Origin of the sequence: Phaeovulum vinaykumarii (assembly GCF_900156695.1) — a bacterium.
GTDB classification, from domain to species: domain Bacteria; phylum Pseudomonadota; class Alphaproteobacteria; order Rhodobacterales; family Rhodobacteraceae; genus Bieblia_A; species Bieblia_A vinaykumarii.
Genome location: NZ_FTOM01000006.1, coordinates 1 through 183190, shown reverse-complemented (window position 1 = coordinate 183190; position 183190 = coordinate 1). Strand labels below are relative to the sequence as shown.

Below are 183190 nucleotides of genomic sequence, written 5' to 3'. Positions count from 1 at the left end.
GCGGTCAGCCGCAGCCCGCCCGAGGCCGCATCGGTGAACGGGTCGCGGATCAGGTCCACCGCGCCCCACATGCCCACGAAGACCGGCGCCACGCCCCCCGCCGAGGTGGTCAGAAGCGACGAACAGGCCGCGGGCGTGCCGGTCGGCGCCGCAAGCGCGGTCGAGGACATGGCGATGCCGTCCATCTTCTCGGCCATCCGGTCAAACTCGAATTTCGGCGCGGCCGTCGCGGTCAGCTGGTCTTCCATGTAGTCCCAGACCTCGGGCCGGATCAGCGCGCGCACATCGGCCGGGGTCGAGGCGGCATTGCGGGTCATGAACCGCACCACGGCGCCGCGATAGGTCGCCCAGGACGCCGCAGCATCAACGGCAGTCGTGGGGATGCCATAGGTCGCCGCCCCGGTGATGACGCCCAGCGGTTGCCCGTCCGCGCCGGTCCCGAGGAAGATCGCCCGATCCAGCTCGGCCGCCATCGCGCCGTTCATGTCGCGCCGGATCGCGGCTTCCCTCCACCATCTGACGGGGCATGGCGCAGAGTGCGCGCAACCCCGGCCGGGAGCACATATGCGTGAGCCCGCCCTCCCCGTTGTCGAGGGGGCGCCGCGTGTTGGTCTGATCTTCGCCGCCGCTGCGGCCGGCACCCGCGGGATATCCCGACGCAGTGCCGCCGGCCGCGTTCAGCGCAGCGCGGTGATATCGCCGACCGAAATCATGGTGCCGCCTTCCAGAAGAAGCACCGCACCATTGGCACTGCCCTGTGCCTCGGTGATGCGGGTATAGGTCTCGACGACATCGGTCGAGAGCAGCTCGTCGCCGCTGTAGCTTTCAAGCTGGAAGGTATAGAGGCCCTCGGGATAGGTGCTGCCATCCGTAGCCGTCCCGTTCCATTCCAGAGTATCCGTCGTGGCGGAAATCGCCGTCCGCTCGACGACATTGCCGTCGGCATCGCTGACCACCAGAACCGCGCCATCGGCGCCGGACACGGGGTTGGGCGACAGGGTGATCGGGCTCGACCCGTCGAACCAGGATGGCGCGGCCGCGCGCGCATCCATGCCCACCCAACTGGCATATTGCCCCACGCCGACCAGACCCATCTGCGCCGACAGGGTTTCGAGAAGATTGTTGGTCTTCACCTGCTGCTCGACCCCCGAGAAGGTGGCCAGCTGCACCGCATAATCGCTGCTTTCGACAGGGTTCAGAGGATCCTGATTCTCGAGCTGCGCCGTCAGCATGACGAGGAAGGTCTCGAAATCAGAACTGATCATACCGTTGGACGAACTGCTGGTGCTGTTCGTTGCGGTGGTCGTCGTGGCATTCGCGCCGGAAACGGCCGTAACCATGGGCTTTTCCTTTCTAGAAACGCAGGTCGAGACCGGATTGGCCCGACGATCGGGGTTGGAGGGTTTCGGACGCAGCGGCGACCGGGGTCGACGCCGGCTGACCGCTTGCCGAGCCGGAGCGGGCCTGCCCCTCGCCGTCGCCCTGCCCCTGCCAGGCGCCGCCATTCGTGCCCTGGTCAGAAAAGCTGAAGGACACCGAATCATAGCCCATCTCGCGGAAATCGCGGGCCAGCATCTCGATGTTGCGGCGCATGAGATCCAGAGTATCCGCGCGATCGGCCTGGATGACGACATTCATCCCGTTCTCGGCGCCGGTCATGACCAGACGCACGCGGCCCAGCTCCTCGGGCGAAAGGGTCAGTTCGATCGCGCGATCGGGAAAGCGCGCGATCGCCGCCGAGACCTGCTGCACCACGGCGCGCGCCTCCTGCGCCGAGGCGGTGGTGGCCGCATGCGACGTGCTGGCATGGGCGCGGGCCGGATCCTGCGCGACAGGATCAAGGTCAAGCGGCGCGGCGCCGCTGGCCGCAGCCAGCGTGCCGGTCTCGACCGCGGTGGCGACCGGCGCCGCCGTCGCCGCGGATTGTGCGGCCTGCTGTGCGGCGACGACCGCCTTGGGCGTGCTGTCCACGGCAGCCGGCGCATCCTCGGCCCGGTAGGTCTCGGACGGCGCGGCACTGTCCGTCGCGGCCGCGGCCTGCGGGGCTTCGACCGTTCGGACCTGGGTCGGCGCGGGGCGCATGGCCGACGTTTGCGGCGCGGGCGCGGGCGCATCGGGCGCGCGCGGCGCGGCAGGCTTGTCGCCCTGCGTCGCGTTCAGCGCCACAGAATCGCGCGGATCGAGGGACGCAGGATCCGCGGGCACGGCATCGCCCGGTTCCAGTGCCTCGGCAGGCGTCCCGGCCGCCGGGGTCGGCGACAGCGCCGCAGCGGCGGCGGCGCTCGGCAGACCCTTCGTATCGGCAACGGGGGCGGCAGCGGCGCTCGGCTCGGCGCCGCGCGCGGCACCGCCTGCGCGGGCGGCGATCATCAGCGCGGCCCCCTGCGCGGCGGCGGGTATCGCGGTCTGCACAGTCTCCGCCGGAGCCGCGCCGGTCACGGCAGCACTTGTCGCCCCCTCGGACAGGACGCGAACGCGCGCCTCCATCCCCGTGGCGGCGGTGATCGCGTCGGGGGCGGTCGGGCCCGGCTGGCTTGACACCGCGGCGCCCGCCGTCGCGCGCGTGCCTTGCGACAGCGCAGCAGAGGGCTGCGGCGCCGTCGCGGCCTCGGACGAGGCGCGCGGTGTTTCCGGCGCGCTGTCCGCCGCGACGGCAAAGCCCGTGCCCTTCTGCGCGGGCTGCGGCGCCGCACTGGTCAGGGCCGGTCCGGTGGCGGGCGCCGGCTGTTCCGCCCCCGTGGAGGCCATCGCCCCCGCCGCGGTCAGACCCGCGCGGCCCTGTGTCGTTGCACCCTGAGACGCCGCCGCTTGCGCGGCAGATGATTCGGTCGATGCCCCCGCGCCGGTCGCGCGCAGCGGGCTGCGGTGCGGCACGACACCCGCGGCATCGGCGGGCGCAGGCGTTCCGCTCTGCGCCGCAGTCGCCGCCACGGCGCCGGGCGACAGCTTGGCATCGGCGCCATCCGACTTCGTTTCGCGCGCAGAGGGCACGACAGTCCCCGACGCTGCGCCCATCGACGCTGCGCCCGATGCCGCGGCAACACGGATCGAGCCAGCCCCATCGGGCGTGCCCTTGTCCTTGGCGCTCTGTGCCGTCTCCGGTGCGGGCTGCGCCCTGGGCGCCGCGGCCGCTTCGCCACTTTCGCGGACACCCGGCGACACGGGCGCGGCCTGTGCGGCGGTTTTCGGCGGAGCACCCGGCCCAGCGGACACCGCGGCCTTACCCGCACCGCTGGCCACCACCGCAGCAGCGCCCGCGGCCGAAACCTGTGCCTTTTCAACGGCCAGATCCGCCTTGCCGGTCACGGCGCGCGCCGATTCGGCAGATGCCGGGGCGAGAAGGGCCGCGTTGGGCACCGTCTCCGGCGCCACATCCCCGGACGAAGCGCGCGGGCCGACTTCGGCACTTTCGGAATCCTCGGAATCGGCGCTTTCGCCGGACACCCCATCGCCAGCCATCGTGTCGCTTGCCGCCGCATCCGCCGACGCCGCGCCCCGCGCTGCGGGACGGGTGGGTTCGGTCGCGCCCGCGGCTGCCCGATCCCCCGCCGCATCGGTCCGGTCCGGCGCGCTGCGCGCCTTTGCGTCACGCGCGGTCGCCGCCTCGTCGGCGTCAAACATCCGCGCAAAACCGCCTCCGTCCGACGTCCCTTCGGAACCGGACACACCACCCTCTGCCAGCGCAGCGCGCGGCTTGACGGACACGACTTCTACAAGGGCCAACGGAATCATTTTCCTCTCGACGTTCTGCCGGTGTTCTTGGGCAGGATGTCGCGTCGAGGTTACCAGTTCTTTACCCGCCCCCCCTCATATTCGGGAAAATTTGCACGCCAAGGGAGAACCCAATGGCAGATCCGATCACTCTGGCGCCATCAACGGCCCCGCCCGCCGGCAGCCTTGCACAGGCCGGCGCGAAGACCTCGGACAAGATGGAGGCGCTGCGCAAGGCGGCGGTGGAACTTGAAGCCTCCTTCCTGTCGGAAATGCTGAAGGAAGCCGGCTTCGGAGAGGCGCGCGAAGCCTTTGGCGGCGGCATCGGCGAAGAACAATTCTCGTCCTTCCTGCGCAATGAACATGCGCATGCAATGGCGAAGGCGGGCGGAATCGGTCTGGCGGAATCCTTGTTCCAGGCCATGGTGAAAAGGATGGAAGATGTCTGATACGACCGATCTGATCGCGGATCTCGAAGAGGTTCTGGACCTGGAACGCCACGCGATTCGTCACGCGCGGCTTGGCGACGTGGCCGAAATCGTGCGCCGCAAGGAAGAGCTGGTCGCCGCGATCGGCCCGGCGCAAGCCGCCGAGGTGCAGCGCCTGCGTCCGCGCTTCGAAGAGAATCAGCGCCTGCTGGGCGCGGCATTGCGTGGCCTGCGCGCGGCCCAGCGCCGGCTCGAGATGATCCGCAATGCCGGCAAGGGCATCGAAAGTTACGATTCGCGCGGACGCGCACGCAAGATCGGCGCCGATGCCGCCAGCCTCGAGCGGCGCGCCTGACCCCCCCCACACACGCCCCTGCGGCTTTGTCAGTGATCACCCCCCGGAACGGCTTTCCGTTCCGGGGGTTTTCACATCTCAAACACCGGCCAAGCGCAGCCCGATCCGGCGCGCACCGACGTAAACCATGATGCGAAAATTGTCTGTATTAACCGTGATTTCCACGGTCTGGGCCCGTGGATATTAGCGACTTGTTAGGGCTTCGGGGGCACCTTGGCTGGGCATCTCACGGGATGGCGCGACACGGGGTCGGGCGCTGCTCACAACCTCGCGTCGCATGGGTCAGAACGCCACGAGCGCTGCCAACACGGCGGCTTGTGAAACCCGGCGCAAAGCGCCGAACGATGAAGGACTCGATATGTCGAGCATTCTGACGAACTCCGGCGCGATGGTCGCGCTGCAAACCCTCAAAGGCATCAACTCCAACCTCTCGAAAACCCAGAACGACATCTCGACCGGTAAATCGGTCGCGACGGCCAAGGACAACGCCGCTGTCTGGGCGATCTCCAAGGTCATGGAATCGGATGTGACGGGCTTCGAGGCCATCTCGAGCTCGCTGTCGCTGGGCGAATCGACCGTTGCCGTTGCGTCGAGCGCTTCGGAGACCGTCACCGACCTTCTGAACAAAATGAAGGAAAAGATCGTCTCCGCGCAGGAGGCGAACGTCGACCGCGACACGATCCAAAAGGACATCACTGCCCTGACGGATCAGATCTCGGCCGTCGTGGGCGCGGCCCAGTTCAACGGGCTGAACCTTCTCGACAACACCGAGTCGACCTCGGCCTACACCACCGCGGGCATTGTCGACGGCTCGAGCCAGATCGACGTGCTGTCGTCGCTCGATCGTTCGTCCTCGGGCGTTGCGGCGTCCAATATCACCGTCGAGAAGCAAGACCTTGGCACCCAAACCGCGAAAGCGGGTTCCGGCGCGGCTCTGGCGGCTGCCGCGTTCACCGCGGCGGGCACGGCAACGGCGAACGGCGCGGCTGCGGCCACCTACACGGTCGTGGGCGAAACCACCACTTCGGGTCGGACCAAGGCCATCATGGCGGGCGACGGCTTCAGCTTCGACATGACGAAGTTCGACGCCGCCGTCACCGGCACGCCCTTCGCGTCGCTGACCGACGCGACGAAGAAAGCCGCGCTCTACGTCGCCAAGGACGGTGACACTGCGGCCGACGTGGCCAAGGGTCTGGCCGACGTGATCAACTTCCGCCTGGCCGAACAAGAGCTGTCGGACAGCTTCTCGGTGACGGTCAGCGGCGCTGCGATCTCGGTGAAATCGCTGGGTTCCGGCGCAATGGCCGCTGCGGCGGCGGGTGATGTGACCACCTCGACCTTCGGGACCGTGGGTGGCGGCATGAGCCTGCTCAAGGAGATCGACGTGACCTCCGATGGCGGTGCCGCCGCTGCTCTGGGCGCGATCGAAGGCCTGATCGCCACCTCGACCGAAGCGTCCGCGGCCTTCGGTTCGGTTGCCGGTCGTATCGAAACCCAAAAGAACTTCGTCGACTCGCTGACCGACTCGCTGAAAAACGGCATCAGCTCGCTGGTTGACGCCGACATGGAAGAAGCCTCGGCCCGTCTTCAGGCCCTGCAAACCCAGCAGCAGCTGGGCATCCAGGCTCTGTCGATCGCCAACCAGGCGCCGCAGAACATCCTTTCGCTGTTCCGCTAACGGCCATGACCGGGGCGCCTTGAAAGGCGCCCCGGCACTTCGCGGCAAAGCCGTGATCTCTAGCTCTCATTCATCGGAAGGATGAACCGTGAACGCTTTTGCCATGGCCAAAACGGCCTATTCCTCGGCGGGTCGCCCCACCCGCACCGCGCGTGACGTCGAATTCGAGGCCTTCGCCCGTATCACCCACCGCATCAAGGCCGCCGCTGCGGGTGGCCCCGTGCAGTTCTCGTCGCTGGCCCAAGCCCTCCACGATAACCGCCGTCTCTGGACGATGCTCGCCTCGGACGTCTCGGACAAGGACAATTCCCTGCCCCCGGCGCTGCGGGCCCGCATCTTCTATCTTGCCGAATTCACCTTCAAGCACACCAGCAAGGTTCTGGCCCGTCAGGCGTCGCCCGACGTGCTGATCGACATCAACACCGCCATCATGCGCGGTCTGCGTCCGGCAGGGGTGCAAGGATGACAGGGCTGGTGCTGAAACTCGCACCGAAGGAACGTGTCCTCATCAACGGTGCCGTCATTGAAAACGGTGATCGCCGCTCGCGTCTGGCGATCATGACCCCCAATGCCAATATCCTGCGTCTGCGCGACGCCATTCACCCGGAAGAGGTCAACACCCCCGTCCGCCGTGTGTGCTATATCGCGCAGCTCGTCCTGTCGGGCGACGTCGAGCCGACCGAGGCGCGCATGCAATTGATGCGCGGGATCGAACAGCTCAGCCAGGTGCTGACCGACCACGACAGCCGGGCCCTTCTCAACACCGCCACCGGCGCGGTGCTCGAGGATCAATTCTATCAAGCCCTCAAGGCGTTGCGCAGCCTTCTGCCTCGGGAGGAGCGGCTCCTTGCCGCGGGCCGGGCATGACCTATACCCCCGTCGTTCCTTTCTCCGGCTATGCCGGCTGGAAGTTCCTCGAACGGACCATGGAAAAGCAGCAGGCGGCCTTCGTCGCCTCTGCTCAAGTTCAGCGCGATGAAGACTATTTCCGCGAGAAGATCGGCTCGATCACCTCCGCGGAAGAACTTGTCTCGGATCGGCGTCTGCTGAAGGTGGCCTTGGGCGCCTTTGGTCTCGATGACGATATCAACAACAAGTATTTCATCCGCAAGGTGCTGGAAGACGGCACGATCGAACCTGACGCGCTGGCCAACAAGCTGTCGAACAAGGCCTATTACAACATGTCCGCGGCCTTCGGCTTCGGCCTCAGCACGCCCAACACCGGGATGTCGGATTTCGCCGACGACATCCTCTCGAAATACGAAAGTCGTCAGTTCGAGATCGCGGTCGGTGATCAGGACGATTCGATGCGCATGGTGCTCAACGCCCAGCGCGAATTCCCCGAGATCGCTGGCAGCACCAGCTCGCAGACCACGAAATGGCTCAAGATCATCGGCTCCACGCCGCTGGCCACCGTGGTCAAGACGGCCTTCGGCCTGCCCTCGGCCTTCGGCTCGCTTGACGTCGACAAGCAGGTCGAGATGCTGTCCGCAAAGTCCGAGGCCTTCCTGGGCACCAAGGATCCGACCGATTTCACCGGCGATACGCTGGAAAAGCTGACCAAGCTTTACCTCGTCCGCTCGCAGATGACCTCGGGCAACAGCATGTCGGGCAATTCCACCGCACTCATGCTGCTTCAGAACACGTCGAGAAGCACGTTTTCGCTTCTGGTCTGACCCTCTCAGACCGGAAGCGCAGTGGTCTTGAACACCGTGCGCAGCGCGAACGAGCTTTGCATCTGCTGAACGCCCGGCAACCGCACCAGATAGGCGCGGTGGATGCGCGCGAAATCCTCGGTGTCCTCGGCCACCACCTTCAGCAGGTAATCGGCCGTCCCCGCCATCAGATGGCATTCCAGAACATTCGGGATCTTGCGCACCTCGCGCTCGAACGCCTCGAGCAGCTCATCGGCCTGCCCCGACAGCGTGATCTCGACAAAGACGGTCGTCGGCCGCCCGATCTTGCGCGCATCGAGAAGCGCCACATAGGCGCGGATATATCCCGCCGCCTCGAGCCGCGCGACGCGCCGGTGACAGGCCGAGGCCGACAGGTTCACCCGCTCGGCCAGCTCGGCGTTCGAGATGCGGCCATCCTTCTGCAACACCGTCAGGATACGGGCATCGGTGGCATCAAGGGGGCCCATCGCGCAAGATCCTTCGAAAGACACAGGTCAGGACGCAATCCTGACGCGCATCGCGCCGCAGCGCAAGCCACCCCCTTCCCTGCCCGCCGCGCGGCCCTATCTCGGGGGGAACACAGCCGAGATGGACCCGACCATGACTGATCTTTCGCAATTTCCGATCACCCGCCGTTGGCCGGCGCAACACCCCGACCGCATCCAGCTCTATTCGCTGCCCACGCCCAATGGCCTCAAGATCTCGATCGCGCTCGAGGAAATGGGCCTGCCCTACGAGGCCCATCGCGTGTCCTTCGACACCGACGATCAGATGACGCCCGAATTCCTGTCGCTGAACCCCAACAACAAGATCCCCGCGATCATCGACCCCGACGGCCCCGGCGGCCAACCGCTGCCGCTGTTCGAAAGCGGCGCGATCCTGTGCTATCTAGCTGAAAAGACGGGGATGTTCTGGCCCGCCGACCGCCGCTGGGAGGTGCTGCAATGGCTGATGTTCCAGATGGGCGGCGTCGGGCCGATGTTCGGTCAGTTCGGCTTCTTCCACGCCTTCGGCGGCCGCGAGATCGAAGACCCGCGCCCCAAGGCCCGCTACCAGACCGAGACGCAGCGGCTTCTGGGCGTGCTCGAGGCGCGTCTTGAGGGCCGCGACTGGGTGGTGGACGACTTCAGCATCGCCGACATGGCGATCGCGCCCTGGCTGCGGGCGTTGCATGTGAACTACAAGGCCGCCGACGTGCTGGAGCTGGCGAAATATCCGCGCGTTGCGGCCTATCTCGACCGGTTCCTGGCGCGTCCGGCGGTTGCGCGCGGCCTTGACGTGCCGCCGCGCGCCTGACCCGGTGCGCGGCCTCAGGCGAGGTCGCGCACCAGAAGCTGGCCGCCGGGGCCCTTCTTCATCTCGAACCGCCCGGTCTTGGCGATCAGATCCGACAGTTTCGCCGCGCCATAGGAGCGGGTGTCGAAATCGGGATTGGCCTGCGAGATGAACTGCCCGATCTGACCCAGCGAGAACCAGTCCTCGTCGCCGCCGATGGCCCGCATCGCCGAGACGATGAGCGGGATCGCGGTCTTGGCGTTCTCCTTCTGGCGCGGCGCGGGGCCGGGGCCGGGCGCGGCGCCCTTCTCGGCGGGGGCGTCGTCCTCGCCCAGGTTCTCGACATAGATGAAGCGCTTGCAGGCCATGCGAAAGGCCTCGGGCGTCTTCTTCTCGCCGATGCCATAGACATCAAGACCCTGTTCGCGGATGCGCGCGGCCAGGCGGGTGAAGTCGCTGTCCGAAGACACCAGGACAAAGCCGTCGAACAGCCCCGAATGCAGGAAATCCATCGCCGCGATCACCAGGCCGATATCCGAGGCGTTCTTGCCCTTGGTATTGGCGAATTGCTGATCGGCCACGAGGCCAAGCGCCGCGACCTTCTCGGCCCACTTGCCCAGGCGCTGGGCCGACCAGTCGCCATAGATGCGCCGGACGCTGGCTTCGCCCAGGCTCGCGATCTCCTCAAAGATGGCTTCGGCATAGCCTGCCGGAACGTTGTCGGCGTCGATCAGGACGCACAGGCGGGGGGCACGGGTCTGCTGGGTCATGAAAGCTCCTTCCTTGGCGTCAGTCTGGCGCAAGCGGCAGGGCGGCGAAAGCTCCGATCCTACAGCCGCCCCAGGATCACCGCGGCCCAGAGCGACAGGTTCGCGGGCAGATCCTCGCGGTGGAATTTCAGATGGCGCTGCATGCGGATGCGCACCAGAAGCGGCGCGCGACGCATCGCCACAAAGGCTTCGAGCAGGGCGCGGTTTTCGGCCGTCAGCCGGTGCCGCGAGGCCCGCAACGCCTTGATATTGAGGCTGTTCCAGTAATTGAAGCGTCCCGCCAGCATCAGCCGCATCCGCCAGATCCGCGCCGCCAGCCCGCGGTTGGCGCCAAAGGCATTGCCCCCGTGCTGGCGGTAATAAAGAAGCGGCTCGGCGGAAAAGATCACCTTGCCCCCGGCCCCGGTCATGATCTGGTAGATCCACCAATCATGCATCACGATCTTGCGCGCCTCGCGGCTGGCGGCGGCCAGAAGGCGCTGCCCGGCGCGGTTCATCATCATCGTGTTGCCGCCTGCAAGGCTCTGGACCAGCGCGTGCCGAAAGCTGGGCGGCCGCGCGGGCTGGCGCGAGGGCCACTTGATATTGAGATCGGCGTCGCAGGCCCAGGTTCGGCCGCAAAAGAGGCCGGGCATTCCGTCGGGCAGCCCCGCCAGCGCCGCGGCGCCGCGCTCCAGCTTGTCGGCGCACCAGACATCGTCCTGATCGGACAGCGCGATCATGTCGGCCTCGGGCGGGGGATGACGGATCAGCATCAGGAAGTTGCGCGCCGCCCCCCGCCGCGGCCCGTCGCGCCATTCGACGGCAATGGCGGGATGGCGCGCGGCGAAATCCTCGACGATCCGGCGCGTGCCATCGCGCGAGCCGTCATCGGACACCACCACCCAGGCCGGCGGCAGGCTCTGCGCGGCGATCGAGTCGAGCTGGGCGCGCAGATGCGCCGCCCCGTCGCGCGTGGCCATCAGGACCGCGATGCGCGGCCGGAGGGGCGGAGTTTCCTGTGTCATTGCCGCGTCCTACACCCGCGCGGGGCTCATGGCCATCACTTCCGGCCTGCGCTCAGGCGCCCGGATCGGCCATCGCCCGCAGCAGCGCGGCATGGCGCGCCACAAGGTCACGGCGCGCCTCGGCCGGCGGGCGCAGACGCAGGACCATCCCGCGGATCAGCACCGGATCGGGCCGGCCGAAGAACCCGTCGGCCTCGGTCTCGGAAAAGCCCGCGATCTGCACCGCCTCAAGCCAGGCCGACACCCGATCGGCCTGCTTGATCGCGCGCTTGATCGGCACCGGCAGATCCGCCGGCAGGCCAAAGCGCAGATGCACCGCGCGCGCCACCCGCGTCTCGAGCGCCTCATACCCCGGCCCGACCGCGGCCTTCACTGGCGAGATCATGTCCCCCAGCACATATTCGGGCGCATCATGCAAAAGCGCGGCCATCTGCCAGCGCGCGCCGATGCCGGGGTTCGCGCGGGTGAACAGCGCCTCGACCAGGATCGAATGTTCGGCCACCGAATAGGGCCAGTCGCCCCGCGTCTGCCCGTTCCAGCGCGCCACGAAGGCAAGCCCGTGGGCGATGTCCTCCATCTCGATATCGACGGGCGTCGGATCCAGAAGATCGAGCCGTCGACCCGAGAGCATGCGTTGCCAGGCGCGCGGAGGTCTCATGGATGGCCTTTGCAAAGGAGAAACCCTGACCGGGCAGAAAGATTGTGAAAGAGACGAGCCGGTGCTATCCCGGCGCGGACAAAGGTTCAAGGAGAGCGGCCCATGGCCAAGGATTACATCGTCAAGGACATCGCGCTGGCGGCTTTCGGCCGCAAGGAACTGGATATCGCCGAAACCGAGATGCCGGGCCTGATGGCGCTGCGCACCGAATATGGCGCGGCAAAGCCGCTGAAGGGTGCGCGTATCGCCGGCTCGCTGCACATGACGATCCAGACCGCCGTCCTGATCGAAACGCTGGTGGCGCTGGGCGCGGATGTGCGCTGGGCGTCGTGCAACATCTTCTCGACCCAGGACCACGCCGCCGCGGCGATCGCGGAATCGGGCGTGCCGGTCTTTGCCGTGAAGGGCGAAACCCTCGAGGAATACTGGTCCTACACCGACCGCATCTTCCAGTTCGAGGACGGCCCGGCCAACATGATCCTGGACGACGGCGGCGATGCCACGCTCTATATCCTTCTGGGCGCGCGGGTCGAAGCCGGTGAAACCGACCTGATCGCCACGCCCACCTCGGAAGAGGAAGTGTGCCTGTTCAACCAGATCAGGAAGCGCCTCGAGGCCAGCCCCGGCTGGTTCACCGCGCAGCGCGACGCGATCAAGGGCGTTTCGGAAGAAACCACCACCGGCGTGCACCGTCTCTATGACCTGCACAAGAAGGGCCTGCTGCCCTTCCCGGCGATCAACGTGAACGACAGCGTCACCAAGTCGAAATTCGACAACAAATACGGCTGCAAGGAATCGCTGGTCGACGGTATCCGCCGCGCCACCGACGTGATGCTGGCCGGCAAGGTCGCCGTGGTCTGCGGTTACGGCGACGTGGGCAAGGGCTCGGCCGCCAGCCTGCGCGGCGCCGGCGCCCGCGTGAAGGTGACCGAGGTCGACCCGATCTGCGCACTTCAGGCGGCGATGGACGGTTTCGAGGTGGTCATCCTGGAAGACGTGGTGGCCGACGCCGACATCTTCATCACCACCACCGGCAACAAGGACGTGATCCGCATCGAGCACATGCGCGCGATGAAGGACATGGCCATTGTCGGCAACATCGGCCACTTCGACAACGAGATCCAGGTCGCCGCGCTCAAGAACCACAAATGGACCAACATCAAGGACCAGGTGGACATGATCGAGATGCCCTCGGGCGCGCGGATCATCCTGCTGTCCGAAGGCCGTCTGCTGAACCTCGGCAATGCCACCGGCCACCCCAGCTTCGTGATGTCGGCCAGCTTCACCAACCAGGTGCTGGCGCAGATCGAGCTGTGGACCAAGGGCGAGCAATACGCGCCGGGCGTCTATATCCTGCCCAAGCATCTCGACGAGAAGGTCGCGCGCCTGCATCTCGACAAGATCGGCGTCAAGCTGACCCAGCTGCGCCCCGATCAGGCCGAATATATCGGCGTGACGGTGGAAGGCCCCTACAAGGCCGACCATTACCGCTATTGATTGCCGCGGTTACAGGTTTCGGAAAGGGGCGGGATCGGAATGATCCCGCCCTTTTTTCCTGCTTTCGCCTTGTCGCCGCCGCAAAACGGATTTCAACTCGGCGTGAAGATAATTCTGGAACCTTGGAATTCTTGACATGGAAACCTCACGTCGGGCCGTCCTGCGCGGCAAGCTCCTGCAAATGATGCCCAAGGGCGCGAAATGCGCCGAGATCGGCGTCTGGGAGGGGGGCTTTTCCGAGCGCATCCTGGCCGAGACCGAACCCGCCGAGCTGCATCTGATCGACCCCTGGCTCTACATGCCCGAATTCTCGAACACCGGCTTCGGGCGGCGCAAGAACAAGGATCTGATGGAAGGCCGCTACGAGATGGTGGTGGACAAGTTCAAGGACGACCCGCGCGTCCACATCCACCGCGCCACCTCGGCCGAGGGGATGGCGGAACTGCCCGATGGCAGCCTCGACTGGGTCTATATCGACGGCAACCACAACGAGCCCTTCATCAACGAGGATCTCGAGATCTGCCTCCAGAAGGTCAAGCCCGACGGGATCATCTCGGGCGACGATTATCACTGGCAGACCGAAAGCCTGGGCGCGCCGGTCAAGCGTGCGGTCGATGCGGTGATGGAACGGCTGGGCGACACCGCCACCATCAAGGTCATGGCCAACCAGTATTTCATCCAGCTCAACCGGAGCTGATCGCCCCGCCAGCGGTCTTGCCGGGCGTTGCCGAAGCTGCGCGCACCGGCAAGACCCTGCCGCCGCCACCAGGCGCCACCCCCCGCGGGCGAGAATTCCCTTTGTTTGCGAAAGGGCCTGTCCTAGGCTTTGCCTGACCAGGCGGCCGCGCATCCGCTCCGGCCGGCCCTGGCCTGACAGATGGGGGGCCTTCATGGGAAAACGAGACGATCTGATCGCCAGATATGCCGAGGATCTGCGCGAGAAATGCGGCATGACCCCGGACATGGATCTTCTGCGCAAGGTCACCATCGGCTGCGGCCCGGCGATCTATGACGCCGACGCCGCGACCGTGGCCGGCAGCCAGCCGGCCGAGCTGGCCACGGTGAAGACCAATTTCCTGATCCGCAAGCTGGGCCTTCCCGACGGCCCCGAACTGGATGCGGCCATTGCCAGCGTGCTTGACACCTATGGCCATTCCGAACGGCACAAGTATCGCGCCGTGGTCTATTACATGCTGGTCAAGCATTTCGGCCGCGAATCCGTCTACGCCTGAGCGCGTCAGCGGGCCCGGCCCGAACGCGGGGCCGGGTCTGCGCGCCCCCTCAGGCCCGCGGCAGCGGACCGAACAGCGCCTTGATCCCGGCGACATGGTCGGGGCTGGCCGCCGCGGCATCGGCGCTGAGCGCCTGCGCGGTCTCCATCAACGCCTCGGGCGGCACGATCCGGTCGATCAGCCCCCAGGACAGCGCCTCGGGCGCCTCGATCTTCTGGCCCGCCATCAGGATCATCTTGGCGCGCGCCGGCCCGACCAGCGCGGCCAGCCGCAGCGGGTCCGACGGCTGCGGCAGGAACCCGAGCTTCATCACCGGATAGAAGAACCGCGCCTCGGGCACGGCAATGCGCAGGTCGCAGGCCAGCGCCATGCCGAAGGCGCCGCCCGCCAGCGTCCCGTTCAGCGCCGCGATCGTCAGGCAGGGCAGATCCGCGATCCGCGCCGACAGCCGTTCCCAGACATCGGCCGTGGCCAGGCCCGCGCGCGCCTCGTCCAGATCCGCCCCCGCCGAGAAGACCTTGCCCGCGCCGGTCAGGATGACGGCCCGCGCCCCCTCCTGGCCCGCCCGCGTGGCCAGCGCGTCCAGCTGTTCCAGCATCGCGCGTGTCAGCGAATTGGCCTTGTCGGCGCGGCTGATGCGGATCACCCACAGCCCGTCCTGGATATCGGTCTCGATCATCGCCCCCCCTCCCCGGTCGAAATCATCCCCGTGACGTTTCCTAACAGCGGCAGAAGGGCTTGACCATTGCGGATGCTGCGCGGATGCTTCGGGCCAACACCCCTTTCGCGCGAAGGATCGCAGATGTTCTCTTGCAGGAAAACCGGCTCGGGCGCGGCGCTGGCCGCCCTCTTTGCCACCACCGCCAGCATGGCCATGGCCGATGTCACCCCCGAACAGGTCTGGGAGGGCTGGACCGGCTATTACCGCGACCTTGGCCAGCAATTGACCGTGGGCAGCCGCAGCCGTCAGGGCGACACGCTGGTCATCTCGGACACGCAGCTGACCAGCAGCCGCGACGGATCGAGCTTTGCGCTGACCCTGCCCGAACTGCGCCTGCGCGACATGGGCGACGGCCGGGTCGAGGTGCAGATGGCCCCCGAGATCCCCTTCCATGTCGAAGCCATGCCCGAGGACGGCAAGAAGGTCACCACCGAAGCTGTCGTCCGCCAGAAGGATCTGCGCGCGGTGGTCTCGGGCACGCCCGATGCGATGTCCTATGATCTGGTCGTGCCCGAAGTCGCGGTCGAGGTGACGGGCATGCAGGCCGGCCGCGAAGACGTGCCGCTGCGCATGCAATTCACGCTGACCGACAACACCGGCAGCTATGTGCTGACGCAAGGCCCGTCGCGCGGGCTGGTGTCCAAGTTCCACGCCGCGAAGATGACCTTCTCGCTGTCGGGCGCGAACCCCGAGGACGGCAGCACCGTCACCGCGGCCGGCAAGGCCAACGCCATCGACTTTGACAGCGAGGTCGCCCTGCCCGCGCAGACCGACATGGCCGACCTGCGCAAGGCGCTGAACGACGGCTTTGCCGCGCAGGGCCGCATCGCCTACGGCAACATGGATTACACCGTCGACACCGCCAGCCCCGAGGGCAAGGGCTCGATGAGCGCGCGCACCGACAGCGCCGACGTGTCCTTTTCCATGTCGAAGGCCGGCCTGTCCTATGGCGGGCATGGCCGCGGGATCGAGGTCAGCGTGAACGCCCCCGACGTGCCGGTGCCGATCGCGGCGTCGATGTCCCAGGCCGCGTTCAACTTCTCCATGCCGCTGATGAAATCCGACGCGGCCCAGCCCTTTGCCTTCCTGTGGGACATGGACGGCGTGACCATTTCCGATGCCCTCTGGGCGATGTTCGACCCGACCGCGCAGCTGCCGCGGGATCCCGCGCGGCTGATGGTGGATCTGGCCGGCACGGCGCGGCTGGACATGGATGTGTTCGACCCGGCCATGGCGGAAACCGAAACGGCGCCGGGCCAGATCGACACCGTGGACATCAAGGCGCTGGAGTTGCGCGCCGCCGGGGCGCAGCTGACCGGCGCGGGCGGCGGCACCATCGACAATTCGGGCCCCGTGCCGATGCCGCAGGGCGCCGTTGACCTCAAGCTGGTGGGCGGTAATGCGCTGATCGACAAGCTGGTGGCGATGAAGCTTCTGCCGCAGGATCAGGCGATGGGCGCGCGCATGATGATGGGGCTTTTCGGCGTGCCGCAGGGCGAGGACACGCTGACCTCGAAAATCGAGATGAAGGCCGATGGCACGATCTACGCCAACGGCCAGCGTCTGAAGTAAGGGCAAGGCATGGAATTGCACGCTCCCGAACGGCTGGCCGACCTGGCCAGCCGCCTTCTGGATGCCGCCGGGCGCGCGGGCGCCGATCAGGCGGATGTGCTGGTCCTTTCGGGCCGGTCGGTCTCGATCGACGTGCGGGCCGGTGCGCTGGAACAGGCTGAACGCGCCGAGGGCGTCGAGATCGGGCTGCGCGCGCTGATCCGCGACGCAAGCGGCGCGCGGCAGGCCTGTGTCTCGGCCTCGGATGTGTCCGAACCCACGTTGCTGGCCATGGCCGAACGCGCCGTGGCAATGGCGCGCGAGGCCCCCGTCGACCCGCATGCCGGGCTGGCCGACCCCGACCAGCTGAGTGCTGCGCGCGATGCCGGCGGGCTGGAATTGTGCGACCCGGCCGACGCGCCCGCGCCCGATCAGCTCGAGGCCGAGGCCCGCGCCGCCGAAGCCGCCGCGCTTGGCATTGCGGGCGTGTCGCAGGTGCAATCGGCCAGCGCCAGCCATTCGCAGCGTCTGGTGCATCTGGCGGCCTCGAACGGGTTTCGCGGCGCGCTGGCGCGGTCGTCGCGGGCGGTGTCCTGCGTGGCCATTGCCGGCGAAGGCACGGGGATGGAACGCGACTGGTCGGCCGAAAGCCGGATCTTCGCCGCCGACCTGCCCAGCCCCGAAAGCATCGGCCAGGAGGCCGGCGAACGCGCCGTTGCCCGGCTGGGTGCGCGCAAGCCCCCGACCGGCAGCTTCCCGGTGCTTTATGACGAACGCATCTCGGGCGGGCTGATCGGGCATCTTCTGTCGGCGATCAACGGCACCAGCATCGCGCGCGGTGCAAGCTGGCTGCGCGATGCGCTGGGCGAGGAGGTCTTGCCCCCCGGCCTGTCGCTGATCGAAGATCCGCTGCGCCCGCGCGTGCCCGGCTCGCGGCGCTTCGACGCCGAAGGTCTGGCCTGCGCGCGCCGCGCGATCGTCGAGAACGGTGTGCTGATGGGCTATACGCTCGACCTCGGCACCGCGCGCAAGCTGGGGCTGCGCTCGACCGCCTCGGCCGCGCGCGGGGTCTCGGGCCCGCCCGGCCCCAGCGTGTCGAACGTGGCGCTGACGCCCGGCACGAAGACCCGCGCGGAGCTGATCGCCGAGATGGGGCGCGGGCTTCTGGTCACCTCGATGATCGGCTCGACCATCAACCCCACCACGGGCGATTATTCGCGCGGGGCGGCGGGCTTCTGGGTCGAGAACGGCCAGATCGCCTATCCGGTCAACGAATGCACCGTGGCGGGCAACCTGCGCGAGATGCTGGCCCGGATCATCCCGGCCAATGACGGCAAGGCCCATCAGAGCCATGTCGTGCCGTCGCTTCTGGTCGAGGGGCTGACCCTTGCCGGGAGCTGACCTCGCGCTTCTGCACGAGGCCGCCGAGACCGCGGCCCGCGTCGCGCTGCGCTTCTGGCGCGCGGCGCCGCAATCCTGGGAAAAGCCCGATGGCGGCGGGCCGGTGTCGCAGGCCGATCTGGCCGTCGATGCCGAACTGGCGCGCGTCCTGCGGGCGGCCCGGCCCGGCTATGGCTGGCTGTCCGAGGAAAGCCCGCCCGAACCGGCGCGGCTGCGCGCGGGCCGGGTCTTCGTGGTCGACCCGATCGACGGCACCCGCGCCTTTCTCGAGGGGCAGGAGGGGTTCTCGATCTCGCTTGCCGTGATCGAGGCCGGCCGGCCCATCGCGGCGCTGGTGCATCTGCCCGCGCGCGGGATCAGCTATGCCGCCACCGCCGACGGCCCCGCCCTGCGCGACGGCCACCCGATCCGGGCCAGCGCCGCCGCCGACCTGAGCGCCGCGCAGGTTCTGACCAGCACCGCCTCGGCGCATCCGGGCAATTGGCGCGGCGGCAACGTGCCGGTCTTTCGCCGGGCGTTCCGGCCCTCGATCGCCTGGCGGCTGTGCCTGGTGGCCGAGGGCCGCTTCGACGCCACGCTGTCGCTGCGCCCGGCCTGGGAATGGGACATCGCGGCGGGCGCGCTGATCGCCGAACGGGCCGGGGCGCGGGTGACCGACCGGCTGGGCGGACCGCTGGCCTTCAACCGCGCACCGCCCCAGACCGACGGCATCGTGGCCGCGCCCGCGGCCCTGCATTCCGACATCCTCGGCCGGCTGGCGCGCTGGCCCGGATAGCGGACACAATCGCCGCAGATTCCCCCCTTGCAAAGCCAGACGGGAATCGGTAACTCCCCCCTCACGGTCGGAGCGTAGCGCAGCCTGGTAGCGCACCTGCTTCGGGAGCAGGGGGTCGGAGGTTCGAATCCTCTCGCTCCGACCATTTCCCGAATATCGACAGTCAGGACATTTGTCCTTTCGGGGGCACGAAATGCCCCTTGGGTGCCGCTGCGCCCTGTCTCGGTCTGCCTGCCGCTTGAGGGCAAACACCTCATCTGTCCCCGACACGCGGATGCGCCGCTTTACGAAACCTCAAGGCCCGCTTCGAGCCTGAAACCGTCATTGGACCTCCGAGATCGGGAGACTATGCTAAAGCGGACAGGAAAACATGTACAGATGGCCCGACAGGACTCAGATACGTGACTGAGGCAAACATGAAGCAGGAATTTTCAGGTCTTGGCGTGCTTTTTGTCGCTGGTTTTGGCCCAATAACCAGAGATTCGGCGAAAAGTCAGGCGCTTTATGCGGAGACACTTGGTTTACCACTCAAACCATACGGCGATAACACGGACTATCTTTCGACCGAAGATGGCGAGGTAGAGGGGTGCAGGCATTTTGCGCTTTGGCCGCTCACGCAAGCCGCGCAGTCCTGTTTCGGCCGTGATGAGTGGCCTACCGATCTACCGACACCACAGGCATGGCTAGAGTTCGATGTGGAGAATATCACCATCGCTACAGAAGGGCTGCTGACTCGTGGCTATCATCTGCTGATCTCCAACCGGGAAGAGCCTTGGGGCCAGAAAGTGACGCGCTTTCTCAGTCCAGAGGGCTTATTGGTCGCTGTGAGCGAAACGCCGTGGTTGCGTAGCTCTTAAATCTCGCGACAGACCGTGCCCGCCCGGACAAGATCCGTGACCAAAATGGGTAACCTCGTTGCCGATCCAAAATCGGCCCGCGTGTTTTCAAGGGGTTGCCGAGGGGTTGCCGAGATCCGAAAGGACAAACCCGGTGGCTCTCAACACGAAATCCCCCCACATCCCGGAAAGCAAGCCGCGTTTCGCGCGGGCACGACGCGGCGCGATTCTCGCGCGGGCAGACGCGGCGCGATTCTCGCGCGGGCGGCGTCTTGTCTCGAACTTTCCCTTCCCCGCGCCGGGCGCATGTTCTAAACCGCGCCCAGCAGCCGAAGAGGTCCGAGATGCAAGAGCCCCAGATCACCCAAGACCTGATTGCCGCGCACGGGCTCAAGCCCGACGAATATGCGCGCATCCTCGAGATCATCGGCCGCGAGCCGACCTTCACCGAGCTGGGCATCTTCTCGGCGATGTGGAACGAGCATTGCTCCTACAAGTCGTCGAAGAAATGGCTGCGCACGCTGCACACCACCGGCGAACGCGTCATCTGCGGCCCCGGCGAGAACGCCGGCGTGGTCGATATCGGCGACGGGCAGGCCGTGGTCTTCAAGATGGAAAGCCACAACCACCCCTCCTACATCGAGCCCCATCAGGGCGCGGCCACCGGCGTGGGCGGCATCCTGCGCGATGTCTTCACCATGGGCGCGCGGCCGATCGCGGCGATGGATGCGCTCAGCTTCGGGCTGCCCGGCCACGAGAAGACCACCCATCTGGTCAAGGGCGTGGTCGAGGGGATCGGCAGCTATGGCAATTGCTTTGGCGTGCCGAACGTGGGCGGCGAGGTGCGCTTTCACCGCTCCTACAACGGCAATTGCCTGGTGAACGCCTTTGCCGCGGGCCTGGCCGAAACCGACAAGATCTTCTACTCGGCCGCCTCGGGCGTGGGGATGCCGGTCGTCTATCTGGGCGCCAAGACCGGGCGCGACGGCGTCGGCGGCGCCACCATGGCCTCGGCCGAATTCGATGACACGATCGAGGAAAAGCGCCCCACCGTGCAGGTCGGCGACCCCTTCACCGAGAAATGCCTGCTCGAGGCCTGCCTCGAGCTGATGGACTCGGGCTCGGTCATCTCGATCCAGGACATGGGCGCCGCGGGGCTGACCTGCTCGGCCGTCGAGATGGGCGACAAGGGCGGCCTGGGCATCCGGCTGAACCTCGATGCCGTGCCCCAGCGCGAAGCCAACATGACGGCCTACGAGATGATGCTCTCGGAAAGCCAGGAACGCATGCTGATGGTCCTCAAGCCCGAGAAGGAGGCCGAGGCCCGCGCCATCTTCGAGAAATGGGATCTGGATTTCGCCATCGTCGGCGAGACCATCCCCGAGGACCGCTTCCTGATCGTGCATGGCAACACCGTCAAGGCCGACCTGCCGCTGTCGAAACTGGCCTCGAGCGCGCCGGAATACGACCGCCCCTGGGTGGAAACGCCCGCCGCCGCGCCGCTGGGGGCCCTGCCCGAGATCGCGCCGATTGCCGGGCTGATGGCGCTGATCGGCAGCCCCAACCATGCCCACAAGGCCTGGGTCTGGGAACAATATGACACGCAGGTCATGGCCGACACGCTGCGCCGGCCCGGTCTGGGCGCCGGGATCGTGCGCGTGCACGGGACCGAAAAGGCGCTGGCCTTCACCTCGGACGTGACGCCGCGCTATGTCCGCGCCAACCCCTACGAGGGCGGCAAACAGGCCGTGGCCGAAGCCTGGCGCAACCTCTGCGCCGTGGGGGCCGAGCCGCTGGCCGCGACCGACAACCTGAACTTCGGCAACCCCGAGAAGCCCGAGATCATGGGTCAGTTCGTCGGCGCCATCAAGGGCATCGGCGAGGCCTGCCGTGCGCTCGACTTCCCCGTCGTGTCGGGCAACGTCTCGCTTTACAACGAGACCGACGGCAAGGGCATCCTGCCCACGCCGACCATCGGCGCCGTGGGTCTTCTGCGCACGGCCGACGAGATCATCGGCGGTCTGGCCGCCGAGGGCGACGCCGCGGTGCTGATCGGGACGCGCGGGACGCATCTGGGCCAGTCGGCGCTGATCGCCGAGGCCTTCGGCATGGAAGACGGCGATGCACCCGCGGTCGATCTGGAACGCGAACGCCGCCACGGGGAATTCCTGCGGGCCCAGCGGGCGCATCTGCGCGGCGCGACCGACCTGTCCGAGGGCGGGCTGGCGCTGGCCGCCTTCGAGATGGCCGAGGCCTCGGGCGTCGGTGTCACGCTCGACGACAGCGACATCGCCGCCCTCTTCGGCGAGGATCAGGCCCGCTATCTGGTCGCCGCCAGCCCCGCCGATGCCGAGGCGCTGGTCGCGGCGGGCAAAGCGGCCGGCGTGCCGGTCAGCATCATCGGCCGCTTTGGCGGCGATGCGATCAGCCTGGGCGGCGACGCGGCCCCGCTGACCGAATTGTCCAAGGTGTTCCGCAGCGCCTTCGCGCAGGCGCTGGGCCTCTAACGCAGGGCCTCGCGCAGGGTGCGCGGCGCGGGCGGCGCGTCGCGCAGCCCCAGCGATGACACCAGATCGAGGAGGTGGCTCTTCATCAGCTCCTCGGCCCGGTCCCCGTCGCGTTCGGCAAAGGTGCGCAGGATCGCGTCATGGGCGTGGCTTTCGCAAAGGGCCGCGCGCCGCTGCCAGTAAAGCGCGATGATCAGCGACGACCGCGCGATCAGCTGTTCGACGAATTCCGCGATCGTCGATTGATCGGCAATGCGCGCGATCTCGATGTGAAACACCCCCGACAGATGCAGCGCCCGCCCCGGATCGCCGGCGGCCAGCGCCTGGTGTTCGTCGTCGATGTGACGTTGCAGCGCCTCAAGGTCGGCGGATGTGGCGCGCTCGGCCGCCGACCGCGCTGTCCGCGGTTCGAGCAGCGCGCGCGCTTCGAAAACCTCGCGGGCCTCGCGCATGCTGGGCTGGGCGACAAAGGCCCCGCGGTTGCGCCGCAGGTCGATCAGCCGCCGATGCGCCAGCTTCTGCATCGCCGCCCGCACCACCGTGCGCGAGACGCCGTAGATCTCGCCCACCTCGTCCTCGCCCAGCTTGGTGCCGGGGTTGATCCGGTGTTCGAAGATCGCTTCGGCGATCCTGTCGGCGATGTGATCGCTGGTGGCACCCTGTTCGGTCATGATGGTCCGCGTGTTGAGGTCGGGGCCAGCTTCGACTCAGCTTGAGTGGACACGCAAGGGGCAACGACTGCACACAGGATTGTATACGATCTTGTCCACGAATTTGTGCACGACACGACACGCCCAAATTCGCGCCAACAGCGGTCTGGCCGGCCCGGTATTCCAGAAAATGCTCCCCTTTTCGCCACGACAAAGGTCAGCCTGAGACAGGACCGAGCCAGAAAGGGGCAACCGGATGCGGACAGGGCGCGATCTCGAACTGGTGCATGTGTCGAAACGCTACGGCGGCACGACGGCCGTGGATGATGTCGATCATGTCTTCGCGGGGGGAAGCTATGTCTGCCTGCTGGGGCCGTCGGGCTGCGGGAAATCCTCGACCCTGCGGATGATCGCCGGGCACGAGAGCATCACCGAAGGCAGCGTGATCCTGGAAGGCCAGGACGTGACCGGGCTGGCCCCGGCGCAGCGCGGCACGGCGATGATGTTCCAGAATTACGCGCTGTTCCCGCATCTGAACGTGCGCGACAACGTGGCCTTCTCGCTGAAGATGAAGGGTGTGGACCGCGCCACCCGGCACAAGCGCGCCACCGAGATGCTGGAGCTGGTCGACATGGCGCATCTGCCCGACCGGCTGCCGGCGCAGCTTTCGGGCGGGCAGCAGCAGCGCGTGGCGCTGGCGCGGGCGCTGGTCACCGACCCGCGGGTGCCTTGCTGGACGAGCCGCTGTCGGCGCTGGACCCGTTCCTGCGCATCCGCATGCGGGCCGAGCTGAAGCGGCTCCAGCGCGAGCTGGGCATCACCTTCATCCACGTCACCCACGGCCAGGACGAGGCGCTGGCGCTGGCGCTGGCCGACGAGATCGTGGTGATGAACGGCGGCCGGATCGAGCAATCGGGCCCCGCGCGCGACGTGTTCAACGCGCCGCTGACCGAATTCGTGGCGCGCTTCATCGGCGGACACAACGTGCTGACGCTGAACGGCGCGCGCTGTGCGCTGCGCGCCGATGACGTGCAGCTGGCCGAGACCGGGACGGGCCATGACGCCACCGTGCAGGCGGTCGAATATCAGGGCAGCTTCGTCGCCGTGACCGCCGCGCTGGCCGAGGGCGCGCAGGAGATCCAGGCGCTGGTCCCCGAGGCACGCTTCTTTTCCCGACCCACAAACCCCGGCGAGGCCGTCCGCCTGGCCTGGGACGAGGGGCGGCTGCACCGCCTCCAGAACTGAATTCCCCAACCGGAGAGTGATCCCCATGTCGGAGATGAGATATTCCCGCCGCTCGATCCTGAAGACGGGCGCGGCCGCGATGGCGGCCTCGGCCCTGCCCGCGCCGATGATCTGGGCGCAGGAGATCAAGGACATCACCCTGCGCCAGTTCGGCACCGGGGTGTCGAACCTCAATGACGTGGCCAGGAAGGTGAAGGAAGACCTGGGCTTCACGCTGAGCATGACCGCGCTGGACAGCGACGCGGTGACCCAGCGCGCCGCGACCCAGCCCGACAGCTTCGACATCGCCGATATCGAATACTGGATCTGCAAGAAGGTCTGGCCGACCGGCAACCTTCAGGCGATGGATACCTCGAAGATCAAGAACTATGACAAGATCGTGGGCATCTTCCGGTCGGGCAAGCTGACCCCCGAGAGCGTGATCGCGCAGGGCACCGCGCCCCATACCGTGGGCTTTGTCGAGGGGCCGGACTCGACCGTCTTCGCCAAGGAGGAGACGGGTTGGATGACCCTGATCCCCACCATCTACAACGCCGACACGCTGGGCATCCGCCCCGACCTGATCGGGCGCCCGATCGAGAGCTGGGCGGAGCTGCTGAACCCCGAATTCCGCGGCAAGGCCTCGATCCTCGACATTTCGTCGATCGGGATCATGGATATGGCCATGGTCTGCGAGGCGATGGGCGAGATCACCTATGGCGACAAGGGCAACATGACCCGCGAGGAGATCGACCGCACCATGGCGATCTTCACCGAGGCCAAGAAAAGCGGCCAGTTCCGCGCCTTCTGGAAGACCTTCGACGAGAGCGTGAACCTGATGGCCTCGGGCGAGGTCGTGATCCAGTCGATGTGGTCGCCCGCCATCACCGCGGTCAAGTCGCGCGGCATCCCGTGTGTCTACCAGCCGCTGAAGGAGGGCTATCGGTCGTGGGGTGGCGGCATCGGTCTGTCGAAGAACCTGTCGGGCATGGCGCTGGAAGCGGCCTATGAATACATCAACTGGTATCTGTCGGGCTGGGTCGGCGGCTATCTGATGCGCCAGGGCTATTATTCGGCGGTGCCGGAGACCTCGAAGAATTTCATGACCGAGAACGAATGGGGCTATTGGTTCGAGGGCAAGCCCGCGACCGATACCATCACCTCGCCCACCGGCGACACGCTGGCCCAGGCCGGCGAGGTGCGCGACGGCGGGTCGTTCGAGGAGCGCATGGGCCGCGTGGCCTGCTGGAACGCGGTGATGGACGAGAACCGCTACATGGTGCGCAAGTGGAACGAGTTCATCGCCTCGTGAGCCCGGCCTTGCGCTGACGTTGCGGCCGGGGGGCTGTCTGCCCCCCGGTCCCCCCGAGGATATTTTGACCAGATCGAAGGCAGGAGCCATGCGGATAAACGGATCTCTTCCGGGATGGGTGCAGGCGGCGCCGCTGGCCCTGGTGATGCTGGCCTTTCTGGTGGCGCCCATCGTCATGATCGGGGTGGTGAGCTTCTGGCAGGCCACCGAATTCTCGATTATTCCCGCGTTCACGCTGGAGAATTACGAATTCCTGTTCGCGTCGCCGGTGACCTGGAAGGTGTTTCTGGCGACGTTCAAATATGCCGCGATCACCTGGGCGCTGACGCTGTCGATCGGCTTTACCGTGGCCTATTTCCTGGCCTTTCACGTGCGCAGCCAGAACATGCAGATCGCGCTGTTCCTTCTGTGCACGATCCCGTTCTGGACCTCGAACATCATCCGCATGATCTCGTGGATCCCGTTTCTGGGGCGCAACGGCATCGCCAACCAGACGCTGATCTCGTGGGGGGTGATCGACCAGCCGCTGGAATGGCTGCTCTATTCGGATTTCTCGGTGATCCTGGCCTTCGTGCACCTTTACACGCTGTGCATGGTAGTGCCGATCTTCAACACGATGATGCGCATCGACCGGTCGCTTCTGGAGGCGGCGCGCGATGCCGGCGCAAGCGGGGTGCAGACCCTGGTCAACGTGATCCTGCCCTTGACCAAGCCCGGCATCATGATCGGCACGATCTTCGTGGTGACGCTGGTCATGGGCGATTTCATCACCGTGCGCTTCATGTCGGGCAGCCAGAGCGCCAATGTCGGCCGACTGATCTCGAACGACATCGCGCTTTTGCAATACCCTTCGGCGGCGGCGACCTCGATCGTGCTGCTGGCGACGGTGCTGATCGTGATCGGCATCCTTCTGCGCTTTGTCAACATTCGCAAGGAGCTGTGAGATGGAGCCGCGTCCGCTGTCCTTCTATCTTCTGGCCGCCTTCTTCGTGCTGTTCGTGCTGTTTCTCTATGGCCCGACGCTGACCATCGGCATCCTGAGCTTTCAGGGGCCGGAGGGGGGGCTGACCTTCCCGATGCGCGGCGTGTCGCTGCATTGGTTCCGCGATCTGTTTCAGGAACAGGCCGTGGGCGACATCTGGGGCGCGTTCCGGCGCAGCCTGGTGCTGGGGCTGATGGTGATGGTCACGACCGTCGTCGTTTCGGTCATGGCGGGGCTGGCGTTCCGCAAGCGCTTTGCCGGGTCGGCCGTGCTGTTCTATCTGGCGATCACGTCGCTGGTGATCCCGTCGATCCTGGTGTCGCTTGGCGTGGGGCTGATCTTTGACCAGCTGGGCCTGCCGGTGCATTGGGCGGGCGCGGGCTTCGGCGCGCAGCTGACCTGGACCCTGCCCTTCGGCCTCTTGATCATGTTCGCGGTGTTCAACCGGTTCGACAAGAGCTTCGAGGAAGCCGCCCGCGATCAGGGCGCCACCGCCTGGCAGACGATCCGGCACGTGGTTTTGCCGATCATCGCGCCGTCGCTGATCGGGGTGGCGCTGTTCGGCTTCACGCTCAGCTATGACGAATTCGCGCGCACGCTGCTGACGTCGGGAAGCCACAACACGCTGCCTCTCGAGATCTTCGGGATGACCACCAATGTCACCACCCCGGTGATCTATGCGCTGGGCACGCTGACCACGCTGTTCTCGCTCCTCATCATCGGGGTGTTCCTGGCGGGGGTGGCGATCATGGGCCGGATGCGGGCCAGGGCCGGGTCGGACGCGGGCAAGGGTGTCTGAATGACGATCCTGTTCCTGAACCCCAATTCCACGGCCGCCATGACCCAAAGCGTGGTGGAGCGCGCCCGCATGGTCTGCCCCGGCACCCGGATCGAGGGCTGGACCAACCACGACGCGCCGGCCGCGATCCAGGGCCCCGAGGACGGCGCCGCCGCGGTGCCGGGCCTGCTGGCGATGCTGCCGCGGGCGCGGGCCGAAGGGGTGGCGGCGATCGTGATCGCGTGCTTTGACGACACGGGCCTTGAGGCCTTGCGCGCCGCCGCCCATTGCCCGGTGATCGGGATCGGCCAGGCCGCCTTTCACATGGGCGCGCTGTTGGGGGGGCGCTTTTCGGTGGTGACGACCCTGCCGGTTTCGGTGCCGGTGATCGCGGAGAATGTCGCCCGCTATGGCTTTGCCGAGCATTGCGCCGCGATCCATGCCAGCGGGCTTGCCGTGCTGGAGGTCGAGGACGGCGCGCCGCAGACGCGCGACCGGCTGGCCGGGGCGATCCGGGCCGCGGGCCGCGAAGACGGCGTGAGCACCGCCATTCTGGGATGCGCGGGGATGACCCGCCTTGCCGAGGACATGCAAGGCCGCACCGGGCTTCGGGTGATCGACGGGGTGGTCGCGGCGACCCATCTTGCCGGGGCGCTGATCGCGGCACGGGCCTGAGAGCCCCCACGCGGCAGAGAATCACCCTGGACCCGGATCCTCCTAATTTTTAGGCATCATGGCGAAGATAAGCAATCTTGAGTTGCTTTTGAATCACCCATATTCACCTGGGCTATACTGATTGGTCAGAGACGCTGCTCCAAAAGCTGTTAAACGTCGGTAATTTGATCGTTAATCTTTTGTTAAGCACATTTATTGACCGGAATCGGCCGATCTGCTTAACGTGATCTTACTTAATCCGAAACGTTCTGTGGTTGTCACACATCTGCTGCCAATCTTGGGACGTGGACGGGGCCCACCTCGTCTTGGGTGATTGTGTTTTGTTCGGGGGCCAAAACTGTGAACGACTCTTTCAAGTTCGGCGCGTCTTCATTCAGCGCGGCCATTCCGCTTCCTGGCGCGGCAACCCGCCAGGAAGACCGACCTTCCCTTTATCTCTCTTTCGGCAAACGGATGCTCGATCTGCTGATCGCGCTTCTGATTGCCCCGATCCTTCTTCCGGTCATCTTTCTTCTGTGGGCGCTTGTCCGGCTGGACGGCGGGCCCGGCTTCTTCGTGCAGCCGCGCATCGGGCTGGGCGGACGGACCTTCAACTGCATCAAGTTGCGCACCATGGCCGTGAATGCCGAAGCGCGCCTGCGCGAGATGTGCGAACGCGACCCGCAGGTCGCGCAGGAGTGGCATACCTACCAGAAGCTGCGCGTCGACCCGCGGATCACGCGGATCGGGCAGTTCCTGCGCAAGACGTCGCTTGATGAATTGCCCCAGCTTTTCAACGTGTTCAACGGCACGATGAGCTTCGTCGGACCGCGGCCCTTCCTGAAAGATCAGGAGCAGCTCTATCGCGCCGCCGGTGGGCAGGCCTATTTCAAGCTGCGTCCGGGGATCACCGGGCCGTGGCAGCTGTCGGGCCGCGGCACCACGGCCTTCGTCGACCAGGTGAAATTCGACGAGGAGTATCTGGGTCAGGTGTCGCTGGCGACCGATCTGGGCATGATGCTGGGCACCGCCGGGGTGGTGATGCGCGGCACCGGGCACTAAGCCCCGACCAGCCGGCACGTCCTGACGCCATCCGCCCGCGGGTGGCGTTTTTCATGCCGGTTCAGGTTGACAGGAACGACACCCCCGCGTCATTCAGGACCACGGCCGACAATCGGCCGGTGGCATAGGCACCGGTATCGACCGAAATCACCCCGTCTGCCATCGTCGCCTCGGGCACGACACGGTGGCCATGCACGATCCACAGCCCGTCGGCCCGCGGCGCTCTGGCAAAGTGCGGATGCCCCCAGGTCAGCGCACGGTCGGGCTGTTTGTCGAAGGCAAGCGCGGGATCGGCCCCGGCATGGACAAAGCCGACATTGCCGCTTTGCCACGACCGCGGCAGGCCGCGCAGCCAGGCCAGACGGTCTGCACCCAGCGCGGCGGCCAGATCCCGTGCCACCTTGTGCAAAGCCTCCGGGTCGGTGCTGGCGGTGGGCCCGGCCACGCGCAGGCTGAAAAGCGTCTGAAGCCCGCCGTTGCCAAGCCATGACGGGCCCCGGCCCGCCGGATCGTCCAGGAAATCCAGCAGCATCTCTTCGTGATTGCCGCGCAGGCACAGCGCATCGGCCTGCTCCAGCAGCTCCAGCACCCGCGCGCTGTTCTCGCCCCGGTCGATGTAATCGCCCAGGCCCACGATCCGGTGCCCCGGATGCTGCGCGTCGATCCGTTCGAGAAGCTGCGCCAGAAGATCGGCCTCGCCGTGCACATCGCCGATGGCCACCACCGGCTCTGCACAGCGCGCCGGATCGCCCGAAAACGCGGTGGGCGCGGGCACCGGGTGGGCGGTGCGGGTGCGCCGCAGGAAGTTCAGTCGCATGGGCCGGAGCCTCCGTGACAGATGCAAGGGCAGACGGCCCCAGCGAACCGCGGACGGCCGCCGGACGCAAGCCGTGACCCATGCGCGGTCGAAAATGATCCCGAAACCGCCCGGAGCCTGGCCAAGTTCTGCCGCTTTTCACCAGCTTCTTAAGGTTAACAAAACCTTAATGCAAACCGAGGCCCAGAGTCCGATGCTGCACCAGGCAAGCCCGCAAGCCTTCCGTCCCTTCGAAGTGATCGACACCCGCCCGGCGATCTCGGTCGTCGGTCTGGGCTATGTCGGCGCGGTCTCGACCGCCTGTCTGTCGGCGCTGGGCCATCGGGTCGTGGGGGTGGATCTGGACCCGGTCAAGGTGGATGCGATCCGCGCCGGCCGCGCGCCCCTGCACGAACACGATCTGGACCGGCTTCTGTCCGAAGGCTGCGAGGCCGGGCTGATCGAGGCCACCGACGATCTGGTGCGCGCGGTGCAGGACACCGACGTCACCTTCGTGTCGGTCGGCACGCCCACGGCCGAGGACGGGTCGTGCGACCTGCGCTATATCCGTGCCGCGGCACAGGCCATCGGCCAGGGGCTGCGCGTCAAGAACGCCTATCACGTGGTGGTCATGCGCTGCTCGATCCCGCCGGGGTCCACGATGGGCGTCATGGTCCCCGAGATCGAGCGCGCCTCGGGCCGGGTCGCGGGCGTGGATTTCGGCGTGTGCTTCAACCCCGAATTCCTGCGCGAAGGCGTGGCCGTTGCCGATTTCAACGCCCCGCCCAAGACCGTGATCGGCGCCAGCGACGACCGCGCCGCGGCGATCGTGTCGCGCATCTACGAGCCCGTCGATCCGGCGCCGGTCCTGACCTCGATCGAGACCGCCGAGATGGTCAAATATGTCGACAATGTCTGGCATGCGGCCAAGGTCACCTTCGCCAACGAGATCGGGCGGCTGTGCAAGCCGCTCGAGGTGGACAGCCACGCGGTCATGGACATCTTCGTGCGCGACACCAAGCTGAACCTGTCGCCCTATTACCTCAAGCCCGGCTTTGCCTATGGCGGCTCGTGCCTGCCCAAGGAGGTGCGCGCCGTCACCCATCTGGCCGGCGCGCTGGGGGTGGATCTGCCGATGATCCGCAATCTCGAGCGTTCGAACCGCGCCCAGATCGCCGAGGCGCTGGAGATGGTGCGCCGGACCGGGGCGCGGCGGGTGGCGGTGCTGGGGCTGGCCTTCAAGCCCGGCACCGACGATCTGCGCGAATCCCCCATTCTGGAGGTGATCGCCGCCCTTCATGCCGACGGGGTCGACGTGACCGCGCATGACCGCGCCGTCACCGCCGAAACCCGTATCGAGGCGCAGCTTGACTATGTGCGCCACGCCGCGCCGGGGCTGCGCGATCTGGCGCCGCGGCTGGCGGGAATGTTGCGCGCCACCCCCGAGGCCGCCATCGCCGGCGCCGAGGCGGTGATCGTCACCCATTCCTGCGACGCCTATCGCCAGGCGGTGTCGGAAACCGGAACGCCGGTGATCGACGTCGCCCGCCTGTTCCGCGACCGCAGTCAGCAACCGCAGAGCGTCTCGGGCATCGGCTGGTAAGCCGCGCCCCTGCGCTGGAAAACGACAGGAACCCCAGAATGAGCCTGAACCTGGTCAGCCCCATCCGGTCCCGCATGTCCGACATCGACGGTGCCGCGGCGCGCCGTGACACCCTGCCCGCTGCGGCGCCGAATGATCTGCGCAATGACGCGGGCATCCCGCAGCCCGGCGCGCGCGGCCACGGCCCGCGGGACGGCGACACCGGCTTGCCCGCGCGCGGCCCGCGCGACGCGGCCACGACCCTTGCCGGCAGCGATGAAGACGATGATCTGACCGGCGGCAGCGGCGACGACCTGATCACCGGTGCGCGCGGCGACGACAGCCTGTCGGGGGGCGCCGGGGAGGATACGCTGCGCGGTGACAGCGGACACGACACGCTGTCGGGCGGCGCGGGTGAAGACCTGCTCGAGGGCGGCGACGGCGCGGATCTGCTGGCGGGCGGCAGCGGCGACGACACCCTGTCGGGCGGAACCGCTGATGACGACCTGTCCGGCGACAGCGGCGATGACACGCTGTCGGGGGACACCGGCGACGACACGCTTGCGGGGGATGCGGGCGGCGATCTGCTGACCGGCGGCAGCGGCCGCGACAGCCTGTCGGGCGGCAGCGGCCGCGACAGCCTGTCGGGCGGCAGCGGCGACGATACGCTGTCGGGCGGGAAATCCGATGACACGCTGTCGGGGGGCAGCGGCGCGGATTCGCTGGAAGGCGGCGACGGCTACGACGATCTTCTGGGCGGGACCGGTGATGACACGCTCTGGGGCGGCAGCGGTGATGACACGCTGCACGGCAACAGCGGCGATGACCAGCTGTGGGGGGAAAGCGGCAGCGACCTTATCTGGGGCGATGCTGGCGCGGACCTTCTGTCCGGGGGCCTGGGCAATGACACGCTGTGGGGCGGCAGCGGCGACGACAGCCTTGTCGGCGGCACCGGCAACGACAGCCTGTCGGGTGGCACCGGCAACGACATCCTGGCCGGATCGGACGGCAACGACGACCTTTCGGGCGGCACGGGCCACGACCTCTTGCAGGGGGGAACGGGCGACGATGTGCTGAACGGCAATTCCGGCGATGACAGCCTGTTCGGCGAGACCGGCGCCGACATGCTGCGCGGCGGCAGCGGCGCGGATTCGCTGGAAGGCGGCGACGGGCGCGACACGCTGGTCGGCGAGAGCGGCGACGACACGCTCTATGGCGGCGCGGCCGAGGATCTTCTCGAAGGCGGGGACGGCGACGACCAGCTTTGGGGCGAAGGCGGCAATGACACGCTTTCGGGCGAGGATGGCGCGGATCTCGTGGCCGGGGGCGCGGGCAACGACAGCCTGTCGGGCGGCGCAGGCCAGGACACGCTGTCGGGCGGCACCGGCAGCGACACGCTGGAAGGCGGCGCCGGGGCGGATCTGCTGAACGGCGGCGACGGCAGTGACGTCTTCGTCTTCACGCCTGAAGCCGCCGATGGCACCACCGATCTCATCCTGGGCTTCGAATGGGCGCTCGACACGATCATGCTGGTCGGGCTTTCGCTGGCGGATGGCGACCAGATCACCGATCACCTGAGCCTGGGCAGCGGCGGCGCGGTCGAGCTGAGCCTGGACGGGGTCGAGATCATGGTGCAGGGCAGCACATCGGTCTTCGATCCGATCGCGGCGCTTGCAGATCAGATCCTGTTGGCCTGAGCCGCCAGGCGGCCCCCCCCTGCCCGGCCTAGAACGGCACCGGCAGGGCGCCGGCATAGATCCCCAGCAGGGTCAGGAAAGCCGCGACGCTGGTCAGCATCTGGATCTTGGCAACTGCATCCTTCCAGCCGATGCGCGCCGCCTGCGCCCTCTGGTTGCCGCGGTTGAACCATTTCTGGCGCGCCAGGTGAAAGATCATGTAGATCTTCACCGTCGCGTTGAAGATCTGGTTGACGTAGAGAAGGAACGTCCAGGCCATCTCGGCGCGGCGGGCATGGCGGTAGAGAACCGACACCAGCACCAGCCGCGTGGCCACGACCCAGATCATCAGGCTGGCCAGATAGAACGGGTCGCGCAGCGCGCCAAAGAGCGCCAGCGCGGGGCTGACCATCACCGTCCAGATGGCAATGCGCTGGTCGATCAGGCACCACCAGATGAAGGGCGGCACCACCCGCGGGCCCAGCGCGATCGCGCGCGTGCCGTTGCGCAGCATGTTGCCCGACCAGCGGCGGAAATTCTCGTTCATGCGCTGGATGCCGCGGCCAGACACGATCTCGACGGTATAGACGCAGGCGTCCGGCACATAGGTCATGCGCGCCCGCCGCGCGAGCAGGTGATACCAGGTGGACTTGTCGTCGCCCGACAGGAAGCGGAACCGCCCCCACAGCCAATGATCCAGATGGTCGGCCTCGATCGTGCGGATGAAACGCGCGTCGATGATGTGGCGCGCGCGAAAGACGCTGAAGCGCCCGGTCAGCGTCAGCACCCGGTCCGACAGCGCATGCGACTGCATCGCCAGGCGCCGCTGGGCGAACCGCATCCTGAGCCACGAGCCCATCCAGGCCGGGCCGTGGCAGATCACCTCCTCGTCGGTGGTCAGCGCCTGAAGGCCGGGGTCAGCGGCAAAGACCGGCAAAACCTTCCGCAGCACATCGCTGCCATATATGGTGTCTCCGTCCATGAAAATGACAAGATCGTCTGGTTCGACGCCCTGACGCGCCATGCCCCGCAGGATCATGCCAATGGCCATGCGCTTGCCCGGCTGGTTCTGGCGCATCAGCACCACCTCCAGCAGATCGGCGCCCAGATCAGCGGCATGGGTGGCGATGTAATCGCGGATCACCGCTTCGTCGCCGGCCGATCCGGTCCCCACCCACAGCGAGGTCGGCACCTTCTCGCGGCGCACCTGCGACACGATGGAGGCCAGGACGCGGCGAGTGATTGCCGGTTCCTCGCGGTAGGTGGTCATCTGGATATGCAGACGCCGCGGCCGCCAGCCGCCCTGCCACAGCGCATCGGCCCGCGCCCGCATTCCCGGCCAGCGCCGCCGGCGGAACCAGACCGCCCGCAGGGCGTGATTGAACCACCAGCTGAACCGCCACAGCCCCAGAAGACCCAGCGCCACGGACAGATGCCGGAAGGACGGGTCGAGAAATCGGTTCGGCACCAGGATCGCCGCCGCGACCAGCGCACCCAGAACCAGCGCTGCCTGCGCCACGAAGGCCCCGTCATAGCGCGGCGGGCGCTGGCCTTCGGGCAACTCGAGCGCGGCAACCGTCGCCGCGATCCGCTTCTCGAGCGCATGGATCTGGGGCGCGCGGCGGCCATCGGACATGGGCGCCGCCCTCAGCCTGCGTCCGAACCGAAGATCAGCCGTCGCAGGCTGTTGCGAAACAGCGACACCGCGACCGGCTGGCCCGGCGCGAAGGCCTGCTCCTCGTCGGCCTGCCCCGCGTCAACCGGCGCGGCCTGAAGCGTCAGCCGCAGCCCCCCCGCCGCATCGGGCGCGATCGCCACGATCCGGGCCTGGGTCTCGATGCGCCGGCCGTTCGACATGGCCGCGACCTCGCCGCGCATCCCGGTCCAGACATCCATCACCCGATCCGCCGGCAGATGCGCGGCCACCGTGAACCCGCCGTCCGCCGCCGCGGCCGGCCCGATCACCTGCGCGACCGGCGTCTCGACCCAGTTCAGCCGGTTGAAGGCCAGCCCGCCCAGAAAGCCGAAGACCAGAACGAAGAGCCCGGCATAGACGGCCACCATGCCCGCCGCGCGCCAGCCCTGCGGGATCAGATCGGCGGTGGCGGCAGCGCGTTCGCGGGGCGTCTCCTCCATGGGGACCAGATCGACCGGCGCATCCAGCGCCGCGATCATCTCGCCGGTGTCGACCATCCGCCCGCTGAGCAGGTTCTTGTGAAACAGCCCCAGGATCTCGCGCTGGCGGCTGTTGAGCCCGTCGAACAGGAATTCCCGCGGCAGATCGCCCGGCACCAGCGCGACCGCAAAGGTGAGGGTGACCCCCTGAAACGGAATGGACAGCAACGCGCCCGACAGATCCGCCGCCTCGAGCGCGGGATCATAGACCGCCCGCGTCGTCCACTGGCGCAGCTTCACCGTGGTTCCGTCGGCAAGGCTGAGCATCAGGGGCGCGGTCACGCGATACTGCGGATCGGGGCTGGGGCGCTCGTGTCGGACCACCATCGCGGCACCTCTGTCCTTCCTTCGGGCGGCGGATCGCCCCTGACTAGCCAATCTAGCGGTGTCAAGGAAGGGCTAGATTGGCGCGCAGGGCCCCCGCGGGTGCGTTGCGACATACGTTCCGGGCCCCAGGAACGCAAATTTGACTTGGCTTGGCATGCCAGCTTGGGGCAAAGTAGCCGGCACGAAGGCGACCCGCCACCGCCAGACTGACCGCAGACCGCACCATAGGCGGCCACGGAACGAACCGGGAGGAAGAGACATGTCCAAGACGACCACCGCAACTCTTGCGGCGCTGACGCTTGCCGCAAGCCTTGCCAGCGGCACCGCCGCCTTTGCGCAATGCGATCCGGGCGAGATGACCATCAAGTTCTCGCATGTGACGAATGCCGACCGTCACCCCAAGGGGATTGCCGCGCAGCTGTTCGCCGATCGCGTCAACGAGGAGATGAACGGCCGCGTCTGTGTCGAGGTCTATCCGAACTCGACCCTTTACGACGACGACAAGGTGCTTGAGGCGATGCTGGCCGGCGACGTCCAGATGGCCGCGCCGTCGCTGTCGAAATTCGAAGCCTTCACCAAGGTCTTCAGCATCTTCGACCTGCCCTTCATGTTCAAGAACATGGATGCGGTCGACGAGTTCCAGGCCTCGGAAGTCGGCCAGGAGATGAAGGCCTCGATGGAACGCCGCGGTCTTCTGGGCCTCGAGTTCTGGCATTCGGGCATGAAGCAATTCTCGGCCAACACGCCGCTGGTGTTGCCCGAGGATGCCGAAGGTCTGAAATTCCGCGTCCAGCCCTCGGATGTGCTGATCGCGCAGATGGAGGCGCTGGGCGCCTCGCCGCAGCCGATGGCCTTCTCCGAGGTCTACGGCGCGCTGCAAATGGGCGTCGTGGACGGCCAGGAAAACACCTGGTCGAACATCTACGGCCAGAAGTTCCACGAGGTGCAGGACGGCATCACCGAAACCAACCACGGCGTGCTGGACTATCTGGTCGTCGTATCGGTGGATTGGTGGGACGGCCTCGATCCGGCGGTGCGCGACGATCTTTCGCGCATCCTGCATGAGGTGACCGAGACCCGGAACGCCCAGGTCAACGAGGTCGAGGCCAAGTCCCGTCAGGCGATCATCGACGCCGGCTATACCGTGCGCGAACTGACCCCCGAACAGCGCGCCGCCTGGGCGGCCACGATGCGCCCGGTCTGGGACCAGTTCAAGGACGGGATCGGCGAGGAGAAGATCGACTTCGCCCAGGAGGTCAACACGCGTCACTGACCGATCGGGGTGCGCGGCCTGCGGGCCCGCCCCCCTTCGCATGCCGCATCTTCTGAACACGCCGGGGGCAGGGTCGGGGCCGCAAGGTCGCACCCTGCCCCCTGAGCATGCCGCGGGGGGCGCGCGTCCCCCCTTGTTCCGACCCGTGCCGGCGCCCGCCGGCCCTGCCCGAAAGTAGAGAGGCCGCCCGGATGAGCCGCGCCTTCGTTCCCCAGACCGCCTTAGGCCGGCTGGTGCACAGCTTCGAGGAAACCGCCATTGCCCTGATCATGGGGGCGATGACGTTGCTGACCTTCGTCAATGTCGTGCTGCGCTACGTTTTCAATTCGTCCATCATCTGGGGGCTCGAGGCGACGCTGGTGCTGTTTGCCTGGCTGGTCCTGTTCGGGATGGCCCATGCGATCAAGATCACCGCGAACCTCGGGGTGGATATCCTGCTGGCGGTCCTGCCGCCGAAGGGCCGGCGGATCATCACCCTGACGGCGGTGGCGGCCTGCCTGATCTATGCGGCCCTGCTGATGAAGGGCGCGTGGGATTTCTGGGCGCCCTTCGCGGGGCTTGACCGGACCTCGGGGCATTGGTTCCCCACCGGCTTCGAGCGCACCCGCGATCAGGCCTGGTACGAGCTGGACGTGACCCCCATTCCCGATTTCCTGCGTTTTCTCGAACCGCTCATCAATCAGGGCGAAGCCTATGAGAAGATGCCCCGCGTCGTGCCCTATCTGATCGTGCCGCTGGGGGCGTTCCTGATGTTCGTGCGCCTGCTCGAAGCCGGCTGGCACGTGATCCGCGGCCGGCGCGATTGCATCATCGTCAGCCACGAGGCCGAAGATGCCGTCGTCGATGCCCGCCACCTGAACACGGAAGACTGAGCCATGCAGATCGCCTTCCTCTTTCTTCTGATCATCGGGCTGATGCTGATCGGCGTGCCGATCGCCATCTCGCTGGGCCTGTCGTCGATGATCTTCCTGCTGATCTATTCCGACACCTCGCTGGCCTCGATCGCGCAGACGCTCTACAACGCCATGGCCGGCCACGCGACGCTCCTGGCCATTCCCTTCTTCATCCTGGCCTCAAGCTTCATGTCGACGGGCGGCGTGGCGCAGCGGATCATCCGCTTTGCCGTGGCCTGCGTGGGCCATCTGCCGGGCGGTCTGGCCATTTCCGGGGTGCTGGCCTGCATGATGTTCGCCGCCCTTTCGGGGTCGTCGCCCGCGACCGTGGTGGCGATCGGCTCGATCGTGATCGCGGCCATGCGGCAGGTGGGCTACAGCAAGGATTTCGCCGCCGGGGTGATCTGCAACGCCGGCACGCTGGGCATCCTTATCCCGCCGTCGATCGTGATGGTGGTCTATGCCTCGGCCACCGATGTCTCGGTCGGGCGGATGTTCCTGGCCGGGGTGTTTCCGGGCATCCTGGCCGGTGTCATGCTGATGGCCGCGATCCTGGGCATTGCCATCTGGAAGAACCTGCCCAAGGGCACCTGGCAAGGCTGGCGCGAGGTCTTTCTGTCCTTTGCCGACAGCTTCTGGGGGCTGATGCTGATCGTCATCATCATGGTGGGGCTCTATGGTTTTCCCGGCGTCACCAAGGCGATCTTCACCCCGACCGAAGCCGCCGCGGTGGCCGCGGTCTATGCCTTCTTCGTGGCCAGCTTCGTCTACCGCGACATGGGCCCGCTGTCGAACCCGGACGGGCGGCCCACGTCGCTGCTGCGCCGGCCGCATGCGCTGGTCACCGCCTTCTTCCACCGCGACACGCGCGACACGCTGTTCGACGCCGGCAAGCTGACCATCACGCTGATGTTCATCATCGCCAATGCGCTGATCCTCAAGCATGTGCTGACCGAGGAACGCATCCCCCAGGAGATCGCGGGGATCATGCTCGACGCGGGCTTCGGCAAGATCATGTTCCTGGTGATGCTGAACATCCTGCTGCTGATCGGCGGCCAGTTCATGGAGCCCTCGGGGCTGATCCTGATCGTGGCGCCGCTGGTCTTTCCCATCGCCATGGAGCTGGGCGTGGACCCCATCCACCTGGGCATCATCATGGTGGTGAACATGGAGATCGGGATGATCACGCCGCCTGTCGGGCTCAACCTGTTCGTGACCTCGGGCGTGGCGGGAATGCCGCTGATGCGCGTGGTGCGCGCCGCCCTCCCGTTCCTGGGCGTGCTGTCGATCTTCCTGATCCTGGTGACCTTCGTGCCGGAACTGTCGATCTGGCTGCCGACACAGATCATGGGGCCGGAAACGGTGATCCGCTAGAACCACGAAGGGGCCCCGCGGGGCCCCTTTTCATTTCGGGCTGCGGCGCAGCCAGATCGCCTTTTCGCCCATCTTCTCGACCATGGCGGCATGGGCGGCGGCTTCCTCCTCGGTCAGCCGCGGGGGCAGCGGAACGGGCCGCGGACGCGGGCGCCAATCTTCGCCCGGTCCGCTCTGCACCGGGCCACGATCTTGCGCGGCAGACAGCACCAGCCCCGGCTGACGCCCCCCGACAAGTTCCAGATAGACCTCGGCCAGAAGCTCGCTGTCGAGAAGGGCGCCGTGTTTCTCGCGCACCGACAGATCCACCCCGAAGCGGCGGCACAGCGCATCGAGCGTCGCCGGCGAGCCGGGGAATTTCTGCCGCGCCATCTGAAGCGTGTCGATCGCGCGGCTCATCGGCAGGATCGGCTTGCGCGCCCATTTCAGCTCGGCGTTCAGGAACTTCATGTCGAAGCTGGCGTTATGGATCACCAGCTTGGCGTCCTGACCCACGAAATCCAGGAACTCCTGCACGATTTCCGCGAATTTCGGCTTGTCGGACAGGAATTCCGCGCTCAGGCCGTGGACGTTGAAGGCCTCGACCGGCATGTCGCGTTCGGGGTTGATATATTGGTGATAGATCCGCCCCGTGGGCATGTGGTTCATCAGCTCGACCGCGCCGATCTCGACCAGACGGTCGCCGCTTTCGGGGTCGAAGCCGGTGGTTTCGGTATCAAGAACGATCTCGCGCATCGCGTAACCTTTCGATCAGGGCCCGCACTTCAGCGCGCGTGCTCTCCATGTCGCGGGTTTCGATGACATGGGTCGCGCGCGCGCGCTTGTCGGCATCCGACATTTGCCGCGCCAGGATCAGATCCAGCTGTTCGCCGGTCATGCCGGGGCGCGCCAGAACGCGGCGGCGCTGCACCTCGGGCGGTGCGCTGACGACCAGCGTCGCGTCCAGATCGGCGTCCAGCCCGGTCTCGAAGAGAAGCGGCACATCCAGCAGCACCAGCCCGGCATCGGCATGGGCGCGCAGGAACGCGGCCCGGCTTGCGGCCACCAGCGGGTGCACGATCGCCTCGAGCCGCGCCAGCGCGCCCGCATCGCGCGCCAGCGCCGCCTTGAGCGCGGCCCGGTCGATGGCGCCATCCCGCAGTGCATCGGGGAAAGCCGCGCCCACCGGCGCGACCGCATCCCCGCCCGGCGCATAGAGCGCATGCACCGTCGCATCGGCATCCCAGACCGGAACCCCTTCGGCGGCAAACATCTGCGCCGTGGTCGATTTGCCCATCCCGATCGAGCCGGTCAGGCCCAGACGGAACGGCCCTTTCATGTCCCCAGAACCAGATCGCGCAGGGTCTGGTCAACCTCGGGGCGGATGCCGAACCAATGCTCGAAGGCGGGCGCGGCCTGATGCAGAAGCATCCCCAGACCGTCGACACCCACGCAGCCCTTCGCCCGCGCCGCGCGCAGAAGCGGTGTCTCGAGCGGGGTATAGACGATGTCGCAGACCGTGGCCGAAGCCGGCAGGGCATCAAGCGCGATCTCCAGCGGCGCCTTGCCCACCATCCCCAGAGACGAGCAATTGACCAGCGTCACCGCGCCGTCCAGCATATCCGAACGTTCGTCCCAGTCGCAGACGTCGATGCGGGACCCGAACTCGGCCCGCAGCGCCTGCGCGCGGTCCAGCGTGCGGTTGGCGATGCGGATGCGCGGCACATCCAGATCCAGCAGCGCCGCAAGGATGGCGCGCGCCGCGCCCCCGGCCCCGATCACCGCCGCAGGGCCGGTTTCGGGCCGCCAGTCGGGCGCGGATTGGCGCATGTTGGCGGCAAAGCCATGGGCATCGGTGTTGTCGGCCAGAAGGCTGCCGTCGGAGCGGAAGACCAGCGTGTTCGCCGCCCCGATCCGACGCGCGGTCGCGGTGACCTCGTCGGCCAGGGAAAGCACGGCTTCCTTGTGCGGGATGGTGACATTGGCGCCCACGAAGCCCGCGCGGGGCAGGGCGGCCAACACCGCCGGCAGATCCGCGGCCTCGACATGAAGCGGCACGTAATGACCCGGCAGGCCATGACGGGCCAGCCAATGCCCATGCAGCAAGGGCGAGCGCGAATGCGCCACCGGCGCCCCGATCACGCCGGCCAGCGGAATGCGCGCGCCGCTCATGAGCCGATGTCTCCCTTTTCGCGCAGGAAGGTCAGGAATTCGACCAGCGGCAAGCCCAGGATCGAGAAATAATCGCCCTCGATCCGCGAGAAGAGACGCAGGCCCTCTTCCTCGATCTTGTAGCCGCCGACCGAATGCTTCAGCCCCGGCCAGTTCCGCGCGACATAGGCACGGATCTCGGGCTCGGGGATCTGATGCATGGTCAGATGCGCCTCGACCGTGTGCCGCCACAGGATCTCGCCGCCGCGCGCGGCCACGACGGCCGTGGTCAGCCGGTGCTGGCGCCCCGAAAGCGCGGCGATCTGGGCGCAGGTTTCCTCCTGCGTGTGGGGCTTGGCGAAGATGCGCCCCTCGCAATCAAGGATCTGGTCACCACCCAGAACGATGGTGGCGGCATTGCGCGCTGAAATGGTCATGGCCTTGCGTTCGGCCAGAACCTCGGCCTGGCGGGCAGGGTCGAGTCCCAGCGCGCTCAGTTCGTCACGGATGGCGGCTTCGTCCAGCCGGGCCGGCTGGATCACGGGCAGAATGCCAGTGTTGCGCAGCAGGCGGGCACGGGTTTCGGACGCTGACGCCAGGATCAAGGGGGTGTGCATGGATCTGTGGGCAATTCATGGGCGCCCTGGGGGCGGTTCCGGTGATGGCGGATGCCAGGGGATATGGGTCCATCTTGTCAAGAAATCAGCAAGGTTTGTCCAGAGCGGGAGGCTTTCTTCCCATCACTGTGGGAAAGCGTCGCAGCTATGACACAGGTCAGGATTGTCCCCGCGGCCATATCACGCCAAGACATTGAAATATATACGTTATAAAAAGTTATCCACACACTCGGGGGCTTATACACAATGTTGTCCCAAGGCAGGCACCCTGTGGATAGTGAACGGGACAGGTCAGTTTTCCCGCTTATCCACCCCCCCATCCACATCATCATCTTTTCTTTCTATCTTCTTCTTTTTAGGAAGAGGTGTTCAAACTTCGAGGGCGGACCCCATGGGCGACTTTCTTCTGAACTGGTATTTCTGGATCAAGGCGTTCCACGTGATGTCCGTCCTGGCCTGGATGGCGGGGCTGTTCTATCTGCCCCGGATCTATGTCTATCACGTCGAGGCCACGCAGCCCGGCACCGACACCGACGCCACCTTCAAGGTGATGGAACGCAAGCTTCTGCGCGCGATCATGAACCCCGCCGCCATCTCGACGTGGTTCTTCGGTCTTTTGCTGGTGTTCACGCCCGGCGTCATCGACTGGAGCACGATCTGGCCCTGGACCAAGGGCTTCTCGATCATCGCCATGACGATCTTCCATCTCTGGCTTGCGGCCCGGCGCAAGGATTTCGAGCGCGGCGAGAACACGCTGAGCGGCCGGCGCTATCGCATGATGAACGAGATCCCCACGATCCTGATGGTGATCATCGTCCTGTCCGTTCTGGTGAAATGGTGACGAAGCCGAAGTTTCGTTGACTCTTCACGGTTGCAAGGCTATGTGAGGCGCGCCCGGCCGTCCGGTTGGCGCGCCTTCCTTATACCTGACGAACCAGCGCTTTCCGGGGATCCGGGGGCGGCGGCAACCCGTGGTGGACCCATGACCGAACGCCTGAACCTTTCTGACCTGAAGGCCAAGAGCCCGGCCGAGCTTCTCTCGCTGGCCGAGGAATGGGAGATCGAGAACGCCTCGACCATGCGCAAGGGCGAGATGATGTTCTCGATCCTCAAGGAGCATGCCGAGGAAGATTGGGTGATCGGCGGGGATGGCGTTCTCGAGGTGCTTCAGGACGGCTTTGGCTTCCTGCGCTCGACCGAGGCCAATTATCTGCCGGGCCCCGATGACATCTATGTCAGCCCCGACATGATCCGCCAATACAGCCTGCGCACCGGCGACACGGTTTCGGGCGTGATCCGCGCGCCAGGCGAGAACGAACGCTATTTCGCGCTGACCACGGTCGAGAAGATCAACTTCGAGGAGCCCGAGCGCGCCCGTCACAAGGTCGCCTTCGACAACCTGACGCCGCTTTACCCCAACGAACGGCTGAAGATGGAGATCGAGGATCCGACGATCAAGGATCGCTCGGCCCGGATCATCGACCTGGTGGCGCCGATCGGGAAGGGGCAGCGGTCGCTGATCGTGGCGCCGCCGCGGACCGGCAAGACGGTGCTTTTGCAAAACATCGCCCATTCGATCGAGAAGAACCACCCCGAGTGCTATCTGATCGTGCTGCTGATCGACGAACGCCCCGAAGAGGTGACGGACATGCAGCGGTCGGTGAAGGGCGAGGTGATCTCGTCGACCTTCGACGAACCGGCCACGCGCCACGTCGCCGTGTCGGAAATGGTGATCGAAAAGGCCAAGCGCCTGGTCGAACATAAACGAGATGTTGTGATTCTTCTCGACTCGATCACAAGACTTGGTCGTGCCTTCAACACGGTCGTGCCGTCCTCGGGCAAGGTTCTGACCGGTGGTGTGGATGCCAACGCCCTGCAACGGCCCAAGCGGTTCTTCGGTGCTGCGCGCAACATCGAGGAAGGCGGGTCGCTGACCATCATCGCCACGGCGCTGATCGACACCGGTTCGCGCATGGACGAGGTGATCTTCGAGGAATTCAAGGGCACCGGTAACAGCGAGATCGTTCTCGACCGCAAGGTGGCCGACAAGCGCGTCTTCCCGGCGATGGACATCCTCAAGTCCGGCACGCGGAAGGAAGAGCTGCTGGTCGATCAGAAAGACCTTCAGAAGACCTATCTCTTGCGCCGCATCCTGAACCCGATGGGCACTACCGACGCGATCGAGTTCCTGATTTCCAAGCTCAAGCAGACGAAGACGAACGGCGAGTTCTTCGATTCGATGAACGCCTGACAGGGCCGGCGCGATGGACACGATCTTTGCGCTGGCTTCGGCCCGCGGCAAGGCGGGTGTCTCGGTTCTCCGCATCTCCGGGGCAGGGGCCTGGGATGCGGTGTCGGCGCTCTGTGGCGGACGTTTGCCCGAACCGCGGCGCGCGGCGCTGCGGCGGCTGATCTGGCAGGGCGATATTCTCGACGACGCGCTGGTGATCGTCTTTGCCGAAGGGGCCAGCTTCACCGGCGAGCCTTCGGCGGAACTTCAGGTGCATGGCTCGATCGCCGTGGTCGATGCGGTGATGCGCGCGCTTGGCCAGATGCCGGGGCTGCGGCTGGCCGAGCCCGGCGAATTCACCCGCCGCGCGCTGGAGAACGGGCGGCTTGATCTCGAGCAGGTCGAGGGGCTGGCGGATCTGATCGAGGCCGAGACCGAAGCCCAGCGGCGCCAGGCGCAGCGCAGCCTGTCGGGCGCGCTGGGGCGGCTGGCCGAAAGTTGGCGGCGCGATCTGGTGCAGGCGGCGGCGCTGATCGAGGCGACCATCGACTTTGCCGACGAGGATGTGCCGGTCGACGTGACGCCAGAGGTCACCGCGCTTCTGGCGCGGGTGCAGGCGGATCTGTCGGCGCAGATCGCGGGCTTCGGTGCGGCCGAGCGTATCCGCGAAGGCTTTGAAGTGGCCATCATCGGGCGGCCCAATGTGGGGAAATCGACGCTGCTGAACGCGCTTGCCGGGCGCGATGCGGCGATCACCTCGGATATTGCCGGAACCACGCGCGACGTGATCGAGGTGCGGATGGATCTGGCCGGGCTGGCGGTGACCTTCCTTGATACCGCCGGTCTGCGCGAGGCGACGGATGCGGTCGAGGCCATCGGGATCGCGCGTGCGCAGGAACGGGCGCGTGACGCCGATCTGCGGGTGTTCCTGATCGCCCCCGGCGAAGATCCCACGGAGTTGGCGCAGGTTCAGCCCGGCGATCTGGTGCGCATCGCCAAATCCGACACGCCCGCGGCCGGGGGTGTGTCGGGAAAGACCGGGGCAGGGGTGCCCGAGCTTCTGTCCGAGATCGGCGAGATCCTGTCGCAACGGGCCTCGGGGGCCGGGCTGGCCGTGCGTCTGCGCCAGCGGCAGGGGATCGCGGCGGCGGCGGACGCACTGGATCGTGCACGCGCGGCGCTTGATCCGGGGGGCGCGGCAAGCGAAATTGTGGCCGAAGAATTGCGCAGTGCGGCGCGCGCGCTGGAAATCCTGATCGGGAAGATCGGGGTCGAGGATCTGCTCGACACCATCTTCTCGAGCTTCTGTATCGGCAAGTGAGGCGTGTTTCACGTGAAACGGTTTGATGTCATCGTGATCGGCGGCGGTCATGCCGGAACCGAGGCTGCCCATGCCGCGGCGCGGATGGGGGCGCAGGTGGCACTGGTCACGCTGAGCACGCGTGATCTGGGCGTGATGTCGTGCAACCCGGCGATGGGGGGCCTGGGCAAGGGCCATATCATCCGCGAGATTGACGCGCTGGATGGCGTGATGGGCCGCGTGTCCGACCGCGCGGGTATCCAGTTCCGGCTGCTGAACCGCCGCAAGGGGCCGGCAGTGCAGGGGCCGCGGGCACAGATCGACCGGGCGCTTTATCGTGCCGAGATGCAGGCCGAGATGACCGGCATGGCGAATCTGCGCGTGATCGAGGCCGAGGTAACCGATCTGCGCGTCGATACCGGCCGCGTCACGGGCGTCGTTTTGGCTGACGGCACGACGCTGGAGGCGGGGGCCGTGATCCTGACGGCAGGCACCTTCCTGCGCGGCACCTTGCATATCGGCGACCGGCAGCTGCGCGGCGGGCGCATGGGCGATGCCTCGGCCGACCGTCTGGGGGATCGGCTGCGTGATCTGGGCCTTGGGGTCGGGCGTCTCAAGACCGGCACGCCGCCGCGGCTTGACGGACGCAGCATCGACTGGGCGATCCTCGACCGGCAGGAAGGTGACGCCGAGCCGGTGATGTTTTCCTTCCTGAACCGCGCGCCTTTCGTGCGCCAGATCGCCTGCGGCATCACCCATACCAATGCCCGCACGCATGAGATCATCCGCGAGAACCTGAGCCGCTCGGCGCTTTACGGCGGCTATATCTCGTCGACCGGGCCGCGCTATTGCCCCTCGGTCGAGGACAAGGTGGTGCGCTTCGCCGACAAGGATTCGCATCAGATCTTTCTCGAACCCGAGGGGCTTGAGGATCACACGGTCTATCCCAACGGGATCTCGACCTCGCTACCCGAGGATGTGCAGGACGCCTATGTCCGGTCGATCCGCGGGCTCGAGTCGGTGCGCATCCTCCAGCCGGGCTATGCGATCGAATATGATTACTTCGACCCGCGCGGGTTGAAGGGCTCGCTTGAGCTGACGGCGCTGCCGGGGCTGTTCCTGGCCGGGCAGATCAACGGCACGACCGGGTACGAGGAAGCGGGCGGGCAGGGGCTGGTGGCCGGCGTCAATGCCGTGCGTCTTGTCCGGGGCGAAGACCCGTGGCTGCCCAGCCGCCGCGACAGCTATATCGGCGTGATGATCGACGATCTGCGCGCCAATGGTGCGACCGAACCCTACCGCATGTTCACCTCGCGCGCGGAATACCGGCTGAGCCTGCGCGCCGACAATGCCGATCAGCGGCTGACCGAAACGGGGATTTCCCTTGGGCTGGTGTCCGAAACGCGCAAGGCGGCCTTTGGCGCCAAGATGGCGGCGCTCTCTGCGGCGCGCGATCAACTGTCCGCACGGATCGTGACGCGCGCCGAGGCCGAGGATTGGGGGCTGCCCTATGCTGCCAGCGGCGAACGGCGCAGCCTGATGGATTATCTGTCCATCGTTCCCGACACCGCCGCCGCGCTTCTGGCGCAGGGCGGGGTGATGGAGGGGCTCGATCCCGAGACGCTGACGCAATTGTCGCGCGACGCCACCTATGAGAAATACGCGCACCGTCAGGATGCCGCTGTCGAGATGCTGCGCCGGGACGAGGACATGCGCATTCCCGATGATTTCGACTATGCCGCGATCAGCGGTCTGTCGGGCGAGCTGGGCGCGAAACTGGCCTATGTCCGCCCACAGAATCTTGCCGAAGCGGGCCGGATCGAGGGGATGACGCCGGCGGCGCTGACCCTCATCCTTGCGCGGCTGCGGCGCCTGGCACGGGACCGCGGTGCGGCATGAGCATCGTTGATCGGGATGCCTTCGCCGCGCGCACGGCCGTTTCACGTGAAACACTCGCGGCTTTTGACGCCTATGCAGCGCTTCTGACCAAATGGTCCCGCGCGATCAATCTGGTGGCGCCGGGAACGCTGGATGCGCTGTGGGGGCGCCATTTTCTTGACAGTGCCCAGGTCTTCGAACTTCTGCCCGGCCCGGCGCGACACCTGGCGGATCTGGGCTCGGGCGCGGGCTTTCCGGCCATTCCGCTGGCGATCATGGCGCGCGAGAGGGCGCCGGACCTCACGGTGACGCTGGTCGAATCCGACCGGCGCAAAGCGGCCTTTCTCGAGACGGTGATCCGCGATCTGGGGCTGTCGGCACGGGTCGAGACCGCGCGAATCGAATCGCTGGCGCCGCTGGGGGCGGATGTGCTGACCGCGCGCGCCTTGGCGCCGCTTGACCGGCTGGCCACTTATGCACAGCGGCATCTCGCCCCAGGCGGTGTGGCGATCTTCCCGAAAGGCAAGGCCTGGCGCGATGAACTTGCCGCCGCCCAGGCGCATGCGACATTCACTTTTGCGGCGCATCCGAGTATCACGGATAAAGCCGCGGTACTTCTCGAAATCCGCGATCTTTCCCTGGCTCAGTAGATCAATCATGGGGGTCCGACCGTGAAGCCCAGAATCATCGCCGTGGCGAACCAGAAAGGCGGCGTCGGCAAGACGACAACCGCAATCAATCTTGCCGCCGCCATGGTCGAACGCGGGCGGCGTGTTCTGGTGGTGGATCTCGACCCGCAGGGCAATGCCTCGACCGGGCTGGGCTGCGAGGTCTCGACCCGCAGCATCACCAGCTTTGACGTGCTGACCGAGGACGCGACCCTGGCCGAAGCCATCGTGCGCACCGAGGTCGAGGAGCTGTTCGTGTGTCCGGCGACGCCCGATCTGGCCTCGGCCGATATCGAACTGGTGTCGAACGAAAAGCGCAGCTTCCTGCTCAGCGATGCCTTGCGCCAGCCGGGGGTCGAGGTGCTGGATCTGGATCTGATCCTGATCGACTGCCCGCCGTCGCTGAACCTGTTGACGGTGAATGCGCTGGTGGCCGCGGATTCGGTTCTGGTGCCCTTGCAGTCCGAGTTTTTCGCGCTTGAGGGGCTGTCGCAGCTGATGCTGACCATCCGCCAGGTGCGCGAGGCCGCCAATCCCGCGCTGCGGATCGAAGGCGTGGTGCTGACCATGTTCGACGCGCGCAACAACCTGGCGCTTCAGGTCGAGCAGGATGCACGCGAAACCCTGGGCGAACTGGTCTTCAGCACGATCATTCCGCGCAACGTGCGGCTGTCCGAGGCGCCCTCGCACGGTAAGCCCGCGCTGCAATACGACAGTTCCTCGCGCGGGAGCGTGGCCTATCGCGCGCTGGCCGACGAGCTCGATCGCCGCTGGGGTGGCGCAAGACCAATGGAGAAAGCCGGATGAGCAGCCGCAATGAACGGCGTGGATTGGGCCGGGGCCTGTCGGCCCTGATGGCAGATGTGAACCTGTCGAGCGCCGCGCCCGCTGAAAGCGCCCCGCGCAAGGGGGACATCGCCCAGATCCCGATCGAGAAGATCGAGGCCAACCCGACGCAGCCGCGGCGGGTCTTTGCGCCCGAGGCGCTGGAGGAACTGGCGCAGTCCTTGCGTGAAAAGGGCATCATCCAGCCGCTGATCCTGCGCCCCAATCCGCGCGACCCGCAGGGCTATGAGATCGTGGCCGGGGAACGCCGCTGGCGGGCGGCGCAGCTGGCGCGGATCGACGTCGTGCCCGCCATCGTGCGTGAGCTGGACGACACCGAGACGCTGGAAGTCGCCATCATCGAGAACATCCAGCGCGCCGATCTGAGCGCCATCGAAGAGGCGATGGCCTATCGACAGCTGATGGACAAGTTCGGCCATACGCAGGAAAAGATCGCCGAGGCGCTGTCCAAGAGCCGCAGCCATATCGCCAACCTCCTGCGTTTGCTCACCTTGCCGGACTCGGTTCAGGACATGGTGCGCCGCGGCGATCTGAGCGCGGGCCATGCGCGCGCGCTGATCAATGCGCCCGACCCCGATGCGCTGGCCCGGCGCATCCTGTCGTCGGGGATGTCGGTGCGCGAGGCCGAGCGCATGGCAACCGAGATCAAGGGCACCGGCCGTGGCCCGTCGGAAAAGCGCCAGGCCCCGCGCCGCGACAAGGATGCCGATACGCTGGCGCTTGAAGCCGACCTGACGGCGACGCTGAAGATGCCGGTGTCGATCGACCATGTCGGCGCCGGGGGGGGCTCGGTGACCATTTCCTATCGTGATCTCGAGGAACTGGACGCGCTGTGCCAGCGGCTCAGCGGTATCTGCTAGGGCGTCTCGGATAGCTCCACGATCAGCCGGTTCAGCAGAAGACGGCCGTCGCGCGTCGCCCGCAGGCGGCCGTCGTGCATTTCCAGAAGCCCGAATTCGGACAGATCGTCGATGCGGGCGCGGGGCAGGGGGTGACCGGCCAGCGCGGCGTAACGGTCGGCGTCCACCCCCTCGCGCGTGCGGAGCGCCATCAGAAGGTATTCCTCGGCCTCCTCGGCGCGGCGCAGAGTTTCACGTGAAACCTCGCCCGAGCCCTGCTCTTCCACCGCCTGAAGCCAGAGCGCGGGCGCGCGGTGCCCGGCGGTGGCATGGCGCTGGCCCCCCAGGGTCATGCGCCCATGCGCGCCGGGGCCGATCCCGGCATAATCGCCATAGCGCCAGTAGATCATGTTGTGCCGGCATTCCTGACCGGGCGCCGCATGGTTGCTGATCTCATAGGCCGGAAGGCCCGCTTCGTCGCAAATCTCGTTCGTTATCAGATACATGTCGGTGCCGCGGTCTTCGTCCGGAAGGCCGGGAAGCTGGCCCGCACGGGCGCGTTTGGCGAAGGTCGTGCCGTCCTCGATGGTCAGCTGGTAAAGCGACAGATGCCCCTGCGAAAGGCGAAGCGCCGCATGCAATTCCGCGGCCCAGGCCTCGGGCGTCTGGTTCTGGCGGGCATAGATCAGATCAAGGCTGACCCGATCACAGACCGATTGCGCAATGGCGATGGCGCGCCGGGCCTCGGCCACGTCATGGATGCGGCCCAGACGCTTCAGATCGGCATCGTCGAGCGCCTGCACCCCCAGCGACAGCCGGTTCACGCCGGCGCCGATATAGTCGCGGAAACGTCCGGCCTCGACCGAGCCGGGGTTGGCCTCAAGCGTGATCTCGACATCCGGCGCCATCTGCCAGCGGGCGCCGATGCGCGCGATCACGGCCGCGGTGACGGACGGGTCCATCAGCGAGGGCGTGCCGCCGCCGAAGAACACGGTCTCGACCACGCGGCCGGGCGTTTCGGCGGCCAGCCGGTCGATCTCGGCCAGAAGGGCGCGCCGCCAGCGGTCCTGATCGACCGTGGCGGCGACATGGCTGTTGAAATCGCAATAGGGGCATTTGGCGGCACAGAAGGGCCAGTGGACATAGACCCCGAACCCGCCGTGGCGCCAGTCGTCCAATCTCAGCCCCGGAACGCGGTGACTTCGATCTCGACCTTCATCTCGGGCTTGATCAGCCCGGCGATGACCATCGTCGCGGCGGGGCGGATCTCGGAGAGCGACTCGCCCAGCGCCGGGATCAGCGCGTCCACCTCGGCCGCGTCGGTCACCGTGTATTGTACGCGCACGATGTCCTCCATGGCAAAGCCCGCCTGATCCAGCACGCCGCGGATGGTGGCAAAGCAGTTGCGCGCCTGATCGGCGATGCTCTCGGGCATGGTCATCGTGGCGTAATCATAGCCGGTGACGCCGGAGACAAAGCACCAGTCGCCCTTCACGATGGCGCGGGAATATCCCATGGTCGTCTCGAAGGCCGATCCGGTGGAAATGCGGCGGGTTTCGCTCATGTCAATCCTCGAAACAGGCGACGAGCCGGGAAAAGGCATCGGCGCGGTGGCTGATTTCGTTCTTCTTCGCCGGGTCCATCTCGGCAAAGGTGATCTCGTGGCCCTCGGGCACGAACATCGGGTCATAGCCGTGGCCCTGACGACCGCGCATGGGCCAGACCACCTGGCCTTCGACGCGGCCCTCGAAGACCTCGTCATGGCCGTCGGGCCAGGCCAGGACCAGCGTGGCGCGAAAGCGCGCGGTGCGCGGGAAAGGGGCGTTGCGCGCCTGAAGCGCGTCCCAGGTGCGCGTCATCGCCTTGACGAAATCGCGGCCCTCGGGGGTTTCGGCCCAATCGGCGGTATAGACGCCCGGCGCGCCGTCAAGGCCGTCGACCTCGATCCCGCTGTCATCGGCCAGCGCCGGCAGGCCCGTGGCCCGCGCCGCGGCATGGGCCTTGATGCGGGCATTGCCGACAAAGGTGGTCTCGGTCTCGGCGGGTTCGGGCAGGTTCATCGCCTTGGCGCCCACGACCTCGATGCCGAAGGGCGCCAGAAGCGCCGCGATCTCCTCAAGCTTGCCGGCGTTATGCGTGGCCACCAGCAGCTTTTTCCCGGAAAACTTCCGCATCACAGCGCCACGTTCTGCGCCGTGACCAGCGAGGCGACGCCCTTTTGCGCCAGATCCAGCAGTTCCGACATCTGGGTGCGGTCGAAGGTGGCGCCCTCGGCCGACATCTGCACCTCGATCAGGCGTCCACGGCCGGTCATCACGAAATTGCCGTCCACGCCGGCCTCGCTGTCCTCGGCGTAATCCAGATCCAGCACCGGCTGACCGGCATAGATCCCGCAGGAAATCGCGGCCACGTTGTCCACGATCGGGTCCGAGGCGCAGATCCCGGCCTTCATCAGCTTGTTCACCGCCAGGCGCAGCGCCACCCAGCCGCCGGTGATCGAGGCGCAGCGGGTGCCGCCATCGGCCTGGAGCACGTCGCAATCCACCACGATCTGGCGCTCGCCCAGGGCCACGCGGTCGATGCCGGCGCGCAGGGCCCGGCCGATCAGACGCTGGATTTCCTGCGTGCGGCCGGATTGCTTGCCGGCGGCGGCCTCGCGGCGGTTGCGGGTGTTGGTGGCGCGCGGCAGCATGCCGTATTCGGCCGTCACCCAGCCCAGGCCCGTGCCCTTCAGGAAGGGCGGCGGGCGGTCCTCGATGGTGGCCGTGCACAGCACGCGTGTGTCGCCCATTCGGATCAGGCAGGAGCCCTCGGCGTGTTTGGAGACATTCGGCTCGATTGAAATCTTGCGCATTTCATCCAATTTTCTGCCAGAGGGGCGCATGGTTCTTCCTTTCGCTCGGGTCGGGTCCATTAAAGGCCGCCCGTGCCCCCATGCAACCCCGATTGACGCATCCCCCGGCCGCCACTAACCGGGGGACAGGCATCGAGGGTGGAAGATGGCTGATAACGGCACCGCGCTTCAGGATCTGAACGACCGCTCGCGCGAGGTGTTTCGCCGCGTGGTCGAGGGGTATCTGGAAACCGGCGAGCCCGTGGGCTCGCGCACGCTGACACGGCAGCTTTCCGAGAAGATCTCGGCCGCGACCGTGCGCAACGTGATGCAGGATCTGGAATTCATGGGGCTTCTGGACAGCCCGCATGTCTCGGCCGGGCGCATCCCCACGCATCTGGGTCTGCGGATGTTCGTCGATGGCATTCTCGAGGTCGGCGAGGTCGACGAGACCGACCGGACCCGCATCGAGGCCGGGCTGGCGCGCAACGATCAGGACGTGGGTGCGCTGCTCGACCGGGTGGGGGGGGTGCTTTCGGCGATCACGCGGGGGGCGTCGCTGGTCCTGTCGCCCAAGCACGAGGCGCCGATCCGGCACGTCGAATTCGTGGGCCTTGCGCCGGACCGGGCTTTGGTGGTTCTGGTCTTTGCCGATGGCCAGGTCGAGAACCGTCTGTTCACGCCGCCGCCCGGACAGACGCCTTCGTCGATGCGCGAGGCGGCGAATTTCCTCAACGCCATCGCCGAGGGCCGCAGCCTGGGTGATCTGCGCAGCGCCATCGGCGCCGAGATCGACCGCCGGCGCGCGGAACTGGACCTTCTGGCCGCGGATCTGATCGAACAGGGGCTGGCGCAATGGGATGACGGGCCCGTCCACCGCGAACGGCTGATCGTGCGCGGGCGCTCCAATCTGATCGAGGGCGCCGTTGCCGAGGATCTCGAGCGCATCCGCATCCTGTTCGACGATCTCGAGCGCACGCGCGATCTGGCCGACTTCATCGAACTGACCGAACAGGGCGAGGGCGTGCGCATTTTCATCGGCTCGGAGAACAAGCTTTTTTCACTTTCGGGTTCCTCTCTGGTGGTCTCTCCCTATATGAACGCGGATCGGAAGGTGATCGGAGCGGTGGGCGTGATCGGCCCGACACGGCTGAACTATGGCCGGATCGTTCCGATCGTCGATTATACGGCACAGTTGGTGGGCCGGCTTCTGTCGGGCCAGCCCGGAGGATGACGATGAGCGAGATGAAGAAGGACGAACTGGCCGAGAATCAGGCCGCGATCGACGAGGACACTGCGGGTGCCGCCGAGGCCGCGGCGGACGAGATCGAATCGCTTCGTGCCGAACGCGACGAGCTGCGCGACCGTTTCATGCGCGCGCTGGCGGATTCCGAGAACAACCGCAAGCGCTTCGAGCGCGAGCGCCGCGAGGCCGAGCAATTCGGCGGCACCAAGCTGGCGCGCGATCTTCTGCCCGTGCATGACGCGCTCAAGCGGGCGCTGGAAGCGGCCACCGACGAGCAGCGCGCGGCCGCCGCGGCGCTGATCGAAGGCGTCGAACTGACCCTGCGCGAACTGGTGAATACCTTTGCAAAACATGGGATTAAGCCGGTCAGCCCGGCGGTCGGGGACAGCTTTGACCCGCAGCTGCATCAGGCGATGTTCGAAGCCCCCGTGCCCGGCACCACGGCCGGCGACATCATCCAGGTGATGGCCGAGGGTTTCGTGATCCATGACCGGCTGCTGCGTCCGGCGCAGGTGGGGGTGTCCTCGACGCCGAAATCGTGATTCACGGTCTCTTAACCCATTAACAAATCACAAAAAGACCGCGAGGCATTTTCGGGGTATCTTTGACAGATAGAGTTCTGTTTCCAAGGTATCCCGATGTCACTCTCCAGCTCGCTCGTCGGCACGTCCTGGGCCAGCATGATGTCCCAGATCCAACAGAGCAACCGTGTCCACGAAGATCTTGCGGGCGTGGTCTCCGATCTGGCCACCGCCCATGCTGCGACCTCGTCGGTCGTGAATAACGTCAAGGAAAAGCAGGCCCTGGCCACCGTGGCCGCGGCCAATCCCGCAGCCGCCGCCTCGGCGCTGTCGGCGGTCCTGTCGGCCATGGGGCCTGCCTCGGCCGAAGCGGCCTCCAAGGCCGGGGTCGAGGTCAAGGAAGTCATCCCCGGCGCCAGCGCCGCGGCGGCCATTGCCGCGGCTGCGGCCTTCCGCTCGGCGACCAGCGCGCCGGCGCTGGCCCAGTCCCAGAAGGACATGACCAAGGCGCCCGAGGCCTCGAAGATGGCCGCCATGGCCAACCGCGAGGACGACGCCAAATCCACCCGCGCCAGCCGCGACAAGGACGCCGCCGACGGCACCGGCGCCGCGACGTCGACCTCCGCCACCTCGGACGAGACCGAGGTCGAGGCCGGCACGCTGCCCGACCTGCCCGAGGTCGATTTCCCGTCGGTCCCGGACGAGGGCGCGACCATGGCCACGATCCCGGAAATCGGGACCGGTTTCACCAAGGGCGCCGATGTCGCCGCGGTTCAGCCGGCCAAGGCCGAGACCGTCAGCACGACCCATCTGCGGCAAGCCGTTTGAGGGCATAGAGCGCCTCGAGCGCCTCGCGCGGGGTCATGTCGTCGGGGTGCAGATCAGCCAGATGCTCGGCCAGCGGGTTCGAGACAGGCTGCGGCGCCGCGGGTGCCGGAACCTGGGCCTGAAACAGCGGCAGGTCGTCCAGAAGGGCTGCCGGCCGCGGGCCGCCATCGCGCGCGCCCGCCTCCAGCGTTTCCAGAAGCACCCGCGCGCGCTCGACCACGCTGGCCGGAAGACCGGCCAGACGCGCCACCTGCACGCCATAGGACCGATCCGCGGCACCTCGCCGGACCTCGTGCAGGAAGATCACCTCGCCGTTCCATTCCTTCACGCTGACGGTGGCGTTTTCCACCCCGTCCAGCTTGGCCGCCAGCCCCGTCATCTCGTGGTAATGGGTGGCAAACAGCGCCCGGCACCGGTTCGTGGCGTGCAGATGCTCGAGCACCGCCCAGGCGATGGACAGCCCGTCCCAGGTGGCCGTGCCGCGCCCGATCTCGTCCAGGATCACCAGCGCCCGGTCATCGGCCTGGTTCAGGATGGCGGCGGTCTCGACCATCTCGACCATGAAGGTCGACCGCCCCCGCGCCAGATCGTCCGAGGCGCCGACCCGGCTGAAGATCTGGCTGACCAGCCCCAGCCGCGCCCGCCGCGCCGGCACATGCGCCCCCGCCTGCGCCAGCAGCGCGATCAGCGCGTTCTGCCGCAGGAAGGTCGATTTACCGGCCATGTTCGGCCCGGTCAGCAACCAGATCGCGGGCGATTGCCCCTGGCTCAGCTTGCAATCATTGGCCACGAAGGGCGCGCCCGCGCGGCTCAACGCGGCCTCCACGACCGGATGCCGCCCGGCCTCGATCTCGAAGGCGCGGCTGTCGTCCACGATGGGCGCGCACCATTCGCCGCCCGCCGCCAGCTCCGCAAAGCCCGCGGCCACGTCGATCTCGGCCAGCGCGGCGGCGGCGGCCCCGATGCGCCCGGCCTCGTCCAGAATGGCGCGGCGCATCTCGTCGAAGAGACGCTTCTCGATCTCGAGCGCCTGCGCGCCCGCGTTCAGGATGCGCGTTTCCAGCGCGCTCAGCTCGACCGTGGTGAAGCGGATCTGGTTCGCGGTGGTCTGGCGGTGGATGAAGGTCTCGCTCAGCGGTGGCGCCAGCATCCGTTCGGCATGGGTGGCCGTGGTCTCGATGAAATAGCCCAGCACGTTATTGTGCTTGATCTTCAGCGCCGAGATCCCGGTTTCGCTGGCATAGCGGGCCTGCATGGCGGCGATGACGCCGCGCCCCTCGTCGCGCAGACGGCGGGTTTCGTCCAGTTCGGCATCGAAGCCCTGGGCGATGAAGCCGCCGTCGCGCGCCAGAAGCGGGGGGCTGTCGATCAGCGCCGCCTCGAGCCGGGCCAGAAGGGTCTCGTGGCCGACCAGCGCCTGGGCCGCGCGGGCCAGCCGGTCGGGGGCGTCTTGCAGCATCGCGGCGATGGTCTCGGCCTGCGCAAGGCCCGCGCGGATCGCGGTCATGTCGCGCGGCCCGCCCCGCTCCAGCGCCAGCCGCGACAGCGCGCGGTCCATGTCGGGCACACGGCCCAGGGCCTCGCGCAGATCGGCGCGAAACAGGCTGTCGTCGAGCAGGTATTGCACCGCCGTCTGGCGGTCGCGGATCTCGCGCAGATCGCGCGCGGGGGCCGCGATCCGGCGTTCCAGCAGGCGCGCGCCGGCGGCGGTGCGGGTGCGGTCGATCGTCGCCAGAAGCGAGCCCTCGCGCCCGCCCGAAAGCGCCTGCGTCAGTTCCAGGTTGCGCCGCGTGGCCGCGTCGATCTGCACGACCCCGCCCAGCGATTCACGCACCGGCGGGCGCAGCAGCGGCAGCCGCCCGCGCTGGGTCAGGTCGATGTAATCGGCCAGCGCCCCCATCGCCGACAATTCGGCCCGCGCGAAACTGCCAAAGGCATCGAGCGTGCCCACCTGCCACAGCGCGCACAGCCGCTTTTCCGCGCCCTGGCTGTCGAAGCTGGCGCGCGCCAGGGGCGTCAGTGCCGCCCCCGAAACCGTCACGAATTCGGCGATTTCGGCCTCGTTCGTCTCGGACACCAGCACCTCGCGCGGGGTCAGCCGGGCCAGTTCCGGCCCCAGCCGCATCAGCGGGCATTCCATCACCCGGAATTCCCCGGTCGAGATATCCACCCAGGCCAGCGCGCCCTGATCGCGCAGCCCCGCCCAGGCCGCCAGGTAATTGGCGCGCCGGGCCTCCAGAAGGCTTTCCTCGGTCAGGGTGCCGGGGGTGACCAGGCGCACCACCTCGCGCCGGACCACGGATTTCGCGCCGCGCTTGCGGGCCTCGGCCGGGTCTTCCATCTGCTCGGCGATGGCCACGCGGAACCCCTTGCGGATCAGCGTCAGCAGATAGCCTTCCGCGGCATGGACGGGCACGCCGCACATCGGGATCGGCTCGCCCTCGTGGGTGCCGCGCTTGGTCAGCGCAATGTCGAGCGCCGCCGAGGCCGCCACCGCGTCCTCGAAGAACATCTCGTAGAAATCCCCCATCCGATAGAACAGCAGCGCGCCCGGATTGGCGGCCCTGATCTCCAGATATTGCGCCATCATCGGCGTGATGGTGGATGCGCTCACGTCTGTCCCCCCCGGTTTGGCGCGGAACCTAGCGAAGCTGCCGCGCCCCGAAAAGCGCCAAATCCATTGAGGCCGTTGGACCTTGGCGCTAAGAGGGCAGGGCTTGCAGGAGGAGCCGCCCCCGTCATGTCCACCAAGAACCGCATCACCCCCGAAGAGGCGCTGGCCTATCACCTTGATCCGCGCCCCGGCAAATTCGAGATTTCCGCGACCAAGCCCATGGCGACGCAGCGGGAACTGAGCCTTGCCTACAGCCCCGGTGTTGCCGTTCCGGTGGAAGCCATCGCCGAGCGCCCCGAGACCGCCTATGACTATACCGTCAAGGGCAACATGGTCGCCGTGGTGACGAATGGCACCGCCATTCTGGGCCTGGGCAATCTGGGCGCGCTGGCCTCGAAGCCGGTGATGGAAGGCAAGGCCGTCCTGTTCAAGCGCTTCGCCGATGTCAACGCCATCGACATCGAGCTGGACACCGAAGACCCCGAGGAAATCATCCAGGCGGTCAAGCTGATGGGGCCGACCTTCGGCGGCATCAACCTCGAGGACATCAAGGCGCCCGAATGCTTCATCATCGAGCAGCGCCTCAAGGAGATCATGGACATCCCCGTGTTCCATGACGACCAGCACGGCACCGCGGTGATCTGCGCGGCGGGTCTCATCAACGCGCTGGAACTCTCGGGCAAGAAGATCGAGGATTGCCGGATCGTGCTGAACGGCGCCGGGGCGGCGGGCATCGCCTGTCTCGAGCTCATCAAGGCGATGGGCGCCCAGCATGACAATTGCATCATGTGCGACACCAAGGGCGTGATCTACCAGGGCCGCACCGAAGGCATGAACCAGTGGAAATCGGCCCATGCGGCGCATACCACGCTGCGCACGCTGGAAGAGGCGATGGTGGGGGCCGATGTCTTCCTGGGTGTGTCGGCCAAGGGTGCGGTGACGCAGGACATGGTGGCCTCGATGGCCGACAATCCGGTCATCTTCGCCATGGCCAACCCCGATCCCGAGATCACCCCCGAGGAAGCCCATGCCGTGCGCCCCGATGCGATCGTGGCCACGGGGCGTTCGGACTACCCCAACCAGGTCAACAACGTCCTGGGCTTCCCCTATCTGTTCCGCGGCGCGCTCGACATTCATGCGCGCGCCATCAACGACGACATGAAGCTGGCCTGCGCGCGGGCGCTGGCCGAGCTTGCGCGCGAGGATGTCCCCGACGAGGTCGCCATGGCCTATGGCCGCAAGCTGACCTTCGGGCGCGACTACATCATCCCCACGCCCTTCGACCCGCGCCTGATCCATGTCGTGCCGCCGGCGGTGGCGCGGGCGGGCATGGCGACCGGGGTCGCGCGGCGTCCGATCATCGACATGGCCGCCTATGAGCTGAGCCTGAAGGCGCGGATGGACCCCACCGCCTCGATCCTGCAAGGCATCCATGCGCGCGCGAAATCGGCGCAGGCGCGGATGATCTTTGCCGAGGGCGACGATCCGCGCGTGCTGCGCGCCGCGGTGGCCTGGCAGCGCTCGGGGATGGGCCGGTCGATGGTCGTGGGCCGCGAAACCGACGTGAAGGACAAGCTCGAGGCGGCGGGGCTGGGCGATGCCGTGCGCGAGATCAAGGTGGTGAACGCCGCCAATACCAGGAACCTCGATGCCTACAAGGATTTCCTGTATCGCCGGCTTCAGCGCAAGGGCTTCGACCGCAACGACGCCCACAAGCTGGCCAGCCGCGACCGCCATGTCTTTGCCGCGCTGATGCTGGCGCATGGCCATGCCGACGGGCTGGTCACCGGCGCCACGCGCAAGTCGGCGCATGTGCTTGACCTGATCAACCACGTCTTTGACGCGCGGCCCTCGGATGGGGCGGTCGGGATCACGGCGATCCTGCACAAGGGGCGGATCGTGCTGCTGGGCGATACCCTGGTGCATGAATGGCCCGACGAGAACGACCTGGCCGACATTGCCGAGCGCGGCGCGATGGTGGCACGCGGGCTGGGCCTCGAGCCGCGGGTGGCCTTCCTGTCGTTCTCGACCTTCGGCTATCCGGTTTCGGAACGCGCGATGAAGATGCATATGGCGCCTTCGGTGCTGGATGCGCGCGGCGCAACCTTCGAATATGACGGCGAGATGGCCGCGGATGTGGCGTTGAACCCCGATCAGATGGCCAATTATCCCTTCTGCCGCCTGACCGGGCCTGCCAACGTTCTGGTGGTGCCGGCGCGGCATTCGGCGTCGATCTCGGTCAAGATGATGCAGGAGCTGGCCGGGGCCACGGTGATCGGTCCGATCCTGACCGGGGTCGAGAAACCGATCCAGATCTGTTCCACGCTGTCCACGGCCAATGACATCGTCAACATGGCCGCCATCGCCGCCTGCCGGCTGGGTCAGGGGGGCTGACGCGCGCGGGGCGATGCAGGTCTTCAATCTCGGCTCGATCAATCTCGATCACGTCTATCGCGTCGGGCGCCTGCCCGCGCCGGGAGAGACCGTCGCCGCCCGCAGCCTGTCGACCGGGCTGGGCGGCAAGGGCGCCAACCAATCGGTGGCGGTGGCGCGCGCGGGCGCCCGTGTCTGCCATATCGGCGCGGTGGGGCCTGACGGCGACTGGGCGGTTGCCCGTCTCGAGGGCTTCGGGGTCGATTGCGGCTATGTCGCGCGGCTCTCGACGGTGACGGGCCATGCGGTGATCATGGTCGATGACGGGGCCGAGAATTCGATCCTGATCCATCCCGGCGCCAACCGCGCGCTGGGCGCCGATTGGGTGGCCGAGGCGCTGGCCGCGGCCCAGCCGGGGGATGCGCTTCTGACCCAGAACGAGACCTCGGCCGGGATCGAGGCGGCGGCGCTGGCGCGGGCGCGCGGGATGCATGTGATCCACACCGCAGCCCCCTTCGACGCCGCCGCGCTGCGCGATCTGCTGCCGCATCTGACGCTTCTGGTGCTGAACGCGCTTGAGGCCGAGCAGATGCAGGCGGCACTGGGCTGCGGGCTGGCCGATCTGGGCGTGCCCGAGGTGATCGTGACGCGCGGGGCCGAAGGGGCCGACTGGCATCTCTTTGCGCAGGCCGAGGTGATCCGCGTGCCGGCTTTCCCGGTGCGCGCGGTCGACACCACCGGCGCGGGCGACACGTTCGCAGGCTATCTGGTGGCGGGGCTGGCGCAGGGGCTGACCCGCGCGCAGGCGGCCCGGCGCGCCGCGGCCGCTTCGGCCATTGCGGTCTGCCGGGCGGGCGCGGCCGAGGCCATTCCCGCCGGTGCCGAGGTGGATGCCTTTCTGGCGACCCGCGCCTGATCGCGCGGATCGCAGAAGCAAGGCGCGGGAAAAGATCAGCCCAGCGAATAGCCGGTGCCGCGCACCGTGCGCACCGGGTCCGAGCCGCCCTTGGCCATCAGCGCCTTGCGCAGCCGGCCCACATGCACGTCGATGGTGCGCGTGTCGACATAGATGTCGCGCCCCCAGACGCGGTCCAGAAGCTGCTCGCGCGTCCAGACCCGGCCGGGTTTTTCCATCATCGTCGACAGCAGGCGGAATTCGGTCGGGCCCAGGTGCAATTGCTGGCCGTCGCGGTAGACGCGGTGTTCGGCGGAATCGAGGATGATATCCTCGAACACCAGCCGCTCGCCCATCGCGGCGGGGCGCGTGCGGCGCAATTGCGTGCGCAGCCGCGCCATCAGCTCCACCACCGAATAGGGCTTCACGACGTAATCATCCGCCCCGGTCTCAAGACCGCGCACGCGGTCGTTTTCCTCGGACCGCGCCGAAAGCATGATGATCGGGATATTGCGGGTGTCGGGATTGGCCTTCACGCGCCGGCAGATCTCGATCCCCGAGACATTGGGCAGCATCCAGTCCAGCACGATCAGATCCGGCTTTTCCTCGGCGACGAGCAAGAGCGCTTCGTCGCCGTTTTCGGCCATCGCCACACGGAAACCCTCGGCCTCGAGATTGTAGCGCAGGACCTCGCGTTGGGCACCTTCATCCTCGACAACCAGGACACAGGGGGCTTGCTGTGCCGCCATGCCCGTTACCTCTCGTTCTCGATATCGAAATCGGTGACGCTGCTGGTCTTGGGCCGCGGCTCCTCGGGCAGATCGCCCGTGACCAGGAAGATCACCTGCTCGGCGATCGAGGTCGCGTGATCGCCCATGCGCTCGACGTTCTTGGCGATGAAATGCAGATGCATGCAGGCCGTGATCGAGCGCGGGTCTTCCAGCATGTAGGTCAGGAATTCGCGGAACAGCGCGTTATACATCTGATCCACCTCGACATCGCGGGCGCGCACGTCGGCGGCCAGCTTCTCGTCGCGCTGGATATAGCTGTCGAGCGCGTCGCGCAGCATTTCCTCGGCGGCCTTGGCCATGCGCCGGATCGCCCCGGCCGAGCCGTTGATCGGCGTCATGTGGGCCAGAACATGGGTGCGCTTGGCGATGTTCTTGGCGTAATCGCCCACGCGTTCAAGGCTGGTGGCGATCTTCATCACCGTCAGCGCCAGCCGCAGGTCCGACGCGGTGGGCGCGCGCAGCGCGATCAGGCGGGCGGCTTCCTCGTTGATCTGGGCTTCCAGCGCGTCAATGGCCTTGTCGCGCTTGCGCACGGCTTCGGCCAGTTCCTCGTCGCGCATCTCGAGCGCCAGCGCGGCATCGAGGATCGCGGCCTCGACCATGCCGCCCATCTTGACGACAAGCGCCTGGCAGGCTTCGAGATCGCGGTCGAATGCCGACGCGATGTGATGTTCGTTGGCCATGGTCTGGTTCTCCCCCCTTAACCGATACGACCGGTAATGTAGCTTTCAGTGCGCGGATCGCCCGGATTGGTGAAGATCTGGCCGGTTTCGCCGTATTCGACCAGGTTGCCCAGGTGGAAGAAGGCGGTGCGCTGCGACACCCGCGCGGCCTGCTGCATCGAGTGGGTGACGATCACCACCGAGAATTGTTCGCGCAGCTCGTCGATCAGTTCCTCGACCTGCGCCGTGGCGATCGGGTCGAGCGCCGAGCACGGTTCGTCCATCAGCAGCACCTCGGGGCTGGTGGCCACCGCGCGCGCGATGCACAGGCGCTGTTGCTGGCCGCCCGAAAGGCCGGTGCCGGGGGCGGACAGACGGTCCTTGACCTCGTCCCACAGCGCGGCGCGGCGCAGGGATTTCTCGACCACCTCGTCCAGCTCGTCGCGGCTGCGCACCTGGCCGTGGATCTTGGGCCCATAGGCCACGTTGTCGTAGATCGACTTGGGGAAGGGGTTGGGTTTCTGGAACACCATGCCGACGCGGGCGCGCAGCTGCACGGGGTCCACCTCGCGGTCATAGATGTCTTCGCCGTCCAGCGTGATCCGGCCTTCCACGCGGCAGATGTCGATCGTGTCGTTCATCCGGTTGAGACAGCGCAGGAAGGTCGATTTCCCGCAGCCCGACGGCCCGATGAACGCCGTCACGGTCTTGTCGAGGATATCCACGTTCACATCCTTGATCGCGTGGCTCTCGCCATAGAAGACCTGCACCTGGCTGGCCGAAATCTTCACGTCATTGGTCATTGCGCTGCGCTCCATCAGTCGCATGTCGTTCATGGTCCGGCCTCCCTTACCAGCGCCGCTCGTAGCGCCGACGCAGCACGATGGCGATGGTGTTCATCACCACGAGGAACGCCAGAAGCACGATGATCGCCCCCGAGGCCCGTTCGACAAAGGCCGGGTCGGCGCGTTGCGTCCAGTTGTAGACCTGCACCGGCAAGGCCGAGGCGGGATCGAAGAAGCCCTCGACCGGGGCGCCGGGATATTCGCGGACAAAGGCCACCATCCCGATCAGCAGCAGCGGTGCGGTTTCGCCCAGCGCCTGTGCCAGGCCGATGATCGTCCCGGTCAGGATGCCCGGTGCGGCCAGCGGCAGGACGTGGTGGAACACCGCCTGCGTCTTCGACGCCCCGATGCCCAGCGCCGCATCCTTGATCGAGGGCGGCACCGCCCTGAGCGCCGCGCGCGTCGAGATGATGATAGTGGGCAGGGTCATCAGCGTCAGCACCAGCCCGCCGACGATCGGCGCCGATTGCGGCAGCCCGGCGAAGTTGATGAAGATGGCCAGACCCAGGATCCCGAAGACGATCGAGGGCACGGCGGCCAGGTTGGCGATGTTCACCTCGATGAGGTCGGTCAGCCAGTTCTTGCGGGCGAATTCCTCGAGATAGATCGAAGCCGCCACGCCGATCGGCAGCGCCAGGCACAGCACCACGATCATCATGTAGGCCGAGCCGATGATCGCCACGCCCAGGCCCGCGGCCTCGGGGCGCTGGTCGGAGGCATCCGGCGCGGTCAGGAAGTCCAGGTTGAAGCCGGTGCCCAGAAGCCCGCGGTCCTTCAGCGCATCGGCCAGATGCAGCTGCGCCGGCGAGACATTCGAGTCAAGCTCGGCCGAATCCAGGCTGACGCGGCCCTTGAAATAGCCGTCGATCCGGCCGTTGGTCATGACCTCGAAGGCGATGGTCGTGCCGATCAGGTCGGGGTTGGCCAGCACATGGTTGCGCAGCTGGGCGGGGGCTTCCTTGGACAGGAAGCTGTCGATGTCGCGCTTGGACAGGCCGTCGATCTCGATCCCCTCGCGGGCGATCAGGTCGGCCAGCGCCGCCTTCAGAACCCGGCCATAGCCGACGGTGGTGACCTTCTTCATCGCCTCGGGGTCGCGGGTGCCGGACTTGTCCAGCGCCTTTTCCTCCAGCGGAACCTGAAGCTGGATCTTGGTCTGGAAGAAGGCCGAACTGCCGTTGCCGAAGATCGAGGCCAGCAGGACGAACAGCGCCAGGATGCCCACGCCGATGGCCACCAGACCATAGGCGCGAAACCGTTTCTCGGCGGCATTGCGGCGGCGGGTCCGGGCATCCTGCACCCGCAGCGAGGGACGCCCGCGCCCCTCGAATTGTGCACTTGCGTCGGTCATTCGTATTGCTCCCGGTAGGTCCGCACGATCCACAGCGCCACGATGTTCAGCGCCAGCGTGATGACGAAAAGCGTGAGGCCCAGCGCAAAGGCGACCAGGGTCTCGGGCGCGGCGAAATCGGTGTCGCCGGTCAGCTGGCTCACGATCTTCACCGTCATGGTGGTCATCGCCTCGAAGGGGTTGAGGCTCATCCGCGCGGCGGCCCCGGCCCCCAGCACCACGATCATCGTCTCGCCGATGGCGCGGCTGGCGGCCAGCAGCACCGCCCCCACGATCCCCGGCAGCGCGGCCGGCAGGATCACCTGACGGATGGTTTCCGAATTGGTGGCCCCCAGCGCCAGCGAGCCGTCGCGCAGGCTTTGCGGCACGGCGTTGATGATGTCATCGGACAGCGACGACACGAAGGGGATGATCATGACCCCCATCACCAGGCCCGCGGTCATCACCGACGACCCGGAATCGCCCAGGCCCAGCGGCTGGGCGATGTAGTCGCGCAGAAGCGGGCCCACGGTGATCAGCGCGAAGAGACCGTAGACGATGGTCGGGATGCCGGCCAGAACCTCGATCGCGGGCTTGACCACGGCGCGGAACTTCGGTCCCGCATATTCGGACAGGTAGATGGCCGAGAACAGACCCACCGGCACCGCCACCGACAGCGCGATGGCCGATACATACATCGTGCCCCACAGCAGCGGCAGCACCCCCAGCGAGGAATTGCCGCGGAAGTTGGGCGACCATTCGATCCCGAAGAAGAAGTCCTGCCAGGGATACTGGCCGAAGAAGTTGACCGTCTCGAAGACCATCGACAGCACGATGCCCACCGTGGTGGCGATGGCGATCATCGAACACAGGATCAGGCCCATCCGCACTGCCAATTCGACGGTGTTGCGGGCGCGGAAGCGCGGCGTGATCCGCGCCAGGCCATAGCCCAGACCGCCCAGCGCCAGCGCCAGGACGACCGCGGTCATGCCCAGCCGACCCGCGGCCAGCCCGGACCGATAGGATTGCGCGGCCCGCAGCGACTCGGAACTGACGTTTGCCCCCAGCGCGACGCCCACCTCGGCCAGCCGGCCGCGCACGTCGGACAGGCCGGCGCGGATGTTCGAGGCGCCGTCAGGGGTCAGGGCCCCGGCGGCGACCGCCTGATCCAGCCCTTCGGCGATGCGGCGGACATCGGCCATGACCAGATCGCGGGTCGATCCGTCGGAAATGGCGGTCTCGGGGATCATCGCGCTGACCGAACGGTCGATCACGATGGGCTGCACGGCGATCCAGATCACCATGACCAGAATGGCCGGCGCCGACGCCAGGATGGCCACGGACCAGCCATAGAAGCCGGGAAGGGAATGCAGATTGCGAAGATCGCCGCCTGCGACGGAGAGCGCGCGCATGCGCCCGGCGAAGAAACCCGCCAGGCCAAGCGCCAGCACGATCAATAGGAGGAGGGGGACAGACATGCGTTCCTCGTCGTCATCGGCGATTGAAAAAGGGACAAACGAACGAGCACCGGAAAGGACACGACAGAAAGGAGAGAGGGGAGGGGGGGGGAAGAAGAAGGTGGGGTGGGCACCCGATCCGGCGCCCACCCCGAAGCCGATTACTTCATGGTCTCTTCGGCGGCGACCATCGCCTGGGTGGCAGCCAGTTCCGGGTCGGAAACCAGGCCATAGGCGGCCAGCGGGCCATCGGGGCCGGCCATGTCGTCGGAGACGAAGAATTCGGCGTATTCCTTCAGACCGGGGATCACGCCGATATGGGCTTTCTTGATGTAGAAGTAGAGCGGACGCGACACCGGGTATTCACCCGAGGCGATCGACTCGGTCGAGGGCACGACACCCGACATGGTGGCGACGCGCAGCTTGTCGGTGTTGTTCTCGTAGAACGCCAGACCGAAGACGCCGAAGCCGGCCTTGTTGCTGTCCACGCGGGCCAGGGTCTCGGTGTAGTCGCCGTCGATGTCCACGGCGCGGCCGTCGGTGCGCAGCGCCATGCAGGTGCCTTCGGCGGCTTTCTCGTCGCCTTTCATGCCGACCAGGGCTTCCAGGGCGCCGGTTTCTTCACAGCCGGCCAGGATCACCTTTTCCTCGAACACTTCGCGGGTGCCGTGCTTGGTGCCGGGCACGAAGGCCAGGATGTCCTGATCGGGGAACGCCGGGTTGACTTCGTTCCACTTGGTGTAGGGGTTGGCAACCAGCTCGCCGTCGACGACGACTTCGGCGGCCAGGGCCTTGTACCAGTCGGCCGGGGTGAAGGCGAATTCCGGGCCGTTGATGTCCGAGGCGAAGACGATCCCGTCATAGCCGATGCGGACTTCGATGATGTCGCTCACGCCGGCTTCGGCGCAGGCGGCAACTTCCTTGTCCTTGATCTTGCGCGAGGCATTGGCGATGTCGATGGTGTTCTCGCCCACGCCTTCGCAGAATTTCTTGAGGCCAGCCGACGAGCCGCCCGATTCCACGACCGGGGTCGGGAAGTCGGTGTTTTCGCCGAAGGCTTCGGCCACGATGGTGGCATAGGGCAGGACGGTCGACGAACCGGCGACCTGAACCTGGTCGCGCGCGGCGGCGGCAGTGGCGGAGACGGCGGCCAGAGCCAGCGCCGAGACAGTGTATTTCACGGTTTTCATGGATTGCTCCCGAAGGTGTCAGCCTTGCCGAAATGTCGGCACGCGCCCCGTGGTAGGCGCCTTGGATGACGCTTATGCAAAAACCATGTAACAGTCAGATGACAATTCCGGCGCCGCTCCGGGGCGCGCAAAGTGCCGCAGAGATCAGACCGGGAACGCCCGGATCAGCCCCCAGATGCGGCAGAATCGATCCCGTCGCGCCGGCCTGGGCCAGGGCTGCGGGGATGTCGTCGCAGACATGGCCCGCCGCCAGGGCAAAGAAGGGCAGGCAGGCGGCGCGGGGCAGCGCGCGCGCGACATCGACCAGATAGGGTGGTTCCTCGATCAGACCCACGGCGACGGTGGTTCCCGGCAGCCGCGCGCGCAACGCCCGCGCCATGTTGCGCGCCGACAGCCGGGCGGGCGAGCCCGAGCGCGACCCATGCGCGGCCAGGATCACGCCATGGCCCGCCAGGGGCGCCACGGCCCGAGTCGCCAGCTCGATCAGATCGGGGTCGGTGCCGAAGGGGGGCAGGATCTCGCCCGACAGGCCCGCGCGGCGCAGTCTGTCGGGCAGGATGCGCCCGGTGAAGACGCCTTGGGCCATGAAGAAGGGATAGACGCGCGCGGCATGCAGCCCCTCTGCGGCGCGTTCCAACGCACCGGGCGCGGCCAGGGTCGCGGCCCGCACGCGCCAGCCGGGCAGCCGGCGTTCGACCGCTTGTGCCAGCGATTCCAATGTGTTCTGCGCCGGCTCGGGGTCTGCGGGCGACCCGTGGGCCACGATCAGGGCGTCGGGCATGGCGTCCTCCTGCGGGCAAGCTAGCGCATCGGTGGCGCGTGCCAAGCGTGCCTGCACCGGCGGGTTAACCAAACGCTACGATAACCAGTTGAATTGGTGACGCTTTGTCCGCAACCTGAGCTTGCAACGAATCCGACCGCGGGCTAATCCTTCTTGCAGCCGGCCAGGAAGGCCAGGACCCGTTCTAAAGTTCACGTGTGGTGCGTAGGGGAGCACGTGGGGTGGTGGAGGGTCCTGGTAGGGGTGCCGGGGCCCTCCTGTTATCTTGACTCCATACATCCATGTGCGCTTTCGGCTACCTGTTCGGGCGGCCTGTTTTGCATGCGCGCCGTGTCTTCCGGCGCGGCACCGAACGGTCCCCGCGCGAAGCCCGCCAGATACCCGCCCGCCAGACACGGTTACCTGCCCCCATCGCGGATCAGGGCCCGGCCTGTTTCAGGGCCCATAGCGGATCAGGGATCGACCCCGCCCATCTCGCAGACGATCTTCCATTCCTCGGGGCGGACCGGCTGGACCGACAGGCGCATGCTGGTGACCAGCGCCATCTCAGCCAGGCGCGGCTCGGCCTTGACCGCGGCCAGCGTCACCGGGCGCGCCAGCGGCAGCACCGCGCGGATGTCCACGCATTCCCAGCGCGGATCGTCGGTGGTGCTGTCGGGATGGGCCTCGGCGCAGACCTCGACGATGCCGACGATCTCCTTGCCCTGGTTGGAATGGTAGAAGAAGCCCAGATCGCCCAGCTTCATCGCGCGCATGTTGTTGCGCGCCAGATAGTTGCGCACGCCGTCCCATTGTTCGCCGATATCGCCGCGGGCGACCTGCTGGTCCCAGGACCACTTGTCGGGTTCGGATTTGAACAGCCAGTAGGCCATCAGCCGACGACCCGCTTCCATTCGATGATCTCGACGCTCTCGAAGAGGCCGGCCTTGCCATAGGGATCGGCGGCGGCCCAGGCCTCGGCGGCGGCGCGGTCCTCGACCTCGAGCACGACGAGCGAGCCGCACATCGCGCCTCCGTCCAGCAGCGGTCCGCCCAGAACCACCACGCCGCTTTCGCGGGCAAAGGCCAGATGGGCCTCGCGGTTGGCAAGGCGGGTGTCCAGGTGGCCGGGCTTGTCCCGGCAGATCAGGGCGAAGTGCATTCATTCCTCCTTCAGGGGGCGGGCCAGCAGCGCCGCCATGGCATCTTCCACACCGATGCGGCGCGCGACAAGGGCGGCGACCATCTCGGTCACCGGCATCTCGAGACCGCGCGCGGCGGCGATGGCGGCTGCGGCGCCGGCGGTGGCGGCGCCCTCGACGGTGGTGCGGGGGTCGAAGGTCTCGCCCGCGCCCAGCGCATGGCCGTAGCGATAATTGCGCGATTGCGCCGAGGTGCAGGTCAGCACCAGATCCCCCAGCCCCGACAGCCCGGCCAGCGTCTCGGGGCGCGCGCCCATCGCGGCGGCCAGGCGGTTCATCTCGGCAAAGCCGCGCGTCATCAACGCCGCGCGCGCCGAATCGCCCAGGCCCGCGCCCATCGTCACCCCCGCGGCAATGGCGATCACGTTCTTCAGCGCGCCGCCCAGCTCGGCGCCGGTCACGTCGGTCGAGCGATAGAGCCGCAGCGTCGGCGTCGACAGCGCCAGTTGCAGCGCGGCCCCCGTGCCCGCATCCGCGCAGGCCAGCGTCAGCGCCGTGGGCAGGCCGCGGGCGATGTCGGCGGCAAAGGACGGCCCGGTCAGAACGGCCGGCTGCGCATTCGGGCAGGTCTCGGCGATCAGCGCGCTGGGCCCGCGCCCCGTGGCCAGGTCGATCCCCTTGCAACAGGCCACCAGCGCCGGGTTGGGCCGCGGATGATCGGCCAGGAATGCCCCCAGCGCCTGCATCGGCAGCGCCAGCAGCACGACCCCCGCGGTGTCGGTCTCGGCCAGATCGGCGGTCACCCGCACCGTTTCGGGTAGCGTCACCCCCGGCAGGCGCGGGATCTGGCGGGTGGCGCGCATGGTCTCGACCGCCGCCCCGTCGCGCGCCCAGAGCGTGACCGGACCCTGCTGTGCCAGCGTCACCGCCAGCGCCGCCCCGAAGGCGCCTGCGCCCAGAACCGCAATGCTCATGCCTTTGCCCCCCGTTTTCCCGCCCCCAGCATGGGCGCGGCCGCCTGATCCAGCGGCCAGCGCGGCCGGGGCACCAGATCGGCGCCCGGTGCCGTTCCGGCGCGTAGCCGCTCGATCCCCGCCCAGGCGATCATCGCCGCATTGTCGGTGCAAAGCCGCAGGGGCGGGGCCACGAAGTCCAGCCCCTCGCCCGCGCAAAGCGCCGTCAGCCGCGCCCGGATCGCCGCATTCGCCGCCACGCCCCCGGCCACGGCAAAGGCGCTGGGGGCCAGCCCGCGCGCGCGCATCGCCGCCAGCGCGCGCGCCGATTTCCCGGCCAGCACATCGGCCACCGCCGCCTGGAACCCCGCGCAGAGATCGGCGCGGTCGGCGCGGCGCAGCGTGCCGTTCTCCATCACCCCGTCGCGGGCGCGCAGAAGCGCCGTCTTCAGCCCGGAAAAGGACATGTCGCAGCCCGGACGGTCCATCAGCGGGCGCGGAAAGGCAAAGCGGCCGGGATCGCCGGCGCGGGCCTCGGTCTCGACGGCGGGTCCGCCGGGCTGCGGCAGCGCCAGCAGCTTGGCGGTCTTGTCGAAGGCCTCGCCCGGCGCGTCGTCGATGGTGCCGCCCAGCCGGGTGAAGCTTTCGGGGCCCTCCACGATCAGGAACTGGCAATGCCCGCCCGAGACCAGAAGCATCAGATAGGGAAAGTCCAGCCCGTCGGTCAGCCGCGGGGTCAGCGCGTGCCCGGCCAGGTGGTTGACCCCGATCAGCGGCAGCCCCGCCCCCGCGGCCAGCCCGCGCGCGCACATCACCCCGGCCATCACCCCGCCGATGAGACCGGGCCCCGAGGTCACCGCCACCGCGTCCAGATCGGCCAGGGTCAGGCCCGCGCGCATCAGCGCTTCCTCGATGCACAGGTCGATCTTCTCGGCATGGGCGCGGGCGGCGATCTCGGGGACCACGCCGCCGAAGGCTGCGTGCAATTCGGTCTGCCCCGCCACGACCGAGGCCAGGATCTCGGCCCCCGCCGGGCCGGAGCCTGCGCGCACCACCGCCGCGGCGGTATCGTCGCAGCTTGATTCGATGCCCAGAACCGTCAGGGTGCGTGTCATCTGTCCGATTGCCCGTTGTCCGGCTCGCAGGTAACACGGGCCGGACGCCCGGCACAATCCGCCAGCATCCCGCAGCCCAGAGGGGGGAGCCATGCGCCCGATCCTGCTTCTGACCCGTCCCGCGCCCGCCGCGCGCCGCTTTGCCCGCGATCTGGGCGCCGAGGCCGCCGGGTTCGAGGTCATCGTGTCCCCGCTTCAGGAGATTGTCGCCCTGCCCGCCGAGATCCCCCCCGCGCCCGAGGTCATCCTGACCTCGGAGGCGGCCGTGGGGCCGTTCGTGGCGCGCTCGCCCGCGGCGGGGCGGCGGGCCTGGTGCGTGGGCGGGCGCACGGCGCGCGCCGCCGAAGCCGCGGGGTTCGCCGTGACCGTGGGGCCGGGCGACGGGGCGGGGCTGGCGCAGGCCATCCTGGACAGCGGCGCCGACGGGCCCTTCGTGCATGCCCGCGGCCGCCACGTTGCGGCCGATGTCGCGCAGATGCTGCGCGCGGCGGGGCGCGTGGCCGATGAGGCGGTGGTCTATGATCAGGTGGCGCTGCCCCTGGCGGATGATGCGTGCGCCGCGCTTGCGGGGGCGGTGCCGGTTCTGGTGCCGCTTTTCTCGCCGCGCTCGGCCGCCCTTTTCGTGACGGCGGCGGCGGGGGCCGTTGCGCCTGTGCATCTGGTGGCGATCAGCGCTGCCGTGGCGCGCGCCGCGGCACCCCTGGGTCTGCCGGTCGAACGGGCGGCTGCGCCCGACGGGGCGGCGATGCTCGCGGCCTGCCGAAATGCGATGGCGGCGCTGGTTTCGCCGGCTTCGGGGATCGGCGCGCCCGAGTGATGCGGGTTGAGGCAGCGCGCGCCTGCGTCTAGAGTGACGTGCGAAAATGAAGGCCGCCAGACGGCCCCTTGCGGAGGGATACCCAGTCATGAAGCCCGAGACCGGCGACGAAAACCCGGAGGCGAAGGCCCAAACCGAAGACAAGACGGTCGTCGATGCCGAGATCGACGAGGGTCGGGGCGATGCCCCCGAAGCGGCATCCGACGCCACGGTCGAGGTTGATCTCGACCTGAAGGACAAGCCCTTCACCATGGCCGATTACGATCCCAGCTATGACGCCCGCCTGGCCGAGGAAGACGCGGCGACGGACGATCGCGCGCCCTCATCGGAGGATGGCCGCGCGCCTTGGGGCGGCGACGCTACCGAGGCCGAATATGACGACGACAGCCGCGAGGCCGCGCCGCGTTCGGGCGGTGGTGGTGGCGGCGGCTTCATGTCCACGCTTCTGGGCGGGGTCGCGGCGGCGGCCGTGGGCGCCGGGGCGGTGGTCTATGGCTTGCCGCAGATCGAACCCTATCTGCCCGCGCAATTCCGGCCCTCGGCTGCGGCAACGGCTCCGGCCTTTGACCCCGCGCCGCTTCAGGCCGCGCTGGACGCCCAATCGGCCGAGATCGCCGATCTGAAGGCGCAGCTGGCCGCGCTTCCGGCGACGGCGCCCGCGCCCGCCGAAGGTGCGCCGGTGGATCTGGGCCCGGTCGAGGACGCGCTGTCCGCGCTGCGTGATGACCTGTCCGCGCTTGATGCGCGCGTGCTCGAGATCGAGAAGCGCCCGGTGGATGGCGGCGCCGCCTCGGCCACGGCGATCGACGCCTTCGAACGCGAACTGGCCGATCTGCGCGAGCAGTTCCAGAAGAACCGCACCACCGCCGAGGCCATCGACCAGCAGATCGCTGCGGCGACGGCCGAGATGACCGCCAAGATCAAGGCCGCCGAGGACGAGGCCGCCGCGATGCGCGCCAGCGCCGCCGAGGATGCCCGCAAGGCCCGCGCCGAAGCCGCCGTGGCCGCGCTGACGGCGGCGGTGGAAAGCGACGCCCCCGCCGAGATGGCCAAGGCGCAGCTGGCCGCCGCCGGGGTGGACCTGCCGTCCGCGCTCAAGGGCCATGTGCCGACCATCGCGGAACTGACCCGGGCGTTCGAGCCGGCCGCGCGCGTTGCGCTGGGTGCGGCGCGCAAGGAAGCCGCGGGCGATGACACGCTGGGCAAGCTGGGCGCGTTCTTCCTGGCGCAGACCGGGGCGCGCTCGCTCGAGCCGGCCGAGGGCAATTCCCCCGACGCCATTCTGGCGCGCGCGGGTGCGGCCACGGCGGCGGGTGACATGGAAACCGCCCTTGCCGAGGTCGGCGCGCTGCCGCAGGCGGCTCAGGCGGCCCTGTCGGACTGGACCGCGATGGCGCAGGCCCGTCTTGATGCAACCAAGGCGCTGGCCGACCTGGCCCAGAGCGTGAACTGAGGAGAACGCGATGATCCGGGTTATCATCAAGGTCCTGTTGTTCTTCGCGGCGGTCGGGGCCGCGGCGGTGGGGGCAACCTATCTGGCCGATTCGGGGCAGAGCCTGCGCATCGTCGTGGCGAACTGGGAATTCAACCTGGGCGCGCTTCAGGCGGTGATCGTGGCGCTGGCCGGGCTGTTTGCCATCTGGCTTTTGTTCAAGCTGCTGGGTCTGGGCTTTGCCTTCCTGCGCTTTCTTCTGGGCGACACCACTGCGGTGACCCGCTTCCTGACCCGCACCCGTGCCCGCAAGGGCTATGAGGCGCTGGCCGAGGGCATGCTGGCCATCGCCTCGGGCGAGGGGCGGATCGCGCAGGTCAAGGCCCAGCGCGCCGAGCGGTATCTCAAGCGTCCCGAGCTGACCCAGCTTCTGGCCGCGCAGGCCGCCGAGGTCGCGGGCGACCCGCGCAAGGCCGAAGCCGCCTACAAGAACCTGCTCAACGACAAGCGCACGCGCTTTGTCGGCATCCAGGGTCTGATGCGGCTGAAGCTGACCGCGGGCGACACGGCCACCGCGCTGAAACTGGCCGAAAAGGCCTTTGCGCTGAAGCCCCGCCATCAGGAGGTGCAGAACACGCTGCTGAAGCTCCAGACCGAGAAGGGCGACTGGAAGGGCGCGCGCAACGTGCTGGGCGCCAAGGCGCGTCAGGGGCTTCTGCCACGCGACGTGCACCGCCGCCGCGACGCGCTTCTGGCGCTTCAGGAGGCCAAGGGCATCTTCGCCGAAGGCGCCACGATCCAGGCCCGCGAAGCCGCGATCGCGGCGGCCAAATCCTCGCCGGATCTGGTGCCGGCGGTGGTTCTGGCCTCGCAGGCCTATATCGAGAAGGGCGACGCCAAGAACGCCACCCGCGTTCTGGTCAAGGCCTGGGAAGCCAACCCCCATCCCGATATCGCCGCCGCCTTTGCCGCGATCGAGCCCGACGAGACGCCGGCGCAGCGCCTGACCCGCTTCGAGACGCTGGTCGCGGCCTATCCCAGCCATGTCGAGACGCGCCTTCTGCAAGCCGAGCTTTATGTCGCGGCCGAAGATTTCGTGTCGGCGCGCCGGGCGCTGGGCGATCTGACCGAAAAGGAACCCAATGCCCGCGTGCTGGCCATCATGGCCGCCATCGCCCGCGGCGAGGGCGAGGACGACGCGGTCGTGCGGGGCTTCCTGTCGCGCGCGCTGGTGGCCAGCCGCGGCCCGCAATGGTGCTGTGACAAATGTCACAACATCCAGGCCGAATGGGCGCCCGTCTGTGACAATTGCGGCAGCTTCGACACGCTGAGCTGGCGCGAGCCTCCGCAGGGGGGCGTGGGCCTTTCGCATGGTGCCGAGCTCTTGCCGCTGATCGTGTCGGGGCCGAAATCGGCGCAAGCCGGTGCCGCCGCCGCGCCCGAGGCCGCGCCGGCCTCCTGATCCGGTTCGCCGGACATTGCAGACCCTTTTAGGGGCGCGCCTTCGGGGGCGCCCCTTCTCGTTTTGCAGGCCCGCGTGGGCGGGGCGGATAACCTTGCGTGAGGGCGCGGTCGCTTACGATGGGTGGGGGAGTGGGGGTGCCGCCGGTGACACCGAGCCGGCAGAAGGCCCCCCCGGTATCGCGCCCGCCGTGATGGCCGATTGCAAGGAACGATCAGCTGTGTTTCACGATCCGGTTTCCCACGTCATTCATGAAACCCCCACGCTGCGGGCGGTGTTGCATGGCCAGGCGACGGCCCGTGTTCTGCTGTCCTACGACTGCCCCCAATCCACCAGCCCCGTGGTCAGCGCGCCCACGCTGACCCGGCATGCGCTGGCGGCGGATTGGGCGCATCTGTGCGTGGTCTCGGACACGCCCGATTTCGGCGGCAATGCCGGGGTGGACCGTCTGCGCGGGGCGCGCTGTCGGGGGCCTCGGCGGCGGCCGATGATCTGGCGGTTCTGGCGATCGGGCAGGGGGCCTATGGCGCCTTGCGCACCGCGGCGGCGCTGGGGGCTGCGCGGATGCTGCTGGTTTCGCCCCGCTGCCGCGCGCAGGACGACGACGTGCCCGCCGATCTGCGCGACGAGATGGCCTGCGAAGGGCTGCCCGCCCCCGACCCGGACCGGCTGCGCGCGCTGGCACCGGCCGGTCTGCGCGGGCTGGTTCTCCATGATCCGTTTCTTGCCCCGCGCGACCGGGCGCATGCGGCGGCGCTGGGGCTGGCCTTTCCGGGGCTGCGGGTGCTGGCCATGCCGTTCGGCGGCCATCCGGCGCTGCGGCTGATGGCGGCAGCGGGGCTGATGGACCGGGTGCTGGGTGCGCTTCTGGGCGACCGGCTGCAACCGGGGGTGTTTCGCGCGCTCCACCGCGAGGCGCGGGCCCGTTCGGGGCGTTATGCGCGGCTGGTGGAACGTTACCGCGACCGCCGCGGCTTGCCGCCGGGGCCCGAACTCGCCGTTCTCTGAGGGCGGGTTTTTGCGGTGCGGGGCTTGCGCGGTTTCGGCGCCGGCAAGACCTGCGCCAGAAGCCGCATCAGACCGCCCAGCCGGTCGCGGTCTTCCCAGGTGTCGGGGTCCAGCCGGAAATGCGGCTTGGCGCCGTCATAGGGCGGGGCTTCGGTCACACTGCCCAGATAGGCGCGCGCCTCGGGCACGGGCTTGACGAAAAGCGCGTCGTCGCACAGCAGTGCCGCGACCTTGTCGTCGGCATAGACGCAATATTCCCCGAACATGCGCCGCAGGCGGATCTCGACGCCCGCGCCATCCAGACATTCCAGCAGGAAATCCGCGGTTTCGGGGCGGGTCGCCATGGCTGCCGCCCTAACCCTGAAGGCTGCGCCGGGCGCGCAGCGCGGCCTGGATCGTGCCGTCGTCGAGATAATCCAGCTCGCCCCCGATCGGCACGCCCTGCGCCAGCCCGGTGACGGTGACGCCCGTGGGCGCCAGCGCCTCGGCGATGTAATGGGCGGTGGTCTGGCCCTCGACCGTGGCATTGAGCGCCACGATCACCTCGCGGATGCCTTCGTCGGCCACGCGCGCGACCAGCCGCGGGATGCCCAGCTCGTCGGGGCCCACGGCGTCAAGCGCGCTGAGCGTGCCGCCCAGAACGTGATAGCGCCCGCGGAAGGCGCCGCCGCGCTCCATCGCCCAGAGGTCCGAGACATCCTCGACCACGCAGATCTCGCCGGTGGCGCGGGCGGGGTTGCGGCACAGATCGCAGGTATCGGCCTCGGCGATATTGCCGCAGATCGAACAGTCGCGGGTGTGGGCGGCCACCTCGGCCAGCGCCTGCGCCAGGGGCGCCATCAGCGTGCCGCGCCGCCGGATCAGATGCAGCACCGCACGCCGGGCCGAGCGCGGCCCGAGCCCCGGCAGCCGCGCCATCAGCGCGACCAGATCCTCGATCCGGCTGCCGGGGTCGGACATCGCCGATCAGAACGGCAGGTTGAGGTTGGTGGGCAGGCCCAGCTCCTCGGAGAGCTTCTGCATCTCTTCCTGAGCGCGCTCCTGCGCCTTCTTTTGGGCGTCCTTGATCGCGGCCAGGATCAGATCCTCGACGACTTCCTTGTCCTCGGCGGTGAAGATCGACGGGTCGATGGCCAGGCCGATCAGCTCGCCCTTGGCGGTCGCCTCGGCCTTGATCAGGCCCGCGCCGGATTCGCCCACGACGGTCATCTCGTTCATGTCTTCCTGAAGCTGCGCCATGCGGGTCTGCATTTCCTTGGCGGCCTTCATCATCTTGGCCATGTCGCCCATGGCGCCCAAACCCTTGAACATGCGTCTCTCCTCAATTGTCCTCGAAGGGGTCCCAGTCGTCGTCGACCGCCTCGAGCGTCTCCAGCGCCTCGGGCGGTTGATGGGGGGTGATAGCGGCGAAGCGGGCCTCGGGGAATGTGGCAAAGACCGCCTGCACCACCGGGTTTTCAAGCGCTGCGGCCTCGTTGGCGGCCCGTTCGGCGGCGCGCGTCTCGGCAATGGTGGGGGCGCCGCCGCCGTTGGTGACCGAGATCCCCCAGCGCGCGCCGGTCCAGCCCTGAAGCCGCGCGCCCAAGGTCGCGGCCAGATCGGCGGGCGCATCGGGGCCGGGTTCGAATTCGATCCGGCCGGGGGCATAGCGCACCAGCCGGACGTGGCTTTCCACGTTCAGCAGAAGCTTCATGTCGCGCATGCGCCGGATCAGCCCGACCACATCGTCGAAGGTGGCGTATTGGCCAAGCCCCGCGTCGGGGCTTTCGGCCGGCGCCGTGGCGGCAACCAGCATCCCGCCTGCGCCCGCCCGCCACGATGGCAGCTGCGCGCGCGGGGCCCCCGCGCCGTTGCCCGACCCGTTGCCCGCGCCGTTCCCGGCGTGAAAGCCCGCCGCGGCGGCACCCGGCGCGCCCTCGTGGATGCGGCGGAGCAGCTTCTCGGGGTCGGGCAGGTCGGCCACATGGGTCATGCGGATCACCGCCATCTCGGCGGCCATCATCGCATTGGGGGCGCTGCCCACTTCTTCCAGCGCCTTGAGCAGCATCTGCCACATCCGTGTCAGCACCCGCATGGGCACGGTCTGCGCCAGTTGCCGGCCGCGGTCGCGTTCGTCGGGCGACACGGTGGGGTCGTCGGCGGCCTCGGGGGTGATGTGGATCACGCTGATCCAATGGGTGATCTCGGCCAGATCGCGCAGCACCGCCATCGGGTCGGCGCCATCGGCATATTGCGTGCCCAGCTCGGACAAGGCCCCCGCGGCATCGCCCCGAAGGATCAGGTCGAAAAGGTCCAGCACCCGCCCGCGGTCGGCCAGCCCCAGCATGGCGCGCACCTGGTCGGCCTGGGTCTCGCCGGCGCCATGGGCGATGGCCTGATCCATCAGGCTCATGGCGTCGCGCATCGAGCCTTCGGCCGCGCGCGCGATCAGCGCCAGCGCGTCGGGCGCGATGCGGGCATTCTCGCGCCCGGCGATATCGGCCAGATGCGCGATCATCGTCTCGGGCTCGATCCGGCGCAGATCGAAGCGCTGGCAGCGCGAGAGCACCGTGACCGGCACCTTGCGGATCTCGGTCGTGGCGAAGATGAATTTCACATGGGCGGGCGGTTCCTCCAGCGTCTTGAGCAGCGCGTTGAAGGCGCTGGTCGAGAGCATGTGGACCTCGTCGATGACATAGACCTTGTAGCGCGCCGAGGCCGCCCGGTAATGCACGCTGTCGATGATCTCGCGGATGTCGCCGACCCCGGTGCGCGAGGCCGCGTCCATCTCCATCACGTCGACATGGCGCCCCTCGGCGATGGCGCGGCAATGCTCGCATTCGCCGCAGGGCTCGGTGGTGGGGCCGCCGGTGCCGTCCGGGCCGATGCAGTTCAGCCCCTTGGCGACGATGCGCGCGGTGGTGGTCTTGCCGACGCCGCGCACCCCGGTCAGCACGAAGGCATGGGCAATGCGCCCGGCGTCAAAGGCGTTCTTCAGGGTGCGGACCATCGCCTCCTGTCCGATCAGGTCGGCGAAGGTGGCGGGCCGATACTTGCGGGCCAGAACCTGATAGCCGGCGCTTTCGGACATGAACTCCCCATGGTCTGAGCCCGGAGGGCGGGGCCTACATTAGGCGGCGCGCGGCCGAAGGTAAACGGGGGGAAGGAGTGAGAGGCTGGACATCGACCCAGACGGGACTTGTTACGGCTGCTTCCTTCCGGACCTGACCGGGTTGGCAAGGCGCCTGCCCGAGCCAACCTCTCGGGGGGTCATATAGGCGGCTTGCCGCTTCGGTGCAAGCCCGTTGGGCAAGGGGCGGGGGGTGTTTGGGCGGGGCCTAGTCGGTCTCGAACATGTCGGTCTGGGCCTGCGCCGCGGCCGGACCGGGGCCGGGGTTGGCCACAGGCTGGGCCAGCCCCAGATGCCGCCAGGCCCGCGCGCCCAGCATCCGCCCGCGCGGGGTGCGGCTGACCAGCCCCTGTTGCAGCAGATAGGGTTCGATCACCTCCTCGATCGCATCGCGCGATTCCGACAGCGCCGCGGCGATCGTCTCGACCCCCACCGGACCGCCGCCGTAATGTTCCGCGATCAGCATCAGATAGCGCCGGTCCGCCCCGTCCAGACCCAGATCGTCCACCCCCAGCCGGGTCAGCGCATTGTCGGCGATGGCGCGGGTGATCTTCCCGCCGCCCTCGACCAGCGCGAAATCCACCACCCGGCGCAACAGCCGCCCCGCGATCCGCGGCGTGCCGCGCGCGCGCCGGGCGATCTCGTGGACGCCGGCGGGTTCGGCCGGGATATCCATCAGCCGCGCGCCGCGCGCCACGATCTGCTCAAGCTCCTCGACCGTGTAGAACTGGAGCCGCGTCGGAATGCCGAACCGGTCGCGCAGCGGGGTGGTCAGAAGGCCCAGCCGCGTGGTCGCGCCGACCAGGGTGAAGGGCTGAAGCTCGATGCGCACGGTGCGCGCGGCCGGCCCCTCGCCGATCACGAGATCCAGCTCGTAATCCTCCATCGCCGGATAGAGCACCTCCTCGACCGCGGGGTTCATGCGGTGGATCTCGTCGATGAAGAGAACGTCGCGCGCCTCGAGATTGGTCAGGATCGCGGCCAGATCGCCGGCCTTGGCCAGCACCGGTCCCGAGGTCATCTTGAAATTCACGCCCAGCTCGCGCGCCATGATCTGCGCCAGCGTGGTCTTGCCCAGACCCGGCGGGCCGAAGAACAGCGTGTGGTCCATGGCCTGGCCGCGCATCCGCGCACTTTCGATGAACACGCGCAGGTTGGCGCGGGCCTCGGCCTGGCCCACGAAATCCGCCAGCGCCTGCGGACGCAGCGCGCGGTCGGTGTCGTCGGGCAGGCGCTCGGGGCGCAGGTTGGGGTCGGGCTGGGGCATGGGGCGTTCCTGTCGGGGCGCAAAGGATCGCTGCAAACGGCGCCTGACGCAAGGCGGCCCCGGCGCCTTTGACGCTGGACGAAGGCCCGCACGCGGGCCTAGTGTGACGCCCGGACGAAAAATGAGGCATCCCAATGGCATTCGGCACCAATATCCGCACCTGGTTCGAGGGCGCCTGGCACGAGGGCGACATCCCGGTGATGCGGGCCGCCGATCACGGCATCTGGCAGGGGTCTTCGGTCTTCGACGGGGCGCGGCTGTTCGACGGCGTGGCCCCCGATCTCGAGGCCCATTGCGCGCGCGTCAACCGCTCGGCCGAGGCGCTGATGATCACCCCCACGATCGACACCGCGACCATGGTCGAGATCGCGCTCGAGGGGCTGCGCAAGTATGAGCCCGGCGCGGCGGTCTATGTGCGGCCGATGTATTGGGCGCTCAACGGCTCGGAACTGGGTGTGGCGCCGGCGCCGGGGGCGACGGGCTTTGCGCTCTGCCTCGAACAGGTGGCGATGCCCGATCCCTTTGCCACGACGACGCTGACCACCACCCAGTTCCGCCGCCCCGTGCTGGCCGACAACGTGTGCAACGCCAAGGCCGGCTGCCTTTATCCCAACAACGCCCGGATGCTGGTCGAGGCGCGCGCCAAGGGCTTTGGCAATGCGCTGGTGCAGGACGCGATGGGCAACGTGGCCGAAAGCGCCACCGCCAATGTCTTCATTGTCAAGGACGGCGAGCTGTTCACCCCCATCGCCAACGGCACCTTCCTGTCGGGCATCACGCGCGCGCGCCACATTGCCAACCTGCGCGCCGACGGGATGCGGGTGCACGAATGCATCCTGACGCTGGACGATGTGCGCTGCGCCGACGAGGTGTTCCTGTCGGGCAACTTCGCCAAGGTGACCCCGGTCGCCGCCTTCGAGGACGCGCGCTATCCGCATGGCCCGGTGACCCGCCGCGTCCGCGAGCTATACTGGGACTGGGCGCTGACGACGGCCCGCATCTAGAACGTGGCCCGGAGGGGGGAGAATGCGCAAGTTTCTGGTGGTGCTCGACGACACCCGCGAATGTCTCAACGCGATGCGATTCGCGGCGATGCGGGCGGCCCGGACCGGCGGCGGGGTGACCATCCTGTCCGTCATCCCGCCCGAGGAATACCAGCATTGGATCGGGGTCGGTGCGATCATGCGCGAGGAGGCGCGTGAACGCATCGAGGCCCATTTCGAGGTTTTCGCCAAGTGGATGCGCGACCGGCAGGGGGTGGACCCCGAGCTGGTCATCCGCGAGGGCGAGCCGGTGACCGAGATCCTGGACGTGATCCGCACTGACCCCGAGATCGGGGTTCTGGTGCTGGGCGCGGGCACGGACAAGAAGACCGGGCCGGGGCCGCTGGTCACGCAGATGACCCGCAATGCCGGCACTTTGCCTTGTCCGCTGACGGTCGTGCCGGGCGACATGTCCAAGGAACGGCTCGAGTCGATTACCTGATCCATTGGGCACCGGATCGTGCGGATGGGTGCCCGTAAAAGATATATTCTGGAATGGTTCCAAACTTGACTTGAGGGCAGGGCGGGCGCATATCACCCCCATACCTCCAAGGGAGCGCGCGCGATGTTCATCCAGACCGAGACCACCCCCAACCCGGCCACGCTGAAATTCCTGCCCGGCCAGACCGTTCTGGAAAGCGGCACCGCCGATTTCGCGGGCCCCGAGGCGGCCGGAACCTCGCCGCTGGCGGGGCGGATCTTTGCGGTGAACGGGGTGACGGCGGTCTTCTTCGGGCACGATTTCGTGACCGTGACCAAGGCCGAGAGCGCCGATTGGGACCATGTGAAGCCCGGCGTCCTGGGCGCGATCATGGAGCATTTCCAGTCCGGCGAGCCGGTTCTGGCCGCGGCGGCCGCGGCGACCGGCGGGCATAACGACAGCGACGCCGACAGCCCCGATGCCCGCGTGATCGCGCAGATCAAGGAACTTCTGGACACCCGCGTGCGGCCGGCGGTGGCGCAGGATGGCGGCGACATCACCTTCCACGGCTTTGACCGCGGCATCGTCTATCTGCACATGCAGGGCGCCTGTGCGGGCTGCCCGTCCTCGACCCTGACGCTGAAGATGGGCATCGAGAACCTGTTGCGGCACTACATCCCCGAAGTCAGCGAGGTGCGCCCCGTTGCGCCCTGAGCCCGGACCCGTCCTGGCCTTCGACACCTCGGCCGCGCATTGCGCGGCCGCGCTCGTTTCGGCAGAAGGCGCGCGGATCGCCGCCCGCCACGAGGAAATGGCCCGCGGTCAGGCCGAACGGCTGATGCCGCTCCTCGAGGAGACGCTGGCCGAGGCGGGCCTGGGCTGGCGCGATCTGGGCGGGCTGGCCGTGGGCGTGGGGCCGGGCAATTTCACTGGCGTGCGGATCTCGGTCGCCGCGGCGCGGGGGCTGGCGCTGGCGCTGGGCCTGCCGGTCCACGGGATCGGCACGCTCGAGGCGCTGGCCGAGGGCCTGCCGCGCCCGCTGGTCGTGGCCGAGGACGCCCGCCGCGGAGAAATCTACTGGCAGCTTTTCGAAGACGCGCCCAGCTTGCCTGCATCAACGTCGCCTGCGCTGGGACTGCCGGGGGATGTGCCGCGCCTGCCGGGGCTGCGGGCCACCGGATCGGCCGCCCAGGCGCTGGGGCTTGCCACGCTGGCGCCCGCCCAGCCGCTGGCCGTGGCCATGGCGCAGATCGCGGCGGCGCGCCTTGCCGCCGGCACCCTGCCGCAGGGGCGGCCCGCGCCGCTTTACCTGCGCGCCGCTGATGCCGCGCCCCCGTCCGACCCCGCGCCGGTCATCGTTTGACATGACGCCCGCGGATCTGGCCCGCCTGCACGGCGCCTGTTTCACCACACCGCGGCCCTGGTCGGCGACCGAATTCGCCGATCTTCTGGCCGCGCGCGGGGTCTTCGTGATCGCCCGGCCCGAAGGCTTCATCATGGGTCGTGTCATCGCCGACGAGGCCGAGCTTCTGACCCTGGCCGTCGATCCCGCCGCGCGCCGGCAGGGGATCGGCGCGGCGCTTCTGGCCGCGTTCGAGGCCCACGCGCGCGCGGCTGGCGCGGTCACGGCCTTTCTCGAGGTGGCGGCCCCGAATGCCGCGGCGCGCGCGCTCTATGCCTGTGGCGGCTGGGCCGAGGCGGGCTGCCGGCGGGGTTATTTTCGCACGCCTCAGGGCGAAGCGCAGGACGCCCTGATCCTGACCCGCGCCCTTTCCTGAGGCAGTTTCCGTCCCGCCGCGTCCACAGGGTGGCCCTTCGTGCCTTCGCTCTTGACCCTCTGGCGGCTGTCGGCCCTAATCCACAGGGAAAAAGGCGGGTGGAAGTCCCGCGCAACGGGCCTTCGGCGGCTTTCGACGGGAGATCAGGATGACCCTCATGAAACACCTTCTGGGCGCAACGGCGGCGCTGGCGCTGGGCGCGGGAATGGCCGCGGCCGATCCGGCGCTGATCTATGATCTGGGCGGCAAGTTCGACAAGTCGTTCAACGAGGCGGCCTATAACGGCGCGCAGCGCTGGGTGGCCGAGACCGGCGGCAGCTACAAGGAACTGGAGATGCAATCCGAGGCCCAGCGCGAACAGGCGCTGCGCCGGCTGGCCGAAACCGGGGCCAACCCGATCGTGATGACGGGCTTTGCCTTCGGCAACGTTCTCGATACCGTGGCCCCCGACTATCCCGACACCAAATTCGCCATCATCGACGCCGTGGTCGATCAACCCAACGTGCGCTCGGTCGTCTTCCAGGAGGAGCAGGGCTCGTATCTGGTCGGGATGATGGCGGCGATGGCCTCGAAGACCGGCACGGTCGGCTTCGTGGGCGGCATGGATATTCCGCTGATCCGCAAGTTCGCCTGCGGCTATACCCAGGGCGTGAAGGCGGCCAATCCCGACGCCCGCGTCATCGTCAACATGACCGGCACGACGCCTGCCGCCTGGGCCGATCCGGTCAAGGGCAGCGAGCTGGCCATGGCGCAGATCGCGCAGGGGGCGGACGTGATCTATGCCGCCGCGGGCTCGACCGGGCTGGGGGTGCTTCAGGCCGCGGCCGATGGCGGCATCCTGTCGATCGGCGTGGACAGCAACCAGAACCACCTGCATCCCGGCCAGGTCCTGACCTCGATGATCAAGCGCGTGGACAATTCCGTTTATGGCGCCTTCATGGCCGGGGCGGACATGGAAACCGGGATCAACGTGATGGATCTGGCCAAGCAGGGCGTGGGCTATGCGCTTGACGACAACAACGCCGATCTGGTCACGCCCGAGATGAAGGCCGCGGTGGATGCGGCGGCGGCCGCGATCGTCGCGGGCGAGATCAAGGTCCACGATTACATGACCGACAACACCTGCCCGGTGAACTGAACCGATGCAGACGGCCCCGGCGGCACCGGCGACAACACGGGGGGCGGCCACCGCCCCCCCGGCGATCGAGCTGCGCTCCATCTCCAAGGCGTTCGGCCCGGTGCAGGCCAACCGCGACATTTCCCTGCGCGTGGCGCCGGGCACGATCCACGGCATCATCGGCGAGAACGGCGCGGGCAAGTCCACGCTGATGTCGATCCTTTACGGCTTCTACCGCGCCGACGCGGGCGAGATCCTGATCGACGGCCGTCCCGTTGCCATCCCCGACAGCCAGGCCGCCATCCGCGCCGGCATCGGCATGGTGTTCCAGCATTTCAAGCTGGTGCAGAACCTCTCGGTTCTGGAAAACGTGATCCTGGGCGCCGAGGACGGACCGCTCCTGCGCCGCTCGCTGGCGCGGGCGCGCGCCGAGCTGGCGCAGCTGGCCCGCGACTACGAGCTGGAGGTCGATCCCGATGCGATCGTCGAGGATCTGTCGGTCGGCCATCAGCAGCGCGTCGAGATCCTCAAGGCGCTTTACCGTGACGCGCGCATCCTGATCCTGGACGAGCCCACGGGCGTGCTGACCCCGGCCGAGGCCGACCACCTGTTCCGCATCCTGGCCAATCTGCGCCAGCAGGGGCGCACGGTGATCCTGATCACCCACAAGCTGCGCGAGATCATGGAGATCACCGACACCGTCAGCGTCATGCGCCGGGGCGAGATGACCGCGACCCTGCGCACCGCTGAAACCGGCCCCGAGGATCTGGCCGAGCGGATGGTGGGGCGCAAGGTGCTGTTGCAGGTGGCCAAGGCGCCAGCGCAGCCCGGCCCCGAGGTGCTGCGCGTCGAGGGGCTGCGGGTGACCGATGATCGCGGCGTCGAACGGCTGCGCGGCATCGACCTGAGCCTGCGCGCCGGCGAGATCCTGGGCATTGCCGGGGTGGCCGGGAACGGCCAGTCCGAATTGTTGCAGGTTCTGGGCGGCTATCAGCGTGCCGAGGGGCGGGTGTTGCTGAACGGGGCGCCGATCGACCTGACGGGGCGGCGCTCGGACGGGCGCAGCCGGCGCGCGCGGGGCATCGCCCATGTCCCCGAGGACCGCCAGTCGCGCGGGCTGATCATGGATTTCGCCGCCTGGGAGAACATCGCCTTCGGCTATCACGACGCGCCCGAATACCGCCGCAACGCGATCCTGATGGACAATGCCGCGATGCAGACGGCCTGTGCGCGCGCGATGGCCGATTTCGACGTGCGCCCGCCGCTGCCGATGCTGCCGGCGCGGGCGTTTTCCGGGGGCAACCAGCAGAAGATCGTGGTCGCCCGCGAGATCGAGCGCAACCCCGATCTGCTGCTGGTGGGGCAGCCCACGCGCGGGGTCGATATCGGCGCGATCGAATTCATCCACCGCCGCATCGTGGCCTTGCGCGATGCCGGCAAGGCGGTGCTTCTGGTCTCGGTCGAGCTGGACGAGATCCTGGGGCTGGCCGACCGCATCGCGGTCATGTTCGACGGGCGCATCATGGGCGAACGCCTGCCCGGTCAGACCGACGAACGCGAACTGGGCCTGATGATGGCCGGCATGGCGGAGGGCGCGGCATGAGCGCTAGCGGAGCCCTGCCGAGATGGGCGGATGTGGCGCTGATCCCGGCGCTGAATCTGGTGCTGGCCTTCGCCATCTCGGGGCTGGTGATCCTGGCCATCGGCGAAGACCCGGTGGCGGCGGTGCGCATCATGATCGACGGTGCGCTGGGCTCGTCCTACGGCTGGGGCTTCACGCTCTATTACGCCACGAATTTCATCTTCACCGGGCTGGCGGTGGCGGTGGCCTTCCATGCCAGCCTGTTCAACATCGGCGGCGAGGGGCAGGCGACGCTGGGGGGCCTGGGCGTGGCGCTGGTCTGCCTGGCGCTGCCCTGGCCGCATTGGGCGCTGGCGCTGCCCGCGGCGACGCTGGGCGCGGCGCTCTTCGGGGCGGCCTGGGCGGCCATTCCCGCCTGGCTTCAGGCGCGGCGCGGCAGCCATATCGTCATCACCACGATCATGTTCAACTTCATCGGCGCCTCGGTGCTGAACTATCTGCTGGTCAACGTGCTGCGGCCCACCGGCTCGATGGACCCGGCCACGGGGCGCTTTCCGCCGGGCACGTCGCTGCCCACGCTGCATGACATGGCCGCCGCGCTGGGTATCGCCTGGGGGCGCAACACGCCGGCCAATGTCTCGTTCCTGATCGCGCTTCTGGCCTGTTTTCTGGTCTGGGTGCTGATCTGGCGCACGCGCTTCGGCTACGAGCTGCGCGCCTTCGGCAAGTCCGAGCGCGCCGCGGTCTATGCCGGCATCAACCCGGTGCGCATCACCCTGATCGCCATGCTGATCTCGGGGGCGCTGGCGGGGATGATGGCGGTCAACACCGTCATGGGCGAGGCCGAGCGGCTGGTCCTGAACGCGGTCGAGGGGGCGGGCTTCATCGGCATCGCGGTGGCGCTGATGGGGCGCAGCCATCCGCTGGGGGTGCTGCTGGCCGCGCTTCTCTTCGGGTTCCTCTATCAGGGCGGCGCCGAGCTGGCGCTGTGGACCACCATCCCGCGCGAGCTGATCACCGTGATCCAGGCGCTGGTCATCCTGTTCACCGGCGCGCTTGACAACATGGTGCGCGCGCCGGTCGAGCGGCTGTTTGCGCGCAGCCGGGGGGCGGCGTGATGGATTTCGCAACGCTTCTCCAGATCCTCGATTCCACCGTGCGCCTGGGCACGCCCCTGCTTCTGGCCTGCCTTGCGGGGCTGTTCTCGGAACGCGCGGGTGTCTTCGACATCGGTCTTGAAGGCAAGATGCTGATGGCGGCCTTCTGCGCGGGTGCGGTGGCGGCGGTGACGGGCTCGCCCTGGGCGGGCCTTCTGGCGGGGGTCGCGGGGTCGGTCGCGCTGGGCATGGTGCATGCGCTGGCCTCGATCAGCTTTCGCGGCAACCAGCTGATCTCGGGGGTGGCGATCAACTTCCTGGCCTCGGGGCTGACGGTGCTGTTGGGGCAGAACCTCTTTCATCTGGGCGGGCGCACGCCGTCGCTGATGAAGGAGGGCCGGTTCCAGCCGATCACCCTGCCGGGCGCCGAGACCCTGCGCGAGGTGCCGGTGATCGGGCCGGTCTATGCCGATCTGATCTCGGGGCATTCGATCCTGGTCTATCTGGCCTTCGCGCTGGTGCCGCTGTCGTGGTGGGTGCTTGCGCGCACGCGCTTCGGGCTGCGGCTGCGCGCGGTGGGCGAGAACCCCGCCGCCGTGGACACCGCCGGGATCTCGGTCGCGCGGATGCGGTATCTGGCGCTGACCATCACCGGCGTCCTGTGCGGGCTGGCCGGGGCCTATCTGGCCATCGCGCTTTCGGCCGGTTTCGTGAAGGAAATGACGGCCGGGCGCGGCTATATCGCGCTGGCGGCGCTGATCTTCGCCAAGTGGCGGCCGGTGCCCGCGCTGGGGGCGACCATGCTCTTTGGCCTGCTGGAGGCGGTGTCGAACCGTTATCAGAACCTGGATCTCGGGGGGGTGGTCATCCCCGTGCAAGCCATGCAGGCGCTGCCCTACGTGCTGACCGTCATCATTCTGGCGGGCTTTGTCGGCAAGGCCATCCCGCCCCGCGCCGGAGGAGAACCCTATGTCAAGGAGCGCTGAGCTTGCCCGCCTGATCGCCGCCCGTGCCGGGGCGGAACCGCCCGAGTTCGCGCTGGTGCTGGGGTCGGGGCTGGGCCATCTGGCCGATGCGGTCGCGGGCGTGTCGATCCCCTATGCCGATCTTCCGGGCTTTCCGCACACCTCGGTCTCGGGGCATTCGCCGCGGCTGGTGCTGGGCCAGCTTGAAGGCGTGCGCGTCGCCGTTCTGGCCGGGCGGGCGCATTACTATGAAAGCGGGCGCGCCGATGCGATGCGCCTGCCGCTCGAGGTGCTGCGCGATCTGGGCTGTGGCCGGCTGATCCTGACCAATGCGGCGGGCTCGCTGCGCGCTGATCTGCCGCCGGGGGGGGTGATGCTGCTGTCTGACCACATCGCCTTCAGCGGCCTGAACCCGCTGATCGGCGAACCCTCTGACGCGCGCTTCGTGCCGATGACCGACGCCCATGACCCCGCCCTGCGCGCCGGTCTGCGCGCCGCGGCGCAGGCGCTGGGCGAGGATCTGCCCGAAGGTGTCTATGCCTGGTTCTCGGGGCCGTCGTTCGAGACCCCGGCCGAGATCCGCGCCGCGCGCGTGCTGGGCGCCGATGCCGTGGGCATGTCCACCGTCCCCGAAGTGATCCTGGCGCGGTTCCTGGGGTTGCAGGTGGCGGCGGTCTCGGTCATCACCAACATGGGGGCGGGCCTCTCGGAGGAAGCGATCAGCCACGAACACACCAAGGCCATGGCGCCCCTGGGGGCGGCGCGGCTGGAGCGCGTGTTGCGGCGGATGCTTCAGGATTTCTTGAGACAGCCATGATGTGATTTTGACAGGGCGGCCCGCGCGGGGCATGCTCGGGCCAGAGCGGGACCGGGACACCATGCAGATCTTTCTGCCCATCGCCGAAGTTTCGGTGAATGCCTTTCTGCTTTTCGGGCTTGGCGGGTTGGTGGGGATCCTCTCGGGCCTGTTCGGCGTGGGCGGCGGCTTCCTGATCACGCCGCTTTTGTTCTTCATCGGCATTCCGCCGGCGGTGGCGGTGGCGACGGGCTCGAACCAGGTCGTCGCGTCCTCGGTGTCGGGGGTGCTGGCGCATCTGCGGCGCAAGACCGTGGATATCCCGATGGGGGTGGTGCTGCTGATCGGCGGGATCGCGGGTTCGGCCTCGGGGATCTGGCTTTTCAACCTGTTGCGCGCGCTGGGCCAGATCGATCTGGTCGTGCAATTGTCCTATGTGGTCTTTCTGGGCGCGATCGGGGCGCTGATGCTGCAAGAGGGCCTGCGCGCCCGGCATCGCCAGCGCAGCGGCAAGCGCGCGAGCAAGCGCAACCAGCACACCTGGATCCACCGCCTTCCGTTCAAGGTGAAGTTCCGCGCCTCGGGGCTCTATATCTCGCTGATCCCGCCGCTTCTGGTGGGGTTTGCCGTGGGGGTTCTGGCCGCGATCATGGGCGTGGGCGGCGGCTTCATCATGGTTCCGGCGATGATCTATCTGCTGGGCATGCCGACCAAGGTCGTCATCGGCACGTCGCTCTTCCAGATCATCTTCGTGTCGGCCTTCACCACGCTGGCCCATGCCGTCACCAACCGCTCGGTCGATGCGGTGCTGGCGCTTCTGCTGATCCTCGGCGGGGTCGTCGGGGCGCAGATCGGTTCGCGGCTCTCGGCACGCCTCAAGGCCGAGGAACTGCGCATCCTGCTGGCGCTTCTGGTGCTGAGCGTCGCGCTCAAGCTGGGCTTTGATCTGGTGCTGCGCCCGGATGAATTGTTCTCGCTGGCGGCGCGGGGGGGGCAATGATGCAACGCGTGCTGGCGCTTCTTTTCCTGCTGATCGCCACGCCGCTGCACGCGGCCGAGGAACTGGTCGCGGCGATGAGCAAGGACAACATCGGCATCACCACCCAATTCACCGGCTCCGAGGTGCTGATCTATGGCGCGGTGCGGCGCGATGCGCCCGAACCCTATGGCGCGCCCTTGCATGTCATCGTGACGCTGGAAGGCCCGCCCGGCGCCGTCACCGTGCGCCGCAAGGACCGCCGCTTCGGCATCTGGATCAACACCGAAAGCGTTGGCATCGCTGCCGCGCCCAGCTATTACGCGGTGGCCACCACCGGCACGCTGAGCACCATCCTGCGCCCCGAGATCGACCAGCGCGAAAGGATCTCGGTGCCGCTGGCGATCCGATCCTTTGACGGCCCGGTCGAGGTCGAGGACACGCGCCCCTTCACCGAGGCGCTCTTGCGCATCCGCGAGAACGAGGGCCTCTATGCGCTGAACGAACGCGGCGTGCGGCTGATCGAACAGACCCTGTTTCGCGCCGAATTCCTGCTTCCGGCCAATCTGGTCGAGGGCAATTACAAGGCGCGCATCTTCCTGACCCGCGACGGGCGGCTGATCGACAAATATCAGGCGGCGATCTCGGTGCAGAAGGTGGGGCTTGAACGCTGGGTCTCGGCGCTGTCCAAGAACAGCCCGCTGGGCTATGGCCTTTTGTCGCTGATCGTGGCGGTGGCGGCGGGATGGGCGGCCTCGGAGGCCTTTGCCCGGCTGCGCCGCTAGAGCGCGGCGCGCAGGATCGCGCGCAGGGTCTCGGGCGGTAGGACCACCGGATTGGCCTTCATCGACGAGGCCGCCGCCGAGGCCTCGGCCACCTGCGGGATGCGCGCGCTCCGCAGGCCCATCGCGCCCAGGCCCGGCAGACCGGCGTCCCTGATCCATTCGGCCAGCCCTTCGGGCGAGACCCACAGATGCCGCGCGATCCAGCCATCCAGCGTGGCCAGCCGCAGCTGGCGCATGTCGTCATTGGGAAGCGCGGTGCGGTTGGCGGCCAGCACATGCGGCAGCAGCGCCCCGCAGATCGCGCCATGCGCGGCCCCGGTCTCGGCGCCCAGAACGCCCGCCAGCCCATGCACCGCGCCCAGGCCCGCATTGGCCAGCGCCAGCCCGCCGAACAGGCTGGTCAGGGCCATGTCGTCGCGCGCCTGCGCATCCTCGGCATGCATCAACGTCGCCAGCGCCCGCAGCCCCAGCGGAATGGCCTTCTCGCACAAGGCATCGGTCAGCGAATTGGCGCGCGCCGACAGCCAGGGCTCGATCACCTGCGTCAGTGCATCGAGGCCCGAAGCCAGCGTCACCGCCCGCGGGCAATGATCGGTCAGCGCCGGATCGACCAGCGCCAGCCGCGCCAGCATGGCCGGGCTGCGCAGGCTGACCTTGCGCCCGGCCTCGGGGATGCCGATGACGGCGTTCTGCGTGACCTCGGTGCCGGTGCCGGCGGTGGTGGGCAGCGCCACGAAGGGCAGGGGGGCGGCGGCAAGCGGCTTGCCGGCGCCGACCACCTCGAAATAGGCCATCGGCCCTTCGGGGGCGGGGATCAGCGCCGCCAGCGCCTTGGCCAGATCAAGCGCCGCGCCCCCGCCCAGCCCCACCACCGAGGCCGGCGCATCGGCGCGCGCGGCGGCCAGGGCGTCGTCGAGCATGGGCAGGTCGGGTTCGGCGGGGCAGGAGATCGCGGTGATCGCCACCCCGCGCGCCAGAAGCGCGTCGATCAGCCAGCCCGCGCGGGCCGGGTTGGCGCCGTGAACCAGGACCGTCGCCGGACCAAAGGCGGCGATGGCCTCGGCGGCGCCGGCCGCGACCCCCCGGCCAAAGCGGATCTCGGTCGGGGTGCGCAGCGCAAAGGAGGTCATCTCGAAGGCCTTTCCCGAAAAGCGGCGCCGCGGCGGGTGTCAAACCCCCAGCGTGGCGGTGACCGCGCGCTGCCAGCGGGCATAGCGGCGGGCGCGGATCTCGGGGGGCATGGCGGGATCGAATCTGTGCCCGCGCGCCCAGGACGCCGCGAAATCCTCCATCGAAGGGTAGAGGCCCGCGCGCATCCCGGCAAGCCATGCCGCGCCCAGCGCCGTGGTTTCCAGCACCTGCGGGCGGTCGACCGGCGCGCCCAGAATGTCGGCCAGGAATTGCATCGCCCAGTCCGAGGCGCTCATGCCGCCATCGACGCGCAGCACCGCTTCGCCGAAGCCCGCCCAGTCGGCGCGCATGGCCTCGATCAGGTCGCGGGTCTGGAAGCCCACGCTTTCCAGCGCCGCGCGCGCCAGCTCGGCGGGGCCGGAATTGCGCGTCAGCCCGTAGATGGCGCCGCGGCAGTCGGGGTTCCAGTAGGGCGCGCCCAGCCCGGTGAAGGCCGGCACCAGAACCACGTCCTGCGCCGGATCGGCGGTTTCGGCCAGGCTTTGCGTCTCGCGCGCTTCGCGGATGATCTTCAGCCCGTCGCGCAGCCATTGCACCACCGCGCCGGCGATGAAGATCGAGCCTTCCAGCGCATAGGTCGTGCGCCCGTCGATCCGATAGGCGATGGTGGTCAGAAGCCGGTTCTGCGACAGCACCGGCTGGTCGCCGGTGTTCAGCAGCGCGAAACAGCCCGTGCCATAGGTCGATTTGACCATGCCGGGGGTAAAGCAGGCCTGGCCGATGGTGGCGGCCTGCTGGTCGCCCGCCACGCCCAGGATCGGGATCTCGCGGCCGAAGAGATCGGCGCGGGTGGTGCCGAAATCACCGGCGGAATCCCGCACCTCGGGCAGAAGCTCCATCGGGATATCGAGCAGCGCGCAGACCTCGGCGTCCCAGGTGCCGGTGTGGATGTTGAACAGCATCGTGCGCGCGGCATTGGTGGCGTCGGTGGCATGGACGCGCCCGCCGGTCAGCTTCCAGATCAGGAAGCAATCCACCGTGCCGAAGGCCAGCTCGCCCCGCTGCGCGGCCGCGCGCGCGCCGGGCAGGGTGTCGAGCATCCACTTGAGCTTGGTCCCCGAGAAATAGGGGTCGAGCAACAGCCCGGTGCGGGTGCGGATCATTTCCTCGTGGCCTTCGGCGCGCAGGGCCTCGCAGATGGGGGCGGTGCGGCGGTCCTGCCAGACGATGGCGCGGCCCAGGGGCTGGCCGGTCGCGCGGTTCCACAAAAGCGTGGTCTCGCGCTGGTTGGTGATGCCGATGGCGGCGATGGATTCAGGGCCCAGATCGGCGCGTTCGATCGCGGCGCGGCAGGTGGCGGCGGTGGTGGACCACAGATCGGCCGGGTCATGTTCGACCCAGCCCGAATCCGGGAAATGCTGGGGGAATTCCTCCTGGGCCACCGAAACGACGCGCATTTCGGCGTCGAACAGGATGGCGCGGCTGGAGGTGGTGCCCTGGTCGATGGCAAGGATATAGCTCATGCGGCGTTCCTTTACGGCGTGTCCTGTCGGGGCCGGATGGCGGAGGTCGGGTCGGGGAAGGGTAGGCGGGCGCACCCGTCGCCGGCAAGGGGGGAGAGGCGCGCCCAGGGGGCGGCGCCGCGAAGGCCCGGCAAGGGCCCCCGCGGCGGCCAGGGTCACTGCCAGGAGGCGATCAGCTGGTCATAATCCACGGTGATCGGATCGGGTTTCTCGTTGGCCAGCTTGGGCTTGGGCGCGCCGGGCTGGTCGAGCCAGTATTGCGGATCTTGCGGGTCGTTCATGTGCGGCCCCAGATCGCCCTGAACGCCCGCGCGTTCCAGCCGCTCGAGAACGCGCTCCTGCTGGGCGCAGAGCGCATCAAGCGCCTCTTGCGCGGATTTCGCGCCCGAGGAGGCATCGCCGATGTTCTGCCACCACAGCTGCGCCAGCTTGGGATAGTCGGGCACGTTGGTCCCGGTGGGCGACCACTGCACCCGCGCCGGCGAACGGTAGAATTCCACCAGACCGCCCAGCTGCGGGGCGCGTTCGGTGAAGGACGGGTGGTTGATGCTGCTTTCGCGGATGAAGGTCAGCCCGACGTGGGATTTCTTCACGTCGACCGTCTTCGAGGTCACGAATTGCGCATAGAGCCAGGCGGCCTTGGCCCGATCGACCGGGGTCGAGCCCATCAGCGTCCACGAGCCCGCATCCTGATAGCCGACCTTCATGCCGTCTTCCCAATAGGCGCCATGCGGCGAGGGGGCCATCCGCCATTTCGGCGTGCCGTCCTCGTTCATGACCGGCAGGCCGGGCTTGACCATGTCGGCGGTGAAGGCGGTGTACCAGAACATCTGCTGGGCGATGTTGCCCTGCGCCGGCACCGGCCCCGCCTCCGAGAAGGTCATGCCCGCCGCGGCCGGGGGCGTGTAGTCCTTGAGCCACTTGATGTATTTCTCGATGGCATAGACCGCCGCCGGGCCGTTGGTCGCCCCGCCGCGATCGACGCACGAGCCCACGGGCTGGGATTTCTCGTTGACGCGGATGCCCCATTCATCGACCGGCAGGCCGTTCGGTTCGCCCTTGTCGCCCATGCCGGCCATCGACATCCAGGCATCGGTGAAGCGCCAGCCAAGGCTGGGGTCCTTCTTGCCGTAATCCATGTTGCCATAGACTTCGGTCGGCCCGCCCAGATAGCTCATGTCGCGGCCGGTGAAGAATTCGGCGATATCCTCATAGGCCGACCAGTTGACCGGAACGCCCAGGTCATAGCCGTAGGCCGCCTTGAAATCCGCGCGCGTCCTGGGGTCGCTGAACCAGTCGTAGCGGAACCAGTAGAGGTTGGCGAATTGCTGGTCGGGCAACTGGTAGAGCTTGCCATCCGGCCCGGTGGTGAAGGACGTGCCGATGAAGTCGTCCAGGTCCAGGCCGGGGTTGGTGACATCGGCGCCCTCGCCGGCGATCCAGTCGGTCAGGTTGCGCGCCTGCTGATAGCGCCAGTGGGTGCCGATCAGGTCGCTGTCGTTGATGTAGGCGTCATAGATATTCTCGCCCGATTGCATCTGGGTCTGAAGCTTCTCGACCACGTCCCCCTCGCCGATCAGGTCGTGGGTGATCTTGATGCCGGTGATCGCGGTGAAGGCCGGGGCCAGCACCTTGGATTCGTATTCATGCGTGGTGATGGTTTCCGAGACGACCTTGATTTCCATGCCGGCAAAGGGGGCTGCGGCATCGATGAACCATTGCATCTCGGCTTCCTGCTCGGCGCGGCTCAGCGCCGACATGTCGCCGATCTCGGTATCCAGGAACTGGCGTGCCTCCTCCATGCCAGCCCAGGCGGGCGTCGTGGCCAGCAGCGCAAGCGCCATGGCCGTCGTGCGGTGCAATCTCATGTTCTCCTCCCAGAGTTTGCCGTCTTGGTTTCTTGGTTCCCTCCCTAGACCCAGCGGAACACCGCCGTGGCCCAGACAAGACAGGTGACGAGACCGCCCCACAGGGGCGCCCCGAAAAGCGCAAGCCAGCCCAGGCAGATGAAGGCCGAGCCGAGCAGCGTGATGAACAGCCGGTCCCCGCGCGTGGTCTCGATGCGCAACACGCCGGTGCGCGGCGTCTCGGGGAAGCGTGCGGCCAGCAGCGTGAAGATCACCAGAAGACAGGCGATCGTGGCGAAGAACAGCGCCGTGGGCCAGGTCCAGGCCATCCAGTCCATCAGGTGCTCCTTTTGACGTAGAGATGCAGGCCGTGGTCCTTGCGGCCGGTGTCCTCGATCCCGGCGAAGCGGCCCGCGCGCACGGCTTTCAGGAAGTCGTTGCCCAGGCCGACCTTCTCGCCGATCCACAGCGTGTCCCAGGCCGCCCCCAGCGCATCGGGCAGGTGGAATTCCCCCTCGGGCAGGGCGGCAAGGGCGTCGCGGATCATGTCCTCGCGGTCGGCGCGCATCACACCCTCCCCAGGGCAAAGCCCTTGGCAATGTAGTTGCGCACGAACCAGATCACGAGCGCGCCGGGCACGATGGTCAGCACCCCCGCCGCCGCCAGCACGCCCCAATCCATCCCCGAGGCCGAGACCGTGCGGGTCATCGTGGCGGCGATGGGCTTGGCATTGACCGAGGTCAGCGTGCGCGACAGCAGCAGCTCGACCCAGGAGAACATGAAGCAGAAGAAGGCCGCGACCCCGATGCCCGACGCGATCAGCGGCATGAAGATCTTCACGAAGAAGCGCGGGAAGGAATAGCCGTCGATATAGGCGGTCTCGTCGATCTCGCGGGGGACGCCCCGCATGAAGCCCTCGAGGATCCAGACCGCCAGCGGCACGTTGAACAGGCAATGCGCCAGCGCCACCGCGATATGGGTGTCGAACAGCCCGACCGACGAATAGAGCTGGAAGAACGGCAGCGCAAAGACCGCGGGCGGCGCCATGCGGTTGGTCAGCAGCCAGAAGAACAGGTGCTTGTCGCCCAGGAAGGAATAGCGGCTGAAGGCATAGGCCGCCGGCAACGCCACGGTGATCGAGATGACCGTGTTCATGCCCACGTAGATCAGGCTGTTGACATAGCCCATGTACCACGACGGATCGGTCAGGATGGTGGCGTAATTGGCCAGCGTCAGATCCCGGGGCCACAGCGAGAAGGTGGACAGGATCTCGGTGTTCGTCTTCAGGCTCATGTTCAAAAGCCAGTAGATCGGCACCATCAGGAACAACAGATAGAGGGCCATCACCAGCCCCGCGCCCTTCATGCGCATCTCAGCGGCCCTCCTCGCGGTCGAGATTGGTCATCACGGTGTAGAACACCCACGAAATCAACAAGATCACCAGGAAATACATGATCGAGAAGGCGGCCGCGGGGCCCAGGTCGAACTGCCCCAGCGCCAGTTTCACCAGGTCGATCGACAGGAAGGTGGTGGCATTGCCCGGCCCGCCCCCGGTCACCACGAAGGGCTCGGTGTAGATCATGAAGCTGTCCATGAAGCGCAGCAGCACCGCGATCATCAGCACGCCCTGCATCTTGGGAAGCTCGATGTAGCGAAACACCGCCCAGCGGCTGGCCTGGTCGATCCGCGCCGCCTGATAATAGGCGTCGGGGATCGAGCGCAGCCCGGCATAGGCCAGCAGCGCCACCAGCGAGGTCCAGTGCCAGACATCCATCACGATGACCGTGGCCCAGGCGGCGAAGACGTCCTGGGTGTAGTTGTAGTCGATCCCCAGCGCCGCCAGCGTGTGGCCCAGAAGCCCGATGTCCACCCGCCCGAAGATCTGCCAGATCGTGCCGACCACGTTGAACGGGATGAGAAGCGGCAGCGCCATCAGCACCAGACAGAAGCTGGCCCAGAAGCCCTTTCGCGGCATGTTCAGCGCCACATAGATGCCCAGCGGCACCTCGATCGCCAGGATGATGGCCGAGAACAGCACCTGCCGGCCCAGCGCGGCATGCAGGCGTTCGGAATTCACCATTTCCTCGAACCATTCGAGGCCGGCCCAGAAGAAGACGTTGTTCCCGAACGTGTCCTGCACCGAGTAATTGACCACGGTCATCAGCGGGATCACGGCGGAAAAGGCCACGATCACCAGCATCGGCAGGACCAGGAACCAGGCCTTGTGGTTGACGGGTTTCATCAGGCGGCCTCCCCCTCGACGCGCCAGTCGTCGGCGTAGACGTTGACATGCGCGGGGTCGAAGGCCACGCGGGGGCCTTCGGCGGGGATGCTCTCCCCCTCGCGCTGGATGATGTTGATCTCGCGGCCGAAACATTCCGCGCGCAGGATGCGGTGACGGCCCACATCCTCGATGCGGCGGATGCGGACGGGCAGGCCGTCGGCGTCGGTCAGGGTGGCGAATTCGGGGCGGATGCCGATCTCGACGCGGCCCGACACCGCGCCGTAACGCGCCCCCAGCGGCAGCGCGACGCCATCGACGATGGCGCGGTCGCCCTCGATGCGGGCGGGCATCAGGTTCATGCCGGGCGAGCCGATGAAATAGCCCACGAAGGTATGCGCGGGGCGTTCGAACAGATCCTGCGGCGTGCCGATCTGGACGACGCGGCCGTCATGCATGACCACCACCTTGTCGGCGAAGGTCAGCGCCTCGGTCTGGTCATGGGTGACATAGATCATCGTGTGGCCGAATTCGCGGTGCAGACCCTTCAGCTGGGTGCGCAATTCCCATTTCATGTGCGGGTCGATCACGGTCAGCGGCTCGTCGAAGAGAAGCGCGTTCACGTCCTCGCGGACCATGCCGCGGCCGAGGCTGATCTTCTGCTTCATGTCTGCGCCCAGCCCGCGCGCCTTGCGCTGGAGCATGTCCTCGAGGCCGATCATCTGCGCCACCTTCTGCACCCGCGCCGCGATCTGCGCGGCGCTGCGCCCGCGGTTCTTGAGCGGGAAGGCCAGATTGTCGTGCACCGTCATCGTGTCGTAGACGACGGGGAACTGGAACACCTGGGCGATGTTGCGTTCGGCTGTAGGGGCATCGGTCACGTCGCGGTCATCGAAGAAGATCCGCCCCTGGCTGGGCTGCAACAGCCCCGAGATGATGTTGAGCAGGGTCGATTTCCCGCAGCCCGAGGCGCCCAGCAGGGCATAGGCCTCGCCGTCGGTCCAGGTGTGGGTCATCTCCTTGAGCGCCCAGTCGGCGGGGTCGCGGGGGCTGCGCAGATAGGAATGGGCCAGGTTCTGAAGGGTGATGCGTGCCATCGGGGTGCCTTTCCTTGCCTCAGGCGGCCAGCGCATAGGGCGCGGGCGCGACCAGCCGGCCGTCGGGTGCGAAGACATAGACATGCGCGGGGTCGAGATAGACGCGGATCGGCTGGCCCGGCGTCAGCGGATGGACGCCGTGGATCAGCCCCACCCAGCGCGCGCCGTGATGGTCGAGATGGATGAAGGTTTCCGATCCGGTCAGCTCGAATTCGCCCAGCCGCGCGGTGAATTCCATCGCATCGCCGGAATGGCGCCCGATCTCCAGGTGGTTGGGCCGAAAGCCCGCCAGATAGCGCCCGTCCGCCAGATCGGCCAGCGCGCCGCGGGCGGGCACGGCCTGCCCGTCGCCGAAGACCAGCCGGCCGCCCAGCTTGGCGATGGACAGGAAATTCATCGGCGGGTCCGAGAAGACGCGCGCGGTGGTGGCATCGACCGGCTGGCGATAGACCTGCGGGGTGGGGCCGAACTGGGTCACGCGGCCCTCCCACAGGGTTGCCGTGTTGCCGCCCAGCAGAAGCGCCTCCTCGGGTTCGGTCGTGGCATAGACGAAGATCGAGCCCGAGGCGGCGAAGATGCGCGGGATCTCGGCGCGCAATTCCTCGCGCAGCTTGTAGTCCAGATTGGCCAGCGGCTCGTCCAGAAGGACCAGCCCCGCGCCCTTGACCAGCGCACGGGCCAGCGCGCAGCGTTGCTGCTGGCCGCCCGACAGCTCGAGCGGCTTGCGCCCCAGCATCGGCGTCAGCCGCAGCATCTCGGCGGTTTCGGCCACGGCGCGCGCGATCTCGGCCTGGCTCTTGCCCATCAGCCGCAGCGGCGAGGCGATGTTGTCGAAGACGCTCATCGAGGGGTAGTTGATGAACTGCTGATAGACCATCGCCACGCCGCGGTCCTGCACCCGCATCCCGGTGACATCGGCGCCGTCCCACAGGATGCGCCCGGCGCCGGGCCGATCCAGCCCTGCCATCAGCCGCATCAGCGAGGTCTTGCCCGACCCGGTCGGCCCCAGAAGCACGTTCATCGTGCCGCGTTCCAGGCGCAGATCGGTGGGATGGATATGCGCCATCCCGGCGACCGATTTGGTCACCCCCCTCAATTCCAGCGTCATCTCCTCCCCCTCTCCCTCCTCTATTCGGCGGCGGAAGCGGCTGACACCGCACGTCGCGCCAGATAGGCGTCGATCGCGCGGACCTCCTCGTTCGTCAGTCGCAACCCCAGTTTCGAGCGCCGCCAGACCACGTCCTCGGCGGTGACGGCAAATTCGGTTGAGCGCAGCCAGTCTAACTCGCCTGCGGTCAATGTCGCGCCGAAATCCTGACCCAGATCCTCGGCGCAGCGCGCGGTGCCCAGCATCTTGAAGGCATCGGTGCCATAGGCACGCACCAGCCGCCTGGCCCAGGCGTCGGTCAGGAACGGGTAGCGCGCGCGCAGATCTTCGGTCAGCCGTGCGGCCCCGTTGACCGGGAAATCGCCCCCCGGCAGCGCCACCCGCGCGGTCCAGCGGCCCGATCCGCCGACAAGCGGGCGCAGCTTCTCCAGCGCGGATTCGGCCAGCCGGCGATAGGTGGTGATCTTGCCGCCGAAGACATTGAGAAGCGGCGCGCCGGGGGCCGTGTCCAGCCGCAAGACGTAATCGCGCGTGGCCGCGGTGGCCGACTTGGCGCCGTCATCATAGAGCGGGCGCACCCCGGAATAGGTCCAGACGATGTCGTCTTCGGATACCGGCGTGCGCAAATACTGGTTGGCGAAGTCGATCAGATAGCGCCGTTCCGCGGGCGTGCATTCGGGGCGGTGGTCGGGGCGGTCGTGCTCGGCATCGGTGGTGCCGATCAGGGTGAAGTCGTTTTCATAGGGGATGGCGAAGATGATGCGCCCGTCGCGGCCCTGGAAGAAATAGGCCCGGTCGTGATCGAAAAGGCGCCGCGTCACGATATGGCTGCCGCGCACCAGCCGGACGCCGGCGCTGTGATCGGCGCCGGGCAGAAGGCCCAGCACCGCGCCGACCCAGGGGCCGGCGGCATTGACCAGCGCCCGCGCGCGCCGCTCCTCGGTCCGGCCCTGCGCGGTTTCCAGCGTCACCACCCACAGCCCGTTCTCGACGCGCGCGCCCCTCACGCGGGCGCGCGTCAGGATCTCGGCGCCTCGGGCGGCGGCATCGCGCGCGTTCAGCACGACCAGCCGCGAATCGTCGATCCAGCAATCGGAATATTCGAAGGCCTGCACGAAGCGGTCCTGAAGCGGCGCCCCGGCCGGGTCGCGGCGCAGATCCAGACGGCGCGCCGCCGGCAGGATCTGCCGCCCGCCCAGATGGTCATAGAGATGCAGCCCCAGACGCAGAAGCCACGCCGGTCGCCGCCCGCGCATCCAGGGCATCAGCCCCGACAGAAGCCGCGAGGTGGGCGTGTCGCTTTCAAAGCGCATGTCGGCGTGCCAGGGCAGAACGAAGCGCAGCGGCCACGAGATATGGGGCATGGCGCGCAGGAGGGTTTCGCGCTCGATCAGGGCCTCGCGGACCAGACGGAACTCGAAATATTCAAGATAGCGCAGCCCGCCGTGAAACAGCTTGGTCGAGGCCGAGGAGGTCGCCTGCGCCAGATCGCCCCTTTCGGCCAGGGTCACGCTGAGCCCGCGCCCGGCCGCATCGCGCGCGATGCCGCAGCCGTTGATGCCGCCGCCGATGACGAAAAGGTCGGTGATCTGGGTCTCCTGAGGGGCCGTCACGAGGCTCTCCGGGTTGTGCTCCTGTGCCGTGACCAAACCGCATCCGCGACATTCTGTCAAAGAGAATGTTCGTTTGTGTTCGCTTGCGCGGTATCTGGCGCGCGATATTGCTCTCTGCGGCGCAGAATAATGCGCGTTTGTGTTCGCATTCGCAGCATTTCCGGCGCCGGCGCTTGCCAAGCCGGCCCTGAACGGCCAAGCCTTGGGAAACCGAACGGGGCGTGCTCATGTCGCAGACCTTCCGCCATCCCGAGATCCTCGAGATTGCCCGCCGCGAGGGGCGCGTGACCGTCGAGGGGCTGGCCGAGCATTTCGGGGTGACGCATCAGACGATCCGCCGCGATCTGAGCGAGCTGGCCGAGGCCGGCCGGCTCGAGCGCGTGCATGGCGGGGCGATCCTGCCGTCGGGGGTGACGAACATCGGCTATGAGGCGCGGCGCGACCTGAACGCCGCCGCCAAGGCCGCCATCGCCGAACGTTGCGCGGCCGCGATCCCCGACGAGGCGTCGGTGTTTCTCAATATCGGCACCTCGACCGAGGCGGTGGCGCGCGCGCTTCTGGGGCATCGCAACCTGATGGTGGTGACCAACAACATGAACGTGGCCAATATCCTGGTGGCCAGCGAAAGCTGTCAGGTGATCGTGGCGGGGGGCGTGCTGCGGCGCTCGGACGGGGGGCTGGTCGGCGGCGTCACCCAGCGCATGATCGAACAGTTCAAGGTGGATTTCGCGGTGATCGGCTGTTCGGCGCTGGATGCGGACGGCGACCTGCTGGATTTCGACATCCAGGAGGTCGGCGTCAGCCAGACGATCCTGCGCCAGGCGCGCCGCGCCTTTCTGGTGGCCGACCAGTCCAAGTTCCAGCGCACCGCCCCCGCCCGGATCGCGCCCCTGTCGGCCATCGACACCTTCTTCACCGACCGCGCCTTGCCGGGCGATCTGGCCGCGCGCTGCACGCAATGGGGCACCCGCGTCGAGATCTGCACCTGAGCGGGCCCGCGCCGTCCTGTGCGAATGGCCCGCGCGCCCTAATATGAGGGAAACGCAACCAACAGGGAGAAAGCGATGCGCGCGGTTCTGTCCTTTGTCGTGCTTCTGGTCGTGACCATGGTCATCCTTCTGGGGATAGATGCGGTCATGCTGGCCAGCTACATGGCGCCGATGTTCGAACGCCATATCGGGGATCTGATGCTGGACGAGATCCGTCTGGGTCCGGCGGCGATCTTCTATCTGGGCTATCCGGTGGGGGTGGTGCTTCTGGTGGGCTGGCCGGCCTATCGCGCGGGCAGCGCCTTTTCGGCGCTGTGGCGCGGGGGGCTTCTGGGCGCCATCGCCTATGGCACCTATGAATTCACCAATTACGCCATCATGGAGGCCTGGGCGCTGGAAATGGTGCTGAGCGACGTGCCCTGGGGCGCGGTGCTGACCGGCTTTTCGGCCTGGGCGGGGGTGACGCTGACGCAGCGGATCCTGCGCCCCGGGGCGAAATCCGAAACCGCCTGAGCCCGAAACGGGCCCGAAACGGGAAGGGGCTGCCCTAGAGCAGCCCCGCCAGAAGAACCCCCAGCGCCACGAGACCGCCCCCCGTGGCCACCAGCCCGACGTCGCGCAGCTTCGAGGGCGGCGGCGGCGGTTCGGGCTGTTCCAGCTGACGTTCGAGCAGGGTCTCGACGATCTCGGGCATGCGCGAGCCATAGCGCCCGAAGACGCGCGCGGTGCGGGCCATGTCGCGGGCCACGGCCTTGGGCCCGAGGTTCTCGCGGATGTAATCCTCGACCACGGGCTTGGCGATGTCCCACATGTTGACCGAGGAATTGAGCGAGCGCGCCACGCCTTCGACCACGACCATCGTGCGTTGCAGCAAGATCAGCTCGGTGCGGGTGGCCATGCCGAAGCGCTCGGTCACCTCGAAGAGATAGGCCAGGAGCCGCGCCATCGAGATCTGCTCGGCCTGCATGCCGAAGATGGGCTCGCCGACCGAACGCAGGGCGCGGGCGAAATCCTCCACGCTGCGGTCGCGCGGCACATAGCCTGCCTCGAAATGCACCTCGGCGACGCGGCGATAATCGCGCCGGATGAAGCCCATCAGGATCTCGGCGTAGACGCGGCGGGTGTATTCGTCGATCTGCCCCATGATCCCGAAATCATAGGCGACGATGTCGCCGTTCGGGGCCACCTTCATGTTGCCCTGGTGCATGTCGGCATGGAAATAGCCGTCGCGCAGCGCATGGCTGAGGAACAGCGACAGCACGCGCTCGCCCAGCTCGTGCGGGTCATGGCCCGCCGCCACCAGCGCGGGCACGTCGCCCAGGGGCGCGCCGGTGACCCAGGTCATGGTCATCACCCGCTTGGCCGACAGGTCCAGATGCGGGCGCGGCACGTCAAAGCCCTTGTCGCGGGCGGTGTTGGCGGCGAATTCCAGCGCGGCGGCGGCTTCGATGCGCAGGTCCAGTTCGCCCTCGACCACGCTGGCGAAATGCGACACGACCTCGGTCGGGCGCAGCCGCCGCGAGCCGGGCAGGAAGAATTCGATCAGGTTGGCCAGGAAGTTGAACGCATCCAGATCGCGGCGGAAGGCGCGTTCCACCCCCGGACGCAGCACCTTGACGGCGACTTCCTCGCCGGTGTCGGCGCGCCGGGCGCGGTGGACCTGCGCGATCGAGGCGGCCGCGATCGGTTCGGAGAATTCCGAGAAGGCGACCTCGACCGGAACGCCGATCTCCTCGAGGATCTGGGTCTTGGCCTCGGCCACGCTGAAGGGCGGAAGCTTGTCCTGGAGAACGCGCAGCTGGTCGGCCAGCTCCACGCCGACCACATCGGGACGGGTGGACATGATCTGGCCGAACTTGATGTAGGCCGGGCCCAGCGCGGTGATGGCGCGGGTCACGGGCGGCAGGTTCTCGTCGCCGCGGATGCCCAGCCAGCGGAAGGGCCAGCCGACGACGCGCGCGGCCAGCCGCAGGCGTGCGGGCGCTTCCATCGCCTCGAGCGCCACCTTCATGGCGCCGGTGCGTTCGAACGTCGCGCCTGTGCGGATCAGCCGCCAGACGTTGTGCGGGCCGCGCATGTCAGATCTTCCAGCCCGAATGCAGCGCGGCAATGCCCATCGAGAGGTTGCGGTATTTCACCTGCTCGAAGCCGGCGGTGCGGATCATCGAGGCAAAGGTGTTCTGGTCGGGGAACTTGCGGATCGATTCGACCAGATATTGATAGCTGTCGCGGTCGCCCGTCACCACTTCGCCCATCAGCGGGATGACGTTGAACGAATAGAGGTCATAGGCCTTCTGCATCAGATCGTTGGGGATCTGGCTGAATTCCAGCACCATCAGGCGGCCGCCGGGTTTCAGGACGCGATAGGCCTCGGACAGGGCGTCCTGGACGCGCGTCACGTTCCGGATGCCAAAGGAGATGGTGTAGACGTCGAAGGAATTGCTCTCGAAGGGCAGGTTCATCGCATCGCCCACCACCCAGTCGAGCGCATCGGCAAAGCTTTCGGCCTCGGCGCGTTTCTGGCCCTCGATCAGCATGCTTTCGGTCATGTCGCAGACCGTGGCGCTGGCGCCGGGCGCGCGGCGCAGGAAGCGGAACGAGATGTCGCCCGTGCCGCCGGCCACGTCCAGAAGCCGCTGACCGGGACGCGGGGCCAGCCAGTCCATCATCGCGTCCTTCCACAGACGGTGGATGCCGGCGCTCATCAGGTCGTTCATCAGGTCGTATTTCGACGCCACGCGCGAGAACACGCCGTGGACCAGGCCCGCCTTCTCGCCCTCGGCAACGGTCTGAAAGCCGAAATGGGTGGTGTTCTCGGTGCCGGACTGGGTTTGTGCGTTCATGGGTCTTGCCGTTTCCTGTTGGACCCCCCTCTTATACGGCTCTTGCGGGGCAACACAATGACAGGCTTGCCGCGCCCCATTCCCTGCGGAGGAGCCATGCCCGAACTGCCCGAGGTGGAAACCGTGCGCCGGGGTCTGGAGCCGGTGCTGGACGGCGCCGTGATCCAGCGGGCCGAGCTGCGCCGGCCGGACCTGCGCTGGCCCTTCCCGCCCGACATGGCGGCGCGGCTGACGGGGGCAAGGATTCTTGGGCTGCGGCGGCGGTCGAAATACATCCTGGCCGATCTGGACCGGGCCGAGACGTTGCTGATCCATCTGGGCATGTCGGGGCGGATGCTGATTTCCCTGCCCGAGGGCGCGACCATGCCGGGCGTCTTTCACCACCCGCAGGCGGCGCCGGGCAAGCACGATCATGTGATCCTGACCACGGCGGCGGGGGCGGTCGTCACCTTCAACGATCCGCGCCGTTTCGGGGCGATGGATCTGGTGGCGACCGATGCGGCCGAGGGCCATCCCCTGCTAGCGGGGCTGGGCCCCGAACCCCTGGGCAACGGCTTTGACGCGGCCTATCTGGCGGCGCTGCTGGCGGGGCGCAAGACGCCGATCAAGGCCGCGCTTCTGGATCAGCGGATCGTGGCGGGGCTGGGCAATATCTATGTCGCCGAGGCGCTGCATCAGGCCGGGATCGACCCGCGCCGGGCGGCGGGCCGGATCGCTCGCGCGCGGCTCGAGGATCTGGTGACGGCCATCCGCGCCACCCTCTTGCGCGCCATCGCGGCGGGGGGCTCAAGTCTGCGCGATCACCGTCGCCCCGACGGCGAGCTGGGCTATTTCCAGCATGATTTCCGGGTCTATGGCCGCGAGGGCGCACCCTGTCTGCGCGACGGCTGCCCTGGAACGATACGTCGCGTCATCCAATCGGGCCGGTCCAGCTTCTTCTGCCCGGCCTGCCAGAGATGACTTGCCAAAGCGGCCGGGCCTGCTAGGACTCGGCCCCGAGGACAAGGCCCAGACGCAAGGGAGGCGCCCCCATGGCCTATGAAACGCTGATCGTCGAGATCGAGGACGAAGTCGCGCTGATCCGGCTGAACCGCCCCGAGGCGCTCAACGCATTGAATTCCAAACTGCTGGGTGAGCTGGCCGAAGCGCTGACCGCAGCCGATGCCAATGACGCGGTGCGCTGCATCGTGCTGACCGGCTCGGAGAAGGCCTTTGCCGCCGGCGCCGACATCAAGGAGATGTCGGAAAAGGGCTTCGTCGACATGTTCGGCGAGGATTTCTTCACCCCCGAAACCGAAGCCATGCTGCGCGTGCGCAAGCCGATCATCGCGGCCGTTGCCGGCTATGCGCTGGGCGGCGGCTGCGAGCTGGCGATGATCTGCGACTTCATCATCTGCGCCGACAACGCCAAGTTCGGCCAGCCCGAGATCAACCTGGGCGTGGTCGCCGGCATCGGCGGCACCCAGCGTCTGACGCGCTTCGTGGGCAAGTCGAAATCCATGGACATGCACCTGACGGGCCGCTTCATGGACGCGGCCGAGGCCGAGCGCTCGGGCCTGGTCAGCCGGGTCGTGCCGGTGGCCAAGCTGGTGCCCGAGGCGCTGTCGGCCGCGCGCAAGATCGCCGAGAAATCGGCGCTGACGGTCAAGGTGGTCAAGGAATGCGTCAACCGCTCGTACGAGACGACGTTGCGCGAGGGTCTGCTGTTCGAACGGCGCGTCTTCCACGCGCTCTTTGCGACCGAAGATCAGAAGGAGGGGATGACCGCCTTCCTCGAGAAACGCCAGCCCCAGTTCCGCGACCGTTGAGCCCGGTCGCGGGGGAAAGACACCGCGCGCTGCATGTAGCATGTTGACTTCGTGCCGATGTGCTTCTAGAAGCGCGTCCTCAGATTATATCCAGTCCCGAAAATCGGAATCGCGAAATGGCTAACACGCCCCAGTCCAAGAAGCGCGCACGCCAGAACGAGCGCCGCAATGATGTGAACAAGGCGCGTCGTTCGCGCATCCGCACCTTCGTGCGCAAGGTCGAGGAAGCCATCGCTTCGGGTAGCGCCGAAGCCGCGCTGGCCGCCCTGCGTGCCGCGCAGCCGGAGCTGGCCCGCGGCGTGACGAAAGGTGTGCTGCACAAGAACACCGCCTCGCGCAAGATCTCGCGTCTGGCCGCCCGCGTGAAGGCGATCTCGGCCTGACACGCCGTTCATGGCGAATTTGAAAAAGGCGTGCCGTTGGCGCGCCTTTTTGCATTTCTTTCTGTCTTTTCAGAAGCTTGAGGGCGTGCTCTCACGTCGCGCAGATTCGCTCACGCAAAGGAAGCGTCAAGCTCTATGTTTGGTTGCGCGCGCTGTGGGCGGCTTGGTAATTTGCTCCCTGCGAGTCACTCGCCTGGGGGACAATCCAGTTCGTATGCCGCGAAGCTGCCTTTCGCGGGGATACCTCACTGCCAAGAGGGATCATCATACGACGACAGAACGTTTGCGCTGACCGGCTGAAGCCGGGCTTGCCGTCGCTATTGACGTGACGGGAGGTATGCGTCGTGCCCGGCCGAAACTTGCCAAGACCCCATTCTTGGGGCGCTTCAAGAAATTTAAGAATCGGGCACAGCGATGAGAGACGAAATCTGGGGTAAGGTCTGCGACGTTTTTGTAGTTCGGGTTGGACGGAATGCCTTTGCCAGCTGGATCGAACCGCTGCGTCTTGCGGACCTGACCTCCTCGACGGCGCGGATCGAGGCACCGACCAAGTTCATGCGCGACTGGGTGGCGCGCAATTATGCCGAAAAGCTGCTGACCGAATTGCGTGCGGCCGGGGCCGAGGTCGAGCGCGTGGAATTCGTGGTCGCGCCGGTGCGGCCTGTCAGCGTGTCGGCTGTGACTTCGGCGGCGGTTCCGGCTGCGGCGATGGCCACTGCGGGCGATGCGCCCGCCCCCGAAACCCAGGCCGCCCCTGAAGCTCAATCCGTGCCCGCCACGGCGCGCAACCCCGAGACCGACGATCTGCGCTCGGCCCCGCTCGATTCCCGCTTCACCTTCTCGAATTTCGTGGTCGGCAAGCCCAACGAACTGGCCCATGCCGCCGCGCGCCGCGTCGCCGAGGGCGGCCCGGTCACCTTCAACCCGCTGTTTCTCTATGGCGGTGTGGGCCTGGGCAAGACCCACCTGATGCACGCCATCGCCCATGAGCTGCGCGTCCAGCAGCCGCAGGCGCGCGTGCTCTATCTGTCGGCCGAGCAGTTCATGTATCGCTTCATCAACGCGCTGCGCGAACGCCAGATCATGGACTTCAAGGGGCTGTTCCGCTCGGTCGACGTGCTGATGGTCGATGACGTGCAATTCATCGCCGGCAAGGACAGCACGCAGGAAGAATTCTTCCACACGTTCAACGCGCTGGTTGATCAGCGCAAGCAGATCGTCATTTCGGCCGACCGCGCGCCGGGCGAGATCAAGGATCTTGAGGAACGGATCAAGTCGCGCCTGCAATGCGGGTTGGTCGTCGATCTGCATCCCACCGATTACGAGCTGCGCCTGGGCATCTTGCAAACCAAGATCGACCTCTACCGCAGTCAGTATCCGGGCGTCAGCATCGAGCATTCGGTGATCGAATTCCTGGCCCACCGCATCGCCACCAACGTGCGCGTTCTGGAAGGCGCGTTGATGCGGCTTTTCGCCTTTGCCAGCCTGGTCGGCCGCGAGATCTCGCTCGATCTGGCGCAGGAATGCCTGACCGACATCCTGCGCGACAGCGAACGCAAGGTCTCGATCGACGAGATCCAGCGCAAGGTGGCCGAGCATTTCAACATCCGCCTGTCGGACATGATCGGGCCCAAGCGGCTGCGCAACTACGCCCGCCCGCGCCAGATCGCCATGTATCTGTCGAAGAAGATGACCACGCGGTCCCTGCCCGAGATCGGGCGGCGTTTCGGCGGGCGCGATCACACCACGATCATGCATGGCGTGCGCAAGATCGAGTCGTTGATGGCCGATGACCGGCAACTGGCCGAGGACGTGGCCCTGCTGCGGCGCCTGATCGAAAGCTGATCTGACGCAGGGCGGCCACAGCCTGTCACGCAATTACCCAAACCGCTTGTGATCGGGGCGAAACTTGCTAACTTTCGCCTCCCGTAATCCTGGGGGGACGAGATGAAGATCAGCATCGAACGCGCGGCTCTGCTCAAGGCAATGGCCCAGGCGCAATCGGTCGTCGAGCGGCGTAACACGATTCCGATCCTGGCGAATGTGCTGATCGAGGCCGAGGGGGATTCGGTGTCCTTCCGCGCCACCGATCTTGATATCGAGGTGGTCGAGCGCGCGCCCGCCCAGGTCGAACGCGCCGGCGCCACCACGGTTTCGGCGGTGATGCTGCACGAGATCGCGCGCAAGCTGCCCGACGGGGCGCTGGTGTCGCTGACCGCGGACGCGGTGGCGGGGCGGCTTACGGTGCAGGCGGGTCGGTCGCATTTCAACCTGGCCACCCTCCCGCGTGAGGATTTCCCGGTCATGGCCTCGTCGGAATACACGGCGAATTTCTCGGCCAATGCCGGCACGCTCAAGCGTCTGTTCGAGAAATCGAAATTCGCCATCTCGACCGAGGAGACGCGCTATTACCTGAACGGCGTCTTCATGCATGTCGCCACCGGCGAGGACGGCCCGGTTCTGCGCTGCGTGGCCACCGACGGCCACCGCCTGGCGCGGATCGACGCGCCGCTGCCGGCCGGCGCCGAGGACATGCCCGGCGTGATCGTGCCGCGCAAGACCGTGGGCGAATTGCGCAAGCTTCTCGACGACGACGAGGCGCAGATCGCCGTCTCGGTCTCGGAAACCAAGATCCGCTTCGCCACGCCGCATATCACGCTGACCTCCAAGGTCATCGACGGCACCTTCCCCGATTACGCCCGCGTCATCCCGATGGGCAATTCCCGCCGACTCGAGGTGGACGCGGCCGAATTCGCCAAGGCGGTGGACCGGGTGGCGACGGTGTCCTCGGAACGCGCGCGTGCGGTCAAGCTGTCGCTTGACGAGGACCGGCTGGTCCTGTCGGTCAACGCCCCCGATGCCGGCGCCGCCGAGGAAGAGCTGGCCGTGGCCTATGGCGATGAACGGCTCGAGATCGGCTTCAACGCCAAGTATCTGCTGGAAATCGCCAGCCAGGTCGACCGCGAGAACGCCGTCTTCCTGTTCAATTCCTCGGGCGACCCGACCCTGATGCGCGAGGGCAATGACACCTCGGCGGTCTATGTCGTCATGCCGATGCGGGTCTGATCGGGCTTGCTGGCCCATCTGACGCTGGCCCAGTTCCGGTCCCATGCGCGGCTGTCGATGGATCTCGACGGCCGCCCGCTGGCCATCTTCGGGCCGAACGGGGCGGGCAAGACCAACATCCTTGAGGCCGTGTCGCTGTTGTCGCCGGGCCGGGGCCTGCGCCGGGCCGCCCCCGACGAACTGGCGCGCCATCCCGGAACGCTGGGGTGGAAGATCCGCGCGCGTCTGGGCGCGGGCTCCGAGATCGAGACCGGCGCCGCCCCCGGGGCCGCGCGCAGCGTCCGCATCGACGAGAAGGCCGCGCCGCAGGTGGCGCTGGGGGGGCTTTTGCGCATCCTGTGGCTGGTGCCGTCGATGGACCGGCTCTGGACCGAGGCGCCCGAGGGGCGGCGGCGCTTTCTGGACCGGCTGACGCTGTCGTTTCACCCCGATCATGCCGAGACGGTGCTGGCCTATGAAAAGGCCATGCGCGACCGCAACCGCCTGCTGCGCGACGGTGTGCGCGACGGGGCCTGGTTTGCCGCGCTCGAAGCCACGATGGCCGAAGCGGCGGTGCGCATCCGCGCAGGCCGGGCCGCGGCGCTGGACCGGATCATGGCCGCCCAGGCCGAGGCCGCGACCGGCTTTCCCGCCGCCGATCTGGCCGTGACCGACGCGGGCCCCGAGGATCTGGCCGCGGCGCTGGCGCGCGGGCGGGCGCGCGACATGGCCGCCGGGCGCACGCTTGAAGGGCCGCACCGCGCCGATCTGACCGCGGTCTGGGCGGCGCGCGGCACGCCCGCGGCGCTGGCCTCGACGGGCGAGCAGAAGGCGCTTCTGGTGTCGATCGTGCTGGCCAATGCGCGCGCGCTGGCCGCCGAGGGCGCGCCGGTGGTGGTGCTTCTCGACGAGGTGGCCGCGCATCTGGACGCCGATCGCCGCGCCGCGCTCTATGACGAGATCTGCGCGCTGGGGCTTCAGGCGCTGATGACCGGCACAGGGCCCGAACTCTTTGATGCGCTGGGGGATCGGGGGGGGCGGATGGCGCTTCCCGGCCCGTCTTTGGCGTGACATTCCGCCCCCGCGCGCCTATAACCCGCGAAAGCGAAAGGCAGGATTTTCCCGATGACCGAACAAGCCAGCTACGGCGCCGAATCCATCAAGGTTCTCAAGGGCCTGGAAGCCGTGCGCAAACGTCCCGGCATGTATATCGGCGACACCGACGACGGCTCGGGCCTGCATCACATGGTCTACGAGGTCGTGGATAACGGCATCGACGAGGCGCTGGCCGGGCATGCCGATTTCGTCTCCGTGAAGATCCATGCCGACGGGTCGGTGTCGGTGCGTGACAACGGTCGCGGCATTCCCACCGATCTGCACCCCGAAGAAGGCGTCTCGGCCGCCGAGGTCATCATGACCCAGCTGCATGCCGGCGGCAAGTTCGACCAGAATTCCTACAAGGTTTCCGGGGGCTTGCACGGTGTGGGCGTCTCGGTCGTGAACGCGCTTTCGGAATGGCTGGAGCTGCGCATCTGGCGCAACGGCCACGAGCATTACGCCCGTTTCGAGCATGGCGACACGGTCGAGCACCTGCGCGTGGTCGGCGATTGCCCGGCCGATGAGACCGGGACCGAGGTGCGTTTCCTGGCCAGCCTCGAGACCTTCTCGCATATCGACTACGTGTTCCGCACGCTGGAAAACCGGCTGCGCGAACTGGCCTTCCTGAATTCCGGCGTGCGCATCCTGATCGAGGACGAACGCCCCGCCGAGCCCCTGCGCACCGAGCTGTTCTATGAAGGCGGCGTGCGGGAATTCGTGCGCTATCTGGACCGCTCGAAGACGCCCGTCATGGCCGAGCCGATCTTCATCTCGGGCGAGCTGCGCGGCATCGGCGTCGAGGTGGCGATGTGGTGGAACGACAGCTATCACGAAACCGTCCTGCCCTTTACCAACAACATTCCCCAGCGTGACGGCGGCACCCACCTTGCGGGCTTTCGCGCGGCGCTGACGCGCTGCATCAACGGCTATGCCCAATCCTCGGGGATCGCGCGCAAGGAAAAGGTCGACTTCACCGGCGACGACGCCCGCGAGGGGCTGACCTGCGTTCTGTCGGTCAAGGTGCCCGACCCGAAATTCTCCAGCCAGACCAAGGACAAGCTGGTCTCGTCCGAGGTGCGCCCCGCGGTGGAAAGCCTGGTCAACGAGAAGCTGGCCGAATGGTTCGAGGAAAACCCCGGCCCCGCGCGCACCATCGTCGGCAAGATCATCGAGGCCGCGCTGGCCCGCGAGGCGGCGCGCAAGGCGCGCGAGCTGACGCGGCGCAAGACGGCGATGGATGTCGCCTCGCTGCCCGGCAAGCTGGCCGATTGCCAGGAAAAGGATCCCGCGCTGTCGGAACTGTTCATCGTCGAGGGTGACTCGGCCGGCGGGTCGGCCAAGCAGGGCCGCGCGCGCAAGAACCAGGCCGTCCTGCCCCTGCGCGGCAAGATCCTGAACGTCGAGCGCGCGCGCTTCGACCGGATGCTGTCCTCCGAGACGGTCGGCACGCTGATCACGGCGCTGGGCACCGGCATCGGGCGCGATGAATTCGACCTGTCCAAGCTGCGCTATCACAAGATCATCATCATGACCGACGCGGATGTGGACGGCGCCCATATCCGCACGCTTCTGCTGACCTTCTTCTTCCGGCAGATGCCCGAGCTGATCGAGCACGGCTATCTCTACATCGCGCAGCCGCCGCTTTACAAAGTGGCGCGCGGCAAGTCCGAGGTCTATCTCAAGGATCAGGCCGCGCTCGAGGATTTCCTGATCCATCAGGGGGTCGAGGGCACGCGGCTGCGCCTGGGCGACGGCACCGAGATCGCCGGCGCCGATCTGGTGCGCGTGGTCGAGGAGGCCCGCGTGGTGCGCCGCATCCTCAACGCCTTTCCCACGCATTACCCGGCCCGCATCCTGGAACAGGCGGCGATTGCCGGCGCCATGCTGCCCGGCGCGGTCGAGGCCGATGCCCAGGGCGTGGCCGATCAGGTAGCCGCGCGGCTGGATCTGGTAGCGGTGGAATACGAACGCGGCTGGCAGGGGCGGCCGACGCAGGACCACGGGCTGCGGCTGGCGCGCGTGCTGCGCGGGGTCGAGGAAGAGAGGGTTCTGGACGGGCCCGTCCTGCGCTCGCCCGAGGCGCGGCGGCTCTCGACCCATACCGACGCCCTGCGCGAGGTCTATGCCCAGCCGGCGCTGCTGATCCGCAAGGACCGCGAGCAACTGGTGCACGGCCCGCTGGAACTGCTGTCGGCGATCCTGACCGAAGGCGAGAAGGGGCTGTCGCTGCAACGCTACAAGGGTCTGGGCGAGATGAACCCCGAGCAATTGTGGGAAACCACGCTGGACCCGGCGGCCCGCACGCTGCTTCAGGTCCGCATCGACGATGTGGCCGAAGCTGACGACATTTTTACCAAGCTGATGGGCGATGTCGTCGAACCCCGCCGCGAGTTCATCCAGGCCAACGCGCTCAGCGTCGAAAACCTCGATTTCTGAGGCATATTTGCCGACCCGCGCCCCTGCGCCCGGCGGGCGCGGCAGGGGCCGTGCGGGCGCGACACGAAGTTGCGCCAATGGCCGCGCTGCGCAATTTTTCGTTCAACCCCGGCGCCGGGGGCTTTATAGGGCGTGGAATCGCGGATCAGAGAGACGTCAATGCTGGACATAGCCCAAATGCGCGCCACCCTGGCCGAGGCCTATGACCTCGCCCCCGATCTGGCGCTGGCCGAACGGATGGCCGACATCCATGCGCGCATGGCGCGGGTGGTGCCGCTGGCCGATTGGGCGCTGCATGCGCCCTATGTCGCCGCCATCAATGCCCTGAAGGCCGAGCGCGGCGCCGTGATCCTGGCGCATAACTACATGCGCCCCGAGATCTATCACGGCGTGGCCGATGTGGTGGGCGACAGCCTGCAACTGGCGATCGAGGCGACGCGTGTCGAAGCCCAGGTGATCGTGCAGGCGGGCGTGCATTTCATGGCCGAGACCTCGAAGGTGCTGAACCCGGCCAAGACCGTGCTGATCCCGGATACGCAGGCGGGCTGTTCGCTGGCCGATGCGATCACGCCTGCGGGCATCGCCGAGATGCGCGCGCGCTATCCCGGTGCGCCGGTGGTCAGCTATGTCAACACCACCGCCGAGGTGAAGGCGGCCTCGGATGTGTGCTGCACCTCCTCGAATGCGGTCCAGATCGTGCGCGCGCAGGAGGCCGACACCGTCATCATGACGCCCGACCGCTATCTGGCGCAGAACGTGGCCGCGCAGGTGCCCGAGAAGAACGTGGTCTGGTGGGATGGCTCGTGTATCGTGCATGAACGCTTCACCGCTGCGGATCTGCGCAGCTTCCGCGAACATGCGCCCGACACCCGCATCATCGCCCATCCCGAATGTCCGCCCGATGTGGTGGCGGCCTCGGATTTCGCGGGCTCGACCGCGGCGATCATCGATTATGTCAGCACCGAGCGCCCTGCCGCGGCGATGCTGCTGACCGAATGTTCGATGGCCGCGAATATCGCCGATGCGGTTCCGGGCGTGGATTTCCGCGGCCCGTGCAACCTGTGCCCCTACATGCAGATGATCACGCTCGAGAAGATCCTGTGGTCGCTGCATACGATGACCCACGAAGTCACGGTCGATCCCGCCGTTTCCGAAGGCGCGCGCCGCGCCGTGGAACGGATGATCGAGCTTTCCTCCGCCGCGAAATGACCGCCGAGCGCAACACCGATCGCGTGGTGATCGTGGGGGCGGGGCTGGCCGCCCTGTCCGCGGCGCTGGATCTGGCGCCGCGGCCGGTTCTGGTGATCTCGCCCGAGAGCCTGGGCGAAGGGGCCTCGTCGGTCTGGGCGCAGGGGGGCGTGGCCGCGGCCGTGGGCGCGACCGACAGCCCCGCCGATCATGCCGCCGACACGATGCGCGCGGGGGCGGGCACGGTGGATGCCGCCATCGCCCGGCTGGTGACCGCGGCCGCGCCCGAACATATCGCCGTTCTGGCCGAGCTGGGCGTGCCCTTCGACCGCGATGCGGCGGGCGGTTTTGTGATGTCGCGCGAGGCCGCGCATGGCCGGCCGCGCGTGGTGCGCGTCAAGGGCGATCAGGCCGGGGCCGAGATCATGCACGCGCTGATCCGCGCGGTGCGCGCCGCGCCGTCTGTGCAGGTGGCCGAAGGCGTGATGGCGACCGATCTTGTGGTCGATCAGGGGCGCGTGGCCGGGGTGCGGCTGGTGCGTTCGGGCGCGCCCTCGGGGGCGGTCAGCGTGCGCGCGGCGGCGGTGCTGCTGGCAGCGGGCGGCTCGGGCGGGCTGTTTGCGGTGACGACCAACCCGCCGCGGGTGCGTGGCCAGGCGGTGGGCATGGCTGCGCGCGCGGGTGCCCAGGTGGCCGACGCCGAATTCGTGCAGTTCCATCCCACCGCGATCGACGTGGGCCAGGACCCCGCGCCGCTGGCCACCGAGGCCCTGCGCGGCGAAGGTGCGGTGCTGCTCAATTCCGAAGGCACGCGCTTCATGACCGCGGTCCATCCCGATGCCGAGCTGGCGCCGCGCGATATCGTCGCCCGCGCCATCTTCGCCGAGCATCGCGCCGGGCGGCGGCCGGTTCTGGACACCCGCGCGGTTCTGGGTGCGGCCCTTCTCGAACGTTTCCCCGCCGTGGCTGCGGCCTGCCGCGAGGCCGGGATCGACCCGGTGACCCAGCCCATTCCGGTGGTGCCGGCGGCGCATTATCACATGGGGGGCGTTGCGACCTCGGACCGGGGGCGGGCTTCTCTGCCGGGGCTGTGGGTCGTGGGCGAGGCGGCCTCGACCGGGCTGCATGGCGCCAACCGTCTGGCCTCGAACGGACTTCTCGAGGCGCTGGTCTTCGCCCGGCGCGCCAGTGATGACATTGCCGCCGATCTGGGCCCGGCCCCGGCCTCGGCGGTGCCGCCGGTCGATCTGACCTTCCCCGCGACGGGCGGTGTGACGCCTGATCCGGTGCTGATCACGCGGCTGCGCCGGGTGATGAGCGCCGAGGTCGGCGTGTTGCGCAACGGCCCCGGCCTGCGCCGCGCCCTGGCCGAGATTGCCGACATCGAGACCGCCGCGGGCGATTGTCCGCAGCTGACCAACATGACGGCGGCGGCGACGCTGATCGCCGCGGCGGCGCTGGCCCGGCGCGAGAGCCGCGGCGGACACGCCCGCACCGATCACCCCGATCCCGATCCCGCGCAGGCCCGGCGCAGCCTGCTGACCCTGACCGAGGCGCTGGAGATCCGCGCCCGCGCCTGCGAGGAGATGCCCGCATGAGCTTTCTGCCCGACCTCCTGCTTGAGCCGCTGGTGCGCGCCGCGCTGACCGAAGACCTGTCGCCGATGGGCGACGCCACCACCCGCGCGGTGATCCCGCCGGGCCTGCAATATGCCGCCGCTCTCAATGCGCGCGAACCGGGGGTGGTTTCGGGGCTTCAGGTCGCGGCCATGGCCTTTCGCATGGTGGACCCCGGCCTGCGGCTGACGCTGCATTCGGCCGACGGGCGTCCCTGCGGCCCCGGCGAACGGCTGATGACGATCGAAGGCGCGGCGGCCTCGATCCTGATGGCCGAGCGCGTGGCGCTGAACTTTGCCGGCCGGCTGAGCGGCATCGCCACGCTGACCGCGGCCTTCGTGGCCCGCACCGAAGGGCACGCCGCGCGCATCACCTGCACGCGCAAGACCACGCCCGGTCTGCGCATCGTCGAGAAGGCCGCCGTGGTGCACGGGGGCGGCTCGAACCACCGCTACGGGCTGTCGGATGCCATCCTGATCAAGGACAACCACATTGCCGCCGCCGGAGGCATTCGTCCGGTGTTGCAGGCGGCGGCGCGGGCGCGGTCGCACATGATGCGCGTCGAGATCGAGGTCGACAGCCTCGATCAGCTGGCCGAGGTTCTGGACGAGGGCGGCGCCGATGTCGTGCTGCTGGACAACATGGACACACCGACGCTGACGCGCGCGGTCGAGATGGTCGCGGGGCGGATGGTCACCGAAGCCTCGGGGAACATGTGCCTTGAGCGCATCGCCGAGGTGGCCGCGACCGGGGTCGACTTCATCTCGGTGGGCGCGCTGACGCATTCGGCGCGCACGCTCGATCTGGGTCTCGATTTCTGACGCCCCACCCCCGTTTTGCCATGATTTCATCCGGTCCAGGCCCGTGGCATTCGCTGCGGGCCTGACCGTTTCCTGACGGCTTTCCCCCGCCCTGCTTCAGCCGGGCGTCAGCTTCATCCTGCCATCCTGCCCGCGGTTTCCGAACGACAAGGAGAACGCGAGATGACGCGCGAATTGGGGCTGGTGGCCCTGTCGCTGTCGGTCTGGCTGGGAAGCGCGGCGCTGGCGGACGAGGATTGCTTCGTGCCGCTGGACAGGTGGCAGCCGCGCGCGGCGGTCCTGAGCATGGCCGAAAGCCGGGGCTGGACCGTGCGGCGGCTCAAGATCGACGACGGCTGCTACGAGATCCGCGGCCGCGATGCCGACGGCACCGCGATCGAGGTGCGGCTCGACCCGGCCACGCTCGAGGTGCTGGAGCTTGAACGCGGCCACCACCGCGAGGGGCGGCGCGGCCATCACCGGCTGCCCGGCTTTCGGGGCTGGTGGGGCGATGACGACGATACGGATGCGCGCCGCTCGCCTCCCTGACGCCAGGCTGAAGACAATTTCCCGCCCGCGTCAGAAACGCCTCAGGCCGGGCGGGCAGAACGATCCCATCACGACAGCATTCCGGAGAACAGACATGACCCTTTCCACCCGCATTCCCACCAGGCCGCTTCTGGGCGCGCTGGCGCTGAGCACGGCGCTGACGCTGCCGGCGCTGGCCGCGGCTGCGCCCGTCACCTTCACCACGCAGCTTCGCAATTACGGCGGCGACGGCGCCTATCTGGCGCTTTACGTCACCGATGCCTCGGGCGCCTATGTCGGCAGCCTGTGGATGGCCGGGCCCAAGTCCAAGTATTACAAGCACCTGAGCGATTGGTATCGCGCCACCGGCGGTAACACCGCGCAGGTGGACGGGATCACCGGCGCGTCGGTCGGCGCGGGGCGCGAGCTGAAGATCACGCTCGACCTGGCCGATGCCATCTTCGACGCGGGCTATCAGCTGCATATCGACGCCTCGGTCGAGGACATGCGCGACAGCCCCTCCGAAATCGTCGTGCCGCTGACGCGTGACGGCGCGGGTCAGACCACCGCCGGGCGGAGCTATATCGCCGGCTTCCGCTACGACATGTAAGGGGGCGGGGCGATGATGCGGCACATGCACAGATGGCCGGGGCTTCTGGCCGCGGCGCTTCTGGTGGTGGTCAGCCTGTCGGGCGCCACGCTTTCGGTGATGCCCGCGCTCGAGGCGGCGCGCACGCCGGCCCAGGCCGAGGCCGATCTGAGCGTGGCCGAGCTGGCCGGACGGGTCGTGGCCCTCCATCCGGGGGTCGAGCAGATCCGGCGCGCGCCCTCGGGCCGCATCACCGCCTATTGGTTCGAGAACGGCCAGCCCGGCGCCGCGGTCATCGATCCGGCGACGGGCGCGGGCGTGGCCTCGGCCGATGCCTCGGGGGTCCAGCGCTGGCTGGTCAACCTGCATCGGGCGCTGTTTCTCGATGACGGGGGCCGGCTGACGGTTGCGGCCGCCGCGGCGCTGATGCTGGTGATCTCGGTCTCGGGGCTGGCGCTTCTGGCGCGGCGCATGGGCGGCTGGCATCGGCTGGTCCTGCCCGTGCGCGGCCCCTTCGCCAGCCGCCTTCACGCCGAGATCGCGCGCATCGCGGCGCTGGGGCTGATCGTGTCGTCGCTGACGGGTCTGTGGATGACGGCTTCGACCTTCGAGCTGCTGCCCGATGTGTCGGGGCCGCCCGCCTTTCCCGGCGCCGTTTCGGGCGTCACGGGGATGAGCCCGGCCGCCATGGCGACGCTGCGCGACACGCCGCTGTCGGTGCTGCGCGCGCTGAACTTCCCCTATGCGGGCGACGCCTCGGACGTGTTCACGCTGAAGACCGCGGCGGGCCAGGGATATCTTGATCAGGGGACCGGCGCGCTGCTGGTCTGGCAGGAGGCGACGCTCTGGGATCGCGTGAACGAGACGATCTACTGGCTGCACACCGGCGAGGGCGCGCCTCTCTGGGCGCTGGTGCTGGGGCTGGCGGCGCTGGGCGTGCCGGTGCTGGCCTGGTCGGGGATCAAGATCTGGCTGGGCGGGCGTCAGTGGCGCCGCCGTCCGCGCGGCAATGCCCGCGCGCGCGACGCCCAGACCGTGATCCTGGTCGGCAGCGAGGGCGGCACCACCTGGGGCTTTGCCGAAACGGCGGCCAAGGCGCTGCGCGCGGCGGGGCAGGCCGTCCATGTCGGGCCGATGTCGGGTTTCGCGCCCGACCGCTATCCGCAGGCGCGGCGGCTGATCCTGATGGCCGCGACCTATGGTGACGGTGACGTGCCGGCCACGGCCCGAGGCTTTCTCGAGACGCTTGCGGCGATGCCCGCGGCGCCCGAGATGCCGGTCGCGGTGCTGGGCTTCGGTGATCGGTCCTTCCCGAATTTCTGCGGCTATGCCGCGCGGGTTCAGGCCGAGATCGAGGCCCGCGGCGGGCGCAGCTTCCTGTCCATGGATACGGTCGACCGCGGGTCGGCGCAGGATTTCGCGCGCTGGGGCCGGGCGCTGAGCCAGGCGATGGGCGTGTCGCTTGCGCTGGACCACCGCCCCGACGCGCCGCCTGCGCAGACCCTCACGCTTGTCGCGCGGCGCGATTTCGGCGCCGAGGTTCAGGCCCCCACCGCCATCCTGCGCTTTGCCCTGCCGCAGGCGGGCCTGTGGGCGCGGCTGACGGGGCGCGCGTTCGGCAACTTCGAGGCGGGCGACCTGCTGGCCGTGATCCCCGAGGGCGCGACGCTGCCGCGGTTCTATTCGCTGGCCTCGGGCAGCCGCGACGGCTTTGTCGAGATCTGCGTGAAGCGCCATCCCGGCGGGCTGTGCTCGGGGCAGCTGACGGGGCTCGAGGTGGGCGACACCATCCGCGCCTATCTGCGGCCCAACCCCGCCTTCCGCCCGGCCACCGGCGATGCGCCGGTGATCCTGATCGGGGCGGGCACGGGGATCGGTCCGCTGGCCGGCTTTGCCCGCGCCAATGACCGCCGCCGGCCGATGCACCTGTTCTTCGGCGCCCGCCACCCCGAGAGCGATCTGCTGTTCGGCGAGGATCTGGCCCGCTGGCAGGCCGAGGGACGGCTGAGTTCGGTCACCACGGCCTTTTCGCGGATGACCCCGCGGGCCCATGTGCAGGATGCGCTGCGTGCCGATGGGGTGCGGGTGGCGCGGCTGATCGCGGACGGCGCGCAGGTCATGGTCTGCGGCGGGCGCGACATGGCCGCGGGTGTGGCCGAGGCGCTGGCCGAGATCCTGGCCCCGCACGGGCTGAGCCCCGCCCATCTGAAAGCCGAGGGACGCTATGCCGAAGATGTCTATTGATCGCACCAGCCACCTGTCGCGGGTGACGCTGAACGGCCCGACCATGGGCACGCGCTGGTCGGCCCGGCTGGATCTGCCCGCAGGCGCCCCGACCGACGGTTTGCGGGCCGCCTTCGCCGCGGCGGTGGCCGAGGTCGACGCGCAGATGTCGACCTGGCGGGCCGACAGCGACCTGATGCGGCTGAACCGGGCGGCGCCGGGCGTCTGGGTCGATCTGCCGGCGCGGCTTCTGGAGGTGCTGGAGACGGCGCTCGAGATCGGGCGGGCCTCGGGCGGGGCCTTCGACATCGGCATGGGGGATGCGGTGCGGGCCTGGGGTTTCTGTGCCGATCCCGCCAGCGAGGCCGGCATCCGTGCCGCCCTTGCCGCGCCCCGCCGCCCCGCGCATGAGGTGCTGGAGATCGACAGCCCCAACCGACGCGCGCGCAAGCATGGTCCGCTCAGCGCCGATCTGGGCGGCATCGCCAAGGGCTATGGCGCCGACCGGCTGGCGGCGGTGGCGCGGGGGGCGGGGCGGAACGCGGGCCTTTTCGGCATCGACGGCGAGCTGGTGGCCATGGGCCTGCAACCCGACGGCCGCCCCTGGACGCTGGCGGTCGAGCGCCCCGAGGACGGGGTCCGCGCGCTTCATTCGGTGCTTGAGCTGCACGATGCGGCGGTGGCGACCTCGGGCGATTACCGCCATTTCGTGACGCTCGGCGGGCGGCGGCTGGCGCATACGATGGACCCGGCGCGCGGCGGCCCGCTGCTGGCGGCGCCCGCCTCGGTGACGGTGGTGGCGCCCAGCTGCATGCTGGCCGATGGCTGGGCGACCGCGCTGACCGTGCTGGGCCCCGACGCCGGCGCCGATCTGGCCCGGCGGCTGGGTCTTCAGGCGCTGTTCCTGATGCGCACGGATGAAGGCCTGCGCAGCCACGGCGTGGGCCCGCTGTTCGAAAGCGCCCCGGAAACCGTTTAGCCAGGCTTCACGTTTCGATAAGAGCGCGACGTGGACCGCCCCCCTCCGCTGGCGTTAGCTGCGCCAAACGGAGGAGACAATGACACAAGTCGAAACGGCGGCGCGGAGGTCCAACGTCTCGCTGGCGCGGCGTGCCTGGAACATCCGGCGCAAGGCGCTCCAGATGGGCGAGGTGCAGGGGCAGGGCTATGTGGGCCAGGCGCTGGGCGTCGCCGATGTGCTGGCGGTCAGCTATTTCCACGCGCTGAACCTGCGCCCCGAAGACCCCGAATGGGAGGGGCGCGACCGCTTCCTTCTGTCGATCGGGCATTATGCCATCGCGCTTTATGCCGCGCTGATGGAGGCCGGCGTCCTGCCCGAAGAAGAATTGCAGACCTACGGCATGGACGACAGCCGCATGCCGATGTCGGGCATGGCGGCCTATACGCCGGGCATGGAGATCACGGGCGGCTCGCTGGGGCACGGGCCGGGGATCGGTGTCGGCATGGCGCTGGGGCTGCGTGCCAAGGGCAATCCCGCGCGGGTCTACAACCTGATGTCGGACGGCGAACCGGGCGAGGGCTCGACCTGGGAAGCGGCAATGTCGGCCGCCCATCACAAGCTGTCGAACCTGATCTGCCTGGTCGATTTCAACGATATGCAGGCCGATGGCGCCTCGACCGGGATGCTGTGCGCCGAACCCCTGGCCGAGAAATGGACCGCCTTTGGCTGGTTTGCCCAGCGTGTGGACGGCGATGACATCGACGCGCTGGTCGCGGCCTTTGACGCTGCGCGCACCCATGCGGGCGATCAGCCGCGTGTCATCATCTGCGATACCCGGATGTGCAAGGGGGGCGATTTCCTGGAAGCCCGCGAGATCACCCATTTCGTGCGCGTCGAGCCCGGCGAATGGGCCCGCGCCTTCCCCGCGCGCTTCTTTCAGATGGGCATGGCCGAGCAGCGGATGATCTCGGCCGCCGCCGGCATGGCCCGCGAGGGGTTCATCCCCTTTGCCACGACCTATGCGGTCTTTGCCGCGCGCCGGGCCTATGACTTCATCTGCATGGCCATCGCCGAGGAGAACCTGCCGGTCAAGATCGTCTGCGCGCTGCCCGGCCTGACCACGGGCTATGGCCCCAGCCACCAGGCGACCGAGGATCTGGCGATCTTCCGCGGCCTGCCCAACCTGACCATCATCGACCCCTGTGACGCGGCCGACATTTCCGGCGCGGTGCCGCAGATGCTGGCCCATGACGGGCCGGTCTATGCGCGGCTGTTGCGCGGCAAGGTTCCCGACGTGATCCGCCGCCACAAGCCCGATTACGAATTCCGTCTGGGCCGCGCGCAGCTGATCCGCGAGGGGGGGGACGTGCTGGTGATCGCGTCGGGGATCATGACGATGCGCGCGCTCGATGCCGCCCAGCGTCTGGCCGCCGAGGGGATCGAGGTCGCGGTTCTGCATTCGCCGACGATCAAGCCGCTTGACCGCGAGACGATCCTGGCCGAGGCCGCGCGCGCCCGCCGTCTTGTCGTCACCGCCGAGAACCACACGGTCGTGGGCGGGCTGGGCGAGGCCGTCGCGGGCGTGCTGCTCCAGGCGGGCGTTGCGGCCCCGCGGTTCCGCATGATCGGGCTGCCCGACGAATTCCTCGAGGCCGGCGCGCTGACGACGCTGCACGAGATGTACGGCCTGTCGGTCGGGCGCGTGGCGCAGGCGATCAAGGGGTGGCTGTGATGCTGCTGAAGGATCGGACCGCCATCATCACCGGGGCGGCCTCGCCCCGCGGGCTGGGCAAGGCCACGGCGCAGCTTTTCGCCGAGCATGGCGCGCGCGTGGCCATTCTCGACCTGAAGGGGGCGGCCGAAGCCGCGGCCGATCTGCCGGGTGACGGGCATCTGGGGGCGGATTGCTCGGTCACCGACCGCGACGCAATCTTTGCCGCGATCGAGGATCTGGCGGCGGGCTGGGGCCGGGTGGATGTGCTGGTCAACATCGCCGGCATCACCCAGCCGCTGCGCACGCTCGAGATCGCGCCCGAGAATTACGACGCCGTGCTGGACGTGAACCTGCGCGGCACGCTCTATGCCTCGCAGGCGGTGATCCCGGTGATGCGGGCGCTGGGCGGGGGCTCCATCGTCAACATGTCCTCGGTCTCGGCGCAGCGCGGCGGCGGCATCTTCGGCGGGCCGCATTATTCGGCGGCCAAGGCGGGCGTGCTGGGCCTGACCAAGGCCAAGGCGGGCGTGCTGGGCTCCGACAATATCCGCGTCAACGCGATCTGCCCGTCGCTCATCGCCACCGACATCACCGGCGGCAAGCTCTCGGACGCGGATATGGCTGCGATCGTGGCGGGCATTCCGCTGGGCCGGCCCGGTGCTGCGCATGAGGTGGCGGGTTGCGCGCTGTTCCTGGCCTCGGACCTGTCGTCCTATTGCACCGGCACCGAGATCGACGTGAACGGCGGCTCACATATCCACTGACACGATCCGGGCGCCCGCCTCCGTCAGACGGGCGCGGGCCTCGGCGGTGTGGCGGGCGGCCTCGGCGCCGATCCAGTCGGCGAATGCGCGCACCGCGCGGCGGGCGCGCTGGCGGGTCGGGCAGACCAGCCAATAGGCGGGAAATTCCAGCACCTCGAAAGCGGGCGACAGCGGCACGAGGCTGCCCTCGGCCAGTTCCGCCATCGCCAGCGTGGCGCTTTCGAGGACCACGCCCATCCCGTCGCGCGCCATCTGGATCGACATCGACGAGCGGTCGAAGCGATAGGGCAGCGCCAGCGTCACCCCGTCGATCCCCATCCGCGCCACCCAGCCGTCCCAGCGCAGATGCGCCTTGGCGCTGTCGATCAGGCGGGCGGCACGGATCAGGTCGGCCGGGTCGGGCCCGCATTCGGCCCGCAGCCGCGCCAGATAGCCCGGCGCGCAGAGCGGCAGCACCAGATCGTTCAGCACCGGCTCGGCGACAAGGCCGGGCCAGTTCCCGATCCCGTAGCGCAGGTCCAGATCGACCGATTCGGTCTCGAAATCCGAGAAATCGGGTGCGGCGTCGATGCGCAGATCCCAATCGGGATGGCTTTCGGCAAAGCGCGCCAGCCGGCGCACCCCGAAGGACGGCGAGGTGCGGATCGACAGCAGATGCGCCTGCCGCTGGCGCTGGATCGCGGCGCGAACGTCGCGGATGGTGCGAAAGGCCCCGGTCGAGGCCTGGAACAGCCGCTCGCCATCGAGCGTCAGCACCAGCCGCCGCCCCTCGCGCCGAAAGAGCTGCACGCCCATCTGCTGTTCCAGCGCGCGCAATTGCTGGCTGACCGCCGAGGCCGAGATCCCCAGTTCCTCGGCCGCGCGCGTCACCCCGCCCAGCCGGGCGGTGGCCTCGAAATGCACCATGGCGGTCAGGTTCAGGTCGCGGCTCATCGGCGCTCCTTCAGTCTGGCTACAGCATAGGTGAAGCCAGGCCTTCCCGCGCGGCGAAATTGCGGGGCGTTTCCGGGCATGGCCCTTGCATATCGGCCGGCTTCGCGTTTTGGCATACCAAATTTCGTCCCCGGAGATCGAGATGCCCCCCTTCACCCCCGCCCCCTGGCCGCGGCGCCTGCGCTCGCAGGACTGGTTCGCCGGCACCTCGCGCGATGCGATCTAGCACCGGGGCTGGATGAAGCATCAGGGCTGGCCGCATGACCTGTTCGACGGCCGCCCGGTGATCGGCATCCTCAACACCTGGCCCGAGCTGACGCCCTGCAACGACCATCTGCGCGAGCTGGCCGAGAAGGTGAAGGCCGGCGTCTGGGAGGCGGGGGGCTTTCCCGTCGAGGTGCCGGTCTTCTCGGCCAGCGAGAACACCTTTCGCCCCACGGCGATGATGTTTCGCAACCTGGCCGCGATGGCGGTCGAGGAAACCCTGCGCGCCCAGCCCATCGACGGGGCGGTGCTGATGGTGGGCTGCGACAAGACCACGCCGTCGCTGCTGATGGCGGCGGCCTCGACCGATATCCCGTCGATCGTGGTCACCGGCGGGCCGATGCTGAACGGCCAGTTCCGCGGCGAGCGCGTGGGCTCGGGCACGCATCTGTGGAAATTCTCCGAAGCCGTGAAGGCCGGCGAGATGACCGCCGAGGACTTCCTCGAGGCCGAAGCCTCGATGAGCCGCTCGACCGGCACCTGCAACACGATGGGCACGGCCTCGACCATGGCCTCGATGGCCGAGGCGCTGGGCATGGCGCTGTCGGGCAATGCCGCGATCCCGGCGGTGGACAGCCGGCGGCGGATGATGGCGCAGCTGACCGGGCGGCGCATCGTGCAGATGGTCAAGGACGACCTCAAGCCCTCGGACATCCTGACGCGCGCGGCCTTCGAGAACGCCATCGGCACCAACGGCGCCATCGGCGGATCGACCAATGCGGTCATCCCCCTGCTGGCCATTGCCGGCCGTGTCGGGCTTGACCTGACGCTGGACGACTGGGACCGCTGCGGGCGCGACGTGGCCACCATCGTCAACCTGATGCCGTCGGGCGAATACCTGATGGAGGAATTCTTCTACGCCGGCGGCCTGCCGGTCGTGCTGCGCCATCTGGGCGAGGCGGGCCTTCTGCACCGCGACGCGCTGACGGTCTCGGGGGCGGCGATCTGGGACGAGGTGACGGGTGCGGTCAACCATAACCCCGAGGTCATCCGCCCGGTCGAGCGCGCGCTGACCCCGCAGGGCGGCATTGCGGTGCTGCGCGGCAATCTTGCGCCGCGGGGGGCGGTGCTCAAGCCCTCGGCGGCCAGCCCGCATCTGCTGGTGCACCGCGACCGCGCCGTCGTCTTCGAGGACATCGACGATTACAAGGCGCGGATCGCCGACGAGGCGCTGGATATCGACGAGACCTGCGTGATGGTGCTGAAGAATTGCGGGCCGAAGGGCGATCCCGGCATGGCCGAGGTGGGCAACATGGGCCTGCCGCCCAAGGTGCTGCGCAAGGGCATCACCGATATGGTCCGCATCTCGGATGCGCGCATGTCGGGCACGGCCTACGGGACGGTGGTGCTGCATACCGCGCCCGAGGCGGCGGCGGGCGGGCCGCTGGCCATCGTGCGCGACGGCGACATGATCGAGATGGACGTGCCCAACCGGCGGCTGCATCTGGACCTGCCGCAGGCCGAGATCGCGGCGCGTCTGGCCGCCTGGGCCCCCACGCACGAGACCGCCACGAGCGGCTATGCCTGGCTGCACCAGGCACATGTCGAGGGGGCCGACACCGGCGCCGATCTCGACTTCCTGAAGGGCTGCCGCGGCAATCCGGTCGGTCGTCACAGCCATTAGGAAAAACAGGAATATTCGAATTTACGGAAAGGGAGAAAGATGACCTTCACGCCGCATGGCAAGCATCTGATCGCGGGCGAATGGGTGGCCAGCCCGCAGAGCTTCGACAGCCAGCCCGCGCATGGCCCCGTGCACAGCTTCGGCGTGGGCACGGTGGATCTGGTCGATCGGGCCTGCGAAGCCGCCGAGGACGCGTTCTGGAGCTATGGCCAGTCCCCGCGCGAGGTCCGCGCCGCCTTCCTTGAGCGGATCGCCGACGAGATCGAGGCCCGCGCCGCCCAGATCACCGAGATCGGCCCCCAGGAAACCGGCCTGCCCGAGGCGCGTCTTCAGGGCGAGCGCAGCCGGACGACGGGGCAGTTGCGGCTGTTTGCGGCGCATATCCGCGCGGGCGATTATCTTGACCGGCGGCATGACGTGGCGCTGCCCGACCGGGCGCCGCTGCCGCGCCCCGACCTGCGGCTGATGCAACGTCCGATCGGGCCGGTGGCGGTCTTTGGCGCGTCGAACTTCCCGCTGGCGTTTTCGGTCGCGGGGGGCGACACGGCCTCGGCGCTGGCGGCGGGCTGCCCGGTGGTGGTCAAGGGCCATTCCGCCCATCCCGGCACCGGCGAGATCGTGGCCGAGGCCATCCATGCCGCGGTGACAGCCTGCGGCCTGCATCCGGGCGTCTTCTCGCTGGTGCAGGGCGGGCGGCGCGATGTGGGCACGGCGCTGGTCCAGCATCCGCGCATCAAGGCGGTGGGCTTCACCGGATCGCTGGCCGGGGGCGGGCGCTCTTCGATCTGTGCGCCGCGCGGCCCGAACCCATCCCCTTCTTCGGCGAGTTGGGCTTGGTCAACCCGATGTTCCTGCTGCCCGAGGCGGTGGCCGCGCGCGGCGCCGCGATCGGGCGCGGCTGGGCGGGCTCGCTGACGATGGGGGCGGGGCAGTTCTGCACCAATCCTGGCATCGCCGTCGTGCGCGCCGATCAGGCCGGGATCGTGGCCGAGGCCGCGCGCGACGCGCTGGCCGGAACCGGCGCGCAGGTCATGCTGACCGAGGGCATCGCCCAGGCCTATCGCGCCGGGCGCGACCGCGTGGCCAATGTGCCGGGCGTGCGCGAAGTGCTGACCTCGATGTGCAACCAGCGCGAGGCGACGCCGTTCCTCTTTGTCGTCTCGGGCCGGGACTGGCTGGGCAATCACGCCCTGGGCGAGGAGGTCTTCGGCCCGCTGGGTCTGATCGTCACCGCCGAGACCGAGGCCGAGATGATCGAGATCGCCCGCAGCTTCGAGGGCCAGCTGACGGCCACGCTGCACATGGATGCGGGCGATGCCGATCTGGCGCGCCGGCTGATGCCGATCCTCGAGCGCAAGGCGGGGCAGGTGCTGGCCAACGGCTTTCCGACCGGGGTCGAGGTCTGCGAGGCGATGGTGCATGGCGGGCCCTATCCGGCCTCGATCAATTTCGGGGCGACCTCGGTCGGCACGATGGCGATCCGGCGCTTCCTGCGGCCGGTCTGCTATCAGAACATCCCCGACGAGATCCTGCCCGAAGACCTGCGCTGAGCTGCGGGAAGAAACGGAACCCTCCGGGCCATTGGCCCGGAGGGTGCAGGACAGCGGCGTCTCAGTAGCCGAAGCTGGTGGGGGCCACGCCCTCGCCGGCCAGTTCGGCGTCGCGCGCCTGCGCCGCGGCAGCAGCGGCCCGCGCCAGAAGCACCACGTCGGCCTCGGCCACGGCCAGCCGATAGCCCTTGTCGCGCAACACCGAATAGCCCCGGCCCGGCCCGGTGATCGTGCCCAGCGGCATGCCCGCGGCGGCGCAGGTGGCCTCGATCCGCGCCAGCATCGCGTGGAATTCGGGCGCGGCCAGTTGGCCCAGCATCCCCATCGAGCCCGACAGGTCATTGGGCCCGATGAAGATCATCCCCACCCCCGGAACGGCGCAGATCTGGGCCAGGTTCTCGACCGCCTCGACCGTCTCGCATTGCAGGATCAGCAGAAGCTCGTCCCCGGCCTCGGTGACATAATCGGTCCTGGCGCCGAAACCGGCCGCGCGGGCCAGCGGCGCGCCGAAGCCGCGCGCGCCGCCCTGGCCGGGATAGAGACAGGCCTCGACGATCTGGCGCGCCTGTTCGGCGGTGTTGACCATCGGCACGATGATCGAGCGGAACCCGCGGTCGAGCACGCGCTTGAGCAGCGCCGGCGCCCCTTCGGGGACGCGCAGGATTGGGGTGCCGCCCGCGGCCTCGATCGCGCGGGCAATGCCGACCCAGCGTTCCAGATCACCGATGCCGTGCTCGCCGTCGATCACCTGCACCGGCCAGCCGTTGTGCACCATGGCTTCGGCCACATCGGCCGAGCCGAAATCACACCAGGCGGCGGGCACCATCTCGCCGGCCAGAACGCGGGTCTTGAGGGGGGTCATGCAAGGTCTCCGATCTTGCGGAAGGCGGGCAGCCAGCCCAGGCCGGCCTCGGTGTCGCCGCTGCGGGGCTTGTATTCGGCGCCCACCGGCGCGGTGAAGCCCGCGCGCAGGATCGCGGCCAGAAGGTCGGGATAGTTCAGCTCGCCCGCGTCGGGCTCGCCCCGGTCGGGCACGGCGGCGATCTGCACATGGCCCACCATCGCGGCGTGTTTCTCGAACAGCCGCGTCAGGTCGCCCTGCATGATCTGGAGGTGATAGCAGTCGAACATCATCTTCAGGTTGGCATGCCCCAGCGCGGTGATGATCTCGGCGGCATGTTCGGCCCGCGACAGGTGATAGCCCGCGACGTCGCGCAGGTTGATCGGCTCGATCAGGATGCTCAGGCCCCGTTCCGCCGCAGCCCGGCAGGCGTGGTCAAGGTTCGCGCGGAACGTGTCCTCGGCCGCGATCCCGCCGTCCGAGCGCCCGGCCATGACATGCACGTTCCCGGCGCCGATGGCGGCGGCATAGGCGATGGCCTCGTCGATGGCGGCGCGCGCGCGGTCCACCGCGCCGGGCAGGGCGGCCAGCCCGAATTCGCCCGCGGCCACATCGCCGGGCCGGGTGTTCAGGCCCTGCATGCGGAAATCGGCGTCGATCAGCGCGGTGCGCAGCTCCTCGGCCGGGGTGTCATAGGGCCAGTGGCATTCGACCGCGTCGAACCCGTGCCGGCGCGCGGCCGACACCGCCTCGGGCAGGGGGCGGTCGCGGAACAGGAAGCCCAGGTTGGCGGAAAACAGCATCAATCCCACTCCACGTCGAATTTGGTCACCACGGCGCGGATCTGCTCGGGCGACAGCATCCGCGGATCGGCGCCGCGCAGCAAAAGCGCCAGCCGCGCGGTCTCTTCCAGTTCCTCGATGGCGAAGACCGCCGCCTCGAGATCGCGCGCGGCCACGACGGGCCCGTGATTGGCCAGAACCACCGCCGAGCGCCGCCCGGCCAGCCCGCGCACCGCATCCCCCATCGCCGGATCGCCCGGCACGAAGAAGGGCAAAAGCTGCACCTTGCCCAGCCGCATGATGGAGTAGGCGGTCAGCGGCGGCAATGGGCGGATCGCCCGAGACATGCCGCCCCTGCGCGTCGAACCGGGTCAGCCGGGCAGGGTCCAGCCGCCCCAGGCTTGCGCCCGTGGGCGTGACCAGAAGGCCGCCGTCCTCGGTGCGCGCCGAGATGTTGCCGGTGGCCCCGCCGGTCAGCCCGCGCGTGAAGAGCAACGCGCCCTGGCGGCAGATTTCCTCGCGCAAGGCGGTCTCGGCGTGCCGGGCGCTGTCGGTCATTGGCCGCGCTCCATCAGGGCGGCGGCCTTGGCGAAGAAATCGGGCGCGCCGAAATTGCCGGACTTGAGCGCCAGCACCAGGTCGGGGCCCGCGCGCATGACCGGCACGCCGGGGTCGATCTCGGGGCCGATGGCCAGGCTTTGCGGCGCGAGCGCCTCGACCACGGCGCCCGAGGTTTCGCCGCCCGCGGTGATCAGGCGCGTGACCCCGCCCGCCACGAGCGCGCGCGCCGTCGGGGCAAGGCCGGAATTCGCCGGCAATCCCAGCGCGATGCCCGAGCCGCCGGTGATCAGCTTGCGATCGGCCAGCGCCTGACCCAGCACGCGCAGATCGTCATCGCTCAGCGCATCGGCGATCAGATGGCCGCGCCCGGCCGCGGTCTCGGCGGCCAGATGCGCGCGGATCGCCGGTGCGCCCTGCCGCAGGATGGACGCGGGCAGATGGCCCACCGGCAGGCCCAGCTGCGGCGCCAGCCAGCGGCGCAGGTCGGGGTCGGTCATTGGCGTCAGCGGATGCGCCTGCATCCCGCTTTCCGATAGCAGCCGGTCGCCCACGAACAGGTGGCCCATGTAGATCGACCGCCCCGTGGCCGGGAAGGCGGGGCAATAGATCACCGTCCTTTCGCCCAGCCGTTCGGCCAGCGCGCGCCACCGGGCCGATATTGCCCTGCGGGGTCGAATCGGAGGTCGAGCAATATTTGAACAGGATCTGCGTGCAGCCCTGCGCCAGAAGCCAGTCGAGCGCGCGGAGCGACATCTCGACCGCGGCCTCGGGCGCGATCGAGCGCGACTTGAGCGCGACGATCCCGGCCTCGACCTCGGGGGCGGCGGGGGTGTCGGGCACGCCCACATATTGCACGCAGGCCATGCCCGCGCGGGTCAGCGTGTTGCCCAGATCGGACGAGCCGGTGAAATCATCCCCGATGCAGCCCAGCTTCATGGCGCCTCTCCCGGCAGGGTGACATGGGCGGCGCGGGCATAGACCTTGGTCACCGCGGCGTCGTCCTCTCCGGCCAGGCCCGCGGCGGCGGCGGCGCGGAACTGGGCCAGCGCGCTCGCGGTCATCGGCACGGGGCAGCCCGCCGCCCCGGCGATGTCGGAGATGATGCCCAGATCCTTGGGCCAGATCGCCACGGTCGAGCGCGGCTTGTAATCGGCGCCGACGACATGGGGGGCGCGGTTCTCGAACATCCAGCTGCTGCCGGCCGAGGCCGAGATCCCCTCGACCACGCGGCCCAGATCCAGCCCCTGGCTGGCGGCCAGCGTCAGCGCCTCGCCCATGGCGGCGATATGGACGCCCGCCAGAAGCTGGTTGACCGCCTTCATCGCCGAGCCGGCCCCGACCTCGGTGCCCAGATCATGAACGACCGCGGCCATGGCATCGAGCGCCGGGCGCGCGGCGGCAAAGGCCTCGGCGCTGCCCGACGCCATGATCGACAATTCGCCCTGCGCGGCCTTGGCTGCCCCGCCCGAGATCGGCGCATCGAGGTAATGCAGCCCCAGCGCCGCGGCGCATCCGGCCATGTCGCGCGCCACCGCCGGCGGGATCGTGGCGCAGGACAGGATCACGCTGCCCGCGGGCATATGCGCGGCCGCGCCCTGGGGGCCGAACAGCACCGCCTCGGTCTGCGCGGCGTTCAGCACCACCGAGACCACCACCGCCGAGCGTTCGGCCGCTGTCTCCAGATCGGCGCTGGCCCCGCCCTCGGCACGGAAGGCCGCCATGCGCGCGGCGTCGATGTCGAAGCCATGCACCTCGTGGCCCGCGCGCAGGAGGCTCTGCGCCATTCCATGGCCCATCGAGCCCAACCCGATCACTGTCACGACCGCCATGTCATTCCTCTCGTGGCTTGGGCCAAGTGGTCGCAGGGAATGACAGCGCTGTTAATTCTGCTTTTCCCTGTCAGAAGGGCAAAGTCTGGCCATATGGTTGCGCAACCATATGAAGCCGAGCAGGGGGCAGGATGACCGAAGAGGGGCGCCGTCCACGGCTGGCCGAGGTCGCGCGGGCTGCCGGCGTCAGCGAGATCACCGCAAGCCGCGTCATGCGCGGGGTGCCGGGCGTGGCGCCGGGCACGGTGGAGCGCGTGCGCGCGGCGGCTGACCGGCTGGGCTATCTGCGCAACTCGCTGGCCGGGGCGCTGGCGGGGCAGGATGCGCGCACCCGGCAGGTGGCGGTGGTGCTGCCGTCGCTGTCGAACGCGGTCTTCTCGGAGGTGCTGCGCGGCATCGAGGACCGGCTCGAGGGGGCGGGTTATCATCCGATCCTGGGCGTGTCGCATTACGACCCCGCGCGCGAGGCGGCGCTGATCGCCTCGCTTCTGGGCTGGCAGCCGGCCGGGCTGATCGTGGCGCCGACCGAGATGGGGGAACCCACGCGGCAGATGCTGCGCAAGGCGGGCGTGCCGGTGGTCGAGATCATGGACCTGCCCGAAGATCCCGTGGACATGGCGGTGGGTCTGTCGCAGCCCGGCGCGGGCAAGGCGATGGGCTATTTCCTGGCCGGGCGCGGGGTGCGCCGGGTGGCTGTGGTGGAGCATGGCGTGCAGGCCGATGGCCGGGCGGCGCGCCGTGTCGCGGGGTTCCGCGCGGCGATGCAGGAAGCCGGGATCGAGATCGTGGCCGAGACGCGCAGTCCCGGCCCGTCCTCGGTCGCGGCGGGGCGCCACGCCACCGCCGAGGTGCTGGGCGCCGCCCCCGAGGTGATCTGGTATCCCAACGACGACATGGCCATCGGCGGCTATTTCGAATGCCTGGCGCGCGGGATCGCGGTGCCGGGGCAGGTGGGCTTGGAGGGGGTTCAACGGGCTCGAATGGGGCCAGGCGCTGCCGGTGCCGCTGAGCACGATCGAGACCCACCGCCACGAGATGGGCGCCCGCGCGGCCGAGCTGATCCTGGCCCGCCGCGCAGGGCGCGAGGCCCCGCGCATTGTCGATGTGGGCTTTCGCCTGATCGCCGGCGGCACGGTGAAGGGGGCCGCGGGGACGGGAAGCTGAGCCCCCCGTTCAGTCGTCGGGCAGCAGCTTGCCGGGGTTGAGGATATCCTCGGGGTCGAGCGCACGCTTGATGGCGCGCATGGTCTCGATCGCGGGGCCGTGTTCGGCGCGCATCTTGGAGCGCTTGCCAAGCCCGATGCCATGCTCGCCCGAGATCGTGCCGCCCAGCCGCAGCGCCAGATCCGACAAAGTCTTGGCAAAGGCATGGGCGCGGTCGATCTCGGCGCGATCCTCGGGGTCGACCAGGATGCCGCAGTGGAAATTGCCGTCGCCGACATGGCCCACGATCACCTGCACCAGCCCCAGCTTGTCGCCTTCATGCCGCGCCGTGGACACCGCCTCGGCCAGGGCCGAGATCGGCACGCAGACATCGGTCGAGATCGACCGCGCGCCGGGCCGCAGCGCCCGCATGGCGTAATGGGCGCCGTGGCGCATCGACCACAGCCGGGCGCGTTCCTCGGGCAGGGTGGACCAGGTGAAATCGTGCCCGCCATGTTCGGCGGCGATCTCGCCGAAGGTGGCGGCGGTCTCGGCCACGCCGGCCTCGGTGCCGTGAAACTCGATGAACAGATGCGGGCTCTCGACCAGCCCCGCGTCCGACGACAGGTTGAAGCCGCGCACCATCGCGTCGTCGACCAGTTCGATGCGGGCCATCGGCAGGCCCATCTGGATGGTGGTCGTCACCGTGTCCACCGCGTTCTCGACCGTGTCAAAGCGGCAGATGGCGGCGGATTGGGCCTCGGGCTGGCCATGCAGGCGCAGCGTCAGTTCGGTGATGATCCCCAGCGTTCCCTCGGAGCCCACGAAGAGATGCGTCAGGTCATAGCCGGTCGAGGATTTCCGCGCCCGCGTGCCGGTGCGGATGATCTGGCCGTCGGCCTGCACCACCTCGAGGGCGAGGACCGCCTCGCGCATGGTGCCATAGCGCACCGCCGCCGTCCCCGAGGCGCGCGTGGCCGCCATGCCGCCCAGCGTGGCATTGGCGCCGGGGTCGATGGGAAAGAACAGCCCCGTCGCGCGCAGGTCGCGGTTCAGCGCCTCGCGGGTGACGCCGGGCTGGACCACGACGTCCAGATCCTCGGCATGGATCGCCAGCACGCGGTCCATCCCCGTCATGTCAATCGCGATGCCCCCGCGCGTGGCCAGATGGTGCCCCTCGAGCGAGGTGCGCGCCCCTTGCGCGACCACCGGCACCTTGTGCGCGCGGCAGGCCCGCAGGATCTGCGCCACCTCCTCGGTCGTGGCGGGGCGGGCCACCGCATCGGGCAGCGCGGGCGGATACCAGGCCTCGTTCTCGGCATGCTGGGCACGCGCGGCCTCGGAGGTCAGAAGGCGCGCGCCCAGAAAGGCGCGCAAGTCGTCGATCAACGGCCCCATTTCAACACCACAGGATCCAGAGGTTTCAGAAGGTCGATCAGCATCCCGCGCGTGGCTTCGGGCAGGGGCGCGATCGGGTGGCGGCAGAAGTCCGAGGCGATCACCCCGCCTTCGACCATCGCCGCCTTGGCGGCGCGAAAGCCGCATTGGCGGTTCTCGTGGTTCACGGCGGGCAGGATACGGGCATAGGCGGCGGTGGCGGCGGCACGGTCGCCCGCGGCCCAATGGCCCAGCACCGGGCGGATCTGGTCGGGGATCATGGCCGAGGTCATCGTGCCGTCGCCCCGGCGTCGAGATCGGCCAGAAGGGTGATGGCTTCCTCGCCGTCGAAGGGGCCCTCGATCGCGGCGCCGCCCTCGGCGATCTGCGCGCGCAGCTTGGCCGCAGCGCCCGCGCATTCGATCTTGAAGAGCTTGAGCATCTCGATCTCGCGGGCCATGCGCACCAGAAGCGGCACCGGCAGATCCACCCCCGACAGCGGCGCATCCTGCACCATGATCGGGATGCCGACCTCGCCGACGGCACGGAATTGCGCAAAGGTCTGCTCGGCCGACCCCTTGAGCAGCGCGCCGTGATAGGGCGGCATCATCATCACGATGGCCGCGCCCAGATCGCGGGCCTCGCGGGCGCGGGGCACGACGATGGGGGGGGCGAAATGGCTGATGGTCACGATCACCGGCACCCGGCCTGCGACATGTTCAAGGCACAGCCGCGTGAGCGTGGCGCGTTCGGCGTCCGAGATCAGGAATTGTTCGGAGAAATTGGCCAGGATGCAGATCCCGTCCACGCCCTGATCGATCACGCAACCCAGCACGCGCCGCATGCCGGGCAGGTCCAGCGTGCCGTCGTCGTGAAACGGCGTGGGGGCAACCGGCCAGATGCCGGGCCAGAGGGTGGTCATGGGGGCGCCCTCCTCGGAACCCGATAAATGGTATACCACTTCCTTCACCTAACCCCGAAGCTCCGGCGCGGTCAATCATTCCGACCCTGTGTCGCGCCTTCGCCCCCCGTATCTTCGCCCCACGCCTTGGCAGCGCCGGGCGCGGGCTGCAAGCCTTGGGCTGCGGAAAATGGCGGGCCGCTTCACTTCGTCCCCCTGCGGTGGCGCGATCGGCCCGTGACGTTGCGCGGCGGCGGTGCGATATGTCCAACACGCCGCATCGACGGGCTCGCCCATTTTGGTATACCGTTCGCGGATCGCGTTGTCGTGAGTGGACAGCGCGTCACCTTGCGGTTGCGTCGGCTTCGCCGCATAGCCGTCCGGGCCTCCGCCTGCGCCGGACCCATCAGGAAGAGATCATGTCGAGCCTCACCCTTCCGCAGCAGATCGCCGACCGGCTGCGCCGCGCCATCCTGACCGGGGCGCTGCCGCCCGGCGCCTCGATCAAGGAGCGCGACCAGGCCGCCGAGATGGGCGTGTCGCGCACCCCCATGCGCGAGGCGATCCGCATCCTGGCGCAGGAGGGGCTGGTGACGCTGCGCCCGGCGCGCAGCCCGCTGGTGGCCCATCCCAGCCTGAAGGAAGTGACCGACGATCTGGCCGTGCTGCGCGTGCTCGAGATGCTGGCCTGCGAACGCGCGCTGGAGACGGCGACGCCCGAACAGGTGGCGCAGGTGACCGGCCTGCACGAACGGATGGTCGAGATCTCGGATACCGCCGATCCGCTGGATTTCTTCGAAACCGACATGGCCTTTCACCGTGCCATCGTCAGCGCCGCCGACAACCCGGCACTGGCCGAGACCCATTCGGCCTATCTGGCGCGGCTGTGGCGGTCGCGCTTCCTGTCGGCGCGGATGCGTTCGGACCGGGCGCGGGTGCTGCGCCAGCACGGCGATATCGCCCGCGGTCTGGCCACGCGCAACCGCGACCTGATGCTGGGCGAGGCGGCCCATCACCTCGAGCGGCTCGAGGACAATATCCGCCATTTCTTCGAGACCGGCGAAGAGGAACGGACCCAGGCCGCGGCGCGCGCCTGATCTGCTTGCCCCGAAGTCTCTCGCCCTTGCCTGCGGGGCTTTGGTATACCATAAATCGAATGGTATACCAGAATGCGCCGCATGGGCGCGACAGGGGGGGGAACACCGACATGCAGGACAAGCCGCTTGTGGCCTTCGTGGGGCTGGGCGCGATGGGCAGCGCCATGGCCGGGAACCTGGTCCGGGGCGGCGTGCGCCTGCGCGGCTTCGACCTGTCGCCGGCGGCGATGGATCGGCTGGCCGCTGAGGGGGGCGGGGTCGCGGCCTCGGCGGCCGAGGCGGCGCAAGGGGCCGATGTCCTGATCCTGATGGTGGTCAATGCCGCCCAGGCCGAGGCGGTCCTGGTCGACGGCGGCGCGCTGGCGGCGCTGGCGCCCGGCGCGCATGTGGTGCTGATGGCGACCTGCCTGCCCGATGCGGTGCGCGATCTGGCGGCGCGGGTCGCGGCCACGGGCCGGGTGCTGGTGGATGCGCCGGTGTCGGGCGGCGTCGTCGGCGCCCAGGCCGCCAGCCTGACGATCATGGTCGGCGCCGAGGCTGACGCATTGGCCGCGGTGCGCCCGCTGCTCGAGCTGATGGGCCAGCGTATCTTCCATGTCGGCGGGGCGCCGGGTCAGGGGGCCGCCGCCAAGGCGGTGAACCAGCTGCTGTGCGGCGTGCATCTGGCCGCCGCCGGCGAGGCCCTGTCGATGGCCGAGGCGATGGGTCTCGATCTGCCGGTGATGCTGGATATCGTGTCGAATTCCGCCGCCGGGTCGTGGATGCTGCGCGACCGCGGGCCGCGCATGATCGAGGACACCGATGTGGTGACCTCGGCCGTGGACATCTTCGCCAAGGATCTGGGGATCGTGCTGGATGTGGCGCGGGCCGAGCGGCTGGGCCTGCCGCTGTCGGCGGCGGCGCATCAGATGTTCCTGGCCGGGTCGGGCCGGGGTGAGGGCAAGCTGGACGACAGTCAGGTGATCCGCAGCTATCGCGCGCTGGCCGGACGCCCGAAGACCGCCGCCGAGAACCGCGCGAAGAAGGGCTGAGGGCGGGCGCAGGGGGCATCGACGGGGGGCATCGACCCGGCGCGGCCCGCGGGGGCCTGCGCCGGGCGTCAGGCCTTCCAGCGTTCCAGACGGTCCAGAACGCGCGGGTCGGCGCCCGCGCCCTCCTGAAGGTGCCATTTGTCCAGCATCGGCAGGCCCGAGTTGCGGCAATGCACCTGCATGGCGCGTTCGGCCTCGGCGCTGTCGCGGGCCTCGACGGCGCGGAGGGTGGCCATATGCTCGGCCTCGAAATGGCGCGCCACATTCTCGCGGGTCTGCTGGTTATGCATGCGCGTCCAGCGCGGATAGGACCGCCGGGCGTTCCAGAAATCCTCGATCAGCGAGACGAAGACCGAATTGCCGGTGGCCCGCGCCAGCGTCAGGTGGAATTCGCGGTCGGCGGCCTCGATTTCCTCGAAGCTGCTGTCGGGGGCGATCATCTGCGCCACGCAGGCGCGCAGATGGGTCATGTCTTCGGGCGTGCAGGTCTGCGCCGCCAGCGCGGCGATGCGCGCCTCGATGTGGAAGCGCGCCTCGACCAGTTCGAAATAGCCCGGCGGGCCGTCCGTGTCCGAAGGCGGCGGCAGCGTCTGGGCGACATAGGCGCCCGCGCCGAAGCGCGTCTCGACATAGCCCATCATCTCGAGCGCGATCATCGCCTCGCGCACGGTGGCGCGGCTGACGCCCAGCTTGTCGACCAGTTCGCGGTCGGTGGGCATCTTGCTGCCGGGCGGCAGGATGCCGTCGCGGATGCGCGCGGCGATCTGGTCGGCCACGAGGCGGTAGCGGGGTTTCTGGACGATCGCGCGCAGCAAGATGCTCTCTCCCTTGGGGCGGGGCCGTGGCCCGCGCTCGCCTACAAGGGCCACCATCCCTTTGGTGCCGAGGAACTGGCGATGCTGCCGGGGCTGCGGCTGATCGCCAATTATGGCGTGGGTTATGATGCCATCGACGTGGCCGCGGCCGGGGCGCGCGGGGTCAAGGTGACGGACACGCCCGATGTCCTGAACGACGACGTGGCCGATCTGGCGGTGGCAATGCTGCTGGCGCAGGCGCGCGACATGCGCGGCGCCGAGGCGCATGTGCGCTCGGGCGATTGGGCGGTGCGGGGGGGAATACCCGCTCCAGCGCAAGGTGTCCGGCGCGCGCGCGGGGATCCTGGGCCTTGGCCGCATCGGCCGCGAGATCGCCGACCGGCTGGCCGCCTTCAAGATGGAGATCCATTATCATTCGCGCGCCCGCAAGGACACGCCCGGCTGGATCTATCACGCCGACCCCGTGTCGCTGGCCAAGGCGGTGGATTTCCTGGTCGTGGCGCTGGTCGGGGGCCCGGCGACGCGGGGCTATGTCTCGCGGCCTTTCAGGCCGGGCGGGATCTGCTGACCCCGGTCAACTGAGCGATCAGGGCTCGGACGCCCGCGCCCCGGAAGCAAGCGCATCGGGGGCCAGCGCATCGGGGACCAGCGCGCCGGGCGCCTGGATCACCCGCGCGGCCAGATCCGCCCCCGCCGCTACCGCCTGCGGCATCGGCTGGCCGTGCATCCTTGCTGCCAGCAAGCCGGCGGCAAGGCTGTCGCCGGCGGCGGTGGTGTCGACCACCTGCGCGACCGGGCGGGGCGTCACCCGGCCCTCGCCCTCGGCCGCGTCCCACCACAGCATCGGCCCCGCGCCCTGCTTGAGCACCACAGATCCCGCGCCAAGGTTGCGATAGCGCGCCAGCGTCGCCTCGGGGGTGGGGTCGTCGAAGAGGGGGCCATCCTCGTCGAAGGAGGGCGGCACCACATCCGCGACGCTTGCCCCCAGCCGCAGACCCGCGCGCATGGCGTCCCCCCCTTCCCACAGACGCGGGCGCAGGTTGGTGTCAAAGCTGACCTGCGCGCCCTGCCGGCGCGCCGTCGCCAGCGCCTCGGCCAGCGCCGCGCGCCCGGCAGGCGGCAGGATCGCCAGCGTGATCGCCGAGAAATGCACCCTCTCCGCGCCGGTCAGGATCTGCGCGAGCCAAGCCGGGTCATCGGCCAGCGCGCGCGCCGCCGATTGCCCCCGCCAATAGGAAAAGCTGCGCTCGCCCGCGCTGAGCGAGATCATGTAGAGCCCCACCGTCCGGTCGGGCAGGCGCCGGATCGTGCCGGTGCCGATGCCCTCGGCGGCGAGGAAGCCGAGCATCTCGTCCGAGACCGCATCGGTCCCCGCGCAACTGCCGTAATCGACCTGCCAGTCCGGCCCCAGACTGCGGCGCAGATACCAGGCGGTGTTGAACGTGTCGCCGGCAAAGCCGCGCCGGTAAAGGCCCGGCCCGGTCTGGGCCAGCTCGACCATGCATTCCCCCAGTGCCAGCGCGCGCGCCATCACAAAAGCCCGCGCCCGGCCAGGTTGCGCATCAAGGCGCCGGTGCCGAAGGTCCATTCCGGCGCCTCGGTCGACAGCCGCACGGTGGTTTCCAGCCGCCCCAGCCGTGCCTCCGAGATGCTGACCCGGTCGCCCGGATGATGGGTGAAGCCCAGCCCCGGCGCGTCGCGGTCCTGCGTGGGGGCAAAGAGCGTGCCGAGAAACAGCATGAAGCCGTCGGGGTATTGATGGTGGCGGCCGATGGTCTGGCCCACCAGATCGGCGGGGTCGCGGCTGATCTGCGCCATCGACGAGGCCCCCTCCATCACGAAGCCGTCCGTGCCCTCGACCCGCAGCGCCAGTTCGGCGCGGCGCACGTCGTCCAGCGTGTAGCTGTCATCGAAGAGCCGCAGGAACGGCCCCAGCGCGCAGGAGGCGTTGTTGTCCTTGGCCTTGCCCAGCAGAAGCGCCGAGCGCCCCTCGACATCGCGCAGGTTCACGTCATTGCCGAGGCAGGCGCCCAGGATGCGGCCGCGGCTGTCCACGGCCAGCACGATCTCGGGTTCGGGGTTGTTCCATTTCGACACCGGATGCAGGCCGACCGCCGCCCCCGCATCCACCGCGGACATCGGCTGGGCCTTGGTGAAGACCTCGGCGTCGGGGCCGATGCCCACCTCGAGATATTGCGATCACATGCCCTCGGCCTGCAACAGCGCCTTGACCTGCATCGCCTGTTCCGAGCCGGGGCGCAGGCCCGACTGGCTGTCGCCGATGACGGCGCGCACGCGGGCGCGGATGGTCTCGGCAGCGGTGGCGTCGCCCGCGGCCTTCTCCTCGATCACGCGCTCGAGCACGGATTGGGCGAAGGTCACGCCACAGGCCTTGATCGCCTGAAGATCGCAGGGCGCCAGAAGTTCGAGCCCCCCGACCAGATCGGGGCGCCAGACGCGGCCGACGAAAAGGCCGCGGGGTTCGGGGTTCGTGTCAGGCAGCATGGGGCCTCCGGGTCGTGGGGTTCGGGATGGGATGTCGGGATGGGGTGCGGTTCAGGCGGCGCCGAAGGTCAGTTGCACCTTCATCGCGCGGGTGCGGTCATTGGTGGTGGCAAAGGCTTCGGCGAAATCCTGAAGCGGGAAGGCATGGGTGACCAGATTGTCAGCCGCGATCAGGCCGGCGCGCATCAGGTCAATGGCCACGGCGAATTCCTCGTGGAAGCGGAAGGCGCCGCGAAGCTCGATCTCGCGCACGGTGATCTGCATCATCGGCAGGCGCATGTCGCCCGACAGGCCCAGCTGCACCACCACCCCGCGCGGGCGCAGCGTGGCTATCCCGGCGCAGAGCGCGGCTTCGGCGCCCGAGCATTCGAAGAGCACGTCCAGCCGCCCCTTGCCCGCGGCATGGGGGGCCAGCGCCTCGGGGTCGGCGCGGCGCGCGGCCATGATCGTCAGCAACCCGATCGGGCCACAGCCGGTCACCAGAACCTCGGCGCCCAGCATCGGCCCGGCCATCGCCGCCTGTTCGGGGCCAAGCCCCTCGGCGCGCACGCATTGGCCGGCGCTGGCCACGATTTCCTCGCAAAAGGCGCCCTGGATATGCGGGAAGGGCATGGCCGAGCCATAAAAGCGCATGTTCAGGCAATGGTTTGGCAGCCCGCGCAGGCATTCGGGACAGGCGCCGCAGGGCCGCGAGGGCGAGACCGCGACCAGATCGCCGGGGGCAAAGCCCCTGACGCCGGGGCCGATCTCGCGGATATGGCCCGAGACCTCGTGGCCCAGGATCATCGGCTCGCGCAGGCGCACCGCGCCAAAGCCGCCGTGGTTGTAGTCATGCAGGTCCGATCCGCAGATCCCGCCGCGCGCCAGCGCGATGCGCATCTCGCCCCGGACCGGGGCGTCCGGGCGCGACGGTCTCGAGCCGCAGATCCCGCGGACCATGCGCCACCAGTGCTTTCATGGGTCTTCTTCTCCCCCCTCGGGCGCGCCCCCCGTCCGGCGGGACGGGGTGCAACACCACAAGAATGGCATACCATTTCGGCGGGCCCGATCCAGCCCGCAGGACGAAAGGCGCCGGGGCGAAAGGGCCAGGGGGGGAAACATGGACCTGTTCGATCTGACCGGGCGCACCGCGCTTGTCACCGGCGCGCCGATGGGCATCGGGCTGGCGCTTGCGCGCGGGCTGGCCGAGGCCGGCGCGCAGGTGGTGCTGAATGCGCGCAACGCCGACCGGCTGGGGGCTGCGGCCGAGGGGCTGCGCGCCGAAGGCCACCGGGTGCACACGCTGCCCTTCGACGAGACCGACGGGGCGGCCGTGCGCACCGCCATCGACGCTTTTGACGCCGAGACGCCGCTCGACATCCTGGTCAACAATGCCGGGATGCAGCACCGCGCCCCGCTCGAGGACTTTCCCGCCGAGGCGTTCGACCTGCTGATGCGGACCAACGTGCATTCGGCCTTTCACGTCGGCCATGCCCAGACGCACCGGTCCGCGCAACGGGCCCAGCCAGACGCTTTCTGCCTGCATGCCCCTTCCCCCCTTGAAAGATCCTGTTCATGGCCCCGAAACCCGGAGCCGGAAGCGGGCCGGTCGGACGGCCCGTCTCCCGTTCTCGCTGCGGACCGGCTCAGTCGGCCAGCAGACCCACCTGGGCCAGATAGGCCTTGTGACTGTCGACCAGGGCGCGGGCCTCGGGCGTCTTCTCGGCCCAGTTCTCCCAGGCGCCCTGCACGGCCGCCCGGAAGGCGGCGCGGTCCTCGGTCGACCAATCATAGAGGTTCACGCCCGCCGCGCGCAGCTTGGCCGCGGCCTCGGCATTGGCCTTCTCGAAGGTCAGCGCGGTTTGCAGCGACGGCTTCTGCATTGCCGTGCTGATGATGCGGTGCTGCTGGTCGCTCAGCCCGTCCCAGACCGCCTTGTTGCAGGCCAGGTGGTCCGAGGGCATCGAATGAAAGCCGGGGAAGGTGGCGTGTTTGACGATGTCATAGATGCCCAGACCCACGTTGTTGGCCAGCCCCGAGGCATCGGTGCCGTCGATGATGCCGGTTTCCAGCGCGGTGAAGATCTCGGTGAAGTCCATCACGATGGGCGAGGCCCCGAGCGACGCGAAGATCTCGGTCTCGAGACCGGGGGCGAGCGGAACTTCCAGTCCTGAAGATCCTGCGGGCCGTTGAGCGGCTTCGACGAGGACAGCGATTCCTGGCCGTAGATCCACCAGCCGATCAGCTGCATCCCGTGTTCGTTGTAAAGCGCCTGCGCCGCTTCGAGCCCGCCGCCGTAATAGAGCCAGCTCAGCTGCTGATAGGACGTGTCATGGCCGCCCATGATGTCGCCCACGAACTGGAAGGCGGGGTTCTTGCCGGTCTGGTAGGCGCCCCCGGTCATGCCGCAGTCCAGAATGCCATTGGCCGCTGCATCGAAGGGTTCCACCGTCGCCACGACCGACGACGAATAGAACATCTCGATGTCGATCGCGCCGCCGGACATGGTTTCCACGTCATCGACGAATTGCGCGGCCAGCCTGCCCGAGACCGTTTCGGGGGCGTAATGGGTCTGGATTCGCAGCGTCACGGTGTCGGCTGCGGCGGGCGATGCGATTGCGGCGGCCAGGGCCGACGAATGCAAGATCTTGTTGATGTTCGTGTTTCTCATCCCGAAATTGCCCGGACCGCTCCTCCAGAGACCCCGGTGATGGCACTCGATGGTATACCATCGGGTCGAGGCTAGCCGATGCAAGCCTCGACAATCAACCATTTCTGGTATACCAGAATGCGGATGCCGAGGCGCTTCGTTTGCGCTATCATGTGCGACGACCGGCCGGCGCGCAGGGGGGATATCTTTCGACTGGACCCGCCTGCGGTTTCCCGGCACCAGATCGGCGTGAAGGTGGCCGCCCTGCGTGGCCAAGGGAAGGAGAAAGACACCATGAAATTGTTGCGCGTGGGCGCGGTCGGGGCCGAACGCCCCGCGGTTCTGGACCCCGAGGGGCGGATCCGCGATCTGTCGGGCCGGGTGCCCGATCTTGCCGGCCACGGCGTGTCGCTCGAGGCGCTTGCGGCGATCCGGGGCATGGACCTTGCGGCGCTGCCGGTGATCGAGACGCCCGAGCGGATCGGGTCGTGCCTGGCCTGGGTGCCCAACTTCTTCTGCATCGGGCTGAACTATGCCCGCCATGCCGCCGAGACCGGCGCCGAGCCGCCCAGGGAACCGATCATCTTCTCGAAGGCGACCTCGGCGCTGTCGGGGCCCTTCGATCCGGTCATCATCCCGGCCGGCTCGGAAAAGACCGATTGGGAGGTGGAGTTGGGCGTCGTCATCGGCCGCGAGGCCCACGGCGTCAGCGAAGCCGAGGCGCTGGACCATGTGGCGGGCTATTGCGTGATCAATGATGTCTCCGAGCGCGCCTTCCAGATCGAGCGCGGCGGGCAATGGATCAAGGGCAAATCCGCCCCCAGCTTTGGCCCGACCGGCCCCTGGCTGGTCACCGCCGACGAGGTGCCCGACCCGCAGGCGCTGGCGTTGTCGCTGGACCTGAACGGAACGCGCGTGCAGGACAGCGCGACCGACGACATGATCTTTTCGGTGCGCGAGATCATCAGCTACATGAGCCGGTTCTTCAAGCTGGTGCCGGGCGACATCATCGCCACCGGCACGCCGTCGGGTGTGGGCATGGGGATGAAGCCGCAGCGCTTCCTGCGCCCCGGCGACGTGATGGAGGTGCGGGTCGAGGGGCTGGGCGAAAGCCGCCAGGTCGCCGAAGCCGCGGCCTGACGTCTGCCCCCCCCCGCGCGTGAAAGACGTGCAAGATCTGCGCCCGTCCCCGGACCGGGGGCGGGCGTTTTGCGTTCCCCGTCCTAGCCCGCTGCGGGGCCCATCTCGACATCGGGCAGGGTGAAGCGCACCTGGAAGCCCGTCGCGCGCCCCGGCACCGGCGAGGCAAAGGCCAGCGCGCCGCCGGTGCGTTCGGCGATGGTCTTGACGATCGCCAGCCCCAGCCCGGTGCCCGGCCCCATCCCGGCGCGGGCAAAGCGGCGGGTCAGGCGCGCCATCTCGGCCGGCGGCACCGGCGGGCCGTCGTTGGTGACCATCAGCATCCCCGAGGCGGTCAGCTCCACCCGCACCGGGTCGCTGTCGCTGCCGTGGCGGAGCGCGTTCTCGATCAGGTTGCGGCACAGGATGCCGAAGGCATCGGGGTCGAGGTCGGAGCGGACCGCCGTTTCGGGCAGCACCAGATCCAGCCGCGCGCCCAGACGTTCGAAATCCTCGGCGATCAGGCGCAGGATCATGCCCATGTCCTGCGGCCGTTCGCTGCGCAATTGCGCGCCCTCGGCACGGGCCATCTGCATCAGTTTCTCGGACAGCGCGTTCAGACGCTTGAGCGTGCTTTCGATCTCGGCGGCGCGGCGGGCGGCCTCGGGGTCGGCGGTTTCGCTGCGCAAGCGCTGGGCCTGGGCAATGGCACCGGCCACGGGGGTGCGCAGCTCGTGCGCGGCATTGGCGGCAAAGCTGCGTTCGGCCTCGAAGGCGGCGCGCAGGCGGGCCAGCAGGCTGTTCAGGCTTTCGGTGACCGGGCGCAGCTCCGAGGGCAGGCCGTCGGCGGCAACGGGGCTCATGTTGCGCGCACCGCGGTCCGACAATTCCTGGCGCAGGCGGCGGACCGGGTCGAGGCTCGAGCGGACGGCCAGGAAGATCGCCGCCAGGCACAGCGGCAGGATGACAAGAAGCGGCGAGACCAGCCGCAGCATCATCTCGCCCGCGACATGGGCGCGGCGGATCAGCGGTTCGGCCACCACGATCGTGGCGCCCTCGCGGCCCGAGCGGTCGGCATAGACGCGATAGCCGGGGACGACCGAGAACCCCTCGCGGGTGAAGGGCGGCAGATCGTCGGCGCCGTAGGCCGAGCGCAGGATCACCGCCCCGTCGGCATCGCGCACGACAAAGGCAAAGGCATCGTCGCGCCGATGGAGCCGGGCGACGCGCTTGTCGTGGTCGTCATCGTCGTGGTCGTCATGGGCGTGGTCATCACGGGCGTGGTCGTCGTCGTCATCCCCGTGCCGGCGATCATGGTCGCGGTCACGGTCGCGCCCGAAGGGCCGAAGGCGAAAGCCCTCGCGCGCGGGGGGGGCCGCAGATGGGGCGGGCAGATCGTCGGTTGCGGCCCCTTCGGCGGCTGCGGCTGCGGCGCGGTCATGGCGCGTGCTGCGCAGCGCCAGCGGCAACATGCGCTGGGCGGCATCGACAAGGGCGGCGTCGAAGACCTCGCTCATCTCGTGGACCAGAACCCGCGCGGTCAGGCTGGCCCCGATCAGCCACAGCAGCGTCACCGCCACCCCCACGGCCAGCGCCACCCGCGCCTGAAGCGAGCGCGGCGCCCGCAGACGCCGCCGGCGCCCGGCCGGGCCTTCTTCTGTCGGCGCGCTCATCCCTGGCCCAGCCGATAGCCCAGCCCGCGTTCGGTCTGGATGATGTCGCGGCCCAGCTTCTTGCGCAGGCGGCTGACGTGGACTTCGATGGTGTTGCTTTCGATGTTGTCGTCGAAGGAATAGAGCCGTTCTTCCAGCTGCGCCTTCGACAGGATCTGGCCGGGGCGCTGCACGAAGGCTTCGAACAGGGCCCATTCCCGCGCCGTCAGCGACACGCTCCGCCCCGCGACCGTCAGGCTGCGCGCGGCCAGGTCGATGTCCAGCGTGCCCAGGCTGATGATCGGGTTGGGGTTGCCGGTATAGCGCCGCGCGACCGACCCGATCCGCGCCGAAAGCTCGTCCAGATCGAAGGGCTTGACCAGATAATCGTCGGCGCCGGCGTTCAGCCCCTCGATGCGGTCGGACACCTGATCGAGCGCGGTCAGGATGATGACGGGCGTCACCTCACCGCGCGCGCGCATGCTGCGCAGGAAGGGAATGCCGCGCCCGTCGGGCAGCATCAGGTCCAGCAGCACGAGGTCAAAGGCCCCCACATCGAGACTGTCGCGCGCGGCGTCGAGCCGGGTCACCCAATCCACCGAATGGCCGTCGGCGCGGATCTGGTCGCGCACGGCGGCGCCCAGAACGGTGTCATCCTCGATCAAGAGGACACGCATGGCCCTGCTCTCCTGTCTGTCTTGTCCAGATCTAGTCCCATTCGACCCTGACGTGAAGCTGAAGCCGCCCCGCGCCGCCTGTCAGGATGGCATCAGCCTTGCGCGCGAAAGATGCGCCATCACTGAACGAAGGAGGACATCATGTCCAAGCTGAAACCCGTTTGCGGCGCGGTTGCCATCGCGTTCGTTCTCGTGCCCGGTCTGGCCGCCGCGCAGACCGCGGCGCCGATGAAGGTGACCTTGCAGGGGGCGGCGCCGGGCTCTGCCGTCGTCCCGGTCCAGGCTGGCAGCGGCGATGCGGCCATGTCCGACGAGGGCCGGCGCTATGCCCGCGAGGACCATCACCGCCGCGAGCACCGGCGCGATCACGATGACGACGACGACCGCCGCGGTTCGCGCGAGCACGGCCGGTCGCTGTTCGGCTGGCTTGGCTTCGGCGACCGCGACGATTGCGATCGCGGCGGCAAATCGGCGGGGCCCGCGGCGGTCGGGACGGTCGCGCCGCCCTCGAACGGTCTCTTCGCGCCTGGCGCGAAGCCCCAGGCTCAGGTCAACTGAGACGGACGGCCCCCTTTCGCGGGGGGGCCGCCAGTGATTCCACACCTCCGGCCGGTGGCGTGCCCCGGCCGGTTTTTTCATGCGTGCAGGTCGCGGAGTGGGCAGGCGGCGGGCGGGTCGCGCATGTCCCGCGGCCGGATCGCGCGGGGGGCCGAGATGTGGGCCGAGACGGCCAGCCGAGACGGCCGGGGGCCGAGCGCGTCCCGCCCCGGCCCACCGCCCAACGGAAAAGGCCCCGCCTAGGGGCGGGGCCATCGTCGGGGCGGTGGGGGTCTGGGTGGCGCTTAGCGGGCCGCCGCCTGACCCTGGGCCACCAGAAGCCCTGCCAGATCCATCACCGACTTGCCCGAGGCCGTGGCCATCTCCGACAGCTTCGCATCGGCATCGGTGACCGCAAAGCCCGCATCGGCCAGCGCCGCGGTCAGCGCCTCGGGCGTGGTGCCCAGAACCGGCGCCACGTCGGCGGCCGAACCCTCCATCATCATCTGCGCCAGCGCGAAATGCGGCGGACGGCCACCGCCGGCCCCGCCCATCGGCAGGAAGAACACGGCCGATGCGGCAAGGCTGGCCACCAGCGCGATCGCAAGCGGCTTGCCGCGGGTATAGTTCAGCATCGCGCGCCAGTTGCGCCAGACATGCAGCACGAAGGGCAGGATCAGCACCATGCTGAGCCATTCGTGCATCCCGTGAAAGGCGCTGGGCCCGATGTGGAAGAAAAGCGCGATCCCCGACACCAGGGACACGAGGAACAACCCGGTGATGAACGGGGTTGCATAGCGCATGAGGGTGTCTTTCATCTTGGTCTCCTTTTGGGGCCCCTGGGACGTGCCGGAAGCGGCGCGCCGGAGCGATGGCGGACCTTGCCTCTCCTTCGCTGACGTGAGGCTGAAGCGATGGCTGGTCCGGCGCGAAATCGGAAGCGCCGGACGTCATGACGCAGGCATTTCGGCCGGGGTGCGGGGCCTGCTTCAGGCGGGCCGCGCTCGTCTGCCTTTGCGGTATCTGGCTACGGGCGTGGACCGGGCCGCAGATCGGCGGCGGAGTCTGCGGTGCGCTTGGCGTTTCGACAGGTTCAAAGCGATTGACAACTTCGGGGCGGCCGGAGTCTCATGCGGTAACCGCGTGTCGGCGCCGCAAGGCGGGGCCGGCATGCAGAAAACCGTTTTGCAAAGGCGCGTCACAGCGTGCAGACTTCACGCTGTGACGCAGCACTTTGCTCGAGAGGACCGTTCCGAATGCAGGGTTATTCCCGTGACGAAGGCCCCCCCGAGGCCGAGGAAACCCCTGCCAAGCCCATGCCCCCGCCGGATGTGATCGTGGCCATCGGCGCCTCGGCCGGCGGGCTTGATGCGCTCGAGCGGCTGTTCGACGGGCTGCGCCCCGATACCGGCGCGGCCTTCGTGGTGATCCAGCACCTCTCGCCCGACCACAAGAGCATCATGGCCACGCTTCTGGGGCGCCATACCGCGATGCCCGTGGTCACCGTGGACGACGAGATGGTGCTGGTGCCCAACACCGTCTTCCTGATCCCGCCGGCCACGATCATGACGCTGGAGGGCACGCATCTGCGGCTGGTGCCCAAGGCCCGCCACAAGCTGACGCTGCCCATCGACGAATTCTTCCGCTCGCTGGCCGAGGGCTACCGCGAGCGGGTGGTCTCGGTGGTGCTGTCGGGCACGGGCTCGGACGGCACGCGCGGGCTGGTCGCGGTGCACGAACGTGGCGGCCTGACCCTGGCGCAGGAGCCCCGCTCTGCGCGTTTCGACGGGATGCCGCGTTCGGCCATCGCCTCGGGGGTGGTGGATTTCGTTCTCGACATCGACAGCATGGGCGGCTGGATCAGCGAGCGCCTGGCCGCCGGTCAGCCCCTGGGCGAGGACGAGCCCCCCGCGCCCAAGGAAGCCGCCGTCGCGCGCCCGCAGCAGACGCTGGACGGTCTGGGGGTGCAGGCGCGTTTCGAGCGCATCGTCGAGATCCTGACCCTGTCGAGCAACATCAACTTCCTGGATTACAAGCCGGGCACCGTGCATCGGCGCATCGAACGGCGGATGGGGGTGCGCAAATCCCCCGATCTTGCGGCCTATCTCAAGCTGCTGTCCGAGGATCGCACCGAACTGGCGGCGCTGCGCCGCGAGATGCTGATCCCCGTCACCTCGTTCTTCCGCGATCCCGAGGCCTTTGAGGAGCTGCGCGAGAAGGTCATCGACCCGATCGTGCAGGCGGTGCCGGCGGGGGGCACGATCCGCGTCTGGACGGCCGGCTGCGCCACGGGCGAGGAAGCCTATACCCTGGCCATGCTGTTTCTGGACGCCTTCGAGCGCGCCGGGCGCTGGCCCTTCCTGAAGGTGTTTGCGACCGACGTCGAATCCGCCAACATCGAACATGCTGCGGCGGGGCAATTCTCGACCGCTATAGAAGACAGCGTTCCCGCCTCCTTCCGCGAACGGTTCTTCGTGCAGCGGGGCGAACATTACGACGTGGTGCCCGAATTGCGTCAGGCCATCGTCTTTGCCCGCCATAACCTGCTGACCGATCCGCCCTTCATGCGTATGGACATGGTCAGCTGCCGCAACACGCTGATCTACCTGCGCCCCGAAGCCCAGGAACGCGCGCTGCGGCGGATGCATTATGCCCTGCGCCCCGAGGGCTATCTGTTCCTGGGCGCCTCGGAAACGCTGGTGCAGGTGCAAGACGATTTCCGCGTGCTGTCCGCCCGGCACCGGATCTGGCAGGCGCTGCGGTCGGGCTCGGCCCCGGCGATGGACCGGCGCGCCAACCCGAACGCGGTCCTGACCGGCAAGGCGCGCGAGCGCAAGCTGGGCGCCCCCGTGACCGCGGTCGAGCGCGGCGTGAACGCGCTGTCGCGGGCCTATCCGCCGCCGCCCTCGGTGCTGTTGAACCAGCGCCACGAGATCCTGCACACCTATGGCGATATCGGCCCGTTCCTGCATCTGCGCGAGGGGACCGCCTCGCTCGAGGTGGCGCGGATACTGGTCGAACCGCTGGTGCCGGTGGCCAGTGCGCTGCTGTTCAAGGCCGCGCGTCTGGGCGAGGAAGTCTTCTCCGAGGCGATGGTCGTGCAGGCCCGCCCCGATGGCCACCCGATGGCCACGCGGCTGCGCGCGCTGCCGGTCGCGCCGCTGCCCAACGACGATGACGAGGGGCCGCTGTTCCTGCTGGCCTTCGAGCCCAGCGAGGTGGTGGGCGGCGATGTGCCCGTGGTCGATATCGACCGCGAGGTGAGCGAACGGGTCGAGCTGCTCGAATCCGAACTGGCGATGACGCGCGAGAACCTCCAGGCGATGATCGAGGAGCTGGAGACCTCGAACGAGGAATTGCAGGCCACCAACGAAGAGCTGATGGCCTCGAACGAGGAGCTTCAGAGCGCCAACGAGGAACTGCAATCGGTCAACGAGGAGCTGAATTCGGTCAATGCCGAATATCAGGAAAAGATCGACCTGCTGAACCGCTCGAACGCGGATCTGGACAGCCTGACCAAGGTCATGGCGATGGGGGCGATCTTCCTTGATGCCGATCTGTCGCTGATGCGGTTCAGCCCCGATGCCGTGGACATCTTCCAGATGCGCGACGTCGATATCGGCCGCCCGCTCAGCGATCTGGCGCATCGGCTGGATTATCCCGACCTGTTCGAGGATCTGCGCCTGACCCTGCGCGAGCATCGCCGCATCGAACGCGAGGCCGCGGGTCTGAACGGGCGGCATTATCTGGTGCGCATGCTGCCCTATCGGGTGCCGTCCTCGTCGCGGCAGGGGGTGGTGGCCACCTTCGTCGACATCACCCAGACGCGGAACCTGCTGTTCTTGCAATCCATCATCGACGGGCTGGCCGAACATGTGGCGGTGGTCGACGAGCAGGGCAGCATTCTTCTGGTCAACGCCGCCTGGAACCGCTTTGCGCTGGAAAACGGCGACGAGGATCTGTGCGGGACCGGGGTCGGCAAGAACTACCTTGTCAGCTGCGATGTCGGCGGCACCGTGCCCGACCGTGAATTCGCCCAGCGTGCCGCCGATGGCATTCGCGCCGTGCTGGAACGCCGGGTGGGGCATTTCACCATGGAATATCCCTGCGATGCCCCGGACAAGCCGCGCTGGTTCGTCATGCATGCCAAGCCGCTTGAAACCCCGGTGCGGGGCGCGGTGGTCAGCCATGTCGAGATCACGCGCTGGCGCAAGACGATCGCGGGGCCCGAGAAATGATCCCGCGCGAGCGCGCCTTTTCGGATGCACACGAAAAGACCGGGGCGGATCGCGCCACGGAGGACGCGCCCGAGGGCTGGCGCGGCACGCAATCCGACATTCTGGACGCCGAGTTCCGCAGCCTCGAGAGCTGTTTGCCGAACCTCTCGTCCGAGGCCCTTGCGGCGCTGCACCGGCTGCGGGTGCTGTGCGGCGAACAGGCCGCCGCGCTCGATGAGCTGGCGGTTCAGGGCGAGGCCCTCAACGAGGAAATCCAGGATCTGGGCGATCTGATCTGGGCGCTTCCGATCCCGATCCTGAAGCTGGACCACAAGGCGCAGGTGCAGGGCTGGAACCGCGCGGCGCGCGCCCTCTTTCCGGTGAAGGAGAGCGAGAGTCGCGCCGCCGTTCTGGCGCGGGTGCTGAGCCGGACGCAGATGGCCGAGCTGCTGGGCCGCATTCAGGGCATGCCCGCGATCGTCCGGCCCGAGGAGGGCGGGCCGGACGACGGGCCGGCGCCGCAGATCCTGATCCTGGCCGCCGAAAACGGTGCGATGCTGCGTCTGCGGGTGCATCTGGTGCCCGAAAGCCCCGGAACCGGCCTTTTGTCGCGCTTGTGGTGGATGATGCTGACACCCGAGGCCACGCCCGACCCGCGGGTGCCCGATCTGGTGCGCTTTCTTCTGGACAGCAATTCCGACGAGATCAGCGTGACCGATGCGTCGGGCCGCGTCTTCGTGGCCAACCGGGCCTTCGCGCAGAAGCGCCGGCGCAGCCTGTCCGAGATCGAGGGCCGCCACCGCGATCAGTTCATGTCGGCGCTCGATGCGCTGCACAATGAACAGCTGGACGCCCAGGTGCGGGCGACGCGCGCCTCGGTCAGTGTCGATCAGCGGCTGGACGTGGCGGTGGACACGACGCGCGGCCTTCCGGCGGCCGAACGATGGGCGCGGGTGCGCACCGAAAAGCGGCCGCTGTTCAACGACATGGGCGAGATGGTCGGCGTGGTGACGCAATCGCGCGACATCACCGAGGATCTGCGTGTGCGCGAGGCCGAGCGGCTGGCCGACAAGGTGTTCGAGCAATCCTCGGATGCGATCGCGCTGACCGATCCCGACCTGCGCATCCTGCGCGTCAATCCCGCCTTCGAGCTGATCGCGGGCTTCGTCTTCGCCCAGCTGCGCGGGCATTCGCTGGAAAGCATGATCGCGCTCGAGAGCGGCGGCGGGCCCCCCGACCCGGACATGGAGCCCGGCCAATCGCCGGTGCGTGCGTTGTTGCAGACGCATGGCAACTGGAGCGGCGAGGTCATGGTGCGCCGGTCGGACGGGCTGACGGTGGCCTGCTGGACCCGGATCGGCCGGCTGCGCGACAGCGCCGGGCGCGAGCTGGGCTTCGTGGCGATGTTCTCGGATCTGACGCTTCTGCGCCAGGCCCAGGCCGACAACGAACGGCTGGCCTATTACGACCAGCTGACCGGGCTGCCCAACCGCCGGTTCGTGATCGAGCGGATCTCGGAGCGGATCGGGCTGTCGAAACGCTCGGGCGAGCGGTTCACGCTTCTCTTTGTCGATCTCGACCAGTTCAAGTCGGTCAACGATTCGCTGGGGCACGAGACGGGCGATCTCTTGCTGATGTCGGTGGCCAATCGGCTGCGGCTTGAATTCGCGGGCCAGGATTTCGCCGCGCGTATCGGTGGCGACGAATTCATCATCCTGCTGGGCGATGCCGATGCCGAGGCCGCCGAGACCCGGGCGCTTGCCCTGCTGGAGCAGCTTGCCCATCCGATAGACCTGCCGGGGCTGCGCCAGTATCGCCCCGCCGCCACGATCGGCATCGCCTGTTACGGGTCGCATGGCGACACCCGCGACGCGCTTTTGCGCAATGCCGATCTGGCGATGTATTCGGCCAAGATGTCCAAGCGTCCGGTCATGGTCTACGAACCGCGCATGGGCAAGGAGGCCTCGCGCGAGCTGGATCTGCGCAACGCGCTGGTGGGGGCGGCCGAGCGCGACGAACTGGTCCTGCACTTCCAGCCGCTCTTTGATCTGCGCGACCGCAGCATCAACGGCTGCGAGGCGCTGTTGCGCTGGAACCGCCCCGGCCACGAATTGATCCTGCCCGGCGTGTTCCTGCCCATTGCCGCGCGGGCGGGGCTGATGCCGGAGCTGGACCGCTGGGTTCTGGACAAGGCCGTGGGGGTGCTGGCGCGCTGGCGTGCGGCGGGGCTTCTGCGCGACGATTGGGTGCTGTCGGTCAACCAGAATGCCCGCAGCCTGGCGGTGCCCGAATGGTGCGCCGCACTCGAGACATCGCTGGCGCGCGCGGGCCGGCTTGCGGGGCTGGAGGGGGGCACGACGGCGGCCGGCGCGCCCTGGCCGCAGGGCCTTCAGATCGAGCTGACCGAGGATATCCTGGCCGATGGCGCGACGGGCAGCATTGCCACGCTGCACCGGATGCGCGCCATGGGCGTGGCGCTGGGCATCGACGATTTCGGCACCGGCTATTCCAGCCTTGCCTATCTGTCGCGCCTGCCGGCGACCATGCTCAAGATCGACGCCAGCTTCGTGCGCGACATCGACCGTGGCGGCAATGCCCGCATGATTGTCGAGGCGATCGTGGGGCTGGCCAAGAAATTCGGCTTCACCACCCTGGCCGAGGGCATCGAGACCGACGCCGAGGCCGCCGCGCTGGCCGAGATGGGCTGCGATTCAGGGCAGGGCTTTGTGCTCAGCCCGCCGGTCGGGCAGGAGGAATTCGAGACCCGTTTCCTGCGGCGTTGATCTGTTCGTGGGGATCTCCCTGCGGCGGTTTTCCTTTACAGTTGACCTTTTTTGTCGGAATATGCCCCGGTGCGATGCGACACGGCACGACGGGAAGGAAGGTCCGCAGATGATCGTCTGTCACTGCATGGGGATCACCGATCACGACATCCGCGCTGCGGTGGACTGGATGCGTGCGGCCGATCCCGACACGCTGATCACGCCGGGCAAGATCTACCGCGCGCTGGGCAAGACCGCCGATTGCGGGTCGTGCATGCCGCTGTTCCTTGACACGATGCACAGATGTGAAAACCTTGGGGTGGATCCCGGCGCCCGGTCTGGGCCGCCCATTTTCAAGGAGATTTCACATGCAAGGCGACCCCAAGGTCATCGAATTTCTCAACGCGGCCCTGCGCTCTGAGCTGACCGCGGTCAGCCAATACTGGCTGCATTACCGGCTTCAGGACGATTGGGGCTATGGCCGGCTGGCGGCCAAGTCCCGCGCGGAAAGCATCGAGGAAATGCAGCATGCCGACCGCCTGATCGAGCGGATCATCTTCCTCGAGGGGCATCCCAACCTGCAAAAGCTCGATCCGCTGCGCATCGGCCAGACCCTGCGCGAGACGCTGGAATGCGACCTGGCCGCCGAGCATGAGGCGCGCACCCTCTACATCGAGGCGCGCCGGCATTGCGACACGGTGGGCGATTACGTCACCCGCGCGCTGTTCGACGATCTGATCGCCGACGAGGAAGGCCATATCGACTTCCTCGAGACCCAGATCGGTCTCTTCGACAAGCTGGGCGAGGAAAAATATGGCCAGCTGAACGCCAAGCCGGCCGACGAAGCCGAATGAGGCCCTGAGCGCTTCGCCTGCCTGGGGACGCAGCGGTCCCGAGATCTTGCGGCCTGCTCCGGTTCGGGGCAGGCCGTCTTGCTTGCGCAGGGGCGCGCTTGCATGCAATGCCGGTTCCATGTCCGCTTCGGGCGGAAACCTGCCTGATCGGAAGGCGCGCATGCAAGAACGTGACAAATTCGGTTGGGCGCGTCATTCCGGGTCATGTAGAAGCTGACAAAAGCAGTAAGGCAAGAGATCGAGGCCCCGAACCTCTCCGCCAGGGAAGGAAACGATTCGGATGCAGGCAGAACGGTTTCCGTTGGCGATGGCGCCCGTCGGACAGCTGCTGACGGTCATCACGCTGGCGGGGGGCACGGGGATGCGCCGGCGCATGTCCGAGATGGGCATCATTCCCGGATGCCGCGTCCGGGTTCTGCGCGCCGAACGCACCGGCCCGGTTCTGGTGGCGCTGGGCGAAGGCCGTCTGGCGCTGGGCCAGGACATATCGCGCCGGATCTTCGTAACGACTGCGCAAGCATGAAAGGCAAGCTGATGACCGCAACACTGGACGATACGAACACCGGCGCCCGCCCGGTCGGGGAGGTCCGCGCATGAACGCCCCCGTCGTCGCCCTGATCGGCAACCCCAATTGCGGCAAGACCACGTTGTTCAACGCGCTGACCGGCGCGCGGCAGATGGTGGGCAACTGGGCCGGCGTCACCGTCGAGAAGAAGAGCGGGGAATTCCGTGCCGGCGACACCAGGGTCACGCTGGTCGATCTGCCCGGCACCTATTCGCTGGGGTCGGGCCATGCCATCTCGACCGATGAACGCATCGCGCGCGATTACGCCATGGCCGGCGAGGCGCAGCTGGTCGTCAATATCGTCAATGCCGCCAATCTGGAGCGCAACCTCTACCTGACGGTGCAGCTTCTGGAGATGGGCTTGCCGCTTCTGGTGGCGCTGAACATGACCGACGTGGCCGCCGCCGAGGGGATCGAGATCGACATGCCGGCGCTGTCGGCCCGGCTGGGCTGTCCGGTGGTGCCGCTGGCCGCCAGTGCCGGGCGCGGGGTCGAAGACCTGAAAGACGCCATCGCCCGGGCCCTGGACACCGGCACGACGCTGCCGGCGCCCGTCCCCTATCCCCCCGAGGTCGAAGCCGCCGTGGCCGAGATCCTGCCGCGGCTGGACATGAAGGACGACGCGCGCAAGCGCCGCTGGGTGGCGCTCGAGCTGCTCGAGGGCGACCCGCGGCTGGAACGTGCCCGCCCCGATCTGGCCGACGACCTGACCCGGCTGCGCGCGGGGATCGAGGAAGATTGTGGCTGCGAGCCCGACACGCTGATCGCCTGCGGGCGCTATGACGCGGTGGCCGCGCTGACCGAGGGCATCCTGACCCGCCGGGGCGCGCTGGGCCGGTCGCTGACCGACCGCATCGACCGCGTGATCCTGAACCGGCTGCTGGGCATCCCGCTGTTCCTGGGCATCATGTATCTGATGTTCATGTTCACCATCAACGTGGGCAGCGCCTTCATCGACTTCTTCGATATCGTCGCCGGCACGCTGTTCGTGGATGGCACGGCACATCTGCTGGGCCTGATCGGCAGCCCCGACTGGCTGACCACGCTGGCCGCCGACGGCGTGGGCGGCGGGATCCAGACCGTGGCGACCTTCATTCCGGTGATCGCCTGCCTGTTCCTGGCGCTCTCGCTGCTCGAGGATTCGGGCTACATGGCGCGCGCGGCCTTCGTGATGGACCGGTTCATGCGGATGATCGGCCTGCCCGGCAAGAGCTTCGTGCCGCTGATCGTGGGCTTTGGCTGCAACGTCCCCGCGATCATGGCCACGCGCACGCTCGAGAACGAACGCGACCGGGTGATGACCATTGCCATGACGCCGTTCATGTCCTGCGGGGCGCGGCTGCCGGTCTATGCGCTCTTTGCGGCGGCGTTCTTCTCGACCGGCGGGCAGAACCTTGTCTTTGCGCTCTATCTCATCGGCATCCTGGCGGCGGTGTTCACGGGCTTCATGCTCAAGAGCACGCTGCTGCCCGGCGCCACGGCCCCCTTCGTGATGGAGCTGCCGCCCTATCACATGCCGACCCTGCGGGGCATTCTGCTGCGCACCTGGGACCGGCTGCGCGGCTTCATCGTCAATGCCGGCAAGATCATCGTCATGGTCGTCGTGGTGCTGGCCTTCCTGAATTCCTGGGGCCGTGACGGCAGCTTCGGCAACCAGGACACCGAAAATTCGGTGCTGTCGGGCATCGGCCGCACCATCGTGCCGGTCTTCGAACCCATGGGCATCGAAGAAGACAACTGGCCCGCCACCGTGGGCGTGTTCACCGGCATCCTGGCCAAGGAAGCCGTGGTCGGCACGCTCAACGCGCTTTATGCCGGCATCGCCGAGGACAGCAGCGGCGGCAGCGACGGCGCGGACAGCGGCTATGATCCGCTTCCGGCACTGGCCGAGGCCGTGGCCTCGATCGGGACCAATTTCGCCGATCTGGCCGGGACGCTGGCCGACCCGCTGGGCCTGTCGGTGGGCGATGTCAGTTCGGTCGATCTGGCCGCCAGCGCGCAGGAGGTCGAGATCGGCACCTTTGGCGCGATGCAGGCGCTGTTCGACGGGCGGGTGGGGGCCTTTGCCTATCTGCTGATGGTGCTGCTCTATGTGCCCTGCACCGCGGTGATCGGCGCGATCTGGCGCGAGGCCGGGGCGCGCTGGGGGGCCTTTGTTGTGGGCTGGACCTGGCTGATGGGCTGGGGCTCGGCGGTGATGTTCTACCAGCTGGGCACCTTCGCGCGTCATCCCTCCAGCTCGGCGATCTGGGTCGGGGCGATCTGCGCGGCCTTCGCGCTGACCTTCCTGATCCTGCGCCGCCTCGGGCGGACGGCGGATCAGGCGCCGCCGCCGGTTGCCGGTTGAGCGGCGGAGGGCGCGCGCGATGCTTCTCGAGATCCGCAAGCTCTTGCAGGACCGGGGGCGGGTCAGCCTGATGGACCTGTCGCTGCATTTCGGGCGCGACACGGATGCGATGCGCGGCATGGTCGCGCATTGGGTCGGCAAGGGCGTGGTGCGCCAGATCGACCCCGAAGCCTGTGCCTGCGCGGGGTGCGGGAAATGCGCCGCCGCGCTGGGGGCCGAGGTCTATGAATGGATCGGCCCCGCGCCCAAGGACCGGCCCGCCTGAAGCCGCCGGCGTCGCGCGCGGCTTCAGGCGGGGCCAGTTCAAACTGTGGCGGCTCAGGCTGTGGCGGTCAAGACGGGCCGCACCTCGATCGTGACATGGGCCAGCGCGCCCAGATGCGCCAGCCGTGCGCGATAGCACGACGGACAGCCCGGTCCGGGCGTTTCCAGCGCGACAATGGCGCCATGCCGGCCCGGCCCCAGCTGCCAGACGTGAAGGTCGGTGATCCGCACCGCGCCGTCGTCCAGCGCGGCGCGGATCTGGTCGGGCAGGGTTGTGCCCTCGGGCAGGCGGTCGACCAGAACGCCGCCGGCTTGCTGCATCAGCCCCCAGGACCAGCGCGCGATCACCAGCGCACCGACCAGGCCGATCATCGGGTCGAGCCAGCTCCAGCCGAAGGCGCGCCCCAGAACCAGCGCCGCGATCGCCATGACCGAGGTCAGCGCATCGGCCAGCACATGCAGATAGGCCGCGCGCAGGTTGCTGTCCTGGGCATGGTCATGCGCGTGGTGGTGCGCATGGTCGTGGGAGTGATGCGCAGGCCCGTGGTCGTGGGAATGCGCGTGCCCGTGTCCGTGATCGCCGCCCTCGTGCAGAAGCAGCGCCGAGGCCAGATTGACCGCCAGCCCCAGCACCGCAACCAGCGTCGCCTGGGCAAAGTCGATGGGCACCGGCTGCGCCAGCCGTTGCAGGCTTTCCCACCCGATCAGAAGCGCCACCAGCGCCAGCACCACCGCGCTGGCAAAGGCGGCCAGATCGCCGATCTTGCCGGTGCCGAAGGAAAAGCGCGGATCATGGGCGTGGCGGCGGGCGTAATCATAGGACAGCGCCGTGATCATCAGCGCCGCGGCGTGGGTGGCCATGTGCCAGCCATCCGCGACCAGCGCCATCGAGCCGAACACCGTCCCGGCCACGATCTCGGCGCCCATGGTCGCCGCCGTCAACGCGATCACCCACCAGGTGCGGCGGGCGTTGCGGTCATGGTTCCGGCCCAGGAAGACATGCGCATGCGGGCCGTCCATCGCCGCAAGCGGGCCCGTATGCGGGTGCGTGCCCAGGTGAACGGGCGGGTGCTCGGGCAGGTGCTCGGGCAGGGGGGGATGGTCGTGCATCGAAGCCTCTATTTCAGATAGATGCGCAACGCCTTGGCCAGATCCTCGGCACCCTTGCGCCGCGCTTCCGGGTCGGCGGCCTCGCGGACATGATGGGTCAGGTGGGCCTCGATCAGCTCGGCGGTCAGCCCGCCGATCGCGCCCCGCACCGAGGCGACCAGATGCAGGATCTCCCCGCAGGCGCGTTCGGACTCCACGGCGCGTTCGATCGCTTCGATCTGTCCCTTCAGCCGCCGGATGCGCGCGATCAGCGCGGATTTGTCCTGGGGCGTGTGCAGATGTGACATGGCTGGCTCGGACTTGTGGCTATAGGGGTATGGGTATCCCAGTCGCCGCGTCTCGGCAAGCCTGGCGCCCCGCCTTGGATGCTCCGCCCGCCCCTTGCCCGCTTGCCCGCCTTTCAGCAGGCCTCGTCCGACAGGCGCTGGCGCAGGTCGGTCTTGAGCACCTTGCCATAGGCGTTCCGGGGCAGTTCGGCCACGAAGCGATAGTGTTTCGGCCGCTTGAACCGTGCGATCTGCGACAGGCACAGCGCGTCGAGCGCGGCGGGATCGGCCGTCATCCCCGGACGCGCCACGACGAAGGCCACGACCTCCTCGCCCCATTCGGGGGAAGGCTGCCCAACCACGGCGCATTCCTGCACCGCCGGATGGGTTGCCAGGATGTCCTCGACCTCGCGCGGGTAGATGTTCGAGCCGCCCGAGATGATCACATCCTTCGAGCGGTCCTGAAGCGTCAGATAGCCGTCCGCATCCAGCACGCCGATATCGCCGGTCATCAGCCAGCCATCGCGCAGGGTGCGGGCGGTGGCGGCGGGGTTCTGCCAATAGCCGGGCATGACCGGGGCGCCGCGCACCATGATCTCGCCCAGCGATCCGGGGGGCAGGGGGTGGCCGTCGGCGTCGGCCACGGCGACCTCGACCGCCGATTGCGCCCGCCCGACCGAGCCCAGACGGTCGCGCCAGCGCGGATGGCTGCGGTCGGTGATCTCGGCGCGCGACAGGGCGGTGATGGCCATCGGGCATTCGCCCTGCCCGTAGATATGCACGAAGCGCGGACCCAGGCAGGCGACGGCGTCTTCGATGTCGGCGCGATACATCGGCCCGCCCCCATAGACGATGGTCTTGAGGCCGGTGCCGTCGGCGCCGGTGCGCCGCGCCTCGTCGACCAGGCGGCGCACCATGGTCGGCGCCATGAACATCGACAAGGGGCCCATGCGGCGCGCGGTCTCCAGCGTCTCGGCGGGGTCGAAGCCCGCGCTTTCGGGGCAGATGTGGCGTGCCCCGCAGCGGACATGGATCGGCGCATAGAGCCCCGCGCCATGGCTCATCGGCGCGGCGTAATAGGCGCCGTCCGCGGGCGCGACCGGATCGACGTCGAGCGGATAGCACAGCGAGGTCGCCGCCAGCATCCCATGCGTGATCTGCACGCCCTTGGGCCGCCCCGTTGTCCCCGAGGTGTAGAACAGCCAGGCCAGATCCTCGGGGCGGCGCGGGACGGGCGGCACATCCGCCCCGCCGCCCAGCGCGGCAAAGCCGGGCGTGGTGGTGTCGAGCGTCTCGACCGGGCTTTCCGCCGCCAGCGCCGCGCCCGGATCGGGGGTGATGAGCGCCAGCCGCGCGCCGCTGTTGTCGACGATCCAGGCGGCTTCGCGGCCGTGCAGCTTGGCGTTGATCGGCACCGCCGCTGCGCCTGCCATCCAGATGCCATGAAGCCCGATCAGATATTCGGGCGCGTTCTTCATGAAGATCGCCACCCGGTCGCCCGGCGCGATCCCGCGTGCGGCCAGCATTGCGGCCAGCGCGCCCGCGCGGTCCAGAAAGCCCACGTAATCGGCCAGGCATTCGGTGCCGCGAAAGAGCGCGGGCGCCTGCGGGGTGGCGCGCGCCGTGCGCCGCAGCCATTCGGCAATGTTCATCGCGCCCCCTCCCCGGTGCCGGTCGGGGGGCGTGATGCGTCGGGGCGCCGGCTGCACGGGCGCTGGCCGCACAGGGGTCGGCGTTCGATGATGTCGCGCATGGTGTTCCTCCTCTTCCCGAGGGGGATCATGTCGCAGACGCGGGCCGTCGCGCCAGACCGTAGAACTACCTAATCCTTGCATGGCGCGCGGGGGCGGGCATCATTCGGACATGGAGTTCGAGACCCTTGCCATTCAGCACGCGCCCATCGGTATCGCCCTGACCGAGCGCCGGATCATCCGCGCCTGCAACCCCGCCTTCGCGGCGATCTTCGGAGCGGCGGGCGGCGGCGGGGCGACAGAGGTCTTTGCCGACATGGACCTGATGCGGCTCTATCCCAGTGCCGAGGATTATCACCGCATCGGCGCCGAGGGGCTGGCGCGGATGCGGGCGGACCCGCTCTATCTGGATGAGCGGGTCATGCGCCGGCTCGATGGCGCGCTGTTCTGGTGCCGGGTGCGCGGGCGCAGCCTGAGCGCGCCCGACCCCTTCGACCGCGCGGTCTGGACCTTTGCCGACATGTCGGCCGAGCGCCCGGTTCTGGACCTCAGCCCACGCGAGAGGGTGGTGGCGATGCGCACCTGTCAGGGCCAGACCGCCAAGGAGATCGCGCGCGATCTGGGCTTGTCGCATCGCACGGTCGAGCAGCATCGCGCGCGGCTCTTTCGCAAGGCGGGCGCGGCCAACAAGGCCGAATTCGTGGCCTTCTTCATGGGGATGGCGTCGGGGCCGGCGCGGGCGCGGGGGCCGGATCCGGCGGACAGGCCGGGGGGCTGACGCCTTCGGGCAGGGGCATCACCTCGATCGGGCCGGGAAAGCCGCCCGAGACGGGTTCCAGCCGCGCCCTCATCGCGGGGGTGGCGCGCATCGTGCCGTCGTCCGAGATGACCAGCACCGCCCCGACCCCCATCGCCGCGGCGACGGCGGGCCAGTCCTGCGCGCCCGCCACCCCCAGCGCGGTGGCCGCCGCATCGGCGCGCGCGCCGTTCGTGTCCAGCACCGAGACCGAGACGATCCCCTGCACCGGCTGGCCCTTGCGCGGATCGAGGATATGCGAGAAACGCACCCCGCCCGCCTCGAGGAAGCGTTCGTAATTGCCCGAGGTATGGAGCGCCTCGCCGGGGCGGAGCGACAGCGCCGCGACCACGCCCCATTGGAACGGATCGCGGATCGCCACGCGCCAGGGCCGGGCGCCGTGCTGCCCGATCACCTGCACGCCGCCGCCGGCGTTCAGCACCGCATCCGACACGCCCGCCGCACGCAGATCCGCGGCGGCCAGATCAAGCGCTGCCCCCTTGGCATAGGCGCCAAGATCGAGCTGCACCGCCGGGTTCGTGGAGCGCACCACGTTGCCGTCGATGCGCAGGTCGGTCATGCGGGGATGGCGCGCGACAAGGGCGGCGATGGTCGCGGCGGGGGGCGGGTCGCCTTCGGGGGGCGTGTCGGCGTGAAAGCCCCAGGCCTCGACCAGCGCCCCGATCGCGGGATCGAACAGCCCGCCGCTGGCGCAGGACAGATCGCGCCCCTGTCGCAGCACGCGGGCCAGCGCGTCATCGACGGTGAAGGGGCGGCCCGCGGCGATGGCGGCGTTCAGGTCTTCCAGCAGGCCCGGCCGCCAGGCGTGCCAGTCGCGGTGGATCGTCTGGAGATGCGCGCCCACATCGGCAATGGCGGCGCGGGCCTCGGCCTCGGGCGTGCCGTGGATTTCCACCTCGACCAGCGTGCCGAAGAGATAGAGCGTCTCGCGCGTGTCGGGGACGGGGCGCAGCGCGCGCACCCCGGCCACCAGCCCCGCCGCCACAAGGACCACGAGGGCCAGCCGCAGAAGGGGCCGGCGCGGGATCATGTCCCGCAGGTCGGGCCGCGGCCGGCGGCGGACCGAAGGCCCGAGAGAGAACCGGCGGGATAAACGGCCTCGACCCGGAAGGCGGTGCGGAAATCCTCGTGCCGTTCGGCGCGCGCCAGCGGGATCAGCGCCACGCCCAGCGCCGCCAGGCAGGTCAGCGCCACCCAGATATCGGGCAGGTTGAAGGCCAACCCGGCCGCGGCGGCCAGCACCACGCCCAGCGCCGGCAGCAGATAGGCCAGGCTCGCCGCGGCCAGGAAATCATTGCCCTCGAGCGAGACCTCGACCTCGTCGCCGGGGCGCACGGCGAGGCCCGGCGGGCGCGCGATCTCGATCGTCTCGGCGCGCGCGCCTTCGTTCAGCGCCGCCGCGCCACAGCTCTTGCGTGCGGCGCAGGCGGCGCAGCCGGCGGCCCGGTCGGCCGCCAGATGCAGCCGCTCGCCCCGCACGGCCACGACCCGCAGCCGTTCGCTGAGCGCCCGCGTCCGCAGGTCGTCGCCGCAGCCGGTGCCGGGGGCGGTCATTTCCGGCTCAGGCGTCGAGCGGGATGATCGCGTCGGCGGTGCAGATGCTCAGGCATTGCGGCATGTCGGCCTCGCCCTCGCATTCGTTGCAGGCCTCGGCGTTGATGGCATAGAGGCCCTTCCTGGGGCTGATCGCATTGGTCGGGCAAACCGGCTCGCAATCGCCGCAGGCGGTGCACATGTCGGTGGAAATCGTCATGGCCATGGGGGGTGTCCTTTCTTCGGGATGCGCGGGCGGCCTGCCCGCAGGGGAGAGGGGGGCCGTAAGCGTCCGGTCAGCCCGGATGCACCTTCACCGCGCCACCCATGACGCGGCATTGACAGGCAAGGCGGTCGTCCTTGCCGGCCAGGTTTTCCTGAAGCACCCGCAGTTCCAGCGCCGTGGGCTCGGACAGGTTCTCGGCGCCCTCGACGACATGGGTCAGACAGGTGCCGCAATCGCCTTCGCGGCAGCCGTAGGTGATGCCCGAGCCGACCTTCTCGGACATCTCGATGATCCGCGTGCCCGGCGGCACGTTGACCGTGATGGAGACATCGGTGAACGTCAGTGTGGCCTTTTCCATCTTTGGTCCTTTCTCTCGATCATCGTGCGGCAAGTTCGGTCAGCCCAATCTCGCGCGGGGCGGCCCGGCCGGTCAGATGCGCGGCAAGTCGCCGCCCGAAGTCGCGCGCGTCCTCGAGCTGCGCCTCCGAGGGGTGCAGCTTCACCTTCAGCCCCGGTTCGGGCAGGCGCATCTGGAGCCCCTGGAGCCGGGCCTCGACATTGCGCACGGCCTCGCCCGACCAGCCGAACGAGCCGAAGACCGCGCCCAGCTTGCCGCGGGTCTCGATGTCGACCAGCTTGGCCAGCAGTTCCCAGACCGCGCGGGCGGCGTCGTTGTTGATCGTGGGCGTGCCGATGACGATGCCGTCGGCATGTTCGATCAGATCGACGAAGGGGCTGAGCTCGCCCCCCTCCAGATCGAACAGCGACACGCGCACGCCGGGTTCCTCGGCCGCGCCGTCCAGCACCGCCTGCGCCATCCGCGCAGTGGCGCCATGTGCGCTGACATAAAGGATTGCCAGCGTCTTGTCGGTGCCGGTGCCGAAGGAATGGCGCGGCTCGCTCAGGCGGCGATACTGGCGCAGGTAGCGGGCGGGTTCTGTGCGCAGGACCGGCCCGTGCGAGGGCGCGATCATCGCCGGATCGAGCGGTTCGAGCAGATCCAGCGCCGCCACGACCGAGCTGCGGAACGGCCGCATCAGCCGGTCATAGTAATGTTCGAAGGAAAAGCGGAAATCGCCCACCAGATCGTCGAACAGGCGCCCGTCGCAATAATGGCTGCCGAACAGGTCGCAGGTGAACAGCAGCCGCGCATCCCCCAGCCAGGTGCATTGCGTATCCGGCCAGTGGACGTTGGGGGTGTTGTAGAAGTCCAGCACCCGGTCGCCCAGATCGGCGCTGTGCCCGGTGGTCACCGGCGCGATGTCATATTTGGCGAAATCCGCCCCCAGCAGCGCGCGCAGCGTCTGGAGCCCGCGCGGCGAGCACTGCACCCGCGCCCCCGGCGCGCGGCGCAGTAATTCGGGCAGGGCGCCGGAATGGTCGGGCTCGAGGTGGTTGAGCACGATCACCTTGATCTCGTCATAGCGCGCGCAGGCCTCGAGCCGGGCAAAGAATTCGTCGGCGTAATCGGCGTCCACGGTGTCGATGATCGCCACACCCGCGGCGCCGCGCACGGCATAGGCATTGTAGCTGGTGCCGCCGGCGGTCTTCATCAGCGCGTCGAAGCTGCGCAGAACCGGATCGAGCGCACCGATCCACTGCACGCCCGGCGCGATCTCGACCGGGCCGGCCGGCGCGAAGGCGGGGGTCGGGGCAGAACCTGGGACAGCGGCGGTCACGGCATTCTCCTGTGGCTGCGGGCGCATGGCGCCGGCGTTCGGATCTGATCAAGCAGGTTTCGTGCCAATCGCGGGGCGCGCCGCCGGGCGCCTGCTGCGCCGGGCAGGCGGGTGTCCGGGGCGCTGTCGGCGGGTTTGTCCAGGGCGTGCCCTGGCGCATTTTCCCTGTCGGACGTGCGGCTTGTGGCAAACGGGCCCTACATTGTCGCAAACACGACACGCCCTGCGTCGGCTGTGCGGGGGGATGTGCGGCTTGTGTCGGGGCGGCATGGCTGGGGCGTCCGATGGCTGGGGTGTCCGTGTGATCCCGCGCGCGCCCGCCCGCACGCATGCCCGCGCGGTGCGCGCCCGAGTCATTCATGGAAACGGGCATGGAAACGGGCATGGAATTGGGCGCGGGTCGGGGTGGATGCGGGAATTTTCCGTGGCGCGCCAAGGCTGCGCCGGGCCGATGGCATGGTTCATGCTTGCGTCATTGGTGTGGGCCCTTGCGCCGGGCGCAGGGCCGCGAACCAGTCCGGGGACCGTGATGCACGACTTCTTCCTGATCCTGCTGAGCACCGCGCTCGTCAACAATGTGGTGCTGGTCAAGTTCCTCGGGCTGTGCCCGTTCATGGGCGTGTCGCGCAAGACCGACGCGGCCATCGGCATGGGGCTGGCCACGACCTTCGTGCTGACGCTGGCGGCCGGCAGCAGCTGGCTGGTCGAGACGCTGATCCTCGAGCCGATGGACCTGGGATTCCTGCGCATCCTCAGCCTGATCCTGGTCATCGCCGCGATCGTGCAATTCATCGAAACGGTGCTGCGCAAGGTCTCGCCGGGGCTGAACAAGGCGCTGGGGATCTATCTGCCGCTGATCACCACCAATTGCGCCGTTCTCGGGGTGGCGCTTCTGAACATCCAGGAGGGCCACGGCCTGGCCTCGAGCCTGCTCTACGGGTTCGGCTCGGCCGCGGGCTTCACCATCGTCCTGGTCATCTTTGCCGGCATGCGCGAGCGGCTGGCCCAGCTTTCGGTGCCCACGCCCTTTGCGGGGGCGCCTATCGCCTTTGTCGCTGCCGGTCTCCTGTCGATGGCCTTCATGGGCTTCGCCGGGCTGGTGCCGAACTGAGGTCGGAAAGGAACGCATGTCATGATCGAAGCCGCTGCCTCCATGTCCGCCCTGGGCCTTGGCCTCGGCCTCCTGCTGGGGGTCGCCGCCCGGCGCTTCCACGTCGAGACCCCGCCCATCATCGACGAGATCGACGGCATCCTGCCCGGCACCAATTGCGGCGCCTGCGGCTATCCCGGCTGCCGCGGCCTGGCCGAGGCCATGGCCGAGGGCACCGCGCCGGTCACCGCCTGCACGCCGGGCGGGCGCGATGTGGCGCTGCAACTGGCCGAGATCGTCGATCCCGGCGGTGACGGGGATGCGGCGCTGTCGGACATGGCCGATGAGGAACCCCATGTCGCCTTCATCTTCGAGGACCATTGCACCGGCTGCATGAAGTGCTTCAAGCGTTGCCCGACCGATGCGATCATCGGCGCCAACAAGCAGATCCACACCGTCATCGTGGATGCCTGCATCGGCTGCGACGCCTGCGTCGAGGTCTGCCCCACCGAAGCCATCGTGATCCGCGCCAAGCCCAGAACCCTCAAGAGCTGGTACTGGGAGAAACCGCAGCCGAAATTCGGTGCGGGCGCCGAGGAGTATCCGGCATGACCCTTCCTTCCATCGCCTCGCTGTTGCGCCCGTCGCAATATTTCACCGTCCGCGGGGGCGTGCACCCCGAGACGCGCAAGAACCTCAGTTCGGAAAGCGCGATCGAGGACATGCCGATCCCGTCGCTGCTGCGCATCCCGCTGCAACAGCATATCGGCGCCGAGGCCGAACCCATGGTCAAGCGCGACGACCACGTCCTGAAGGGGCAGCTGATCGGCAAGGCGCGCGGGCCGGTGTCGGCCAACATCCATGCGCCCACCTCGGGCCGGGTCATTGCGGTCGGCCATTTCGCGGCGCCGCACCCGTCGGCGCTGCCGGTGCCCACGATCACCATCCGCCCCGACGGCGAGGACACCTGGGGTCCGCGCCTGCCGCGCCTGCGCCCCGAGAATGCGACCCCCGAGGAGATCGCCGCGCAGGTGGCCGAGGCCGGCATCGTCGGCATGGGCGGCGCCACCTTCCCGGCGGCGGTCAAGCTGAACCTGCGCGCGCGCTATGATCTGCACACGCTGGTCATCAATGGCGCCGAATGCGAGCCCTACCTGACCTGCGATGACCGGCTGATGCGCGAGCGCGCCGAGGACATCTATGACGGCATCGGCATCATGGCCCGCGCGCTGGGGGTTCGTCAGATCGTCGTGGCGATCGAATCGAACAAGCCGCAGGCGATCGCGGCCATGCAGCAGTTCGACCGCGCGCTGGGCATTCCGTCGCGGGTCCAGGTGGTGCCGACGCAATATCCGATGGGCTCGGAGAAACATCTGGTCAAGACCATCACCGGCCGCGAGACCCCGGCCCGTGCGCTGACCGCCGATCTGGGCGTGGTGGTGCATAACGCCGGCACCGCCCATGCCGTCCACCTGGCCGTGCGCTATGGCGAGCCGCTGATCTCGCGCGTGGTGACGGTCTCGGGCCGGGGCGTGAAGCGTCCGGCCAATGTGCGCGTGCTGATCGGCACGCCGGTGGCCGAGGTGCTGGAGCATTGCGGCGGCCTGGTCGAAGATCCCGACCGGCTGCTTCTGGGCGGGCCGATGATGGGCCAGCCGATCCAGAACCGCCGCGTGCCGGTGGTCAAGGGCACCAGCGGCATCCTGGCGCTGACCGCCGCCGAGACGCCCGACCGCGACACGATGCCCTGCATCCGCTGCGGGCGCTGCGCGCAGGGCTGTCCGGTGGGGCTGACGCCGTTCGAGCTGAATGCCCGTATCCAGTCGGGGGATCTGGAGGGCGCGGTCAAGATCGGGCTTCTGGATTGCCTGACCTGCGGCTGCTGTTCCTTCGCCTGTCCGTCGAATATCCCGCTGGTGCAGACGATCCACTATGCCAAGGGCAAGCTGGCCGAAGAGGAAGGCCGCCGCCACCAGCAGGAGGAGGCCAAGCGTCTGGCCGCCGCCCGCAAGGCGCGCGAGGAAGCCGCCGCCGAGGCCAAGCGGCAGATGATGGCCAAGCGCAAGGCCGAGATGGCCGCCAAGAAGAAACGCGAGGCCGAGGCCGCCGCCCGCGCCGCATCGGCCGAGACCCCGCCGGATCAGGCCCCAACGAGCCAGCCCCAGACCGCTCAGGCCGAATCCACCCGTGACGGAGGTGCCACGCAATGACCGCGCCCATGCTTGCCTCGGGTCCGCATACGCATACGCGCTTCACCGTCTCGCGCACCATGCTGACGGTCAGCGTGGCGCTGGCGCCGGCGACGCTGTTCGGCCTCTATCAATTCGGCTGGCCGGCAATCTTCCTGTTCCTGGTCACGGTGATCTCGGCCTGGGTGTTCGAGGTGGCCTGCCTGTGGATCGCCGGCAAGCCGATCGGCCCCTTTGCGCGCGACGGCTCGGCCATTCTGACCGGCTGGCTGGTGGCGATGACGCTGCCGCCCTATGCGCCCTGGTGGGTGGGGATGCTGGGGGCGGGGATCGCCATCATCATTGCCAAGCACATGTTCGGCGGGCTGGGGCAGAACCTGTTCAACCCGGCCATGGTGGCGCGGGCGATGCTGCTGGTGGCGCTGCCGGTCCACATGACGACCTGGGTGCCGCCCGTGGGTATTCTGGACGGGCCCGACATCTGGCAGGCGCTGGCGATCACCTTCGCCGGGTCGCAGGAATATGACGTGGTCTCCAGCGCCTCGACGCTGAGCCACATGAAAAGCCAGCTGGGCGCCGGCGCCACGATGTCCGAGATCATGCCCGGCCTTGCGGATCTCGAGGCGCGGATGATCGGCCTGGTGCCGGGCAGTCTGGGCGAGACCAGCACCGGCCTGCTGTTGCTGGGCGGGCTGCTGCTGGTGGGGATGCGGATCATCACCCCGGTGATCCCGCTGGCGGTGCTGGGCACGATCGCGGGGCTGGCGGCGCTGACGTCCTTTGTGGCGCCCGACCGCTACGCGCCGCCGATCCTGCATCTGACGGCCGGGTCCACCATGCTGTGCGCCTTCTTCATTGCCACCGATTACGTGACCTCGCCGGTCACCGCGGCGGGCAAGCTGATCTATGGCGTCGCCATCGGGGCGCTGGTCTTCGTGATCCGCACCTGGGGCGCCTTCCCCGAGGGGGTGGCCTTTGCGGTGCTGCTGATGAACGCCTGCACGCCGCTGATCGAAACCTATGTGCGCCCGCGCGTCTTCGGGCGCACCCGGACCGGCAAGCCGCTTCCGGTCAAGAAGAGCAAGTCCCCGCGCGGAGAGAAGAAATGACCAAGGACGCCCCCGCCGAAAAGACCCGCCGCAGCCTGGGCGACCGGCTGGCCGCGCTGAAGAGCGCGCCGCCCGTCCTTGGGCTGATGCTGGGGCTCTTCTCGCTGATCGCGGCGCTGGCGCTGGCCTGGGTCAATGAGGCGACGCGCGCGCCGATCGCGGCCCGCACGGCCGAGGATCTGGTGGCGTCGCTCGAACAGGTGATCCCGCCCGCGCTGCACGAGAACGACCCCACCGCCGATGCGCGCGTGATCGAGGATGCCGCGGAAGGGCCGGTCCGGGTCTATGTGGCCACGCAAGGCGCGGCGGTCTCGGGGCTGGCGTTCGAGCTGGTGGGCTATGGCTACGGCGGCGCGATCCACGTCCTGATGGGGATGGCGCCCGACGGATCGATCCTGGGGGTGCGGGTGCTCTCGCATACCGAAACGCCGGGTCTGGGCGACAAGATCGAGGCCGCCAAGGGCGACTGGATCGACGGCTTTGCCGGCCGTTCGCTGGGCGATCCCGCGCCCGAGGGCTGGAAGGTCAAGCGCGACGGCGGCATCTTCGATCAGTTCTCGGGGGCCACGATCACGCCGCGCGCGGTGGTGGCCACGATCTACCGCGGACTTGAGTTCTTTGCCCGCAACCGCGCGGCGCTGACCGCGCCCATTCCCGCGAAATCCTGACGGAGGAGACGGTCCATGTCCAACACCTACGCCAAGATTGCCCGCGACGGGATCTGGGACAAGAACATCGTCTTCGGCCAGCTTCTGGCGCTGTGTCCGGCGCTGGCCATCACCGGCACCGCCACCAACGGGCTGGGCCTGGGGATCGCCTCGACGGCGGTGCTCATTGCCTCGAACGTGCTGATCTCGGCCTTGCGCAAGGTGATCGCGCCGGAAATCCGCATCCCGGTCTTCGTGCTGGTCATCGCCTGTCTGGTGACGGTGGTGGACCTGGCGCTGAACGCCTGGGCGCATGACCTGCACAAGGTTCTGGGCCTGTTCATCGCGCTGATCGTGACCAACTGCGCCATCCTGGGCCGCGCCGAGGCCTTTGCCTCGCGCAACGGGGTGCTGGTCTCGGCCTTCGACGGGCTGATGATGGGGATCGGCTTCACCATCGCGCTGGTGGTCGTGGGCGCGCTGCGCGAGGTGGTGGGGTCGGGCACGCTGTTTGCCCAGGCCTCGGTGCTGCTGGGGGCGCAATTCTCCTTCATGGAGATCACGGTGTTCCACGATTACCCGGGCTTCCTGCTGGCGATCCTGCCGCCGGGGGGCTTCATCCTGGTGGGGCTGCTTCTTGCGCTCAAGACCATCATCGACCGGCGCAAGCCCAGCCTGGAACAGGAGATCAAGGACCGCCGCGGCGAGCGTGTCTTCACCGCCGCCGGCCTGCTGACGCCGAAACTCGACGCGGGAGAGGACGAATGATCGTGGGTGTCGCCTATGCCAAGCCGACCGTGCAGGTCTGGAAGAACGTCGATGTCCCCGAGGGCGCGACCGCGCGCGACGCGATCGAACGGTCGGGCCTTCTGGCGCAATTCCCCGAGATCGACCTCGAGGTCAACAAGGTCGGGATCTTCGGGGCGATCTGCAAGCTCGAGAAGCCGCTGAACGAAGGTGATCGGGTCGAGATCTATCGCCCCATCCACCCCGAAGCCGAACTGCTGGAAAAGAAACGCTGAGACCGGGCAAGGGCCGCGGCCCGATCCCGCCCCGCAAGGAGTCATCGCCATGCACCACAGCCTGAGCCGCCGTCATTTCACCCTCGGCCTTGCCGCCCTGTCCGCGCTGGGCACGGCCGGGGGGCTGGCCCTGCGCCTGGATCCCGGTGCCCGCGCCATCGTCGTGGGGGGCGGTCCCGCGGGGGCCGAGGCCGCGCTGACGCTGGCCGCGGCCAACCCGCGCGCCTCGGTGCTGCTGGTCGAACGCGATCCCGCGCGGCTGGCGCGTGCCGCGGCGCCGGTGGCGGCCTTTGCCCCGCCGCAGGCCGATGTCACGCTGTCGGCGCTGCGCGCGGCGGGTGTCGAGGTGGTGCTGGACGATGTGACCGGGGTGGATTGGACGGCGGCGCGGTTGGCGCTGTTCAGCGGGCGGTCGCTGGCCTTCGACCGGCTGGTGATGGCGCCCGGTACCGCGCCGCGCCCCGAGACGATCGCGGGGCTGGATGCGCGGACGCGTCACGAATGGCCCGCCGCCTGGGGCAGCGCGCGCGAGGCGCGGCGGCTGTCAGCCCAACTGGCGGCCCTGCCCGAGGGGGGCCATGTCGTGCTGCGTCTGCCCGCCGAGGTCAGCCATCCGCAGGTCGCGCTGGCGCGTGCGGTGACGCTGGCGGGGGCGGTGGCGGCGCGGCCGCGCGCGCGGCTGACGGTGCTGGACGCGACCGGCACTGACCGGCTGGCCCGCGCCTTTGCGGATGTTGTTCCCGCGGGCGCCACGGTCGCCTGGCATGGGGCGGGCAAGGGCGGTGTCGTGCGCGCCGTCGATGCGCGCCGCGGTCTGATCGAGACCGACGCCGGGGCGCTGCGCGCCGATGTGGTGAACTTTGTCCCGCCGCTGATGGCGGGCGCCATCGCGCAGGGGGCGGGGCTTGCCGATGCCAGCGGCTGGTGTCCCTGCGATGGGCAGGGCCGCTCGGATCTGCGCACGGCCGCGCTGGTTCTGGGCGACGCGCGCAAGGCGGCGCGGCGCACCCTGGCCGACGCGCGGCGCTCGGCGCAGGTGCTGGCCGGCTGATTGCCCGCCGCACCGTGGATTGTCAGCGCCGCTGCACGCGATGGCGCAGCCAGATCGTGCCGCGCGCCAGCGTTTCCGCCGAGATCAGCTGAAGCGTGCGGGCCTGCTGCGGGGCAGGCTGGTCATAGATCGCGCGGGCGCCGCCTTCGCCGTCGATCAGCGGCGCGATCAGGGTGCTGGTCTCGTCGATCAGATCGGCGGCCAGAAAGGCGCCGTTGAGCGTGCCGCCCCCCTCGAGCAGGAGGCGCCGCACCCCGAAATGCGCGCCGATCCGCGCCAGCGCGCCACTCAGGTCATTGCCCTCGGGCCCGGTCGACACGACCGACACCCCGCGCGCGGCCAGATCCGCGACATGGGTGCGTGCGACCCGATCCGACAGCGCCAGCACCAGGTGATCCCCGTCCAGATCGCCGCTTTCGGGCCGAAGCCGCCCGTCGCGGTCGAAGGCGATGCCCAGCGAACACCCGGCGCGCGGGGCGAGATGATCGGGCCAGGGCGCCGGGGTGTCGGCCAGCGCGGGCGCGCCCTCGGGCAGATAATGCGCCATCGTGCGCCGCCCCGCGATCCAGCCGTCGGCGCCCAGACGCGCGGCGGCCGGGTCGTAGATCTCCAGTAACTCGGGCTCGCTCCAGGGCCAGCGGTCGGGCACCAGCCGCCCGTCGAGCGTGGTGATCATGTGACAGATGATATGCGGTCGGGTCATGGCGGGCCTTTGGTCGGATGCGCGCCCTGACGCGAAGGCGCCGGGCAGCGATCCGCTGACCCTAGGCCGATGCGGTCGGGCCCGGAATGCCCGATCCCCGCATGGACCCACACGGCCACCTTATGACAGCTTGCACATTTGCTGAACATGACGCTGCCTAAAGCAAGGCAGGACTGGCTGTTTTCAGTGTTAAAGAGCGCCGGATCATTGCGCTGTGCGAGCGCAGCGTTCTTGAAAATGTCGCCTAGGGGCAGGTTCCGAGCTCAATGATGGGCCCCTCCCGCATACCAATCCTGATGCGCGAACGCGTGACAGTAGGGGCAATTGAAGGCGTTAAGATCAAGCGACGGCGGGTCGTTCTTCATGGCAACTCGCTGATGCTGGAAACCGCCCAAGCCATAGCATGGCACACAGGGAGATGGAACAAAGGGCGCACACTGAACCTTCTGGGCGACTGTTCGCAGCCGGGAGCAACACGGTTCGCGCACAGAATATCGAGTTAAATCAAAGAGAAAATGGTGACCCCGACAGGATTCGAACCTGTAACCTGTCCCTTAGGAGGGGACTGCTCTATCCAGTTGAGCCACGGGGCCAGCCACGGTGGACCCGCCACCGACAGGCAGAATTCTTTAGCAGGCGCGGGGGCGGGGGGGGGGGGGGGGGGGGGGGGGGGGGGGGGGGGGGGGGGGGGGGGGGGGGGGCCGACATGCGAAAGGGGCCGCGACACGGGCGGCCCCTTCCGAAAGCTCGGGGAAACGGATCAGCGTTTCGAGAACTGGAACGAGCGGCGGGCTTTCGCCTTGCCGTATTTCTTCCGTTCGACGACGCGCGAGTCGCGGGTCAGGAAGCCGGCGGCTTTCAGCGCGCCACGCAGCGACGGTTCATAGAGTTGCAGCGCGCGCGAGATGCCGTGCTTGACCGCACCGGCCTGGCCCGACAGCCCGCCGCCGGTCACGGTGGCGTAGACGTCGAACTGGCCTTCGACATTGGCCACCTGGAACGGCTGACGCAGGATCATCTGAAGCACCGGACGCGCGAAATAGGCGTCCATGTCCTTGCCGTTGACGGTAACCTTGCCGGTGCCGGGCTTGACCCAGACGCGGGCGACGGCATCCTTGCGCTTGCCGGTGGCATAGGCGCGGCCCAGCGCGTCACGCTGCGGTTCGCGGGCGGGCGCGTCGGACGCCGCCGGGGTGCCTGCCACCGCCGACTTCAGATCGTCGAGGGATTTGAGTTCTTCGGCCATCTCTTACGCGCTCCGGGTGTTCTTCGGGTTCATCGACTTGACGTCGAGGACTTCGGGCTGCTGAGCCTCATGCGGATGCTCGGCGCCGGCATAGACGCGCAGGTTCGACATCTGCTGGCGGCCCAGACGGTTGCGCGAGATCATGCGCTCGACCGCCTTGATGACCACACGCTCGGGATGCGCCCCCTCGAGGATCTGACGCGCGGTGCGCGACTTGATCCCGCCCGGGTGGCCGGTGTGCCAGTAGTAACGCTTGTCTTCACGCTTGGTGCCGGTCATCTGCACCTTGTCGGCGTTGATGACGATCACGTTGTCGCCCATGTCCATGTGCGGCGTGTAGGTGGGCTTGTGCTTGCCCCGCAGGCGCATGGCGACGATCGTGGCGAGGCGGCCCAGAACGACGCCCTCGGCGTCGATCAGGATCCACTTCTTCTCGATCTCCGCCGGTTTCGCGGTATAGGTTTTCATCGGTCTTTCGCCCTTTGGTAGGCTGATGCTTTTCGGATGCGGGCTTATCCGAGATTTCCGGTGCGAAATCAAGCCTTGCAAGCCGCGCTTTTCCCTTTTCTGTCAATGCCTTGAAAAATAGGTTTCTAAATACCCCATGCGCAACCCCTTCAAATCAGGGGCTCATGCGGTCTTCGGCGGAATCGAATAGGTCAGCGACGCACGGGCCAGCGGCGGCCCGCCCTGCTCGGGCACGATCAGCACATCCCCCACCGCCAGCCGTTTGCCCAGCTTCAGAAGCCGTGCCTGCGCGACAAGATCCGTGGCGGCCTCGGGCTTGCGCAAAAAGTCGATGCTGGCATTTGTGGTCACCGCCAGCGCCACCGGCCCGATCCGGGCCAGGATCGCCAGATAGACCGCCACGTCGGCCAGCGCAAAGAGCGTGGGCCCCGAAACGGTGCCGCCGGGCCGAAGATGCGCCTCGCGCGGAAGAAGGACGACCTCGACCCCGTCCTCGGTCACCGCGCGCACGGTGAAATCGGGGGCCACCTGCGGGAAGGCCTCCTCGAGAAAGCTGTTCAGCCGCGCCACGTCCATCTGTGTCATGTCGGTCCTCTCCCCCCCAACGCGCTATCGGGCGCGCCATCCTGCACGGGCAGGCCTTCAATGGCGTTGCCTGTCCTCCCCCGGCCCGCATAGGCTTGCGCCAAAGGGGAGGAGTTTCAATGGAAGATCTGGTGATCCGTGCGGACCACGGGGCGGTTGCGCATCTGACGATGAATGCGCCGGACAAGCTGAATGCGCTGTCGGATGCGATGCTGGCGGCGCTGAAGGCGCAGCTGGGGGCGCTGGCCGAGGACGGCGGCATTCGCGCGGTGGTGATCCGCGGCGCGGGCAAGGCCTTCTGCGCGGGCCATGACCTCAAGGAGATGCAGGCGGGCCGCCAGGCCGAGGACGGCGGGCGGGCCTATTTCGCCGCTCTCTTCGCGCGCTGCGCCGAGGTGATGCAGATGATCCCGGCCCTGCCGCAGCCGGTGATCGCCGAGGCCCACGGCATCGCCACCGCGGCGGGCTGCCAGCTGGTGGCCAGCTGCGATCTGGCCGTGGCGGCCGAGGGCACGCGCTTTGGCGTCAACGGGGTGAACATCGGGCTGTTCTGTTCGACGCCGATGGTCGCGCTTAGCCGCAACGTGCCGCGCAAGGTGGCCTTCGAGATGCTGAGCACGGGCGAATTCATCGACGCCACCCGCGCCCGCGAGGTGGGTCTGGTCAACCGGGTCGTGCCGCCGGGGGCCCTGCGCGCCGAAACCGACCGGCTGGCGCAGACGCTGGCGCAGAAGCTGAACCCGGCGCTGCGGATCGGCAAGCGCGCCTTCTACGAACAGGCGGGCAAGGATCTGGCCGCGGCCTATGACTATGCCGGGGCGGTGATGGTCGAGAACATGATGTGGCGCGACACCGCCGAGGGCGTGCAGGCCTTCATCGAGAAACGCGCTCCCGATTGGGCCTGAGCGGGCAGGTCGGACGCCCTAGCCCCAGGCGGCCAGGGCGGGGAAGGTCTCGAGCAGCCAGAAGCTGAAGGCCGACATCCCGCCCGTGGCCAGCGCCAGCCCGACCAGGATCAGCAGCACGCCCATCACCCGCTCGATCAGCCGCATGTGAGGCTTGAGCCGGGTCATCAGCGTCATGGCGCGGCTGATGAAGGCCGCCGCCAGCAGGAAGGGCAACCCAAGCCCCAGCGCATAGATCCCCAGAAGCGCGGTGCCGCGGGTGGTGTCGCCCGCGGTGGCCGCCAGCGACAGGATCATGCCCAGCTGCGGGCCGATGCAGGGCGTCCAGCCGAAGGCGAAGGCCAGCCCCAGCACATAGGCGCCAAGCGCGGTTCCGCCCTTGGTGCCGACGTCCAGACGGGCCTCGCGGTCCAGAAGCGGGATGCGGTAAAGGCCCACGAAATGCAGCCCCAGCCCGATCACCACCAGCCCCGAGATCAGCGACAATGTCTCGCGGTGGCCCAGAACCAGCCGCCCCAGGCTCGAGGCGGCAAAGCCCAGGAACAGGAAGACGGTCGAGAGGCCCAGCACGAAGAAGGCCGCCGGCAGGAGCGCGCGCGCGCGTCCACCGCGCAGTTCCGAGACCGAGACCCCGCCGATATAGGCCAGATAGGGCGGCACGATCGGCAGCACGCAGGGCGAGAGAAAGGACAGGATACCCGACCACAGCGCGATCGCGGCGGCGGAGAGGAAGGCCCCATCGGACAGGGTGCTGGCGGCGTCGATTCCGAACATGCCCGCAGGCTTAGCCCATCCGCCGGGCGCCGTCACCCTGCGCCGGCAGGGGTGCGCGCTCACGCCCGCTCACATGCTTGGGATAGCGGCGCGCGGGCGGGGCGCGGGATGGACAACGCGCCGCCGCCGCCCTAGAGCAGCGGGCATGGAGATCGCGGCTGAAATAGATGCGCGCGGGTTGCTGTGCCCGCTTCCGGTGCTGCGCCTGCGCAAGGTGCTGGCCGCCCAGGCGCCCGGTGCCATCGTGCGCCTGATCGCCACGGACGGGGCCTCGTGGATCGACGTCCCGCATTTCTGCGCCACCGACGGACACGAGTTGCTTTCGGCCCGCGATGACGGCGACACGAAGACCTATCTGGTGCGCCGCGCGCCCTGACGGGCGCCGGCTGTCGGACCTGGGCGCGGCGCGGCTCAGAATTTCCGGGTGATGCCGCGCGCGACGAAATTGTCGATGGCGGCCGCGGCCTTCGGGTGAAGGCCGGGATATTTGACCCAGACATCGTTGGGCGGGGCCGTGTCGAACAGGACGCCATCCTGGTTGCCCAGATATTCGCGTGCGACGATCTCGTTCTGCTCGGCAACGGCGTCCAGGATGTCGCGGCGAACCTGCGGCGGCACCAAGTATTTCAGTTCCGGCGGATCGGGGTTCTCGCGCGAATACAGGGCGAGCAGCCTGAGCACCTTGAAATGCTCGGCCGAGATGCGCTGCTCGTTTGGCCCGTGCTGAAGCCAGGAAAGACAATCCTGGCTGAGGCGCTCGTTCGCGCGCGGGCCGATTTCGTACCCGGAGAAGTCGGTTTCGCCGATCTGCGCAAGAAAGCTCTTCTCGACCGGTTGCATGCCCGATTTCGGCTCGAACACGGACACCATGATATTCTGCTTGCCGAAGACCTCCGCCCAGCGACCCAGAACGTCGGCGTAGCGCATGGCCGGCATCAGGTCGTTGACGTTCGCGGGCCAGGGTTGCCGCTTGAAGAATCCGGTCCTGATGTTGTCGCGCACGGCGGATTCGAACCATTCATCCTGGCGACGCAGCGCAACCATGATGCGCAGATCGAACCCGTCGAACAGCTTCCGCACCAGAGCCGGCTCGACGGTCCCGTAATAGAAGGCCTCGGAGCTGAGGACCACGGCCCGGTGGCGCCGGGGCGCGATCTCGGCCTTCAGCCGGGCGATCATGTCGGCCGGATCCATGGGGACGATCCAGTTGATCGGCTGGCGGGAGCAGGCGCCCGCGAACGGATGGTGGGCGGTATGCTGCAAGCCCGCAAGCGGATAGAGGATGCCGCGCGCATCCAGGGCGGCGCGGTTGCGGTTCATGAAGCTCTGGATGGAGGTCGTCGCGCTCTTGGGCTGGCCGATATGCAAATAAACTGGCGGGTTCATTGACATCTCCAGAGTGATGCGGGGCGTGCCGCGTGCGGCGTCTCATGGTTTCTTGCGCGTTCTTACCAGTGCGCCCAAGGGGCAGCAACCCGACCGCGCCGTGCGCGCGGGCCTTTCCCTTCGGGGTTCGGTCGACTAGATAGGCCCAAACGCGATCCCGCAGGAGAGTTTGACATGGCCTCGTATCAATACGTCTATCACATGGACGGCGTCTCCAAGACCTATCCCGGCGGCAAGAAGTGCTTCGAGAACATCCGGCTGAACTTCTTGCCGGGGGTGAAGATCGGGGTCGTCGGCGTCAACGGCGCGGGGAAATCCACGCTTCTGCGCATCATGGCCGGGATCGACAAGGATTTCACCGGCGAAGCCTGGGCGGCCAAGGGCGCGCGCGTGGGCTACCTGCCGCAGGAACCCCAGCTGGATGAAAGCCTTGACGTGCGCGGCAACGTCATGCTGGGCGTGGCCGCCAAGCGCGCCAAGCTGGAACGCTATAACGAACTGGCGATGAATTATTCCGACGAGACCGCCGACGAGATGGCGCGTCTTCAGGATGAGATCGACGCCGAGAACCTGTGGGATCTGGACAGCCAGGTCGACGTGGCGATGGAGGCCCTGCGCTGCCCGCCCGATGACGCCGATGTCAGCACCCTGTCGGGGGGTGAACGCCGTCGGGTGGCGCTGTGCAAGCTGCTGCTCGAGGCGCCGGACATGCTGCTTCTGGACGAACCGACCAACCACCTCGACGCCGAAACCATTGCCTGGCTGCAAAAGCACCTGATCGAATATCAGGGCACGATCCTGATCGTCACCCACGACCGCTACTTCCTGGATGACATCACCGGCTGGATCCTGGAGCTCGACCGCGGCCGCGGTGTCCCCTACGAGGGGAATTATTCCAGCTGGCTTGAGCAGAAGGCCAAGCGGCTGGAGCAGGAAGCCCGCGAGGACAAGGCCCGCCAGAAGGTTCTGGAGAAGGAGCTTGAGTGGATCCGTTCGGGCGCCAAGGCCCGTCAGGCCAAGCAGAAGGCGCGGATCAACGCCTATGAGGAAATGGCCAGCCAGTCCGAGCGCGAGAAGATGTCCCGCGCCCAGATCATCATCCCCAACGGCCCGCGTCTGGGTCAGAAGGTGATCGAGGTCGAGGGCCTGTCCAAGCATTTCGGCGACAAGCAGTTGATGGAGAACCTGTCCTTCAGCCTGCCGCCGGGGGGCATTGTCGGCGTCATCGGCCCGAACGGCGCGGGGAAATCCACGCTGTTCCGGATGCTGACCGGCCACGAGACCCCCGACCAGGGCACCATCACCTTTGGCGATACGGTGAAGCTGGCCTATGTCGACCAGTCGCGCGATGCGCTCGATCCCGACAAGACCGTCTGGGAGGAAATCTCGGGCGGGGCCGAGCAGATCGAACTGGGCGACGCGCAGATGAACAGCCGCGCCTATTGCGGGGCGTTCAACTTCAAGGGCGGCGACCAGCAGAAGAAGGTGGGTCTGCTGTCGGGCGGGGAACGCAACCGCGTGCACATGGCCAAGCTGCTGAAATCGGGCGGCAACGTGCTGCTGCTGGACGAACCGACCAACGACCTGGACGTCGAGACGCTTCAGGCGCTGGAGGCCGCGCTCGACGATTTCGCGGGCTGCGCGGTCATCATCTCGCACGACCGCTTCTTCCTGGACCGGCTGTGCACGCATATCCTGGCCTTCGAGGGCGAAGCCCATGTCGAATGGTTCGAGGGCAACTTCGAGGCCTATGAACAGGACAAGATCCGCCGGCTGGGCCCGGATGCGGTCGAGCCCAAGCGCGTCAAATACAAGAAGTTCACCCGCTGACCCCTGCGGGGCCCCGGTGCCGGGACCGGTGTCGGGGCCCCTCTGCCCGCCGTCATGCAAGCTTCATTTGCGCGGGGCGCACGGGTTTCGTAAGCCTTTGCCATGAAGCTTGGCGCACTGCTCTCCGACCGTGATGTTTCCGGCCGATTCGGGCCGTGCCTGCGCATTGGCCCGGCGCCTGCCGCCGCGGGGCGCCGATGAGCGCCGCCCCTCTCTCCCCAAGCCCGCTGCGCGCCTATGGCGCCGTCACCGCCGCCTATTGGGCGTTCATGCTGTCGGATGGCGCGCTGCGGATGCTGGTGCTGTTGCATTTCAACGGCCTGGGCTTTTCACCCGTGCAGCTGGCCTGGCTGTTCCTGCTCTACGAGATCGCGGGGATCGCGACCAATCTGGCCGCGGGCTGGCTGGCGGCGCGCTTCGGGCTGGCGGCCACGCTCTATGGTGGGCTGGGCCTCCAGATCGGGGCGCTGGTGGCGCTGGCGCAACTGGACCCCGGCTGGTCCATCCCGGCCTCGGTCGTCTTCGTGATGGCGGTGCAGGGTGTGTCCGGCGTGGCCAAGGATCTGGCCAAGATGTCGTCGAAATCGGCGGTCAAGCTTCTGGCGCCGTCGGCCGAGGGCGGCCTTTTCCGCTGGGTGGCGGCGCTGACGGGCTCGAAGAACGCGGTCAAGGGCCTGGGCTTCTTCCTGGGCGCGGCGCTCCTTGGGCTGGCGGGGTTCAAGGCGGCGGTCTGGGGGATGGCGGCGGTGCTGGCGCTGATCCTGCTGGCGGTGGTGCTGTTCCTGCCTGCGGGCCTGCCGGGGCGGATGAAGGGCGCGGACAGCTGGTCGGGCTGGCGGTCGACGGATGCGCGGGTCAACCGGCTCAGCCTGGCGCGGATGTTCCTGTTCGGCGCGCGCGATGTCTGGTTCGTCGTCGGCATCCCGATCTATTTCCACGCGGTCCTGTCGGACGGCACCGCCGAGGGGCGGCGCGAGGCCTTCTTCCTGGTGGGCGGTTTCATGGCGGTCTGGATCATCGCCTATGGGCTGGTGCAGGCCGCCGCGCCCCGCCTTCTGGACGCGCGCCGCCGCTCGGAACCCGAGATCGCCCGTGCCGCGGTTCGCTGGGCGGGGTGGCTGGTGCCGATCCCCTTCGTGCTGGCGCTGGCGGCCTGGGCGGCCGACGGGCCCGCGCCCTGGCTGACCGGGCTTCTGGTGGTGGGGCTGCTTCTCTTCGGCTTCGTCTTCGCGGTGAATTCCTCGATCCATTCCTACCTGATCCTGGCCTTCGGCGCGGCCGAGCGGATCACCCGCGACGTGGGGTTCTATTACATGGCCAATGCGGCGGGGCGGCTTCTCGGCACGCTCCTGTCGGGGCTGAGCTACCAGGCGGGCGGTCTGCCGCTGTGCCTGGCCACGGCCGGGGCGATGGCGGGGGCCAGCTGGCTGTCCGCACGCCGCCTGATCCGCGCCTGAGGCCCCCGCAGCCCGGGATTCGCCGGGCCTGTCTGCTGATTCCTGTTTGGTGCGTGGGTCTTTGTGGCGGGCACTTGGGCTTTTTGCGGGGGCCCGCATCTAGATGTGGTGTCCGGCGTGCTGCCGCTGCCATATTTAGTGTTGTGTGAGTATTGGGCGAAAAAATTGGGATGAAAGTGCGAAAGGGGGGTTGCGGAGTTTGTCGTGGGTCCGTAAATAGCCCCTCACCGACGCAGCGGACGCAGCGACGGGGCGCGGAAAGGGCCGCAAGGCACTGGAAGCAAACGGAAAAAACTGAGACGGGTTGGCGGGTTGCGCTGAAAGAGTTTAGCGCTTCCTGTTGGTTTTGTCTCTATGCTCTTTGACATTATTGGATGCATGAAGGGATATGCGGGCGGTTTGGTCGTTCAGGCGACTGAGGTCTTGCATATCGGCTCTCTAGGGTTTGTTC

The 183190-nt window shown here is 68.3% G+C and carries 171 protein-coding genes, 2 tRNA genes, 1 other RNA gene and 11 pseudogenes; 103 read left to right on the top strand and 82 right to left on the bottom strand.

The window, feature by feature from the left end; all coding sequences use genetic code 11:
• From BW949_RS12635 to BW949_RS17070, 3 genes and pseudogenes are all read right to left on the bottom strand, one after another.
• A pseudogene (locus tag BW949_RS12635) lies at positions 1-485 on the bottom strand (phage major capsid protein); the annotation flags it as partial.
• Positions 486-677: 192 nt separating this feature from the next.
• Positions 678-1340, bottom strand: coding sequence for a flagellar hook capping FlgD N-terminal domain-containing protein (locus BW949_RS12630; protein ID WP_076366630.1), 663 nt, complete (start codon positions 1338-1340; stop codon positions 678-680).
• Positions 1341-1353: 13 nt separating this feature from the next.
• Positions 1354-3621, bottom strand: a complete 2268-nt coding sequence (locus tag BW949_RS17070) for a flagellar hook-length control protein FliK (protein ID WP_076366628.1) — start codon at positions 3619-3621, stop codon at positions 1354-1356.
• 224 nt (positions 3622-3845) lie between these two features.
• Between BW949_RS17070 and BW949_RS12620 the strand changes: the two genes are divergently transcribed.
• The 6 genes from BW949_RS12620 (at position 3846) to BW949_RS12595 (ending at position 7848) form a co-directional block, all read left to right on the top strand.
• Entirely contained in the window at positions 3846-4160 is a 315-nt protein-coding gene (locus tag BW949_RS12620) for a rod-binding protein (RefSeq protein WP_076366626.1), read from the top strand.
• Positions 4153-4494, top strand: coding sequence for a hypothetical protein (locus BW949_RS12615; RefSeq protein WP_076366624.1), 342 nt, complete (start codon positions 4153-4155; stop codon positions 4492-4494). Before BW949_RS12620 ends, BW949_RS12615 begins: the two co-directional genes overlap by 8 nt.
• Before the next feature lie 358 nt (positions 4495-4852).
• Positions 4853-6172 carry a flagellin gene (locus BW949_RS12610; RefSeq protein WP_076366622.1) on the top strand — a complete coding sequence of 440 codons (1320 nt, stop codon included), beginning with the start codon at positions 4853-4855 and terminating at the stop codon, positions 6170-6172.
• 103 nt (positions 6173-6275) lie between these two features.
• Positions 6276-6638: a flagellar biosynthesis regulator FlaF gene (gene flaF / locus BW949_RS12605; RefSeq protein ID WP_179747546.1), complete on the top strand. Its 363-nt coding sequence runs from the start codon at positions 6276-6278 to the stop codon at positions 6636-6638.
• Positions 6635-7039 carry a flagellar biosynthesis repressor FlbT gene (gene flbT, locus BW949_RS12600; RefSeq protein WP_076366618.1) on the top strand — a complete coding sequence of 135 codons (405 nt, stop codon included), beginning with the start codon at positions 6635-6637 and terminating at the stop codon, positions 7037-7039. Before flaF ends, flbT begins: the two co-directional genes overlap by 4 nt.
• The gene (locus BW949_RS12595; RefSeq protein WP_076366616.1) at positions 7036-7848 is read left to right on the top strand and encodes a DUF1217 domain-containing protein; all 813 of its coding nucleotides are present in this window, start codon (positions 7036-7038) and stop codon (positions 7846-7848) included. The genes flbT and BW949_RS12595 overlap by 4 nt, the downstream gene beginning before the upstream one ends.
• 5 nt (positions 7849-7853) lie before the next feature.
• Here BW949_RS12595 and BW949_RS12590 read toward each other — a convergent pair whose 3' ends face one another.
• A complete protein-coding gene (locus tag BW949_RS12590) occupies positions 7854-8315 on the bottom strand; it encodes an Lrp/AsnC family transcriptional regulator (protein ID WP_076366614.1) in 462 nt (153 codons plus the stop codon).
• Positions 8316-8448: 133 nt separating this feature from the next.
• Between BW949_RS12590 and BW949_RS12585 the strand changes: the two genes are divergently transcribed.
• Positions 8449-9144 (top strand): glutathione S-transferase family protein, encoded by a 696-nt coding sequence (locus tag BW949_RS12585; protein WP_076366654.1) that lies wholly within the window; start codon positions 8449-8451, stop codon positions 9142-9144.
• A 14-nt stretch (positions 9145-9158) separates the two neighbouring features.
• Here BW949_RS12585 and BW949_RS12580 read toward each other — a convergent pair whose 3' ends face one another.
• Genes BW949_RS12580 through BW949_RS12570 form a run of 3 tightly spaced genes read right to left on the bottom strand, consistent with a single transcriptional unit; the run spans position 9159 to position 11558 of the window.
• A complete protein-coding gene (locus BW949_RS12580) occupies positions 9159-9893 on the bottom strand; it encodes an NYN domain-containing protein (protein WP_076366612.1) in 735 nt (244 codons plus the stop codon).
• A 59-nt stretch (positions 9894-9952) separates the two neighbouring features.
• Positions 9953-10900 carry a glycosyltransferase family 2 protein gene (locus BW949_RS12575; RefSeq protein WP_076366610.1) on the bottom strand — a complete coding sequence of 316 codons (948 nt, stop codon included), beginning with the start codon at positions 10898-10900 and terminating at the stop codon, positions 9953-9955.
• 52 nt (positions 10901-10952) lie between these two features.
• A complete protein-coding gene (locus BW949_RS12570; RefSeq protein ID WP_076366608.1) occupies positions 10953-11558 on the bottom strand; it encodes an HD domain-containing protein in 606 nt (201 codons plus the stop codon).
• A 102-nt stretch (positions 11559-11660) separates the two neighbouring features.
• Here BW949_RS12570 and ahcY point away from each other — a divergent pair, with 102 nt between their 5' ends.
• The 3 genes from ahcY to BW949_RS12555 all read left to right on the top strand — a co-directional run bounded on the left by ahcY (position 11661) and on the right by BW949_RS12555 (position 14287).
• Entirely contained in the window at positions 11661-13055 is a 1395-nt protein-coding gene (ahcY, locus tag BW949_RS12565; RefSeq protein ID WP_076366606.1) for an adenosylhomocysteinase, read from the top strand.
• Between the two features lie 136 nt (positions 13056-13191).
• Complete coding sequence (locus BW949_RS12560; protein WP_076366604.1) at positions 13192-13752, top strand: class I SAM-dependent methyltransferase; 561 nt, start codon at positions 13192-13194, stop codon at positions 13750-13752.
• A 193-nt stretch (positions 13753-13945) separates the two neighbouring features.
• Entirely contained in the window at positions 13946-14287 is a 342-nt protein-coding gene (locus BW949_RS12555; RefSeq protein WP_076366602.1) for a DUF2853 family protein, read from the top strand.
• Positions 14288-14336: 49 nt separating this feature from the next.
• Here the strand turns inward: BW949_RS12555 and BW949_RS12550 are convergent, their stop codons facing one another.
• On the bottom strand, positions 14337-14966 hold the full coding sequence (locus BW949_RS12550; protein WP_076366600.1) for an enoyl-CoA hydratase/isomerase family protein: 630 nt from the start codon (positions 14964-14966) through the stop codon (positions 14337-14339).
• Between the two features lie 123 nt (positions 14967-15089).
• On the opposite strand from BW949_RS12550, the gene BW949_RS12545 reads away from it, so the two are divergent.
• From BW949_RS12545 to purL, 6 genes are all read left to right on the top strand, one after another.
• A complete protein-coding gene (locus BW949_RS12545; RefSeq protein WP_076366598.1) occupies positions 15090-16580 on the top strand; it encodes a DUF2125 domain-containing protein in 1491 nt (496 codons plus the stop codon).
• Positions 16581-16589: 9 nt separating this feature from the next.
• Complete coding sequence (locus BW949_RS12540) at positions 16590-17960, top strand: TldD/PmbA family protein (protein ID WP_076366596.1); 1371 nt, start codon at positions 16590-16592, stop codon at positions 17958-17960.
• On the top strand, positions 17947-18735 hold the full coding sequence (locus tag BW949_RS12535) for a 3'(2'),5'-bisphosphate nucleotidase CysQ (protein ID WP_076366594.1): 789 nt from the start codon (positions 17947-17949) through the stop codon (positions 18733-18735). The genes BW949_RS12540 and BW949_RS12535 overlap by 14 nt, the downstream gene beginning before the upstream one ends.
• 68 nt (positions 18736-18803) lie before the next feature.
• Positions 18804-18880: transfer RNA gene (locus BW949_RS12530), tRNA-Pro, on the top strand.
• 271 nt (positions 18881-19151) lie between these two features.
• A complete protein-coding gene (locus BW949_RS12525; RefSeq protein WP_076366592.1) occupies positions 19152-19592 on the top strand; it encodes a VOC family protein in 441 nt (146 codons plus the stop codon).
• A 323-nt stretch (positions 19593-19915) separates the two neighbouring features.
• On the top strand, positions 19916-22078 hold the full coding sequence (purL, locus tag BW949_RS12520) for a phosphoribosylformylglycinamidine synthase subunit PurL (RefSeq protein ID WP_076366590.1): 2163 nt from the start codon (positions 19916-19918) through the stop codon (positions 22076-22078).
• On the opposite strand, the gene BW949_RS12515 is transcribed toward purL, so the two are convergent.
• The gene (locus BW949_RS12515; protein WP_076366588.1) at positions 22075-22749 is read right to left on the bottom strand and encodes a GntR family transcriptional regulator; all 675 of its coding nucleotides are present in this window, start codon (positions 22747-22749) and stop codon (positions 22075-22077) included. The genes purL and BW949_RS12515 overlap by 4 nt on opposite strands.
• Before the next feature lie 235 nt (positions 22750-22984).
• Between BW949_RS12515 and BW949_RS12510 the strand changes: the two are divergent.
• From BW949_RS12510 to BW949_RS12490, 5 genes and pseudogenes are all read left to right on the top strand, one after another.
• Positions 22985-23973: pseudogene (locus tag BW949_RS12510) on the top strand (ABC transporter ATP-binding protein).
• Positions 23974-23998: 25 nt separating this feature from the next.
• Positions 23999-25264 (top strand): ABC transporter substrate-binding protein, encoded by a 1266-nt coding sequence (locus BW949_RS12505; protein WP_076366586.1) that lies wholly within the window; start codon positions 23999-24001, stop codon positions 25262-25264.
• Between the two features lie 88 nt (positions 25265-25352).
• A complete protein-coding gene (locus BW949_RS12500) occupies positions 25353-26207 on the top strand; it encodes an ABC transporter permease (RefSeq protein ID WP_076366584.1) in 855 nt (284 codons plus the stop codon).
• Position 26208: 1 nt separating this feature from the next.
• Positions 26209-27045, top strand: a complete 837-nt coding sequence (locus BW949_RS12495) for an ABC transporter permease (RefSeq protein ID WP_076366582.1) — start codon at positions 26209-26211, stop codon at positions 27043-27045.
• A complete protein-coding gene (locus tag BW949_RS12490; protein WP_076366580.1) occupies positions 27046-27699 on the top strand; it encodes an aspartate/glutamate racemase family protein in 654 nt (217 codons plus the stop codon).
• 257 nt (positions 27700-27956) lie between these two features.
• On the opposite strand, the gene BW949_RS17595 is transcribed toward BW949_RS12490, so the two are convergent.
• A complete protein-coding gene (locus tag BW949_RS17595) occupies positions 27957-28085 on the bottom strand; it encodes a hypothetical protein (protein WP_268875852.1) in 129 nt (42 codons plus the stop codon).
• A gap of 67 nt (positions 28086-28152) precedes the next feature.
• On the opposite strand from BW949_RS17595, the gene BW949_RS12485 reads away from it, so the two are divergent.
• Positions 28153-28740, top strand: coding sequence for a sugar transferase (locus BW949_RS12485; RefSeq protein WP_083947757.1), 588 nt, complete (start codon positions 28153-28155; stop codon positions 28738-28740).
• Between the two features lie 61 nt (positions 28741-28801).
• Here the strand turns inward: BW949_RS12485 and BW949_RS12480 are convergent, their stop codons facing one another.
• Complete coding sequence (locus BW949_RS12480) at positions 28802-29557, bottom strand: metallophosphoesterase (RefSeq protein ID WP_083947756.1); 756 nt, start codon at positions 29555-29557, stop codon at positions 28802-28804.
• A 193-nt stretch (positions 29558-29750) separates the two neighbouring features.
• Between BW949_RS12480 and BW949_RS12475 the strand changes: the two genes are divergently transcribed.
• Both BW949_RS12475 and BW949_RS12470 read left to right on the top strand, forming a co-directional pair.
• Positions 29751-31139 carry a UDP-glucose dehydrogenase family protein gene (locus BW949_RS12475; RefSeq protein ID WP_083947759.1) on the top strand — a complete coding sequence of 463 codons (1389 nt, stop codon included), beginning with the start codon at positions 29751-29753 and terminating at the stop codon, positions 31137-31139.
• Positions 31140-31177: 38 nt separating this feature from the next.
• On the top strand, positions 31178-32815 hold the full coding sequence (locus tag BW949_RS12470; RefSeq protein WP_076366578.1) for a calcium-binding protein: 1638 nt from the start codon (positions 31178-31180) through the stop codon (positions 32813-32815).
• 28 nt (positions 32816-32843) lie between these two features.
• On the opposite strand, the gene BW949_RS12465 is transcribed toward BW949_RS12470, so the two are convergent.
• Both BW949_RS12465 and BW949_RS12460 read right to left on the bottom strand, forming a co-directional pair.
• Positions 32844-34430 (bottom strand): glycosyltransferase, encoded by a 1587-nt coding sequence (locus tag BW949_RS12465; RefSeq protein ID WP_076366576.1) that lies wholly within the window; start codon positions 34428-34430, stop codon positions 32844-32846.
• An 11-nt stretch (positions 34431-34441) separates the two neighbouring features.
• Positions 34442-35296: a hypothetical protein gene (locus tag BW949_RS12460; RefSeq protein WP_076366574.1), complete on the bottom strand. Its 855-nt coding sequence runs from the start codon at positions 35294-35296 to the stop codon at positions 34442-34444.
• Between the two features lie 259 nt (positions 35297-35555).
• On the opposite strand from BW949_RS12460, the gene BW949_RS12455 reads away from it, so the two are divergent.
• The 3 genes from BW949_RS12455 to BW949_RS12445 all read left to right on the top strand — a co-directional run bounded on the left by BW949_RS12455 (position 35556) and on the right by BW949_RS12445 (position 38836).
• Positions 35556-36569, top strand: a complete 1014-nt coding sequence (locus BW949_RS12455; RefSeq protein ID WP_076366572.1) for a TRAP transporter substrate-binding protein — start codon at positions 35556-35558, stop codon at positions 36567-36569.
• A 191-nt stretch (positions 36570-36760) separates the two neighbouring features.
• Positions 36761-37441, top strand: a complete 681-nt coding sequence (locus BW949_RS12450; protein ID WP_076366570.1) for a TRAP transporter small permease — start codon at positions 36761-36763, stop codon at positions 37439-37441.
• A 3-nt stretch (positions 37442-37444) separates the two neighbouring features.
• A complete protein-coding gene (locus BW949_RS12445) occupies positions 37445-38836 on the top strand; it encodes a TRAP transporter large permease (protein ID WP_076366568.1) in 1392 nt (463 codons plus the stop codon).
• A gap of 30 nt (positions 38837-38866) precedes the next feature.
• Here the strand turns inward: BW949_RS12445 and dnaQ are convergent, their stop codons facing one another.
• From dnaQ to BW949_RS12425, 4 genes are read right to left on the bottom strand one after another with little or no spacing between them, the layout of a single operon-like run.
• Positions 38867-39571 (bottom strand): DNA polymerase III subunit epsilon, encoded by a 705-nt coding sequence (gene dnaQ / locus BW949_RS12440; protein ID WP_076366566.1) that lies wholly within the window; start codon positions 39569-39571, stop codon positions 38867-38869.
• A complete protein-coding gene (gene coaE / locus BW949_RS12435; protein WP_076366564.1) occupies positions 39552-40154 on the bottom strand; it encodes a dephospho-CoA kinase in 603 nt (200 codons plus the stop codon). The genes dnaQ and coaE overlap by 20 nt, the downstream gene beginning before the upstream one ends.
• Positions 40151-40987: a shikimate dehydrogenase gene (locus BW949_RS12430; protein ID WP_076366562.1), complete on the bottom strand. Its 837-nt coding sequence runs from the start codon at positions 40985-40987 to the stop codon at positions 40151-40153. Before BW949_RS12430 ends, coaE begins: the two co-directional genes overlap by 4 nt.
• Positions 40984-41583, bottom strand: a complete 600-nt coding sequence (locus BW949_RS12425) for a Maf family protein (protein WP_076366560.1) — start codon at positions 41581-41583, stop codon at positions 40984-40986. The genes BW949_RS12430 and BW949_RS12425 overlap by 4 nt, the downstream gene beginning before the upstream one ends.
• Before the next feature lie 391 nt (positions 41584-41974).
• On the opposite strand from BW949_RS12425, the gene hemJ reads away from it, so the two are divergent.
• From hemJ to BW949_RS12390, 7 genes are all read left to right on the top strand, one after another.
• Positions 41975-42424 carry a protoporphyrinogen oxidase HemJ gene (gene hemJ, locus BW949_RS12420; RefSeq protein ID WP_076366558.1) on the top strand — a complete coding sequence of 150 codons (450 nt, stop codon included), beginning with the start codon at positions 41975-41977 and terminating at the stop codon, positions 42422-42424.
• A 141-nt stretch (positions 42425-42565) separates the two neighbouring features.
• A complete protein-coding gene (rho, locus tag BW949_RS12415; protein WP_076366556.1) occupies positions 42566-43834 on the top strand; it encodes a transcription termination factor Rho in 1269 nt (422 codons plus the stop codon).
• A 13-nt stretch (positions 43835-43847) separates the two neighbouring features.
• Positions 43848-45134, top strand: a complete 1287-nt coding sequence (mnmE, locus tag BW949_RS12410; RefSeq protein ID WP_076366554.1) for a tRNA uridine-5-carboxymethylaminomethyl(34) synthesis GTPase MnmE — start codon at positions 43848-43850, stop codon at positions 45132-45134.
• A gap of 3 nt (positions 45135-45137) precedes the next feature.
• Entirely contained in the window at positions 45138-47012 is a 1875-nt protein-coding gene (mnmG, locus tag BW949_RS12405; protein WP_076366552.1) for a tRNA uridine-5-carboxymethylaminomethyl(34) synthesis enzyme MnmG, read from the top strand.
• Positions 47009-47641, top strand: a complete 633-nt coding sequence (gene rsmG, locus BW949_RS12400) for a 16S rRNA (guanine(527)-N(7))-methyltransferase RsmG (RefSeq protein WP_076366550.1) — start codon at positions 47009-47011, stop codon at positions 47639-47641. The genes mnmG and rsmG overlap by 4 nt, the downstream gene beginning before the upstream one ends.
• A 21-nt stretch (positions 47642-47662) precedes the next feature.
• Complete coding sequence (locus tag BW949_RS12395) at positions 47663-48466, top strand: ParA family protein (protein WP_179747547.1); 804 nt, start codon at positions 47663-47665, stop codon at positions 48464-48466.
• Complete coding sequence (locus BW949_RS12390) at positions 48463-49365, top strand: ParB/RepB/Spo0J family partition protein (protein ID WP_076366546.1); 903 nt, start codon at positions 48463-48465, stop codon at positions 49363-49365. Before BW949_RS12395 ends, BW949_RS12390 begins: the two co-directional genes overlap by 4 nt.
• Here BW949_RS12390 and hemW read toward each other — a convergent pair.
• The 4 genes from hemW to rph are packed head-to-tail and all read right to left on the bottom strand — an operon-like array spanning position 49362 to position 52228.
• Positions 49362-50522, bottom strand: coding sequence for a radical SAM family heme chaperone HemW (gene hemW, locus BW949_RS12385; protein ID WP_076366544.1), 1161 nt, complete (start codon positions 50520-50522; stop codon positions 49362-49364). The genes BW949_RS12390 and hemW overlap by 4 nt on opposite strands.
• A gap of 2 nt (positions 50523-50524) precedes the next feature.
• On the bottom strand, positions 50525-50908 hold the full coding sequence (locus BW949_RS12380) for a RidA family protein (protein ID WP_076366542.1): 384 nt from the start codon (positions 50906-50908) through the stop codon (positions 50525-50527).
• Between the two features lies 1 nt (position 50909).
• Positions 50910-51518, bottom strand: coding sequence for an RdgB/HAM1 family non-canonical purine NTP pyrophosphatase (rdgB, locus tag BW949_RS12375; protein ID WP_179747548.1), 609 nt, complete (start codon positions 51516-51518; stop codon positions 50910-50912).
• Positions 51518-52228, bottom strand: coding sequence for a ribonuclease PH (gene rph, locus BW949_RS12370; protein ID WP_076366539.1), 711 nt, complete (start codon positions 52226-52228; stop codon positions 51518-51520). Before rph ends, rdgB begins: the two co-directional genes overlap by 1 nt.
• 115 nt (positions 52229-52343) lie before the next feature.
• Between rph and hrcA the strand changes: the two genes are divergently transcribed.
• From hrcA to BW949_RS12355, 3 genes are all read left to right on the top strand, one after another.
• Positions 52344-53411 (top strand): heat-inducible transcriptional repressor HrcA, encoded by a 1068-nt coding sequence (gene hrcA, locus BW949_RS12365; protein WP_076366537.1) that lies wholly within the window; start codon positions 52344-52346, stop codon positions 53409-53411.
• A gap of 2 nt (positions 53412-53413) precedes the next feature.
• Positions 53414-53965: a nucleotide exchange factor GrpE gene (locus tag BW949_RS12360; protein WP_076366535.1), complete on the top strand. Its 552-nt coding sequence runs from the start codon at positions 53414-53416 to the stop codon at positions 53963-53965.
• A 96-nt stretch (positions 53966-54061) separates the two neighbouring features.
• Positions 54062-54772: a hypothetical protein gene (locus tag BW949_RS12355; protein ID WP_076366533.1), complete on the top strand. Its 711-nt coding sequence runs from the start codon at positions 54062-54064 to the stop codon at positions 54770-54772.
• On the opposite strand, the gene mutS is transcribed toward BW949_RS12355, so the two are convergent.
• Positions 54741-57362, bottom strand: a complete 2622-nt coding sequence (gene mutS, locus BW949_RS12350) for a DNA mismatch repair protein MutS (RefSeq protein ID WP_076366531.1) — start codon at positions 57360-57362, stop codon at positions 54741-54743. The genes BW949_RS12355 and mutS overlap by 32 nt on opposite strands.
• Positions 57363-57512: 150 nt before the next feature.
• Between mutS and BW949_RS12345 the strand changes: the two genes are divergently transcribed.
• Positions 57513-59780 (top strand): NADP-dependent malic enzyme, encoded by a 2268-nt coding sequence (locus tag BW949_RS12345; protein ID WP_076366529.1) that lies wholly within the window; start codon positions 57513-57515, stop codon positions 59778-59780.
• Between the two features lie 13 nt (positions 59781-59793).
• Positions 59794-60675: a ribokinase gene (locus BW949_RS12340; RefSeq protein WP_076366527.1), complete on the top strand. Its 882-nt coding sequence runs from the start codon at positions 59794-59796 to the stop codon at positions 60673-60675.
• 35 nt (positions 60676-60710) lie between these two features.
• On the opposite strand, the gene phoB is transcribed toward BW949_RS12340, so the two are convergent.
• From phoB to tsaD, 11 genes are all read right to left on the bottom strand, one after another.
• Positions 60711-61403: a phosphate regulon transcriptional regulator PhoB gene (phoB, locus tag BW949_RS12335; RefSeq protein ID WP_076366525.1), complete on the bottom strand. Its 693-nt coding sequence runs from the start codon at positions 61401-61403 to the stop codon at positions 60711-60713.
• Between the two features lie 5 nt (positions 61404-61408).
• Positions 61409-62128 (bottom strand): phosphate signaling complex protein PhoU, encoded by a 720-nt coding sequence (gene phoU / locus BW949_RS12330; protein WP_076366523.1) that lies wholly within the window; start codon positions 62126-62128, stop codon positions 61409-61411.
• A gap of 17 nt (positions 62129-62145) precedes the next feature.
• Positions 62146-62943: a phosphate ABC transporter ATP-binding protein PstB gene (gene pstB / locus BW949_RS12325; protein ID WP_076366521.1), complete on the bottom strand. Its 798-nt coding sequence runs from the start codon at positions 62941-62943 to the stop codon at positions 62146-62148.
• Between the two features lie 13 nt (positions 62944-62956).
• Positions 62957-64303 (bottom strand): phosphate ABC transporter permease PstA, encoded by a 1347-nt coding sequence (gene pstA / locus BW949_RS12320; RefSeq protein WP_076366519.1) that lies wholly within the window; start codon positions 64301-64303, stop codon positions 62957-62959.
• A complete protein-coding gene (pstC, locus tag BW949_RS12315) occupies positions 64300-65760 on the bottom strand; it encodes a phosphate ABC transporter permease subunit PstC (RefSeq protein ID WP_076366517.1) in 1461 nt (486 codons plus the stop codon). The genes pstA and pstC overlap by 4 nt, the downstream gene beginning before the upstream one ends.
• Positions 65761-65900: 140 nt before the next feature.
• Positions 65901-66929 carry a substrate-binding domain-containing protein gene (locus tag BW949_RS12310; RefSeq protein ID WP_076366515.1) on the bottom strand — a complete coding sequence of 343 codons (1029 nt, stop codon included), beginning with the start codon at positions 66927-66929 and terminating at the stop codon, positions 65901-65903.
• Between the two features lie 94 nt (positions 66930-67023).
• Positions 67024-67710, bottom strand: a complete 687-nt coding sequence (locus BW949_RS12305; RefSeq protein WP_076366513.1) for a sirohydrochlorin chelatase — start codon at positions 67708-67710, stop codon at positions 67024-67026.
• Positions 67711-68162: 452 nt separating this feature from the next.
• Positions 68163-68582 carry an EVE domain-containing protein gene (locus tag BW949_RS12300; RefSeq protein WP_076366511.1) on the bottom strand — a complete coding sequence of 140 codons (420 nt, stop codon included), beginning with the start codon at positions 68580-68582 and terminating at the stop codon, positions 68163-68165.
• Positions 68582-68851, bottom strand: coding sequence for a YciI family protein (locus tag BW949_RS12295; protein WP_076366509.1), 270 nt, complete (start codon positions 68849-68851; stop codon positions 68582-68584). Before BW949_RS12295 ends, BW949_RS12300 begins: the two co-directional genes overlap by 1 nt.
• Positions 68852-69805 carry an NAD(P)H-dependent glycerol-3-phosphate dehydrogenase gene (locus BW949_RS12290; protein WP_076366507.1) on the bottom strand — a complete coding sequence of 318 codons (954 nt, stop codon included), beginning with the start codon at positions 69803-69805 and terminating at the stop codon, positions 68852-68854.
• Complete coding sequence (gene tsaD, locus BW949_RS12285) at positions 69802-70899, bottom strand: tRNA (adenosine(37)-N6)-threonylcarbamoyltransferase complex transferase subunit TsaD (RefSeq protein WP_076366505.1); 1098 nt, start codon at positions 70897-70899, stop codon at positions 69802-69804. The genes BW949_RS12290 and tsaD overlap by 4 nt, the downstream gene beginning before the upstream one ends.
• A gap of 91 nt (positions 70900-70990) precedes the next feature.
• Here tsaD and BW949_RS12280 point away from each other — a divergent pair, with 91 nt between their 5' ends.
• The 4 genes from BW949_RS12280 (at position 70991) to BW949_RS12265 (ending at position 75618) form a co-directional block, all read left to right on the top strand.
• Entirely contained in the window at positions 70991-71716 is a 726-nt protein-coding gene (locus tag BW949_RS12280; RefSeq protein WP_076366503.1) for a uroporphyrinogen-III synthase, read from the top strand.
• A gap of 88 nt (positions 71717-71804) precedes the next feature.
• Positions 71805-73169, top strand: a complete 1365-nt coding sequence (locus BW949_RS12275; RefSeq protein WP_076366501.1) for a COG4223 family protein — start codon at positions 71805-71807, stop codon at positions 73167-73169.
• Between the two features lie 10 nt (positions 73170-73179).
• Positions 73180-74610, top strand: a complete 1431-nt coding sequence (locus BW949_RS12270; RefSeq protein ID WP_076366499.1) for a heme biosynthesis protein HemY — start codon at positions 73180-73182, stop codon at positions 74608-74610.
• 396 nt (positions 74611-75006) lie between these two features.
• Complete coding sequence (locus BW949_RS12265; RefSeq protein WP_143524450.1) at positions 75007-75618, top strand: hypothetical protein; 612 nt, start codon at positions 75007-75009, stop codon at positions 75616-75618.
• Here BW949_RS12265 and BW949_RS12260 read toward each other — a convergent pair.
• The 6 genes from BW949_RS12260 to ruvB all read right to left on the bottom strand — a co-directional run bounded on the left by BW949_RS12260 (position 75567) and on the right by ruvB (position 79994).
• Entirely contained in the window at positions 75567-75962 is a 396-nt protein-coding gene (locus BW949_RS12260; RefSeq protein WP_076366496.1) for a TfoX/Sxy family protein, read from the bottom strand. The genes BW949_RS12265 and BW949_RS12260 overlap by 52 nt on opposite strands.
• 10 nt (positions 75963-75972) lie before the next feature.
• Positions 75973-76578 (bottom strand): recombination mediator RecR, encoded by a 606-nt coding sequence (gene recR / locus BW949_RS12255; protein ID WP_076366494.1) that lies wholly within the window; start codon positions 76576-76578, stop codon positions 75973-75975.
• A 6-nt stretch (positions 76579-76584) separates the two neighbouring features.
• The gene (locus tag BW949_RS12250) at positions 76585-76929 is read right to left on the bottom strand and encodes a YbaB/EbfC family nucleoid-associated protein (RefSeq protein WP_076366492.1); all 345 of its coding nucleotides are present in this window, start codon (positions 76927-76929) and stop codon (positions 76585-76587) included.
• Between the two features lie 10 nt (positions 76930-76939).
• The gene (locus BW949_RS12245) at positions 76940-78688 is read right to left on the bottom strand and encodes a DNA polymerase III subunit gamma/tau (RefSeq protein ID WP_076366490.1); all 1749 of its coding nucleotides are present in this window, start codon (positions 78686-78688) and stop codon (positions 76940-76942) included.
• Between the two features lie 76 nt (positions 78689-78764).
• An RNA gene (ffs, locus tag BW949_RS12240) (signal recognition particle sRNA small type) lies at positions 78765-78861 on the bottom strand.
• A gap of 74 nt (positions 78862-78935) precedes the next feature.
• The gene (gene ruvB / locus BW949_RS12235) at positions 78936-79994 is read right to left on the bottom strand and encodes a Holliday junction branch migration DNA helicase RuvB (RefSeq protein WP_076366488.1); all 1059 of its coding nucleotides are present in this window, start codon (positions 79992-79994) and stop codon (positions 78936-78938) included.
• 134 nt (positions 79995-80128) lie between these two features.
• On the opposite strand from ruvB, the gene BW949_RS12230 reads away from it, so the two are divergent.
• The 12 genes from BW949_RS12230 to BW949_RS12175 all read left to right on the top strand — a co-directional run bounded on the left by BW949_RS12230 (position 80129) and on the right by BW949_RS12175 (position 90554).
• Positions 80129-80998, top strand: coding sequence for a branched-chain amino acid aminotransferase (locus BW949_RS12230; protein WP_076366486.1), 870 nt, complete (start codon positions 80129-80131; stop codon positions 80996-80998).
• A 22-nt stretch (positions 80999-81020) separates the two neighbouring features.
• Complete coding sequence (locus tag BW949_RS12225; RefSeq protein ID WP_076366484.1) at positions 81021-81479, top strand: universal stress protein; 459 nt, start codon at positions 81021-81023, stop codon at positions 81477-81479.
• A gap of 123 nt (positions 81480-81602) precedes the next feature.
• Entirely contained in the window at positions 81603-82172 is a 570-nt protein-coding gene (locus BW949_RS12220) for a NifU family protein (RefSeq protein WP_076366482.1), read from the top strand.
• Entirely contained in the window at positions 82162-82821 is a 660-nt protein-coding gene (gene tsaB, locus BW949_RS12215) for a tRNA (adenosine(37)-N6)-threonylcarbamoyltransferase complex dimerization subunit type 1 TsaB (RefSeq protein ID WP_076366480.1), read from the top strand. The genes BW949_RS12220 and tsaB overlap by 11 nt, the downstream gene beginning before the upstream one ends.
• A 1-nt stretch (position 82822) precedes the next feature.
• Positions 82823-83236, top strand: a complete 414-nt coding sequence (locus BW949_RS12210; protein ID WP_076366478.1) for a GNAT family N-acetyltransferase — start codon at positions 82823-82825, stop codon at positions 83234-83236.
• Between the two features lie 148 nt (positions 83237-83384).
• Positions 83385-84374 (top strand): BMP family lipoprotein, encoded by a 990-nt coding sequence (locus BW949_RS12205; RefSeq protein WP_076366476.1) that lies wholly within the window; start codon positions 83385-83387, stop codon positions 84372-84374.
• A gap of 4 nt (positions 84375-84378) precedes the next feature.
• Entirely contained in the window at positions 84379-85956 is a 1578-nt protein-coding gene (locus BW949_RS12200) for an ABC transporter ATP-binding protein (protein ID WP_076366474.1), read from the top strand.
• Positions 85953-87053: an ABC transporter permease gene (locus BW949_RS12195; RefSeq protein ID WP_076366472.1), complete on the top strand. Its 1101-nt coding sequence runs from the start codon at positions 85953-85955 to the stop codon at positions 87051-87053. Before BW949_RS12200 ends, BW949_RS12195 begins: the two co-directional genes overlap by 4 nt.
• Positions 87053-88018: an ABC transporter permease gene (locus BW949_RS12190; RefSeq protein WP_076366470.1), complete on the top strand. Its 966-nt coding sequence runs from the start codon at positions 87053-87055 to the stop codon at positions 88016-88018. Before BW949_RS12195 ends, BW949_RS12190 begins: the two co-directional genes overlap by 1 nt.
• Entirely contained in the window at positions 88002-88814 is an 813-nt protein-coding gene (locus BW949_RS12185; RefSeq protein WP_076366468.1) for a purine-nucleoside phosphorylase, read from the top strand. The genes BW949_RS12190 and BW949_RS12185 overlap by 17 nt, the downstream gene beginning before the upstream one ends.
• Before the next feature lie 61 nt (positions 88815-88875).
• On the top strand, positions 88876-89793 hold the full coding sequence (locus BW949_RS12180; protein ID WP_076366466.1) for a sulfite exporter TauE/SafE family protein: 918 nt from the start codon (positions 88876-88878) through the stop codon (positions 89791-89793).
• Entirely contained in the window at positions 89790-90554 is a 765-nt protein-coding gene (locus BW949_RS12175) for a TIGR02186 family protein (protein WP_076366464.1), read from the top strand. Before BW949_RS12180 ends, BW949_RS12175 begins: the two co-directional genes overlap by 4 nt.
• Here the strand turns inward: BW949_RS12175 and BW949_RS12170 are convergent.
• The 10 genes from BW949_RS12170 to glpD all read right to left on the bottom strand — a co-directional run bounded on the left by BW949_RS12170 (position 90551) and on the right by glpD (position 101094).
• Entirely contained in the window at positions 90551-91684 is a 1134-nt protein-coding gene (locus BW949_RS12170) for an iron-containing alcohol dehydrogenase (protein WP_076366462.1), read from the bottom strand. The two genes, BW949_RS12175 and BW949_RS12170, sit on opposite strands and share 4 nt — an antisense overlap.
• Positions 91685-91723: 39 nt before the next feature.
• Positions 91724-93208, bottom strand: coding sequence for a glycerol kinase GlpK (gene glpK, locus BW949_RS12165; RefSeq protein ID WP_076366460.1), 1485 nt, complete (start codon positions 93206-93208; stop codon positions 91724-91726).
• Positions 93209-93363: 155 nt separating this feature from the next.
• Positions 93364-95076: an ABC transporter substrate-binding protein gene (locus BW949_RS12160; RefSeq protein WP_076366458.1), complete on the bottom strand. Its 1713-nt coding sequence runs from the start codon at positions 95074-95076 to the stop codon at positions 93364-93366.
• Positions 95077-95120: 44 nt separating this feature from the next.
• Positions 95121-95393 carry a DUF2160 domain-containing protein gene (locus tag BW949_RS12155; RefSeq protein ID WP_076366456.1) on the bottom strand — a complete coding sequence of 91 codons (273 nt, stop codon included), beginning with the start codon at positions 95391-95393 and terminating at the stop codon, positions 95121-95123.
• The gene (locus tag BW949_RS12150; protein WP_076366454.1) at positions 95393-95623 is read right to left on the bottom strand and encodes a DUF1413 domain-containing protein; all 231 of its coding nucleotides are present in this window, start codon (positions 95621-95623) and stop codon (positions 95393-95395) included. The genes BW949_RS12155 and BW949_RS12150 overlap by 1 nt, the downstream gene beginning before the upstream one ends.
• Complete coding sequence (locus BW949_RS12145) at positions 95623-96426, bottom strand: carbohydrate ABC transporter permease (protein WP_076366452.1); 804 nt, start codon at positions 96424-96426, stop codon at positions 95623-95625. The genes BW949_RS12150 and BW949_RS12145 overlap by 1 nt, the downstream gene beginning before the upstream one ends.
• 1 nt (position 96427) lies before the next feature.
• Positions 96428-97297 (bottom strand): carbohydrate ABC transporter permease, encoded by an 870-nt coding sequence (locus tag BW949_RS12140; RefSeq protein ID WP_407947264.1) that lies wholly within the window; start codon positions 97295-97297, stop codon positions 96428-96430.
• A complete protein-coding gene (locus tag BW949_RS12135; RefSeq protein WP_076366450.1) occupies positions 97297-98373 on the bottom strand; it encodes an ABC transporter ATP-binding protein in 1077 nt (358 codons plus the stop codon). Before BW949_RS12135 ends, BW949_RS12140 begins: the two co-directional genes overlap by 1 nt.
• A 19-nt stretch (positions 98374-98392) precedes the next feature.
• Positions 98393-99481, bottom strand: a complete 1089-nt coding sequence (locus BW949_RS12130) for an ABC transporter ATP-binding protein (RefSeq protein WP_076366448.1) — start codon at positions 99479-99481, stop codon at positions 98393-98395.
• A 20-nt stretch (positions 99482-99501) separates the two neighbouring features.
• Positions 99502-101094, bottom strand: a complete 1593-nt coding sequence (gene glpD, locus BW949_RS12125; RefSeq protein ID WP_076366446.1) for a glycerol-3-phosphate dehydrogenase — start codon at positions 101092-101094, stop codon at positions 99502-99504.
• A 227-nt stretch (positions 101095-101321) separates the two neighbouring features.
• Here glpD and BW949_RS12120 point away from each other — a divergent pair, with 227 nt between their 5' ends.
• Both BW949_RS12120 and BW949_RS12115 read left to right on the top strand, forming a co-directional pair.
• Entirely contained in the window at positions 101322-102083 is a 762-nt protein-coding gene (locus tag BW949_RS12120) for a DeoR/GlpR family DNA-binding transcription regulator (RefSeq protein WP_076366444.1), read from the top strand.
• A gap of 75 nt (positions 102084-102158) precedes the next feature.
• Positions 102159-102596 carry a DUF2177 family protein gene (locus BW949_RS12115; RefSeq protein WP_235816296.1) on the top strand — a complete coding sequence of 146 codons (438 nt, stop codon included), beginning with the start codon at positions 102159-102161 and terminating at the stop codon, positions 102594-102596.
• Positions 102597-102630: 34 nt separating this feature from the next.
• Here the strand turns inward: BW949_RS12115 and ubiB are convergent, their stop codons facing one another.
• Complete coding sequence (gene ubiB, locus BW949_RS12110; RefSeq protein WP_076366442.1) at positions 102631-104160, bottom strand: 2-polyprenylphenol 6-hydroxylase; 1530 nt, start codon at positions 104158-104160, stop codon at positions 102631-102633.
• A 1-nt stretch (position 104161) separates the two neighbouring features.
• On the bottom strand, positions 104162-104926 hold the full coding sequence (ubiE, locus tag BW949_RS12105; protein ID WP_076366440.1) for a bifunctional demethylmenaquinone methyltransferase/2-methoxy-6-polyprenyl-1,4-benzoquinol methylase UbiE: 765 nt from the start codon (positions 104924-104926) through the stop codon (positions 104162-104164).
• A 96-nt stretch (positions 104927-105022) separates the two neighbouring features.
• On the opposite strand from ubiE, the gene mutM reads away from it, so the two are divergent.
• From mutM to BW949_RS12025, 16 genes are all read left to right on the top strand, one after another.
• Positions 105023-105886: a bifunctional DNA-formamidopyrimidine glycosylase/DNA-(apurinic or apyrimidinic site) lyase gene (gene mutM / locus BW949_RS12100; protein WP_076366438.1), complete on the top strand. Its 864-nt coding sequence runs from the start codon at positions 105023-105025 to the stop codon at positions 105884-105886.
• 71 nt (positions 105887-105957) lie between these two features.
• Positions 105958-106734 (top strand): enoyl-CoA hydratase, encoded by a 777-nt coding sequence (locus BW949_RS12095; RefSeq protein WP_076366436.1) that lies wholly within the window; start codon positions 105958-105960, stop codon positions 106732-106734.
• Between the two features lie 116 nt (positions 106735-106850).
• Positions 106851-107117 (top strand): 30S ribosomal protein S20, encoded by a 267-nt coding sequence (gene rpsT, locus BW949_RS12090; RefSeq protein ID WP_076366434.1) that lies wholly within the window; start codon positions 106851-106853, stop codon positions 107115-107117.
• Between the two features lie 414 nt (positions 107118-107531).
• Positions 107532-108962 (top strand): chromosomal replication initiator protein DnaA, encoded by a 1431-nt coding sequence (dnaA, locus tag BW949_RS12085; protein ID WP_076366432.1) that lies wholly within the window; start codon positions 107532-107534, stop codon positions 108960-108962.
• A 102-nt stretch (positions 108963-109064) separates the two neighbouring features.
• Positions 109065-110183, top strand: coding sequence for a DNA polymerase III subunit beta (gene dnaN / locus BW949_RS12080; RefSeq protein ID WP_076366430.1), 1119 nt, complete (start codon positions 109065-109067; stop codon positions 110181-110183).
• 6 nt (positions 110184-110189) lie between these two features.
• Positions 110190-111233, top strand: coding sequence for a DNA replication/repair protein RecF (gene recF, locus BW949_RS12075; RefSeq protein WP_076366428.1), 1044 nt, complete (start codon positions 110190-110192; stop codon positions 111231-111233).
• A 54-nt stretch (positions 111234-111287) separates the two neighbouring features.
• Positions 111288-113696: a DNA topoisomerase (ATP-hydrolyzing) subunit B gene (gene gyrB / locus BW949_RS12070; protein ID WP_076366426.1), complete on the top strand. Its 2409-nt coding sequence runs from the start codon at positions 111288-111290 to the stop codon at positions 113694-113696.
• A gap of 159 nt (positions 113697-113855) precedes the next feature.
• On the top strand, positions 113856-114905 hold the full coding sequence (gene nadA / locus BW949_RS12065) for a quinolinate synthase NadA (RefSeq protein ID WP_076366424.1): 1050 nt from the start codon (positions 113856-113858) through the stop codon (positions 114903-114905).
• Positions 114902-116482 carry an L-aspartate oxidase gene (locus BW949_RS12060; RefSeq protein WP_076366422.1) on the top strand — a complete coding sequence of 527 codons (1581 nt, stop codon included), beginning with the start codon at positions 114902-114904 and terminating at the stop codon, positions 116480-116482. The genes nadA and BW949_RS12060 overlap by 4 nt, the downstream gene beginning before the upstream one ends.
• Complete coding sequence (nadC, locus tag BW949_RS12055; RefSeq protein WP_076366420.1) at positions 116479-117321, top strand: carboxylating nicotinate-nucleotide diphosphorylase; 843 nt, start codon at positions 116479-116481, stop codon at positions 117319-117321. Before BW949_RS12060 ends, nadC begins: the two co-directional genes overlap by 4 nt.
• A gap of 162 nt (positions 117322-117483) precedes the next feature.
• Positions 117484-117849, top strand: a complete 366-nt coding sequence (locus BW949_RS12050) for a PepSY domain-containing protein (RefSeq protein WP_076366418.1) — start codon at positions 117484-117486, stop codon at positions 117847-117849.
• Positions 117850-117943: 94 nt separating this feature from the next.
• The gene (locus tag BW949_RS12045; protein ID WP_076366416.1) at positions 117944-118438 is read left to right on the top strand and encodes a DUF2271 domain-containing protein; all 495 of its coding nucleotides are present in this window, start codon (positions 117944-117946) and stop codon (positions 118436-118438) included.
• A gap of 12 nt (positions 118439-118450) precedes the next feature.
• A complete protein-coding gene (locus BW949_RS12040; RefSeq protein WP_076366414.1) occupies positions 118451-120661 on the top strand; it encodes a PepSY domain-containing protein in 2211 nt (736 codons plus the stop codon).
• The gene (locus BW949_RS12035) at positions 120642-121619 is read left to right on the top strand and encodes an FAD:protein FMN transferase (protein WP_076366412.1); all 978 of its coding nucleotides are present in this window, start codon (positions 120642-120644) and stop codon (positions 121617-121619) included. The genes BW949_RS12040 and BW949_RS12035 overlap by 20 nt, the downstream gene beginning before the upstream one ends.
• A 79-nt stretch (positions 121620-121698) precedes the next feature.
• Positions 121699-123333, top strand: a complete 1635-nt coding sequence (locus tag BW949_RS17590) for a transketolase family protein (protein ID WP_083947754.1) — start codon at positions 121699-121701, stop codon at positions 123331-123333.
• The gene (locus BW949_RS12025; protein ID WP_076366410.1) at positions 123333-124079 is read left to right on the top strand and encodes an SDR family oxidoreductase; all 747 of its coding nucleotides are present in this window, start codon (positions 123333-123335) and stop codon (positions 124077-124079) included. Before BW949_RS17590 ends, BW949_RS12025 begins: the two co-directional genes overlap by 1 nt.
• On the opposite strand, the gene BW949_RS12020 is transcribed toward BW949_RS12025, so the two are convergent.
• A complete protein-coding gene (locus BW949_RS12020) occupies positions 124065-125012 on the bottom strand; it encodes a LysR substrate-binding domain-containing protein (RefSeq protein ID WP_076366408.1) in 948 nt (315 codons plus the stop codon). The two genes, BW949_RS12025 and BW949_RS12020, sit on opposite strands and share 15 nt — an antisense overlap.
• A 142-nt stretch (positions 125013-125154) precedes the next feature.
• On the opposite strand from BW949_RS12020, the pseudogene araD reads away from it, so the two are divergent.
• Positions 125155-126900: pseudogene (araD, locus tag BW949_RS12015) on the top strand (L-arabinonate dehydratase).
• A gap of 39 nt (positions 126901-126939) precedes the next feature.
• Positions 126940-128450 (top strand): annotated as a pseudogene (locus BW949_RS12010) (aldehyde dehydrogenase (NADP(+))).
• 61 nt (positions 128451-128511) lie between these two features.
• Here the strand turns inward: BW949_RS12010 and BW949_RS12005 are convergent.
• From BW949_RS12005 to ltnD, 5 genes and pseudogenes are all read right to left on the bottom strand, one after another.
• Complete coding sequence (locus BW949_RS12005; RefSeq protein WP_076366406.1) at positions 128512-129312, bottom strand: HpcH/HpaI aldolase family protein; 801 nt, start codon at positions 129310-129312, stop codon at positions 128512-128514.
• Positions 129309-130094, bottom strand: coding sequence for a hydroxypyruvate isomerase family protein (locus BW949_RS12000; RefSeq protein ID WP_076366404.1), 786 nt, complete (start codon positions 130092-130094; stop codon positions 129309-129311). The genes BW949_RS12005 and BW949_RS12000 overlap by 4 nt, the downstream gene beginning before the upstream one ends.
• Positions 130094-130631: pseudogene (locus BW949_RS11995) on the bottom strand (class II aldolase/adducin family protein). Before BW949_RS11995 ends, BW949_RS12000 begins: the two are co-directional and overlap by 1 nt.
• Positions 130628-131570, bottom strand: a pseudogene (locus BW949_RS11990) (four-carbon acid sugar kinase family protein). Before BW949_RS11990 ends, BW949_RS11995 begins: the two co-directional pseudogenes overlap by 4 nt.
• A complete protein-coding gene (gene ltnD / locus BW949_RS11985; protein WP_076366402.1) occupies positions 131567-132463 on the bottom strand; it encodes an L-threonate dehydrogenase in 897 nt (298 codons plus the stop codon). Before ltnD ends, BW949_RS11990 begins: the two are co-directional and overlap by 4 nt.
• Before the next feature lie 131 nt (positions 132464-132594).
• On the opposite strand from ltnD, the gene BW949_RS11980 reads away from it, so the two are divergent.
• The gene (locus tag BW949_RS11980) at positions 132595-133668 is read left to right on the top strand and encodes a LacI family DNA-binding transcriptional regulator (protein WP_235816295.1); all 1074 of its coding nucleotides are present in this window, start codon (positions 132595-132597) and stop codon (positions 133666-133668) included.
• Here BW949_RS11980 and BW949_RS11975 read toward each other — a convergent pair.
• Together BW949_RS11975 and BW949_RS11970 are read right to left on the bottom strand one after the other, a co-directional pair.
• A complete protein-coding gene (locus tag BW949_RS11975; RefSeq protein ID WP_076366400.1) occupies positions 133637-135004 on the bottom strand; it encodes an FAD-binding oxidoreductase in 1368 nt (455 codons plus the stop codon). The genes BW949_RS11980 and BW949_RS11975 overlap by 32 nt on opposite strands.
• Positions 134992-135905, bottom strand: a pseudogene (locus tag BW949_RS11970) (dihydrodipicolinate synthase family protein). Before BW949_RS11970 ends, BW949_RS11975 begins: the two are co-directional and overlap by 13 nt.
• A gap of 398 nt (positions 135906-136303) precedes the next feature.
• Between BW949_RS11970 and BW949_RS11965 the strand changes: the two are divergent.
• Together BW949_RS11965 and BW949_RS11960 are read left to right on the top strand one after the other, a co-directional pair.
• A complete protein-coding gene (locus BW949_RS11965) occupies positions 136304-136981 on the top strand; it encodes a GntR family transcriptional regulator (RefSeq protein WP_076366398.1) in 678 nt (225 codons plus the stop codon).
• A 110-nt stretch (positions 136982-137091) separates the two neighbouring features.
• Positions 137092-138012, top strand: a complete 921-nt coding sequence (locus BW949_RS11960) for an NAD(P)-dependent oxidoreductase (RefSeq protein ID WP_076366396.1) — start codon at positions 137092-137094, stop codon at positions 138010-138012.
• 68 nt (positions 138013-138080) lie between these two features.
• On the opposite strand, the gene BW949_RS11955 is transcribed toward BW949_RS11960, so the two are convergent.
• Entirely contained in the window at positions 138081-138884 is an 804-nt protein-coding gene (locus BW949_RS11955) for a FadR/GntR family transcriptional regulator (RefSeq protein ID WP_083947752.1), read from the bottom strand.
• Between the two features lie 24 nt (positions 138885-138908).
• Here BW949_RS11955 and BW949_RS17750 point away from each other — a divergent pair.
• Together BW949_RS17750 and BW949_RS17745 are read left to right on the top strand one after the other, a co-directional pair.
• A pseudogene (locus BW949_RS17750) lies at positions 138909-138989 on the top strand (hypothetical protein); the annotation flags it as partial.
• Positions 138990-139146: 157 nt separating this feature from the next.
• Complete coding sequence (locus BW949_RS17745; protein ID WP_076366393.1) at positions 139147-139395, top strand: NAD(P)-dependent oxidoreductase; 249 nt, start codon at positions 139147-139149, stop codon at positions 139393-139395.
• A gap of 18 nt (positions 139396-139413) precedes the next feature.
• On the opposite strand, the gene BW949_RS11945 is transcribed toward BW949_RS17745, so the two are convergent.
• The 3 genes and pseudogenes from BW949_RS11945 to BW949_RS11935 form a co-directional block, all read right to left on the bottom strand.
• On the bottom strand, positions 139414-140358 hold the full coding sequence (locus BW949_RS11945; protein WP_076366391.1) for a sugar kinase: 945 nt from the start codon (positions 140356-140358) through the stop codon (positions 139414-139416).
• A pseudogene (locus tag BW949_RS11940) lies at positions 140358-141332 on the bottom strand (fumarylacetoacetate hydrolase family protein). Before BW949_RS11940 ends, BW949_RS11945 begins: the two are co-directional and overlap by 1 nt.
• Positions 141333-141383: 51 nt before the next feature.
• Positions 141384-142211, bottom strand: coding sequence for an L-idonate 5-dehydrogenase (locus BW949_RS11935; RefSeq protein ID WP_235816294.1), 828 nt, complete (start codon positions 142209-142211; stop codon positions 141384-141386).
• Between BW949_RS11935 and BW949_RS17665 the strand changes: the two are divergent.
• A pseudogene (locus BW949_RS17665) lies at positions 142204-142755 on the top strand (SDR family NAD(P)-dependent oxidoreductase); the annotation flags it as partial. The gene BW949_RS11935 and the pseudogene BW949_RS17665 overlap by 8 nt on opposite strands.
• 202 nt (positions 142756-142957) lie before the next feature.
• On the opposite strand, the pseudogene BW949_RS11925 reads toward BW949_RS17665, so the two are convergent.
• A pseudogene (locus BW949_RS11925) lies at positions 142958-143982 on the bottom strand (TRAP transporter substrate-binding protein).
• A 273-nt stretch (positions 143983-144255) separates the two neighbouring features.
• On the opposite strand from BW949_RS11925, the gene BW949_RS11920 reads away from it, so the two are divergent.
• On the top strand, positions 144256-145101 hold the full coding sequence (locus tag BW949_RS11920) for a fumarylacetoacetate hydrolase family protein (RefSeq protein WP_076366389.1): 846 nt from the start codon (positions 144256-144258) through the stop codon (positions 145099-145101).
• An 83-nt stretch (positions 145102-145184) separates the two neighbouring features.
• Here BW949_RS11920 and BW949_RS11915 read toward each other — a convergent pair whose 3' ends face one another.
• Entirely contained in the window at positions 145185-146753 is a 1569-nt protein-coding gene (locus tag BW949_RS11915) for a sensor histidine kinase (RefSeq protein ID WP_097177048.1), read from the bottom strand.
• Positions 146750-147409, bottom strand: a complete 660-nt coding sequence (locus BW949_RS11910; protein WP_076366387.1) for a response regulator transcription factor — start codon at positions 147407-147409, stop codon at positions 146750-146752. Before BW949_RS11910 ends, BW949_RS11915 begins: the two co-directional genes overlap by 4 nt.
• Positions 147410-147550: 141 nt before the next feature.
• Between BW949_RS11910 and BW949_RS11905 the strand changes: the two genes are divergently transcribed.
• A complete protein-coding gene (locus tag BW949_RS11905; protein WP_076366385.1) occupies positions 147551-147967 on the top strand; it encodes a hypothetical protein in 417 nt (138 codons plus the stop codon).
• 284 nt (positions 147968-148251) lie between these two features.
• Here the strand turns inward: BW949_RS11905 and BW949_RS11900 are convergent, their stop codons facing one another.
• The gene (locus BW949_RS11900; protein WP_076366383.1) at positions 148252-148764 is read right to left on the bottom strand and encodes a DUF4405 domain-containing protein; all 513 of its coding nucleotides are present in this window, start codon (positions 148762-148764) and stop codon (positions 148252-148254) included.
• A 438-nt stretch (positions 148765-149202) separates the two neighbouring features.
• Between BW949_RS11900 and BW949_RS11895 the strand changes: the two genes are divergently transcribed.
• The 7 genes from BW949_RS11895 to BW949_RS11865 all read left to right on the top strand — a co-directional run bounded on the left by BW949_RS11895 (position 149203) and on the right by BW949_RS11865 (position 158956).
• Positions 149203-152184: a CheR family methyltransferase gene (locus BW949_RS11895; protein WP_097177049.1), complete on the top strand. Its 2982-nt coding sequence runs from the start codon at positions 149203-149205 to the stop codon at positions 152182-152184.
• The gene (locus BW949_RS11890) at positions 152181-154946 is read left to right on the top strand and encodes an EAL domain-containing protein (protein WP_076366381.1); all 2766 of its coding nucleotides are present in this window, start codon (positions 152181-152183) and stop codon (positions 154944-154946) included. The genes BW949_RS11895 and BW949_RS11890 overlap by 4 nt, the downstream gene beginning before the upstream one ends.
• Before the next feature lie 109 nt (positions 154947-155055).
• Positions 155056-155346: a (2Fe-2S)-binding protein gene (locus BW949_RS11885; protein ID WP_076366379.1), complete on the top strand. Its 291-nt coding sequence runs from the start codon at positions 155056-155058 to the stop codon at positions 155344-155346.
• Positions 155294-155779, top strand: coding sequence for a bacterioferritin (gene bfr, locus BW949_RS11880; RefSeq protein ID WP_076366377.1), 486 nt, complete (start codon positions 155294-155296; stop codon positions 155777-155779). The genes BW949_RS11885 and bfr overlap by 53 nt, the downstream gene beginning before the upstream one ends.
• Positions 155780-156059: 280 nt before the next feature.
• Entirely contained in the window at positions 156060-156302 is a 243-nt protein-coding gene (locus BW949_RS11875) for a FeoA family protein (protein WP_076366375.1), read from the top strand.
• Positions 156303-156372: 70 nt separating this feature from the next.
• Positions 156373-158691, top strand: a complete 2319-nt coding sequence (feoB, locus tag BW949_RS11870; RefSeq protein WP_076366373.1) for a Fe(2+) transporter permease subunit FeoB — start codon at positions 156373-156375, stop codon at positions 158689-158691.
• A gap of 19 nt (positions 158692-158710) precedes the next feature.
• Positions 158711-158956, top strand: coding sequence for a FeoC-like transcriptional regulator (locus tag BW949_RS11865; RefSeq protein WP_076366371.1), 246 nt, complete (start codon positions 158711-158713; stop codon positions 158954-158956).
• 53 nt (positions 158957-159009) lie between these two features.
• Here the strand turns inward: BW949_RS11865 and dmeF are convergent, their stop codons facing one another.
• From dmeF to BW949_RS11850, 3 genes are all read right to left on the bottom strand, one after another.
• Positions 159010-160065, bottom strand: a complete 1056-nt coding sequence (dmeF, locus tag BW949_RS11860; RefSeq protein WP_456238431.1) for a CDF family Co(II)/Ni(II) efflux transporter DmeF — start codon at positions 160063-160065, stop codon at positions 159010-159012.
• An 8-nt stretch (positions 160066-160073) separates the two neighbouring features.
• Positions 160074-160352: a metal/formaldehyde-sensitive transcriptional repressor gene (locus BW949_RS11855; protein ID WP_076366370.1), complete on the bottom strand. Its 279-nt coding sequence runs from the start codon at positions 160350-160352 to the stop codon at positions 160074-160076.
• A 113-nt stretch (positions 160353-160465) separates the two neighbouring features.
• Entirely contained in the window at positions 160466-161983 is a 1518-nt protein-coding gene (locus tag BW949_RS11850) for a class I adenylate-forming enzyme family protein (protein WP_076366369.1), read from the bottom strand.
• Positions 161984-162194: 211 nt separating this feature from the next.
• Between BW949_RS11850 and BW949_RS11845 the strand changes: the two genes are divergently transcribed.
• Positions 162195-162800, top strand: a complete 606-nt coding sequence (locus BW949_RS11845) for a helix-turn-helix transcriptional regulator (RefSeq protein ID WP_076366634.1) — start codon at positions 162195-162197, stop codon at positions 162798-162800.
• On the opposite strand, the gene BW949_RS11840 is transcribed toward BW949_RS11845, so the two are convergent.
• From BW949_RS11840 to BW949_RS11820, 5 genes are all read right to left on the bottom strand, one after another.
• Positions 162733-163869 (bottom strand): FAD:protein FMN transferase, encoded by a 1137-nt coding sequence (locus tag BW949_RS11840; protein WP_235816293.1) that lies wholly within the window; start codon positions 163867-163869, stop codon positions 162733-162735. The genes BW949_RS11845 and BW949_RS11840 overlap by 68 nt on opposite strands.
• Complete coding sequence (locus BW949_RS11835; protein ID WP_076366367.1) at positions 163866-164393, bottom strand: SoxR reducing system RseC family protein; 528 nt, start codon at positions 164391-164393, stop codon at positions 163866-163868. The genes BW949_RS11840 and BW949_RS11835 overlap by 4 nt, the downstream gene beginning before the upstream one ends.
• A gap of 7 nt (positions 164394-164400) precedes the next feature.
• Positions 164401-164598 (bottom strand): 4Fe-4S binding protein, encoded by a 198-nt coding sequence (locus BW949_RS11830; protein WP_076366366.1) that lies wholly within the window; start codon positions 164596-164598, stop codon positions 164401-164403.
• A gap of 70 nt (positions 164599-164668) precedes the next feature.
• Positions 164669-164956, bottom strand: coding sequence for a ferredoxin FdxC (fdxC, locus tag BW949_RS11825; protein WP_076366364.1), 288 nt, complete (start codon positions 164954-164956; stop codon positions 164669-164671).
• Positions 164957-164975: 19 nt separating this feature from the next.
• Positions 164976-166277, bottom strand: a complete 1302-nt coding sequence (locus tag BW949_RS11820; RefSeq protein ID WP_076366362.1) for an FprA family A-type flavoprotein — start codon at positions 166275-166277, stop codon at positions 164976-164978.
• 529 nt (positions 166278-166806) lie between these two features.
• On the opposite strand from BW949_RS11820, the gene rsxA reads away from it, so the two are divergent.
• From rsxA to BW949_RS11780, 8 genes are read left to right on the top strand one after another with little or no spacing between them, the layout of a single operon-like run.
• A complete protein-coding gene (rsxA, locus tag BW949_RS11815) occupies positions 166807-167388 on the top strand; it encodes an electron transport complex subunit RsxA (RefSeq protein WP_076366360.1) in 582 nt (193 codons plus the stop codon).
• A gap of 21 nt (positions 167389-167409) precedes the next feature.
• Positions 167410-167979 (top strand): RnfABCDGE type electron transport complex subunit B, encoded by a 570-nt coding sequence (locus BW949_RS11810; RefSeq protein ID WP_076366358.1) that lies wholly within the window; start codon positions 167410-167412, stop codon positions 167977-167979.
• Positions 167976-169577 (top strand): electron transport complex subunit RsxC, encoded by a 1602-nt coding sequence (rsxC, locus tag BW949_RS11805; RefSeq protein WP_076366356.1) that lies wholly within the window; start codon positions 167976-167978, stop codon positions 169575-169577. Before BW949_RS11810 ends, rsxC begins: the two co-directional genes overlap by 4 nt.
• Complete coding sequence (locus BW949_RS11800; RefSeq protein ID WP_076366354.1) at positions 169574-170665, top strand: RnfABCDGE type electron transport complex subunit D; 1092 nt, start codon at positions 169574-169576, stop codon at positions 170663-170665. The genes rsxC and BW949_RS11800 overlap by 4 nt, the downstream gene beginning before the upstream one ends.
• Positions 170662-171333 carry an electron transport complex subunit RsxG gene (rsxG, locus tag BW949_RS11795; RefSeq protein ID WP_083947750.1) on the top strand — a complete coding sequence of 224 codons (672 nt, stop codon included), beginning with the start codon at positions 170662-170664 and terminating at the stop codon, positions 171331-171333. Before BW949_RS11800 ends, rsxG begins: the two co-directional genes overlap by 4 nt.
• A 15-nt stretch (positions 171334-171348) precedes the next feature.
• Positions 171349-172080, top strand: coding sequence for an electron transport complex subunit E (locus tag BW949_RS11790; RefSeq protein ID WP_076366352.1), 732 nt, complete (start codon positions 171349-171351; stop codon positions 172078-172080).
• Positions 172077-172334, top strand: coding sequence for an RnfH family protein (locus tag BW949_RS11785; protein ID WP_076366350.1), 258 nt, complete (start codon positions 172077-172079; stop codon positions 172332-172334). The genes BW949_RS11790 and BW949_RS11785 overlap by 4 nt, the downstream gene beginning before the upstream one ends.
• A gap of 49 nt (positions 172335-172383) precedes the next feature.
• Positions 172384-173385: an FAD-dependent oxidoreductase gene (locus BW949_RS11780; protein ID WP_076366348.1), complete on the top strand. Its 1002-nt coding sequence runs from the start codon at positions 172384-172386 to the stop codon at positions 173383-173385.
• 22 nt (positions 173386-173407) lie between these two features.
• Here BW949_RS11780 and BW949_RS11775 read toward each other — a convergent pair whose 3' ends face one another.
• From BW949_RS11775 to BW949_RS11755, 5 genes are all read right to left on the bottom strand, one after another.
• Positions 173408-174088, bottom strand: a complete 681-nt coding sequence (locus tag BW949_RS11775; RefSeq protein ID WP_076366346.1) for a RibD family protein — start codon at positions 174086-174088, stop codon at positions 173408-173410.
• A 516-nt stretch (positions 174089-174604) separates the two neighbouring features.
• Positions 174605-174681, bottom strand: a tRNA-Arg gene (locus BW949_RS11770).
• A 167-nt stretch (positions 174682-174848) separates the two neighbouring features.
• Positions 174849-175334: a 30S ribosomal protein S9 gene (gene rpsI / locus BW949_RS11765; RefSeq protein WP_076366344.1), complete on the bottom strand. Its 486-nt coding sequence runs from the start codon at positions 175332-175334 to the stop codon at positions 174849-174851.
• Positions 175335-175337: 3 nt separating this feature from the next.
• Complete coding sequence (gene rplM, locus BW949_RS11760; RefSeq protein WP_076366342.1) at positions 175338-175802, bottom strand: 50S ribosomal protein L13; 465 nt, start codon at positions 175800-175802, stop codon at positions 175338-175340.
• Positions 175803-175964: 162 nt separating this feature from the next.
• The gene (locus BW949_RS11755) at positions 175965-176387 is read right to left on the bottom strand and encodes a PaaI family thioesterase (protein ID WP_076366340.1); all 423 of its coding nucleotides are present in this window, start codon (positions 176385-176387) and stop codon (positions 175965-175967) included.
• A 119-nt stretch (positions 176388-176506) separates the two neighbouring features.
• Between BW949_RS11755 and BW949_RS11750 the strand changes: the two genes are divergently transcribed.
• Positions 176507-177292 (top strand): enoyl-CoA hydratase, encoded by a 786-nt coding sequence (locus BW949_RS11750; RefSeq protein WP_076366338.1) that lies wholly within the window; start codon positions 176507-176509, stop codon positions 177290-177292.
• Between the two features lie 18 nt (positions 177293-177310).
• On the opposite strand, the gene BW949_RS11745 is transcribed toward BW949_RS11750, so the two are convergent.
• Positions 177311-178066, bottom strand: a complete 756-nt coding sequence (locus tag BW949_RS11745) for a cytochrome c biogenesis CcdA family protein (protein ID WP_076366336.1) — start codon at positions 178064-178066, stop codon at positions 177311-177313.
• 145 nt (positions 178067-178211) lie between these two features.
• Between BW949_RS11745 and BW949_RS11740 the strand changes: the two genes are divergently transcribed.
• Positions 178212-178442, top strand: a complete 231-nt coding sequence (locus BW949_RS11740; RefSeq protein WP_076366334.1) for a sulfurtransferase TusA family protein — start codon at positions 178212-178214, stop codon at positions 178440-178442.
• Positions 178443-178477: 35 nt separating this feature from the next.
• Here the strand turns inward: BW949_RS11740 and BW949_RS11735 are convergent, their stop codons facing one another.
• Positions 178478-179452, bottom strand: a complete 975-nt coding sequence (locus tag BW949_RS11735; protein ID WP_143524449.1) for a hypothetical protein — start codon at positions 179450-179452, stop codon at positions 178478-178480.
• A 174-nt stretch (positions 179453-179626) separates the two neighbouring features.
• On the opposite strand from BW949_RS11735, the gene ettA reads away from it, so the two are divergent.
• Both ettA and arsJ read left to right on the top strand, forming a co-directional pair.
• Positions 179627-181282, top strand: coding sequence for an energy-dependent translational throttle protein EttA (gene ettA / locus BW949_RS11730; protein ID WP_076366330.1), 1656 nt, complete (start codon positions 179627-179629; stop codon positions 181280-181282).
• A 197-nt stretch (positions 181283-181479) separates the two neighbouring features.
• Positions 181480-182739, top strand: a complete 1260-nt coding sequence (arsJ, locus tag BW949_RS11725; RefSeq protein WP_076366328.1) for an organoarsenical effux MFS transporter ArsJ — start codon at positions 181480-181482, stop codon at positions 182737-182739.
• The last annotated feature ends 451 nt before the right edge of the window (positions 182740-183190 follow it).

Excerpts from the sequence above, each read along its gene's own strand:
- dnaA (WP_076366432.1), top strand. The coding sequence starts at position 107,532 with ATGAGAGACGAAATCTGGGGTAAGGTCTGCGACGTTTTTGTAGTTCGG.
- BW949_RS12610 (WP_076366622.1), top strand. The coding sequence starts at position 4,853 with ATGTCGAGCATTCTGACGAACTCCGGCGCGATGGTCGCGCTGCAAACC.
- nadA (WP_076366424.1), top strand. The coding sequence starts at position 113,856 with ATGCTGGACATAGCCCAAATGCGCGCCACCCTGGCCGAGGCCTATGAC.
- BW949_RS12025 (WP_076366410.1), top strand. The coding sequence starts at position 123,333 with ATGCTGCTGAAGGATCGGACCGCCATCATCACCGGGGCGGCCTCGCCC.
- BW949_RS12225 (WP_076366484.1), top strand. The coding sequence starts at position 81,021 with ATGCGCAAGTTTCTGGTGGTGCTCGACGACACCCGCGAATGTCTCAAC.
- BW949_RS11755 (WP_076366340.1), bottom strand. The coding sequence starts at position 176,387 with ATGACACAGATGGACGTGGCGCGGCTGAACAGCTTTCTCGAGGAGGCC.
- mutM (WP_076366438.1), top strand. The coding sequence starts at position 105,023 with ATGCCCGAACTGCCCGAGGTGGAAACCGTGCGCCGGGGTCTGGAGCCG.
- BW949_RS12450 (WP_076366570.1), top strand. The coding sequence starts at position 36,761 with ATGAGCCGCGCCTTCGTTCCCCAGACCGCCTTAGGCCGGCTGGTGCAC.
- BW949_RS12485 (WP_083947757.1), top strand. The coding sequence starts at position 28,153 with ATGCTCGATCTGCTGATCGCGCTTCTGATTGCCCCGATCCTTCTTCCG.
- hrcA (WP_076366537.1), top strand. The coding sequence starts at position 52,344 with ATGGCTGATAACGGCACCGCGCTTCAGGATCTGAACGACCGCTCGCGC.
- flbT (WP_076366618.1), top strand. The coding sequence starts at position 6,635 with ATGACAGGGCTGGTGCTGAAACTCGCACCGAAGGAACGTGTCCTCATC.
- BW949_RS12540 (WP_076366596.1), top strand. The coding sequence starts at position 16,590 with ATGGAATTGCACGCTCCCGAACGGCTGGCCGACCTGGCCAGCCGCCTT.
- BW949_RS12620 (WP_076366626.1), top strand. The coding sequence starts at position 3,846 with ATGGCAGATCCGATCACTCTGGCGCCATCAACGGCCCCGCCCGCCGGC.
- ubiB (WP_076366442.1), bottom strand. The coding sequence starts at position 104,160 with ATGCGCGGCCCGCACAACGTCTGGCGGCTGATCCGCACAGGCGCGACG.
- BW949_RS12465 (WP_076366576.1), bottom strand. The coding sequence starts at position 34,430 with ATGTCCGATGGCCGCCGCGCGCCCCAGATCCATGCGCTCGAGAAGCGG.
- BW949_RS12270 (WP_076366499.1), top strand. The coding sequence starts at position 73,180 with ATGATCCGGGTTATCATCAAGGTCCTGTTGTTCTTCGCGGCGGTCGGG.
- BW949_RS12170 (WP_076366462.1), bottom strand. The coding sequence starts at position 91,684 with ATGACCTCCTTTGCGCTGCGCACCCCGACCGAGATCCGCTTTGGCCGG.
- rsxG (WP_083947750.1), top strand. The coding sequence starts at position 170,662 with ATGACCAAGGACGCCCCCGCCGAAAAGACCCGCCGCAGCCTGGGCGAC.
- gyrB (WP_076366426.1), top strand. The coding sequence starts at position 111,288 with ATGACCGAACAAGCCAGCTACGGCGCCGAATCCATCAAGGTTCTCAAG.
- BW949_RS11780 (WP_076366348.1), top strand. The coding sequence starts at position 172,384 with ATGCACCACAGCCTGAGCCGCCGTCATTTCACCCTCGGCCTTGCCGCC.
- pstA (WP_076366519.1), bottom strand. The coding sequence starts at position 64,303 with ATGACCGACGCAAGTGCACAATTCGAGGGGCGCGGGCGTCCCTCGCTG.
- BW949_RS12135 (WP_076366450.1), bottom strand. The coding sequence starts at position 98,373 with ATGGCACGCATCACCCTTCAGAACCTGGCCCATTCCTATCTGCGCAGC.
- BW949_RS12040 (WP_076366414.1), top strand. The coding sequence starts at position 118,451 with ATGATGCGGCACATGCACAGATGGCCGGGGCTTCTGGCCGCGGCGCTT.
- BW949_RS12590 (WP_076366614.1), bottom strand. The coding sequence starts at position 8,315 with ATGGGCCCCCTTGATGCCACCGATGCCCGTATCCTGACGGTGTTGCAG.
- BW949_RS12570 (WP_076366608.1), bottom strand. The coding sequence starts at position 11,558 with ATGAGACCTCCGCGCGCCTGGCAACGCATGCTCTCGGGTCGACGGCTC.
- BW949_RS12515 (WP_076366588.1), bottom strand. The coding sequence starts at position 22,749 with ATGACCGAACAGGGTGCCACCAGCGATCACATCGCCGACAGGATCGCC.
- BW949_RS12355 (WP_076366533.1), top strand. The coding sequence starts at position 54,062 with ATGTCACTCTCCAGCTCGCTCGTCGGCACGTCCTGGGCCAGCATGATG.
- coaE (WP_076366564.1), bottom strand. The coding sequence starts at position 40,154 with ATGAAAGGGCCGTTCCGTCTGGGCCTGACCGGCTCGATCGGGATGGGC.
- BW949_RS11830 (WP_076366366.1), bottom strand. The coding sequence starts at position 164,598 with ATGGCCATGACGATTTCCACCGACATGTGCACCGCCTGCGGCGATTGC.
- BW949_RS12300 (WP_076366511.1), bottom strand. The coding sequence starts at position 68,582 with ATGGCCTACTGGCTGTTCAAATCCGAACCCGACAAGTGGTCCTGGGAC.
- BW949_RS12115 (WP_235816296.1), top strand. The coding sequence starts at position 102,159 with ATGCGCGCGGTTCTGTCCTTTGTCGTGCTTCTGGTCGTGACCATGGTC.
- rpsI (WP_076366344.1), bottom strand. The coding sequence starts at position 175,334 with ATGGCCGAAGAACTCAAATCCCTCGACGATCTGAAGTCGGCGGTGGCA.
- pstB (WP_076366521.1), bottom strand. The coding sequence starts at position 62,943 with ATGAACGACATGCGACTGATGGAGCGCAGCGCAATGACCAATGACGTG.
- BW949_RS12060 (WP_076366422.1), top strand. The coding sequence starts at position 114,902 with ATGACCGCCGAGCGCAACACCGATCGCGTGGTGATCGTGGGGGCGGGG.
- BW949_RS11875 (WP_076366375.1), top strand. The coding sequence starts at position 156,060 with ATGCAGGCAGAACGGTTTCCGTTGGCGATGGCGCCCGTCGGACAGCTG.
- phoB (WP_076366525.1), bottom strand. The coding sequence starts at position 61,403 with ATGGCGGCACAGCAAGCCCCCTGTGTCCTGGTTGTCGAGGATGAAGGT.
- BW949_RS12000 (WP_076366404.1), bottom strand. The coding sequence starts at position 130,094 with ATGCTGTTTTCCGCCAACCTGGGCTTCCTGTTCCGCGACCGCCCCCTG.
- BW949_RS12260 (WP_076366496.1), bottom strand. The coding sequence starts at position 75,962 with ATGGCGACCCGCCCCGAAACCGCGGATTTCCTGCTGGAATGTCTGGAT.
- BW949_RS12525 (WP_076366592.1), top strand. The coding sequence starts at position 19,152 with ATGAAGCAGGAATTTTCAGGTCTTGGCGTGCTTTTTGTCGCTGGTTTT.
- BW949_RS11965 (WP_076366398.1), top strand. The coding sequence starts at position 136,304 with ATGTCGAGCCTCACCCTTCCGCAGCAGATCGCCGACCGGCTGCGCCGC.
- mutS (WP_076366531.1), bottom strand. The coding sequence starts at position 57,362 with ATGATGGCGCAATATCTGGAGATCAGGGCCGCCAATCCGGGCGCGCTG.
- BW949_RS12490 (WP_076366580.1), top strand. The coding sequence starts at position 27,046 with ATGACGATCCTGTTCCTGAACCCCAATTCCACGGCCGCCATGACCCAA.
- phoU (WP_076366523.1), bottom strand. The coding sequence starts at position 62,128 with ATGGCCAACGAACATCACATCGCGTCGGCATTCGACCGCGATCTCGAA.
- glpK (WP_076366460.1), bottom strand. The coding sequence starts at position 93,208 with ATGAGCTATATCCTTGCCATCGACCAGGGCACCACCTCCAGCCGCGCC.
- BW949_RS11810 (WP_076366358.1), top strand. The coding sequence starts at position 167,410 with ATGATCGAAGCCGCTGCCTCCATGTCCGCCCTGGGCCTTGGCCTCGGC.
- BW949_RS12035 (WP_076366412.1), top strand. The coding sequence starts at position 120,642 with ATGCCGAAGATGTCTATTGATCGCACCAGCCACCTGTCGCGGGTGACG.
- BW949_RS12210 (WP_076366478.1), top strand. The coding sequence starts at position 82,823 with ATGACGCCCGCGGATCTGGCCCGCCTGCACGGCGCCTGTTTCACCACA.
- BW949_RS12145 (WP_076366452.1), bottom strand. The coding sequence starts at position 96,426 with ATGCGCATGAAGGGCGCGGGGCTGGTGATGGCCCTCTATCTGTTGTTC.
- BW949_RS12630 (WP_076366630.1), bottom strand. The coding sequence starts at position 1,340 with ATGGTTACGGCCGTTTCCGGCGCGAATGCCACGACGACCACCGCAACG.
- nadC (WP_076366420.1), top strand. The coding sequence starts at position 116,479 with ATGAGCTTTCTGCCCGACCTCCTGCTTGAGCCGCTGGTGCGCGCCGCG.
- BW949_RS12050 (WP_076366418.1), top strand. The coding sequence starts at position 117,484 with ATGACGCGCGAATTGGGGCTGGTGGCCCTGTCGCTGTCGGTCTGGCTG.
- BW949_RS12425 (WP_076366560.1), bottom strand. The coding sequence starts at position 41,583 with ATGCACACCCCCTTGATCCTGGCGTCAGCGTCCGAAACCCGTGCCCGC.
- BW949_RS11915 (WP_097177048.1), bottom strand. The coding sequence starts at position 146,753 with ATGAGCGCGCCGACAGAAGAAGGCCCGGCCGGGCGCCGGCGGCGTCTG.
- BW949_RS11975 (WP_076366400.1), bottom strand. The coding sequence starts at position 135,004 with ATGGGGCCGTTGATCGACGACTTGCGCGCCTTTCTGGGCGCGCGCCTT.
- BW949_RS12505 (WP_076366586.1), top strand. The coding sequence starts at position 23,999 with ATGTCGGAGATGAGATATTCCCGCCGCTCGATCCTGAAGACGGGCGCG.
- BW949_RS11835 (WP_076366367.1), bottom strand. The coding sequence starts at position 164,393 with ATGACCGCCCCCGGCACCGGCTGCGGCGACGACCTGCGGACGCGGGCG.
- BW949_RS12150 (WP_076366454.1), bottom strand. The coding sequence starts at position 95,623 with ATGCGCGCCGACCGCGAGGACATGATCCGCGACGCCCTTGCCGCCCTG.
- ruvB (WP_076366488.1), bottom strand. The coding sequence starts at position 79,994 with ATGCCCCAGCCCGACCCCAACCTGCGCCCCGAGCGCCTGCCCGACGAC.
- BW949_RS12595 (WP_076366616.1), top strand. The coding sequence starts at position 7,036 with ATGACCTATACCCCCGTCGTTCCTTTCTCCGGCTATGCCGGCTGGAAG.
- BW949_RS12455 (WP_076366572.1), top strand. The coding sequence starts at position 35,556 with ATGTCCAAGACGACCACCGCAACTCTTGCGGCGCTGACGCTTGCCGCA.
- BW949_RS12005 (WP_076366406.1), bottom strand. The coding sequence starts at position 129,312 with ATGACCCCCCTCAAGACCCGCGTTCTGGCCGGCGAGATGGTGCCCGCC.
- ltnD (WP_076366402.1), bottom strand. The coding sequence starts at position 132,463 with ATGGCGGTCGTGACAGTGATCGGGTTGGGCTCGATGGGCCATGGAATG.
- BW949_RS17590 (WP_083947754.1), top strand. The coding sequence starts at position 121,699 with ATGACACAAGTCGAAACGGCGGCGCGGAGGTCCAACGTCTCGCTGGCG.
- BW949_RS11960 (WP_076366396.1), top strand. The coding sequence starts at position 137,092 with ATGCAGGACAAGCCGCTTGTGGCCTTCGTGGGGCTGGGCGCGATGGGC.
- BW949_RS12305 (WP_076366513.1), bottom strand. The coding sequence starts at position 67,710 with ATGCCCGACGCCCTGATCGTGGCCCACGGGTCGCCCGCAGACCCCGAG.
- BW949_RS12155 (WP_076366456.1), bottom strand. The coding sequence starts at position 95,393 with ATGGACTGGATGGCCTGGACCTGGCCCACGGCGCTGTTCTTCGCCACG.
- BW949_RS11900 (WP_076366383.1), bottom strand. The coding sequence starts at position 148,764 with ATGAAAGACACCCTCATGCGCTATGCAACCCCGTTCATCACCGGGTTG.
- BW949_RS12195 (WP_076366472.1), top strand. The coding sequence starts at position 85,953 with ATGAGCGCTAGCGGAGCCCTGCCGAGATGGGCGGATGTGGCGCTGATC.
- BW949_RS12480 (WP_083947756.1), bottom strand. The coding sequence starts at position 29,557 with ATGCGACTGAACTTCCTGCGGCGCACCCGCACCGCCCACCCGGTGCCC.
- BW949_RS11895 (WP_097177049.1), top strand. The coding sequence starts at position 149,203 with ATGCAGGGTTATTCCCGTGACGAAGGCCCCCCCGAGGCCGAGGAAACC.
- rsmG (WP_076366550.1), top strand. The coding sequence starts at position 47,009 with ATGAGCATCGTTGATCGGGATGCCTTCGCCGCGCGCACGGCCGTTTCA.
- BW949_RS11910 (WP_076366387.1), bottom strand. The coding sequence starts at position 147,409 with ATGCGTGTCCTCTTGATCGAGGATGACACCGTTCTGGGCGCCGCCGTG.
- BW949_RS12045 (WP_076366416.1), top strand. The coding sequence starts at position 117,944 with ATGACCCTTTCCACCCGCATTCCCACCAGGCCGCTTCTGGGCGCGCTG.
- BW949_RS12615 (WP_076366624.1), top strand. The coding sequence starts at position 4,153 with ATGTCTGATACGACCGATCTGATCGCGGATCTCGAAGAGGTTCTGGAC.
- BW949_RS11775 (WP_076366346.1), bottom strand. The coding sequence starts at position 174,088 with ATGACCCGACCGCATATCATCTGTCACATGATCACCACGCTCGACGGG.
- BW949_RS12550 (WP_076366600.1), bottom strand. The coding sequence starts at position 14,966 with ATGATCGAGACCGATATCCAGGACGGGCTGTGGGTGATCCGCATCAGC.
- dmeF (WP_456238431.1), bottom strand. The coding sequence starts at position 160,065 with ATGCACGACCATCCCCCCCTGCCCGAGCACCTGCCCGAGCACCCGCCC.
- BW949_RS12295 (WP_076366509.1), bottom strand. The coding sequence starts at position 68,851 with ATGCACTTCGCCCTGATCTGCCGGGACAAGCCCGGCCACCTGGACACC.
- BW949_RS12250 (WP_076366492.1), bottom strand. The coding sequence starts at position 76,929 with ATGTTCAAGGGTTTGGGCGCCATGGGCGACATGGCCAAGATGATGAAG.
- BW949_RS11865 (WP_076366371.1), top strand. The coding sequence starts at position 158,711 with ATGCTTCTCGAGATCCGCAAGCTCTTGCAGGACCGGGGGCGGGTCAGC.
- dnaN (WP_076366430.1), top strand. The coding sequence starts at position 109,065 with ATGAAGATCAGCATCGAACGCGCGGCTCTGCTCAAGGCAATGGCCCAG.
- BW949_RS12430 (WP_076366562.1), bottom strand. The coding sequence starts at position 40,987 with ATGAGCGGCGCGCGCATTCCGCTGGCCGGCGTGATCGGGGCGCCGGTG.
- BW949_RS12190 (WP_076366470.1), top strand. The coding sequence starts at position 87,053 with ATGGATTTCGCAACGCTTCTCCAGATCCTCGATTCCACCGTGCGCCTG.
- rplM (WP_076366342.1), bottom strand. The coding sequence starts at position 175,802 with ATGAAAACCTATACCGCGAAACCGGCGGAGATCGAGAAGAAGTGGATC.
- BW949_RS17595 (WP_268875852.1), bottom strand. The coding sequence starts at position 28,085 with ATGGCCGCGCTGAATGAAGACGCGCCGAACTTGAAAGAGTCGTTCACA.
- BW949_RS12340 (WP_076366527.1), top strand. The coding sequence starts at position 59,794 with ATGCAGGTCTTCAATCTCGGCTCGATCAATCTCGATCACGTCTATCGC.
- BW949_RS12585 (WP_076366654.1), top strand. The coding sequence starts at position 8,449 with ATGACTGATCTTTCGCAATTTCCGATCACCCGCCGTTGGCCGGCGCAA.
- recR (WP_076366494.1), bottom strand. The coding sequence starts at position 76,578 with ATGTCCGACCCCGGCAGCCGGATCGAGGATCTGGTCGCGCTGATGGCG.
- BW949_RS12345 (WP_076366529.1), top strand. The coding sequence starts at position 57,513 with ATGTCCACCAAGAACCGCATCACCCCCGAAGAGGCGCTGGCCTATCAC.
- BW949_RS11945 (WP_076366391.1), bottom strand. The coding sequence starts at position 140,358 with ATGGCGCGCGCGCTGGCACTGGGGGAATGCATGGTCGAGCTGGCCCAG.
- ettA (WP_076366330.1), top strand. The coding sequence starts at position 179,627 with ATGGCCTCGTATCAATACGTCTATCACATGGACGGCGTCTCCAAGACC.
- BW949_RS12575 (WP_076366610.1), bottom strand. The coding sequence starts at position 10,900 with ATGACACAGGAAACTCCGCCCCTCCGGCCGCGCATCGCGGTCCTGATG.
- BW949_RS12495 (WP_076366582.1), top strand. The coding sequence starts at position 26,209 with ATGGAGCCGCGTCCGCTGTCCTTCTATCTTCTGGCCGCCTTCTTCGTG.
- BW949_RS12180 (WP_076366466.1), top strand. The coding sequence starts at position 88,876 with ATGCAGATCTTTCTGCCCATCGCCGAAGTTTCGGTGAATGCCTTTCTG.
- BW949_RS12205 (WP_076366476.1), top strand. The coding sequence starts at position 83,385 with ATGACCCTCATGAAACACCTTCTGGGCGCAACGGCGGCGCTGGCGCTG.
- BW949_RS17070 (WP_076366628.1), bottom strand. The coding sequence starts at position 3,621 with ATGTTTGACGCCGACGAGGCGGCGACCGCGCGTGACGCAAAGGCGCGC.
- rsxC (WP_076366356.1), top strand. The coding sequence starts at position 167,976 with ATGACCCTTCCTTCCATCGCCTCGCTGTTGCGCCCGTCGCAATATTTC.
- BW949_RS12200 (WP_076366474.1), top strand. The coding sequence starts at position 84,379 with ATGCAGACGGCCCCGGCGGCACCGGCGACAACACGGGGGGCGGCCACC.
- BW949_RS12360 (WP_076366535.1), top strand. The coding sequence starts at position 53,414 with ATGAGCGAGATGAAGAAGGACGAACTGGCCGAGAATCAGGCCGCGATC.
- BW949_RS12555 (WP_076366602.1), top strand. The coding sequence starts at position 13,946 with ATGGGAAAACGAGACGATCTGATCGCCAGATATGCCGAGGATCTGCGC.
- BW949_RS12230 (WP_076366486.1), top strand. The coding sequence starts at position 80,129 with ATGGCATTCGGCACCAATATCCGCACCTGGTTCGAGGGCGCCTGGCAC.
- BW949_RS12310 (WP_076366515.1), bottom strand. The coding sequence starts at position 66,929 with ATGAAAACCGTGAAATACACTGTCTCGGCGCTGGCTCTGGCCGCCGTC.
- dnaQ (WP_076366566.1), bottom strand. The coding sequence starts at position 39,571 with ATGCGCGAGATCGTTCTTGATACCGAAACCACCGGCTTCGACCCCGAA.
- BW949_RS11935 (WP_235816294.1), bottom strand. The coding sequence starts at position 142,211 with ATGCGCATCGCGCTGGCGCGCGGCGGGATCTGCGGATCGGACCTGCAT.
- fdxC (WP_076366364.1), bottom strand. The coding sequence starts at position 164,956 with ATGGAAAAGGCCACACTGACGTTCACCGATGTCTCCATCACGGTCAAC.
- mnmE (WP_076366554.1), top strand. The coding sequence starts at position 43,848 with ATGGACACGATCTTTGCGCTGGCTTCGGCCCGCGGCAAGGCGGGTGTC.
- BW949_RS12545 (WP_076366598.1), top strand. The coding sequence starts at position 15,090 with ATGTTCTCTTGCAGGAAAACCGGCTCGGGCGCGGCGCTGGCCGCCCTC.
- rph (WP_076366539.1), bottom strand. The coding sequence starts at position 52,228 with ATGCGCCCCTCTGGCAGAAAATTGGATGAAATGCGCAAGATTTCAATC.
- feoB (WP_076366373.1), top strand. The coding sequence starts at position 156,373 with ATGAACGCCCCCGTCGTCGCCCTGATCGGCAACCCCAATTGCGGCAAG.
- BW949_RS11800 (WP_076366354.1), top strand. The coding sequence starts at position 169,574 with ATGACCGCGCCCATGCTTGCCTCGGGTCCGCATACGCATACGCGCTTC.
- ubiE (WP_076366440.1), bottom strand. The coding sequence starts at position 104,926 with ATGAACGCACAAACCCAGTCCGGCACCGAGAACACCACCCATTTCGGC.
- BW949_RS12560 (WP_076366604.1), top strand. The coding sequence starts at position 13,192 with ATGGAAACCTCACGTCGGGCCGTCCTGCGCGGCAAGCTCCTGCAAATG.
- BW949_RS11850 (WP_076366369.1), bottom strand. The coding sequence starts at position 161,983 with ATGAACATTGCCGAATGGCTGCGGCGCACGGCGCGCGCCACCCCGCAG.
- BW949_RS11740 (WP_076366334.1), top strand. The coding sequence starts at position 178,212 with ATGGAGATCGCGGCTGAAATAGATGCGCGCGGGTTGCTGTGCCCGCTT.
- flaF (WP_179747546.1), top strand. The coding sequence starts at position 6,276 with ATGGCCAAAACGGCCTATTCCTCGGCGGGTCGCCCCACCCGCACCGCG.
- BW949_RS12390 (WP_076366546.1), top strand. The coding sequence starts at position 48,463 with ATGAGCAGCCGCAATGAACGGCGTGGATTGGGCCGGGGCCTGTCGGCC.
- BW949_RS12130 (WP_076366448.1), bottom strand. The coding sequence starts at position 99,481 with ATGACGCTGGAATTGAGGGGGGTGACCAAATCGGTCGCCGGGATGGCG.
- BW949_RS12095 (WP_076366436.1), top strand. The coding sequence starts at position 105,958 with ATGGCCTATGAAACGCTGATCGTCGAGATCGAGGACGAAGTCGCGCTG.
- BW949_RS11785 (WP_076366350.1), top strand. The coding sequence starts at position 172,077 with ATGATCGTGGGTGTCGCCTATGCCAAGCCGACCGTGCAGGTCTGGAAG.
- rsxA (WP_076366360.1), top strand. The coding sequence starts at position 166,807 with ATGCACGACTTCTTCCTGATCCTGCTGAGCACCGCGCTCGTCAACAAT.
- BW949_RS12580 (WP_076366612.1), bottom strand. The coding sequence starts at position 9,893 with ATGACCCAGCAGACCCGTGCCCCCCGCCTGTGCGTCCTGATCGACGCC.
- BW949_RS11855 (WP_076366370.1), bottom strand. The coding sequence starts at position 160,352 with ATGTCACATCTGCACACGCCCCAGGACAAATCCGCGCTGATCGCGCGC.
- BW949_RS11750 (WP_076366338.1), top strand. The coding sequence starts at position 176,507 with ATGGAAGATCTGGTGATCCGTGCGGACCACGGGGCGGTTGCGCATCTG.
- BW949_RS11905 (WP_076366385.1), top strand. The coding sequence starts at position 147,551 with ATGTCCAAGCTGAAACCCGTTTGCGGCGCGGTTGCCATCGCGTTCGTT.
- BW949_RS11920 (WP_076366389.1), top strand. The coding sequence starts at position 144,256 with ATGAAATTGTTGCGCGTGGGCGCGGTCGGGGCCGAACGCCCCGCGGTT.
- BW949_RS12380 (WP_076366542.1), bottom strand. The coding sequence starts at position 50,908 with ATGAGCGAAACCCGCCGCATTTCCACCGGATCGGCCTTCGAGACGACC.
- BW949_RS11885 (WP_076366379.1), top strand. The coding sequence starts at position 155,056 with ATGATCGTCTGTCACTGCATGGGGATCACCGATCACGACATCCGCGCT.
- BW949_RS11955 (WP_083947752.1), bottom strand. The coding sequence starts at position 138,884 with ATGGTGGCCCTTGTAGGCGAGCGCGGGCCACGGCCCCGCCCCAAGGGA.
- BW949_RS12175 (WP_076366464.1), top strand. The coding sequence starts at position 89,790 with ATGATGCAACGCGTGCTGGCGCTTCTTTTCCTGCTGATCGCCACGCCG.
- rho (WP_076366556.1), top strand. The coding sequence starts at position 42,566 with ATGACCGAACGCCTGAACCTTTCTGACCTGAAGGCCAAGAGCCCGGCC.
- BW949_RS11840 (WP_235816293.1), bottom strand. The coding sequence starts at position 163,869 with ATGATCCCGCGCCGGCCCCTTCTGCGGCTGGCCCTCGTGGTCCTTGTG.
- tsaD (WP_076366505.1), bottom strand. The coding sequence starts at position 70,899 with ATGACACGCACCCTGACGGTTCTGGGCATCGAATCAAGCTGCGACGAT.
- BW949_RS11890 (WP_076366381.1), top strand. The coding sequence starts at position 152,181 with ATGATCCCGCGCGAGCGCGCCTTTTCGGATGCACACGAAAAGACCGGG.
- BW949_RS12445 (WP_076366568.1), top strand. The coding sequence starts at position 37,445 with ATGCAGATCGCCTTCCTCTTTCTTCTGATCATCGGGCTGATGCTGATC.
- purL (WP_076366590.1), top strand. The coding sequence starts at position 19,916 with ATGCAAGAGCCCCAGATCACCCAAGACCTGATTGCCGCGCACGGGCTC.
- ahcY (WP_076366606.1), top strand. The coding sequence starts at position 11,661 with ATGGCCAAGGATTACATCGTCAAGGACATCGCGCTGGCGGCTTTCGGC.
- BW949_RS12290 (WP_076366507.1), bottom strand. The coding sequence starts at position 69,805 with ATGAGCATTGCGGTTCTGGGCGCAGGCGCCTTCGGGGCGGCGCTGGCG.
- BW949_RS12185 (WP_076366468.1), top strand. The coding sequence starts at position 88,002 with ATGTCAAGGAGCGCTGAGCTTGCCCGCCTGATCGCCGCCCGTGCCGGG.
- BW949_RS12120 (WP_076366444.1), top strand. The coding sequence starts at position 101,322 with ATGTCGCAGACCTTCCGCCATCCCGAGATCCTCGAGATTGCCCGCCGC.
- BW949_RS12020 (WP_076366408.1), bottom strand. The coding sequence starts at position 125,012 with ATGAGCCGCGACCTGAACCTGACCGCCATGGTGCATTTCGAGGCCACC.
- rpsT (WP_076366434.1), top strand. The coding sequence starts at position 106,851 with ATGGCTAACACGCCCCAGTCCAAGAAGCGCGCACGCCAGAACGAGCGC.
- BW949_RS12220 (WP_076366482.1), top strand. The coding sequence starts at position 81,603 with ATGTTCATCCAGACCGAGACCACCCCCAACCCGGCCACGCTGAAATTC.
- BW949_RS12275 (WP_076366501.1), top strand. The coding sequence starts at position 71,805 with ATGAAGCCCGAGACCGGCGACGAAAACCCGGAGGCGAAGGCCCAAACC.
- BW949_RS11745 (WP_076366336.1), bottom strand. The coding sequence starts at position 178,066 with ATGTTCGGAATCGACGCCGCCAGCACCCTGTCCGATGGGGCCTTCCTC.
- BW949_RS11845 (WP_076366634.1), top strand. The coding sequence starts at position 162,195 with ATGGAGTTCGAGACCCTTGCCATTCAGCACGCGCCCATCGGTATCGCC.
- BW949_RS11735 (WP_143524449.1), bottom strand. The coding sequence starts at position 179,452 with ATGAACCCGCCAGTTTATTTGCATATCGGCCAGCCCAAGAGCGCGACG.
- BW949_RS12460 (WP_076366574.1), bottom strand. The coding sequence starts at position 35,296 with ATGGTGGTCCGACACGAGCGCCCCAGCCCCGATCCGCAGTATCGCGTG.
- rdgB (WP_179747548.1), bottom strand. The coding sequence starts at position 51,518 with ATGCGGAAGTTTTCCGGGAAAAAGCTGCTGGTGGCCACGCATAACGCC.
- BW949_RS12500 (WP_076366584.1), top strand. The coding sequence starts at position 25,353 with ATGCGGATAAACGGATCTCTTCCGGGATGGGTGCAGGCGGCGCCGCTG.
- BW949_RS12470 (WP_076366578.1), top strand. The coding sequence starts at position 31,178 with ATGAGCCTGAACCTGGTCAGCCCCATCCGGTCCCGCATGTCCGACATC.
- BW949_RS11790 (WP_076366352.1), top strand. The coding sequence starts at position 171,349 with ATGTCCAACACCTACGCCAAGATTGCCCGCGACGGGATCTGGGACAAG.
- BW949_RS12475 (WP_083947759.1), top strand. The coding sequence starts at position 29,751 with ATGCTGCACCAGGCAAGCCCGCAAGCCTTCCGTCCCTTCGAAGTGATC.
- BW949_RS12140 (WP_407947264.1), bottom strand. The coding sequence starts at position 97,297 with ATGAAACCCGTCAACCACAAGGCCTGGTTCCTGGTCCTGCCGATGCTG.
- BW949_RS11980 (WP_235816295.1), top strand. The coding sequence starts at position 132,595 with ATGACCGAAGAGGGGCGCCGTCCACGGCTGGCCGAGGTCGCGCGGGCT.
- pstC (WP_076366517.1), bottom strand. The coding sequence starts at position 65,760 with ATGTCTGTCCCCCTCCTCCTATTGATCGTGCTGGCGCTTGGCCTGGCG.
- BW949_RS12245 (WP_076366490.1), bottom strand. The coding sequence starts at position 78,688 with ATGTCCGAAAGCGCCGGCTATCAGGTTCTGGCCCGCAAGTATCGGCCC.
- BW949_RS12160 (WP_076366458.1), bottom strand. The coding sequence starts at position 95,076 with ATGAGATTGCACCGCACGACGGCCATGGCGCTTGCGCTGCTGGCCACG.
- BW949_RS12280 (WP_076366503.1), top strand. The coding sequence starts at position 70,991 with ATGCGCCCGATCCTGCTTCTGACCCGTCCCGCGCCCGCCGCGCGCCGC.
- hemJ (WP_076366558.1), top strand. The coding sequence starts at position 41,975 with ATGGGCGACTTTCTTCTGAACTGGTATTTCTGGATCAAGGCGTTCCAC.
- arsJ (WP_076366328.1), top strand. The coding sequence starts at position 181,480 with ATGAGCGCCGCCCCTCTCTCCCCAAGCCCGCTGCGCGCCTATGGCGCC.
- bfr (WP_076366377.1), top strand. The coding sequence starts at position 155,294 with ATGCAAGGCGACCCCAAGGTCATCGAATTTCTCAACGCGGCCCTGCGC.